This window comes from Paraburkholderia sp. IMGN_8, from assembly GCF_038050405.1.
Classification (GTDB): domain Bacteria; phylum Pseudomonadota; class Gammaproteobacteria; order Burkholderiales; family Burkholderiaceae; genus Paraburkholderia.
On sequence record NZ_CP150901.1, the window covers coordinates 2,014,559 to 2,245,244 of the forward strand.

179 protein-coding genes, 2 tRNA genes, 3 rRNA genes, 5 pseudogenes and 2 riboswitches (2 of these 191 cut by a window edge) are annotated in these 230,686 nt (G+C 61.3%); of the genes and pseudogenes, 82 read left to right on the plus strand and 107 right to left on the minus strand.

Annotation, left to right across the window (positions count from 1 at the left end; all coding sequences use genetic code 11):
- The 6 genes from pqqE to WN982_RS30240 all read right to left on the minus strand — a co-directional run.
- Nucleotides 1-836: the 5' portion of a pyrroloquinoline quinone biosynthesis protein PqqE gene (gene pqqE, locus WN982_RS30215; protein WP_341319224.1), read on the minus strand. 301 nt of this gene lie to the left of the window's left edge; 836 of the gene's 1,137 nt are visible here — the first part of the coding sequence; it begins with the start codon at nt 834-836; the stop codon falls past the left edge of the window.
- 1 nt (nt 837) lies between these two features.
- On the minus strand, nt 838-1,119 hold the full coding sequence (pqqD, locus tag WN982_RS30220) for a pyrroloquinoline quinone biosynthesis peptide chaperone PqqD (protein WP_341319225.1): 282 nt from the start codon (nt 1,117-1,119) through the stop codon (nt 838-840).
- Complete coding sequence (pqqC, locus tag WN982_RS30225) at nt 1,116-1,835, minus strand: pyrroloquinoline-quinone synthase PqqC (RefSeq protein ID WP_341319226.1); 720 nt, start codon at nt 1,833-1,835, stop codon at nt 1,116-1,118. The genes pqqD and pqqC overlap by 4 nt, the downstream gene beginning before the upstream one ends.
- A 2-nt stretch (nt 1,836-1,837) precedes the next feature.
- Nucleotides 1,838-2,761 (minus strand): pyrroloquinoline quinone biosynthesis protein PqqB, encoded by a 924-nt coding sequence (gene pqqB / locus WN982_RS30230; protein WP_341319227.1) that lies wholly within the window; start codon nt 2,759-2,761, stop codon nt 1,838-1,840.
- 65 nt (nt 2,762-2,826) lie between these two features.
- Complete coding sequence (pqqA, locus tag WN982_RS30235) at nt 2,827-2,901, minus strand: pyrroloquinoline quinone precursor peptide PqqA (protein WP_006410019.1); 75 nt, start codon at nt 2,899-2,901, stop codon at nt 2,827-2,829.
- Nucleotides 2,902-3,257: 356 nt separating this feature from the next.
- A complete protein-coding gene (locus tag WN982_RS30240; RefSeq protein ID WP_341319228.1) occupies nt 3,258-5,240 on the minus strand; it encodes a sigma-54-dependent Fis family transcriptional regulator in 1,983 nt (660 codons plus the stop codon).
- Between the two features lie 359 nt (nt 5,241-5,599).
- Between WN982_RS30240 and WN982_RS30245 the strand changes: the two genes are divergently transcribed.
- The 11 genes and pseudogenes from WN982_RS30245 (at nt 5,600) to WN982_RS30295 (ending at nt 14,649) form a co-directional block, all read left to right on the plus strand.
- Nucleotides 5,600-5,896, plus strand: a complete 297-nt coding sequence (locus WN982_RS30245; RefSeq protein WP_341319229.1) for a hypothetical protein — start codon at nt 5,600-5,602, stop codon at nt 5,894-5,896.
- Nucleotides 5,897-5,951: 55 nt separating this feature from the next.
- Nucleotides 5,952-6,287 carry a hypothetical protein gene (locus WN982_RS30250; RefSeq protein ID WP_341319230.1) on the plus strand — a complete coding sequence of 112 codons (336 nt, stop codon included), beginning with the start codon at nt 5,952-5,954 and terminating at the stop codon, nt 6,285-6,287.
- Between the two features lie 250 nt (nt 6,288-6,537).
- A pseudogene (locus tag WN982_RS30255) lies at nt 6,538-6,687 on the plus strand (beta-ketoacyl-ACP reductase); the annotation flags it as partial.
- A 263-nt stretch (nt 6,688-6,950) separates the two neighbouring features.
- A pseudogene (locus WN982_RS30260) lies at nt 6,951-7,175 on the plus strand (alcohol dehydrogenase); the annotation flags it as partial.
- 131 nt (nt 7,176-7,306) lie between these two features.
- Nucleotides 7,307-7,735 (plus strand): Hsp20/alpha crystallin family protein, encoded by a 429-nt coding sequence (locus WN982_RS30265; RefSeq protein WP_341319231.1) that lies wholly within the window; start codon nt 7,307-7,309, stop codon nt 7,733-7,735.
- 182 nt (nt 7,736-7,917) lie between these two features.
- A complete protein-coding gene (locus WN982_RS30270; protein ID WP_341319232.1) occupies nt 7,918-8,154 on the plus strand; it encodes a UDP-glucose 4-epimerase in 237 nt (78 codons plus the stop codon).
- Between the two features lie 225 nt (nt 8,155-8,379).
- Nucleotides 8,380-9,069 carry a CBS domain-containing protein gene (locus WN982_RS30275; RefSeq protein ID WP_341319233.1) on the plus strand — a complete coding sequence of 230 codons (690 nt, stop codon included), beginning with the start codon at nt 8,380-8,382 and terminating at the stop codon, nt 9,067-9,069.
- Nucleotides 9,070-9,269: 200 nt separating this feature from the next.
- Complete coding sequence (locus tag WN982_RS30280) at nt 9,270-10,655, plus strand: HD domain-containing phosphohydrolase (protein WP_341319467.1); 1,386 nt, start codon at nt 9,270-9,272, stop codon at nt 10,653-10,655.
- 87 nt (nt 10,656-10,742) lie between these two features.
- The gene (locus WN982_RS30285; RefSeq protein ID WP_341319234.1) at nt 10,743-12,308 is read left to right on the plus strand and encodes a histidine kinase; all 1,566 of its coding nucleotides are present in this window, start codon (nt 10,743-10,745) and stop codon (nt 12,306-12,308) included.
- Nucleotides 12,309-12,332: 24 nt separating this feature from the next.
- Nucleotides 12,333-13,484: a nitric oxide-sensing protein NosP gene (gene nosP / locus WN982_RS30290; protein ID WP_341319235.1), complete on the plus strand. Its 1,152-nt coding sequence runs from the start codon at nt 12,333-12,335 to the stop codon at nt 13,482-13,484.
- Nucleotide 13,485: 1 nt separating this feature from the next.
- Nucleotides 13,486-14,649: a histidine kinase gene (locus WN982_RS30295; protein ID WP_341319236.1), complete on the plus strand. Its 1,164-nt coding sequence runs from the start codon at nt 13,486-13,488 to the stop codon at nt 14,647-14,649.
- 37 nt (nt 14,650-14,686) lie between these two features.
- Here WN982_RS30295 and phbB read toward each other — a convergent pair whose 3' ends face one another.
- The 3 genes from phbB to WN982_RS30310 form a co-directional block, all read right to left on the minus strand.
- Nucleotides 14,687-15,430, minus strand: coding sequence for an acetoacetyl-CoA reductase (gene phbB / locus WN982_RS30300; protein ID WP_341319237.1), 744 nt, complete (start codon nt 15,428-15,430; stop codon nt 14,687-14,689).
- A 132-nt stretch (nt 15,431-15,562) separates the two neighbouring features.
- Nucleotides 15,563-16,129 carry a TIGR01841 family phasin gene (gene phaP, locus WN982_RS30305; RefSeq protein WP_341319238.1) on the minus strand — a complete coding sequence of 189 codons (567 nt, stop codon included), beginning with the start codon at nt 16,127-16,129 and terminating at the stop codon, nt 15,563-15,565.
- 86 nt (nt 16,130-16,215) lie between these two features.
- Nucleotides 16,216-16,506, minus strand: coding sequence for a hypothetical protein (locus WN982_RS30310; protein WP_341319239.1), 291 nt, complete (start codon nt 16,504-16,506; stop codon nt 16,216-16,218).
- 798 nt (nt 16,507-17,304) lie between these two features.
- Here WN982_RS30310 and WN982_RS30315 point away from each other — a divergent pair.
- The gene (locus WN982_RS30315) at nt 17,305-17,517 is read left to right on the plus strand and encodes an ogr/Delta-like zinc finger family protein (protein WP_341319240.1); all 213 of its coding nucleotides are present in this window, start codon (nt 17,305-17,307) and stop codon (nt 17,515-17,517) included.
- Nucleotides 17,518-17,654: 137 nt separating this feature from the next.
- On the opposite strand, the gene WN982_RS30320 is transcribed toward WN982_RS30315, so the two are convergent.
- On the minus strand, nt 17,655-19,556 hold the full coding sequence (locus tag WN982_RS30320) for a hypothetical protein (RefSeq protein WP_341319241.1): 1,902 nt from the start codon (nt 19,554-19,556) through the stop codon (nt 17,655-17,657).
- A 179-nt stretch (nt 19,557-19,735) separates the two neighbouring features.
- On the opposite strand from WN982_RS30320, the gene WN982_RS30325 reads away from it, so the two are divergent.
- Nucleotides 19,736-19,882, plus strand: a complete 147-nt coding sequence (locus WN982_RS30325; protein ID WP_341319242.1) for a hypothetical protein — start codon at nt 19,736-19,738, stop codon at nt 19,880-19,882.
- A gap of 449 nt (nt 19,883-20,331) precedes the next feature.
- On the plus strand, nt 20,332-22,338 hold the full coding sequence (locus WN982_RS30330; RefSeq protein WP_341319243.1) for an AAA family ATPase: 2,007 nt from the start codon (nt 20,332-20,334) through the stop codon (nt 22,336-22,338).
- A gap of 14 nt (nt 22,339-22,352) precedes the next feature.
- On the opposite strand, the gene WN982_RS30335 is transcribed toward WN982_RS30330, so the two are convergent.
- Nucleotides 22,353-22,526, minus strand: coding sequence for a hypothetical protein (locus tag WN982_RS30335; protein ID WP_341319244.1), 174 nt, complete (start codon nt 22,524-22,526; stop codon nt 22,353-22,355).
- Between the two features lie 200 nt (nt 22,527-22,726).
- A pseudogene (locus tag WN982_RS30340) lies at nt 22,727-23,018 on the minus strand (integrase); the annotation flags it as partial.
- 469 nt (nt 23,019-23,487) lie between these two features.
- On the opposite strand from WN982_RS30340, the gene WN982_RS30345 reads away from it, so the two are divergent.
- On the plus strand, nt 23,488-24,366 hold the full coding sequence (locus tag WN982_RS30345; RefSeq protein ID WP_341319245.1) for a cyanophycinase: 879 nt from the start codon (nt 23,488-23,490) through the stop codon (nt 24,364-24,366).
- Nucleotides 24,367-24,609: 243 nt separating this feature from the next.
- Entirely contained in the window at nt 24,610-25,422 is an 813-nt protein-coding gene (locus tag WN982_RS30350) for a cyanophycinase (protein ID WP_341319246.1), read from the plus strand.
- A 104-nt stretch (nt 25,423-25,526) separates the two neighbouring features.
- Here the strand turns inward: WN982_RS30350 and WN982_RS30355 are convergent, their stop codons facing one another.
- From WN982_RS30355 to WN982_RS30370, 4 genes are all read right to left on the minus strand, one after another.
- Nucleotides 25,527-27,260, minus strand: coding sequence for a transglutaminase family protein (locus WN982_RS30355; RefSeq protein ID WP_341319247.1), 1,734 nt, complete (start codon nt 27,258-27,260; stop codon nt 25,527-25,529).
- Nucleotides 27,261-27,406: 146 nt separating this feature from the next.
- Nucleotides 27,407-27,715, minus strand: a complete 309-nt coding sequence (locus tag WN982_RS30360) for a hypothetical protein (protein ID WP_341319248.1) — start codon at nt 27,713-27,715, stop codon at nt 27,407-27,409.
- 126 nt (nt 27,716-27,841) lie between these two features.
- Complete coding sequence (gene cphA, locus WN982_RS30365; protein WP_341319249.1) at nt 27,842-30,631, minus strand: cyanophycin synthetase; 2,790 nt, start codon at nt 30,629-30,631, stop codon at nt 27,842-27,844.
- Nucleotides 30,632-31,483: 852 nt separating this feature from the next.
- A complete protein-coding gene (locus WN982_RS30370; RefSeq protein WP_341319250.1) occupies nt 31,484-32,602 on the minus strand; it encodes a patatin-like phospholipase family protein in 1,119 nt (372 codons plus the stop codon).
- Nucleotides 32,603-33,860: 1,258 nt separating this feature from the next.
- Here WN982_RS30370 and WN982_RS30375 point away from each other — a divergent pair.
- Nucleotides 33,861-36,122 (plus strand): EAL domain-containing protein, encoded by a 2,262-nt coding sequence (locus WN982_RS30375; protein ID WP_341319251.1) that lies wholly within the window; start codon nt 33,861-33,863, stop codon nt 36,120-36,122.
- A gap of 699 nt (nt 36,123-36,821) precedes the next feature.
- Here WN982_RS30375 and WN982_RS30380 read toward each other — a convergent pair.
- From WN982_RS30380 to betC, 3 genes are all read right to left on the minus strand, one after another.
- A complete protein-coding gene (locus WN982_RS30380; RefSeq protein ID WP_341319252.1) occupies nt 36,822-37,970 on the minus strand; it encodes a porin in 1,149 nt (382 codons plus the stop codon).
- A gap of 262 nt (nt 37,971-38,232) precedes the next feature.
- On the minus strand, nt 38,233-39,183 hold the full coding sequence (locus tag WN982_RS30385) for a choline ABC transporter substrate-binding protein (protein WP_341319253.1): 951 nt from the start codon (nt 39,181-39,183) through the stop codon (nt 38,233-38,235).
- Between the two features lie 62 nt (nt 39,184-39,245).
- Nucleotides 39,246-40,802: a choline-sulfatase gene (gene betC, locus WN982_RS30390; protein WP_341319254.1), complete on the minus strand. Its 1,557-nt coding sequence runs from the start codon at nt 40,800-40,802 to the stop codon at nt 39,246-39,248.
- A 152-nt stretch (nt 40,803-40,954) separates the two neighbouring features.
- On the opposite strand from betC, the gene WN982_RS30395 reads away from it, so the two are divergent.
- Together WN982_RS30395 and purU are read left to right on the plus strand one after the other, a co-directional pair.
- A complete protein-coding gene (locus WN982_RS30395) occupies nt 40,955-41,869 on the plus strand; it encodes a LysR family transcriptional regulator (protein WP_341319255.1) in 915 nt (304 codons plus the stop codon).
- Between the two features lie 125 nt (nt 41,870-41,994).
- Nucleotides 41,995-42,870, plus strand: a complete 876-nt coding sequence (gene purU, locus WN982_RS30400) for a formyltetrahydrofolate deformylase (RefSeq protein ID WP_341319256.1) — start codon at nt 41,995-41,997, stop codon at nt 42,868-42,870.
- An 85-nt stretch (nt 42,871-42,955) separates the two neighbouring features.
- Here purU and WN982_RS30405 read toward each other — a convergent pair whose 3' ends face one another.
- From WN982_RS30405 to WN982_RS30450, 10 genes are all read right to left on the minus strand, one after another.
- On the minus strand, nt 42,956-43,813 hold the full coding sequence (locus tag WN982_RS30405; RefSeq protein WP_341319257.1) for a glycine betaine ABC transporter substrate-binding protein: 858 nt from the start codon (nt 43,811-43,813) through the stop codon (nt 42,956-42,958).
- Nucleotides 43,814-43,946: 133 nt separating this feature from the next.
- A complete protein-coding gene (locus WN982_RS30410) occupies nt 43,947-45,164 on the minus strand; it encodes a hybrid-cluster NAD(P)-dependent oxidoreductase (RefSeq protein WP_341319258.1) in 1,218 nt (405 codons plus the stop codon).
- Between the two features lie 33 nt (nt 45,165-45,197).
- Nucleotides 45,198-46,511, minus strand: coding sequence for an aromatic ring-hydroxylating dioxygenase subunit alpha (locus tag WN982_RS30415; protein ID WP_341319259.1), 1,314 nt, complete (start codon nt 46,509-46,511; stop codon nt 45,198-45,200).
- A 73-nt stretch (nt 46,512-46,584) separates the two neighbouring features.
- Nucleotides 46,585-47,370: an electron transfer flavoprotein subunit beta/FixA family protein gene (locus WN982_RS30420; protein WP_341319260.1), complete on the minus strand. Its 786-nt coding sequence runs from the start codon at nt 47,368-47,370 to the stop codon at nt 46,585-46,587.
- Entirely contained in the window at nt 47,367-48,536 is a 1,170-nt protein-coding gene (locus WN982_RS30425; protein ID WP_341319261.1) for an electron transfer flavoprotein subunit alpha/FixB family protein, read from the minus strand. Before WN982_RS30425 ends, WN982_RS30420 begins: the two co-directional genes overlap by 4 nt.
- Nucleotides 48,537-48,540: 4 nt before the next feature.
- Nucleotides 48,541-50,454, minus strand: a complete 1,914-nt coding sequence (locus WN982_RS30430) for a (Fe-S)-binding protein (protein ID WP_341319262.1) — start codon at nt 50,452-50,454, stop codon at nt 48,541-48,543.
- Between the two features lie 2 nt (nt 50,455-50,456).
- Nucleotides 50,457-52,520, minus strand: a complete 2,064-nt coding sequence (locus WN982_RS30435) for an NADH:flavin oxidoreductase (protein WP_341319263.1) — start codon at nt 52,518-52,520, stop codon at nt 50,457-50,459.
- A gap of 37 nt (nt 52,521-52,557) precedes the next feature.
- On the minus strand, nt 52,558-53,094 hold the full coding sequence (locus WN982_RS30440; RefSeq protein WP_341319264.1) for a DUF5943 domain-containing protein: 537 nt from the start codon (nt 53,092-53,094) through the stop codon (nt 52,558-52,560).
- A gap of 46 nt (nt 53,095-53,140) precedes the next feature.
- The gene (locus tag WN982_RS30445) at nt 53,141-54,112 is read right to left on the minus strand and encodes a dipeptidase (RefSeq protein ID WP_341319265.1); all 972 of its coding nucleotides are present in this window, start codon (nt 54,110-54,112) and stop codon (nt 53,141-53,143) included.
- Between the two features lie 18 nt (nt 54,113-54,130).
- A complete protein-coding gene (locus WN982_RS30450; protein ID WP_341319266.1) occupies nt 54,131-55,405 on the minus strand; it encodes a serine hydroxymethyltransferase in 1,275 nt (424 codons plus the stop codon).
- A 430-nt stretch (nt 55,406-55,835) separates the two neighbouring features.
- Between WN982_RS30450 and WN982_RS30455 the strand changes: the two genes are divergently transcribed.
- The gene (locus tag WN982_RS30455) at nt 55,836-56,831 is read left to right on the plus strand and encodes a GlxA family transcriptional regulator (protein ID WP_341319267.1); all 996 of its coding nucleotides are present in this window, start codon (nt 55,836-55,838) and stop codon (nt 56,829-56,831) included.
- A 97-nt stretch (nt 56,832-56,928) separates the two neighbouring features.
- Here the strand turns inward: WN982_RS30455 and fdhA are convergent, their stop codons facing one another.
- On the minus strand, nt 56,929-58,128 hold the full coding sequence (gene fdhA, locus WN982_RS30460) for a formaldehyde dehydrogenase, glutathione-independent (protein ID WP_341319268.1): 1,200 nt from the start codon (nt 58,126-58,128) through the stop codon (nt 56,929-56,931).
- Between the two features lie 251 nt (nt 58,129-58,379).
- On the opposite strand from fdhA, the gene betI reads away from it, so the two are divergent.
- From betI to betA, 3 genes are read left to right on the plus strand one after another with little or no spacing between them, the layout of a single operon-like run.
- On the plus strand, nt 58,380-58,967 hold the full coding sequence (gene betI, locus WN982_RS30465; RefSeq protein ID WP_341319269.1) for a transcriptional regulator BetI: 588 nt from the start codon (nt 58,380-58,382) through the stop codon (nt 58,965-58,967).
- Nucleotides 58,968-58,993: 26 nt separating this feature from the next.
- On the plus strand, nt 58,994-60,463 hold the full coding sequence (gene betB, locus WN982_RS30470; protein WP_341319270.1) for a betaine-aldehyde dehydrogenase: 1,470 nt from the start codon (nt 58,994-58,996) through the stop codon (nt 60,461-60,463).
- A gap of 12 nt (nt 60,464-60,475) precedes the next feature.
- The gene (gene betA / locus WN982_RS30475) at nt 60,476-62,161 is read left to right on the plus strand and encodes a choline dehydrogenase (protein ID WP_341319271.1); all 1,686 of its coding nucleotides are present in this window, start codon (nt 60,476-60,478) and stop codon (nt 62,159-62,161) included.
- An 80-nt stretch (nt 62,162-62,241) separates the two neighbouring features.
- Here betA and WN982_RS30480 read toward each other — a convergent pair whose 3' ends face one another.
- From WN982_RS30480 to WN982_RS30510, 7 genes are all read right to left on the minus strand, one after another.
- Nucleotides 62,242-63,660 carry an MFS transporter gene (locus WN982_RS30480; protein ID WP_341319272.1) on the minus strand — a complete coding sequence of 473 codons (1,419 nt, stop codon included), beginning with the start codon at nt 63,658-63,660 and terminating at the stop codon, nt 62,242-62,244.
- Nucleotides 63,661-63,824: 164 nt separating this feature from the next.
- Nucleotides 63,825-64,088, minus strand: coding sequence for a hypothetical protein (locus tag WN982_RS30485; RefSeq protein WP_341319273.1), 264 nt, complete (start codon nt 64,086-64,088; stop codon nt 63,825-63,827).
- 57 nt (nt 64,089-64,145) lie between these two features.
- Entirely contained in the window at nt 64,146-64,802 is a 657-nt protein-coding gene (locus tag WN982_RS30490) for a sarcosine oxidase subunit gamma (protein ID WP_341319274.1), read from the minus strand.
- On the minus strand, nt 64,792-67,794 hold the full coding sequence (locus WN982_RS30495) for a sarcosine oxidase subunit alpha family protein (protein ID WP_341319275.1): 3,003 nt from the start codon (nt 67,792-67,794) through the stop codon (nt 64,792-64,794). The genes WN982_RS30490 and WN982_RS30495 overlap by 11 nt, the downstream gene beginning before the upstream one ends.
- Nucleotides 67,791-68,105 carry a sarcosine oxidase subunit delta gene (locus WN982_RS30500; protein ID WP_341319276.1) on the minus strand — a complete coding sequence of 105 codons (315 nt, stop codon included), beginning with the start codon at nt 68,103-68,105 and terminating at the stop codon, nt 67,791-67,793. Before WN982_RS30500 ends, WN982_RS30495 begins: the two co-directional genes overlap by 4 nt.
- 12 nt (nt 68,106-68,117) lie before the next feature.
- The gene (locus WN982_RS30505) at nt 68,118-69,362 is read right to left on the minus strand and encodes a sarcosine oxidase subunit beta family protein (protein WP_341319277.1); all 1,245 of its coding nucleotides are present in this window, start codon (nt 69,360-69,362) and stop codon (nt 68,118-68,120) included.
- Nucleotides 69,363-69,399: 37 nt separating this feature from the next.
- Complete coding sequence (locus WN982_RS30510) at nt 69,400-70,794, minus strand: L-serine ammonia-lyase (RefSeq protein WP_341319278.1); 1,395 nt, start codon at nt 70,792-70,794, stop codon at nt 69,400-69,402.
- A gap of 289 nt (nt 70,795-71,083) precedes the next feature.
- Between WN982_RS30510 and WN982_RS30515 the strand changes: the two genes are divergently transcribed.
- Nucleotides 71,084-72,166, plus strand: a complete 1,083-nt coding sequence (locus WN982_RS30515) for a GlxA family transcriptional regulator (protein ID WP_341319279.1) — start codon at nt 71,084-71,086, stop codon at nt 72,164-72,166.
- A 71-nt stretch (nt 72,167-72,237) separates the two neighbouring features.
- Here WN982_RS30515 and merR read toward each other — a convergent pair whose 3' ends face one another.
- On the minus strand, nt 72,238-72,672 hold the full coding sequence (gene merR / locus WN982_RS30520) for an Hg(II)-responsive transcriptional regulator (protein ID WP_341319280.1): 435 nt from the start codon (nt 72,670-72,672) through the stop codon (nt 72,238-72,240).
- 72 nt (nt 72,673-72,744) lie between these two features.
- Here merR and merT point away from each other — a divergent pair, with 72 nt between their 5' ends.
- From merT to merB, 4 genes and pseudogenes are all read left to right on the plus strand, one after another.
- Entirely contained in the window at nt 72,745-73,095 is a 351-nt protein-coding gene (gene merT, locus WN982_RS30525; protein WP_341319281.1) for a mercuric ion transporter MerT, read from the plus strand.
- Between the two features lie 13 nt (nt 73,096-73,108).
- Complete coding sequence (merP, locus tag WN982_RS30530; RefSeq protein WP_341319282.1) at nt 73,109-73,384, plus strand: mercury resistance system periplasmic binding protein MerP; 276 nt, start codon at nt 73,109-73,111, stop codon at nt 73,382-73,384.
- Nucleotides 73,385-73,532: 148 nt separating this feature from the next.
- Nucleotides 73,533-74,924, plus strand: a pseudogene (merA, locus tag WN982_RS30535) (mercury(II) reductase); the annotation flags it as partial.
- A 12-nt stretch (nt 74,925-74,936) separates the two neighbouring features.
- The gene (gene merB / locus WN982_RS30540) at nt 74,937-75,647 is read left to right on the plus strand and encodes an organomercurial lyase MerB (RefSeq protein ID WP_341319283.1); all 711 of its coding nucleotides are present in this window, start codon (nt 74,937-74,939) and stop codon (nt 75,645-75,647) included.
- Here the strand turns inward: merB and WN982_RS30545 are convergent.
- From WN982_RS30545 to WN982_RS30570, 6 genes are all read right to left on the minus strand, one after another.
- Nucleotides 75,587-76,522: an RNA polymerase subunit sigma-70 gene (locus WN982_RS30545; protein ID WP_341319284.1), complete on the minus strand. Its 936-nt coding sequence runs from the start codon at nt 76,520-76,522 to the stop codon at nt 75,587-75,589. The genes merB and WN982_RS30545 overlap by 61 nt on opposite strands.
- 5 nt (nt 76,523-76,527) lie before the next feature.
- Entirely contained in the window at nt 76,528-77,271 is a 744-nt protein-coding gene (locus WN982_RS30550) for an SDR family oxidoreductase (protein ID WP_341319285.1), read from the minus strand.
- 153 nt (nt 77,272-77,424) lie between these two features.
- Nucleotides 77,425-78,360 (minus strand): choline ABC transporter substrate-binding protein, encoded by a 936-nt coding sequence (locus tag WN982_RS30555; protein WP_341319286.1) that lies wholly within the window; start codon nt 78,358-78,360, stop codon nt 77,425-77,427.
- Nucleotides 78,361-78,467: 107 nt separating this feature from the next.
- Nucleotides 78,468-79,466, minus strand: a complete 999-nt coding sequence (locus WN982_RS30560) for a GlxA family transcriptional regulator (RefSeq protein WP_341319287.1) — start codon at nt 79,464-79,466, stop codon at nt 78,468-78,470.
- A gap of 7 nt (nt 79,467-79,473) precedes the next feature.
- Nucleotides 79,474-80,376 carry a choline ABC transporter permease subunit gene (choW, locus tag WN982_RS30565; RefSeq protein ID WP_341319288.1) on the minus strand — a complete coding sequence of 301 codons (903 nt, stop codon included), beginning with the start codon at nt 80,374-80,376 and terminating at the stop codon, nt 79,474-79,476.
- Nucleotides 80,369-81,544 (minus strand): glycine betaine/L-proline ABC transporter ATP-binding protein, encoded by a 1,176-nt coding sequence (locus WN982_RS30570; protein WP_341319289.1) that lies wholly within the window; start codon nt 81,542-81,544, stop codon nt 80,369-80,371. The genes choW and WN982_RS30570 overlap by 8 nt, the downstream gene beginning before the upstream one ends.
- 794 nt (nt 81,545-82,338) lie before the next feature.
- Between WN982_RS30570 and WN982_RS30575 the strand changes: the two genes are divergently transcribed.
- Nucleotides 82,339-82,647: a hypothetical protein gene (locus WN982_RS30575; protein WP_341319290.1), complete on the plus strand. Its 309-nt coding sequence runs from the start codon at nt 82,339-82,341 to the stop codon at nt 82,645-82,647.
- Between the two features lie 94 nt (nt 82,648-82,741).
- Here the strand turns inward: WN982_RS30575 and WN982_RS30580 are convergent, their stop codons facing one another.
- Both WN982_RS30580 and WN982_RS30585 read right to left on the minus strand, forming a co-directional pair.
- Entirely contained in the window at nt 82,742-83,842 is a 1,101-nt protein-coding gene (locus tag WN982_RS30580) for a hypothetical protein (RefSeq protein WP_341319291.1), read from the minus strand.
- Nucleotides 83,843-84,358: 516 nt separating this feature from the next.
- Nucleotides 84,359-85,489: a VIT1/CCC1 transporter family protein gene (locus WN982_RS30585; RefSeq protein WP_341319292.1), complete on the minus strand. Its 1,131-nt coding sequence runs from the start codon at nt 85,487-85,489 to the stop codon at nt 84,359-84,361.
- A 332-nt stretch (nt 85,490-85,821) separates the two neighbouring features.
- Here WN982_RS30585 and WN982_RS30590 point away from each other — a divergent pair, with 332 nt between their 5' ends.
- Nucleotides 85,822-86,109, plus strand: coding sequence for a hypothetical protein (locus tag WN982_RS30590; RefSeq protein ID WP_341319293.1), 288 nt, complete (start codon nt 85,822-85,824; stop codon nt 86,107-86,109).
- A gap of 110 nt (nt 86,110-86,219) precedes the next feature.
- Here WN982_RS30590 and WN982_RS30595 read toward each other — a convergent pair whose 3' ends face one another.
- Together WN982_RS30595 and WN982_RS30600 are read right to left on the minus strand one after the other, a co-directional pair.
- Nucleotides 86,220-87,515 (minus strand): MFS transporter, encoded by a 1,296-nt coding sequence (locus tag WN982_RS30595; RefSeq protein ID WP_341319294.1) that lies wholly within the window; start codon nt 87,513-87,515, stop codon nt 86,220-86,222.
- 97 nt (nt 87,516-87,612) lie between these two features.
- Nucleotides 87,613-88,707 (minus strand): tartrate dehydrogenase, encoded by a 1,095-nt coding sequence (locus WN982_RS30600; protein WP_341319295.1) that lies wholly within the window; start codon nt 88,705-88,707, stop codon nt 87,613-87,615.
- Nucleotides 88,708-88,820: 113 nt separating this feature from the next.
- Between WN982_RS30600 and WN982_RS30605 the strand changes: the two genes are divergently transcribed.
- On the plus strand, nt 88,821-89,732 hold the full coding sequence (locus tag WN982_RS30605) for a LysR family transcriptional regulator (protein WP_341319296.1): 912 nt from the start codon (nt 88,821-88,823) through the stop codon (nt 89,730-89,732).
- A gap of 100 nt (nt 89,733-89,832) precedes the next feature.
- On the opposite strand, the gene WN982_RS30610 is transcribed toward WN982_RS30605, so the two are convergent.
- A complete protein-coding gene (locus WN982_RS30610; protein ID WP_341319297.1) occupies nt 89,833-90,156 on the minus strand; it encodes a DUF4148 domain-containing protein in 324 nt (107 codons plus the stop codon).
- 690 nt (nt 90,157-90,846) lie between these two features.
- Between WN982_RS30610 and WN982_RS30615 the strand changes: the two genes are divergently transcribed.
- A complete protein-coding gene (locus tag WN982_RS30615) occupies nt 90,847-91,938 on the plus strand; it encodes a porin (RefSeq protein ID WP_341319298.1) in 1,092 nt (363 codons plus the stop codon).
- A 61-nt stretch (nt 91,939-91,999) separates the two neighbouring features.
- On the opposite strand, the gene WN982_RS30620 is transcribed toward WN982_RS30615, so the two are convergent.
- Nucleotides 92,000-92,767 (minus strand): class II aldolase/adducin family protein, encoded by a 768-nt coding sequence (locus WN982_RS30620; RefSeq protein WP_341319299.1) that lies wholly within the window; start codon nt 92,765-92,767, stop codon nt 92,000-92,002.
- A 453-nt stretch (nt 92,768-93,220) separates the two neighbouring features.
- Here WN982_RS30620 and WN982_RS30625 point away from each other — a divergent pair, with 453 nt between their 5' ends.
- The 5 genes from WN982_RS30625 (at nt 93,221) to WN982_RS30645 (ending at nt 97,827) form a co-directional block, all read left to right on the plus strand.
- A complete protein-coding gene (locus WN982_RS30625) occupies nt 93,221-94,090 on the plus strand; it encodes a branched-chain amino acid ABC transporter permease (RefSeq protein WP_341319300.1) in 870 nt (289 codons plus the stop codon).
- Nucleotides 94,087-95,097 carry a branched-chain amino acid ABC transporter permease gene (locus tag WN982_RS30630; RefSeq protein WP_341319301.1) on the plus strand — a complete coding sequence of 337 codons (1,011 nt, stop codon included), beginning with the start codon at nt 94,087-94,089 and terminating at the stop codon, nt 95,095-95,097. Before WN982_RS30625 ends, WN982_RS30630 begins: the two co-directional genes overlap by 4 nt.
- Nucleotides 95,090-95,854 carry an ABC transporter ATP-binding protein gene (locus tag WN982_RS30635; protein WP_341319302.1) on the plus strand — a complete coding sequence of 255 codons (765 nt, stop codon included), beginning with the start codon at nt 95,090-95,092 and terminating at the stop codon, nt 95,852-95,854. The genes WN982_RS30630 and WN982_RS30635 overlap by 8 nt, the downstream gene beginning before the upstream one ends.
- Nucleotides 95,841-96,548, plus strand: coding sequence for an ABC transporter ATP-binding protein (locus WN982_RS30640; protein WP_341319303.1), 708 nt, complete (start codon nt 95,841-95,843; stop codon nt 96,546-96,548). The genes WN982_RS30635 and WN982_RS30640 overlap by 14 nt, the downstream gene beginning before the upstream one ends.
- Before the next feature lie 91 nt (nt 96,549-96,639).
- Nucleotides 96,640-97,827 carry an ABC transporter substrate-binding protein gene (locus WN982_RS30645; protein ID WP_341319304.1) on the plus strand — a complete coding sequence of 396 codons (1,188 nt, stop codon included), beginning with the start codon at nt 96,640-96,642 and terminating at the stop codon, nt 97,825-97,827.
- 19 nt (nt 97,828-97,846) lie between these two features.
- Here the strand turns inward: WN982_RS30645 and WN982_RS30650 are convergent, their stop codons facing one another.
- The 3 genes from WN982_RS30650 to WN982_RS30660 form a co-directional block, all read right to left on the minus strand.
- Nucleotides 97,847-99,403 (minus strand): class I adenylate-forming enzyme family protein, encoded by a 1,557-nt coding sequence (locus WN982_RS30650; protein WP_341319305.1) that lies wholly within the window; start codon nt 99,401-99,403, stop codon nt 97,847-97,849.
- On the minus strand, nt 99,400-101,115 hold the full coding sequence (locus WN982_RS30655) for a long-chain fatty acid--CoA ligase (protein WP_341319306.1): 1,716 nt from the start codon (nt 101,113-101,115) through the stop codon (nt 99,400-99,402). Before WN982_RS30655 ends, WN982_RS30650 begins: the two co-directional genes overlap by 4 nt.
- A gap of 322 nt (nt 101,116-101,437) precedes the next feature.
- On the minus strand, nt 101,438-102,211 hold the full coding sequence (locus tag WN982_RS30660; RefSeq protein WP_341319307.1) for an SDR family oxidoreductase: 774 nt from the start codon (nt 102,209-102,211) through the stop codon (nt 101,438-101,440).
- Between the two features lie 265 nt (nt 102,212-102,476).
- Between WN982_RS30660 and WN982_RS30665 the strand changes: the two genes are divergently transcribed.
- Nucleotides 102,477-104,282, plus strand: coding sequence for an acyl-CoA dehydrogenase (locus WN982_RS30665; RefSeq protein WP_341319308.1), 1,806 nt, complete (start codon nt 102,477-102,479; stop codon nt 104,280-104,282).
- Nucleotides 104,283-104,315: 33 nt separating this feature from the next.
- On the opposite strand, the gene WN982_RS30670 is transcribed toward WN982_RS30665, so the two are convergent.
- The gene (locus WN982_RS30670; protein ID WP_341319309.1) at nt 104,316-105,233 is read right to left on the minus strand and encodes an IclR family transcriptional regulator; all 918 of its coding nucleotides are present in this window, start codon (nt 105,231-105,233) and stop codon (nt 104,316-104,318) included.
- Nucleotides 105,234-105,438: 205 nt separating this feature from the next.
- Nucleotides 105,439-105,687 carry a hypothetical protein gene (locus tag WN982_RS30675; protein ID WP_341319310.1) on the minus strand — a complete coding sequence of 83 codons (249 nt, stop codon included), beginning with the start codon at nt 105,685-105,687 and terminating at the stop codon, nt 105,439-105,441.
- A gap of 453 nt (nt 105,688-106,140) precedes the next feature.
- Between WN982_RS30675 and WN982_RS30680 the strand changes: the two genes are divergently transcribed.
- Nucleotides 106,141-106,512, plus strand: a complete 372-nt coding sequence (locus WN982_RS30680) for a BON domain-containing protein (protein ID WP_341319311.1) — start codon at nt 106,141-106,143, stop codon at nt 106,510-106,512.
- 364 nt (nt 106,513-106,876) lie between these two features.
- Here WN982_RS30680 and WN982_RS30685 read toward each other — a convergent pair whose 3' ends face one another.
- From WN982_RS30685 to WN982_RS30720, 8 genes are all read right to left on the minus strand, one after another.
- Nucleotides 106,877-108,307, minus strand: coding sequence for a mannose-1-phosphate guanylyltransferase/mannose-6-phosphate isomerase (locus WN982_RS30685; protein ID WP_341319312.1), 1,431 nt, complete (start codon nt 108,305-108,307; stop codon nt 106,877-106,879).
- 157 nt (nt 108,308-108,464) lie between these two features.
- Nucleotides 108,465-109,148 carry a GNAT family N-acetyltransferase gene (locus WN982_RS30690; protein WP_341319313.1) on the minus strand — a complete coding sequence of 228 codons (684 nt, stop codon included), beginning with the start codon at nt 109,146-109,148 and terminating at the stop codon, nt 108,465-108,467.
- 16 nt (nt 109,149-109,164) lie between these two features.
- Entirely contained in the window at nt 109,165-110,502 is a 1,338-nt protein-coding gene (locus tag WN982_RS30695; RefSeq protein ID WP_341319314.1) for an aminotransferase class I/II-fold pyridoxal phosphate-dependent enzyme, read from the minus strand.
- 31 nt (nt 110,503-110,533) lie between these two features.
- The gene (locus WN982_RS30700; RefSeq protein WP_341319315.1) at nt 110,534-111,460 is read right to left on the minus strand and encodes a UDP-3-O-acyl N-acetylglycosamine deacetylase; all 927 of its coding nucleotides are present in this window, start codon (nt 111,458-111,460) and stop codon (nt 110,534-110,536) included.
- Complete coding sequence (locus WN982_RS30705; RefSeq protein WP_341319316.1) at nt 111,460-119,121, minus strand: SDR family NAD(P)-dependent oxidoreductase; 7,662 nt, start codon at nt 119,119-119,121, stop codon at nt 111,460-111,462. Before WN982_RS30705 ends, WN982_RS30700 begins: the two co-directional genes overlap by 1 nt.
- Nucleotides 119,118-120,653 carry an LTA synthase family protein gene (locus tag WN982_RS30710; protein WP_341319317.1) on the minus strand — a complete coding sequence of 512 codons (1,536 nt, stop codon included), beginning with the start codon at nt 120,651-120,653 and terminating at the stop codon, nt 119,118-119,120. The genes WN982_RS30705 and WN982_RS30710 overlap by 4 nt, the downstream gene beginning before the upstream one ends.
- Nucleotides 120,654-121,439 carry an SDR family NAD(P)-dependent oxidoreductase gene (locus tag WN982_RS30715; protein WP_341319318.1) on the minus strand — a complete coding sequence of 262 codons (786 nt, stop codon included), beginning with the start codon at nt 121,437-121,439 and terminating at the stop codon, nt 120,654-120,656.
- Nucleotides 121,432-122,640 (minus strand): capsular biosynthesis protein, encoded by a 1,209-nt coding sequence (locus WN982_RS30720; protein ID WP_341319319.1) that lies wholly within the window; start codon nt 122,638-122,640, stop codon nt 121,432-121,434. The genes WN982_RS30715 and WN982_RS30720 overlap by 8 nt, the downstream gene beginning before the upstream one ends.
- Before the next feature lie 460 nt (nt 122,641-123,100).
- Here WN982_RS30720 and WN982_RS30725 point away from each other — a divergent pair, with 460 nt between their 5' ends.
- Genes WN982_RS30725 through WN982_RS30735 form a run of 3 tightly spaced genes read left to right on the plus strand, consistent with a single transcriptional unit; the run spans nt 123,101 to nt 125,709 of the window.
- Nucleotides 123,101-124,255, plus strand: coding sequence for a hypothetical protein (locus WN982_RS30725; RefSeq protein WP_341319320.1), 1,155 nt, complete (start codon nt 123,101-123,103; stop codon nt 124,253-124,255).
- 54 nt (nt 124,256-124,309) lie between these two features.
- Nucleotides 124,310-125,059: an ABC transporter permease gene (locus tag WN982_RS30730; protein ID WP_341319468.1), complete on the plus strand. Its 750-nt coding sequence runs from the start codon at nt 124,310-124,312 to the stop codon at nt 125,057-125,059.
- Entirely contained in the window at nt 125,056-125,709 is a 654-nt protein-coding gene (locus WN982_RS30735; RefSeq protein WP_341319321.1) for an ABC transporter ATP-binding protein, read from the plus strand. The genes WN982_RS30730 and WN982_RS30735 overlap by 4 nt, the downstream gene beginning before the upstream one ends.
- Nucleotides 125,710-125,909: 200 nt before the next feature.
- Here the strand turns inward: WN982_RS30735 and WN982_RS30740 are convergent, their stop codons facing one another.
- The 4 genes from WN982_RS30740 to WN982_RS30755 form a co-directional block, all read right to left on the minus strand.
- Nucleotides 125,910-126,137, minus strand: coding sequence for a hypothetical protein (locus tag WN982_RS30740; protein WP_341319322.1), 228 nt, complete (start codon nt 126,135-126,137; stop codon nt 125,910-125,912).
- 36 nt (nt 126,138-126,173) lie between these two features.
- Complete coding sequence (locus tag WN982_RS30745; protein WP_341319323.1) at nt 126,174-126,800, minus strand: class I SAM-dependent methyltransferase; 627 nt, start codon at nt 126,798-126,800, stop codon at nt 126,174-126,176.
- Between the two features lie 346 nt (nt 126,801-127,146).
- Nucleotides 127,147-127,449 carry a hypothetical protein gene (locus WN982_RS30750; RefSeq protein WP_341319324.1) on the minus strand — a complete coding sequence of 101 codons (303 nt, stop codon included), beginning with the start codon at nt 127,447-127,449 and terminating at the stop codon, nt 127,147-127,149.
- A gap of 352 nt (nt 127,450-127,801) precedes the next feature.
- Nucleotides 127,802-129,052: a hypothetical protein gene (locus WN982_RS30755; protein ID WP_341319325.1), complete on the minus strand. Its 1,251-nt coding sequence runs from the start codon at nt 129,050-129,052 to the stop codon at nt 127,802-127,804.
- A 925-nt stretch (nt 129,053-129,977) separates the two neighbouring features.
- Between WN982_RS30755 and WN982_RS30760 the strand changes: the two genes are divergently transcribed.
- The 3 genes from WN982_RS30760 (at nt 129,978) to WN982_RS30770 (ending at nt 137,541) form a co-directional block, all read left to right on the plus strand.
- Nucleotides 129,978-132,785 (plus strand): FkbM family methyltransferase, encoded by a 2,808-nt coding sequence (locus WN982_RS30760; RefSeq protein WP_341319326.1) that lies wholly within the window; start codon nt 129,978-129,980, stop codon nt 132,783-132,785.
- Nucleotides 132,786-132,812: 27 nt separating this feature from the next.
- Entirely contained in the window at nt 132,813-136,088 is a 3,276-nt protein-coding gene (locus tag WN982_RS30765) for a glycosyltransferase (RefSeq protein ID WP_341319327.1), read from the plus strand.
- Nucleotides 136,089-136,386: 298 nt separating this feature from the next.
- Complete coding sequence (locus WN982_RS30770; RefSeq protein ID WP_341319328.1) at nt 136,387-137,541, plus strand: glycosyltransferase family 1 protein; 1,155 nt, start codon at nt 136,387-136,389, stop codon at nt 137,539-137,541.
- Here WN982_RS30770 and WN982_RS30775 read toward each other — a convergent pair.
- From WN982_RS30775 to WN982_RS30785, 3 genes are all read right to left on the minus strand, one after another.
- The gene (locus tag WN982_RS30775) at nt 137,534-138,652 is read right to left on the minus strand and encodes a glycosyltransferase family 1 protein (RefSeq protein ID WP_341319329.1); all 1,119 of its coding nucleotides are present in this window, start codon (nt 138,650-138,652) and stop codon (nt 137,534-137,536) included. The genes WN982_RS30770 and WN982_RS30775 overlap by 8 nt on opposite strands.
- A 183-nt stretch (nt 138,653-138,835) precedes the next feature.
- On the minus strand, nt 138,836-139,873 hold the full coding sequence (gmd, locus tag WN982_RS30780; RefSeq protein WP_341319469.1) for a GDP-mannose 4,6-dehydratase: 1,038 nt from the start codon (nt 139,871-139,873) through the stop codon (nt 138,836-138,838).
- A 171-nt stretch (nt 139,874-140,044) separates the two neighbouring features.
- Nucleotides 140,045-141,211: a polysaccharide biosynthesis/export family protein gene (locus tag WN982_RS30785; RefSeq protein ID WP_341319330.1), complete on the minus strand. Its 1,167-nt coding sequence runs from the start codon at nt 141,209-141,211 to the stop codon at nt 140,045-140,047.
- 149 nt (nt 141,212-141,360) lie between these two features.
- Between WN982_RS30785 and WN982_RS30790 the strand changes: the two genes are divergently transcribed.
- From WN982_RS30790 to WN982_RS30800, 3 genes are all read left to right on the plus strand, one after another.
- Complete coding sequence (locus tag WN982_RS30790; RefSeq protein WP_341319331.1) at nt 141,361-142,509, plus strand: glycosyltransferase family 1 protein; 1,149 nt, start codon at nt 141,361-141,363, stop codon at nt 142,507-142,509.
- Nucleotides 142,510-144,558: a capsular biosynthesis protein gene (locus tag WN982_RS30795; RefSeq protein WP_341319332.1), complete on the plus strand. Its 2,049-nt coding sequence runs from the start codon at nt 142,510-142,512 to the stop codon at nt 144,556-144,558.
- 74 nt (nt 144,559-144,632) lie between these two features.
- Complete coding sequence (locus WN982_RS30800) at nt 144,633-145,307, plus strand: HAD family phosphatase (RefSeq protein ID WP_341319333.1); 675 nt, start codon at nt 144,633-144,635, stop codon at nt 145,305-145,307.
- Between the two features lie 106 nt (nt 145,308-145,413).
- Here the strand turns inward: WN982_RS30800 and cysS are convergent, their stop codons facing one another.
- From cysS to WN982_RS30830, 6 genes are all read right to left on the minus strand, one after another.
- The gene (gene cysS, locus WN982_RS30805; protein WP_341319334.1) at nt 145,414-146,802 is read right to left on the minus strand and encodes a cysteine--tRNA ligase; all 1,389 of its coding nucleotides are present in this window, start codon (nt 146,800-146,802) and stop codon (nt 145,414-145,416) included.
- A 325-nt stretch (nt 146,803-147,127) separates the two neighbouring features.
- A complete protein-coding gene (gene cyoD / locus WN982_RS30810; protein ID WP_341319335.1) occupies nt 147,128-147,478 on the minus strand; it encodes a cytochrome o ubiquinol oxidase subunit IV in 351 nt (116 codons plus the stop codon).
- On the minus strand, nt 147,479-148,084 hold the full coding sequence (gene cyoC / locus WN982_RS30815; RefSeq protein ID WP_341319336.1) for a cytochrome o ubiquinol oxidase subunit III: 606 nt from the start codon (nt 148,082-148,084) through the stop codon (nt 147,479-147,481).
- Nucleotides 148,084-150,084 (minus strand): cytochrome o ubiquinol oxidase subunit I, encoded by a 2,001-nt coding sequence (gene cyoB / locus WN982_RS30820; RefSeq protein WP_341319337.1) that lies wholly within the window; start codon nt 150,082-150,084, stop codon nt 148,084-148,086. The genes cyoC and cyoB overlap by 1 nt, the downstream gene beginning before the upstream one ends.
- Before the next feature lie 3 nt (nt 150,085-150,087).
- A complete protein-coding gene (gene cyoA / locus WN982_RS30825; RefSeq protein ID WP_341319338.1) occupies nt 150,088-150,990 on the minus strand; it encodes a ubiquinol oxidase subunit II in 903 nt (300 codons plus the stop codon).
- Nucleotides 150,991-151,331: 341 nt separating this feature from the next.
- Entirely contained in the window at nt 151,332-152,891 is a 1,560-nt protein-coding gene (locus tag WN982_RS30830; RefSeq protein WP_341319339.1) for an NADH-quinone oxidoreductase subunit M, read from the minus strand.
- Nucleotides 152,892-153,457: 566 nt separating this feature from the next.
- Between WN982_RS30830 and WN982_RS30835 the strand changes: the two genes are divergently transcribed.
- From WN982_RS30835 to WN982_RS30845, 3 genes are read left to right on the plus strand one after another with little or no spacing between them, the layout of a single operon-like run.
- Nucleotides 153,458-154,192: an ABC transporter ATP-binding protein gene (locus tag WN982_RS30835; protein WP_341319340.1), complete on the plus strand. Its 735-nt coding sequence runs from the start codon at nt 153,458-153,460 to the stop codon at nt 154,190-154,192.
- A complete protein-coding gene (locus tag WN982_RS30840) occupies nt 154,182-156,752 on the plus strand; it encodes an FtsX-like permease family protein (RefSeq protein WP_341319470.1) in 2,571 nt (856 codons plus the stop codon). The genes WN982_RS30835 and WN982_RS30840 overlap by 11 nt, the downstream gene beginning before the upstream one ends.
- The gene (locus tag WN982_RS30845; RefSeq protein WP_341319341.1) at nt 156,752-157,867 is read left to right on the plus strand and encodes a carotenoid 1,2-hydratase; all 1,116 of its coding nucleotides are present in this window, start codon (nt 156,752-156,754) and stop codon (nt 157,865-157,867) included. The genes WN982_RS30840 and WN982_RS30845 overlap by 1 nt, the downstream gene beginning before the upstream one ends.
- A gap of 100 nt (nt 157,868-157,967) precedes the next feature.
- Here WN982_RS30845 and rrf read toward each other — a convergent pair.
- From rrf to WN982_RS30870, 5 genes are all read right to left on the minus strand, one after another.
- Nucleotides 157,968-158,080 (minus strand): 5S ribosomal RNA (gene rrf, locus WN982_RS30850).
- Between the two features lie 206 nt (nt 158,081-158,286).
- A 23S ribosomal RNA gene (locus WN982_RS30855) occupies nt 158,287-161,165 on the minus strand.
- 305 nt (nt 161,166-161,470) lie between these two features.
- Nucleotides 161,471-161,546 (minus strand) — tRNA-Ala (locus WN982_RS30860).
- A 76-nt stretch (nt 161,547-161,622) separates the two neighbouring features.
- Nucleotides 161,623-161,699: transfer RNA gene (locus WN982_RS30865), tRNA-Ile, on the minus strand.
- Between the two features lie 63 nt (nt 161,700-161,762).
- A 16S ribosomal RNA gene (locus WN982_RS30870) occupies nt 161,763-163,293 on the minus strand.
- The 16S, 23S and 5S rRNA genes sit together here with 2 tRNA genes alongside, the layout of an rRNA operon.
- Nucleotides 163,294-164,130: 837 nt before the next feature.
- On the opposite strand from WN982_RS30870, the gene WN982_RS30875 reads away from it, so the two are divergent.
- Complete coding sequence (locus tag WN982_RS30875) at nt 164,131-165,078, plus strand: flagellar brake protein (protein WP_341319342.1); 948 nt, start codon at nt 164,131-164,133, stop codon at nt 165,076-165,078.
- A gap of 36 nt (nt 165,079-165,114) precedes the next feature.
- Here WN982_RS30875 and WN982_RS30880 read toward each other — a convergent pair whose 3' ends face one another.
- The 4 genes from WN982_RS30880 to cobW all read right to left on the minus strand — a co-directional run bounded on the left by WN982_RS30880 (nt 165,115) and on the right by cobW (nt 171,763).
- Complete coding sequence (locus WN982_RS30880) at nt 165,115-165,705, minus strand: VWA domain-containing protein (RefSeq protein WP_341319343.1); 591 nt, start codon at nt 165,703-165,705, stop codon at nt 165,115-165,117.
- An 80-nt stretch (nt 165,706-165,785) separates the two neighbouring features.
- Nucleotides 165,786-166,841, minus strand: a complete 1,056-nt coding sequence (locus WN982_RS30885; protein ID WP_341319344.1) for an ATP-binding protein — start codon at nt 166,839-166,841, stop codon at nt 165,786-165,788.
- Nucleotides 166,838-170,638 (minus strand): cobaltochelatase subunit CobN, encoded by a 3,801-nt coding sequence (cobN, locus tag WN982_RS30890; protein WP_341319345.1) that lies wholly within the window; start codon nt 170,636-170,638, stop codon nt 166,838-166,840. The genes WN982_RS30885 and cobN overlap by 4 nt, the downstream gene beginning before the upstream one ends.
- A gap of 6 nt (nt 170,639-170,644) precedes the next feature.
- Nucleotides 170,645-171,763, minus strand: coding sequence for a cobalamin biosynthesis protein CobW (cobW, locus tag WN982_RS30895; RefSeq protein WP_341319346.1), 1,119 nt, complete (start codon nt 171,761-171,763; stop codon nt 170,645-170,647).
- A gap of 215 nt (nt 171,764-171,978) precedes the next feature.
- Nucleotides 171,979-172,260: riboswitch (cobalamin riboswitch) on the minus strand.
- A gap of 80 nt (nt 172,261-172,340) precedes the next feature.
- Nucleotides 172,341-172,568, plus strand: a riboswitch (cobalamin riboswitch).
- 208 nt (nt 172,569-172,776) lie between these two features.
- Here cobW and cobA point away from each other — a divergent pair.
- The 5 genes from cobA to bluB are packed head-to-tail and all read left to right on the plus strand — an operon-like array spanning nt 172,777 to nt 176,552.
- Nucleotides 172,777-173,541, plus strand: coding sequence for a uroporphyrinogen-III C-methyltransferase (gene cobA / locus WN982_RS30900; protein ID WP_341319347.1), 765 nt, complete (start codon nt 172,777-172,779; stop codon nt 173,539-173,541).
- Nucleotides 173,538-173,984 carry a cobalamin biosynthesis protein gene (locus WN982_RS30905; protein WP_341319348.1) on the plus strand — a complete coding sequence of 149 codons (447 nt, stop codon included), beginning with the start codon at nt 173,538-173,540 and terminating at the stop codon, nt 173,982-173,984. Before cobA ends, WN982_RS30905 begins: the two co-directional genes overlap by 4 nt.
- Entirely contained in the window at nt 173,981-174,583 is a 603-nt protein-coding gene (gene cobO / locus WN982_RS30910) for a cob(I)yrinic acid a,c-diamide adenosyltransferase (RefSeq protein WP_341319349.1), read from the plus strand. The genes WN982_RS30905 and cobO overlap by 4 nt, the downstream gene beginning before the upstream one ends.
- 3 nt (nt 174,584-174,586) lie before the next feature.
- On the plus strand, nt 174,587-175,912 hold the full coding sequence (locus WN982_RS30915) for a cobyrinate a,c-diamide synthase (RefSeq protein ID WP_341319350.1): 1,326 nt from the start codon (nt 174,587-174,589) through the stop codon (nt 175,910-175,912).
- Nucleotides 175,896-176,552, plus strand: a complete 657-nt coding sequence (bluB, locus tag WN982_RS30920) for a 5,6-dimethylbenzimidazole synthase (protein ID WP_341319351.1) — start codon at nt 175,896-175,898, stop codon at nt 176,550-176,552. The genes WN982_RS30915 and bluB overlap by 17 nt, the downstream gene beginning before the upstream one ends.
- Before the next feature lie 20 nt (nt 176,553-176,572).
- On the opposite strand, the gene WN982_RS30925 is transcribed toward bluB, so the two are convergent.
- From WN982_RS30925 to WN982_RS30950, 6 genes are all read right to left on the minus strand, one after another.
- Complete coding sequence (locus WN982_RS30925) at nt 176,573-177,208, minus strand: DUF4136 domain-containing protein (protein WP_341319352.1); 636 nt, start codon at nt 177,206-177,208, stop codon at nt 176,573-176,575.
- 20 nt (nt 177,209-177,228) lie between these two features.
- Entirely contained in the window at nt 177,229-179,718 is a 2,490-nt protein-coding gene (locus tag WN982_RS30930) for a CHASE2 domain-containing protein (protein ID WP_341319353.1), read from the minus strand.
- Between the two features lie 67 nt (nt 179,719-179,785).
- Entirely contained in the window at nt 179,786-181,237 is a 1,452-nt protein-coding gene (locus tag WN982_RS30935; RefSeq protein WP_341319354.1) for a FecR domain-containing protein, read from the minus strand.
- The gene (locus tag WN982_RS30940) at nt 181,234-181,968 is read right to left on the minus strand and encodes a response regulator transcription factor (protein ID WP_341319355.1); all 735 of its coding nucleotides are present in this window, start codon (nt 181,966-181,968) and stop codon (nt 181,234-181,236) included. Before WN982_RS30940 ends, WN982_RS30935 begins: the two co-directional genes overlap by 4 nt.
- 592 nt (nt 181,969-182,560) lie before the next feature.
- Nucleotides 182,561-186,010 carry a DEAD/DEAH box helicase gene (locus WN982_RS30945; RefSeq protein ID WP_341319356.1) on the minus strand — a complete coding sequence of 1,150 codons (3,450 nt, stop codon included), beginning with the start codon at nt 186,008-186,010 and terminating at the stop codon, nt 182,561-182,563.
- 184 nt (nt 186,011-186,194) lie between these two features.
- Entirely contained in the window at nt 186,195-187,019 is an 825-nt protein-coding gene (locus WN982_RS30950) for a DeoR/GlpR family DNA-binding transcription regulator (RefSeq protein WP_341319357.1), read from the minus strand.
- Nucleotides 187,020-187,290: 271 nt separating this feature from the next.
- Between WN982_RS30950 and WN982_RS30955 the strand changes: the two genes are divergently transcribed.
- Nucleotides 187,291-189,786, plus strand: a complete 2,496-nt coding sequence (locus tag WN982_RS30955; RefSeq protein WP_341319358.1) for an FAD-dependent oxidoreductase — start codon at nt 187,291-187,293, stop codon at nt 189,784-189,786.
- A gap of 20 nt (nt 189,787-189,806) precedes the next feature.
- Here the strand turns inward: WN982_RS30955 and WN982_RS30960 are convergent, their stop codons facing one another.
- Complete coding sequence (locus WN982_RS30960; protein ID WP_341319359.1) at nt 189,807-190,076, minus strand: DUF4148 domain-containing protein; 270 nt, start codon at nt 190,074-190,076, stop codon at nt 189,807-189,809.
- Nucleotides 190,077-190,322: 246 nt separating this feature from the next.
- On the opposite strand from WN982_RS30960, the gene WN982_RS30965 reads away from it, so the two are divergent.
- The 3 genes from WN982_RS30965 to WN982_RS30975 all read left to right on the plus strand — a co-directional run bounded on the left by WN982_RS30965 (nt 190,323) and on the right by WN982_RS30975 (nt 192,534).
- Nucleotides 190,323-191,048, plus strand: coding sequence for a transcriptional regulator (locus tag WN982_RS30965; protein ID WP_341319360.1), 726 nt, complete (start codon nt 190,323-190,325; stop codon nt 191,046-191,048).
- Nucleotides 191,049-191,191: 143 nt separating this feature from the next.
- Nucleotides 191,192-191,710: a sigma-70 family RNA polymerase sigma factor gene (locus tag WN982_RS30970; RefSeq protein WP_341319361.1), complete on the plus strand. Its 519-nt coding sequence runs from the start codon at nt 191,192-191,194 to the stop codon at nt 191,708-191,710.
- Nucleotides 191,707-192,534 (plus strand): anti-sigma factor, encoded by an 828-nt coding sequence (locus WN982_RS30975; RefSeq protein WP_341319362.1) that lies wholly within the window; start codon nt 191,707-191,709, stop codon nt 192,532-192,534. The genes WN982_RS30970 and WN982_RS30975 overlap by 4 nt, the downstream gene beginning before the upstream one ends.
- A 13-nt stretch (nt 192,535-192,547) precedes the next feature.
- On the opposite strand, the gene WN982_RS30980 is transcribed toward WN982_RS30975, so the two are convergent.
- The 3 genes from WN982_RS30980 to WN982_RS30990 all read right to left on the minus strand — a co-directional run bounded on the left by WN982_RS30980 (nt 192,548) and on the right by WN982_RS30990 (nt 195,738).
- Nucleotides 192,548-193,609 (minus strand): lipase secretion chaperone, encoded by a 1,062-nt coding sequence (locus tag WN982_RS30980; protein WP_341319363.1) that lies wholly within the window; start codon nt 193,607-193,609, stop codon nt 192,548-192,550.
- A 4-nt stretch (nt 193,610-193,613) separates the two neighbouring features.
- Complete coding sequence (locus WN982_RS30985; RefSeq protein ID WP_341319364.1) at nt 193,614-194,708, minus strand: triacylglycerol lipase; 1,095 nt, start codon at nt 194,706-194,708, stop codon at nt 193,614-193,616.
- A 106-nt stretch (nt 194,709-194,814) separates the two neighbouring features.
- Nucleotides 194,815-195,738 carry an AraC family transcriptional regulator gene (locus WN982_RS30990; protein ID WP_341319365.1) on the minus strand — a complete coding sequence of 308 codons (924 nt, stop codon included), beginning with the start codon at nt 195,736-195,738 and terminating at the stop codon, nt 194,815-194,817.
- A 219-nt stretch (nt 195,739-195,957) separates the two neighbouring features.
- Between WN982_RS30990 and WN982_RS30995 the strand changes: the two genes are divergently transcribed.
- Nucleotides 195,958-196,860, plus strand: a complete 903-nt coding sequence (locus WN982_RS30995) for an NAD(P)H-binding protein (protein WP_341319471.1) — start codon at nt 195,958-195,960, stop codon at nt 196,858-196,860.
- Between the two features lie 25 nt (nt 196,861-196,885).
- Nucleotides 196,886-197,089: a hypothetical protein gene (locus WN982_RS31000; RefSeq protein WP_341319366.1), complete on the plus strand. Its 204-nt coding sequence runs from the start codon at nt 196,886-196,888 to the stop codon at nt 197,087-197,089.
- 114 nt (nt 197,090-197,203) lie between these two features.
- Here WN982_RS31000 and ribA read toward each other — a convergent pair whose 3' ends face one another.
- Nucleotides 197,204-197,854, minus strand: coding sequence for a GTP cyclohydrolase II (gene ribA, locus WN982_RS31005; RefSeq protein WP_341319472.1), 651 nt, complete (start codon nt 197,852-197,854; stop codon nt 197,204-197,206).
- 270 nt (nt 197,855-198,124) lie between these two features.
- On the opposite strand from ribA, the gene WN982_RS31010 reads away from it, so the two are divergent.
- Nucleotides 198,125-198,568, plus strand: coding sequence for a CBS domain-containing protein (locus WN982_RS31010; protein ID WP_341319367.1), 444 nt, complete (start codon nt 198,125-198,127; stop codon nt 198,566-198,568).
- 153 nt (nt 198,569-198,721) lie between these two features.
- On the opposite strand, the gene WN982_RS31015 is transcribed toward WN982_RS31010, so the two are convergent.
- Both WN982_RS31015 and WN982_RS31020 read right to left on the minus strand, forming a co-directional pair.
- Nucleotides 198,722-199,066, minus strand: a complete 345-nt coding sequence (locus tag WN982_RS31015) for a DUF4148 domain-containing protein (protein WP_341319368.1) — start codon at nt 199,064-199,066, stop codon at nt 198,722-198,724.
- A 275-nt stretch (nt 199,067-199,341) separates the two neighbouring features.
- On the minus strand, nt 199,342-199,989 hold the full coding sequence (locus WN982_RS31020) for a DNA-3-methyladenine glycosylase (protein ID WP_341319369.1): 648 nt from the start codon (nt 199,987-199,989) through the stop codon (nt 199,342-199,344).
- Between the two features lie 334 nt (nt 199,990-200,323).
- Between WN982_RS31020 and WN982_RS31025 the strand changes: the two genes are divergently transcribed.
- Together WN982_RS31025 and WN982_RS31030 are read left to right on the plus strand one after the other, a co-directional pair.
- Complete coding sequence (locus WN982_RS31025) at nt 200,324-200,680, plus strand: BON domain-containing protein (protein ID WP_341319370.1); 357 nt, start codon at nt 200,324-200,326, stop codon at nt 200,678-200,680.
- Nucleotides 200,681-201,089: 409 nt separating this feature from the next.
- Complete coding sequence (locus WN982_RS31030; RefSeq protein WP_341319371.1) at nt 201,090-202,172, plus strand: ionic transporter y4hA; 1,083 nt, start codon at nt 201,090-201,092, stop codon at nt 202,170-202,172.
- Nucleotides 202,173-202,212: 40 nt separating this feature from the next.
- Here WN982_RS31030 and WN982_RS31035 read toward each other — a convergent pair whose 3' ends face one another.
- Nucleotides 202,213-203,106, minus strand: coding sequence for a LysR substrate-binding domain-containing protein (locus tag WN982_RS31035; protein WP_341319372.1), 894 nt, complete (start codon nt 203,104-203,106; stop codon nt 202,213-202,215).
- A 538-nt stretch (nt 203,107-203,644) separates the two neighbouring features.
- On the opposite strand from WN982_RS31035, the gene WN982_RS31040 reads away from it, so the two are divergent.
- The 7 genes from WN982_RS31040 (at nt 203,645) to WN982_RS31070 (ending at nt 210,055) form a co-directional block, all read left to right on the plus strand.
- A complete protein-coding gene (locus WN982_RS31040) occupies nt 203,645-204,739 on the plus strand; it encodes an extracellular solute-binding protein (RefSeq protein WP_341319373.1) in 1,095 nt (364 codons plus the stop codon).
- Nucleotides 204,736-205,698 carry an ABC transporter permease gene (locus tag WN982_RS31045; RefSeq protein ID WP_341319374.1) on the plus strand — a complete coding sequence of 321 codons (963 nt, stop codon included), beginning with the start codon at nt 204,736-204,738 and terminating at the stop codon, nt 205,696-205,698. The genes WN982_RS31040 and WN982_RS31045 overlap by 4 nt, the downstream gene beginning before the upstream one ends.
- A complete protein-coding gene (locus WN982_RS31050) occupies nt 205,695-206,567 on the plus strand; it encodes an ABC transporter permease (RefSeq protein WP_341319375.1) in 873 nt (290 codons plus the stop codon). Before WN982_RS31045 ends, WN982_RS31050 begins: the two co-directional genes overlap by 4 nt.
- 25 nt (nt 206,568-206,592) lie before the next feature.
- Nucleotides 206,593-207,666 (plus strand): ABC transporter ATP-binding protein, encoded by a 1,074-nt coding sequence (locus WN982_RS31055; protein WP_341319376.1) that lies wholly within the window; start codon nt 206,593-206,595, stop codon nt 207,664-207,666.
- A gap of 45 nt (nt 207,667-207,711) precedes the next feature.
- The gene (locus WN982_RS31060; RefSeq protein ID WP_341319377.1) at nt 207,712-208,530 is read left to right on the plus strand and encodes a transporter substrate-binding domain-containing protein; all 819 of its coding nucleotides are present in this window, start codon (nt 207,712-207,714) and stop codon (nt 208,528-208,530) included.
- A gap of 119 nt (nt 208,531-208,649) precedes the next feature.
- On the plus strand, nt 208,650-209,396 hold the full coding sequence (locus WN982_RS31065; protein WP_341319378.1) for an amino acid ABC transporter permease: 747 nt from the start codon (nt 208,650-208,652) through the stop codon (nt 209,394-209,396).
- A 2-nt stretch (nt 209,397-209,398) separates the two neighbouring features.
- Nucleotides 209,399-210,055 carry an amino acid ABC transporter permease gene (locus WN982_RS31070; RefSeq protein WP_341319379.1) on the plus strand — a complete coding sequence of 219 codons (657 nt, stop codon included), beginning with the start codon at nt 209,399-209,401 and terminating at the stop codon, nt 210,053-210,055.
- A gap of 73 nt (nt 210,056-210,128) precedes the next feature.
- Here the strand turns inward: WN982_RS31070 and WN982_RS31075 are convergent, their stop codons facing one another.
- The 3 genes from WN982_RS31075 to WN982_RS31085 are packed head-to-tail and all read right to left on the minus strand — an operon-like array spanning nt 210,129 to nt 214,131.
- The gene (locus WN982_RS31075) at nt 210,129-211,409 is read right to left on the minus strand and encodes a cytochrome c (protein WP_341319380.1); all 1,281 of its coding nucleotides are present in this window, start codon (nt 211,407-211,409) and stop codon (nt 210,129-210,131) included.
- A 12-nt stretch (nt 211,410-211,421) separates the two neighbouring features.
- Entirely contained in the window at nt 211,422-213,674 is a 2,253-nt protein-coding gene (locus tag WN982_RS31080; RefSeq protein ID WP_341315875.1) for a xanthine dehydrogenase family protein molybdopterin-binding subunit, read from the minus strand.
- A gap of 1 nt (nt 213,675) precedes the next feature.
- On the minus strand, nt 213,676-214,131 hold the full coding sequence (locus WN982_RS31085; RefSeq protein WP_341315876.1) for a (2Fe-2S)-binding protein: 456 nt from the start codon (nt 214,129-214,131) through the stop codon (nt 213,676-213,678).
- Between the two features lie 51 nt (nt 214,132-214,182).
- Between WN982_RS31085 and WN982_RS31090 the strand changes: the two genes are divergently transcribed.
- From WN982_RS31090 to WN982_RS31100, 3 genes are all read left to right on the plus strand, one after another.
- Nucleotides 214,183-214,485 carry a hypothetical protein gene (locus WN982_RS31090; protein WP_341315877.1) on the plus strand — a complete coding sequence of 101 codons (303 nt, stop codon included), beginning with the start codon at nt 214,183-214,185 and terminating at the stop codon, nt 214,483-214,485.
- Between the two features lie 89 nt (nt 214,486-214,574).
- A complete protein-coding gene (locus tag WN982_RS31095; protein ID WP_341315878.1) occupies nt 214,575-214,973 on the plus strand; it encodes a hypothetical protein in 399 nt (132 codons plus the stop codon).
- A 399-nt stretch (nt 214,974-215,372) separates the two neighbouring features.
- Nucleotides 215,373-216,191 (plus strand): alpha/beta hydrolase, encoded by an 819-nt coding sequence (locus WN982_RS31100; RefSeq protein WP_341319473.1) that lies wholly within the window; start codon nt 215,373-215,375, stop codon nt 216,189-216,191.
- 161 nt (nt 216,192-216,352) lie between these two features.
- Here the strand turns inward: WN982_RS31100 and WN982_RS31105 are convergent, their stop codons facing one another.
- Nucleotides 216,353-217,276: a peptidoglycan DD-metalloendopeptidase family protein gene (locus WN982_RS31105; protein WP_341315879.1), complete on the minus strand. Its 924-nt coding sequence runs from the start codon at nt 217,274-217,276 to the stop codon at nt 216,353-216,355.
- 621 nt (nt 217,277-217,897) lie between these two features.
- Complete coding sequence (locus WN982_RS31110; protein ID WP_341315880.1) at nt 217,898-218,653, minus strand: DeoR/GlpR family DNA-binding transcription regulator; 756 nt, start codon at nt 218,651-218,653, stop codon at nt 217,898-217,900.
- Nucleotides 218,654-218,779: 126 nt separating this feature from the next.
- Between WN982_RS31110 and WN982_RS31115 the strand changes: the two genes are divergently transcribed.
- Nucleotides 218,780-219,367, plus strand: coding sequence for an NUDIX domain-containing protein (locus tag WN982_RS31115; RefSeq protein WP_341315881.1), 588 nt, complete (start codon nt 218,780-218,782; stop codon nt 219,365-219,367).
- A gap of 51 nt (nt 219,368-219,418) precedes the next feature.
- On the opposite strand, the gene WN982_RS31120 is transcribed toward WN982_RS31115, so the two are convergent.
- Nucleotides 219,419-220,579: a porin gene (locus tag WN982_RS31120; protein WP_341315882.1), complete on the minus strand. Its 1,161-nt coding sequence runs from the start codon at nt 220,577-220,579 to the stop codon at nt 219,419-219,421.
- 545 nt (nt 220,580-221,124) lie between these two features.
- Here WN982_RS31120 and WN982_RS31125 point away from each other — a divergent pair.
- Both WN982_RS31125 and WN982_RS31130 read left to right on the plus strand, forming a co-directional pair.
- Nucleotides 221,125-222,234: an OpgC domain-containing protein gene (locus WN982_RS31125; RefSeq protein WP_341315883.1), complete on the plus strand. Its 1,110-nt coding sequence runs from the start codon at nt 221,125-221,127 to the stop codon at nt 222,232-222,234.
- 187 nt (nt 222,235-222,421) lie between these two features.
- Nucleotides 222,422-222,619 (plus strand): annotated as a pseudogene (locus tag WN982_RS31130) (esterase family protein); the annotation flags it as partial.
- Nucleotides 222,620-222,671: 52 nt separating this feature from the next.
- On the opposite strand, the gene WN982_RS31135 reads toward WN982_RS31130, so the two are convergent.
- Nucleotides 222,672-223,751, minus strand: a complete 1,080-nt coding sequence (locus WN982_RS31135; RefSeq protein WP_341315884.1) for an AI-2E family transporter — start codon at nt 223,749-223,751, stop codon at nt 222,672-222,674.
- Between the two features lie 338 nt (nt 223,752-224,089).
- On the opposite strand from WN982_RS31135, the gene WN982_RS31140 reads away from it, so the two are divergent.
- Nucleotides 224,090-224,377 (plus strand): DUF3331 domain-containing protein, encoded by a 288-nt coding sequence (locus tag WN982_RS31140; RefSeq protein ID WP_341319474.1) that lies wholly within the window; start codon nt 224,090-224,092, stop codon nt 224,375-224,377.
- A 1,203-nt stretch (nt 224,378-225,580) separates the two neighbouring features.
- Nucleotides 225,581-228,145 (plus strand): adenosylcobalamin-dependent ribonucleoside-diphosphate reductase, encoded by a 2,565-nt coding sequence (locus WN982_RS31145; RefSeq protein WP_341315885.1) that lies wholly within the window; start codon nt 225,581-225,583, stop codon nt 228,143-228,145.
- A gap of 34 nt (nt 228,146-228,179) precedes the next feature.
- Here the strand turns inward: WN982_RS31145 and WN982_RS31150 are convergent, their stop codons facing one another.
- Nucleotides 228,180-229,112 (minus strand): 2-hydroxyacid dehydrogenase, encoded by a 933-nt coding sequence (locus WN982_RS31150; protein WP_341315886.1) that lies wholly within the window; start codon nt 229,110-229,112, stop codon nt 228,180-228,182.
- Nucleotides 229,113-229,385: 273 nt separating this feature from the next.
- Between WN982_RS31150 and WN982_RS31155 the strand changes: the two genes are divergently transcribed.
- A protein-coding gene (locus tag WN982_RS31155; protein WP_341315887.1) for a sensor domain-containing diguanylate cyclase crosses the window boundary here: on the plus strand, nt 229,386-230,686 show its 5' portion. It continues 205 nt past the right edge of the window; 1,301 of the gene's 1,506 nt are visible here — the first part of the coding sequence; the start codon lies at nt 229,386-229,388; its stop codon lies off the right edge, out of view.

The following is a 230,686-nucleotide window of genomic DNA, read 5'->3' on the forward strand; positions in this document are numbered from 1 at the left end:
ACGTTGGGCAGATCGAGACCCGGCAGCGAACGCGCCGCATGGCACGGCAAAGCGGTGCCGTCGGGCGCGATACCGAGAAACACCGAACCCCAGCCGTTCATGCAGGCCTTCGGTCGTGTCTCGAAGTAATCGGGGACCACGAACAGGATGCGGCAGCGATCGCCGAACCGTTCCCGGTACCGATTGACGGTCGCCTCGGCTTCCTGCAACTGTTCGCTGGTTGGCATCAACTGCTCGCGATTGAGCATGGCCCACCCGTAGTACTGCGTGTTCGCCAGTTCGAGGTAGTCGGCGCCCATCTCGAGCGCCATCTCGATGATCTGTCCGACGTGCGGCAGGTTATAGCGATGCAGCACGCAATTGAGCACCATCGGGTAGCCGTGTGCCTTGATCAGGCGCGCCACGCGTTGTTTCAGCTCGAAGGTCTTCGTGCTGGACACGAAATCGTTGATTTCGCGCGTCGAGTCCTGAAACGAGAGCTGGATGTGATCGAGACCGGCGTCTTTCAGACGTGCGATGCGCGTCTCGTTGAGCCCGACACCCGACGTGATCAGATTCGTATAGAAGCCCAGCCCACGGGCATGCGCGACCAGCGTTTCGAGGTCGTCGCGCACCAGCGGTTCACCGCCGGAGAAACCAATTTGGGCGGCGCCCATGCTTCGGGCTTGCGTGATCACATCGCGCCACGTCCCGGTATCGAGTTCCGCGCCATGCCTGGCGAAGTCGACCGGGTTGTAGCAGAACGCACAGTGCAGCGGGCAGCGATACGTGAGTTCCGCCAGCAGCCACAACGGCGGGGATGGGCGAGCGCCAGGGGCGCCGGTCGCTGTGTTCATGTCAGTCCAGCCAGCCGCGTTGCCGCGCATGGTCGATGAAGCGATACACGTCGGCGGCAAGGTTCGACGCGCTGAACAGATCTTCCAGTTCGCCGATGATGTCGTCCAGTTCGCGGGTTCCGTCGCAGCGCGCGAGAATTTCGCCCGCGCTCGGATTGAGCTTCACCATGCCTTCGGGATACAGCAACACGTAGGCATCTTGCGCGTCTTCCCACTGCAGACGGAACATCGTGCGCAGACGTGGCCGCAAGCAGGCGTGGTGATCGGGGTGTGGGGCGTTCATAAGGGGTACGCCTTTTCGATGGCGTCGAGCATCGACCACAGAATGTCGAGCTTGAAGCGCAGGATGTCGAGGGCACGCTGTTGCGCGTCGGGTGTCTTGAAGTGCTTGAGCGTCACGTCGAGCCCGTGCTCGACATCGCGCTGCGCGAGCGGAATGCGGCTGCGAAAGTACTGCAACCCCTGCGAGTCGATCCATGGATAGAGGTCCGGCCAGCCGGCCAGCCGGTCGCGATGGATCTGCGGCGCGAACATCTCCGTGAGCGAAGAGCAGACCGCCTCCTGCCACGGTGCCCGCCGCGCGAAATTGACATAGGCGTCGACCGCGAAGCGCACGCCGGGCAGCACATGTTCGAGTGACCACAATGCGTGACGGTCGATGCCAACCGCGTCGGCGAGGTGCGCCCACGCTTCGATGCCGCCGGGGTTGTCGCCGTAGCCATCGTGATCGTGCAGCCGCTCGATCCACAGGCGGCGCGTCTGCCGGTCGTCGCAGTTGGACAGGATCGCGGCGTCCTTGAGCGGGATGTTGATCTGATAGTAAAAGCGGTTTGCAACCCAGCCGCGAATCTGCTCCGGCGAACACTGGCCACTGTTCATTCGCTGATTGAACGGATGATGAATGTGATAGTGCGCGCCGAGCGCGCGCAGGCGCGCTTCGAATTCGCCCGGCGGCCAGGCGGCGGTGTGGGCAGCAGCGGTGGGCAACGGGGCGTTCATGGCTATACCTGAAATTGCATTCCGTCGCGCGCCACTTCAATACCGCGGGCACGTATCACGGCATGTTCGGCGGAATGCGGGTCGAGAATCGGATTGGTGTTGTTGATGTGAATCAGCACCTTGCGCGTTGCATGGGGCAGCGCGTCGAGCAGTTGAACCATGCCCGGCAGACCCTGATAGCCGCACTGCGCAAGATGGCCCATGTCCGCCGCGTGATGCTTGGACAGACCGAGGTCGATCATCTCCGTAGCGGACCAGAAGGTGCCGTCGACCAGCACGAGTTGCGCAGAGCGCATCGCTTCGAGCACGGGTTCCGGCGCGGCCGCGAGACCCGGCGCATAGAAAACGCGCGCACCTGTGGCGACGTTCTCGATCAGCAGCGCGATGTTATCGCCTGGCGCGGCTTCGGCGCGGCGAGGCGAATAGGGCGGCGCCTTGCTCTCGATCGGCAACGCGGTGAAGCGGATGCCCTCCGCCGGCGCGACCGTGAAGGGTTGATCGAGCGCGATTTCGTGACGCTCGACACCGCAGTAATGGTCGAGCAGCGCAACGAGCGGCAAGCCGGTAGAGAGATCGTCGAACACGGGTGCGCAGGCATACAGCGGCAGTGGCGTCGTGCGTTCGCGCAACATCAGCAAACCGGTGACGTGATCGATCTGCGCGTCGATCAGTATGACCGCGGCGATGCCGCTGTCGCGGATCGAGCGGGCGGGTTGCAATTCCGGATTCGCGCGCAATTGGGCGAGCAGGTCCGGCGATGCATTGATCAGAATCCAGTCGACGCCGTTCCCGCTCACTGCAATCGATGATTGGGTGCGCGGTAACACATCGCCGGTGCAGTTGCGGGCCTGGGTGCAGTTCGCACAGTTGCAGTTCCATTGCGGCAGTCCGCCGCCCGCACCCGAACCAAGAATCTTGATCTTCATGAGCGATGCTCCGGGCGCCGCCGCGCACACCGAATGCAAGAGGCGGGCGGCGCTTCATCGTTGCTTCAGCGATTGGCGATGTACATCGTGATTTCAAAACCAAAGCGCAGATCGGTATAGGCGGGGGTAGTCCACTGCATGGCTGTCTCCTTGAGTACGGCATGTGATTGGAAAAACCGCATATGTAAAGCGGTCATGTGATTCAACGCAAGCTCTGTGCCGGGCAGCTCGAGTGGCGCTAGCGGAGCCAATCGGCACCAGACGATTGCATCGCGATCCGAACGAATGCGCCGTCATCGGCAAGTGCGCGCTTCGTTCAGCGGTTTTTGACCCGCGGATAGAGCAACGGCGACGGCGTCCTGTTCAATTGGGGAACACTGGGAGAACACCCCTGTTGCAAAACGGAACACCTCTGCAACGTGCCGTTGAACGAGATCCACAGCTTGTCGCGAGGCGCTGCGCTCCCAACTCGCGCACGATGTCGGACCGGCTGCCGTCAGACCTCGTCCATGCCACCGTCCGTGCCGGCCAACGCCGGCAATTTCCGGTAGATGGTGTTGCGCGAGACGCCCAGCGCACGGGCCGCTGCCGACACGTTGCCGCGATGCTGGGCAACCGCCGCCGCGATCGCACAGGCGGTAACGTCCTGCAAGCGACCGCCCGGCAATGGGCCCGCTTCAATCGTGCGCGCAGCGGGCCTGGCGGCGCTGCGCAAATCGTCGAAGAAATCGTCGGGCAGGTGTTCTCGCCTGATTTCGCCGTCCTCATCCACCATGGCGGCCGCCGTGCGCAGAAGATTGCCTAGCTGGCGGAAATTGCCCGGCCACGCGCATTGTTCGAACAACGTCATCACGTCGCTTGCGACGCTCAGGCGCCGACCATCGGGTTCATCCAGCGACGCACTTTGCAGCATCTTCTGGATCACGGCGGCCAGATCCGTGCGCTCGCGCAGGGGCGGCAATTTCACGACCAGACCGTTCAGGCGGTAATACAGGTCCTCGCGGAAACCGTTCTGCGCAATCATTTCGCGCAGATCGCGGTGGGTCGCGCAGATGATCGCGATATTGACGGGAATCGACTTCGTGGAGCCAAGCGGATTGACGAGACGCTCCTGCAGCACGCGTAGCAGCCGCACCTGGAGCGGGTAGGGCATGTCGCCGATCTCGTCGAGAAAGAGCGTGCCGCCGTTCGCTTGCAGCAGTTTTCCGGTTGCGCCTTTGCGGCGCGCGCCGGTGAACGCGCCTTCTTCGTAGCCGAACAACTCGGATTCGATCAGGCTCTCCGGTATCGACGCGCAGTTGACCGCGACGAACGCCCCCGACCTGCGTGGCGAATCGTTGTGGATGGCCTGGGCGAGCAGTTCTTTGCCCGTACCCGTCTCGCCGGTGATCAGGATGGGGATGTCCTTGCCGAGCACCTTGCGGACCTTTGCGATGACCGCCGCGATCTGCGCATCGCCCGTGTCCAGATAGCTGAGTTTCGACAGCGTGCCTGCAGTGACAGCCGCAGGCGGCGGGTCGGAACTCTGCACGGGCTTTGCCGCACCGTACGCCTGCGGCAGCAGGCCGTCGTCGGCGAGTGTGACGCGCCGGAACTCGACGTGCGCACAAATGACCGCGCCGCTATTGAGGTTCAGCGATAGATGGCGATCGCGGTTTGCGCGCAGACGGTCGATCAGTTGCGCGCTCGTCAGGCCGAACAGCGACGACAGCGTATGCGCGCGCAATGCCGCAAGCGGCATGCCCAACTGGAACTGCGCACTGCGGTTGGCCGACAGGAAGCGGCCATCGCAGGTGAACGCGACGATGCCTTCCATCAATGTGCCGAGAAACTCGGGCCGGCCGTGAAAGGCGATTTGCAGTGTCTCGCGAAAGGTATTGGTAAACAGATGGTTTTCGATCATCTGCACGGACATCTTGGCCAGCGCCATCGTGTGCTGGTGGTAGCTGTGGTGATCGCCCGTGACGTCGAGCACGCCGATCAGATCGCCATACGGATCGAGGATCGGCACGCTGGAGCACGTGAGAAAGCGGTTGGCGGCCAGGTAGTGCTGCTCGCCATGAACGACCGTGGGAGAGCATTCGGCGATGGCCGTGCCAATAGCGTTTGTTCCTTGCCGCTCCTCGGCCCAGTTCGCGCCCGGACGTAGCGCGACCTTCTCCGCCCGTCTCAGAAAATCGTCGTCGCCAATGGAATGCAGAATGAGCCCTTGCGCGTCGGTCAGCACAATCATGCTTTGCGTGTTGACGATCTGTTCGTGAAGCGTTTCCATCACCGGGGTGGCGTGCGCGCACAGGATACGGTTTTGCTCCAGCTTCAACGCCAGTTCCGCAGCCGGCAGGACGTCATAGTCCGGCCGCATCGCGGCACTCAAGCCGAATGTTTGCGATCGTTCGTGAGATTTCTGAATGGATGGCGTGAGCCAAGCAGCTTCACGCGGTGCGATTGGCATCGTGGCGTGACAGACATCATCGCGCATTGTCTCCTCCTGCGAGTCAGGTCTGGTCGTTCGCCAGAACCGTGTGGGTACAACCTGAAGCAAATCGCGCGCCAGATTCGGCATCCCATTCAGGAGAACAGGTGTTATCGGCGGCTTGGGGTGGCTTCATGACTCCGATGCACGCGGGAGGCGAAGCATTCGAACGGTGGAGCGAGAAGACGCGCTTCTGGACACCAGGCGATGCATTGCATGTTCGCCCCGAACGGGGCACCGCGGTTGATCTGAATCAATGCATGACGGTTTGGCCGCGCCCGCCGCTTGGTCTTGCGCCGCGGAGTCTCTCGGCGCCCGTCACGGTCACCTCGATCTCCCTCACCGGGATTCTCGAAAGTCTACGCGTGTCCAGCGAAATCGCATGGCCTTTCGTCTATGGCCCGTTTCATCGACGACCGCCGCTGGTCGGCTTTCTCCTGTTGAATGGCCCGTCGATTATGCGAGACCCGCTGGCATGTGAAGCGAAGCATCCATACCTTAATGCAAATCAGTGGCGATATAGCTCGGCTGGGGCGATGATCAATTTGTCATCGACCGCCCACGCACACCCGGCGAATGAATCTGAAGGCCCGCAAAAAGCGGTGGAATCGGCAGCGTCGTCGAACCCTGCCGGCAACGATGGACCGCCGATCTTCCTGTAGTCGCGAAAGAAGCCGGCCTCACCAGAGAAATCGCGGCACGTCTGGGAGAACAGAAATGGGTGTCGGCATGCAAATCGTCTACCTCGGCTTTGCCGGGACCTCGCAGATCGAAAGCGAGGCGGCTACGCAACTGGTGCGCCTCGAACGGTTCAGCAGGTCTATCGCAGGTTGTCACCTGGCGATCGAGTCTATTCGTGAACGGCCCCAAGTTGGCGGAACCGGCGTGCCTGCCGCCGACATCCGCAGTCCGGTTTTCGACGCGCGGCTCGATCTGATCATGCGTAACGGGGACCTGGTCCCGATCGAGCATTGCCTGAACGCCGATCCAAACACAGCGGTGCGAGCTGCCTTCGATGTCGCTGAGCGGAGACTCGAACGACGCCCGGATTGAACGCGGTGCCGGGCAAGCTTGATACACGTCAACTGGCTTCTGACGGCATCGCCTACATTGAACGCATTGCTGCCGCGAACGCGACTGCGAGTTAACTGCACGGCGCCTATGCAATTCATCTGGACACGACGGAGGAGCACCATGGCGACTGGATTCATCACACGGTTTGATGTGCGTCGAGTGAACCTGGCACTCGCACTCCGGATGCCGAGCTTCGGCCACGAAGCCCGGCAACAACAAGGAGAACGACATGTCGGCTAAGCGAGTTGCTTTCATCACTGGCGGCATGGGCGGCTTCGGCGCCGCCATCAGCCGGCGTTTGCACGATGCCGACATGGTTGTCGCCATGTCGCATTCCGAGCGCAACGATCACGTCGCCACATGGCTCATGCACGAACGCGGTGACGGCTGCAACGGGCTGAGGTCACGGTTTTCGCCGCGCTCCGGACGACGCGTATCGCTTGATACATGTCAATCGTCGCGGCGTCCTCTATCCTGAAATCAGTCATACAGCAGCTTCGTTTCGATCAACGGAGGCAGTAGATGAAAGCACTGGTGTATCACGGTCCCGGCAAGAAATCGCTCGACGAAAGGCCCGTTCCGCAGCTTGCCGCGCCGACCGATGCGATCGTCAAGATGACGCGCACGACAATTTGCGGCACCGATCTGCACCTCGAAAAGCTTTGGGATCGCGACATAGCGATTACGACGCGCCTCGTCGATACCGTCAGCGCGCCGATGCTGCTCAAGACCGTTCGCGCCGGCCGCATAGATCCCACAAAACTTATTACACACCGCTTCCAGCTCGAGGATGTTGCCGGCGCTTATGACACGTTTGGACGCGCAGCCGAGACGCATGCGCTGAAGGTAATCATCGAGGTCGCCTAGACAGCGCCGCTTGCGCGAGCAAATCCGGCGACCTGTTCAGGAGAGTAGCGAGGCCAGGCGAGCAATGCGGCCGAACCACTCAACGTAGCCCGATGTCCATGACGTTCATGGATGAATCAAGGAGATAGACGATGAGCAACTTGACCCGTTTTGATCCGTTTCCGCTTGAACCCATGTCGGAACTCTTTCAAGGCCTGTTCCGTCCGCTGCGCGGCGCGGGCGGCGATGCGCCATTGGCCGACATCAAGGTCGACGTAACGGAAAGCGACACCGCATACGCAGTGAAGGCCGAACTGCCGGGTGTCGACAAGAACGATATCGACGTGAAAATCGACGGCAACATCGTATCGATCAGCGCCAAGGTCGAACGCAATCAGGAACTGAAGGAAGGCGAGCGCGTGATACGGCGCGAGCGGTATTCGGGCGCGGTCAGCCGGTCGTTTTCGCTCGCGAGCGAGATCGACGAAGCCACGGCCGCAGCGGAGTACAAGGACGGCGTCCTCTCGTTGACGCTGCCCAAGAAGGCGGCTTCCGAGCGCAAGCGTCTGCCGATAGCGTGATTGACGCCGCGCCGGGCTGGTGGCTGCACGTCCCGGCGCGGCTGCATCTTTACATGCCATCAAGGAGCAGGCAATGAAGTCGGACATGGAACTGAAGGCAGGTTAACTTGCGGCGCGGCGCCGGGTGCGTTTCTTTTTGGGGCGCTATCCGCTTCGCGCGGTCGAAAGATCAGGAGTCACTCATGGCACTTTCGGGTAGCGTCTGCGACAACGATTGGTCGGTGTCGGTGACAACGCATCAGACGGCTGGCGGCTTCTATTGCTCGATCCAGCTCAGCCATAACGCGCCGGAAGGCGTCTTCAAACACGGATTCACGCACAGCGGCGTTTTTCCGACCGAACGCGAAGCGGTGCTCGCCGGTTTGCGCGAAGGCATGGTTTGGGTGCAGCTCAAGGTGGCGAGGACATTGTCGCTTTAGCCGCCTTCGCCGCGCGAATAGCATGCAGGCGTACGGCCACTGCGGCGGCGGGCGAGGGCAGTGGCATCGAGGAGGTAGGCGGCCCGCCAGATGGGCTCATGTCACACCGGTATTGCAGGAAGGCGATCTATATCGGCCTTAACGCCGATCCGTGTCAAAAGTTGATGGCATTTGCGAACGTAGTGTGAATGAAGAAGTGAAACGAAACAGCCAAGGAGCGTTGCCATGCGTGCATCAGATGTAATGACCAGTAACGTCATATCCGCCAAACCTGACATGACCGTGAGAGAGGTTGCCAGGATGTTGGTCGACAGGGGAATTAGCGGCGTGCCAGTGATCGACGCGGCAGGACATGTCGTCGGCATGATCAGCGAAGGCGACTTGCTGCACCGGGAAGAACTCGGCACTGATCAGCGCCGGCGCTCCTGGTGGCTCGATCTTTTTTCGTCAAGCAATGACGCCAAAGACTACATCAAGACACATGCACTAACAGTTCAAGACGTGATGACCGCCCCCGTCATCTCGGTTGATGAAGACACACCTCTGAGCGAAGTAGCCAACATTCTGGAAACGCGGCGTATCAAACGCGTTCCTGTGACAAAGGCGGGTCAGCTTGTGGGCATCGTCAGCCGCGCGAATCTTGTGCAGGCATTGGCCAGCATTCCCGAAGAGCCGGCGCCGGACGTGGCCCTCTCGGATCGGGAGATTCGTGCGGCGCTGATGGGTGAAATGACGGGCCATAGTTGGGCATTTGCCGGACGCAACATCGTCGTGAGCGATGGGGTTGTCCACCTGTGGGGCATCTTTCACTCGATGGAGGCGGTCCAGGCCGTTCGCGTCGCGGCAGAAAGCATTCCCGGTGTGAAGCGGGTGGAAGACCATACCGAACCTTACCCGGTGATGCCGGGCATATAAGGTCAGGCACAAATACTGATTCGATCGCGGAGTCTCGTGATTGAAGCGTGCGATCCTCCGGGCAGAATGGCGTTTTCCCTACTAAAGGACCATCGCTATAGGCCGATAACGCAGAAGAAGCGGAAAAATAAAAATGGGGGCAAATTATGGCGGAACCTGCAGAAGTGGAGAGAGCTCTTCTTGCGGATGAGACGGCCGAAATCGGGCCGCCGGTCACGCAGGCAGATGTCGTTGCGGACCGGGATGTCTCGACTGTCCCCGTTGTGCTGCTCGTCGACGATGAACCGGGCATCCTGTCGGCCCTCAGGCGCCTGCTGAGAACACCGCGCTACGAGGTGCTCACTGCGGAAAGCGGCGCCGCGGCGCTGGAGGTACTCGCGTCGACGAAGGTCGATTTGATCATCTCGGACATGCGCATGCCCCATATGAGTGGGGCGGAATTCCTTGCACGCGCGCAGGCGCTCTACCCGGATACGATGCGTATCCTGCTGACCGGTTACTCGGAGATCGACTCGGTGGTCCGGGCAATCAATGAGGGCGGCGTCTACCGTTACCTCAACAAGCCATGGGATGACCAGGATCTGCTGCTGACGATCGCGCAGGCACTCGAGCAGGCGCGGCTTCGCAACGAAACCGCGCGGCTAACTGCGCTCACGCAGAAGCAGAACGACGAACTACGGGATTTCAATGCAAGACTCGAAACCCAGGTGCTGTCACGCACGGAAGAGATCCGTCAGACCGTGATGTTTCTCGAAGACGCACAGCAGGATCTAAAGAAGAATTTCACGACGATGGTCCAGGTCTGCGCGAGCATGATCGAATTGCGCTGCGGCGTGCTGGGCGGTCAGTCCATGCGGATCGGCGAGGTCGCCCGGCATCTGGCTCTGGCATTCGACATGAGCGGTTTGCAGGCACAGGACGTGTTCTTTGCCGGCCTGCTGCATGGCATCGGCAAGCTATCGCTGCCCGACGAACTGTTGCACAAGTCACTCGATCGCATGTCGGCAGAGGAGAGTCAGCTTTTCTATCAACATCCGCTGCGCGCACAGATGGTGCTGACGCCGGTTGCGCAACTGGATCAGGTTGCATACATCATCCGCCACCAGTACGAGCGGTTCAACGGGCGCGGCACACCGGACGGCCTCGCTGGGGGCGACATCCCGTTGGGCTCGCGGATCCTGTCGGTGGCCCGGGATTTCGAGGACCTACGCGGCGGCGGCCTCGTGAAGCAGCCTGTCACCATGGAGCAGGCGGTCGCATTGCTCAAGTCGCAGGCGGGCATCCGCTACGACCCGCGGATCATCGATCGCTTTTTGACGTTGATGAAGGATCCGTCCGCGTTGGGCCTGGGAGGGCCTGTCTCGCAGATTAGCGGATCGCAGCTCGCTGAGGGGATGCGTCTCGCCGACGATCTGCGTACCAGCCGAGGTGTGCTGCTAATGACGAAGGACAGCGTCATGTCCGCGCATCAGGTTGAGCAGGTGCGGCGCTTCGAGGCGCAGGAAAACGCGCCCTTTGCCATTCTGGTCCATTCGGCCACGACCGCTGGGACGAAATCTGCGCAATGCGGCGCCGCTCGACAGTGATCGCATCGAAATAAGCCGAGCGCGGCCAGGTTGCGCAACGTGATTGCGTAATGGCCTGACCTACCCATCCCGTTTTAGCTATCGCATATGCATGGCACATACAATTTCTGGCTAGTTTCGCTGTCGCTGATTATCGCGACGCTGTCAGCGTATACGGTACTTGACCTGGCCGGGTTCATCTCCGTACTGGAAAAGCCGAAGCTCAAACACGCCTGGCTCGGTGGTGGGGCGGCGGCGATGGGGACCGGCATCTGGACCATGCATTTCGTCGGCATGCTCGCTTTTTCGCTGCCGATTCCGTTGGGATACGACTCGCGCCTGACCGGCACATCACTCGCGATTGCGGTCCTGATCTCTTACTTCGCGCTCAACGTGGTCACGCGCGCGAAGTTGACGCGTATCCATCTGACGATGGGCGGCGTCCTGATGGGTCTGGGCATCGCCGGCATGCACTACACGGGCATGGCGGCAGCACATTTTTTGCCTGGGGCCATATGTGGTGCGGCCAACGGGATCAATGCGCAATGGCTTGCCACGACGATTACCCTGTTCACTCTGGCGATCCTGACTGTGACATTGATGGTGTCGCGTTTCGACGCGCGCACGACATTTCTGCGCGGCATGGCCGATACGCTGGAGGATCTCGTCAGGAAGCGGACCGGCGAACTGGAGGGCGCACTCCGCCAGTACGAGCGGACAACACATATGTTGCAGCTCACCCGGCAGAAAATGGAGCGGGAAATCGAGGAACGCAAGGAGGCGCAAGCACGGCTCGAACAGGAAAAGGACGAGCAGCGCAGATTGATCCACGAACTCGAAGACACGCACGTCCAGCTCCTGCAATCGGAGAAGCTCGCATCGATCGGTCAGCTTGCAGCGGGTGTCGCGCACGAGATCAACAATCCGATGGGCTTCGTGAATGCCAACCTCAACACGCTCAGGAGCTGGGTTCAGCGCCTGATTCAGGTCGTGTCGGCGCATGAATCTCTTGTCGGAAGGCTTGATCCCGATGCCCGCGCGCCTTTCGTTGCGGCGTGGAAGGAGGCGGACATCGACTACGTGCGCGACGATAACCTGACACTGGTTGACGAATCGATCGACGGTGCGGTGCGCGTGCGCCGCATTGTGCAGGGCCTGCGCGATTTCTCGCGCCCCGGCAGCGATGAATGGAGCATCGTGGACGTGCATGCGGGACTTGAGAGTACGCTTAACGTCGTCCACAACGAGATCAAGTACAAGGCGCAGGTGGTGCGGGAGTATGGCCCCCTGCCGGACGTGGAGTGCCTGCCGCCTCAATTGAATCAGGTTTTCATGAACCTGCTTCTGAACGCGGCGCAGGCCATTCCGGAGCGCGGCGTCATCACGATCCGCACGAAGAGCGATGACGAGACGGTGTCGATCGCTATCTCCGATACCGGCGTCGGCATGTCGGCTGACGTGGCCAGCAGGATTTTCGATCCGTTCTTCACGACCAAGCCTGTGGGGCAGGGCACCGGTCTGGGGCTCTCGGTTTCCCATCGCATCGTCGAACGCCATCGGGGATGTATCGACGTCGCCAGCCAGCCTGGACGTGGAACGACTTTCACGGTCCGGTTTCCGATTCGTCGCAATCTGAGAGGCGCGGACACCTATGCTTCAAGACGTTCGGCGTAATCGCGCAGTAACAGGAGTTATGTCATGACCTCTCCAGCATCCCCCGCCATCGTCGCGCAGTCGACCAATCCCGATGCGCGTGAAGCCGTCCGGGAAGTACATGCCGCTCTCGAGGCATCCGACGGAGCCCTGGTTCTCTTCTTCTGCTCGAGCCATTTCGACCTCGAATCGCTCGCGGATGAAATTGGCCATTGCTTCGACGGCACCGAGGTCGTCGGTTGCACCACGGCCGGCGAAATCGGCCCGGCCGGATATCTCGACCACAGCCTCGTCGCCGTGGCGTTGCCGCGTGCGTCGTTCACGGCCGTCACTGGGCGACTGGACGATTTGCACAACTTCACGATTGCAGGTGGTCAGGCGTGCGCGCTGGATGCGCTACACGACCTGGAAAGGAAAGCGCCCGGCGCTCGCAGTACAGACACCTTTGCGCTGCTGTTGATCGATGGCCTGTCGGTGAGGGAAGAGCCGGTCACCCGCACGCTGCAAAACGCGCTGGGCGACATTCCGCTGGTCGGCGGATCGGCGGGCGACGACCTGAATTTTGAGCGGACTCACGTGTTTCATGATGGGTGCTTTCACCGCGATTGCGCGGTACTGGTTGTCGCATCGACGACCCTGCCATTCCGGACCTTCAAGACGCAGCATTTCCGTTCCGGCGATGAACGGCTCGTGGTAACGGGCGCCGATGCGGAGCGGCGCACCGTCAGCGAAATCAATGGGCTGCCGGCTGCGGCGGAATATGCGCGCCTGATCGGCGCACGCGTGGAAGATCTTTGCCCGGGCCATTTTGCGGCGGCGCCGGTCGTCGTGCTGATCGATGGCACCGACTATGTGCGATCGATCCAGAAGCTGAACGCCGACGGCAGTCTCACGTTTTACTGCGCGATTGAAGAGGGCCTCGTGCTACGCGTCGCGCGCGGCCTCGATCTCACGGAGAATCTGCGCACGATGTTCGCCGAGCTTCGCAGTGAATTGGGTGAGCCTCAGCTCGTACTCGCATGGGACTGCATCTTGCGCCACCTGGAATTGTTGCAAAAGGGCACGCGCGATATCGCAGGGCGGTTGTTTCAGGACAATCGGTCAGCGGGTTTCAGTACGTACGGCGAGCAATACGGTGGAGTGCACGTCAACCAGACCTTGACTGGAATCGCGTTCGGCGGTGGAGGGGAGGGTTAGCATGCCTGCAGCATCGTCTGTCGCCGTTGCATCGGACGAATGCGTTGTCCTGCAAGCGGAGGTCGTGCGTCTGAACAAAGTGGTCCGGTCGCTGATGGACCGCGCGGAGCGCAGCACGATCGTTTGCGGGTCCGACTTCAGCCTGTTCCAGATGGCCGTCACGCTCGAGGACCAGGTTCGACACCGGACTCGCGAACTTGAAGATGCCCTGCGCGACAACAAGAAGATGACGCATGCGCTCGAACGTACCCAGCGCTTGATGAAACAGGAAATCGAAGAGCGCAGGCGCGCCCAGATCGAACTGGAGCGGGAGAAGGAGGCGCAGCGACGCCTGATCGACGAGCTGGCTGAAGCGCATGTCAAATTGCTGCAATCGGAGAAACTTGCGTCGATCGGGCAGCTCGCCGCCGGTGTCGCGCACGAGATCAACAACCCGATCGGCTTCGTCGATTCCAACCTTGGGACGTTGAAGACGTGGGTGCGCAGGCTGCTCGATGTCATGGCGCTGCAGGACTCGATGCTCACCGGGCTGGATCCTGCTATACAGGCCCGCATGGATCAGGCGCGTAAAGATGCCGATCTCGACTATCTTCGCGAGGACATCGGCCCGCTGATCGACGAATCCATCGAGGGCACCTCGCGTGTCCGGCGCATCGTGCAGGACCTGCGCGATTTCTCACGCGCGGGCAGCGAAGACTGGTGTGTGGTCGACCTGCATGCAGGCCTTGAGGCGACACTGAATGTCGTGCGCAACGAAATCAAGTACAAGGCAGAAGTCGTCAAGCATTACGGCGACCTGCCGCCGGTCGAGTGTATGCCGTCGCAGGTGAACCAGGTGCTGATGAACCTGCTTGTCAACGCCGCTCAGGCGATTCCCGAACGGGGCATCATCACGATCAGCACGCGTCGCGACGGCGATGGCGTGTCAATTGCCATTGCGGATACCGGCGTAGGCATGGCGGCCGACGTGCAGGCGAAGATATTCGACCCGTTCTACACGACGAAACCCGTTGGTCAAGGCACCGGATTGGGGTTATCGGTTTCGTATGGCATTGTCGAAAAACACGGCGGCAGGATCGTCGTGGAAAGCAGACGGGGAGAAGGGTCGTGCTTCACGGTGTGGCTTCCAGCAAAGCGACGCGCGGACTCGTGCGGGGAACCTTGAGGCGCGACGCGGCGTTTCCTTGTGCGGGACGTTCGACTCACTGAAGATGCTGACCGCCGTTGATGGCGATATTCGCTCCAGTCAGAAAGCCCGCCTCGCGCGAACACAGGTATAGGACGAGCGCAGCGACTTCCGCAGGTTGTCCCAGGCGTCCGACGGGTATCTGGGGAATGATTTTTGTGTCGAGGACATCCTGCGGGACCGCCATCACCATCCGGGTGGCGATGAAGCCGGGCGAAATCGTGTTGACGGTCACCCCTTTCCTGGCCACCTCGAGCGCCAGCGATTTCGTGAAGCCGTGCATGCCCGCCTTGGCCGCTGCGTAATTGGTTTGCCCAAAGCCGCCCTTGGAGCCGATGATCGACGAGATATTGATAATGCGGCCCCAGCCGCGCTCGACCATCCCGTCACACACGGGCTTCGTCATGTTGAACACCGAATCGAGGTTGGTACGGATCACGGCATCCCAGTTGACCTTGTCCAACTTCTTGAAGCTTGCGTCCCGGGTAATGCCGGCGTTGTTGAGCAGAATGTCGATGGGACCGACTTCGGCCTGGATTCTGGCGACGCACGTTGCACACGATTCATAATCGGCCACATCGACGCCATAGGCGTGGAATCTGCGTCCGTCGGCCTCCATGCGGGCAAGCCAGGTGTCGATGCCGGTGTTGTGCGGCGAGTAGGTGACGATGACCGTGTAGCCGGCGTCGTGCAGCTTGACGCTGATAGCTTCACCGATTCCACCGGTGCCTCCCGTGACAAGTGCGATCTGCTTCGTCATGTCTTTACCCGATCAAGGAACTGAATGGCGCCGCGGCGTAGGGACCGCCAGGTGCCTTTCCGGTGTGCCCGCATCGTGAAACCGGAGCGTTGCGAACGCAGCGCAATGGCAACGTATCGCTGCAGCGACCGACTACTTCGATGTGGCGCGCGTGGCTTGCTCGATCGCCCGCTTTGTCGTTTTCGACACTGCGGTGCTCACCGCCTCGGCATTGCTTTCGGCGACGTGGATCGCCTGCTGCGCCGCTTTGCGCGTGGTCTCATACCAGGTGCCCGCGGCGGTAATCGCGGCCTTCAGGGCGGTGATGGCGCTCTCTGCGGCAGCCGGTGCATGTTGTGCCGCGTCGTCGATGAGACTTTGAAATTTGCGCTGCTGCTGCGCGAACTGCTCGCTGGCAACGTTGTCAAGTTCCAGTTGTGAATTCGATACGATGGTGCGCAACTGGCCGTAGTACGACTGAAGCCGGGGAGCAACCCGCTCCGTCACGCTACCCTGCAGCGTGCTCCATTCATGCGGACTTTTCCCCACGAATGCGTTAAGCACCACCTCTTCGGTTTCTGCGATACCCGACCTGATGGTTTGCAGGTTTAGCTCGACTAGTTTCTGAAAACTCTCGAACGCCATGTTCGCCAAAGCGAACGATGCGTCCATGTTGGCTCGTTGCGCCGTGGCGACTTGTTCCGGACTCCACAGATTCATTGATCGCTCCAAAAATGTGCCCTGAGCCGGGCAGTACGGAAGGGAATTTTTCGTGCGCTGATGCTGAAAGCAACGAAACAGTTTCGTTAGCGGAGGCCGGGGCGGACGGTCTTCCGAGTCATGACCCGATATTCATCGCCGTCGCCACGGGCTATCCTGCTACGCGTGTTGCCCGGCGTCGAACTGATCCAGTTTTTCAACAACAGTTCGTCGATTGAGCACAACTGGCTTTTCGTCAGGTGACCTGAATCGAGCAGATGACAGAGCCGCAAACGCCAGTATCCCGCGGGCAGGATTGGACCACCGAGATCCCCCTGCAACGCGGGCTGCATCACACGCCGGATGTGCGTGATTTCCCGGTCGAGAAATGTAAGCATGTACGCCCCGATAACGTCGTTATCTGTTGTCCAGCAACTTCTTGTTGTATTCGTATAAGTCTGACGATTACTTTAGGTCAGTTTTTCCCGTTTACCAACTACTCGAACGGATAGTCTGATTCGGCACTGTTGCTATGCATTTAACAACAGAGGGAAGACCGTAGGTCGCGGGCCGAGACCGAAAGCGGCCAAACACAACGCTTAACGACGAGCGCTCCTGCTGAGGGGGGAGTGCGCAGCTTCAGCCGGGCCGACTTGCCGGCTCTGGCATAGCGGCACCTCCAGTGTTGCTCTTTCTGATTGCAATTAACTCAATGCGCATGAATGCGAGATCGATTACCCGCGCGTGAAAAGAGAATGGCTCTGATGCAAATAGTTGGCGTGGCTGGAATGTTTCGTATGGGCACGACTCGAGAATGTCGGCAAGCCGCGCCTCACCAATGGTTTGGAAGCGGGGGCGGTGTCTGACCCGCCGCGGCCAAACTCGGTTCTTCATCGAACTTCCGGGTTCGGTGCAACGGCCACTCATCCCTTCGAGTCGGTGGGCAGGTCGGCATTTTCACCTCTTTGTCCTGTCCGCAGGTCCTCCGACGGTCGCGGTCTACGTCACACAATAATTGCCGCAAAATCGTGCTCTGGAGTGCGCTCCGGCTGCCAGCCGTTGCGGTGTAGCGAGAGTTCGTCGTCTCCACTTTGAAGTTTTGCGCTCCCGTTGTGGGTCGCAGTTAACCCCTACAGTGCGACCCTGGCCGCTGCAGGCTAGCGGGTCAGGCAAATTCGACCACGGGCGAACGCGGAATGAGATTCACCATCGCATGCCCGCATTGCAGCGCGCGCGGCATTGCGCGCGCGATGGAAAAAAAGTCGGACACCGCCTGGATGATCGACTTCCAGTGCGACGACGTGACGTGTGGTCACACGTACCGCACCCGCCTCGAAATGTTTCCGCCTGAGACACCCATACCGAAGCGCGAGAGGCGCGGCGCGCAGCAATTTCAGTTCAACGTTTGATCGGCTGCTGGTCGCATGATCTGCGGCTTTCGATATCCGCAGTGGTCGCCCGTGGGGGCAGGCCGGTCCACCTGTTCCGGCCGGCTGTATCACCTGCCGACCGGAACTGGCCGCTTCACTGGGCGATAGGTGCTGCGCTACTGGATGCCCCCACCCCCGGGGTTGATGATTGAATTCCTTCCGAAGAGAATGTAAAACGGATCGAACCGGTAGCCTGCCGCTGTGGTCGCGTCTGTCAGAATTGAGTAACCGAACCCTGCAAATAGGCTGTTTTGCGGGCTGGCTTGGCGGACCGTGACGTAGTCGCCCCAGCGAGTCGTGGAGATGTCGCTGAGCGCTGGGTACCAAACGACGAAGTCGCCCAAGATTCCCACGGCGCTGTTGGCATAAAATGTTTTGCCGCCCCAGCCGAGTGCTATGCCCACTTCGCCACGGTCATTGGTCGCCAGGGACGGATACGCAAATGCATAGTCATTGTTCCAGATGGCAAACTGGTCAAGCAGCTTGTAGCCGGCAGAAGGGTCGATCTTCACCACCTGAATGTTGGCGTTGGGGAAATTGAACCCCCCACTGGCGCCGGCTCCATTGCTCGCGGTCCACGCAAACCATACTTCGTTTCCGCGCCGCGTCGCGCCGATCACACCGAAATTCGGGAAGCTCGCCGCCTTCGTAAGCCAGTCGTTGTTGTCTTTCGCAATGGATGTGAGCGTTGCATTCGGCCAGTTGTTCACGCCTACATCGCGCCACGAGTACGATGTCGAGTTCTCGTTCCAGTTGAAAACCTGGAGCGTGCTGTTGTTCTTGTTTCCGGCCCAATACGCTTCGTCGCCTGTGTTCTGCGTGACATGGCTTGCGTAGGCAATCCCCGAGTTGGCCCAGTCGGTGTAGCGGAAATTGATAGTGCCGGCCGCCGCGATTTCCGGGAGTGGGATCCGAACGATGATCCGCCCTCCTGTCGGGGGCGATGCCCCGCCGTTGCCGACGTTGTCGACGCTCATATACAAAAAGTTATTGCCCACCGACATGTTGGGATAGTCCAACCAGTGGTTTCCGGCCGCCGCATCGGCTGCCGTCGTGGTAATGCCGAGCGCATCTGAAGTTAGATCCCAATATGTCCACGAGGTGCACTTACTGCTGGAGACGGTCTCAGGACTCGCAGCCGCAATACGAAGACGGTTCTTGCCGTTGGCGCCGACATTGAACTGCATCAGCCAGATGAAGCGATCGATGCTGGGGACATATTGGACGATCTGATCGCAGCAGAAACCTCCGTCGGCCGTGTTGTCGAAGATGGTGGTCGGATCTAAGGGAGTAAAGGTGCTTCCCGCGTCGGTGGAATAGGCGACGTACTTGTTAGCAGTGGCCAGCACGACGCTGCCGCTTTCCGCTCCGCTGATGTCCGCTGCAACCGTGGACTTGGGCGTGCCACCTTTGCCGTAGATCGTATACTTCCCAAAGACGACTGGGTCTGGATCGCCGCCCGCCGCACCACCAGACCTGATGTCGAGGGGCTTGATGGGCTTGCCGGGCGTCAGAAAGCCACGAAATGGACCGCGAGGCACGTCGGGTGCAGGGACTTCATTGGCTTCCTCGTCCGGACTGCCACAACTGGCCGCGGGAGGAAAAGGGGCTCCGAAGGCTCGCTGCGGCGCAGCGCTTCCAACCAAGGATATCGCCGTGCCGCCTCCTTCTTCCCGGGGCTCACACGGCTCATACTTGCAGTAGGGCGTGGGCTCCTCCACCTCGCAATATGTGAGGGCTGTCGGGTGCGGCGGCGTGCAACACTCTTTGCACGACTCTTTCGACTCTCTCGACTCTTTGGACTCGATGAACTCCCGGCGCGAATCAGACCGTGAGTGGATCTCGTTGAGCGTCTCGCAAGTATTTTTGGAGACATGCTCGAGGATACAAATCGCAGTATCCAGCTTGCGGGAGAGGCCCGAGAGCAGGGCGTTCTGAGAAAGTCCAACCTCAATAAGTGCCTTCAGCAGGCTGCCAACCTCTTCGATCGGCTGCTCGGTTTCATGATCGTAACTCATGACTTATTTCCTTCATGGTGAGCATATTGCTGCATCGCAGCAATTGTGAAGCCAGTTGAGGGAAAGCTCGCACTGCGCCGCACACTCTCCGGCCGCGGGAGCCCACGTCGACTCTTGCCAGGACAGATCACGCTTGGGACATCGGATCCGATTAATTGCTTTGCCATCGCCAACGATGAATGGGAATCTTTCTGGCGATGCTGCAACTGCGCCACGGTCTGGCGCGGAGATCACCGTTCAAACTGACGGTTGATATCGCAAAAGACGAGCTGATGCTTCTTGAATTTCACACGCGCGCCCCACTTAGCGACCCGAACGCATCTTGAGCACGAGAGATGGGCAGGGGGACGAATCACACATTGTCGACGCGTGGGCGTTTCCGTTCACCCCGCCCGATCAAACGCTGTCCCCCTTCCCCGCCTGCGTTGCGCTTGTCTGCCCATGGTTGATGCATTCGCGCAGTGACGCTGCGGCTGTCATTTTGTTGGCTCTTACACAATTCCAGATTTTCCGAAATTGACGCATTCTGACGCAGCACACAGGGATATTTACCCGCGATGCGGAGAACAGATGAGTTCGTTCCGTGCCACCCGGCTCGAACCATTAATTTGGCATCGTATCGCGCGTCCCTGCTGGTAACATGGCAGCGAAGTTGCCGACTCGCCCGCAGCCGTACCAACTACTGCCTTATAGTCGCAGACTAAAAACAACGGGGAATACTATGCGCCTTCACGTCTTGAGAATCGTTAATTTTCGCGCTATCGAAGATATTGACGTGGAATTTGACAATGATGTAAATGTTATCGTTGGGCCGAATGCGATAGGAAAAACCACAATATTAGAGGCGGTTCGATTGGTTAAGGCCGTTTTAGCGCCTCGAACGCAAAACGAAGCCAATCAAGTAATGTTCGGTCTAGGTGCGTCGTCGCCTCATATGCCAAGCCGGATGAATTTAAATGCGGTTGCGCGCGACGTCGAAAAACCGATTGCCATTTCTTGCATTTTTCAATTTAACGAATCTGAAATACAGATTTTGAGAAAATTTGTGCCGCAGATGGCGCACAGCGTCGTCCAAGCGAGAATGGGGCAAGCGTTTGCAAACCCCGGAGTCATGGTTGCGTTTGTTTCATCTCCTGAAGGTCAAGCACAAATCAAGGCAGTATCCGAGGAAATCAACATTGAGTTAAAACGAATCCGAGAATCAGCCAATCGTGTAAATGTCGAGCTGACCATAACTGCGAACTCGGGTCCGACATCAACGGGTAGCCAGCTGGGTCCAGCGTTCATATCGGTTTTGGAGGCACAAAATCCTCCTAATCTCACCAAATTTAGCTACTTTCCCGCCGACCGTTCTTTGCCGAACGGTGAGCAGCCGGTTCAGCTTGGGGCCGCCGATACAGCCAACCAACTCGAAGCGCACAATTCTCAGCCTCAATTGAAATATGCGCGCCTAAAGAATACGATATTTTCCGCACTTGTAACCAGCGACGCAGATCGAACGGATATTTATCTTGAATTTGAGAAAATATTTAATGGTGTTTTAAAAGGAAGAAAGATTATAGGGGTTGGGATAAATGAAATCGGCCTCCTTTCCATAAAAATACAAGATATTGAGTCGGGTCGTGAATTCGATTTGGATGGGATGAGTAGTGGCGAAAAGGGGCTTATTTTAACCTTCCTCTTGATTGGCCGTTCGATAGTCGAGGGTGGACTCATCTTGCTCGATGAGCCGGAGCTTCATTTAAATCCTGCAGTGTGCAAGGACGTATTGCCGTTTATTGTCGACCATTATGTTAAGCCAAAAAACCTCCAGATTTTGATATGTTCGCACTCTCCGGAAATCCTTGCTGGCGCGTTCGACAGGGAAGAGTGCTCACTTTTTCATTTGATATCGGAAAAAATGCTTACAAAGGTCCGGCGCCAAGATCAAGACACTATTTCGTCTGCGCTTCGAGCACTTGGGACATCCGAAAGCGAGGGACTGCTCTTCAAGGGAATTGTCTTCGTCGAAGGGCCAGACGATGTGACAATATTGGAGACCGGATTCGGTGACGTACTCAGGAGATTTAAATTAAAGGATCTCGGTGGGCGAATTGAGATTGAGCGGCAGATTGCCCTCCTTCAGACCGCGGAAGATCCCAAAGACGTAGTTTCCCCTCGATTTTTCATCTTTGATCGCGACGATGCACCGACAAATTTGAAGAATACAGATTCGATAAAAATTCTCCAATGGGATTGGCGGTGTCTAGAGAACTATCTTCTTGACAAGGATGCGATCGCTGATCTTTTGATGGATAGCGAAGTCGTCAAAAAACCGTTTTCGAACGCCGGCGAGGTTTTTCAATTCATAAAAGCGCTGGCTTTTAATCAGCTCGACGAGAGTGCGGCGAGGGAGGTCTACAGAGCGTTTAAATACGGAGACGTCGGGTTGCGAGCCGCCAACGTAAAGGGCAAAGAAATTCCTGAAATCGCTAAGGCCCTGGTCGCGCGACTTCAGGACATGAAGGAACAAGTGGGCGGGTTGGATGCCGATCAATGGCGCCACAATTTCGAGGCGGAGTGCTCGGTGGCTAAACAACGTCTGCAGGGCGTCTGGGAAGCAACTTGGCGGGAGGACTGTGACGGAAAGCGCCTCTTTCAAGATATTGCTGCCTCAGGCTTACTGAAAATGAGCCTTAAGAGCTTCAAAAAACGGGTCATGATCCATATGCGTAACACGCAGTCTGAGAATTGGAGGTCGATTAAGAGCCTTTTGGCCTCGCTCACTGGCTCCACGATGTAGAACGCGCTCCGTATTCACAGTGGATTGTCTGCGATTAGAGTGTAGGCGTCGAAATCAACCTGGCGCCGGCTCAACTGGAGCCGTTCCGCGGCCTGCCGCGTCATCAGCATGCCATCGACCACCGACTGGATCGTCCTGAGCCGGTCCACCTCGCGCATCGTCATGGTGATCGTCCCGGATGTCGTCATGCGAGCCTCCGGTCAAAGGTCAGCCAGCACGCGACGTTTCAGCTTTGCCCAGGTACGACATTACAGCTTTGCCGTAACATTGTTGATGTTGATAATTTACCTTATGTCAAATCATAAACACAGGAAACGACACGGCTCGGGCGTAAAACTATGCTGTAAGGAGAAGCAATCGTTCGCACAAGAATGAAAACGCTTCGATATCGTTGCAGTACGTTCCAGAGCCGCACGCTGGTGAAGCGCGCCGCACTGTCCTCGGCGAGACTTGCGATCAACGGCATGTCCGGGCGCCAGCGGCTGGACGTCACTGGCAGCCGGCGCTTGACGAGGTGACGATTGAGCGCCGTGCGGGCGAGCGGCGGCAATGCGACTTTGGCCACCTTGTGCTGCTTCCCGACGACCGTGGGCCAATGGTCGCCGCGCGCGTCAATCTCGATATCACCGAGCGCCGCGCCAACCAGCTCGCGCGCGGCCCGTCGCATACCCGAAGTCTAGGGTTGCTGCCTCGGGCCGGTGATCGTGTTGCGATGGCAGATGTCGAAGACGTGGTGGCTTACATGTTCGTGCGCGCCAATCAGTTCGGTGCGCAGCGCGACGTGATTGGCCAGCCAGATCCGACAGTCCTGCATACCCCAGCCTGTGACGGAGGCAATGCGTAGGTCTGTAGCTTCTCCGCTGTCGTCGGGTGCAGTGGCACAATCCTCAACGTCCGGGAGTTGGTCTCGAGGATCACGATCCTCGGCGGATCGGCGTTGAGTTGCACGTCAATGTCGCACCATATCGGTTCAAATGCGCACACAATGTGTGCACATACCCTCCCCGCACCTCGTCGGTCTGATGTCCCGGCGAGCTTCTTCTCAACGCGGCCGGCACAGCGCGCGCGAGCCCTTGTCAAGGAAACATTGGCGCGCTTTTTGCTGTTACGATGGTCATAGAGGGGAAGGTACAAATCTGGAAGGAGTGAATGATGCACCCCGGAAAATCGCTGAACGGTGCCGCGCGAGGCTTTATTATCCCCATTGGCGGCAAGGAAAATCGGGTCCAGAACCCGGTTATCCTGCGTCGTTTCGTCAAGCTTTGTGGTGGCTCACGCGCGCACATCGCAGTCATCCCGACGGCCTCTTCACTGGACGATACGGGGGATCTCTACGAGACTGTGTTCCGCGATCTCGGGGCTGACCGGGTCAGTATCCTGCCATTCAAGTCCCGCGCCGACTGCGAGTCCGACAAATATCTGAAGGTGCTCGATCACGCTGACGGTGTCTTCATGACCGGAGGCGACCAGGTACGCCTCGCCGAGATGCTGATCGACACGTCGGCCGCGGACAAGCTGCGCCGCCGCAACGCACACGGTATGCACGTAGCGGGCACCTCCGCTGGAGCCTCCGCCATGTCCGCCGCGATGATCGCCGGCGGCAAGAGCGGTGCAACGCCTCGCGCCGGGATGGTCGATCTGGCGCCGGGCCTGGGTTTCATCAGCCGCTTTGTGATCGACCAGCACTTCAGCCAGCGCGATCGACTCGGCCGCCTGCTCGCGGCGGTGGCCTCTATCCCATTCGGGGCGGGCATCGGGCTGGATGAGGATACGGCCGCGTTCATCGGTCCAGACGACACGCTGGAGGTGGTCGGCACCGGTAGCGTCACCATCATCGACGGGTCGAATCTGCGCAATTCGGCTGCAGCCCCGGTTCGCCGCGACGACCCGGTAGGACTGACAGGAGTACGTCTGCATATCCTCGTCGAAGGCAATACGTACGATCTCGCAACACACACTCTCTCAGGCGGTATCTTGTCCGCGAAAAGCAACGCTGCCTGCGAATTGACCGCCGCTGCCTTGACCTGACCGGTTAGAAAGCAGAACCCGCTTCATTCACGAACCGGGCAGCGCGCGTCTGCCGCGATCCGCTTGCCGATATAATCGTGCGAGGCACCAGCGACTGGGACGGCAGAAACCATAGACGCCAGCTGATGCGAGCCCGCCAGCAGCAGTGCTGCCGGTGGAACAGGCGGATCACGTGGTGGCTGCACGAGACCTAGGCTACTTCGCGATTTTGCACTCTACCCGGAGTGAAAGTTGAGTCGTGCAATGGCGTCCACGGGCGGCACACGCGGTTTTATCGTCCCCATCGGCGGCGATGGAGGACGCATACGGAAGGCCTCCATCCTGCGCCGCTTCGTGCAGCTTTGCGGCGGCTCCCGTGCGCATATCGCCATCGTCGCCACGGTCTCCGAGATGCCCGAGGCTGGCTATCGTTACGAACGAGCGTTCCGCGATCTGCGCGTTGATCGGGTCAGCCTCCTGAGATTTGGGACCCGAGCAGACTGCGAGTCGAAGCGGGACCTCGAAGTGCTCGATAGCGTCGACGGGATTTTCCTTATGGGGAGCGAGACAGTCCATCTTTCCGAGACCATGGGCAGCACTTCGGTGGCCCAGAAGATCCGCAACCGGAATGCACAGGGTATCCACGTGGCCGGCACCTCGACAGGAGCCGCGTTTCTGCCGGAGCAGATGATTGCGGCCGGACAGAGCGGCACGACGCCCCGCGCGGACATTGTCGAATTGGCGCCGGGCCTGGGCCTGATCGGGCAGTTGATCATCGATCAGCACTATCGTCACCAGGACCGGCTCGGGCGTCTACTGATGGCCCTGACTTACAACCCGCTAGCTATTGGTATCGGCCTGGATGAAGACACGGCTGCGTTTATTGGTCCGGACCACGGGCTGCAGGTGGTGGGCAGCGGCGGCATCACCATTGTGAACCCGTCCCAACTCCAGCACTCCGCGATCCATCCAGATCGTCGCCACGCGCCGGTCAGCGTGATCGGCCTGCACCTGGACATCCTTGTTGAGGGCGACCTGTATGATTTGGCGGCGCATAGGGCAACCATCAAGCGCTAATTCGGATTCGCGCCGGTAAGCCTGGGTATTCTCAAGTCATCACGTGAGCCGCCTTGGCGACCTCTCGCGATCAAGCGTCGGGCTTCCCTCAAACCGCCGAGTGCTCAGGCGGCGCGGACTGCCGGACGTCGGTCAGGAAACACCTCATCCAGCGAGGCCTCCCGAAGGACCTCGATCTGGATGTCAGGCACAAACAAGTCCGAATACATCAGATCGTTATCGACCTTTTCCCAGCAACCGGGCTTGCATATTTCGCACATCTTTTCTGTTCTGCTGTTTTCTATATAGATCCACGACAACGCGCCAAAAAACCTTTCATGTCGTTCTGGCGCATTGTCCGATGAGCTTTCCATCGGTACCCACCCTAGCCCGGGCACATAGAACTCCACCCACGCATGGTCGTAATCCGGCGTACAGACCGAGTTGACTCGCGCATATCTCAGCTTATACTCGGGTACCTTGAAATCTCCGACTGGCCTGCATGCGACCCCGCAAAGCCGCATTAATCCTATTAACAGCTCCATGTACTTTCCGCAGGTCCCTTCACCGCCTCTCAAGGTCTCGACGGGACTTGTGTACTGGTTGTTGTATCGGTACGCCAACCTGCTATAAACATATTCGCGCACGGCTTTCGCAATTTTGACCACATTACCGCGCTCATTTTCGGGCAGAGCCGAAATCAGCTCGGCTGCAATGTCTCTTAATTCCAGCCGGTCCATATAATACCTGGACTCTTCTTTAAGAAAGCGTGTCTTGATATCGTCGGGATAGGGCGCATCCGCGACATTCAGCTTGTATCGTATGCCGTACGCTTCGATTACAGCACTATAGCCAAAGGGGCGGCGCTCCTTATCAAGCTCGACGCCGGTCAGATCGAATTCCACGATCTCGTTGCCATTTTGGTCTTCTTTTAAAACGCCCGGAACGTCGCCAATAATCCTGATTGACTTGATCTTCTGTCTTCGCGTCTCGACTGGAATCGACAGCCTGACGCACATCCCGACACCACTGATTCTGTTCAAAACTTCGCGGGTGGGCTTGAGCATTTCGGCATAAGTCAATTTCACTTCATACCCTCCCGAAAGGCCGAAACTCCCGATCTCGCCAAGTTCTATTATTTTGTAGTCAAGTCTCTCTATAAAACCATCGGAGACGTGCTTATTGAGTTTTATATTCGGACTGCCGCGCTTCCCCGATTCGGAACTCGCATCGTCGAAAACGTCCCAGCTATCCTGGTTGTAATATATATAGATGACGGGTTCTTCTTTATCTGACGTTTTAATGGAAGCGATTCCCGATGCCCCTTCATACGGTATGGTCAGCGACGCCAGATGAATCCCATCAAGACTGTAGACATAAATGGCCTGGCTGGCGCCGTTCAGTATAAACAGGAGATCCCCATGCACGGTAATATCGTTGACACCATGACCTACCTCAGTCGCCTGTATTAAACCATCCTCATCCAGAATGAACAGGGCGCCACGTCTGTCGACCGCATAATGCCGATCGTTTTTCCAGCACAGCCCAACCAGTTCCTCTGCTTGATCGATCGTAATGATGTCCATCGCGTCACGGACCGTTCCATCCTCTATCCCGACCGCGTAGATCCGATTGGAACGCGAATAATTGACGATACCATCCGGCCGCATACAGAGTGCAGCCGATCCTTTGAACGCGTTGAAGCTCCTGAAATTGACAATCGCGCAAAAGAATCCCGTGCGAACGTCAATTTTGCCGAGCACCCCAAGGTCCGGATCGACGACGAACAGCGCATCTTCCTCGTTGCTATCGACAGAGACGATATGCCTCGCAAAGAGAGGTTTTATCGGCGTGACCACAAATCCCCCTATCGTTCTGATTGACGAGGCACGGGCGGGACCGGTGCCTCGTCAAGTCAGGCGGGATGCGGCGCCCGAGACCGCAACAGGGCTCCATTGAGCGTGCGCGCTGCGTCTGCTACGCGCAAGCAGGCGCAGCAAGTCCGCTAATGCTCCCTGCCCCTCGAGGCTTCCCGGTCCCGATCCCTCGATACGTCCCGGTCCCTGCCCCTCAAGGCCTCCTGCTCATTGCCTCCCAAGGCCTCCCGCTCACTGCCTCTCAAGGCTTCCTGAATAAAATCGGCATAGTCCGAGAGGTGCCTCAGATTGGAATCCAGAGAATTGCGCGACGACCCGCTCATCGCTTCGTGACGTATCAGGTCCAGCGCGACTTCGACGGCTATCCTCCGTTTCGAGGACGCATCGAGCGCGGCTTCGTTGTCGTTGTAGAGAAGAAATCTTTGTGCCTCGTCCATTTTGGCTCTCCTAAGTCTTGACGCTCATGAAGGGTGTGCATCGGATGCTTCACCCGCCTTGGGGTCCTGCTACCAGGTCGGCTTGCGACCGCCTGGGACGTCGCCGTTACCACGGCGAAAACTCATTCAGTCCTCGATCTCTCGCGCTAGCCGCACGCCGCGCTCGTCACGGATGATCTCCATGCTACTGTCCCATTCGAACCCGCCCAGATCGTCCAGACGGATCTTGACGGGCCCTGGTCTTCTCTCGGCCGCATGCCCTGCTTGCCCATTGGGCCTGAAGTGCACAATCTGCTGCCAGGCACGCGTGTAGTCTTCGCTCAACAGGAGGAGCAGATCGCCAGGGCCAGCCATCTCGAGCGCCGATTGATTCGCTGCCTGCTCATCGGCGATGACCTCGATCTGCTCTGCCCCGACCCCGTTCTCGCGCAGCGCGTAGCACAGCATTTCCGGCACTTCGAGGTGAGCCCGCCCACGCGAGTCGCAGTCCCGGTGGCAGATGTAATGCTCGAAGTGTCCGGCCGCAATACGCGCGATCTCCAGGACGTCCTCGTCACGGCGGTCGCCCGGGACCGTCAGCGAAATGATCTTCGCGCGCGCGGCGCCCAGCCGGTCTACAAAAGCGCACATGGTCTTCACGGCCGCCGGATTGTGCGCATAGTCCAGAATCACCCTGAACGGATGCTGATCATAGATGTTCATGCGGCCGGGGGTCTGCTGGAAGGTGTTTTCGAACGTGCGCAGGCCCAGGCGGATGCCCTCGAGATCGATCCCGAGACCGCGAGCGAGCGCCGCGGCGAACATCGCGTTCTGCACATTGTGCAGAGCGAGCCCTTGCACCGTGGCCGGAATCAGGTGCGTCCACAGCAACGGAAAACGGTGACCACCGTCCCACAGGGTGATCATGTGGCCGTTTATCTCTTCCTCCAGAATAACCGCCACCCCACCCGCCCGTATATGCTCATTGACCAGCGGGTGGGCAGGGTTCATGGTCACGTAGCCCAGGCGGTTTGCGTGGCTATGATCCGCCATCTTCAGACATAAGGGATCGTCAGCGTTGACGACAGCCATGTCCTTCGCCACTTCGATGACGATGCGCTTGACCTCGGCCATCTGCTCCACGGTCTCGACCCCACGCAGGCCCAGGTGATCGGCGGTCACGTTGAGGCAGCCCGCCACGTTGCACTCCGGATAGCCCAAACCACACCGCAGCAGGCCGCCCCGGGCCGTCTCCAGTACGGCGGCGTCGACAGCGGAATCCGCGAGAATTATGCGCGCGGATGTCGCCCCGGTCATGTCGCCTTCCACAGTCAGCCGTCCGTCGATGTAGACGCCATCGGTTGTACCCAGACCAACCGTGTAGCCCGCCAGCTTCATGATATGGGCCAGCATGCGCGACGTGGTGGTCTTGCCGTTGGTGCCGGTAATGCTTGCAATGGGGACGGTCGTTGGAGCACCGGGTGGAAACAGCATGTCGATGATGGGCCCGGCCACGTCCCTGGGCGTGCCGTCGCTCGGCGCCAGATGCATCCGTAGACCCGGGCAGGCATTCACCTCGCAAATGGCGCCGCCAGTCTCACGATACGACGCGGAGATATCGGTGGTGATGAAATCAACACCACCGACGTCCAGGCCAATGGCCCTGATCGCCCGGACGGCCATTTCCCGGTTGTCCGGGTGCACGCTATCGGTGACGTCGATGGCGGTACCACCGGTGGAGAGGTTGGCGGTGGCACACAAATAGACGGTCTCGCCCGGCTTGGGTACGGTCTCAGGACTAAAACCCTCGTCATCCAGGAGGTGTTTTGCTGCGCCGTCGAGCTCCACGCGGGTGAGCACGTTCTCATGCCCCACACCCCGGCGTGGATCCTTATTCACCTCTTCCACCAACTCCTCTACGGTGTGAACCCCATCGCCCACCACATGGGCGGGGATACGCCTGGCAACCGCCAGCAATTCGCCATTGACCACCAGCATGCGGTGATCGGACCCCGGGATATAGCTTTCGACGAGCACCCCCCTGCTGTACTCTTGCGCCCTCTCAAAGGCGAGTTCCACCTGCTCTGGCCTTGTAAGCTTGATTGATATGCCTTGCCCGTGATTGCTGTCCAAGGGCTTGACCACGACCGGATAGCCGATGCGTTCGGCGCTATCAACTGCATCGCCGGCTTTATAGACCTTTCGTTGCCGCGGCACCGGAAGGCCCGCGTCATGCAGGGTCCGATTGGTCTCTTCCTTGTCCGATGCCTGGTCTACTGCGATCTGACGCGTCTCGCTGGTGAGCGTCGACTTGATGCGTTTCTGGAAGCGCCCGTAGCCGAGCAGCATCAGGCTCTCGCCGTTCAGGCGCGTACAGGGGATTGCACGCTTCCCAGCGGCGCTCACCAACGCGGCAGTGCTTGGCCCCACGTCGCGGCTCCGCGCATAACGGATGAAATCATCCAGTTCATGCTCAAAGTCGAAATCTTGTTCAGGATTCTGCTCCGGCTTCAGTTCGTCAGGAAGAAGATGCCCGATCAAGGCAAGAGACAGGTTTCCGGCGTGCCGACCGACATCTTCATCATGGTACTCATAGACTACGTCGTAGTGTCCCCGCGACCCGGCTGCACGCGTCTTGCCAAAGCTCACGTCCGAACCCGCGACCTTCTGCAGTTCGATGGCTACGTGTTCCATCACGTGACCCAGCCAGGTGCCCTCGCCTTCCCACATGCGTCGCACGAACCCGCCCGCGGTATTGTAGGAACAGCCATGCTGTTGAAGGCCGGGGAGATAGCCAAGCAGACGATCAATGAAGTCGTGGCCGAGCCGCATGGTTGGCCATTCCTCAAGCTTCCCCAAATCGACGGTGTATCGGATGACCGGGAAATGTGCATGAATATTAGGTCCTTGATAAGCGACGATTGACTTGATTTCCATCGAATGACCTCCTGAAGTTCTGATCTCAGGTAAGCCGCACCCCCTTCGAGCCATCGTAGAGAGGCACTAAACGGCATTCAAAATACGACGAATTGTCATAACAATCGCTGGCTGTCCCCTCATCTTTTGTTCTCTCGTGCAAAGGACTTTTAGCGAGCGGAGGCGGCGCTCGGAGATGGCTGCAGACACGGCACGAAAGGCGCGTCCGCTTCGCAAAAATTCTTTGGGCTTGACTGTTCCGCCGGTGGTAACGGCTATGGGCATTGAGTCAGTGGGATAGCAACGGTTTTGCCGACGACGGCCGTTGGCGGCATCAGGTCAGTCGTACCGTCTTGCGCTTGAGGGCTGCGTACACCATCGTGTAGTGCAAACAGGTCGCGCCACGTGTGCATTGAGCCGCCATGGTCGGACAGCGGCCAAAGTTGTGCCACAAATCTGCCACAAAGCGTCGAGTCAGGCGTGCAGAACTCCTCTACAAAAATAGAGGTAATTCCAGATAAAGCAACATCTCTTCTGTAATTGTCCGGTTGCCTTTTCTGTTGCCCGTTTTTTAGCAAGTAGCGATTGCGCCTGAAGGAGAAGTCTTCGCGCTGAAGCGTCACGGCCAACGTCTCTGCACGGCACGGCAGTGGCTCGCCATGAGCCGCTGCGCTGCGCCATTTGGGCGAGCCTCGGGAGCCCCCATTCGCGTGATGCTCACAGCGGTGGCAAGCATCGCGTGACGACCCTATGTGATCCGGTGACGCGGGCGCAACGATATCATCCCGCTGAGCGATTGCTTTGGTGCTGAGTCCGCTAACGAAGGGGCCACGAGGTGCATACGCGCTGAACAAACACCCCGGCCAGGCGTTGTCACGACTTTCCGTTTGCAGGCTGCAGCGACCGAATCGTGCCCGCTGATCCAGTGAGCCTGCGCTTCACTTCCGTGTCCACGTCGAAAGTTGACTTCACGCCGACATCGCCGAGGTGGTCCTGCACCCATGCGTTTGCCGCCTTCCATCCGGCCTCTCTCAAGGCGAGAAAGAACCCGGGTGACGGCGTGCTCTTCGATGCGGCGCCAATCTCTTCCATGAAGTCGTCTGCCCGTATCACATGGAAACGCTTCTCGGCGTATGTCTTTCCATTTGGAGCCTCGAGAGGAATAACCCTGTCTCTGATGAGTTGGTTGATCAACTCGATCTGTCGAACTTCTTTCACCCAGGACGAGCCAAAGCTCACCTCGTTGATCCGGTTGACAATCTGTCGCGGCAGCTTCGGCGGTCCGTGTTCCACCCGGAGTGGATCAATGAGGACAGTCAGAAGATCGTTCACGGAATCAACGAGCGGGTCGAGTGCAGGATTGGCCATGTAGCCTCCATCCCAATAGAATTCGCCGTCGATTTCAACCGCCTGGAAGAGCGTCGGGTAACACGTGGAGGCCATCAGTGCCCTTGACGTGATTTCCCCTGGACCAAAGATGCGCAGCGCAGTCCGGTTCACATTCGTCGCTGCGACATACAGGTCGGGCGCGTCGTCGTTATGCCTGTTGAGTCGGCCGAAATCAGGAATGACCTGCTCCATGATCGAGCCGATTGGGTCCTGTAGCCAAGGTGTCAGGTATGGCGAGTTGATCTGTTGAAGCATGCCTTGCCCGATCACGAACAGGTTGGAGTCAACATTCCATCGCCGCGGCGAGTCCAGTTCTGCGGTCGGCGAGTTGAAAAGGAACGGGTACCAGGACGACCTGGCGCCGACGGCGTTCCAGAGTTGCTCGAGTAATCGCTTTGCCTCCGCAGCATTGTCATGCAGACCATAGGCGCATGCCGCGCCGTTCAACGCGCCCCCGCTGGTGCCGCTGATTGCCTTGATAAACAACCCGCCTTTCGCCACTTCATCCAGCAGGCGATCCAGTACGCCCCACGTGAAGGCTGCGTGGGCCCCGCCACCCTGAAGGGCTAGGCCTATCGTTCGTTTCGATCCGATATCCGACATTTTCGGTTCCCCCGATTGGCTGTCCTGGCTCGCCGACGTTGTTCCGGACGTCAGCAAATTCCGTGGAGAACAGACGTCCAGCCGCACCAATACTTCCTGGGCCTCGTTTGGGCGTAGGGCGACCGGGGGGCCTTACGCGTTTACCGGCCCCGTCGATACAGCGAATGCCGTTACAGACAGGCAATCGGCACCTTTTTGTACCAGCCGCCGTCAATCGTCATCCGCCGCTTAATACTGCGCGGGCGCCTCAAGCATGCGCTGCTGCTCGGCGCGCACATAGATCGATGTCACCCACTCAGACGGTCGTCCGCCGCCGTGCCCATTCCCTTCGTACCCTATTTGCTGCCATGTCCGCCGAGGTCCGGCAACTTTTCGCTCGCTTCCACGGTTCCTGCTGCCCGTTAGCCAGCGCCCCGAATTTTCGGGGATTCAATCCCAGTTCGCGAGCCATCTGGATATGCGTATGGCTCAACCTGAAACGCTGCCTCGCATCAAACCACGGCTGAAGCTTCGATGGTATCGGCATCAGTGCCAGGCGCGTTTGATCGTTGCGGTCAATTCAGCGAGGACGAACCGGAGCGATGTCGATTTCTTCAGCACGCCCTCTTACGCGACCTACCCCGCAACCTGACCATGCCGCGTCCGGCCCTCAATTCGCCGCCAAGCGCGAGTGAGGTTCCCACTCACTGAAATTTGTCAGATGGATGCGCGCGACTATACTTCAATCGTCTGACGAGATTGGGCCAATCTATGGGGCCAACTTGACCACAACACATGCGCGGCCCAACACACGGGGTGACTCGGTGAGTCGACATTGACGCATTGAACCAAAATCGCTGCAAGCGCGGAGCGACCAGAAACGTTAAGCAATCCTGTATCTGCGGCCTGACCCGTCGCCTCGGAGTCTTCGACCGACCTCACACCGCCGGTTGGTTCGATACGAGTGCGATCGCGATGGGTGGGATCGATGCGACCCTATACGTGTTCGGCGCACTTTTTGTCGGCGACGCACTTGAGAGTCAGTTCGTCGCAGCGGCGACCGATAGCGGGATTGGGATTGCGGGGAGAACCTGGCATGCGTTTTCACTCAAGGCTTCACCACGAACAGGGTTGGTCACGGTCTTGGCCTCACGCTGGGTCTTACATAGAACCGCACTGGCTGCCCAGGGGCGTGCGACCCGGCAGACACCGTGTGACGACGTCTGCAAGGGCGAGATCGTTGCCCTGGAACCGCCACTGGCTCCGTGAAAGGCCTTGCGTGAGCGTGCAGAGCGATCCAGTCAATCGTCGCGTCCTGGTGATCAACGACAATGTTGCGACTCACCAGAACTTCCGCAAGATTCTCGCTCGCCCCCTGGACAGCGAAACTGCGCTGGCCGCAACCCAGGCGTCCTTTTTCGGCGAGGTTCCAGCCGGTCGCGCGGCGTTTCAGATCGATTCCGCATATCAGGGCCAGGAAGCGCTGGAGCGGGTCGTGCGCGCGCTGGCGGAGAACAAACCCTATGCGATGGCCTTTGTCGACATGCACATGCTGCCCGGTTGGGACAGCCTTCAGACCATCGAGCGGCTCTGGCAAGTGGACCCGAAGTTGCAGTTTGCCCTATGCAGCCCGCATTCCGATTACCCCTGGGGGACCTTGGCCAGGCGCCTGGGCGCAGACGACCGGCTGCTCATTCTCAAGAAGCCATTGAACAACATTGAGATCCGCCAGACGGCCAGCGTGCTGACCACGAAGTGGCAGATGACGAAAGAGGCGGCCTTCAAGACGAGCGACCTGGAAGAGGTCGTCGAGGAAAGAATCAAAGCGCTTACTGAAGCCAACATCATCGTCCAGAACAGTCCAGTCATCCTTTACCGTCTGCGTGGCGAGCCGTCGTTTCCGCTCATCTACATATCGCATGACATCACCAGGTTCGGCCACGACCGCGCTACCTTGCTCGCCTCGCCAGCCTGGGCCAACGAGCTTGTCGACCCGGACGACCAGGCCAAAGTCGATGCGGCACTGGCACGAGTCCTGGAAAAGGACGCCGAAGGCGTCTCAATCGAGTTCCGCTTGCGCACTGGCGACGGCGCTTACCGTTGTGTCGCGAATCGCTACGTCCCGGTCCGCGATAAGGATGGACGGCTAATCGAAGTTGAAGGGATCATCATCGACATTACCGAGCGCAAGGCAGCGGAGGAAAAGATCGCGCGGCTCGCTCACACTGATGCGCTCACGGGTTTGGCGAATCGGGCCAGCTTCCTCGCGCAGGTGCGCCAGGCTTTCGCTGCAGCCCAACATGGCACCGTGCCGTTTGCGATTTTCTTTGTTGATCTCGACCACTTCAAGCTGGTCAATGACAGACTGGGTTACCCGATCGGCGACCTGTTGCTTCGGGAGGTGGCAGAGCGCCTCAGAAATTGCACTCACGAAAGCAACCTGGTTGCCCGGTTGAGCGGCGATGCGTTTGCGGTGCTGCAGGGCGACATGGGCGAGCCCGCGAGCGCCGGTGTACTGGCTGCGAAGCTCCAAACGGCACTGGCGTCTCCCTATCTGCTCAATGGCAACGATGTGCGTATCTCAGTGAGCATTGGCATCCGTGCGTACGTCCAGGGCGACAGTGGAGCAGACGCCATGCTGACGCACGCCGATTTAGCGCTCCACCGTGCGAAGCATAAGGGCGGCAACCGATATCGCTTTCATTCTGACGAACTCGACCAGGAGGTGCTCGAACGTGTCGCACTCGCCGACGACTTGAGAGGAGCGATTGATCGCGGCGAGTTGGAACTCCAGTACCAGCCCGAGGTCGAGTTGTCCTCCGGAAACATTCTGGGGATGGAAGGGCTGGTTCGCTGGCATCACCCGACGCGCGGCCTCATTGCCCCCGGTGTGTTTATTCCGATCGCCGAGAGGGACGGCACCATGGCAGCGCTTGGGCACTGGGTGCTAGACCAGGCGTGCCGGCAAATGAGAGTATGGCGCGACGAGGGGGTGGCCCCGCTAATGATCGCGATCAATCTGTCTCTGTTCGAGCTCAGGAGCGCTCAAGCATTCGTGCGCGATGTCGCTGAAACCGCCGCGAAGTGGCGTCTCGCCCCCTCCGATCTGGAATTCGACGTGACTGAGGCGACTCTGGCCAGGCTGTCGTGGGCACAAAGCGACATACTCCCACAGCTACATGAGCTCGGCGCGAAGATCGCCATCGATGATTTCGGTAGCAAGTACGCGTCATTTGAGTATGTCAAGGCTTATCGCGTGAACCATCTCAAGATCGCGCAATCCCTCATCCACAGGTCTACCAGCGATCCCGAGAGTGCAGCGACGATCCGTGCCATCGTCACCTTTGCGCACAGTATCGGGATCGGGGTCATTGCCCAAGGCGTGGAGACCGAGCAACAGCGTGCGCTGCTGGCTGCGACGAATCGGGCGACGAGCGCGCAAGGCTTCCGTTTCAGCGAAGCGGTGGGGGCCGCTCGAGCCAGCGAGCTCCTGCACCAAGGCCACATCGCGCCATGCGCGGGGCCTTGTTCGGAAGGGTAGGAGTTCGCTTGTTGCGGACGGAAGTTCCGCCCGGCCCACGGCGCTGTTGGTTCATTCGGGTGCGCAATGAACGTCGGACCTGACGAGCCTGGTTGGGCCGAAGGGTGTTACTGATGGCAACGTCAACGACATTCCGCGTGCGCCATCAACACCCGGCCGCTTCGCGGCGTGTTGTTGCCTGCTTCGACGGTTTTTTGCCTTTCAAAAACTTTCGCCGCCCCCCCCCCCGCTTTACAAGCGTGCACTATCAGCATTCAATTCGGGGGAATCAATGACACTCGTCAAGTGCCAAGAATGCAAAAATAGATTGGCAGTTCGGCAAAAATTTGCCTGCATGGCGGTGTTACAAACCCGGCAGCGAAAACAAGTCATGTCCTACTCGGCTTTGGCGGTGTCGCGATCTTCTGTCAAATCAAGCCCGAGTGGCGACTTCATTCCCAATCGAAAATACAGACTGTTTTTGCTGAGCAGGATATCAACAGCATTCCGACTGAGAGAATCGCCAGCGAAGTAACTGACTATTGTCGCGAACTGCTGCAGGCAGCGAGGCCGGAAGGAACGGCACGCGAAGACTGACTATAACTACCGTCACCTTCTCGCTAAAGAGCCCGCTGTTTGCAGGCTTTTTTACTTCACCTTGCTCGCAAAGAAAAAGGGACGACAAGCGTCCCTTTCAAGCTGGATCGTTTTTCTTATCTACTAGAACGAATGCTTCATCCCAATCCGCACATCGCTCTGCGTATTCGACGTCGACGGCGTGAAGCTATAGCCGATCACCGCATTCACGCCATCCGATGCACGCAGGTAGTCGCCGGAGATATAGACGTCGGTGCGTTTCGATAACAGGTAATGCAGCCCGAGCGAGCCCTGATTCCAGTGGTTTCCTTCGAAACGCGTGTGCTGATAGCCGCCGTACAGAACCAGCGCCGGCGTGAAGTTGTACGACGCGCCCGCTTCATAGACCTGCATGTGTGAGGTCTGCCCAAAACCCTTGATCGTCGTGTACGTGAAATCGCCTGAGAGCATCAGGTCGCCCATCGTATAAGCCGCACCGATCGCGAACGCGCCTTGTTTATCGACCGGGAACGACGACGAGCTATATAGATCGGTAACCGCGCCGGTCGTCGGATTGACGGAAACGGTCGGCTGGCCGAGGAAGGTCCGCGTGCCGATCATCGCGTACGGGTCGAACGCATAGATGCCGTACGGATTGTTCAACTGCGTATACGCCGCGCCGATGTTGAACGCGCTGTGCTCGTAATACGCGCCCACGCTCCATGCGCTCTTCTGATGGAAGTCGCCCGCGGTGTTGCCGAACGAGTACATGCCGCCGAACTTGAAGCCCGAAAAATCGCTCGATACGAATTTGACGGAATTCGGCAGGCGATCGCCGTTCATGCGGTCGAAGTCGCCCTGGTGGATCGCGTAGCCGCTCGCCCACGAGGAGATGTTGTACAGATAGACGAACTCATCGGTCATGTCGAGCTGATTGCCGAATGAGAACGTGCCCCAACTGTTCTTCAAGCCCACGTATGCCTGCCGTCCAAACTCCGAACCGCCAAATCCTAATTGTCCGTTGCTCAGATGGAAACCCGATTCGAGCACGAATACAGCCTGCAAGCCGCCGCCGAGGTCCTCGACACCCTTGAAGCCGATCCGGTTGCCGTATGAAACGCCGTCGTCGAATTTGAACTGATGGGCGCCGCCGGCATTGTTCACGTAGGTGATACCCGCATCCAGGATGCCGTATAGCGTGACGCTGCTCTGCGCGTGGACAGCTGCGGGCGCGCATGCGGCGCTTGCCGCGAGAGCGAGGCCCGAAAGGCTGACGGCATTTCTCTTCTTCATCTAATTCTCCCCTGCTCTTTGCCTGCGTATTTCGTTGGATAAAGCGATCCCTGCTGCGTGTAATGACTTCTTATGCGCAGCGCTTCTCGCATGACGGGCAGATCTATACTGATTGAGACCGAGTGAAGCTGGATGCGATGCATGCAATGTGTCCGGCATGCCTGCATCGACGGGTCAAGAATACGAGTCCAGATTTATGGGGATTCGACCGGATGCGACATGAATCTGTCGAGTAGCGACCTGGTGATTAGGAATGCCGCTGTTATTTCACGCCGAGTGCGGTCTGCACGGCTTGCAGACCATTGGCCCCGCTAGCGGTGTTCACGCCTTCGAGCCATGACTTCAGTAATTCCGGGTGACGCTTGAGCGCATCGGCGGCGGCCACGTCCACGCCGGTTTTCTTTTCCAGCACCTCGGTGATCACGCCGTTTTCCAGATCGACGTTGAACGTCAGTTGCCTGAACAGGCGGCCGACATTCGGGCATTGTTCGGCGTAACCCGTGCGCGCAACGGTATTGACCGTGGCGCCGCCATAGTTCGGGCCGAAGTACTTGTCGCCGCCGTCGAGATAGGTCAGCTTGAATTTGGTGTTCATCAGATGTGGCTCCCACGCGAGGAACACGATCCATTTCTTCTCGCGAACCCAGCGTTCGACCTGGGTGAGCATGCCAGTCTCGCTCGACTCGACCAGCTTCCAGCTGCCGAGCCCGTACGCTTTTTCATCGACCATCTTCTTGATGTTCTGATTGGCCGGCGCGCCCGGCTCGATGCCGTAGATCTTGCTATCGAACTTGTCGGCGTTCTTCGCGAGATCGGCGAACGAGTGCACGCCGGCCGCCGCCACGTAGTCGGGAACCGCGAGCGTGAACTTCGCGTTGCTCAGATTCGGATGCACGACCTCAATCGACTTCTCGTCCTCGAACGGCTTGACGACCGGCGCCTGCGCGGGCATCCAGTTGCCGAGAAACACGTCGATCTGCCCTTTCTTCAAGCCCTGGTAAGTAATCGGCACCGACAGGTTCGCGACGCTCTGCCGGTATCCGAGCGCCTTCAACAGAACGCCGGTCATCGCATTGGTCGCATCGATGTCTGTCCAGCCTGGCCCGGCCATGTTGACTTGGGTGCACGACTGCGGCTCGGCCGCCGCCGTGAACGTGGTCGCCACGCATAGCAACGCAACGCTGGATACCACCTGTTTGAAGAGCTTTTTCATGTCGGCTTCCTGAGGGTGAGATGAGAGTGAGAGGAATCGCTTACGGACGCACTAAGGACGCACTAACGAACCACGGCCGGGAAACGCGCCATCGCTTCGAGCGTATCGAGGTCAATGTGATTGCGCATATAACGCTGGCTTGCATCGACACGCGGTTGCCAGTCCCACGACGCGACCGTGCCTTGCGTCGTGGCCTCGAAATGAAAACGGCGACGGCGCTGGCTGCTCAGCACGTCGTTGTGCAGCGCGACGAGATTCCAGCGCTGGGCGATCTCGTCGCGAAACGCCGCGACTCGCGATGCGTACTCCGCGCGCGCTGCCAGGTTCTCGCGCTCCAGCGGATCGGCGGCGACGTCGTACAGCTGGTCCGGATCGGCTGGCGTGTGAATGAACTTGAAGCGGCCGCGACGCAGCATCACAATCGGCGCGATGGCGCCTTCGGCCAAGTATTCGCCGATCGCTTCGTCATGGCCGCGATGCGCACCCTGCGCACCATGTGCGCCGAGCAGATGCGGCACGAGGCTTTGGCCGTCGAGCGAATCGGGCCATGCAGCGGGCCGCTCGCCGCGCGCCAGCTCAACGAGCGTCGGCAGCAGATCGAGATGCGACACCGACTCGCTCACGCGATGCGCGTCGAACTTCCGGGGCGCATGCACGATCAGCGGCACGCGGCAGCCGCCTTCGAAGAACGTCATCTTGTACCAGAGACCGCGCTCGCCGAGCATCTCGCCATGATCGGACGTCACCACAATGACGGTGTCCTGAGCGAGCCCCGACTGCTCGAGCGCTTCGAGGATCGCGCCGAACTGGTCGTCGACGTATGAGATCGCGCCGTAGTAAGCGCGGCGCGCATTGCGGATCTGCTGGACGGTTGGCGGCGTGCGGTCGGCTTCGCATACATGGCGCAAGCGCTTTGAATGGGGGTCGGCTTCATCGAACGAATCGCGATGCGTGGGCATATCGATGTCTTCGTCGCGGTACATGTCCCAGTATTTTTTCGGAATCGCGTACGGGTCGTGCGGATGCGTCAGCGAGGCAACCATGCAGAACGGTCGCGCATCTTTTCCGGCATGACGTTCGCGTGCGATATCGAAGAGCTTCTGACGCGTGGTGAACGTGACTTCGTCGTCAAAATCAAGCTGGTTCGTGCGTACGCAGGGACCGGCGTCGATCACCGAACTCATGTTGTGATACCACGTCGGACGCGCTTCGAAATTGTCCCAGTCGGGCGTCCAGCCGAAATCGGCGGGATAGATGTCGGTGGTCAGGCGTTCCTCGAAACCGTGCAACTGATCGGCGCCGCAAAAATGCATCTTGCCCGAGAGAATCGTGCGATAGCCCTCCGCGCGGAGATAATGCGCGAACGTCAGCGTTTGCGACGGAAATTCTGCTGCATTGTCATAGGCGCCGATCGCGGACGGCAGCTTGCCGGACAAAAAAGAAAAGCGCGACGGCGCGCACAACGGACTCGCGCAGTACGCCGATTCGAACACGACGCCCTGCTTCGCCAGCCGATCCAGATTGGGGGTTTTCGTCAGACGATGCCCGTATGCGGCAAGCGCGAACGGCGTCAGCTGATCGGCCATCAGAATAAGAATATTCGGTTTCGTGTCAAGCATTGGAGCGCGCCTCGAATAGAATCGCAAGTGTCGGTGCAAGTGTTGAAGCAAGCGGCGGGACGTGAGTGCGGGTCCCGGCATGCACACCACTATTGCCGTCCAATTCGCCGCTGTGAAGACTGCAAATCGTTATGTGCCTATAAGGGGGTGTTATGCCGAGGCAGGATCGCTTGCCGCCGATGCAGGCGTTGACGATGTTCGAATCGGCAGCGCGTCTGGCCAGCTTCACGGCGGCCGCGCGCGAACTGGGCTCGACACAGCCGGCGGTCAGTCAGCGCGTCGTGCAGCTCGAAGAAGCGCTCGGCGCGCCGTTATTCGAACGCGGTCACCGCGGCGTCACGCTCACGGAAGACGGCGTGCGCCTGTTCGAAGCGGTCCGTGACGCGCTCGACACCATTCGCCTCGCCACCGCTGAGATCCGCGCACGGCGCACGCCGCAAACGCTGACGCTCTGCACCGATTTCGGCTTCGCAACCTACTGGCTGATGCCGCGCCTGTCGCAATTCAAGGCGCTGATGCCGGACGTCGACGTCAAGATCATCACGTCGCAGAACGTGTTCGATCCGTCGCACAATCAGGTGGACATTGCGATCGCTTTCGGCGATGAAGATGCGGACTGGACCGCCCGCGGCGCAGTCAAACTGTTTCCGGAGCGCGTCACACCGGTGTGCAGTCCGGCTTTTCTCGCCGCGCATCCGCCGTTGCGCGCGCCGTCCGATCTGACGGCGCTGCCGCTGCTGCATCTTGAACCGACCCATCCGGCACGCTGGCTGTCGTGGGCCGACTGGTTCGCCGCGCAGGGTCTCGACGCGCCGGCCGCGCATCGCGGCATCACATTCAACAGTTTTACGCTGGTCGCGCATGCGGCAATCATGGGCCAGGGTGTCGCGCTCGGGTGGGCGCCTTTAGTCGACGAGCTCCTCGCGACTGGGCAGCTCGTCGAACTGTTCGATACGCCGGTCGTCACCGAACGCGGCTATCTGCTCGTCACGCAGCGCGCGGCCACACCCGTGATCAACGCATTCCGCCAGTGGCTGCTGGGCGAGTGCGGGCTCGATGCCGAATAGCCGCTGACGCTCCCATTCCAGCGCGACGGCGGTTAGCTTCTATCCGTGTGTGTCGCTGATTTGCTCTACTTCGATGATGCATGCCGCGCCCCGCGGCGTTGCCCTATCGCCTAAGTGGAGAGCGCATGTCCGCCGATTCCCGTCCCGATCAACTGGTTCTCACTGTCGCGTGTCCGAGCGCGGCGGGCCAGGTCGCCGCCGTCGTCGGCTTTCTCGACCGGCACCATTGCTATATCGACGAACTGACCGTTTTCGACGACGACCTCAGCGAGCGCTTCTTTGTACGTTGCGTGTTTCATGGCGTCGGGCGTGATGAGCTGCTGCACGTCGGCGCGCTACGGCGCGAGTTCGAACCGATCGCCGAACGCTTTCAGATGACATGGGCGATGCACGATGTCGGCACGCGTCCCAAGGTGCTGATCATGGTGTCGAAACTGGAGCACTGCCTCGCCGATCTGCTATTCCGCTGGCGCATGGGCGAGCTGAAAATGGATATCGTGGGCATCGGCTCGAATCATCGGGACCTCGAACCGCTCGCTCAGCAGCACGGTTTGCCGTTTCACCATCTGCCGATCAGCGCCGACACGAAACCGCAGCAAGAGGCGCGTCTGCTCGATCTGTTCGAGACGTCGGGCGCGGAATTGATGATCCTCGCGCGCTACATGCAGATTCTTTCCGGCGAAACGAGCCGCGCGCTCGCGGCGCGCGCGATCAATATCCACCATTCTTTTCTGCCCGGCTTCAAGGGCGCGAAGCCTTATCATCAGGCGCACGCACGCGGCGTGAAACTGATCGGCGCAACCGCGCATTTCGTCACCGACGATCTCGACGAAGGTCCGATCATCGAACAGGTCGTGGAGCGCGTCGATCACTCGTACAGTCCGGAGCGGTTACTCGCGACGGGACGCGACGTGGAGTGCATCACGCTCGCGCGGGCAGTGAAGGCGTTCATCGAGCGGCGGGTGTTCATTAATGGCGATCGGACTGTCGTGCTGCAATAAAAAACGCCGCTGTATAGCGGCGTTTTTTAGAAGTTGCCGCTCCAAAGCGGCAACTCATTCGGCAATCAATCGCATCACCTCAGCGTCACTTCACCCAACTATCCACGCGATCCGCATGCGCACCAATCCACGCATCGGCAGCAGCAGTCGGCTTCTCACCGTTCTGCGTGGCCAGCATCACGCTGTCGATCTCACCCGGTTTCCACTGGAACTTCTTGAGGAACGCAACCACCGGCGGCGCCTTCTTCTCAAGATCCGGATTCACGACGCTATCCACGTGCTCCGATTCGCCGAACACTTTCTTCGGATCGTCGAGGAATTTGAGCTTGTACTTCGCGAACATCCAATGCGGCTTCCAGCCGGTCACGATGATCGGCTTGCTCGCGGCTTCCGAGCGCGCCAGTTCCGCGGTCATCGCGCTGCCCGAGCTCGGCATCAGCTGATAATTGAGGTTGTAGGCCTTGATCGCTTCGCTGGTCTTCTGCATCACGCCCGCGCCGGCATCGATACCGACGATGCGCGAGCCGAACTCCGCCTTCTTCGCTTCCAGATCGCCGACCGTCGTCACGTCGGCATTCTCAGGCACGATCAAACCGATCTTCGCGTCGTTGAAGTTCGGGCCGAGGTCGACGACCTTTTCCTTGAAGTTATTCCAGTACGCGCCGTGCGTGACCGGCAGCCACGCGGACAACGTCGCGTCGAGATCGCCGCGCGCCACGCCCTGCCACATCACACCGGCTGCGACCGGCACAAGTTGCACCTGGTAGCCGAGCCGCTTCTCGATCACGCGTGCGGCCACGTTCGAGGTCGCGACGCTGTCATCCCATCCTTCCACATAGCCGATCTTGATGGTCGGCTTCGCATCGGCCGACACACCCGCGCTCGTTGCAGCCAGCGCTGCACCCAACGCGCTCAATACCAATACCTTCCTGATCAGTCTCATCGTCGCTCTCCCGTTCACCGTCCAAACTACCCATTGAGCATTAAGAATCACCAGCCAGAATTGCCGGGTAACGTTCATTTCCGACATCCAGTTGTCAGGACGCGACTTCCTTCCCCGCGCTCGTTTTATTGTCTTACTTATCCACCACGAGATCGCTCAGCGGCTTGCTGCAACACAGCAGCACCATCCCCTGGTCGATCTCGCGCTGACGAATCCCGCCCGCGTGTTTCATATCGACTTCGCCTGATACGAGTTTGACCTTGCAGGTGCCGCACATGCCTTGCGTGCAAGACGCCGGCAGCCGCACGCCGGCTTTTTTGGCGGCGTCGAGCACGTGCTGGCCGCCGCCGCACTCGATCTCGCGATGACTCTTCGCGAAGCTCACTTTGAATTTCGTTTCCGTCTCGACGGGAGCCGGCGCGAAACCCGGCGCCTGTTCACGCGCATCCGCAAAGCGCTCCACATCCGCAGTCTGCAGCACGTCCGCGACGAGCGCGGTCGTCAACTGCGCGGCCACTTCGCTGACCGTCTCGAACGAAAAACTTTCTTCGTGATAGCGGCGGCGATCGAAGCCGCCCTCATCCAGCAGATTGCGCACCGCCTGCATGTACGGCGTGGGTCCGCAAGTGAAAATCTCGCGCTCCAGAAAATCCGGCGCGATGAGCTTCAGCAGCGGCAACGTCAGAAAGCCCGTTACGCCCGGCCAGTTGGTGCGCGCACCGAGCCGTTCACAAACGAACGCCGTGCGGAAATTGGCCTGATTCGACGCGATCAGATCCAGCTCGCGCGCGAAGATGATGTCGTCCGGCGTACGCGCGCTGTGCACGAACACGATGTCGCTATCCTCGCCGAGTTCGTGATGCGCGCGGCTCATCGACATTAGCGGCGTGATGCCCGAACCGGCCGAGAGGAACAGGAACTTGCGCGCCGGGTGCCGTGCACAGGTGAATTCACCGGATGGCCCAAGCACGCGAACCTGCGCCCCGGCGTGCAGATTGTCGTGCAACCAGTTCGACACCTTGCCGCCCGGTACACGCTTGACGGTGATCGAAATGGTGTGCGGGCGTGTCGGCGGCGACGAGATCGTGTAGCAGCGATTCACCGCCTCGCCGTCGATGTCGAGTTCCAGCGTAATGAACTGCCCGGGCTCGAACACGAACGCCCGCTCGGACGGTGCGCGAAAGAAAAAGCTCTTGACGTCGTGCGTTTCCTGGCGGACCTGGCAGCACACCAGCGTGTCGTCGGTATCGCTGTTCCAGCGCGCGGGCAGCGTCTCCCAGAACCGCGGTTGTGTGACACGGTTTGGAGCCGGCTCGGGGCTGAGCTGAAGCGTCGCCTGATCGCGCATCATTGTTTTCTCCCGCTCCTGGTTGCGGAGTCGCGCTCAGCGCATGAAGGACACGACTTTTTCGCCGTGCGCAACCGGCGCAGCATCGCCGGCATCTGTTGTTTGGGGCGCATTGCTGTAATCCGCCATGCGACCGATGTACCACTCGCAGAACTTCTCGACGAGCCCTTCGGTGAACGGCGAATACGGACCCGGCTCATAGGCGCTGCTCGTCGCGCCGCGTTGCGAATACTCGACAAGCGCGCGGTCCTGGTCGTTCGTCGCGCGCCACACGGCCGTGAGGTTGTTCACGTCGTAATCGATGCCTTCGCGCGCGTCCTTGTGCACGAGCCACTTGGTGCGCACCAGCGTTTTACCCGCGGAGAGCGGAATCACCGAGAAACTCACGATGTGGTCGCTCATGAAGTGATGCCACGAATTCGGCTGCGTCCAGAACGACAAGCCGCCGAGATCAGCCTGTTCGAAGCCGCCGAGCAGTTTCTTCGACGCGACGCGCGCGTCCAGCGTCTGCGATTCGCCGTCCCGATCGAGCGGCAAGCGTTGCGTGCGGAAACCGGTGACGAGATCGGCAAGCCGTTCGATCTCCGCGGACGGCAGCTTCATCGCCTCCCATTGCGCGGTACGGCGCGCAACGGTCGCTTCGAACGCAGCCATGCCTTCTTCGTTGTCCGGCGTGCGTTGATAGCCGAAGCCGTATTCATAGAGGGAAATCGTCAGCTCAGGATGGTTCGCGACGCAGTGATAGCACTCGCGATTGTTCTCCATCGTGAGCTTCCAGTTGCCTTCCTCGATGATGTCGATCGAAGCCGCGACCTTGCAGCCCGCCAGATCGTGCGGCAGCAGATACGGCTCCATTGCGGCGCGCATCACAGCGAAGTCGGCGGGCGGATTGTCCGCGAGACAGATGAAGATCAAGCCTGCGAGATTCTCGACGTGGACGGTCTTCAGGCTATGTTTGCAGCGGTCGAACTGGTCGCCCATGTGTTCGGCGAACATCAGTTCGCCGTTCAGGTTGTAGGTCCAACTGTGATACGGGCAGACAATATTGCCGAGCGAGCCCTTTTCCGTATTGCACAGCCGCGAACCGCGATGGCGGCAGACGTTATGGAACGCCCTCACCTGCATGTCGTCGTCGCGCACGATCAAAATCGAATCGTGACCGATTTCCACCGTGATGTAGTCGCCGGCCTCCGGCACGTCAGGTTCGACGGCAACCTGAATCCAGTGTTGCCGGAAGATCGCGTCCATGTCGAGCGCGAAAATGTCCTCGCTCGTGTAGAACGGCGCTTCCAGCGTGTAGCTCTTTTTGCGGCGTTCGATCATTGCGCGAACGTCTGCGGAAACTTTCATTGTGTGCTCCGTTGCGTGTCACGTCTGGCGCCGCGCCAGGCCCTCCTGGTCGCATGCTCGCCCGAACCGGAAATCAGTAATCCACGAGTTGATGCTCGCGCAAATACGCGAGAATCACTTGTGCTTTTTCGACGGAACTCCCTTCAATTACGACGCTGCCGCCGCGGCTTTCGGTCGTTGTCGCCGACAGCATGCGGGCGTGCCCGGAACGCTTTTCGGCGGCGGCGAGGCGCACTGGTTTGGCGGTCGCGGGGCGAGTCGTCCAGGCGAGGTCGTCGGGGTTGCCGCTGGCTTGCGTCGCGACCGGGCGGATCGTGCCTTCGCGCAGCCGTGCGTACGCGTAGCTGGGCGCGGCGTTAGCCATCGGATGCACGGCGACCAGCGCGGGTAGCTTGACCTCGATGCGCCGGCGCAAGCCCTTCGGCATGAATTGCCGGACTTCCGCGCTGCCGTCGCGGATCGTCAGATCGACCGCGGCGCCGACAAGCGCAATGTCGAGCGCGCTAGCGATCCGATAAGGCAGCATGCCGCTATCGAACGCGCCCTCCGCACGGGTGCCGGTCAGCACGAGGTCGTAGCCTTGCAAACGCGCGACGAGCGGTGCTACCGCATCGCCCTGCAACTCAGGCGCTGAAGGCACATCGCGCACGGCGAGCACTTCGACACACCGCGCGCCGAGCGCGAGATACTCCTGCAGCGCCGGATTCGCCGGATCGCCCGCATGCAACACATCGAGCGTCGCGCCGTGCACTTTTGCGAGCGAGAGCGCCATTGTCAGCGCGGCGGCATCATTGCGGCTATAGCGCGCGGTGCCGCTGACCGGATGACGACCCACGGAAACCAGTACGGCGATCTTCATGCGATGGCTCCTTCCGCGACAGCCGTGGAATTCAATAACGCGGCGCCGGTTCCGCGTGCACTGCGCGCGGCCGCCGCGGCGTCGTTCAGCGCCACGATGGTTTCCTGCGCATCCGCGATGACGGTCAGATTGGCGCGTTTGGCGATCGGCGCACTGGCGTCGAGGTTCACGGCGATCACGTGCCGGCAATCCTTGATGCCTTGCAAATGCTGGACCGCGCCTGAAATGCCGAATGCGATATAGACGCTGGCTTCGACGGTCTTGCCGGTCGCGCCGATCTGCTTGTCGCGGGTGAATTTGCCATCGTCCACGGCGACGCGGCTCGCGCCGATCGCGGCACTCAAGGTGGCCGCCAGACGCTCGAACGCGGCGACGTCGCTCACGCCGTTACCCGCCGATACGATGAAATCCGCCTCTTCCAGCGCAAGCTGGGCGGCATTGATTTCCTCGATGCCGAGGTCGCGCACGGCGCCTTTGGACGCGACAGGCTCACCATCGAAGCGCCACACGACCCGCTCACCCGCACCGACAAACGGCAATTTCGGATCGACAGCATTCGGCGCGAGCAGAACGACCTCCGGCAGCGCGCGCACGGCGAACGCCGTATTGGTCTGGATATACGTCGCGACGTGCGCCGCATCGATCTCGACGACATGCGTCGCGATGCTCGCGTTCGCCGCAGCGGCGTAACGGCGGCCAAGATCGCCGTCGCCGGTTGCGTTGTCGGGCATGAAGATGTGCGCAGGCGCATACGCGGCCACGCAAGCGGCCAACGCATTGAGTTCGTCTAGAGGCGCGAACATACGACGGTCGAACATCGGCAGCTCGATCAGCTTGTCGGCGCCGAGCGCGGCGGCATCGTCGCTGAATTCGCCGAATACGAGCAGCACGACCTCGGTTTGCGCATCCGCGATCAGCGCGGCGGCGGCTAAAGTCTGGCGCGCGTGGTCATCCAGCGCGCCGCGGTCCGCGTGCGCGGCAACCAATAGCACACGTTGTGGCGCGGCCGTCGTGCGGCGCGGCTTGGCCTGGGCACGATGCGCAGCGCCAGCCATCGAAAATTCCATCGAGCCAGCTTCGCCCACCACGCCAAGCGTAATGCGCTTGAGCCCATCCGCCGTGATCGTGAACGGCCGGCGCGGATCGATTCGTTTGAGGTTATTCATCGCGTTACTCCAGCGCCGCTGCGACCAGTTCGGCGACGTCGAGCACTTCCGGACGCGGGCCGACCACACCTTCGAGCATCGCCGTGCAGTTGGGGCAGCCCACCGCGACGATCTCGGCGCCGACTGCGCGCGCGTCGTCGATGCGGATATCGGGAATGCGTTTCTTGCCGGGAATGTCGGTCAACGGCGCACCGCCGCCGCCACCGCAGCAACGTCCACGCATGCCGTTGCGTTCCATCTCGACCACCTTGATGCCGATGGTTTTCAGCAAACGCCGCGGCGCTTCTGTCTCACCGTTATAGCGGCCCAGATAGCACGGGTCGTGATAGGTGATCTTGCGGTCCGCGAATGCGGCGACCGCGCGCGGCGACAGTTTTCCGCTCGCGAGCAGTTCTTCGATCAACGCCGTGTGATGCTGCACCTCGTAGAAACCGCCGAGTGCGCGGTATTCGTTGCGCAGGCTGTGCAGCACGTGCGGATCGGCGGTGACGATCTTGCGGAACGAGTACTGCGACAGCGTGCCGATCAGCCTGGTTGCGAGTTGCTGGAAGGTCGCTTCATCGCCGAGACGCCGCGCCGTGTCGCCGGTATCGGTTTCGACGCCGCCGAGCACCGCGTAGTCGATGCCCGCGCGATTCAGCACCTTGACGAGCGCTCGCAGCGTGCGCTGATAGCGCATGTCGAACGCGCCTTCGCCGGCGATCAGCAGCACATCGACCGGCCGCCCCGGCTGTGCCACCTGCACCTGCAAATCGACGGCCCAGTCGTAACGCGCGCCGATGTCATAGCCGTTCGCGCTGCCGGTTTCGCGCAGATTCGCGAGTGTGATCGGGCCTTTTCCTGGCACGCTACCTTCGACCAAAGTCTGATTGCGCCGCATATCGACGATCGCATCCACATGCTCGATCAGCATCGGGCACTCCTGCACGCAGGCGCGGCAGGTCGTGCAGGACCACAGCGTATCCGCTTCGATCAGGCTCGAGATCAGCGGCTTGCCCGGCGCACCGCTGTGCTGGCCGACCGGAATGCCGGGCGTCGGACTGCCCGCATACGCGGCGTCCGTGCCGCCCACCATGCCGGTGACGAGATCCTGAATCAGTTTCTTCGGGTTGAGCGGCTGGCCGGCGGCGAACGCGGGACATGCCGCTTCGCACTTGCCGCACTGCACGCAGGCGTCGAAGCTCAGCAACTGGTTCCAGCGAAACTCGACCGGCTTGCCGACGCCGTACTCCTTCGCGTCGAGCAGCGGCGCCTTCAAGGCGGTCGGCGGCACGACGTCGTTGTCGTTGCGCTCGGCAAAGCGCTCCTGACGCGGATGAAACGCGAGGTGCAACAGGCCGGCGAGCGCGTGCTTCATCGGGCCGCCGCGTGCGGCGCCGAACGTCATCGTGAAAGCACCCACGGCAATCAGCAACGCGACGATGATGGCAAGCGCCCCCGACATCGCCGCGGCGGGCAACGCGATAAACAGCACCAACCCGAGCGCGAACGAACCCAGCAACAGCGGCAGATGATCCCAAGGTCCGCGCGAGAGCCGCGCCGGCACCGCCTTCGCGCCATGCCGCCGGCGCCAGACGAACACCGCGCCGACCAGCATCACGAGCGCAGCCAGAAAGATCAGCTTGTCGAGCCACGGCGAGTAGATCGCGAGGCCATAGTTGACGAACACCAGCGCCATCGCGAGGATCGCGCCGCCCGCGGTCGCGACGTGCGTCTTCGCGATGTACGGATCACGCGCGACCACATGATGCAGGTCGACGAAATAGCGTTTGGGGATCGCGAGCAGGTTGGCCCAGCCATAGGTGCCCGCCGCCGTGGCGCGACCTTCTCGCCAGTAAGCCGCGCGTTTTGCGAGTGCGAACACCAGACCGGCCACCGACACCCACAGCAGGACGGTGATGACAAACACGGGGCTCATCGTCAGAAATCCTTGCAAAGGCGCAGCGCGTCGTAGATCGCGCCGTGAATGTTGTGCATCGAAATGCAGTCGCCGACGCGGAACAGCAGGAAGCGGCCGTTACCGAGTTCTTCGCTCAACGAGGGCTGCGGCTCCGACGCGAAGAGCTTATGCACATCGACCTGGCCGCGATTCACGGATTCGGGCTTAAGCTTCCAGTACAACGCGTCGTTCGGCGTGCTGCCATTCTCGATCACCACCTGATCGACCGCGCGCTCCTCCTGCTCCTCGGTGTACTCGTTGCGGATCACGGCGATCTTCTTGCCGTCTTCCTCATACACCTTGTCGAGCCAGTAGTTCGGCGTGTGGATCACGCCTTGCGCATAGAGGCGGCGATAGAAGATCGGGAACGTGGTGCCGCCGACGTCGTCGGCCACTTTCACGTCCGGCGTCACGATCTCGACGTTCGAGCCGCGGCTCGACATGAAATCCGCGACGCCCGCGCCGGCGTGCGTGCTGACGCCGTCATAGACGAGCACGTTCTTGCCCGGCTCGACCTTGCCCGACAGCACGTCCCACGAACTCACCGCGAGTCCCTGCTCGACGCCCCACGCGGCCACTTGCGACGTGAACGACGAACCACCTGTAGCCAGCACGACGATGTCCGGCTTCTCCGCCATGATGGTTTTTTCGTCCGCGGCGACCCCGAGGCGGCGATCGACACCGAGCCGCTTCGTCTCCATGTCGAACCAGCGCACGATACCCGCCATCTGTTCGCGCTGCGGCGCTTTCGCGGCGAGCATGATCTGCCCGCCGACGTAGTCGTTCTTCTCGAACAGCACCACGTCATGACCGCGCGACTTCGCGACGCGCGCCGCCTCGAGTCCGGCCGGACCCGCGCCGACCACGACCACCTTGCGCTTCGGGCCGCGCGTCTTCGCGATCACGTGCGGCATGGTTTCTTCACGCGAGGTCGCCGCGTTCTGCACGCACAGCACGTCGAGCCCGTTGTACTGCCTGTCGATGCAATAGTTCGCGCCGACGCACTGCTTGATCTCGTCTTCCCTGCCGTCGCGAATCTTGATCACCATGTGCGGATCGGCAATCTGCGCGCGCGTCATGCCCACCAGGTCGACCATGCCGCTCGCCAGCAGCCGTTCCGCCTGGCCTGCATCGCGGATGCTTTGCGCGTGCATCACCGGCAGCTTCACCACCGACTTGATGCCGGCTGCAAGATGCACGAACGGCTCGGGCGGCAGCGCCATCGGCGGCATGCAGTTCGCCAGGGTATTGTGCGTATCCGCGCCCGACCCGATCACGCCGACGTAATCGATCAGCCCCGTCTCCGCCATGGCCTGGGCGATCTCTTTCAGTTGTTCGTGGTCGAGGCCGTCTTCATGGAATTCGTCGCCGCACATGCGCAGTCCGACGCAGAAGTCGGCGCCCACCGCCTCGCGCACCGCCTTCAATACTTCAGTGCCGAAACGCAGGCGGTTTTCGAGCGAGCCGCCCCATTCGTCGGTACGGAAATTCGTGCGCGGACTCCAGAACTGGTCGATCAGATGCTGGTGCGCCGCCGAGATTTCGACGCCGTCCATGCCCGCATCCTTCACGCGTTTCGCGGCCGCCGCGAAGTCGCTAATAATCCGGCGAATCTCTTCCACTTCGATAATCTTCGCGTTACCGCGGTGCACCGGTTCACGCACGCCGGACGGCGACATCAGATGCGGCCAGTGCTCGCCATGAAATGCCGAGCGGCGGCCCATGTGGGTAGCCTGGATCATGATCTTCGCACCGTGCCGATGCATCGCTTCGGCGAGGCGCGCGAGCGGATCGATGACCTTGTCGGTCGAGAGATTCACCGATTTCCACCAGCCTTGCGGACTGTCGATCGAAACCGGGCTCGACCCGCCGCACACGGCGAGGCCGACGCCGCCCTTCGCCTTCTCCTCGTAGTAACGGATATAACGGTCGCCTGGCAGACCGCCCGGCTCCGCATAGACCTCGGCGTGCGCGGTGCTGACGATGCGGTTACGCAGGGTCAACTGGTTCAGCGTGAGAGGCTTGAAAAGGTTCGGGTAACGCATCGCGATCGACCTCGGAATGGATAGGCTGTGTGCGTTGTTACGACGCGAGCGGCGACACTTCGAATACGCAGTGATCGTGGCCTTCAGCCGCGCATTGCGCTTCCTTCGACCAGGACGCCGGCCCCTTCTTCACCGAATCCGGCGCGGTATCGTTGACCCAGTCCATCGCGCCCGCGAACCAGCCGGCGAACATGTAGCAAAGCTTGCCTTCCTTGCCCGGCTGCGCCAGCACGAACGACGAGTGATGCAGTTCGATGCGCGCACGCGCGCTGGACGGATCGGCCTCCGTGATCCTGAAGAGGCCCCAGCCGCGTTGCGACAGGCGGTTCAGGTAATGCTCGAACACCGCCATGCCGGCAATGCCGTGCTGCTTCGCTTCCTTGTCGCACCAGAAGTACGCGGACTTGTAGCCGGCCTTGTAGAGAATCTCGGCATACGTGTCGCGGCCGAGCGCTTCTTCGACGGCGGTGTGATTGTTCGTGAAGAAATGGCGCGGCACGTAGAGCATCGGCAGCGCGTCGGTGGTCCAGACGCCGGTGTTCGGATCGACGTCGATAGGCAGTTGGGGTTGCATGTGGAGACTCCGTTTTTATGTGGGCGGTTTTATCGGCGAATGGAGATCAGACCGTCCACACTTCGCCGAACACGCGAACCCAGTTTTCGCCCATGATCTTCCTGATGCGTGTCTCGCTCCAACCGGCGCGCTCCATCGCGGCCGTCAGGTTCGGAAACTCGCCGATCGTGCGGATGCCTTCCGGATTCACGACCTTGCCGAAGTTCGTCAGCTGGCGATAACGGCCCTTGTCGTGCGTGATCCAATCGAAGAACTCGGTGCTATAGCCTTGCGTGAAGTCCGTGCCGATGCCGACCTGGTCTTCGCCGATCAGATCGACCACGTATTCGATCGCTTCGAGGTAGTCTTCGACGGTCGCGTCCGGGCCGCGCTTGAGGAACGGCGCGAACATCGTCACGCCGACGAAACCGCCCGCATCCGCAATCTCTTTCAATTGCTCGTCGGTCTTGTTGCGCGGATGCTCCTTCAGTCCCGACGGGCAGCAATGCGAGTAGCACACCGGCTTGTTCGACGCGGCAATCGCTTCCGACGACGTCTTGCCGCCCACATGCGACAGGTCGACCATGATGCCGACGCGGTTCATCTCCTGAATCACTTCGCGTCCGTAACCCGACAGCCCGCCGTCGCGCTCATAACAGCCGGTGCCGACCAGATTCTGCGTGTTGTAGCAAAGCTGGACCACGTTCACGCCGAGGTCCTTGAAAGCTTCGATATAGCCAAGGTTGTCCTCGAACGCGTGCGCGTTCTGGAAGCCGAAGATGATGCCGGTCTTGTTCTCTTTCTTCGCGCGCAAGATGTCGTCGGTGGTGCGCACCAGCGTCAGGATTTCGCCGTACTCGCGGATCTGCTGCTTCATTTCGGCGATGTTGTCGACCGTCTTCTGGAAGCTTTCCCAGACCGACACTGTGCAGTTCACCGCCGTCACGCCACCCTTCCTCATGTCCTCGAACACCGAGCGCTCGAACTTCGAAATGTTCAGGCCGTCGATGATGATGCTGTTGTCGTGCAGGTTGCTCATCGTTTGCTCCAGGCGTTCTCAGTAGATGGGAAAGCGTTCGCACAGCGCGAAAATCTCGCGGCGCACCCGTTGTTCTGTTGCCGCATGGCCTTCCGGATGGTTGCGCAGCGCATCGAGCACGTCGACGATCAGCCGCCCGGTCTCACGGAACTCGGCGACGCCGAAGCCGCGCGTCGTGCCAGCGGGCGTGCCGAGGCGAACGCCGGACGTGACGGTCGGCTTCTCGGTGTCGAAAGGAATACCGTTCTTGTTGCAGGTGATGCCCGCGCGTTCCAGCGCCTGCTCGACCTGATTGCCCTTGAGCCCCTTCGGGCGCAGATCGACCAGCAGCAGATGGTTGTCGGTGCCGCCCGTGACCAGATCGACGCCACCAGCCTTCAACACTTCGCCCAGCGCCTGAGCGTTGGCGAGCACATTGTCGATGTAGGTCTTGAAGCCCGGTTGCAGCGCTTCGCCGAACGCGACTGCCTTGCCCGCAATCACATGCATCAGCGGGCCGCCCTGCAAGCCGGGGAAGACTGCGGAGTTGATCTTCTTCGCGATGTCTTCGTCATTCGTCAGCACAAAGCCACCGCGCGGACCGCGCAAGGTCTTGTGCGTGGTCGAGGTGACGACGTGCGCGTGCTCGACCGGATTCTGATGACGCCCCGCCGCGATCACGCCGGCAATGTGCGCCATATCCACCATCAGCTTCGCGCCGACGCCGTCCGCGATCGCGCGCAGCCGTGCGAAGTCCAGCGCGCGCGGGTAAGCCGAGAAGCCGGCGATCAGGAGCGCCGGTTTGTGCTGCTGCGCGAGTTCCTCGATCTGCTCGTAATCGATCAGCATCGTCTCGCGATTGACGCCGTACTGCACCGCGTTGAACCATTTACCCGACAGCGCCGGCTTAGCGCCGTGGGTCAGGTGGCCGCCCGCGTCGAGCGACATGCCGAGCACCGTATCGCCGGGCTTGACCAGCGCGAGCATCACCGCGCCGTTCGCCTGCGCGCCCGAATGCGGCTGCACGTTGGCGAACTTCGCATTGAACAGTTGCTTGATCCGGTCGAGCGCCAGCGTTTCGATCACGTCGACGTATTCGCAGCCGCCGTAGTAACGCTTGCCCGGATACCCTTCCGCATATTTGTTGGTCAGCACCGAGCCCTGCGCTTCGAGCACCGCGCGCGACACGATGTTTTCCGACGCGATCAATTCGACTTGCGACTGCTGGCGCTCCAGCTCTTTCAAAATAGCGCCGCGCACCGACGCATCGCGCGTGGCCAGCGATTCTTCAAAGAAAGGATTCGGGTTCGACATGGGAAGGTCCGTGGGTTCGGGAAACGGGCGTTGACGGAGGGCCGGAAGCGGCCCTGAAGGCCCGCTAGTACCGGTCTGCATTGCGTCTATTCTTGACGCTCGCCTCGCGCGTCAATTTACGAATTCAGACGCGTTCTTTGCCTTTTCCGCCATGCGCGTCCTTTTTCGACAAGTCGGCGGTTCGTGTTCCGGCGCGAATGAAATTGCTGCACTGCAGCTGAACTTCGTGCGCTGTTCGGGTGCGTTTGCGGGCGGCTGCGGCTCCGTTCTGGTGCCAGTTGTTTAGCTATCCACGCCGTTTAATGCGCAACGCCCACGCGAGCGAGGGTTTAGCCTGATGGCGCGGTAGTTGCTCTAGTCCTCAAAATCACAGGGTTCGCCGCGCCCCACGGCGACGCGACATTACAGATTCGAAGGATTCATTTCCCCCATGCCCACCGATCGCACTGCGTCGCTGTCGCACTTCGCGTTCATGCCGGTTCCTAACTTCACGATGATCGCGTTCACCAACGCGATCGAAGTGCTGCGCATGGCGAACTACCTGTCGGGGCAGACGCTCTACCGCTGGTCGATCGTGAGCCCCGAAGGCGGGCCGGTGACGGCGAGCAACGGCCTGGCGGTCGACACCGGCCCGGTCGAATGCGTCGGCCTGCCCGATATCGTGTTCGTGGTGGGGGGTATCGACGTGCAGCGCGCGACCACGCCCGCCCATCTTTCCGCGTTGCGCCGCTTTGCCCGCATGGGCAGCGTGCTCGGCAGCCTGTGCACCGGCACCTATGCGCTGGCGCGCGCCGGTTTGCTGGCCGGCTACGCGTGTGCGATTCACTGGGAGAACATGTCGGCGCTAAAGGAGGAGTTTCCCGACACGCGTTTTCTGAAAGAACTGTTCGTGATCGATCGCGATCGCGTCACCTGCACGGGCGGCGTCGCGCCCCTCGACATGATGCTGAACCTGATCACCCCGCGCGTGGGCACGGCGCGTGTCACGCAGATCGCGGAGCAGTTCATCGTCGAACACGTGCGCGATACCAGTGCGCAGCAGAAAATGCCGCTGGTGGCGCGGCTTGGCTCGGCCAACAAGTCGCTCTTCGAAGTGATCTCGCTGATGGAGAACAATATCGAGGAGCCGCTTTCACGCGAAGAACTCGCACGGCTGGCGGGCATGTCGCAACGGCAATTGCAGCGGCTGTTCCGCGAGCATCTCGGCATGACGCCGACGCATTACTATCTGACGTTGCGGCTGCGGCGCGCCCGCGAACTCCTGCTGCAGACCGACATGTCGATCATGCACATCACGATGGCTTGCGGCTTCCAGTCGGCCTGCCACTTCTCGAAGAGCTACCGCGACGCGTTCGGCACTGCGCCCACGCGCGAGCGCCGCAAGCAGGCGCCTTCCCTCGCCTCGCCGCCTGTCATGGCGGCGTGAGTCCAAGCCGCTTGGGGCGGCTTGGGTCGTGTTGCCGTCGTTGTGCATGCGTTGAACGCGGGAAACACCCAACGCATGTGTGATGCAACGGCCGGCGTCAGGCCGCCTTCAACAGCCCATGCGGATCGAGCACAAACTTCCTCGGTGCGCCGCCATCGAACTGCCGGTAACCTTCGGGCGCTTCGTCGAGCGACACGACAGTCACGTTCACGATATCCGCGATCGGCAGCCGGTCCCACAAAATGGCCTGCATCAGATTGTGGTTGTACTTCATCACCGGCGTCTGCCCGGTATGGAACGAGTGTGACTTGGCCCAGCCGAGTCCGAAGCGGATGCTCAGGCTGCCTTTACGCGCGGCGGCATCGGCGGAACCCGGGTCGTCGGTCACGTAGAGGCCCGGAATGCCGATTGCGCCGGCGGCCCGCGTGATTTCCATCAGCGAATTGAGCACCGTGGCCGGCGCTTCTTCGTGCTGGCCGCTGCTGCCGTGGCCGTGTGCTTCGAAGCCGACGCAGTCCACCGCGCAATCCACCTCGGGCTTGCCGAGGATTTGCTCGATCTGCTCGCCCAGCGTCGCATCCTTCGACAGGTCGATGGTCTGGAAACCCATCTTGCGGGCATGCGCGAGACGTGCCTCGTTCATGTCGCCGACGATCGTGCACGCCGCACCGAGCAGGCGCGCCGACGCGGCCGCCGCCATCCCAACCGGCCCTGCGCCGGCAATATAGACAGTCGCGCCGGGCTTGACGCCAGCCATCACGGCGCCGTGATAGCCAGTCGGCAGAATGTCGGACAGACACGTGAGATCGCGGATCTTTGCCATCGCCTGCGCACGGTCGGGAAACTTCAGCAGATTGAAGTCGGCGTACGGCACCATCACGTACTCAGCCTGGCCGCCGATCCAGCCGCCCATGTCTACGTAACCATAAGCACCGCCCGCCCGCGACGGATTCACGTTCAGACACACGCCGGTATGCTGCGCCTTGCAGGTCGGGCAGCGCCCGCAGGCAACGTTGAACGGCACCGACACCAGGTCGCCGATCGCCAGCGTTTCAACGTCGCGGCCGATCTCGATTACCTCGCCGGTAATCTCGTGGCCAAGCACGAGGCCGACTTCGGCGGTCGTGCGGCCACGCACCATGTGCTGGTCGGAGCCGCAAATATTCGTGCTCACCACCTTCAGAATCACCCCGTGGCCGATCGCCCGGCCCGCTGGATCGACCATCTTCGGATAGTCGATCGACTGCACTTCCACCTTGCCCTGCCCTACATACACGACGCCACGATTGCTGCTCATTGTTCGTCTCCATGTCTTGTGAGCGGCGCTCGCTTGATTCGGCCTCGCCGACCTCGTGCGCCGCTCAACGAGCGTAGTGCCAGCTGCGACAAAGGACATGTATCGAACGCGACACCGGCTTGGCCGTAACCGACACGCACGGCGCAACCCCCGCGTACGCTGATGCGCCTCGTTTTTTATTGATTGACTGTTCAATATAAAAAACCTAACATGCACCATCGAACCCAGCTCGGCCTACCGCCTGTCACGTCATGCCCAAACTCGGAATGCGCGAAATCCGCCGCGCGCAATTGATCGACGCGACGCTCCTGACCATCGATCGGGCGGGTCTGGCCGGCGCGACGCTCGCATCGGTCGCGCAGCGTGCGAGCATTTCCACCGGCATCGTCAGCCACTATTTCGGCGACAAGGACGGTTTGCTCGAAGCCACCATGCGTCACGTGCTGCGCGATCTGTGGCAAGCCACCGCGCGCCGGCGCCGTGCGGCGAAGGCGGACCCGCGCTCGAAACTGCGCGCCGTCGTCGCGGCGAATTTCGACGCGGAGCAGACCAGCAGCCCGGTGATGAAGACGTGGCTCGCGTTCTGGTCCGAGAGCATGCACAAGCCGCAACTGCGGCGGCTGCAATACGTGAACACACGCCGTCTGAACTCGAATCTGTGCGCGGATTTTTCGAAAGCGCTGCCGCGGCCTGCGGCGCGGCGCGCGGCCAGCGGCCTGGCCGCGTTGATCGACGGGCTATGGCTGCGCGGCGCGCTATCCGGCGAGCCGTTCGACACCAAAGCAGCGCTGCGCGTGGCCAACGACTACATCGACCTGGTTCTCTCAGCACGCAACTGAATTTTTCTTATCGGAAGGAGCACGCCATGCCGGCATTTGCAACGCAACGTCTCTATATAGGCGGCGCCTACGTCGACGCGACAGGCGGCGAAACCTTCGACACCTTCGACCCCGCCACCGGTGAAACGCTGGCGACGGTGCAACAGGCCTCGGCGGCCGACATCGATCGCGCAGTGCAATCGGCGCGCGACGGTCAGCGCGCATGGGCGGCGTTGACTGCAATGCAGCGCTCGCGCATCCTGCGCCGTGCGGTCGATATCCTGCGCGAACGCAACGACGAACTCGCCGCGCTCGAAACACGCGACACCGGCAAGCCGATCGCTGAAACCAAAGCGGTCGATATTGTGACCGGCGCGGACGTCATCGAGTATTACGCGGGGCTCGCCACCGCCATCGAGGGCCAGCAGATTCCATTGCGGCCGTCGTCGTTCGTTTATACGCGACGCGAACCGCTCGGCGTATGCGCGGGGATCGGCGCATGGAACTATCCGATCCAGATTGCGTGCTGGAAGTCGGCGCCGGCTCTCGCGGCCGGCAACGCGATGATCTTCAAACCGAGTGAAGTCACGCCGCTGTCCGCACTGAAACTCGCGGAGATTTACACCGACGCAGGTGTGCCGGCCGGCGTGTTCAACGTCGTCCAGGGCGATGGACGCGTCGGCGCGATGCTCGCGGCACATCCGGACATCGCGAAGATTTCGTTCACGGGCGGCGTAGAAACGGGCAAGAAGGTGATGTCGCTCGCGGGGGCATCGTCGCTCAAGGAAGTGACGATGGAACTGGGCGGCAAGTCGCCCCTGCTCGTCTTCGACGACGCCAACCTCGAGCGTGCCGCCGACATCGCGATGAGCGCCAACTTCTTCAGTTCCGGTCAGGTCTGCACCAACGGCACGCGCGTGTTCGTGCAACGCGGCGTGCTCGAGCGCTTCGAAGCGCTGGTGCTCGAGCGTGTGAAGCGCATTCGCGTAGGCGCGCCCACCGCCGCGGACACCAACTTCGGCCCGCTGGTGAGCGCCGCGCAGTTGCAGAAGGTGCTCGGCTACATCGAAAGCGGCGTGCAGGAAGGCGCGCGGCTGGTTGCGGGCGGCAAGCGCATCACTGAAGGCCACTTCGGCAACGGCCAATACGTCGAGCCGACGGTTTTCTCAGGCTGTCGTGACGACATGCGCATCGTGCGCGAAGAAATCTTCGGCCCCGTCATGAGCATCCTCGCTTTCGACAACGAAGGCGAGGCGATCGAGCGCGCCAATCACACCGCCTACGGTCTCGCCGCCGGCATCGTGACCGAGAACCTGGCGCGTGCGCATCGCGTGATTCATCAGCTCGAAGCCGGCATTTGCTGGATCAACACATGGGGCGAGTCGCCCGCGGAAATGCCGGTGGGCGGCTACAAACAATCGGGCGTCGGCCGCGAAAACGGCATCACGACGCTCGAACACTACACGCGCATCAAGTCCGTGCAGGTCGAACTCGGCCCGTATCAACCGGTATTCTAGGGAGCAACGGCGATGGCCTCGAATGAATACGACTACATCATCGTCGGCGCGGGCTCCGCGGGTAACGTACTCGCCTCGCGTCTGACCGAAGACGCCGGTGTGACCGTGCTGCTGCTCGAAGCAGGCGGTCCCGATTACCGCTTCGACTTTCGCACGCAGATGCCCGCGGCGCTTGCGTATCCGCTGCAAGGACGCCGCTATAACTGGGCGTACGAGACAGACCCCGAACCGCACATGAACAACCGGCGCATGGAATGCGGCCGCGGCAAGGGGCTCGGCGGTTCGTCGCTGATCAACGGCATGTGCTACATCCGCGGCAATGCGCTCGACTACGACAACTGGGCCACGCGCCAGGGTCTGGAAAACTGGACCTATCTGGATTGCCTGCCGTACTTCCGCAAGGCCGAAACGCGCGATGTCGGTGCGAACGCGTATCACGGCGGCGACGGCCCGGTGCATGTGACGACAAGCAAGCCCGGCAACAATCCGCTCTTTGCCGCGATGGTCGAAGCCGGTGTGCAGGCAGGCTTTCCGCGCACCCAGGATCTGAACGGCTACCAGCAGGAAGGCTTCGGGCCGATGGATCGCACCGTCACCGCGAACGGCCGGCGCGCTAGCACCGCGCGCGGCTATCTGGATCGCGCGAAGACGCGGGCGAATCTCACCATCGTTACGCACGCCATGACCGATCGCGTGCTGTTCTCCGGCAAGCGGGCGATTGGGGTCGCCTATCTGCATCATGGCAGTCCGATTACCGCACAGGCGCGCCGCGAAGTGCTGGTGTGCAGCGGCGCGATCGCGTCGCCGCAACTGCTGCAACGCTCGGGCGTAGGCCGCTCGACGTGGCTTCGCGAGCTCGACATTCCGCTGGTGCACGATCTGCCCGGCGTCGGCGAAAACCTCCAGGACCATCTGGAGATGTACATCCAGTACGAATGCAAGGAGCCGGTTTCGCTATACCCGGCGTTGCAGTGGTGGAACCAGCCGGCGATCGGGCTCGAATGGATGCTGCGTGGAACGGGGATCGGCGCGAGCAACCAGTTCGAAGCCGGCGGCTTCATCCGCACCCGCGACGACGACCTGTGGCCGAACATCCAGTATCACTTCCTGCCGGTCGCGATCAACTACAACGGCTCGAACGCGATCAAGATGCATGGCTTCCAGGCGCACGTCGGTTCCATGCGCTCGCCGAGCCGCGGCCGGGTGAAGCTCACGTCGCGCGATCCGGGCGCGCATCCGAGCATCCTGTTCAACTACATGTCCGATCCGCTCGACTGGCGCGAATTCCGCGACGGTATCCGTGTCACGCGCGAGATCATGCGTCAGCCGGCGCTCGACCGCTATCGCGGCCGCGAGCTGAATCCAGGCGCCGAGTTGACGACCGACGAACATCTCGACGCCTTCGTGCGCATGCGGGCGGAGACGGCGTTTCATCCGTCGTGCTCGTGCAAGATGGGCTATGACGAGATGGCCGTCGTCGACAACGAGGGCCGCGTGCATGGGCTCGACGCGCTGCGCGTGGTGGATGCGTCGATCATGCCGCAGATCACGACCGGCAATCTGAACGCGCCGACCATCATGCTGGCTGAGAAGATCGCCGACCGGATTCGTGGCCGGGAAGCGCTGGCTCGGGTAGATACGCCCTACTTTGTCGCTAATGGGGCGGCTGCGAGGACGCGGGCGGTCGCGGCGGTTTAATCTATACGAGGTCCGCGGCGGGATGAGCCGCATAAAAAAGCCGCGAAACATTCGCGGCTTTTTCCTTATGAAGTCACCGTTCAATCCCGCACCGGACTCAGCACGCCATGCGCGTCCGATTCGACCGCTTCAGACACCAGCGTCTCGAGCGCCAGCCCACGCGTTTCGATACCCAGCATCCACACCGCCGCAGCGGCGATCACGAAGCACATCGCGCCCAGCGAGAACACGCCGCCTTGTCCGAACATCGGCAGCACAACACCCACGACATAAGGGCCGATCAGCGAGCCCACGCGGCCGATCGCCGACGCGAACCCCGAACCCGTCGCCCGCGCGCCGGTGCCGTAAAGCTCCGGCGTGTAGGTGTACAGCACGGCCCACATCGCGAACAAAAAGAACTGCATGGCAAGCCCGGCGCAAATCAGCAGCGTAGGCGTTTGCGCGTGCAGCGCCGTCTGTCCGTAGACATAGGCCATCACCGCGCTACCGGCGAGCGACGCGATGCAAGTCGGCTTGCGGCCCCAACGTTCGACCAGCCATGCGGCGCACAGAAAACCCGGAATGCCGCCGAGCGAAATCAGCACCGTGTACAGCACCGACTTCGTCACCGCAAAACCCGCCTGCTGCATCAACGCGCCGAGCCACGACGTGAGTCCGTAGAAACCGAGCAACGCGAAGAACCACAGCGTCCACACCATGATCGTGCGGCGCCTATAGGCCATGCTCCAGATTTCGCGGAACGCGCCCTTACCTTTCACCGCCGGTGGTTCTTGCAGCATCACGGGTGCGCGCAACTGACTCAGCCCCGCCGCTTTCATCACCTTCGTTTCAACTTCTGCGAGCACTTTGTCCGCTTCGGCAATGCGTCCGCGATGTTCGAGCCAGCGCGGCGATTCGGGCACGACGCGGCGCACGATCAGCACGAATACGGCGGGAATCGCGAGCAACGCGAACTCGGTGCGCCAGCCGAACTGCGGCAGCACGAAATACGACACCACACCCGCCGTGATGAAGCCAAGCGGCCAGAAGCCGTCCATCAGCGCGATCAGTCTTCCGCGTGAAGCCGCCGGCACGAATTCGGACAACAAGGTCTGTGCGATCGGAAATTCCATGCCCATGCCCAACCCGAGCAGCACGCGGTAAAGGATCAGCGCGTCGACGCTCTGCGCGGTCGAGCACAGATACGACGCGAGCCCCCACAACACCATGCTCCACTGAAACACCGGGCGCCGCCCGAAGCGATCGGCCAGCAATCCGGCCATGGCCGCGCCGATCACCATGCCGAAGAAGCTCGAACTCGCGACCAGACCTGCCGTCGCGCTCGACAAACCGAATTCGGTTTTGATCGAACCGAGCACAAAGGTCATCGTGCCGAGATCGACTGAATCGAAAAAGAACGCGACGGCGATGATGATGAAGATGGTCCGGTGATAACCGGAGAACGGCAGTCGCTCGAGTCTGGCGGCAGCGCTCGCGCGAGGCTGAAAAGCGGTAGACATGTCATCCCCTCGTTGATGCGGCGGCTGCCGCGTGGGTGTTCCGATCGGTACATTTCAGTAGACGCCGACATAAATCGGCCACATAGAAGAAATACGTCAACCGGATAGAACGGGGGCGTCGCTATCACGCACATCAGGCATATCACGCACGCGAGAACCGGGCCTCAGGGTCGAAGCCGTGCACGCGCGGCGCCGGCAATGCGCGCAAGCGTGTCCGCGCTCAGCCGCGCGGCGATTTTCTGGACGTATTCGTGGTGCCGCGCCTGCAACGGCGCGCCGAGCTGTTGCGCGAGCAGATAGCGGATCAGCGCGATGCGCCGGTGCCGCAACACGATGCTCTGATCGAGCAGCGCGAGCGCGGCATGCGCATCGCCCTGATTGCACGCGCGCTCGGTGAGGCGCGCGGTGGCCAGACGTGTCGACGTCATGTCAGTCAGGAACCGGGAGAGCCGCGAGCGATGCGGACGAACACCGCTCGCACGGCTTCACGACATCAGCGGCTCGGCCGCGTCGAGCATGATCTTGACGAAGTAGTCCGCAAAGCTGCGGCGCACGACGATATCGAAGCTGTCGGCGCCGGTGGGCAGCAGCGTGATCGATGCCTTGAAATAGTGGCTCTGCGCGCACTGTCCTGCGCCGAACAGCTTCGGATGCAGGTCCAGCGGGCAGCCGCGCGCCAGCACCTCACGCGTACGCGTGCCGCTGATTTCAAGCACCGTATAACCGCTGCCGATATCCACCGCGGAAGCAAACACGCCCGCAAACACCGTCCCGAGCTTTGCCTGCAACGGCGCGGTACGGGTCGCGTCGTGCGCGGCGGCTGAGCGCACCAGCCATTCGTCGGGTCCGAGCCACAGCATGTCGTAGCCATTGCCTCGCGCGATGGTGTTCGGCTTCTCGGGCGGTAAGCAACCGATCACGCTTTCCACCGCACGCATGAACGCAGCGTCGCGCGTATCCCCGCGCACGTTCACGAGTTCGAGAAACGGCCGCTCGCTCAACCTGAACGCCGCCGATGCCACCGCCTGATGCTTCTTCAGCAGCGCATCCGCACCCACCAGCGGCGACTCCTGCCACACCCCTGTTTGCTCGCCGACAGCGCGGTTCACGGCCGATTGCGTGCCTCTTGTTTCATTCCACATGTTGACGTGCTCCTTCGCTGTCGTAGAACACCGAACTGGTGACCTTGGCCGCAATCTGCTTGCCGCTCGCGAGCGGAATGGTGACCGTTTCGCCGATCTTGTCGAGACCGCCCTTCATCACCGCCATCGCAATCGAGCGCTTCAGGATCGGGCTGTAATAGCTCGACGTGACGTGACCGAGCATCGGCGCGGTATCGCCCTGGAACGGACCGGCGACGATCTGCGAGCCTTCGGGAATCACGAACGACGGATCGTCCGGGAGCAGCCCCACCAGTTGCTTGCGCCCCGCCTTCGCGGTGTCGGAGCGGGTTAAGGAGCGCTTGCCGAGAAAGTCCTTCGACTTCGCGACCAGCCCGCCCATGCCGAGGTCGTAAGGTGTCATCGAGCCGTCCGTATCCTGGCCGACGATGATGTAACCCTTCTCCGCGCGCAACACGTGCATCGTTTCCGTACCGTACGGCGTGATATCGAATTCCGCGCCCGCCGCCATCAGCGCTTCCCACACCGCGCGTCCGACGTTTGCGGGCACGTTCACTTCATACGCGAGTTCGCCCGAGAAGCTGATGCGCATCACACGCGATGCCGCGCCCGCCACGGTGCCTTCGCGATAGCTCATGAACGGGAAGGCCGCGTTCGCGAAGTCGATGTCGTGGCAGACCTTCTGCAAGACCTTGCGGCTGTTCGGACCGACCACCGCGAATGTCGCCCAATGGTCCGTCACCGATGCGAGCCGTACGCGCATGTCCGGCCACTCGGTTTGCAGCCAGCGTTCCAGCCACGTGAGCACGCGTGCCGCGCCGCCGGTGGTTGTCGTCATCATGTAGTGCTGGTCGGCGAGGCGCACGGTCACGCCGTCGTCGAAGATCATGCCGTTTTCGTCCAGCATCAGGCCGTAGCGGCACTTGCCGACTTCCAGCTTGCTCCACGGATTCGTATAAACCCAGTTCAGCAGCTTGGCGGAATCGGGGCCCTGAATGTCGATCTTGCCGAGCGTCGACGCGTCGAGAATGCCGACGCTCGTGCGCACCGCGAGCGATTCGCGCGCGACCGCCGCGTGCATGTCCTCGCCTGATTTCGGGTAATACCACGGACGCTTCCAGTTGCCGACATCCTCGAACGCCGCGCCGTTTTCCACGTGCCATTCGTGCACAGCCGTTTTGCGCACCGGATCGAGAAACTCGCCGAGCTCGCGGCCGGCGAACGTACCGAACGTGACGGGTGTGTAGTTCGGACGGAAGGTGGTCGTGCCGGTTTCGGGAATCGTCTTGCCGAGCGCCTGCGCGAGAATCGCCATGCCGTTGATGTTGCCGAGCTTGCCCTGGTCGGTGCCGAAGCCCATCGCGGTATAGCGTTTTACGTGCTCGACCGATTCGAAGCCTTCGCGCGCGGCAAGGAAAATATCGGCCGCCGACACGTCGTTCTGGAAGTCGACGAACTGCTTCGGCCCACGCGTTGCGAGCTCGCGGCCACCGACCAGCCACAGCGGTTGCATCCGTGCCTCGGTGATTTCAGCGACCTGGACCGGATTCGGCCGCGCGACGATATAGCCGGCCGCGCGCGCCGCCTCTACACCGGCATCGACCGCGAAACGAATGCCCTGTCCCAGCGTGAAGTCGCCCGCGCAAGCGCCGACGCTCGTCTCCGCCTGCATCGCCTTGCCGGGCACGAAGCAGGCTTTGTCGTCATGCCAGTGGGCCTTGCCGCCCGACTGTGCGAACAGGTGCAGCACCGGGCTCCAGCCGCCGGACATCGCGAGCAGATCGCAGGGCAGCTCGCTCGGCTTTCCACCGACCTGTCCGTTCGAATACGACGCCACGTCAACCGACGAAACCCGCAGCTTGCCGTGCGCCGCCGTGACGGCCACGCCATTCATCACCTTGACGCCGTAGCGCCGCGCGAGCGCGGGCAGCGTGCCCTTCGACTCGCCCGTGCGCGGATCGACCACGGTCACCTGCGCGCCGGCCGCTTTCAGGTCGAGCGCGCATTGATAACCGTCGTCGTTGTTCGTGAACACCACCGCATTGCGTCCCGGCAACACCGCGTAGCGATGCAGATACGTCGACACGGCCGAGGCCAGCATCACGCCCGGCAGATCGTTGTTGCCGAACACGATCGGCCGTTCATGCGCGCCGGTCGCGAGAATCACGCGCTTCGCGCGGATCTTCCACATCAGTTCGCGTGTGCCTTTTCGCTGCGACACCGGCAGATGTTCGGTAAGACGCTGCGTGACCGTGACCAGGTTGTGGTCCTGGTAACCGAACGCGGTGCTGCGGCACAGGATCTTCACATCGGGCATCTGCCGGAGTTCGTCTTCGATCTTCTGCACCCATTGCAGCGCCGGCTTGCCGTCGATATCCGTACGGCAGGACAGCAGCGAGCCGCCGAGTTCAGGCTGATCGTCGACCAGCGTGACGCGCGCGCCCGACAAGGCCGCCGCATGCGCCGCCGCCAGGCCCGTCGGGCCGCCGCCGACCACCAGCACGTCGCAGTGCGCAAAGCATTTGTCATAGCGGTCCGCGTCGGTTTGCTCGGGCGCCTTGCCCAGACCGGCCGCATCGCGAATCACTTCTTCGTACTTCGGCCAGAACTTGCGCGGCCACATGAAGGTCTTGTAGTAGAAGCCCGCCGGAATGAAACGCGCGAACTTCTGGTTGATCGCCATCCGGTCTTTCTCGATGCTCGGCTTCGCATTCACGCTGGTCGCGACAAGCCCCTGATACAGCTCCACCTCAGTGGCGCGCGCGTTCGGCACCGTGTAAGCGCCGGTTTCGAGCTGCACGATCGCATTCGGTTCTTCCACACCCGCCGTTACGATGCCGCGCGGCCGGTGATACTTCCAGCTGCGCGCGACAAAATGCACGCCGTTCGCTAGCAGCGCGGACGCGAGCGTGTCGCCCTGGTAGCCCTGATACTTTCGCCCGTTGAACGTGAAATTCAGCACGATGGCGCGGTTGATGCGCCCGCCGCTGGGGAGTCGGTCTTTCTGGCTCATTTTGACTTGCCCTCGTGTGTCTTACCCTCGTTGCCATCCATGGCGAGCTGCGGACGCTCGAACGTCTCGTAGCCCTGAATTTCGTAGCTCACCGTGTCGCGCTGCGCCTTGAACCAGCGGCGGCAACCCTGCGTGTGCAACCATTGCTCGCGATGTACGCCGCGCGGATTCTTGCGCATGAACAGGTAGTCGCCCCACTCCTTGTCGGTCAGCTTCTCGGTGTCGAGCGGACGCGCGATGTCCGCTTCGCCGCCGCAGGAAAATTCGGTTTCGGCGCGTGGCCCGCACCACGGGCATTCGATCAGCAGCATTTGTTTTCCTCTTTAGTGCGCAACGGCGGCAGCGCCGTGCTCGTCGATCAGGTGGCCGGTGTAGAAACGCTCGAGCGAGAACGGCGCGTTCAGCGGATGCGGCTCGTCTTTCGCGATCGTGTGTGCATAAGCCCAGCCCGAACCGGGCGTCGCCTTGAAGCCGCCGGTGCCCCAGCCGCAATTGAAATACAGGCCCTTCACGTCGGTTTTGCTGATGATCGGGCAGGCATCCGGCGAGACGTCGACGATGCCGCCCCACTGGCGGTTCATCCGCACGCGGGAAAACACTGGGAACATTTCGACGATCGCTTCGAGCGTGCCTTCGATGATCTGGAAACTGCCGCGCTGCCCAAAGCCGGTGTACTGATCGACGCCCGCGCCGATCACCAGATCGCCTTTGTCGGACTGGCTGATGTACGCGTGCACCGCGTTCGACATCACCACCGTGTTGACGACCGGCTTGATCGGCTCCGACACCAAAGCCTGCAGCGGATGGCTTTCGAGCGGCAAGCGCACGCCGGCCATGTCGGCGAGCGTCGACGTATTGCCCGCAGCGACGATCGCAACCTTCTTCGCCTTGATGAAACCCTTGGTGGTATCGACACCGGTCACCTGGCTGCCGTCGCGGCGAATCCCGGTGACCTGGCAGTTCTGAACGATGTCGACACCATGTTGATCCGCGCCGCGTGCAAAACCCCACGCGACCGCATCGTGACGCGCCACGCCGCCACGGCGCTGAATCGACGCGCCGAGCACCGGATAGCGGCTGTTGAGATTGATGGTCGGCTCGATTTCCTTGATCTGCTCAGGCGTCAGGAATTCGGCATCGACACCGTTCAGCCGGTTCGCGTTCACGCGCCGTTCGGTGTCGCGCACGTCCTGCAACGTGTGCGCGAGGTTCATCACGCCGCGCTGGCTGAACATCACGTTGTAGTTGAGATCCTGCGACAGCCCTTCCCACAGCTTCATCGCCTTCTCGTAGAGCGCGGCCGATTCGTCCCACAGGTAATTCGAGCGCACGATAGTCGTATTGCGCGCCGTATTGCCGCCGCCGATCCAACCTTTCTCCAGCACCGCGATGTTGCGCACGCCGTGCTCTTTCGCAAGGTAATAGGCCGTGGCGAGACCGTGCCCGCCGCCGCCGACGATCACGACGTCGTATTCGCGCCTGGGTTCAGGGCTCTTCCACTGACGCTCCCAGTTCTCGTGATACGACATCCCGTTGCGCAACAGGCTGAATATCGAATAGCGGCTCATCTTGGGTCCTTGTTGTTACTGTTGCTTCGTAGCTTTCTCAGCACTCGATGACGTTCACGGCGAGACCACCGCGCGACGTCTCCTTGTATTTCGTCTTCATGTCCGCGCCGGTTTCGCGCATCGTCTTGATTACGTTATCGAGCGACACGTAGTGCTGCCCGTCGCCCTTCATCGCCATGCGCGCCGCGTTCAGCGCCTTGATCGCGCCCATCGCGTTGCGCTCGATGCAGGGAATCTGCACGAGTCCGCCGACCGGGTCGCACGTCATGCCGAGGTTGTGTTCCATGCCGATTTCAGCGGCGTTCTCGACCTGCGTCGGCGTGCCGCCCATCACCGCCGCGAGTGCTGCCGCGGCCATCGAGCACGCGACGCCCACTTCGCCCTGGCAGCCCACTTCAGCGCCCGAGATCGATGCGGTTTCCTTGTAGATGATGCCGATCGCCGCGGCGGTCAGCATGAACGTGACGATGCCGTCGTCGTTCGACGCATGCATGAACTTCACGTAGTAATGCAGCACCGCTGGGATCACGCCGGCCGCACCGTTGGTCGGCGCCGTGACGACTCGCCCGCCGGCCGCGTTTTCTTCGTTGACGGCCATCGCGTAGAGGTTGACCCAGTCGAGCATCGACAGCGGATCGCGCAGCGATTCCTCCGAGCGCGAACGCAATTGCGCGCACAGGTCGGCGGCGCGGCGCTTCACGTGCATCGGACCGGGCAGTTCGCCACGCACCTTGCAGCCGCGTTCGACACAGGCCGACATCACGCGCCAGATTGCAAGCAAGCCGTCGCGCACTTCCTGTTCGGGTCGCGACGCGCATTCATTGCGCAGCGTGACTTCGGCAATCGACAATCCGGTTTCGCGGCACACGCGCATCAGGTCGTCGCCGGTGCGAAACGGATACGGCACGTCCGCGCCGGCGCGCAGGCCGTTCACACGGTCGCCTTCGCGATTGACGACGAAGCCGCCGCCGATCGAGTAATACTCTTTCTCCACCAGCAACTGGCCGTTTTCGTCGAATGCCTGGAAGCGCATGCCGTTCGGATGCACGATGCCCGAGCCCGGCGCGCCCGGCATCAGCTTGCGAAAGAAGCCGAGGTGTTCGCGCTCGTCGAATCTGACCGGGTGCTTGCCGAGCAGCACGAGTTGCTTCGTCTCGCGGATCGCCTGAAGACGCGGTTCGATCAGGTCCGGATCGATCAGATCGGGCAGATTGCCCTCGAGGCCGAGCAGCACCGCTTTATCGGTGCCGTGCCCTTTGCCGGTGGCGCCGAGCGAGCCGAACAGCTCGGCCTTGACGCTGCGCACGAAACCCAGCAAGTTGGCGTCTTCGATATGTGAGGCGAAGCGGCATGCAGCGATCATCGGACCGACCGTGTGCGAACTCGACGGACCGATACCGATCTTGAACAGATCGAAGACGCTGACGTTCATGGCGTGCCTTTTGCGTTGCGATGCCAGGGTTGGCTGGGTTGGCCGGGGTTGGCCTTTACTAGCCCCCATTGCACCGCACGCCAATTTGGACCGATAGAATAAAAACGGCATCACCGTGGGATAGTGTCGTCAAGCGGGCCGCCGGCCGGGCGCGGCGGCGCATTTGCGATGACTTCTGACGCATTTGCGACAGGCGTTATAGCCGCTGCTGACGATCCTGATGCCACCGCCGCTGCGGCCCCAATCCCGAGTGCTATGCTTGATTCAACCCTTTCCACTGGCCGCATGCATGAACCCTGCTGAACCGCTTCCCCTTCAATCGATCGACGGCACCGCGAAGCAGCGCATCCGCTTCGGCATCATCCTGCTGCCGAATTTCACGCTGACGGCGTTCTCGGGTTTCGTCGACCTGTTGCGCCTGTCCGCCGACGAAGGCGACTTCAGCAAGCCCGTGCGCTGTTCGTGGAGCGTCATCGGGGAAACCCTTGCTCCGGTGCGCGCGAGTTGCGGCATCCAGATCACGCCGTGGGAAACCTTCGACAACGCCGAACCGTTCGACTACGTCGTCGTGGTAGGCGGCCTGCTGCATTCGGGGCCAGCCGCCAGCGAGGCGACGCTGGCCTTCATCCGCCGCGCCGCCGCGACCGACGCGACGCTCGTCGGTATGTGTACCGGCGTGTTCTCGCTGATGCGTGCGGGCGTGCTGGACGGCCACCGCATTTGCGTGAGCTGGTTTCACTACTGGGATTTCATCGAGCGTTTTCCATCGGTCGATGAAGAGATGCTAATTGCCGACCGCCTGTTCGTGATTGACCGCAGGCGCATCACCTGCTCGGGCGGGCGCGCGTCGATCGACGTGGCCGCGGCCATTTTGCTTCGCCACTTCGAAACCGCCACGGTACAAAAGGCGCTGCGCATTCTGCTGGTGGACGACATGCAGAAGGGCAACGCGCCGCAGCCGCATCCGCCGGGACTTGCGCCTGCCGCACATCCGAAGGTGAAGCGCGCGATCCTGCTGATGGAGCAACACGTGGGACGTTCGCTATCGCTCGACGAGCTCGCGCGCAAGCTCGATTTGTCGCCACGCCAGCTCGAACGCCTCTTCAAGGCGCAAACCGGCAAAGCGCCGCAAGCGTACGCGAAGCAGGTGCGCCTGCGCACCGCCGCATGGCTGCTGACGAGCTCGGATAAAACCGTGGCGGATATCGCGTCGAGTTGCGGCTTTTCCGACGCGTCGCATCTGGGCCGCGAATTCCGCAAGCAATTCGGCTTGCCGCCGATGATGTACCGCGAGCAGCGCGGCACAGCCGCGGAAGCGGAAGATGGCGCCGGGTATGACGAAACGTTTCCGGGCCGGGCTCAGGCGATCTGAGCCCGGTTTTCGCGCTGTTCAACCGGGGGTGCCCTTAAGAAACAGACTCTTTCGCTAAGGCGGAATAGCCTTTACGCGGCGCTGTTGTCGCCCAGTTCTTCGCCTCGTTGCAACGAAGCAATCAGCGGGCACGACACGTTGCCCTTGCGCGAATGACACGCACACACGAGTTGGGCCAGCACGGCCTCCATGCGCCGAAGGTCTGCAAGCTTGCGCTTTACATCCTGGAGTTTATGCTCGGCGAGGCTGCTCGCCTCATCGCAATGCGTCCCGTCTTCCAACCTGAGCAGCTCGGCGATTTCGTCGAGGCTGAAGCCCAGCCGCTGGGCGGACTTCACGAACCTTACCCTTGTGACATCGGCCTCGCCGTAGCGACGAATACTGCCGTACGGCTTGTCCGGCTCGAGCAGCAAGCCTTTGCGCTGATAGAACCGGATGGTTTCCACATTGACGCCCGCAGCTCTGGCGAAGGCGCCAATGGTCAGGCTCTCGCGATCGTTCTCCATACCGCTTGACTCCGTACTTAGGTACGGAACTAAGGTTACGCTATCCATTCACGTTTCAAAAGGGACAGGCGTATGACCGAACCGCAGAACGGGCGCGGCGCGTTGGCTGCCGGCGGGCTGGCCGCGATCCTCGCGTCGACGTGTTGCCTCGGGCCGCTGGTGCTGGTCGCACTTGGCGTGAGTGGCGCGTGGATCGGCAACCTGACAGTGCTCGAACCGTATCGCCCGCTTTTCATCGGCGCGGCACTGGTAGCGTTGTTCTTTGCGAGGCGGCGCATTTTTCGGCCAGCACAGGCGTGCAAGCCTGGCGAAGTCTGCGCCATTGCGCAAGTGCGCGCCGCCTACAAGTTCATCTTCTGGATCGTGGTCGCGCTGGTTGTGGTCGCGCTCGCCTTTCCCTATGTGCTGCCGTTGTTCTATTGATCAGGAGTTTGTCATGAAAAAGCTGTTTGCAGCCCTTGCGCTCGCCGCCGTCGCGGCCCCGGTCTGGGCGGCGACGCAGACCGTCACGCTAGCGGTGCCCGGCATGACCTGCGCAGCCTGTCCAATCACCGTGAAGAAGGCGCTCAGCAAGGTTCCGGGTGTCACCCATACGAACGTCATCTTCGACAAGCGGGAAGCAGTGGTGACCTTCGACGACGCAAAAACCAGCGTTGCCGCGCTGACGCGGGCGACCGGGGACGCGGGCTATCCGTCCTCGGTCAAGCAATAGGCCCGCAGCCGGAGTCGCCACGAATCAAAGGCGCGGATGCGCGCCGGGCGCCGCTAACCAGAAATGAAAGGTGTTTTGCATGACCGGGTTGCGAGTTGACGGGATGACCTGTGCTTCGTGCGAACCGACAGGCGGCGTAGCCGGCAGGCTCCGTATCGCCGTGATCGGCAGTGGCGGTGCCGCTATGGCCGCCACACTGAAGGCCGCCGACAGCGGCGCCCAGGTGACGCTGATCGAGCGCGGCACGATCGGCGGGACATGCGTGAACGTCGGATGCATACCCTCGAAGATCATGATCCGAGCGGCCCACATCGCACACCTGCGGCAGGCGAGTTCCTTCGATCCAGGAATCAGCGCAGTGGCGCCGGTGATCGACCGGCCGCGCCTGCTCGCCCAGCAGCAGGCGCGCGTGGACGGACTGCGCCACGCGAAATACGAAGACATTCTGGCATCGACCCCGAACATCAACGTGCTGCACGGCGAGGCGAGCTTTGCCGACGGACATACCTTGACCGTTACATTGACCGCTGGAGGCGAACGCACGGTGGCGTTCGACCGCTGCCTGATCGCCACGGGCGCGAGTACCGCGGTGCCGCCGATTCCCGGTCTGAAGAACACACCGTACTGGACGTCCACCGAGGCGTTGGTCAGCGACACGATTCCGCCGCGGCTGGCGGTGATCGGCTCGTCGGTGGTGGCCGTCGAACTGGCGCAGGCGTTTGTCCGTCTCGGTAGCCGGGTCACGATACTTGCACGCCACGCGCTGCTTTCTGGCGAAGACCCGGCGATCGGCGAAGCGGTGACGGCCGCCTTTCGCGACGAAGGCATCGAGGTGCTGGAGCAGACCCAGGCGAACCAGGTGGTGCATGTCGATGGTCAATTCGTGCTCGCGACGAACCACGGCGAGGCGCACGCCGATGCGCTGCTGGTGGCCACTGGCCGGTCCGCCAACACCCGTGGTCTGAATCTGGCGCGCGCCGGCGTGCGGCTCGACGAGCGCGGCGCCATCATGATCGATAGCGGCATGCGGACCAGCGCGCCGGACATCTATGCGGCCGGCGACTGCACCAGCCAGCCGCAGTTTGTCTACGTCGCGGCGGCGGCCGGCACACGCGCGGCGATCAATATGATGGGGGGCGACGCGCGGCTGGATCTCAGCACCATGCCGTCCGTGACGTTTACCGATCCGCAGGTGGCAACCGTCGGTTATAGCGAAGCGCAGGCATATCACGCAGGTATTGAGACGGATACCCGCACGCTGACGCTCGACAACGTCCCGCGCGCGCTGGTGAATTTCGACACGCGCGGCTTTATCAAGCTGGTGGCCGAGGCAGGCAGCGGCCGGCTCATCGGTATGCAGGCGGTTGCACCCGAGGCGGGTGAAATCATCCAGACGGCCGCGCTCGCCATCCGCGCGCGGATGACCGTCCATGACCTTGCCGACCAGTTGTTCCCGTACCTGACAATGGTCGAGGGACTCAAGCTCGCCGCGCAGACCTTCACGAAGGACGTGACGCAGCTCTCATGCTGCGCCGGATAACCAGAGACAGCGATGGATCTTGCACGTTACACCACCGAACTCGTCAGGCACCTGACGATCGCCGACCGGTCGGAAGACTTTGCAGACCTCTTTGTTGTATTGCTCCGGGAACTCGCCAAAGGGGCGCCGGTTTCGCCGGCAACACTGTCAGCGACGCTCGGCTGGCCTCTCGGGCGGGTGGCCACGGCGCTAGAACACGCCGTCGGCACCGAGTGGGACGACCACGGCAACGTCGTCGGCTACGGCCTCACGCTGCACGAGACCGCACATGTTTTCGAGGTCGCCGGCCGGCGGCTGTACACCTGGTGCGCGTTCGACACCCTGTTCTTCCCGATGGTGATCGATCAGACCGCACGCGTGGTCTCGCACTGTGCCGCCACCGGGGCGCCCGTTTCGCTTACGGTCACGCCCGAAGAGATACGGGATCTGAAGCCGGCCGGTGCGGCAGTGTCGCTGCTACTCCCTCAGGCCTCGACCGATATCCGGCATGCCTTCTGCTGCCACGTGCATTTCTTCGCGTCCAGCGCCGTGGGCCACGACTGGGCCTCGACGCATGCGGGTGTCGATATCGTGAACGTGCAGGATGCCTTCGCAGTCGGCCGCGAGCGAGCGCAACAGCTTTTGCGGCGCGTCCGGCAGCGAAACGCCAGCAGTGTCGACCGTCAGCCCGTCGGCGGCAGGCCGAAGGCCGCAAACAGGCTCGCGCCCAGCGGTGGGGCATAGAGGACGACTTCGCCGACCTGTCCGCTACCAGCCAGGACATGCAGGGAATGCGGCAGATAAGGCGCGTCGCCGCGGCGGGCGTAGACGGCCGCCGCCGGCTGCCCGTTGGCAACGACGGCCACGGCGCGGAAGCCGTCATAGCGCGGCCAGACGGCGGTCATGAAGCGCGCCACCTCGTCGCGGCAGGTGAATGTGCGGTGCCACGGCGGCATGGTTAGCACGATATCCCTGTGCAACAGGCCGATCAGCGCACCGACGTTGCCCGCGTTCCAGGCGTCGACATAGGCCTCTACCGGTGCGTCGTCCGTCGCCACGACATCCTGCAGCGGCAGGGCGGTCCGCGCCCGTTGCAGGGCGCTGCGCGCCGCCGCCACGCTGATGCCGAGCGCGGCCGCCGCCTCCGCCGCCGTCATCCCCACGCCGTCGTGCAGCAGCAGCACGGCGCGGGCGCGCGGTGGCAGCCCGTGCAGCAGCGAGACGAAGGCTAGCCGGATGTTCTGCCCGCGCTCAGGGCCGGACGGCGGAACCCCGCCCGGCCACGGTTCGACCCACGGCTGCGTCCCCGGCTCGACCTCATCGAGGCTGGGACCGAACAGGGTTTGCCGCCGCCGGCGCGTGCGCAGGGCGTCGAGGCAGACGCGGGTGGCGATGCTGTAAAGCCACGGCCGCCCCGCCGCCCCATCGCGCAAGCTGGCGAATTCGCGCCAGCCGCGCAGCAGGGTCTCCTGGACGCAGTCCTCGGCGTCCTGCACGCCGCCCATCATGCGATAGCAATGGCGCTTCAGCTCGCTGCGCATGGCGCCGGCCAGGGCGGAAAAGGCGCCTGACGCATCGTGCGCGCCTGAAGCATCGGGAACGGTGGTCGAAGTCTCCATTCGCATCAGCTTAGCGCCGCGACCCCATCGGCGGAAACGATAAAATTGCCGCCCGGCGGCGCCTCCCCGATCAGGTCGAGCAGCGCGTCGGCGACTTGCTGCGGCGTCTGCCCCGGCCCCATTGCCTCGAGGAACGCAGCTTCGCTGGTGCCGTTATAGGCGGCATAGCCCTTGACCCCCGCCGCGCCGATGTCCGTCTGCGGCATGAGGCGCGCCGGGGCCAGCGACAGGAACCGCAGGTCGAGGCCAGTGCGGTCGGCCGCCTTCTGGGCATAGCCGGTCATGAAAATCTGCATCTGTTTGGCGCCGGCATAGCCGCCGGAAATCGGCGAGCCCTGGCGCACGGCGCCGCTGGTGATCGTGACGACGGTAGCGCCCGGCGGCAGGGGCCGCTTCAGCGCCGCTTGCAGGAAATGGAAGCTCATGCGCACATCGTTGTTCCAGTTGCCGCTGAACGCCTCCCAGTCGACCTCGGGGAAGGGGCGGCATGGCGGTATGGCGCCGCCGCACAGGATCAGGATGCGCGGCGCCTGGATGGCGAACACGCGGTCCGGCGCATCGGCCGCCGACGCGTCGCACGCCAGCACCGCCACGCCCGGCAGGTCGCGCGCCACGGCGTCGAGGCCAGCCTGCCCCCGCGCCACAACCAGCACCTGCGCGCCGAGACGATGGAAGGTTTCGACCAGGACGCGGCCGAGACCGCGGCTGGCGCCGATGAGGGTAACGGGGGTACGGGACAAATTGGCCATTGCGGGCTCCTCCATGTTGGTGACGTGGAGTAAGACGTCCCGGCGCCCGGTGATGCATCGCACCGGCCGAAATTATTTTCAGCACTTGCGCTTGACGGACGAAAGAATCCGTTTCCTCGGCCCCCCCGTTTGAACGGCGCGAAAGCTAAACCGTCACTTCCCCGCGACGTACGCCTTGACCGCCGGCAAGCCGTCCTTGCCGTCGAACGTCTTCACGCCCGCGAGCCATTTGTCGAGCACCGCCGGATTCGCCTTCAGCCAGTCGCGCGCCGCCTTGTTCGCATCGATCTTGTTCATGATCGGCGCCATCACGTGGTTCTCGATATCGGTCGTGAACTGCAGATTCGACACGAGCTTCGCGACGTTCGGACAACGTGCCGCGTAGTCGGTCGGCGTGACCGTCAGCACTTTGGCTTCGCCGTAGTTCGGGCCGAACACGTCGTCGCCGCCGGACAGATAGTCGATCTTCATCTGCACGTTCATTGGATGCGGTTCCCAGCCGAGGAAGACGATCGGCTTCTTGTCGCGGATCGCGCGATTCACTTCGATCAGCATGCCCGCCTCGCTCGACTCCACCAGCTTGAACTTGCCGAGGCCGAACTGATTGCTGTCGATCATCTTCTTGATGAGCGCATTGCCGTCGTTGCCCGGTTCGATGCCATAGATCTTGCCGTCGAGCTTGTCGTAGTTCTTCGCGATGTCGCTGAACGACTTGATGCCCGCCTGATACGCGTAATCCGGCACGGCCAGCGTGTATTTCGCGCCGGTCAGGTTCGGCGTGGGCAGCACGTTGACCTGGCCTGCCTTTCTGAACGGATCGATCATCGGGTCCATGGTCGGCGACCAGTACCCGAGGAACACGTCGATCTGCTTGCTCTTGACGCCCGCGAACGTGATCGGCACCGAGGCGATCGTTTTGGTCGGCTTGTAGCCGAGCCCTTCGAGCACCGTCGACGCGAGACCGGTGGTCGCCGCGATGTCGGTCCAGCCGACGTCGGCGAACCGGACGTTTTGGCAGGTGGCGGGTTCGGCTGCGTGGAGAGCCGACATTGACAACGCGCACAGCGACGCGACCCACAGACGTTTCATGGTTTTCCCCCAAGGGTGATTGATACCGGATTGGATGTTCTATGCAGACTACTAAGCCGCCGGGTTTGCACCGGCGAAATTACGCTGATACATCTACGCTGACGAATCTACGCCGACAGCCGCCTCTCGACGCTCGGCGCATGGCCGAACTGCGCGCGGTAGGCCTTACTGAAATGACACGGCGAATGAAAGCCGCAGACGGTCGTCACGCGGGCAATCGACGCATCGGTATTGCGCAGCAGCTCGCGCGCGCGCCGCAAGCGCAGCGTCAGATAATAGTGCGTCGGCGACACGCTCAGGAACATCTTGAACATGCGCTGCAAATGACGTTGCGACAGGTGCACGAGCCGCGCAAGTTCATCGAGCGACAACGGTTCCTCGATATTCGCTTCCATCAGCCGCACCACCTCGATGAGTTCCGCGCGCGAAAACCCGACGCGCGCATCGACCGGAATGTGCTGATAATCGGTCGAACCGCGAATCCGCTCGACGATGAATTGCTCCGACACTTGTGCCGCAAGCGCCTGCCCCAGCCTCATGCCGACCAGGTTGAGCATCAGATCGAGCGGCGCGGTGCCGCCCGTGCAAGTCAGCCGGTCACGGTCGATCACGAACAGTTCGTCGGCGAAACGCACGTGCGGGTAACGCTTGTGCAGCGGCGACATGTCTTCCCAGTGCACCGTGCAGCGATAACCGTCGAGCAGGTTCGCCGCCAGCAGCGCATACGGGCCCGTGCAGAGACCGCCGAGCGGAATGCCTTTCGATGCAACGTCCTGCAGCAACGCAATGACCGTGTCGTCCACATAGTCGCTCACGTGCCAACCCGCGCAAACAATCAGCACATCGGGCATGCCCGCTTCGGCCAGCGTCGTGGTCGGCTTCACGACGATACCGTTGCTTGCCCGTGCCGGTTCGCCGTCGGGCGTGATCACCGACCACTTGTAGTGCTGCTCGCGGCCCACGTAATTCGCCATGCGCAGCACTTCGACCGCGCTCGTGAACGCGATCATCGAAAAGTTCGGCAGCGTCAGAAAGCCGAAGTGCGCGAGCCCGGACAGCGGCGAATCGGAGTGGGCCTCGACAGGGGTGATCGCGTCGCGCTTCATGGGCCGCTCAGCTGTGTTGCGCCGCCGGCGCACGCCGCACGCGCATCACGCTGCGCAGGCCCGACAGAAGCGGTGCGCGCGCCGTGCCCGGCGAACGGCCGAAACTTTCCGTGATGCGGTCGAGAATGATCGCGAGCATCACCACCGAGAGGCCGCTTTCGAAGCCGAGCCCGATGTCGAGACGCTGAATACTCGCCAGCACGTCGTTGCCGAGACCGCCCGCGCCGACCATCGACGCGATGATCACCATCGAGAGCGCCATCATGATGGTCTGGTTCACGCCGGTCATGATCGACGGCAGCGCATTCGGGAACTGCACCTTGTAGAGCAACTGCAAAGGCGTGCAGCCGAACGCCTGCCCCGCTTCGACGATTTCGCGGTTGACGTGCTTGATGCCGAGCGACGTGAGGCGCACCGCGGGCGGCATCGCGAAGATCACGGTCGACAGAATCCCCGGCACGCGGCCGAGGCCGAACAGCATCGCGGCCGGAATCAGATAAACGAAGGCGGGCATGGTCTGCATCAGGTCGAGCACCGGGCGCACGATCGTTTCGACGTAGCGGCTTTTCGCGGTCCAGATGCCGAGCGGCACGCCGAGCAGCAGGCTGATCAAGGTCGACGACAGCGTGAGACCGAGGGTAATCACCATCTGATCCCAGAAGCCGGTGCCGTAGATCAGTAGCATCGCGAGCAGCGTGAACAGCGCGAAGCGCCAGCCGACCCGCCACAAGCCGATGCCGACGAAGAACGCCATCAGCGCCCACATCGGCACGGATTGCAGGCCATGCTCGATCAGCGCGGCAAAGCTTTCGATCACCTTGCCGATGGAATCGAAGGTTTTCGCGTCATGGTCGAGCAGGTAGTGGACGCCGTGATCGACCCAGGCGCCAAGCGGAATGATTTCAGACATGGGAACCTCGATGGCGCGTAAGGACGTTCAGCACGTTCGTCTTGTTGACCGAACCACAGTAGGAGCCGTCCGCTTCCACGACCGGCAACGGCGCGCGGCTCGCGACCACGCGTTCGACCACATCGTCCAGCGGCGTGGTACGGCGAATACATTCGATGTGGTTGAGCTGCGGCGACGCGCTGCCTGTCGCATCTCGGCACACGAAACCGCGGATCTTGCGCTCGCCGTCGAGCACGAACGCGTACTCGGCGCTGCCGTTCAGCGTCGCGGCAACGCTCGACGCGTCGATGTGCGGCGAATGCATCAACGGCACGGCATCGGTCTGCATCAGGTCGCCGGCCGTCAGATAGCGGCTCGTGTCGATGCCCTCGAAGAACGCCCGCACGTAATCGTCTGCGGGATTCGTGATGATTTCCTGCGGCGTGCCGATCTGCACCACCTTGCCGCCTTCCATGATCGCGATCCGCGTGCCGATGCGCATCGCCTCTTCCAGATCGTGCGACACGAACAGAATGGTGCGCTGCTGCTCGCGTTGCAGGTCGAGCAGCACGTTTTGCATTTCCTTGCGCTTGAGCGGGTCGAGTGCGGAGAACGCCTCGTCCATGATCATCAGCGACGGGTTGACCGCCAGCGCCCGTGCGAGACCCACGCGCTGCTGCATACCGCCCGAGAGTTGCGCCGGCAGCTTCTCCGCGAACGGCGCGAGACCGACCTGCTCGAGCACGGTCATCGCCCGCTGCTCACGTTCCTTACGGCCGACGCCCGCCACTTCGAGCCCGAACGCCGCGTTCGACAGCACGGTGCGTTGCGGCATCAGCGCGAACGACTGGAACACCATGCTCATGTCCTTGCGGCGCAGCGCCGTCAGTTCCGAGCGCGGCACGCTGGCCACATCGCGGCCGTCGATCAGCACCTTGCCTGCCGTCGGCTCCACAAGGCGATTGATCAGGCGAATCAGCGTCGACTTGCCGGAGCCGGACAGGCCCATCAGCACGAAGATTTCGCCTTCCTTGACTTCGAACGAAACGTTGTGGACGCCGACAATCTGACCGGTGCGCGCGAACACTTCTTCTTTCGTCGCGCCGCCTGCCAGCATGCCGATCGCCTGTTTCGGGTTGGTGCCGAACACCTTGCACAGCCCTTCGACCACGACCTTGGGGGAATTCATTGAATGCTCTCCTATGTCGACCCGAGTTAGCGCTTTAGCTGTCGGCCGGAGTTAGCGCTTCAGCGCTTACTCCGGGCCCATGCAGAGCACTTACTCAGGTCCCATGCAAGATACTTGCTGCGGGGCGGACGTACGTCCGCGCTGTGCATACATAGTTGCCAGAAAAAAGTACGGCTAGCCGACTATTTGCGACAACCACATGTGAAAATGCGACAGCGCAACGGCGCGGACACCGGCGCGTGGCACTCGGAGCCTTGTGGGACAAGGGTTTGCGGGGGATTGGGGCGGTCAGCAGGCGTGTCGCGCCGGTGCAAGTGGCGGCGTTGCGGTGCAATAAAAACGCTTTTTATGGCCTGGGCGGCAAAGAGCGTCCGAAGAACGTCAATACCGCGCCCGGAAGACCTGAACCAGACGGTCGGCGCGCGAAAAGTACCAGATGGCAATGCCCGTCAATACCGGGTACATACACCAGAGACGCGCAAGCGCCCAAATCTCGCCAGAAAAACTCATTGCACCTCCCCATGCTGAGCGCGGACGGCTGTTAGAAACATGAAATCTACGCGAGCCGGCGATTCACCGCCGGTTTGGGCCAAAAAAAGTGTCGCGGGTGTGCGCTGCAGACGGAGTACCGGAAGCTTCGCACGCCCATCTTCGCCAGGAATCATTATGGCAACCTTAAGGTAACTCGGTGTTACCAATCTCGCATATCGCTTGCACCTGCCGGCGGCCGCCCTGCCTAAACTGCGCTCCATATTCGCTGCCACCGCGCTGGAAGCACCACGCGATAGAAAAAAATGAACAAGCACCTGTTAGCAGTCGTTCTCGGCGCCACCGCGCTCGTGGCTTCCTCTGCAGCATCCGCACACATCGATGTCGGCATAGGCATTGGTCTGCCCGGCCCGGTGTATGTGCCGGACGAACCGGTCTATGTCCCGCCGCCACCGGTCGTCTATGCGCCCCCTCCTGTGGTCCGGTATGGCTACGATGACGACTGGCGTGCTCGCGAGTGGCAGGAGCGCCAGGAGTGGCGCGAGCGGCAATGGCGCCGCCATGAGGAGCACGAACACGAATGGCGCGAGCACCACGGCTGGGATGAGGATTGAGGTGAGCCAGGTGGCCGCGACCTGCGGCCCGGATGAAACACGTTGCGCGACCGGACGCCTCAGAAAAAAACTCTGAGGCGTCGCAAGCGGCTACTTATTGCGCAATGAAGAGCATGCCGTGCGGATCTTGCAGCGCCGCGGCGTTACCAATACCGGCAACCACCGGCGTCAGGTGGCCGGACTTCAGATCCAGCTGCATCACCTGCCCCTGCCCTGCACTGTAGGCGTCGCCTTGTTTGAAAGGCGCATCGACCCGGTAGGTCGTGTTGCTCGAGTCCGTGAAGAGCATGAACGTCTTGCCCGTCGGGCCCGGCGCCGGAACGAAACGCGTATCGTCGACCGGGTAAGCCGGGCCGTCCTTGTCGTTGTATAGCGTGAGCGACAAGACACTGACGCTCTGGCTCGGACCCGGGTTCGCGATGAACACCAGCTTGGCGTCTGCCTGACTGTCCAGCACGAGCCTGCCGGACGGATCGATTGCCTCCGAATCCGGATCGGTCAATGCCAGCGTTACCGGCTGATTGAAGGTCGGGTTTGCCGCGCCGCCTACCGACGGCGTGATGTCGATAGCCTGGGCGTTGCCGGCCAGCACAGGCGCGACGTCGAAGGTCGTACCATTCGCGTTCAGCGTAAGCGAGACAACGGTTGGGGCCGCGCCGGTCGTCGTCGGAGCCGAGGCACTGACGTACACGACACCGTTTAACAGTTGCATATCGTCATAGCCGCCGCCGTGGGCGGTGGGGTTGACGGTCGCCTGATAAGTCTTTTGCGTGCCGGCGGCCAGGTCGATGATCGTCAACTCGGGATTGCCGTCTTCGTTAGCCATCGCCCATAGCGTGTTGGTGTCGCTACGCGCCATCAGGCCGTCCACGTGCCCCGGCACCGTGAACGTCTTCTGGGCATTGCCATTCAGGTCGTATTGCACGATCTGATTCGTGATGCCCGCCACGGAGCCGTCTTTCACCTCGCCGGCGTTCTGATAGCCGATGAATACGCTCGAACCCATGAGCACGATCGAATCGGGCTTCTGGGTTGCCGACGGCGCTTTTGCGAATACCGAAAGCGAGTAACCGGACGCTGTCGCGGTGTTGGGAATGGGCGCCGGCGTTGCGGAGCTGATGTTGTTACTGCTTCCGCCACAAGCCGAAAGCGCCATGACAACTGAAACCAACAAAGCAATGGAAGTCTTATTCATTTAAAAGGTGTCCTGATTAAATACATTTCTTTTTTCGCCAAGGAAACGACAACCCTTAACCACGCTTAAAAACCGTAAAATCCAGCGGTTTCACTTTAGCGGTCGGAAATGTCAGTCGAATGACACAAAGAAATTCAGGCACACCATGAAAAGCGTTTTTAAGGCTTGCAGATAGCTGGCTGTGACCTCTCGCCAGCTCGACAGAAGCTACGCGCCTTTCGCTTAAGGGATGCTTAAGAGAGCATCTGCAAATACAGAAAAAAGCTCATCCTTTCACGCATTTTTTGATAAATATAGGATTGCCAATCAATTACAAACGTAATTAATGTAAGGTCAAAGTAATTGCATTGCGATTGCAACTATTGACATGCATCAGCTGAATGCAAAACGTAACGTTTTGCCTCGACTAATGCAAAGAAGAAGGCGTTATTGAAAGAAAGCCCGCGCCGATAGAGATCGGCGCATTCACGCGAGACGACAGCCGCGCCATCCGCGCGGGCCAGCCTCATATTGTTCTCAGGAGATGGATACGCCCAGCAGCTTACCGACCCCGAATGTGAACGCAGCGGCAACCAGACCGATAGCCACCTGCCGCAGCGCGGAGAACGCTGCGCTTCTGCCGTTAAAGAGTGACGTGAAGACGCCGATGGATGCGAGCGCAAGCATGCTGAGAACGACACACTGCACAATTGCGTTAAAACCATGTGTCCACAGAAACGGCATGACCGGAAAAATCGCACCGACCGAGAATAGGCAAAAGGAGACGCCCGCAGCCGACCAGGGATTTCCACCCAGCTCTGCCGGGTCGAGTCCGAGTTCCTCGCGCGTCAATGTATCGAGCGCCTTGTCTTTGTCGCGCATCATCTGCGATGCCATGCGTTTGGCCTCACCCGCGTCGAGGCCCTTGGCGCGATAAATCAGCGCGAGTTCATGCTCTTCGGCCTCCGGGGAAATTTCCAGTTCCTCGGCTTCTTTCGCGATCTGGGTACTCGCCAGCTCGCGAGCATTGGTCACCGACAGCCATTCACCTAACGCCATCGAGCACGCTCCGGCTATCAGCCCGGCCAGCCCGGTCAACAAAATTGCCTTGTTGCCTGTGCCCGCCCCTGCCACGCCCATGATCAGACAGAAATTCGAGACCAGCCCGTCGTTCGCGCCCAGCACGGCCGCGCGCAGATCGTTCCCTGACGACACGCCTTTATGCCATGTCTCCGCTGCCGCAATCCGCGCGCCCTGCGACATGCCCGGATCGCCGCCGCCGTGAGCGAGCGTCTGGACCACCGCTGCATGGTGATGCTCGTCGGCCGACATGCGGCGCGCGTCCGGTTGCCCCTGGTATTTGTTACGGTCAGCGTACTCAGCCGCGGCGAGCGTGGGCAAGACGAAACGCGCGCCGAAAATGCGCACCAGTGTCTTCATCAGGCGGGTTTTGACCGCCTGCCCAGTCCCCTTCGGCGGAACCCCGCTGGTCTTCAGTTTGTCGGCCCACACCTGCGCGTGTTCGCGCTCGGACTTTGCCAGGTCGCTATAGACTTGCTTGCGCGTGTCATCCTTCTCGACTTTCGCAAGCGTTTCATACAGCGCGGCGCTATGAAGCTCATCGGAGAGATTGGCCCTGTACCGTTTTATTTCATGTTTGGATGCCATGGTGAAGTGTCCGCATATCGAGTCTTTAATAACTAAGCGTACTCGATTCAGGCACGGAAATCACAAAGCCCCTAAAACGAGTCTTGAGCGAAAACGTCAACGGTTCTCATCACGATTCGGGTCCGCATGACTTGTCACTTAAGACATGCTTAAGCGGGTTCTCTTAAAGCGCAGGACGTGCCCGCTATCGCGCAGCAATTTCCGTGCTCCGAAGCATCGTGAGAACGTTAAATCTCGCCTAAGGATAAGTTAAGGAAGACTGCTTATTCTGTGTGAACGCATCGACCGGATTGGCCGGCGTTGTTGCACCATCACACTCCTGGAGAAGCATCATGAAAGCACTCAAACACGTCATTCTTATCGCGTCGATTCTTACGATCCCGACGTTGTCGTTCGCACAACAGACGAACACACCGATGAACGATGCGACGTCAGCCTCATCAAACGCGACTTCGATGCACGATGCGCAGCGCATCCCGTCGAGCCCGCAATATCAGCAGCCCGCGCGCAAGGCTTCGGCTTCTGCCGACAGCTCGGGATACGGTGCGCCTGCCGGAGGATCCTCGCAGGGGGCGGCGGCTCGCTTTGCCGGCAAGCATTCGCCAGTGTTCGACCATTGAAAGCCAGCGCATTGACGCCCGGCACTCCCGCGCCGTCCGCAAGATGCAAAGCCGGCGGACAACTGATGGTGCGGGAGTTGGGCGCATCTTCATTCAGAAACCCGGTGTGCTCATTGCGGCGCCGGCGCAGTCCGATATCCTCGCCGGCCGATAGCCAAAGCGAGCATGGCTGATACGGCAAGGCTCGCAGCAACCACATAAAGTCCGGCGGCGTATCCGCCAGTGACAGTCTTCAACCAACCAATCGCAAACGGGCCGACGAAACCGCCGAGGTTGCCGATCGAGTTAATCATGGCGATACCCGCGGCCGCGCCGGCGCCCGAGAGAAATGTACTCGGCATGGCCCAAAGCGGCGCCTTTGCCGCGCTGATGCCGACGTTCACGACCACCAGCGCCAGCACCACCGCAACCGCGGTGTCCGCAAATCCCGCCCATGCGAGCCCGATGCCCGCCGCCACGCACGGAATGACAACGTGCCACGTGCGCTCACCACTGCGGTCCGAATGGCGGGCCCACAGCACCATGCCAACGACAGCCAGCACACTCGGAATCGCGTTCAACGCGCCTGTGCCGAACGCGCTAAAGCCGAACTGGCGAATGATCAGCGGCGCCCACAGACCTAGCGTGTACAGACCCGCCGAAGTACCGAAGTAAATCATCGACATGACCCACACGCGAGCGTCGCGCAGTGCGGCGAGCGCACCCGCGGCGTGACCCGCATGCGACTCGCGCCCCAGGCGTTCTTCGCGCAAGGTTGCGATGAGCCACGCCTTTTCATCCGCGGCAAGCCACTTTGCCTTGTCGGGCGAGTCCGTGAGCGCCTTCAAAACAACGAAGCCGAGGACCACTGCCGGAATCGCCTCGATGATGAATAGCCACTGCCAGTCCTTCAGTCCGAACAAAGCAGGCATCTGCATGATTGCGCCTGAAATCGGCGAACCGATGGCGGTCGACAAAGGCGCCGCCGCCATGAACGCGGCAGCGGCAACGGCCCGCTGCCGGGCCGGAAACCACTGGCTAAGATAAAGGATGATGCCGGGGAAGAAACCGGCTTCGGCGACACCGAGCAAAAAGCGCAGCGTGTAGAACGAGTGAGGCCCGACGACAAACGCCGATGCGGCGGAAACCAGCCCCCACGTCACCATTACGCGCGCAATCCAGATGCGCGCACCGACCTTGTTCAGAATGAGATTCGAGGGCACCTCGAACAGGAAGTAGCCGAGAAAAAAGATGCCGCCTCCCAGTCCGAACATGGTCGGCGAGAGGCCGAGGTCCTTGTTCATCGTCATGGCTGCAAAACCGACGTTGACGCGATCGAGAAAGCTGACAAAGTAAAGCAGCATCACGAAAGGCAAAATGCGCCAGGTCAGCTTGCGAACCACACGGGCTTGCAATTCATGGGTCATGCCAGTCTCCGCTCAGTCTCTGTTAATCCGCCCGTGACGTGTACACGCATACGTGTTCGCCCGGGCGTTATGCTTATGTGTGACGTGCGCCCGATGTTCAGGCGGCTTTGGACTCGACTGCGGAATCCGCGGCGAGGATCGCGCAGACGGCGTCGGTCACCTGTGCCGTGGTGGCTTTGCCGCCGAGGTCGCCCGTGTGCAGCGCGGGGTTAGCCGTGATGCGTTCGATTGCATCCATCAACTTGCGCGCGGCGGCGCTCTCGCCGAGATGCTCGAGCATCATCACGACCGACCAGAACGTGCCGACCGGATTAGCCAGGCCTTTGCCCATGATGTCGAAGGCGGAGCCGTGAATCGGCTCGAACATCGACGGATAGCGGCGCTCGGGGTCCAGATTCGCCGTCGGTGCGATACCGAGGCTGCCCGCGAGCGCCGCGGCGAGGTCGCTCAGAATGTCCGCGTGAAGATTGGTGGCCACGATGGTGTCGAGCGTCGTGGGCCGGTTGACCATGCGCGCGGTGGCGGCGTCGACGAGTTCTTTGTCCCATTGAACGTCGGGAAATTCTTTTGACACTTCCAATGCGATCTCATCCCACATGACCATCGCGTGGCGTTGAGCATTGCTCTTGGTAATCACGGTCAGCAGCTTGCGCGGCCGCGACTGCGCAAGACGGAACGCGAAACGAAGAATCCGCTCGACACCGGCGCGGGTCATCATCGAGACGTCGGTTGCGACTTCAATGGGATGGCCCTGGTGCGCGCGCCCGCCTACGCCGGAATATTCGCCCTCCGAGTTCTCGCGGACGATGACCCAGTCGAGATCCTTCGGGCCACAGCGTTTTAGCGGCGCATCGATTCCCGGCAGGATGCGGGTCGGACGCACGTTCGCATACTGGTCGAAGCCCTGACAGATCTTCAGGCGCAAACCCCAGAGCGTCACATGGTCGGGAATGTGCGGGTCCCCCGCCGAGCCGAACAGAATCGCGTCCTTGTCGCGGATTGCCTCCAGACCGTCGGCCGGCATCATCACACCGTGTTGCCGGTAGTAGTCGCCGCCCCAGCCGAAATTCTCGAATTCGAATTTCAAGTCGTCGCTTCGCGCGGCGATGGCTTCGAGCACTCGTTGACCCGCCGGCACGACTTCCTTGCCGATGCCGTCTCCGGGGATGGTTGCGATGCGATAGGTCTTCACTGGCGTCTCCATGGTGTTGAACGTATGGCTTCATCGTAGAACGAGGAGCCGGCATGAAAACGCTGCTAGACTCAAAGCATCCTTAACCTGAAGTTGACAATCAACCCGTTCCGATGACTTCGTCGATACAGCCGGACGACCTCGCATTCTTCTCCACGCTGGCTGCTAGCGGCAGCCTGACAGCCGCAGCGCGTGAACTCGGTTTGAGCACGGCGGCCGTGAGCAAGCATCTGGCGCAGATGGAATCACGCGCCGGCGTGTCGCTCGTGAACCGGACCACACGGCGCATGAGCCTCACGCCGGAGGGCGAACTCTATCTCACGCGCGCGAGGCGCATCCTGAGCGAGATGGACGACCTGGCGCAATTGCTGGGCGGTTCGCAGGCGGCCCCGAAAGGCCTGCTGCGAGTGAACGCGACGCTCGGTTTCGGCCGCAGTCATGTCGCTCCGCTGATATCGAAGTTTGTGCGGCGCTATCCGGAGGTGGACGTGCAGTTGCAGCTATCCGTCGACCCTCCGCCGATCAGCGACGATGCCTTCGATGTCTGCGTGCGCTTCGGCGAGCCGCCGGATGCGCGCGTGATTGCGCGCAGAGTGGCGCCGAACCGACGGCTGCTTTGCGCCGCGCCCGCCTACTTTGCAAAGCGGCGTCCGCCGCGCAGCCCCGCGGAACTGGCGCAGCACAACTGCATCGGCATTCGACAAGGCGGCGACGGCTACGGGCTATGGCGGCTGACAAGCGGACGAGGTGCGGCCGAAAAAACCGAGACGGTGCGCGTGCGCGGCAATCTGACCACCAACGACGGCGAGATCGCGGTGAAGTGGGCGCTGGACGGACACGGCATTCTGATGCGGGCCGAATGGGACATTGCCGAGTATCTGGCCGATGGACGCCTGATCCATGTCCTGCCGGAATATCGGACGCCGGGTGCGGACATCTACGCCGTGTACCCGCAACAGTTACAGATGACGGCGCGGGTCAAGGCGTTCGTCAATATGCTGATAGAAACGCTCGGCGCGCGTTGAGCGCGAGGGCGGATATTTTTTCAAGCGGGCGGCAACGTCCGGCCTGATTCCGAACCGGTCGCCGCGCGCCCTATTCCGCCTCGCGCGGCGACCGCGCACGTTACTGACTCGCGCCTGTCCCGATCCCGGCCTTCTTCTGCGCATTCTGCAGATCGGTCGGATAGTTCGGGTCGTTCCTACCCGGCTGATAGCCTGCGTCCTCCAGCTTCTTCAGCTCAGCATTTTTCTTCGCGCGGGCCTGTTTGCGGGCCGCTTTGCGTTCGGCTTTGGTGGGTTTCGCGCTGCTCGCCATATCGGGTTTGGCGACGTCGGCTGTCGTGCCCGCAGCGCTTGCGCTTTGAGCTTCAGCCAGCGGAATGCTGCCCGCGACCATGGCCGTGACCGCAAGCCCAAGCATGACTCTCTTCATGGCAAAGAATTTCATCTGATATTCCCTCTGGATAGTTGGCAACGGCGTTGAAGTCTTTCTGCGAATCTTCGTTCGTGACAGCGAAAGCGCACGATGCTTCGCGCGCGCTCGCCGGATAGAGCTTACAGCCAAATGAACGCTGAGGGTCCAATGGCACCGGCTGCTGCGGTGCGACGCTGAGCCGCTGACGGAGCGCGCTGACGCCCAGCTAATCGCCGCTGATCCTGCATTAGTTCTGCAATGCAGAATCTCGGAAAGTAATGCCAGAAGGGGCAACTGACCTTTAACCATTCGACGAATCCTTTAATTACATGGGCTTACAAGCCACATGCCGCCAGCATGAAAGCGCTAGGTGTTTTCCCGTCTTTGGCCTGCATTGCAGGCCAATTGCGCGATTTCCCCCGTTGACATAGAACGAACGGTCGTGCCAAATTGCGCCTGCATCCTGTGCGCAAGCACGCCGATCGACGAACTCATCGCGGCGCCAAGTGGGTCGCTCGATCAGTAGACAAACCGCAGGCCAACCGCATTCAGGCACAGACCAGCAGACACAATATTTCGCATACCTAATCAGTTTGCGAGGGCCCGGCCTCGTCTGTTGAAACTGCGCAGCTCAGCAGATCGGCAGCAGATCTGCAAGGACCGTGCAGCACAAGCTTCACTTCACCAATTCAATCGATTCCCATAAACAAGGAGACACGAAGCATGCCGGCATGTCATCGCAATCGGGTTGGAGTCATTCTCGGATTAGTGGGCGCATGCGCATTGGGATCGGCCCAGAGCGCCAATGCGCAAAGCAGTGTCACGCTGTACGGCATCGTCGACGGCTCCCTCCTCTACACGAGCAAAACACTCAACGCGAAGACCGGCCAGAATGCCGGCCATCAGTACTCGTTCACCGACAGCGGCGTCTCCGGTTCACGCTTCGGCTTGCGCGGCGCCGAGGATCTCGGCGGCAGCATGCGAGCGATCTTCGAACTCGAAAGCGGCATCAGCATCGCCAACGGGTCGTTCAGCAACTCGAACGGCAATGAATTCGGCCGCCAGGCGTGGGTCGGCGTGGACAGCCGCTTCGGTACGGTCAAGGCCGGCTTGCAGTTCTCGCCCTTCTTCCTCGCGGTGTACGACTTCGATCCGCGCGAGATGTCGTACTTCGGCAGCGGTCTCATTACCTACCTCAACAACGTCTACGTAACGGGCCTCTTCAACCCGAACGGCGTTTCGTACACGTCGCCGGAAATCGCCGGCCTGCAGGCCAGCGCGCTGATGGCGCTCGGCGGCGCGGCCGGCAATTTTCAGGCGGGCCGTCAGTACTCGGCTAGCCTGCGCTATCACCTCGGTTCGCTGACCGTCGACGCGGCGCTTTACAGCGGCAACGCCGGCGGCAGTGCCGCATCGATCGCGATCCCGAGCGTGGTCGCCTTCGACGGCCGTGCGCTCGGCGCCAGCTACGTATTCAACGGCCTGACCGTGAAGGCCTCGTATGTGCAGTACAAGGTAGCAGGTTCGTTCAACGATCGCGTCTACTCGGGCGGCGCGAGCTACCGCATCACGCCGGCGCTGAACGTCGATGCCGGCGTGTGGTACACCCGCGACGGGAACAACTCGACCAACCATTCGGTGATGGCGTCGACGGGGGCGGAGTATTCGTTGTCGAAGGCCACGATGGTCTACGGGCAAGTCGGCTTCGTGAACAATCACGGCGCAATGCACACTGGACTGTCGGTCAACAACGCCCTGAACGAGGTCACAGGCACGACGGCCGGTGTGAACGTCGGCATCCGGCACATGTTCTAGCCGGTGGCGCCTGGGCGATAGGGCCGCTTGCGAAGGCGGCCCCAACAGGTTGCTACGGCTGCTACAGGTCGTAGCCGGGATTGCGGCGTGTCAGGCGCCGCAGCAGCCCAGGCCACACCAGATCGGCGCCCTTGCCTTTGCTGACTTCACGCGCCTGCTCGCCCATAGTTTCGATGATCGACTGCGGCACATCGATCAGCTTGCCGCCCGCCTGCGCGAGGATCTGAATACGGCATGAGGTTTCGAACAGATACATCGCCTGAAACGCTTCGGCGACGGTGCGTCCGCAGGTCAGCAAGCCGTGATTGCGCAACATCATGTAGTTGGCGTTGCCGAGATCGGCCACCAGCCTCGCCTTCTCCGCGTCGCGCAGCGCAACGCCTTCATAGTTGTGATACGCGAGGTTCGTCAACACGAAGCCCGATTGTTGCGACAACGGCAAGAGGCCATCCTGTTGCGCCGCCACTGCGACGCCGTACGGCGTATGCGTATGCAGCACGCAATTCACGCCGGGCCGCGCCTCGTGCACGGCGCTGTGAATCACGAAGCCGGCAGGGTTCACGTCGAACGGCGTCGGCATCACCGGATGACCCTCATGGTCCACCTTGACCAGACTCGACGCGGTGATTTCCTCGAAGAACAAACCATACGGGTTGATCAGAAACTGATGCTCATGGCCGGGCACGCGCGCCGAAATATGCGTGAACACCAGATCGTCCCAGCCGAACAACGCCACCAGCCGGTACGCGGCCGCGAGGTCGACGCGCACCTGCCATTCTTCCGGAGACACCATCTGACGAACGCTAGGGATATCGAGTGTGGAGTTCATGGCTTACCTTGAGAAAGCGCGAGAGATCGCGATGACAGCCGCTTTGCGAAGCGCTTGCGTCGAGGTTCAGCAAGCGCGCCCGCGGCAGAAAGAATTTCTGCATTGCAGAATACTGGCGTGCGCAAAGCCATGTCAAGCCGACACTTCTTCCCCATCCCACCTCTCTTATCGTCGCCCTCGGCAAACAGGCGCGATGTGCGAAATACAAGCAATGGCGCGGCTTTCAGCCATTACGCATTGGCTGTACCACGCATGCCAGCCATGCGGACGATTCGTATAAGTGACTTCCCTAATAATCTGCAATGCAGAACGTGCGAATGGAAAACCCTATTGACGCTAAGCGAACGCTCGTGCCAAATTTCTCTCGCGCCACCGCACATCGCGTTTTGCAGCCTGCATCGATGAGCGTTTGAAACAGTCGATAACGTGTGCCTAGCTGGAGGGTGTAAAAACGTGGATATGTTTTTGCAGCAAGTCCTCAACGGGCTGACCCTGGGCGGTATCTACAGCCTCGTCGCGCTCGGTCTCACTCTGGTCTACGGCATTCTCGCGGTGCCGAATTTCGCCCACGGCGCTTTCTACATGGTGGGCGCCTTCGTGTCGTTCTACCTGATGAGCCGGCTCGGCTGGAACTACTGGCTCGCGATGATCGGCTCAGGACTCGCCGTCGCGGTGCTGGCGATCCTCGCTGAACGGCTCGTGTTCCATCCGCTGCGCAAGTCTTCCGAGTTGCATCCGATGATCGCCGCGATCGGCCTGCTGCTGTTTCTCGAAGCCGGTGCCCAGGCGATCTGGGGCGCCGACTTTCACCGCATGGCCACGCCCTACGCCGGCATCGTCGATCTTGGCGGCGTGACCGCGCCGTTGCAGCGCCTGTTGATCATCGTCAGCGCGTTCGCCCTGGTGGTGTTGCTGCAACTCTTCCTCAAATACACGGTGATCGGTTCGAGCATCATCGCGATGGCGCAGGATCGTGACGGCGCCTCGCTGATGGGCATCGACGCCAACAAGGTGACGATGCTGACCTTCGGCATCTCCGGCCTGCTCGCGGCGGTGGCGGCCACGCTGTATGCGCCGATCAACCTCGTTTATCCGGCGATGGGCCAGCTGGTGATCCTGAAGGCTTTCGTGATCATCATTCTCGGCGGCATGGGCAGCGTGCCGGGCGCGATCGTGGGCGGGCTGATCATCGGCATGGCCGAGAGCTTCGGCGCCTTCTACATCTCGACTGACTACAAGGACATGATCGCGTTCGTGCTGCTGGTGGTGATTCTGTCGGTTCGTCCTCAAGGCCTGTTCACCAGGGAACTGCGCACATCATGAAATTATTCGAGGGCAAGCTGGGTTGGGCGCTGCTGTTCGTGCTCGGTGTCGTGTTTCCGTTTCTGGCCGCCAATGACTACATGCTCACCGTGATGTCCACCGCGTACATCTTCGCGCTGGCCACCGTCGGGCTGAATCTGATTACCGGCTATACGGGGCAATACAATCTCGCGCACGGCAGCTTCATGGCGGTCGGCGCGTACACCGTCGGCATTCTGACGGTCGATCATCAGGTGCCGTTCTGGATTGCGTTCGTCGCGTCGGGCGTGGTGGTCGCGGTACTGGGCGCGCTGGTCGGTCTCGTGTCGTTGCGGCTGCGCGGCCATTACTTCTCGATCTTCACGCTGTGCGTCGGCTACATCATGTTTCTCGTGATCGAGAAATGGGACAGCCTCACGCATGGGGTTGCGGACATCATCGGCATCCCTGCTCCATCCGGTTTCGGCCTCGTCTCGTTCGAGAATCCGCGCGCGCTCTATTACCTGGTGTTCGGGTTTCTCGTGCTCGGCGTGTGGGTGATGCATCGCATCGTCAATTCGCTGCTCGGCCGGACCTTCATGGCGATCCGCAATAGCGACGGGCTCGCCCAGTCGCTCGGCATCGACCTGATGCGCAACAAGGTGCTGGCTTTCGTGCTGTCGGTCGTCTATGCGGGGCTCGCAGGCGGTTTGTATGCGGGCGCGGTGCGCTTCCTCGGACCGGATCTGGCGGGCGTCGACCATACCTTCGATATGACGATGTACATGCTGGTGGGGGGCATCGGCACCCTCGCCGGTCCGCTGCTCGGCGCGCTGGCGGTGCCGTGGCTCACGCAGTACCTGCAGTTTCTGCAGGAATACCGTTTCGTCGTGTTCGGTCCGATCCTGATCCTGCTGGTGATCTTTCTGCCTAACGGTATCGTCGGCCTGTATCAAACGCGCAAGGGACGGCGCGCGAAACTTGCGACGCCGACCAACGGCATCGTCGCGCGTCAGTCTCAACCCGCGCGTGGAGACCGTCATGCTTGAAATCGACTCGCTCAGCAAACGCTTCGGCGGCCTCGTTGCGGTGGACAACATCAGCACGCACATCGAAGCGGGCAAGATCAACGCGATCATCGGCCCGAACGGCGCGGGCAAGACTACCTTCTTCAATCTGATCAGCGGCACGCATCTGCCGACTTCGGGCCGCATTCTGTTCAAGGGGCAAGACGTCACGCGCCTGGCTGCCGATCAGATGGCGCGCCTCGGTGTCGCGCGCACATTTCAGTCCACCGCGCTGTTCGATCGGGCTAGCGTGCTGGACAACCTGATTGTCGGCCACCGGCTGCGCACGCGCTCGGGACTGTGGGACGTGCTGACCCACTCGTCGCGGCTGAAACAGGAGGAACGCATCTGCCGCGAGAAAGCTCGCGAGGCGCTGGACTTTGTCGGCTTGTCGGCGATGGCCGGGCGGATGGCGGGCGACATCTCGCAGGAAGAGCGCAAACGCGCGGCGGTGGCGCTCGCGCTCGCCACCGAACCGAGCCTGATGCTGCTCGACGAACCGGCGGGCGGCGTGAATCCGGAAGAGACCGAAGGCCTCGCCGAACTGATCCGCAAGCTGGTGAAACACGGCGTGACCGTATGCCTCGTCGAACACAAGATGAACATGATCATGAAGCTCGCCGATCGCATCATGGTGCTGAACTACGGCGAGAAAATCGCCGAGGGCACGCCTGCGGAGATTCGCGCGAATCCGGCGGTGATCGACGCGTACCTTGGGAGCGAGCATGCTGAAGTTTGACAACGTCGCGCTCGATTACGGCAGTTTTCGCGCACTGGACGGCATCAATCTGCACGCGAACGACGGCGAACTGGTGGTGTTGCTCGGCGCGAACGGCGCGGGCAAGAGTTCGATTTTCCTCGCGACAAGCGGCCTGCGCCGCGCCGCGAGCGGCAGCCTGCGCTTCGGCGAGCGTGAACTGCTCGGCATGACGCCCGCGCAGATCGTGCGCAGCGGCGTGATTCAGTGCCCCGAGGGCCGCAAGCTGTTTCCCGGCATGTCGGTGCTGAAAAATCTCACGCTCGGCGCGTATGTGCATCGCGGCGACAAGGCCGGCAATCAGCGCAACCTCGATCAGGTGTTCGCGCTGTTTCCGCTGCTGGCCGAACGCAAAGACCATCCGGCCGGCTCGCTCTCCGGCGGCCAGCAGCAGATGGTGGCGATCGGCCGCGCGATGATGGCGCGGCCCAAGGTGCTGCTGCTCGACGAACCGTCGCTTGGCCTCGCACCGCTCGTGGTCAAGCAGGTCTTCGAGGTGATTCAGCAAATCAATCGCGTGGGCACCACTGTGCTGCTGGCCGAACAGAACGCGTTCGCAGCGCTGAAGATCGCGCATCGCGCCTACGTGATCGAGAACGGCCGCATCGTGCTCGAAGGCGAACCGGCGAACCTGATGAACAACGAAGCGATCCGGCGCGCTTACGTCGGCGGATAGGCCAAGACGTTCGCGGCCTTTCCGCGCGCTTGCAGAGAACAAGCCGGCCCACCTCGCGCCGGCAGATTCGATCAATCCAAAGGAGACATGTATGACGATCAAACGCTTGTGCGGCCGGGCCGGACTGTACGCGGCGCTCGCCTCGACCGCGCTGCTAGGCGCGGGCGCCGCGATGGCGCAGCAAGTGGTGCATATCGGCTTCTCCGGCCCCTTGAGCGGCGGCGCGGCGAAGTATGGTCAGGAGGTGCTCGACGGCATGCAATTGGCCGCGGCCGACGTCAACCAGGCAGGCCTCGAAGTGGCCGGCAAGAAGATCAAGTTCGAGATCGTGCCGCTCGACGACAAGTACAACCCGAGCGAAACAGCGATCAACGCTCGGCGTCTCGCGCAGGAACAGCAGGCGGCCGTGGTCCTCGTGCCGCATTCGGGCGGCGGCTTCGCGGTGCAGACCAGCAACGAGCAGCAGAAACTGCTGTTGCTGTCGTACACCAGCGTGCCGCAGATCAGCGCGCGCGGCAATAAGCTCACTGTGCGGATTCCGCCTGAGTTCACCTCGTATCTGAACTCGTTCATCAAGTATGAAATGGCGACGTACGGCAAGAAGGTCGCCCTCGCTGCCACCGATACCGACTACGGCAAGGTCTGGGTCGCCGCGTTCAAGCCGGCGTGGGAAGCGGCCGGTGGCACGATCGTCGCGGACAACTCGATGTCGTATAACCGTGCAACCGACTTCTACAGCGGTGTGAGCCGTGTGCTGGCGGCGAAACCGGACGTGATGTTTATCGGCGGACCATCGGAACCGACCGGACTGATCGTGCAGCAGGCGCGCGAACTGGGCTTCAAGGGTGGCTTCATCGTGATGGATCAGGCAAAACTCGATGAAGTGGCCAAAGTGACCGGCGGCTATGCGCCGCTGAACGGCGCGATCGGCGTATTGCCGCTGGCGAACGATGAGACACCGAACGCGAAGGCGTTCGTCGAGCGCTTCCGCAAGAGCCACGGCGGGCGCGATCCGAGCCAGGAAGTGTCGCTCAACTACACCGCGGTCTACGCGACGGCGCTTGCGATGAAACTCGCCGGCAGCGTCAGCGATGCCACCGCGATCCGCAACCAGTTCGACAAGGCGGTGAAGGCGCTGCCGCCGCAGAACAATCCGCAGAGCGTGACGGGCGTCGATGAACGCGGCGGCTTTGTGATCGGCAATCCGCTCGCGGCGGTGGTCCAGGCTGGACAGTTGAAGTCGGCGGGGTTGAATTCGCTCGCGACGGCGGCGAAGTGAAAGCTTAGCGGGTCATGAATCAGCGGCCGTTTGGATAGAACTGCTCGCGCAATTCCCGTTTCAGCACCTTGCCGATCGGACTGCGCGGCAATACATCGATGAAGGTCAGCGCGGACAGCCGCTGCATCTTGCCGAGCCGCGCGTTGACCCACGCGAGCAGCGCGTCGGCGTCGAGCGTCGCTTGACGATGGCGCACCACGAACGCAACCGGCGTCTCACCCCACTGCGCCGATTGCGCGCCGACCACGGCCGCATCCGCGACATCCGGATGATTGCGCAGCTCCGCCTCCAGATCGCTCGGATAGACGTTGAAGCCACCGGAAATGATCATGTCCTTCTTGCGATCGAGCAGCGTCAGGAAACCGTCCTCGTCGAAACGGCCCATATCGCCGGTGCGGATGAAGCGCTTGCCGCTCGGGTCGTACCACTCCGCCTCGGCGGTTTTGTCCGGTTGCCGGTAGTAGCCGGTCATCATCGCCGGCGAATGCCCGACGACTTCGCCCACCTCGCCAGCCGGCACTTCGTTGCCCTGTTCGTCGATCAGGCGGATATCATGGCCTTCCATCGGTTTGCCGACCGTGTGCAGTTTGGCCGGCCATTCGTGCGCTTCCAGCTGGCACGAGCCGCCGCCTTCGGTCATCCCGTAGTACTCGGTGAGCTTGCCCGGCCAGCGTCGCACCACGTCGGCCTTCACGCTGGCCGCGAACGGCGCGCTGGTGCAGAACTTGGCCACGAAGCTGGAGAGGTCGTAACGATCGAAGTCCGGATGCGCCATCAGCCGCTGATACTGGAGCGGCACGAGCATCGTGTGCGTAACGCGGTGCTGTTGCGCGAGCGCCAGATAACGCGTGGCATCGAATCTCGGTATCAGCACGACAGTGCCGCCGAACGTCAGCGTCGGCATGAAACTCACGAGCGTGGTGTTCGAATACAACGGTGTCGAGATCAGCGTCGACGCGTCCGGCCCATAGCCGCGCGGAATGCTCCGCACCGCGTAGGCCCAGCGCATACCGTGCGACTGCACGATGCCTTTCGGCGTGCCGGTGGTGCCGGACGAGTAGATGATATTGAACGGCCACGCGGGGTCGATCGTCACGGGTTCGGGCATGGCGCCCTTCGGCGCGAGCCACGCCTGCAACGGCGTGCTGCCTTCGTGCCCATCGAGTGCGATCGGCGCTGCGCTGATTTCGCCGGCTACCGGTTCGAGCAGACGCTTGACCTCGGCATCGAGAAACAGCAGCCGCGCGCCCGAATTGCCGATCATGCTGACGAGGCTCGCCGCGCTCGACGAAGGCGCGAGCGGCGCCACCGCCGCACCCGCACGCAAGCCCCCGAGAAACGCCACGGCGTATTCGGTCGATGACGTCGCGCACAACGCTATCGCATCGCAAGGCTTGATCCCGTCGCGTTGCAATGCGGCGGCGAAACGATCGACCCTCGCGTCCAGTTCGGCGTAAGTCACGACCTCGCCGTCGCAGATCAAGGCGGCATGCTCCGCGCGTTCGGTCGCAAAGCGGCGGATCATGTCGGTAATGCAGACGAACGGTTCATCCAGTAACGCTTCAAGCCATATCATTGCGGAGCACCTCCGCGGGTTCCGTTGCTCGCATTGGCGTCGGTGCGCGCCGCATCCTCTTCCTGCAGCTTGCGCCACAAGATCTTGCCGCTGCCCGACTTGGGCAACGACGTCACGAACTCGACGATACGCGGCGCTTTGTACGGCGCCATCTGCTCACGCGCCCACGCAATAATCTCGCTTTCGTCGATCGTGCCCGCATGCGCCGCGTCCGGCACCACCAGCGCCTTCACGGTCTCGCCGCGCTTCTCGTCTTTCACGCCGATCACGCAGACCTCGTGGATCGCCGGATGCCGGTACATCAGCGCTTCTACTTCGGCGGGCCAAACCTTATAGCCCGACGCATTGATCATCCGTTTGAGGCGGTCGGTCATGAAGAAATAGCCGTCTTCGTCGATATGGCCGAGGTCGCCGGTACGCAGAAAACGCTTGCCGTCGAGTTCGATGAACGCCTCTTGCGTGGCCTTCGGATCGCGCCAGTAACCGAGCATCACCTGCGGCGCATTCACGACGATCTCGCCGGTTTCGCCTGCGGGAAGCTCCTGCAACGTGGCCGGATCGATCACGCGCGAGTCGACGTCGAACACCGGGATGCCGAGGCACTGCGGCTTCGGACGATGCGGCGGATTGATGTGCGTGCCCGCGATCGTCTCCGACATTCCGTAGCCTTCGACGTAATCGAGCCCGGTCAACGTCTTGAGCTTTTTAGCGATCGCATCGGGCATCGCCGCGCCGCCGCCGCGCGCGCCACTCAGACTCGACAGATCGTATTCGCCGAGCTTCGGATTCGACAGGAAATCGACCATCATCGTCGAAATCGACTGCCACGCGGTCACGCGATATTTCTGCATGCATAGCGCCGCCGCATCGCGATCCCAGCGCGGCAGCACGATGATCGTCGTGCCGGAAAAGACCGCGCTGTTCATGCCGCCCTGCATGCCGGTCACGTGAAAAAACGGCAGCACCGATAGATACGTGCCGTCCGGCGGCGCCGAGAACCACACGCAACCGCCGAGCAGCGTGCTCATCACGCTGCGATGCGTGTGCATGCAACCCTTCGGTTTACCGGTCGTGCCCGACGTGTACGGCATCACGCAGAGGTCGTCGGGGCCGGTGGTGAGCGCACCTGGCGCGATGCGCCGTTCGAGCACCTTGCGCCACGGTGTAACACCCGGTATGTCGAACGTTTTACGCGCAGCAGATACGAACTCGGGGACCGTAATCGGCGAGGGCCGCTTCAGATAATCGCTATACGTGGCGACGATTGCATACTTGAGTCCCTGGTCGGGTGCATCGCCGATCAGCGGTTCGACCTGTGGAAACAGGCATTGCGGCGCGATGATCGTGGTCGCACCGCTGTCCTCCACGTAGTGACGCAACTCGGTGGTCAGGTTCATCGGATTGACCGGCACGACCACCGCATTTGCGCGCAGGATGCCGTAGTAGGCCATGATCCATTGCGGGCTGTTCTGCATGTAGAGCAGCACGCGGTCGCCGGCTTTGACGTCGCATTCCTGCTGGAGAAATCCCGCGATCCGCTCGGCTTCGTCCTTGAACTCGGCGAAGGTGACCGGCGTGTCGTAGAAGATGATGAAGGGCTTGTCGGGAAAGCGCGCCGCCGATACCTCGGCGTTGTAGAAAATGTTGGTCTGCGGCAGCGTTAGATGCAGTGGCACTTGCGGCGGCCAATGCGGATGATGGCGTTCGTTCATAGGTGTCTCCTGCTTTTACGATCTGTGCGCGCCGGGGTTGCGCGTGGTTCACGCTTTATTCGCGTGCAGCGCTTGCGGCGCGTTGTTCATAGGTCATGCGTCATGCGTCACGCGTTACTCGTGCTTCACGATGAACGCCCGAGGTGGCGCCCAAGCTCCATCTTCGCGATCGCATTGCGGTGCACTTCGTCGGGATCGTCCGCGAAGCGCAGCGTGCGTGAACTCGCCTCGTTGTTTAATCGAACAAAGCGCGAGCAAAGCATGAGCAAAGCTCGAGCGCAGCGCGGCTGCGATCCGCGCGCTGCGTCCTTGAACCCGTCCATCAGACGATGATGGCGCCGCCGTCCACCGCGACATACTGGCCGGTAATATGGCGCGATGCCTCGCTCGCCAGGAAAACGACCGGGCCCTTCAGGTCCTCTTCCCCGCCGAGCCGCTGCAACGGCGTGCGTTTGACGATCGTATCTTCGAGCTTGCCGAGCAGCCCCGCGGACATCTTCGACGGAAAGAAGCCCGGACAGATCGCGTTGACGTTGATGTTGTACTTGCCCCATTCCGCCGCCAGCGCACGCGTGAAGTTGATCGCCGCGGCCTTCGACGTGTTGTACGCAATCGTGTTCATGCCGGGCGGCGAACCCCTCAGGCCCGCGACCGATGCGATGTTGATGATCTTGCCGGCGCGGCGCGGGATCATGCTGCGCTTGCCGACTTCGCGGGCGAGAAAAAACGGTGCGCTGACGTTCAGGTTCATCACCTTGTGCCACGCTTCGTCGGGATAGTCCTCGGCGGGTGCACCCCATGTCGCGCCCGCGTTGTTCACGAGGATATCGATGCGGCCGTACAGGCCGAGCACTTCTTCCACGAGCCCCGGAATTCCCTCGAAGTGCTGCAGATCGTTGACGACGGTCAGCACCTCGATGCCTTGGCTCTGCAGATGCGCTTTCGCCTCGGCGAGCTCGTCGGCCTTGCGCGCCGTGATCGCAACGCGGCAGCCCATTTCTCCGAGCGCCTCGGCCATTTGCAGGCCAAGTCCGCGCGAGCCTCCGGTGATCAGTGCAACCTTGCCGTTCAGTTGAAACAGGTCTTTCACAGACATGACGACGCTCCTCCAGATTATCCAGGTTGTTCTGCTATGCAGACTTCTATTCCAGATTTTCTGACCATCATACGTGCCGAAATTCGGCGTGTAAATAAAAGCACGCTCATTCACTTTTGATATAAACTGACACGCATCGCTTGGCTAGCGGATCATTGGGGCTTACCCGGATACCGTATTTTTCAATCGAGCCGCGCTCATGCGCTGTGCGTTTTTTCGCGCACCTGTTCCGCACAGCGGCTTCCCTTTTGACAGGTCTTCTCCCATGCCTGATGCGCTGATCATCAACTCACGCGACCTGGAATTTCAGCTGTTCGAAGTGCTCGAGGCCGAGACGCTCACACAGCGCGCGCGCCACGGCGACCACAGCCGCGAGACCTTCAACGCCGCGCTAGAAACCGCCCATGCGGTCGCCGCGGAAAAATTCGCGCCCCACAACCGTCTATCGGACGAACACGAACCGCAATTCGACGGCCAAAGCGTCACGATCGTCGCGGAGGTCAAGGACGCGCTCGACGCGTTCCGCTCAGCGGGGTTCCTCGCCGCGGGCAAAGACTACGAATGGGGCGGCATGCAATTGCCGGCGGTGATTTCCTTTGCTTGCCTGTCGCTCTTCAAGAGCGCCAACATCGCCACCTCGTCGTACGCGATGCTGACCACGGCGAATGCCAACGTGATCGAACGCTTCGGCAGTGCCGTGCAGAAGCGCAAATATCTGCAAGCACTGCTCGACGGACGGGCGTTCGGGACGATGGCGCTGACCGAGCCGCAAGCGGGCTCGAGCCTGTCCGATCTCGTCACGAGCGCGACGCCCAATGAGGACGGCACCTACTCGATCCGCGGCAACAAGATTTTTATTTCGGGCGGCGATCACGAGTTGAGCGAGAACATCGTGCACCTGGTGCTGGCGCGCATTCCGGGTGGGCCGCCGGGTGTCAAAGGCATCTCGCTCTTCACGGTGCCGAAATTCCACGTCAACGAAGATGGCAGCCTCGGCGCGCGCAATGACGTTGCACTGACGGGCCTGATTCACAAGATGGGCTGGCGCGGCACCACCTCGACCATGCTGTCGTTCGGTGAGCGCGGCGAGTGCATCGGCGAACTGGTCGGAGAACCGCATCACGGCCTCGCCTACATGTTCCACATGATGAACGAGGCGCGCATCGGCGTAGGTCTGGGCGCGGTCATGCTCGGCTACCGCGGCTATCTGGCGTCGCTCGATTACGCTCGCGAACGGCCGCAAGGACGCCGCCCGGACAACAAGAATCCGCTCGATCCGCAATTGCCGCTGATCGAACACGCCGACGTGCGCCGCATGCTGCTCGCCCAAAAGGCCTACGTGGAAGGCGCTTATGCGCTATGCCTGTATGCGGCGCGCCTCGTCGACGAGCAGAACACCGGCGAGAGCGACACGGCGCGCGCCGAAGCGGGCCTGTTGCTCGATCTGCTGACGCCTGTTGTGAAATCGTGGCCGTCGCAGTGGTGTCTTGAAGCGAACAGCCTCGCGATCCAGATTCACGGCGGCTACGGCTATACGCGCGAGTATCCGGTCGAGCAGTACTACCGCGACAATCGCCTGAACATGATTCACGAAGGCACGCACGGCATTCAGGCGCTCGATCTGCTGGGCCGCAAGGTGGTGATGAAAGACAGCGCCGCATTGAAGCAACTGGGGTTCGAAATACAGCGGGGTATCGATGCCGCGCGCGCTCATCCGGCGCTGCACGCGTATGCCGATGCGTTACGCACGGCATGGAGCGAGTTGACCGGCACCGTCGAAGCATTGCGGCCCACGCTCGGCCGCGAAAGCGAACGCGCGCTCGCCAACGCGAATGCGTTTCTGGAAGCGTTTGGCCATATCGTGATTGCGTGGACGTGGTTGCGGCAAGCGATTGTTGCGAGCGCAGCACTCCCTGGGGTGACAAGCGAAGCTGACCGCGACTTCTATCGCGGCAAGCTGCACGCGTGCCAGTGGTTCTTCCGCTGGGAATTGCCGCGCGTCTCACTCATGCTCGCGACACTGCGCAGCCTCGACGACACCACCCTCACCATGTCGCCTCGCTGGTTCTGATCGGAGACGGCCACGGCTCAATGCATCAATGCCTCAATGTGATAGCGCGCTTTCGAGCTGCGTCACCACGTCGATCAGACGTGGCCGCACTTCTTCGAGCAGAAACGCCTTCGACAGCTTGAACGAAGGGCCACCGACATTGATCGCCATGATCGGCAGTTCGCCGCCGGGTTGGAACGCGCGCGCAATGCCGTTCACGTCTTTCTGCCAGTCGCCGAACGAAGTCGTGACACCGAGCGTGCCGTAATCGTCGAGCGCCTGCTCGATGCCGCGCCGGGTTTTCGGCCAGGCCACGTGATCGAGCTCGCGCACCTGCTCCATGAAACTGAGCCGCTCATGCTCGGGAACCGCCGCGAGCCAGGCGCGGCCGATTGCGGAGGTCGCAACGGGAATACGCGAGCCGACTTCCAGGGTTAGCGTAAGCGCCACCGAGCCCCGGCAGTTTTCCACATAGATCATCGAGAGCCGATCGCGCGTGCCCAATGAAACCGTTGCTCCGGAGATATCGGCCAGTTCCTGCATGACCGGGCGAGCGATCTTGCGCACGTCGAGACGGGCCAGCATCGCGCTCCCCAACGCAAGCGAAGCTGTACCGAGACGATATTTGCCGCTCTCTTTCAGATGGATCAGATAGCCGAGCAGCGTGAGCGTATGAGTCAGCCGCGACACCGTCGATTTCGGCAGCTTGCAGCGCTGCGCGAGTTCCTGGTTGCTCAGCGATTTGTCGCCCGAGCGAAAACAGGCGAGCACTTCGAGCCCGCGTGCGAGTGCCGTGACGAAGTGCCGGTCGTCCTTGTGCGCCTCATGCGCGGTCCGGGATACGAGAGCCGCGTGCGTTCCGCTCGATGAAGACGGTTTTTGCGCCGCTTCGTTGGCAGCCTGGCCGCTAACCGGTTTTTCGATCGGGCTGTTAATCGGGCTGTTAATCGGGCTCTTATTAGACTTGTTCAAAATGGAACGCGCTCCCGCAAAACGGCTGCATCTGAAGGACAAACCGTGACCCGGTTGTGGTAGGTCCGGGCAGCGGAATTATAGGCGGAAACGTGGAGCGCCTTTAATGGAGGCCTTCTACAACTGGCTGCTATCCGGGCAGCGCACGACCCGGCAGCGTGGCTGCTCACGCGACATACTAAGGCGAACCCGCCGGCACCTGGAGTCAAGCCTCAAAGTCCTCTTTGGGCGTCGCCACGACCGGGCTGAAAAAATAAACCGCCGCGCCGAGCGCGAGCGGCACCGCGGTCACCGCAAACAGCCATGAATAGATGCCTACGCTGGACAAATGCGCCTGTTTTGCGGCGCCCGCGATCCAGCCGAAGCAACTGCTGGTCAGCGCCACGCCCAGAAAAACCAGGCTGTTGAGCAGGCCAAGGCCGAGCCCGATCCGGCGAGAACTGGAAATCGCCAATCAACTGAGTGGCGATCACCGCGATATAGCTGCGGAAAAACTGGCTCAGCACGTAGCTGAAGGTCAATGCCCATAAGCCGTAATCGATCGGCGATGCTGCGGCATCCGTGCGTGGTTCGTTTAGTTCTTGTGTTACGCCGTCAGACATCTCAATGGTGTTTTTGATGATCGAAGCTCACATCATAGGCGAATCGCGCGATGGGCGTCCTTCGTATGCGTGGTCGTTTTTTCGTAAGTTGCTGAGATCGGTGTGGACTGCGGAGCATCGGTGTTTCACTCAGTTTTTTCAACGCCGGGGCGTTTGCTGGAGTATTGTTTAATCGCGTTTGGGGGGCTTCACGACGTCACTCTTCTATAAGACAAAGTGCTCCTGGCGGGCGGCGCAGTGCTCGCAAGCGCGTGGTTTTTTTCATGCAACGATGCGAAGTCAACTTTTCGAGGAATGGAGAAAACGTGAAAACAGTCAATCTTTTGAAGGCGCTCGGTATCGCGTTGTGTGTGGCGACGGCGTCCAGCGCCTATGCCCAGTCGAGCGACGCGATGGCGACGACCGATACGGCCGCGGCGGCTCCCAGTGCGAAAACGACCAAGAAGATGGACCGGAAGCTGGGTCTGGACGTGCGTAAGGCGTTGGCGAAAGCGCAGGGTTTTGATGTGTCGAACGTGTTTGTTCGCGCGCGAGGGGGCGCGGTGACTTTGACTGGAACGGTGCCAGATGGGGCGCAGATTCCGAAGGCGGAAGAAGTGACCAAGAATGTTGCTGGTGTGAAGTCGGTGAATAATAAGTTGACTATTGGGGCGCCTAATGGAGGCGGTGGGGGTTGAGAAGTAGGTTTTTTTTTGCCTTTTGCGGCGCTTTTTGGCTGTGTGCCTACGGCGGTGGGGTTTTCTTTTGTTTTTGGTTTATTAGCGTTCCCCCTGTGCGGGGGGGCACCTACTTTTCTTTGCCGCCGCAAAGAAAAGTAGGCAAAAGAAAGCGGCTCAAACCGCTAGCTCTTAAGCGGGTCCCTTGGCTTGGAGGTGGTAGTGGAGCATCTGGAATCTGTGTCCTCGCACATTCAGCCCTGGTGACAAGGCAGTCATTCTTCCGGCGGCGCTGCGCGCGCCGAAGGGTACTTCCCTACCTTTGGGTTGGGTGAGGCGGCTGGTTGTTTTTTGCCGCCTCGTGTGCTTTTTTTTCGTTGAGCTTTTACGCCTTCGCTGCGCGACCGTAGGTGTCTTCGAAACGCACAATGTCGTCCTCGCCTAAATAGGCGCCAGATTGTACTTCGATTAGTTCGAGCGGAATCTTGCCTGGGTTCATCAGTCGATGCGTCACGCCGAGTGGAATGTACGTTGATTGATTCTCGGTCAGGATGATTTCCTTGTCGCCGTTTGTCACCACCGCGGTGCCCTTTACGACAATCCAGTGCTCCGCGCGGTGATGGTGCATCTGCAGACTCAACTGGGCGCCCGGGCTCACGATAATGCGCTTCACCTGGAAGCGGTCGCCGCTGTCGATGCCTTCGTACGACCCCCATGGCCGCACCACGCGGCGGTGCGTCACCGACTCGTGTCGGCCCATCGCGTTCAGTTGCGCAACGATCTTCTTGACGTCCTGTGCCTGGTCGCGATGCGCAACCAGCACAGCATCAGCAGTCTCCACGATGACGACGTTGTCCAGACCAATTGCGGCCACCAGGCGGTGCTCGGCGCGAATGTACGAATTGCTCATGGCGTCAGTGAGCACGTCGCCGAGCAGCGCATTGCCCTGCGTATCGCGTTCGGCAATGTCGGCAAGCGCCGTCCAGGAGCCGATGTCGTTCCAGCCCAGATCCGATACGGCAATCACCGCGGCGCGCTTCGTTTTCTCCATCACAGCATGGTCGACGGAGATGTTCGGGCTCGCGGAGAAAGCTTGCGCGTCCAGGCGCACGAAGTCGTTGTCGTGTTGCGCGCCTTTGAGCGCAAGCTCCGCCTGCAGCGCAATTTCCGGCTCGTAGCGGCGCAGTTCTTCCATGTAGGTCGAAGCCTTCAGCATGAACATGCCGCTGTTCCAGTAGTAACCGCCCTCCGCAAGGAAACGCTCCGCCGTGGCCGCGTCCGGCTTCTCGACGAACTTGTCGACAGCGAAGGACTGCGTGTCGTCCACCAACTGTGCGCCTGCACGGATATAGCCGTAGCCGGTGTGAGGCTCGGTCGGCGTAATGCCGAAGGTGACCAGGTAGCCGTCCTTGGCAATGTGCGCGGCGGCTTCGGCTGCTTTAATAAAAGCCGCTTCGCCGGTGATCACGTGGTCAGACGGCAGAACGAGAAGCAACGCCTCAGGGGATTCGCGCATCGCCAGCAGCGCGGCTGCCGCAATAGCCGGGGCCGTATTGCGGCTGGCAGGCTCGAGCACGATCGACGACGACACCGTATCGACCTGGCGCAACTGTTCAGCCACCAGAAAACGCTGCTCATTATTCGTGACGACGATCGGCGAAGCGATGTCGGCAATGCCGCGCAAACGCAGCGCCGTTTGTTGAATCAGCGTGTTATCACCGGTCAACTTCAGATATTGCTTGGGATAGCCCCCGCGCGACATCGGCCACAGTCGGGTGCCGCTTCCGCCGCAAAGGATCACTGGATGAATCTGCATGGCTCAATTCCTCTCTACGTTTTCTTGTGATTGAATATCTTCTATATAGCGTGTGGGTATTAACCGCCCCACTCCGGAACTCAACCGCCCGGCAATAGCGACAAGGCAGTCATTCTTCCGGCGGCGCTACTCGCGCCAAGCGGTATGTCTTGATCCACTAAACGTGACGCATCAGTTGCATCCGCACCGATTCCAGTTCGTACGGCAAACGCCGCGAAATTGGGCCCCTGCGCGGCAACTCCACGAAGCCCAAGCGTCTATACAACTCATACGCACGTGTATTGCTGACCAGCACGTCCAGCACGATCTGACGGTCGCGGTCCTCATGCGCCAAACCGGCGCGCATCGCGTCCATGAACAGTGCGGTAAACACACCCGTGCCGCGCATACGCTCATGCGTCGCGCAATGCGCAATCAACGTCTGCGAAGACTTCGGCGCGGGTAATTCGCTTTCGAGCACCAGTCCGCGCAACAACATGCCAACGGTGCGGCGCACGCCGAAGAACAACAGCAACATCAACACTACATGCGGATCGTCGAACCAGGTCGTGCGGCCGTCGTGCACGGCGAGCACCGCGACCACCGTGCCGTCGGCGGTCACGGCAACGCGGTGGCGTCGGTACGAGAAACGGCCGTGTTTCGATGTGAACGCGAATTGCAGGAACTCGATACACGTAGCGGCGGAGTCGCCGAGAAAGAACCCGAACTCACGTACGCCCGACGCAAACATCAGCGGCGCGCAAGCCTGTGCGTCACGCGCTTGCGCCGCACGAAAACGCAGTGATGCCGGATCTTCTGCCTGATGCAGCGCGTGAGCGCGATCTGGTTGAACGGCGTACATGGTCGAGTCTTCCTCTTTAGCGAGGCAGGCGCTTCAGCGCCGCAATGGTTCGGCTGATCTGCTCCGGCTCGTGCGTCGAGCAAATGAAAAACCGCAAACGTGCTGCTTTTTCTTCGACAGCCGGATAGAAGATCGGCTGCACGTTGATGCCATCGGCAAACAGCGTATTGGCCCATTGCGCGGCTTTCAGCGTGCTGCCCGTGATGATCGGCACGACTGCATAGCCCGCGCTTTTTCCGGTCTCGAGGCCTGCTGCACGCGCTTCGTCGAGAAACTGCTTGCCGCGCGCGCGTAGCAATGCGACCCGTTCGGGCTCGGCGATCAGGCGTTCGAGCGCGGCCAGCGACGCCGCCGCCAGCGCGGGCGCAAGACCGACGCTGTACAGAAAGCCTGGAGCCAGGTGCCGCAGGATGTCGATCAACGCCTGCGATCCGGCGATAAAGCCGCCGCAGCCCGCCAGCGTCTTGCTGAGCGTGCCCATCCAGATATCGACGTCGCCGCTCGCCATGCCGCACTGCTCGCGAATGCCCTTCCCGTTCGCGCCGAGCACGCCCAGCGAGTGCGCCTCGTCGACCATCAGGAACGCCGCATGCCGGCGCTTGATGTCGACGAATTGCGCCAGGTCGGGAAGATCGCCGTCCATGCTGTACAAACCTTCGATCGCGATCAGCACGCGCCGGTAGTCGTGCCGCACACGTGCGAGTAATGCGTCGAGCGCTTGCCAGTCGTTATGCGGAAAGCTCAGGCGTTTGGCGCCGCTCAGTTGCGCGCCCTGCACGATGCTGTTGTGCGCGAGCGAATCGTGCACGACCAGATCGCCTGGACCGAACAGCGAGCCGATCACCGTCACATTGGTCGCGTGGCCGCTCACGAATACAACGCAATCGTCCACTTCGTAAAACGACGCGAGCGCGGTCTCCAACTCGCGCTGCACCGGGCGTTCGCCTGCCACCATCCGGCTCGCCGATGCCGATGTGCCGTAGCGGTCGATCGCCTCCTTCGCGCGAGCGGAGACCTGCTCGTCGCCGGCGAGGCCGAGGTAGTTGTAGTTCGCGTAGTTCAGATATTCGACACCGCCGATCTGCGTAGTCGCGCCGGCAATGCCTTCGTGCACCCGGAAGAACGGCGACTGCACCTGGAGCTTCTCGCCCATCTGCCGCAGAATTTCGACCTGCTGATAACCCGGCATCGCCTCGAAACTGCACAGCGCGGCGCGCGACGCGTCCTGCGCCGCGCGCGTGCCGCCCGCGGGCAGCGGCGCGCCAGGCGTCTGCGCCTCTTCAGAGACGCGCTCCAGTTGCCGCATCAGCGCTTTCGCAGCGAGTTGCTGGCGGATGTGATCACCCAATCCCATGTTGTTCTTACTACCCCGTGACGTACCGCTCTTAAACTAACGATTCAGCCGGAAATTCGGCCCACTCCCACGCTTCGCGCGTGGCGAGCAATTTGGCAATAAGCCGGTAGTTCATTTCATGACTTGGCCGCAACGCAGTGACGCGGCCGAGCAACGGCGCGCCCGCCATCGCCATGTCGCCGACCAGGTCGAGTACGCGGTGCCGCACGAATTCGTCTGGCACGCGCATGCCGCCAAGCACGCGGTTGCCGACGATCGCCGCGGTGCAAGACAGGCGCGCGCCACGCAGAATCGGCATGCCGCGCACGTAGCCGGCGACGATCGCTGGGATCGCCCATTTGACGCGTCCGTAGGATCGCGACGGCGCGATCTCCGCCGCAAAACTCGCGGGCGTCACGGCGCCATCCCAGCGCAATTCGCCAAAGCCCTTCAGGTCGTTGCGTACCGCCATTTCGTATGCGGGCGACGGTTCGATCGAGATGCGGCGCTCGTCGCGCGCGCCCTCGGCGTCCATGATCGTCACCGGTTGCAGCACGCGAATGAAACGCTTCGCGCGCGGCAACTCGATCCGGCCGCATGCGCGGATCGCATCGATCCACGGCTGCGCGCTGCCGTCGAGGATCGGCACCTCCTCGGCGTCGAGCTCGACCGTCGCGCGATCGATCTCGCAGGTCAGCAGCGATGCCAGCAAATGCTCGACGGTGCGGACCCGGACGCCATCACCGGCTTCGAGCATCGTGCAAAGCGGCTGGCCGCGCCGCAACGCCGGACTCACCGCCAGCTCGGCCAGCACGCGGCCGCCTTGCATTCGACGGAACACGATGCCGCGCGGGCCGTCGGCATCGCCCGGGATGATTCGTACGTTGACGGGCCGGCCCGTGTGCAGGCCGTGCCCGCTCAGTTCCAGCGGACGCGCCAGCGTGCCTTCGCGCATGCTCCAGCCTGCGGGCGCGCTCATCAAACAAGCTCCGTTGCAGTGGATTGCATTGGCGTCTGCGCTTCCGTTTGCGCTGACAGCGCATCGGCGACATCGGCCAGCGCGTTCGCGCCGACATCGAGCGCGTGTTGCGCGGCGACCGCCGCGACGTGCGCCGCGACACCGTTCGACTTCGCCGCGTCATCCTTCGTCTGAATCGACTCGACGATCCGTTGCGCGAGCGAATGCACCGTCGCGCCTTCGGCCATCGTCATGATCGACAGCTTGACCTGGAAGCTCTCTTCGACCGCCATCCCGAGTTCCATGCCCATCAGCGAATCCATCCCCATGTCGAGGATCGAACGGCCGGTTTCGATTTTTTCCGGCGACATATGCAGGATGCGCGCGATCTGCGCCTGCAAGGTCTCTTCGACGAGGCGCAACGCGTCCTCGAACGGCAGGCCGAGAATCTGGTCGCGCATCTGCGCGCCGCCCTGACGCGCCGGTTCGTGGCTGCCGCGCGCATGCATTTCTGCGTAGCGGCGCGCACGCGCCGCCGGCATGCCGAGCGACAACGCCTGCCAGTCGAGCCGCACCACGGCCTCGCCCGCATTCATCTCGACGATCGCGCGCTCCAGCGCCGCGAGCGCTTCGGCCGACGTGATCGACAGCCCGCCAATGCGCGCTTGCAGCGCTTCACGCGTTTCGGCATTGCGCGCGAGGAAGCCGACGTCGTCCAACGGACCCCATGCCATGTAAGTGCCCGGCAAACCGGCGGCACGACGCTGCCCGACCAGCGCCTCGAGGAAGCTGTTCGCCGCCACGTAGCTGGACTGCCCCGGATTGCCGAGGAAGGTCGTCGCCGACGAATAGACCACGAAGAAGTCGAGTTTCGCGCTGCGCGTAGCGCGGTCCAGATTCCATGCGCCGGCCAGTTTCGGCGCGAGCACGGCGGCGAAACGCGCGTCGTCGAGATTGCGCACGAGGCCGTCGTCGATCACCATCGCCGAATGCAGGACGCCCTTGAGCGGCGTGCCGCGTGCGGCGATCGTTGCCAGCAGCATGTCGAGCGCGGCTGCATCGGTGACGTCGCATGCCGCGGTGTGCACCTGCACGCCGTGCTCTTCGCGCCAACGCGCGGCTTCTTCGGCGAGTTCCGGCGCGAGCGTGCCCGAACGGCTCGCGAGCGTCAGATGACGTGCGCCGCGCGACATCATCCAGCGCGCGGTCGCGAAGCCGAGCCCACCCGTGCCGCCGACGATCAGATACGCCGCCGCCGGATCGAGTTGCAGCGTTGCGGCAGCAGCCGTCGCGCGTGCCGGACTCGGCGTGCCGGCCGGATACGTCACGAGGATCTTGCCGATCTGGCGCGCCTGCTGCATGTGACGGAACGCTTCCTCGACCCGCTCGGCCGGGAACGCGCGATACGGCAACGGATGAAGCACGCCGCCCGCGAACAGTTGCATGACCTCTTCGAAAAGACGCGCCGTCAAGTCCGGCAGCGCGCTCATCAATTGATCGGCATCGATGCCGAAATAGCTGATGTTGTTCCGGAACGGGCGCAGCCCGATGCGGCTGTTTTCGTAGAAGTCGCGTTTGCCGAGTTCGAGGAACCGGCCGAACGGACGCAGCGTGTCGATGCTGCGCACCATCGCTTCGCCAGCCAGCGAGTTGAGCACGATGTCGACACCCGCGCCCTGGGTGCGCTCCAGAATCTCATCGGCGAACGCCAGGCTGCGCGAATCGAACACGTGGTCGGCGCCGAGCAGGCGCACGAATTCGCGTTTCTCGCGGCTACCGGCCGTCGCGAAGACTTCCGCGCCCAGGTGGCGCGCGAGCTGGATCGCCGCGATCCCGACGCCGCCGGCCGCGCCGTGCACCAGCACCCGCTCGCCGCGACGCAGACGCGCCAGCTCGCACAGCGCGTAGTACGCGGTAAAGAATGTGGTCGGCACGGTGGCCGCTTCTTCGAACGTGAGACGTTCGGGCTTATGAGCGATCGCCTCCGCGTGGCTCCGCACATGGCTCGCGAACGATGCCGGCGCGAAACCGAGCACCGCATCGCCCGGCGCAAAACGCTGCACGTCGCGACCCACGCGCGTCACGCGCCCGGACAGTTCCATGCCGATCGTCGCGCCGGCAAAGCCGTTTTCGACGGCTTCATCCGACAGCAAGCCCATCGCGTACATCACGTCGCGGAAATTCAGGCCGGTCGCGACCGGCTCGATTTCCACTTCGTCAGAAGCGAGCTCCCGCTGCGGCAGCGCGAACCATTCGAGGTTGCGCAACGAACCCGGCGACGCAAAACCAAGCACCGCTGCCTCGTTCTGCGCACGTACCGGAGAAGCCGGTGCGCTGCGCAGTGCCGCGCTCGCCGCGGGCAACATGCGCGGCACGTAGCGGCCGTGCGGCGTGAGCAATACTTCTTCTTCGCTGTCGACGGCGAGCAGTTCTCGCGCCAGCACTGCGCTCGCGTCGCGGCAAGCCGGCGATACATCGATCAGACGGCACGACAATTCGGGATGTTCGTTAGCCAGCACGCGGCCAAGCCCCCACATCGCGGCTTGTTCCGGGCGCAATGCGGCGGCATCGGCAAACGGCGTGACGAACGGCGCGCCACCGCGCGTGACGATCCACAACTGCGGCTGCATCACGCCGGCCACCGCCGCGAGATCGCGCACGAGTTGCGCGAGCGCGAGCGTGGTCTGCTGCTGGGCGCTCATCACATCTGCGCCGTTTGCATTGGCGGGCAAGGCCTGATCCGGCGCGATGAAAACCACGTGATGCAGGCGCCCCGCCGGTGCGGCCAACTTGCTCATGTCGTGACGCAACGCTTGGAGCGTGCTGCTCGACGTGGTGTGACCGGCAGCTTGCAGTGCGGCGACCAAGGTGTCGTCCGCAGTCGCATCGGACTGTGCCGCGTACAGCAGGGACCAATGCATTAACGGGGTCTGCGCTTCAGCCTCATTCATGGTCGTCGCAAGCACATACGGCTCACGCGCGACGATCAGCGTCGGTGCGCCTTCGAGATCGAGACCCTGCTCGGTATGCCGCGTGACGTTTTCGAATCCGGCTTCTTCGAGATGTTTCGTCAGCGCCGTCGGCGACAGCCACGCAGCGCAGCGCGCATTTGCATGAACGGCATCGGCGTCGAGATCGAACACGATGTCCGCAAAGCGGCTATTGCGCGGCTCGGCAATCACGACCAGCGCGCCCGGCGCAAGCCAATCGCGCAGCGCGGCGAGCAGCGCGCGCGGATCGCTCTGTGCGGCCAGCACGTGACTTGCCACCACGACGTCATACCGCTCGCCCGCCTCGATGCCGGACAGGCGCGGCGTATCGCCGAACTCGATGTTCGCGGTGCGGATGGCGGGATGTTCGCTCGCATCGAAACCGCTCAACTGCTCATGCGTGCCGGCAATCGTGTAGTCGCAACGCGACACCGGCACATGGATCGCGAGCGGTTGCAGCACGTCGCTCAACGGCGAATCGAGTTCGAGCACGCGCAAGCGGCGCGGCTCGCTCCATCCTTCGATCACGCGATGCAGACATGCGCCGGTCAACGCATTGACGTGCGCCCACGTCGGCGAAGCTTCAAAGAAGTGCTCGACCAGACTGCTGCGCGACGGCGGCAGGATCCGCGCACCGCTCACTTCGCCGCGCAACACGGCAGGCAGCGCTGCGCCGCAATGCGCGAGCAGCGTCAGTTCAGCTACGTGCGCGGGCGACTGCGAGAGCAGATCACGCCACAAGTCGTCGATGCCCGGCAGATTTTCGCAGGCCGCGGCGTCGCGCACGAGACGTGTGTCGTCGCGCCGTGCGAGGCCGTCTTCGACCGCGATCTGTGCGAGGCGCGCGAGCAACGCGGGATGTGCGCAGTCCGGCAGCGACGGTTGCGCGAAGACGTTCAATGCGTCGAGTGCATTCAGCGCGTAGGCGCTGGCGAGGACGTCGAGGAGCGGCAGCATTTCCGTCAGATGCGACTGTCTGCGCGGCAGGTCTTCTTGCGTCATCAGCGTCGAGACGGCGTCTTCCAGCAACACGGCCGGTTCCGGCAACGTGCGAGCGTCGAGTTCGCCGGCAAGCGGCTTCGCTTCGACGATATACGCGTAACGTGCGGGCGCATGCTGACGCCGGCCCATCAGGTCGACGCGGCGGAAGCGGCACGCGCCGAGACGCGCGACGATCGCGCCGTGCGCGTCGGCGAATTCGAACGATGCGACGACCGAATGCGGGCTGCGCCGTTCGATCCGCGCGACCACATAGCGAATCGCGTCACCGCGCAGATAGTCGATACGGCCGAGCTGCACGGGCACGTAGGCGGCGTGTTCGATTTCAGCCGGATCTTCAGCCTGGCCGGGCGCGGCGAGCAACGCGAAGAGCGGATGAAAGCCGCTGTCCATCAACGCCGGATGAAGCGCATACGCGTTCAGCGCGGCGTCGGATTGCGCGAGCACGCTCGGGACTTCTACTTCGGCTAGCGCGATGTCAGCGGCGGCGGCGACATGCACCGAGCGCACCCACTGGAACGCCGGACCGTAGCTCAAGCCAATCGCGGTGGTGTTCGCATACAGCGTGTCGCCCGGCATGGCCGGTTGCGCGAGCAGGCCTGCGAGCGTCGCCGCAGGCACCGTGCTTGAACCGGCCTGCGCCGCCAGCGCACAACCGCTTGCCAGCAGACGGCCGGTGACGTTGAGCGACCACGCTTCGTCGGACATGCGGTCGCGCGTTTCGATCGTAAAGCTTGATGTGCGCACATCGACTGTGAAGCGGAACAGCTTCGAATGCTGCGGCTGGAACACGACCGGCAGACGAATTTCGAGGTTCTCCACCGCACAGCTATCGGTGCCGAAATGCTCGCGCGCCGCGGCAAGCGCCATCTCGACATAGCCCGCGCCCGGGAACGCCACGCCGTCATCGACGACGTGATCGGCCAGCATCGGCAACCCGGCCGGGTCAAGCTGATTTTCCCAGGCCAGCGCGTGTTCGCGCAGACGGTAACCGAGCAGCGGATGTTCGCGGCGGCGATTGACGAGGTTGTACGCCTCGGGGGTCGGGCCGAGCCAATAGTGTTCGTGCTGCCACGGATAGGACGGCAGCGCCACGCGTGCGCCGGCCGGTGCAAAGCGTTCGGCATCCACGCGCGCGCCGTTCGCGAGCGCCGCGTAGATCGCGTGATGCAGCATCTGCGCGCTATCGTGATTGCGCTTGAGCGTCGCCAGCGAACGGCCGCTCACGTGGGCCTCGTCGAGCGTTTGCGTGACGTAGCTGCGCAGGATCGAATGCGGGCCGACTTCGAGGAACAGACGCACGCCGGACTGGGCGACCTGCGCGATGGCGTCGCCGAAACGGACCGGCTCGCGAATATTGCGCCACCAGTAGTGAGCATCGAGCGCGGTGCCCGCGAGTTCCGCGCCGGTGACCGTCGAAACGAAGCTGCACGCTCCGGCGTTCGGTACGAGATCGGCGAGGCCGTGAAGCACGGTCGGCTCGATCGGATCCATCTGACGGCTGTGGAACGCGTAGTCGAGTTCCAGCATCTGGAAAAAACGGCCGCTTTCCTTCACCGCAGCTTCGAGAACCTGCAACGCGGCAAGCGGGCCGGCCAGCGTGACCGCCTGCGGACTGTTCACGCCCGCGATTTCCACCGCGCCGTCCACGCCGACTTGCGCCATCAGCGCACGCATCGCGGCTTCGCCGAGACCGGCCGCGGCCATCCGGCCCATGCCGCGCGTGCTTGCCTGAGCGCGACTGCGGATCTTGATCACGTGTACGGCCTGCTTCAGCGTCAACGCGCCCGCAGCCCATGCCGCGGCGACCTCGCCGACGCTGTGGCCGAGGCACACGTCATAGCCGACGCCGCGCGCTTCGATGACGCGCACCACGCCGACCTGAAGCGCGAACAGCAATGGCTGCGCATGCTCGGTAGCTTCCAGCCATTCAGCGCTCACTCCGTCGCGCAACACCTCGACCAGCGACGGACTGCCGTCCGCGCGCCACAGCGCGTCGAGTTCGTCGAGCGCGGCACGGAACACCGGTTCTTGCGCGAACAATTGCTTGCCCATCCCGGCCCACTGCGAACCGTTGCCGGAGAACACCAGCGCGAGACGCGTATCGTCGCCCGGGGTGTCGCCTTGTACGAGTGCCGGTTCCGTTTGATCCGGCGTCGGCGCGGCAAGCGCGGCGAGTGTCGCACGCGCTTCGGTTTCCGTCGACGGCGCGACGATCGCACGATACTTCAGCCACTGACGGCGATGCGCCGCGTTCGACGCGAGCGTGCTCCACGGCGTGCCGTTGTCCAGCATCGACAGATAGCGTGCCGCCAGCGCCGGCAACGCGGCTGCGGTGCGAGTCGACAGCACCAGCGGCGGCAGTGCGACGCCGTTTTCGACTTGTGTGGTAACGACGGGCGCAGGCGCTTCACGCAACACGACGTGCGCGTTCGTCCCGCCAAAGCCGAACGAATTCACGCCGATCACCAAGGGCTCCGCGCCGCTGTCGAGCGGCGTCAGGCGATCCACAACCCGCAGTCGTCCACCAACAAAATCGATCGCCGGATTGGGCGTTTCGAAGTGCAGTGTCTTCGGCACGGCGCGATGCTTCAGGCACAGAATCGCCTTCATCAGCCCAGCCATACCGGAAGCGGTTTCGAGGTGGCCCACGTTGGTTTTCACCGAGCCGATCAACAGCGGCCGATCGACCGGCCGGCCCGCCGACGCGGCTTCCATCAACGCGCGCGCTTCGATCGGATCGCCGACGGCCGTGCCCGTGCCGTGCGCCTCGACATATGCGAGCGAGCGCGGATCGACACCCGCGCGCTTGTAGACCGTGCGCAGCAACGCCGCTTGCGTGGCCGCGCCCGGCACGCTGATGCCGCCTTGCGAGTAACCGTCCGAATTGACGCCGGAACCGGCGATCACCGCGTGGATCGTGTCGCCTTCGGCCAACGCACGCTCGAGCGTTTTAAGCATCACCAACGCGCCGCCTTCCGAACGGACATAGCCGTCGCCGGTGGCGTCGAACGCGCGGCAGCGTCCGCGTGGCGACAGCATCGACGCTTTCGAAAACGTCACGAAGCCGAACGGATGCAGCAGCAGATTGACGCCGCCCGCGAGCGCCATTTCGGCGTCGCCAGATTGCAGTGCCTGACACGCCTGATGCAAAGCCACCAGCGACGACGAACACGCGGTATCCACCGAAACGCTCGGTCCGCGCAAGTCGAACAGATACGACAGGCGGTTCGACGCGATGCTGAGCGTGTTGCCTGTGGCCGAATATGGATCGACCGCGTTCAGGTCGTCGACGAAACGATTGCCGTAGTCCGGACTCGCGACGCCCACATAAACCGCGCAATTGCTGCCTTCCATGTCGCGTGGACGCACGCCCGCGTCTTCGAAGGTCTCCCATGCGAGTTCGAGCAACAGGCGTTGCTGCGGATCCATCTGCTGCGCTTCGCGCGGCGAAATGCCGAAGAAAGCCGCGTCGAAACCGGCTACGTCGTCGAGCACGCCGGCTGAGAACGTGTAGCTCTTGCCCGCTTCGCGCTTCAACGGGTGCTGATAAAACTCCGTGCCGAAGCGTTCAGCCGGTACTTGCGTCACCGCATCTTTTTCGTCGCGCAGCAGCGCCCAGAAATCGTCGGGGCTCTCAACATGGCCGGGGAAGCGGCATGCCATCCCCACAATTGCAATCTGTTTGGTCATCGTTCTGTGATTGGGTGCAGCGTGTGTGCGGCCTTATCACGCGGCGTGGCTGGTTCAAGAGTTCGAACGAGGGCCACGCCGAGCTGTTCGGCACACAGATCTTTTCGGGTAGCAGGCGCGTCGCCGTAATTGCGCCAGATAAAGTAGTCACTGCGAGCCGGTTCGTAACCGAGATCGACGAACACGTGCGGTAGCGCCGGCACGTGATCGCCATAAAAGCAGAGCACCGTATCGCGGCGCCGCGCGCGCAATGCTGCGAGCAGGCGGCCGAGCATTGCATCGGCGTTGGCGAGGTGGCGCAGATAGACAGTCAGATCGCGCCAGCGTGCATCGTCGCCGAGCGCGTGGAAGGCGGCACCCTCGCCTGCCTCGACCGGCTCCAGATGCAAGGGACCGTGGTTTTCCATCGTCATCGAGAAGATAAAGGCCGGCTTGTCGCGCGGTTCGTCGAGCGCCTTGATGATCGAATCGGCCACCGCCAGATCGGACACGTATGGACCCGCGCGCGGCGCGTCGGCGAACGCGGCGATGTCGATAAAGCGGTCGATCTGCAAATGTTTGAAGGCGCGCTTTCGGCCGAAGAAATCCGCATAGTACGGATGGATCGCCAGCGTTTGATAATCGCCGCGCTTGAACCACGACGCCAGTGAGTTGCACGCTCGCCGCACGAACGCGTACGGATAGAAACGCGCATAGCCGAGTTGCGTCTGATCGATGCCGGTCAGCACCGCAAACTCGGTGCGCATCGTATTGGCGCCCCATGCGGGCACCGTCAGTTCGCCGTGCTGGACCGACTCGCGGCGCGCGGTGTCGAAGTTGCGCAGGATCGCGCGATCGATCGACGCATCAAGACGCCGCGCGTCGAAGAACGACTCGCTCTGGATCAGGATCACATCGGGCGCGGTTTGCGGCGCGCCGCTCGCGAACGGACCGGCCGCCAAGGCGTCGCACAATTGACGCGCGGTGGCAGGCTTCATGCCGTTCAGCAGGTAGGCGACGAACACTGAGAAGAAGCCGTGACGCTTCTGATCGTCGACGGGGTTCAGCGTGAGCGGCAAGCGCGCGGCAAACACGTAGGCCGCGGCAAGGCAGGCACCGGCAGCGATCACGAGCTCTCCAACAGGCCTTTGAGCAAGGGACTTGTCCGTGACAAAAACGACGATCACCACCGCGATGCCAATGACGATCGCCACCACCGTGCCTATGCTGAGAAACGGCAAGTAGAGCCGCGGATGCGCGAAAAGCTGGCTGAAAAGACTCAGATCGGTGAAGACGAACGGTTCTTGCAGCGATGCGTGCTTGGCGTTGCTCACGCCTGCCAGCAGCGCGACCAGCGCGATCGCGACAAAGGCGGAAAACCTGACGCGCCCCGTGAGCAGCAGCACGCACACACAGATGAACACGATAGCGGCGACGTGCAACGCCAAGGCGAGCGGCGAGCGGCGCAACCACGCGCGCGGCAGCGCAAGCGCTTCAGGCAGAAGCGCGAGGCCGGCTGCGGCCACGAAGCTGAGTGCGAACGTCGCCTCCACTCAGCGCTCCTCACGCGGCAAATAGGACAGACCGCCGAGAATCGCATCCGCCAATGTTGCGGGCAGCAACGGCAACAGGCGCATGCCGAAAGCGAGCAAGTTCGGGAATGCGATTTCCGCGCGGCCCGCCTTCAGTTTGCGCCGGATGTGTTGCGCGGCTTTATCCGCCGACCATAGAAAGGGCTTGTCGCCCGGGAAGACGTCGCTCATGGCCGTCTTGACGAAACCCGGCAACACGATCGACATCCGCACGCCGTCGCGCGATAGAACCGGACGCACCGAGTCGCCGTAGGCTTTGATCGCCGCCTTGCTTGCGCAGTAGGCCGGCGAAATCGCCATGCCGCGTAATGCGGCGAGCGAACTGACCAAAGCGATTTGTCCGCTCCGGCGCGGACGCATGCGCGCGACTACCGGCAGGACCGCGTGCATTGCGCCGTAGAAATTGGTATCGACGATGGCCGCCGTGCGTTCCAGTTCTTCCCAGTCGTGCGCGGATGCGAGGGTGCTGGCTGCGCCGGCGTTGGCGATCAGCAGGTCGATTGGGTGGGCGTCATCGAATTGGTGCAGCCAGGATTGCATGGCTGCGGCGTCGCGCACGTCGAGTTGTGCGGTGTCTACCTTTGCGCCTTTCGCGCGACAGGCTTGCGCTGAAGATTCGAGGCGTTCGACATCCCGGCCGATGAGGCCGAGTACTACGCCGGGTGCCGCATACGCCAGCGCAAGCGCGCGGCCGAGGCCCGCGCTGGCGCCGGTGATGACGATGTGGCGCGGCGCGGCGCTAGACATGCGCGGCCGCCTCGAGACGCTGCACCGCGCCGGCTGTCGCCATCGCGATGCCGGTGCGGGTGTAGAAGTCGCCGTTGATCTGAGTGTGGTGGACGACGTAGTCGAGAAAGGCCTTGTAGAGATGCATGTCCGGCTGTTCGCCGTGCCGCCAGAAATCGTCGAGCGAGCCTTGCCACGTCAATCCCGGCATGCTGTAGATCGCCGTGCCGAGCGCGATCAGCGGACGACGGTGATGCAGCGCCGACAAGCCGACCGTGCTGTTGACCACCACGGCGCCGCGCGCGTGATCGAGAAGCGTCGGCAGGTGGCCCGCGTCAATGAAACGCAGACGCTCAGCAATGCCGAGTTCGCGCGCCAGTTGCTCCGCGTGACGACGATAGTCGATCAGGCCGGTGTCGAGGGGATGGTTTTTGATGACGAGCCAGGTCCCGGCAGGCGCGTGGCGTGCAAATGAGGTCAGCACCTTTGCGATCGCGTCACGCACGCTGTCGAACGGCGAATGGACGACGATCTGCGCATCCGAATTCAGCTGCAGCGGAAAGATGTAATACGCATGACCCGCATCGAGCAGATCGCGAGTGACCTTGTCGGCATCGCGATGGTGCTGACGCTGACGCAATGCGCGGGCAGCCAGGCCTGAGTATTCGAAGAAACCGTTTCTCGGACGATGGCTGCGGTAATGCGGAAAGCGAGAGGCGAAAAGCGTGTTGGCGCTGCGATAGCGGATGTCGTGAAACGCGCGTTCGTAGAGGTTATAGCCAGTGGGCTGCCCTGCAGGGCTTGCTGGCGTAAAACGGCGCTGATCGATATACCAGGCGGGGTCCCGTGGTAATTGCGAGCGGCCATTTACGCCGTGCTTTTCCAGCGTCAGCCAATGCGGGCGGACGTAACCTTCTTCGAAAACATGGACGCGCAAGCCATTAGTTTGCGCAACCGGATGCATATGACGGTGAATTTCGCGGCAGTCGCCGAACATTATTACGTCGGTAAATCCGCCAGTTTTCACTCGATTGACATACCAATCTGTTAGTTCGCTTGACTGATCGCGGAAATTCCACGAATCGCCATTACCCGCGTAGGCCAGATCGCCACCGCAGTAATTAACTCGACGTACAGCATGGCCGCGCTCGCGCAGTGCGATGGCAAGGCGGCTAAAGAACGGTGAAGCCGTGCCTTGCAGGGCGAGAAAGGAGCGGTGCATGTAAGAACGTCGTATAGCGGCCAGAGGTTCACCGACGGGACACGTACAGATGCGCCCCTTCCCCGCTGACCTCGGTATCGTTTGAATAGCTGTTGCTGGTCCTTCGCAAGGATCGAAGAATACAACATTACGAGAGTAAACAATATGAAACTGTCAGAAAAATTATGAAATGTTGCGAAAGCTCTCAATGCTGGATGGCGCTATACATATCGGGTGGCTATAATCGGCCGCCGCCATACTCTGCTTGACCGCCCTCTTGGGTAAGTTCCGCAAGAGGAGAATGCAACGCCAAGTTGTTGCATTCCTTACAGGCAAAGCGATTGCGTAAGGACTCGTATCGGCACACGTAAAACGTTTGCGCCGACCTTGGCTACCAGATTCTGCGGGCATTTCCGCACTTCCCTTTGATGCGCGTGCGACATCAAGGGAATCGAAAGAATTATTCAGTTTGGATAAGACGTTGGAAACTGTATCTAGCAACAACGCGGCACTGCCGCCGTCGGGGAACAAGAAAGGTCTGGTCGAGCGCATCAAGGGAGTCAATCGGCTCTTTGCGTTGACTGTCGTGGTGCCGACCGCGATCGCCGTGGCGTATTTCGGGCTGATTGCGTCGGATGTGTATGTTTCTGAGTCACGCTTCGTGGTGCGCAGTGCGCAACGGCAGAGCCAGACCAGCGTGGTGGGCGCACTACTACAGGGCACCGGGTTCTCGCGCGCGCAAGACGATACATATCCCGTGATCGACTACATTCAGTCGCGCGACGCGCTCAAGGAATTGAACCAGGGCGACTATATTGCCGACGCATACGGCAATCATGGCGACTTCTTGAGCCACTTTTCACGGAGTTTCGACAACAGTTTCGAAGCGCTGTGGAAGTACTATGGCAAGCACATTGTCACGGTCGATTTCGATTCGACTTCGGCGATTACCACGCTCCAGGTTCGCGGCTATACCGCCAACGACGCAGAAAAAATCAACGAGACGCTGCTGGAGATGAGCGAGCGGTTGGTCAACCGGATGAACGCGAGGGCAGCGGCAGACACGGTTCAGTTCGCGCAGAGCCAGGTGGATGTGGCGGCCGGCAAAGCCAAGGACGCCGCGGCGGCATTGGCCACCTACCGTAATTCGTACACGGTATTCGATCCCGATCGACAGTCTGCCATGCAGTTGCAGCAAGTCACCGCACTGCAAACACAGTTGTTCGCGGCCCAAACCCAATTGATCCAGTTGCAGTCGATTTCGCCCCAAAACCCGCAAATCCCGGTCTTGAAGACGAGTATCGCCTCTCTGGAAAAGCAGATCGAAGGGACCACCGGCGGCGTGACGGGCGGAAAAAATTCGCTGTCGAATAAGGCGGCTGCGTACGCGCGTCTGCAACTTGATTCGCAGTTTGCCGACAAGCAGTTGGCATCGGCGATGGCTGCGCTCGAGAGCGCACGCGCTGAAGCGCAGCGCAAGCAGCTTTATCTAGAGAGGCTGGTGCAGCCGAATACGCCGGATGTGGCGATTGAGCCAAAGCGGATCAAATCCATTTTCGAAGTTTTCGCGCTGGGGATGATTGTCTGGGGCGTGTTGAGTCTGCTGCTTGCGGGCGTGCGTGAACACCACGACTAAGGATCGGAAACTGTGCATCACGACACACCCTTCCTGAGATCACTGCAAATTCAAATGCGCGTCGTCGGCGCGCTTTTGATGCGGGAAATCTTGACGCGATATGGGCGGCACAACGTCGGCTTCTTGTGGATTTTCTTCGAGCCGATGATGTTCACGCTTGGGGTGCTCGCTCTGTGGACAGCCACGAAGGCGACACATGGCTCAACGCTTCCGATCACCTCTTTCGCAGTCACTGGGTATTCCTCGGTGCTCCTATGGCGTAACTGCGCGAACCGGTGCGCACTTGCTATTCTGCCGAACCAGGCTTTGCTCTATCACCGCAATGTGCGCGTGATTGATTTGTTCATGGCACGGGTGCTGCTGGAAATCGCGGGAGCTACGATGTCCTTCGTTTTCTTGACAGTTCTCTTCGTGACTATTGGACTGATGCAACCTCCCCAGGACATCACGCTGGTCATCGGCGCGTGGATTTATCTGGCTGTTTTCGGCAGTTCGCTTGGATTTGCTATCGGCGCCCTGAGCGAGCGAAGCGAAACTGTGGAGCGCGTTTGGCATACAGTGGCGTACTTGCTGTTCCCACTATCCGGCGCCCTCTTCATGGTCGATTGGTTACCGACCAATTTCCAGAAAATCGTTCTGCTTCTGCCAATGGTTCACGGCACCGAAATGCTTCGCGGCGGCTATTTCGGATCGTTGGTTAAGCCGCACTATGATGTCGGCTACATGATTGCGTGCGACTTGGCCCTGATGTTCGTGGGTCTATTTCTCGTCAAGGATGCTAGTAAGCGAGTCGAACCCGAATGATCGAGCTCAAGGAACTCTGCAAGGACTATCACACGCGGCAAGGCAGCCGGCGCGTTCTCGACGGGATCAATCTGCGTGTCAACGCGGGTGAGAAGATCGGTATCCTCGGACGCAATGGCGCGGGCAAGTCGACAATGATCCGGATGATTAGCGGAGCCGAATTACCGACCTCCGGCAAAATCCGCCGCAATATGAGCGTGTCCTGGCCTCTCGCATTCGGCGGCGCATTTCAGGGCAGCCTGACTGGGATGGACAACCTCCGGTTCATCTGCCGCGTATACGGTGCAGACGCAAAGGCGGCAGAACCGTTTGTTCAGGAATTCTCCGAGCTCGGCTACTATCTGCGCGAGCCGGTTAAGAGTTACTCAGCCGGTATGCGCGCACGGCTCGCCTTTGCCATCTCGATGGCAGTCGAATTCGATTGCTTCCTGATCGATGAAATCGTCGCTGTCGGTGACAGCCGCTTTCATGCGAAGTGTCACCACGAGCTTTTCGAGCGTCGCCAAGACCGTTCACTGATCATCGTGAGTCACGATGCAGGTTATATCCGAGAGCACTGCGATCGCGCTGCCGTACTGGTCCAAGGAAAATTGCACTCGTTTGATCAAATTGAGGAAGCCTACAGCTTCTACCAGGAGAGCGTAAGCTAGCGCATTCAACAAGCGAGCCCCCCGCCCGAACTGCAGACTGCAACCGCATCACCAACCTGACGTAACCCGCTCCACCCTGACGAGGGAGCGGGTCAAAGTCAGGATTGCCTGTCAGCAAGATCGTTAAAAGGAAACCTTTTCGATCAGCTCTTCATCACAAATCACACGATCCATATCGTCCCGTCTGTTGCGCGTCAACGTCAACCCGACGCGCAGCAGACAGATTTATGCAACAACGCCATTCCTGATCGACAACCATCCAGCATTGCTAAATCTGCCGTCTGGCGGTTCGCGCGCGGGAATAGCGTCAGCATTGCGGGCGCACACTGCCAGAAAAGATGATTGAAAACTGCAATTCTGGCAGGAACGAGATTCACCGCTCGACGCAAACTTTCTCCGGTCTGCGTGGCGGTGATCACGTGAATCATTATCTGGCCCCTTTCGCTTGATCCGATTCTCCTGGATCAGACATTCGCTCTTTTAACTGCGATGTCGCAGAACATATTCTTTTCGAGCGCAAATCCTGCAACGCGCCAAGGTCCGGCTGTTACCAATTCATTGACTGCTTGAACAACACCATACGGGCCCTCTCCGAACGGATCGTAGAGCACGTAGTCATTGAACACGATGGTGCCGCTTTTCTTAACCTTTCGGGCCGACACTTCTGCATCGCGCTTCACGCTCTCGTAGTCATGTCCAGCGTCGACATAAATAAGGTCGAAAAATCCATCCGGGTATTTATCCAGCATGTCGTAACTCGGACCTTCTTCTGTCGCGATGCGATCCATCTTGCTTGCAAAGCGCATCCGGAAATACTCAAGCTGCGTTTTGTTTTCGAACAGTTCCGTCGATGGCTTGCCCCAGATAACCGGGTACTTGTGCATATCGAACAGGTCGATCGCGACAAATTTTTTAGGCTGCAATTTGTCCATCATAAATTGAGAGAAGTCGCCAGCAGCGACGCCCAATTCAGCGATTACGCCGCCGACCGTGCCAAGCCGCGCAACCATGTCGGCTCGGTTTGCAAACAACTCTGCACCTAGGATGTGCTTTCTATCGAGCGCCGGAAAGTTCGTGTGCGTGTATGCCATTACCACTCCATGTCTAAAGTGTGAAGCTGTTCTTGTCGCTGCCTCCTAAAAATGTAAGCACGAGGCACGGCAGGATTCTACAGGTTTAGAAAGTTGCCGGATTCCCTGTTTACTTGGATAAAGGTCGTCTGTATAAGAGGGAAGGTCGGAAGCCCCGCCAATTGCATGGCTTCCGTGGTGCTGTTATTCCAGTAGAGAACTGGGTGTCGTAACAGCTGGAAAAGTCTTTCATTGGTGACTGTGATGTTTGGTCTAAGAGCTTTCGACAACGCTCGGAATCGGTCAGGCAGCAATACGCGGATGCTCGTCTCCCCCGGTGCACGCGCAGGGCATTCTAGTCGATCCTTTACATTTTTGCGGTGACGATTGACGACGGACCGTCGCAAAGGTATTCTCGCCGCGCTTCTTCGCGGTTGCGGCGTCTATTGCCGAAGCCGTGCAATGAGGGCACCGCCGGCGCGTCCGCACGCGCCGGCACCTCCAGCGACAAGCACATCTCATCAAGGCCCACCCAGCCGTCAAAACCGATAATCGCGGGTGGCTGTGGCGAAGCAATACGGCTGGAAACTGACCGGCGCGAATCAACCGCGCATCGGGTTACCGCTTCCCGGTCGGCCCATCGCTCTTGAGCAATCTCTGCCGGCTGCACTCGATCTGACTTTCCTGCCGAGGCGTCGGCGGGTCGGTTAGGCAGGGCTCAGCTTTCAACTCGTTCTCGAACGCCGCCCACACCGCGGACGGAACGCCAGCGCCTCCTGATCCGATCATTCGCCGGATCTGGTTCGCGCGGCGAACTGTTGCCCGCAGTCGGTGGATTTCCTGAAGCAATCGCTGGACCGTCTCGGTCGGCTCGCGGTCGTAAATCTCGGCCAGTTCGGCGGCGGTGAGGGTCCTTTAACTGCAGATTCTGGCAATGACGGTGCAATCAGAAAGCAATTGATCTTGCGTAGAAAATTATCAGACAACCGGCAGCAAAGGGACAGTCGTTTACGACAATACGCTCATCGGAGGCATACCGGTTGTTGCGCCTCAAAGAGCAAACTTGCACGCTCCACAGACCATTCCGACATATCCATGAACCACTCAGCCGGGTCGGAGAGCGAGGCGACCGCCCGCATTAACTCGTAAAGCTTATCGGGGTCCGCAACATGCGCGTCGTGCAAATGGCTATACCGGCTGCTTAAGAAGGCGAGAGTTGACATGGCCTCCCTTGCGTTTAGCACAGGCGCATCGGCAATCCCAGCCGGATCATCTATGCACCACGCGTTAAAGGGCGACCGACCGGTCACGACGACACGCTTTCCAAGCAACAAAGCGGTCATTGCGGACGAGGACGAGAGCGTTACCAGACCCTCTGCATGCGCAAGTAACGGCTCCGTCAAGCCCTGCGTGAACGCTTGCGGCAAGAATCGAAGGCGCGGGCATGACCGGGCAAGCACGGTCTCCATTTCTACACTGAGCCGATGAACAGGATGATAAGTCGGCACACCAACCCACCCTTCAGGCAAGCGTTGGGCCCACTCATAAAGCATGTTTTCCACTTCGGCTCCTGTACCGGCGCCTTCATACGTCACCCAGTCAGGCGGCTGAGTCGCCAGAATTGCGACCTTTGCACCTTGACGCGCCTTATCCAGCTCCGCTTCAGCGTCGGCAAGATGCGGATGAATCTCCAGAGAGCGACGATAGGTCGAAGCGAGCAGTTCCTGCAGGCGCAGGCTATCGCCCGCCGGCAGCGGAAGGCTTTTGATTCGCTGTGCATGAGTTTCGAGCATCGAACCAGTTTGATGTCCACCGGGATCGTACGCGGTTCGAAATGGCTGACCAAGGCGCGGCAAGGGGGCCTGCTCGACGCTCAGAATCGGTACATCCGAAAAGACGTGGCGCAAAAAGCTACTTTGTGACGTCGCCATGACAAGGTCCGGTCGAAATTCACGCCTGATTTGTACCAACTCCCTAGTCAGGTAATTCGCTGAATCGCCTGCGCCGTAAAGCGCTTTAGAGTAATCTGCCCGCTTATGATCGAACGTCGACAGCACTTTAAAGGAATCGAGCGGAAAACAGTCCCGATCCGACTCCCCGCCACCACGCAACGCCCGCCATCGCTCGCAAACCTCGGTGTTTGCAGCAAGGGCGAAAACATCACCCCTCCCGGTTGTCGCACGCCTCGCAAGGTCCGTCCAGATGAAGTGACATGATAGGAAGTCCGGCGTCAGATGAAAAATGACCGGCTCAAGAAAAAAGAGAACGCGCATTGCTTTCGATACGTTATATGCAGGTCAAACATGAGCGCGGCCAGCTATCGCGCTCTCAAGTGGTCGGCAGTGTAATCCAATACCGAACTCTATGCGCACCGGGTGCACCACACCAAGGCGGCCGCACTGGTGTGCGCAGCATCCATACATCAAATTTTCAAGCCTAAGACTCATATGGCACTAAATGCGCTCCACGCAGCTTCGGAGTAAAACTCAAAAAATTTGCTACAGAGGCCCATACGCAAACGTTTTCAACCATATTTTTTCATTGACTGCCGAACCCCATTTCCGACCGGAATGAACCGCAAGCAACCCTGACCTCACACGCAGTCAATCTCTCACGACATTAATACAACAAGCGGGCTAAACGCACGATTTCACATTTCGATTTTTTTTCGATTGCTGTAAACTTCACTACCGTACATCGTTTGCTGTCGTCTCCGCGTTAGCTTTCGCTAGACCAACAAACACAGCAATGCAGGTCTGCGCCAAGAAATGCGATATGTAGACTTTCCCAACGGTCAAATGCCTCCCGTACCCGTACCCGCACCGATAGCGACGCAGGTTTGCCGAGCTTTGAGCATCGCCTCATCGCAGGCAATCAGCGGGTGTTGGCGCTCAACCCAGCAACTATCGAGCCCTTGTCCCGCCATACCTACGCGGTTGACGTCAATTCGTTGCCAGCGCAGCGCTCTTAAACATCATAGCGCCCCCAAGAGCCACAAATCGTGCCGAAGGAAATGCATCGCACTGCAGTCTTCACCTCCGTCAGTTTCAAGCACGCTATAACAGATGAGGACCGTTCCACCGCAACGATAGTCGCTCATTGCTGCGATATCGCGCTGCTGTCACTGCCAACCCTCGCACCCCTCACTTTCCTTTGATGTCGGTGAGCAACCAAGCTGGCCCATTCATCTAGTCGAACATGACACGCTTCATTTCGTACGCGCAAAACTTCGAGGACGTAATGTTGTTGCGCGCCTTGAAAGACGTCCCTAGCGGCTTCTATATCGATGTCGGAGCACATCACCCCGTCATCGATTCGGTCAGCAAGGCATTCTATGACCGCGGCTGGCGTGGCATACATGTCGAGCCTACAGCTGAACATGCAGACATTCTGCGCCGCGAAAGACCCGATGAGATAGTCATTCAAGCTGCCGTCTCCGATAATCGCAATGTCATCACTTTTTTCGAAATGTACGGCCTGTCGACCGGCAACGCCGACATTGCCGAGAGGCATCGCGCACAGGGTATCGAGTCCGTCCGCGTCGTAGTTCCATGCCTGACACTAGACGACGTGATCGCTCAAGCAGGAGAGCGTGAAATCCACTGGCTGAAGATTGACGTGGAGGGAATGGAACACCAAGTTCTAAGCGGCTGGCAGTGTTCGCGCCTACCGTGGATCGTAGTCGTCGAAAGCACTGTACCGAACTCCTCCGAAGAGAACTGGGAACAATGGGAGCCGCTGCTAGCGGAGAAAGGCTATCAATTTGCCTATTTCGACGGACTCAACCGCTTCTACGTCTCCCCGGAACATCTGTCGATAAAGGCGGTATTCCGTGCCTCTCCCAACGTTTTTGACAATTTCGCTCTGCATGGCGATTCGAGCGCACCGTTTTGTACATATTTGATCGATAAGCATAGAGATCGAGAGCAAGAGCTGCTACGCAACGCCGACTCTCTTACCGCCGACATCGCGTCATTGCAAACCGAGATTTCTCTCCAAATACAGACGCAGGAGGACCTGACGCGTCAAAACGAAGACCGGGCTCGCGCACTCGATGTGCAAGTCGCCGAGCTAGCGAATGAATCTCGACTCGAAAAGCAGGCTTTGTCCGAAACTCTTGCCCGCACTGAACGCGAGCTAAGGGCCGAATTGGTGGCGGTGCGCAGCGAGGAAAGCCGACTTGTACAAGAATCGGCCGAACGGGAGCGGTCTCTCTCAGCGCAACTCACTGCCGCGAAGGAAGAAGGCCACCAAGGCAAGCAGGTACTGCTTCGGGAACTGCTGACGATGGAGCAAACCCATCATCAAGCACTCGAAAAATTGCAGGGTGAACGAGACGAGCGCGAACGGATTTTGGTAGCACGACTCGTCGAGACCAAGGAAGAAATAAACCGCGAAAAAGACGCGCTGTTTCACCAGCTTCTGGCCCAAAAACAGGCTCACCTCGATTCGCGCGAACAGGCGCATCGCGAGCTGGCAGACAAGACTGCGCTCATGGCCGCAGCGCATAGCGCGCGCGAGCGTGATCTGCACGACCAGATGCGCCTGACCGCGGCAGAGCACGAACGCCTCTCTCTACATTGGGCAGAACGAGAACGGACAATGCGCGCCGAACTCGCCGCCCGCGAACAGGCTCACCTCGATTCGCGCGAACAGGCGCATCGCGAACTGGCAGACAAGACTGCGCTCATGACCGCAGCGCATAGCGCGCGCGAGCGTGATCTGCACGACCAGATGCGCCTGACCGCGGCAGAGCACGAACGCCTCTCTCTACATTGGGCAGAACGAGAACGGGCAATGCGCGCCGAACTCGCCGCCCGCGAACATGCTCACGCCGTCACCCTGCGGGCACTTCACAGCGAAATCGACGAACGCATCGAACGGCTTACTCAAGCCCATCATCTGTGCGAATTTGAGCTGCTAAATCGCGTCCAAGCCTTGAGCGAAAGATCAGTCCGTGCGGCGGAGCATCAAGACGAATGGCAGCGCCATGTTCTCAGAAGTTGCGACTCACTAAACGAAGCGAATCAATCGCTTGCTGACAAAGTTGCAGATTTGGAAAGAGGCATTCAGGCAATAGCTCAAGATAAGGCGGCTCTAAGCAAAGATCTCGAGCAACTCGACGCGGTAACGGCCGAAATCAACCGGATGAAAGCGACTGCGTCCTGGCGCTTTACGGCCCCGCTTAGAGCGCTAGCGGAGCTCCTTGGTCAATCAAACACCACACCCATGACGACGAAGGATGTCCCCTCATCCACTGATGGCAAATCTGTCGCGATCGCCGTGAAATCGGACGCCGAGGCACTATCAGCAAGAGCCGAACACGCCCTCAGCGAGGCAAATCAATCCGTCGTTACGCCTCAGCAAGAGCCGCAAGAAAACTATTCTGATCAGACGCGCGAGTTTGGACATCCCATGAAAACTATTAAACATATTGATCAACTCCTCGAGATGGACGGAGCAGAATTTTTAAAAGCCACTTACAAAGCATTGTTGAACCGTCCAACGGATTCCGGCGGAATGGCTTACTACATGGGACGCCTGCGGGCGGGACATGGAAAGGCGAAAGTGATCGCTCAAATTGCTCAATCCAAAGAAGCGAATTTCATACAACCGAAGATTCCTGGCCTGGAGGAACTTGTCGCAACGCAAGCGCGCGCGAAGCACTGGTTCCGGGGCTGGTTCTCCAAGCAGTCGTCGGTTCTAGCCCAAGTGTATCGCCTAGAATACATGTTAGGTCAGATGGAGCACCGCACGGAAGCGAGACTGATTTCGATTGAACGCAATGTCGAGGTAATTGTTGATCGCTTGAGAGACCTTCAACTAGGCGCCCATGTTGAGCCTGAAACGATGCATCAACTCCACGAAGAGTCGGTCAGAACACAGGCGCGCTCGAACATTGTCGACGGCCTAACTTTGCCGATCGAGGGCACCCCGACCGAGATCATCGCAGCGCTCGAAGCGCAGATAGCAGAGTCTTTGGAAGCGACTTCCTTCAATCGCTAAAATAAAAAACGCAAGGCACATAAGAAAATGCAATTCAATACATCATTCACTGGCCGGATTATTCAAGTTACGGAAGCTCTCGACTACGGCGACGCGGTGTCGAACCAAGTCATTGCTCTCGGCGAATTGCTGAAAGAAATGGGCCTTCAGACTGCAGTTTATTCCAAGTGGTATAACGAAAATGTCGCGCACCACCGTCATGACATTGACGAACTCTCGCTTCGAGAGAACGACATCGTCATCTACCATTACTACGGCTTCGCGGAACACACCCTCAAAGCTGTTGCCGAACAGTACTGCACAAAGATACTTCTCTATCACAACATCACGCCACACGAGTTCTTCGAGCAAAGTTCGAAGGTTCGCCAGTTCTGCCTCAAGGGCAGGGAACAACTAAAGGAAACGATCGCGAAGTTTCATTTCTTTTGGGGAGACAGCGACTACAATCTGCACGAACTAAAGGATCTCGGTGCAAGTCCCGATGCATGCTTCGTCGTTCCGATTATCGTGCCGCCCTTCCAGCGAGATGATCCTGTGCCAGCACGGGAAGCAGGTTCATGGCTCTTCGTTGGACGCATTGCACCGAACAAAAAACAGGTTGAACTGGTTAGACTTTTCGCACAAACACATGCGAAAGCGCCAGAGACTGCACAAACGTTGCATATCGTCGGCGGTTATGAATCGGACGATCCCTATTTTGTTTCTCTGCTACGTGAGATCGATGCACACGGTATCAGGGCCAGGATCAAGCTTACCGGCAAGATGTCTGACGAAGATCGCGAAGATATCTTTTCTCGCGCCATGGTCTATGTATCGCTAAGCGAACACGAGGGGTTCGGCGTCCCACTAGTCGAGGCGCCGCTTCGCGGCATGCCGGTCGTCGCCGTAAATAGCTCCGCCGTTGGCGAAACGATGGGCAATTGCACGGGTCTGGTGAATACGAGCGACGAACTCACCGAGTTGATTGCTCGTCTTATGGTCGACAACGATCTACGTGCAAGCGTTCTCGACAAACAACAGATCAACGCGATGCGCTTCTTTCCCAAGGCTGTCCAGAGAATGGCATCCTTGGCTCTTCGCCCAGCCCTGCCCCAACGCCGGCAGTTCAAGAAAGTATCTGTAGTCATCTGCACCTACAACCGACGCGGATATCTGGAACGTTGCCTCGACTATCTTCGTTACCAGACCTGTACGGATTTCGAAGTTGTGGTTGTCAATGGGCCTTCAAATGACGGGACCGCAGAACTGCTTGAACGCTACGCCGACAAAATTAAAATTGTCCAGAATCCGGAAAGAAACCTTTCGAAGTCGCGCAACCTCGGTATCGAATTGGCAGACGGCGACATCATTGCCTTTATCGACGACGACGCGATTCCATTTGACGACTGGATTCACAATATTTTGCTGGAATACAACTCCCGGCCGCTGACAACAGCCGGCTTGGGTGGGCCAGCCTACTACGCCGGGTCATTCTGGTTCCAGGCGCAAGACAACGGCATCAACAAGTTTTCCGAAACGAAAGTTAATATCGACAGTGACGAAATCGGTCAAGACGGCTGGTTCCGGTACAACACCGGGACCAATGCAACGTTCACTAAGCAACACCTCAGGGACGTCAATGGTTTCGACGAACAGTTCGACTATTATCTCGACGAGTCTGAGCTGTGTTTCAGACTGCAGCAAAAGAACACACTGATCGGTTATTCCGAGGATGTGATCGTTAGACATGAGTTCGCGCAAAGTCACAATCGAGGCGGCAAGTACAACTATAACTGGCTAACCATTTGCAAGAACACCGCGTACTTTGTGGCGGCTTATTCTGGATGGTCGGGCCAACTGTTGCGCAAAAAACTTGAAGAACGTATGAAGAGGGAGCGGATTGTTCCTCTTGATGCAGCGGTGCAGGCGGGAGAATTGTTGAGCTCGGAGCGGGATCGCCACGTAGCGGCGATATGGGAAGGTATTTCTCAAGGATTGGCAGATGCACAGCATCATCCTAAGTCTCGCAAACTCGCATCGCCGCCCGATGCTTTCAAACTCTACGCGCCGTCCTCGTCCTATCTGCGTGTCGGCAAAGACATTAAGTCGTTGCACATTTGCATCGTGACCAAGGAATTCCCCCCTTTCACCGGAAACGGTGGCGTAGGGACGTTGTACTACCATCTCGCCAGCGAACTGCTCCTTATGGGTCATCGGGTGAGCGTCATTACCCCTTCAGGAGAAGATCGAGTTCATAGCCAAGGACGGTTTAACATTTATTTCTCGAAGATGCAGCCGGACGCTTGGGTCAACGGGCTTGACGGCGGCTTCACTACGAATCTAATGTGGTCGCTCAGCGCATTCCACGCGCTATCGAAACTTCACAAGGAGCGTCCGATTGACGTTGTAGACTCCGCCCTCTGGGATACGGAAACTTTGGCAATATCCCTGTTGCCTTCGTCTTCGCGCCCGCCGGTCGTACTACGCCTGGTAACACCCTATCCGGTTTCGTCGCGCATCAATGGCTGGTCGGTTCCTGACAACGTCACCGCTCTCTTTGTGGAAGCAGAGCGCACGCTCTTGAGCCGCGCAAACGCCGTCATACCCATCAGCGAATCGATTGCCAAGACCGTCGAGAAAGAGCACAGCGTCCAACGCGATGTGCGTTGGCAAATGGCACATTGCGGGATTGCCTATTGGCCGTACTTTGATGTTGAGAAAGGCTATTCCGAGTTCCAAGAGTTTGAGAAAGTGCCGCGCGAAGCACTTGAATCAAGCAAGCTAGTCGTATTCGTAGGACGCCTGGAACGACGAAAGGGAATTGATTTACTGATGGAATCTGCTCAAAGAATTCTTGAAGCAGACCCGGACGCACGCCTGCTTATTGCTGGCCGCGATCCCGAAGGTTGGGCACAGCGCGCCGCCAATTTCTTAACGGAAGAAACGATTGGCCGAATCCATTTCCTCGGAGAGGTCAGTGATGCAACCCGCGATAAACTCCTGGCCCGCGCACATTGCCTCGTGTTCCCGTCTCGATACGAATCGTTTGGTTTGGTGCCTCTCGAAGCGTTCGTCCACGGAACACCTGTCATTGCATCGCGAAGCGGTGCAATTCCTGAGGTTGTTGCCCATGACTTCTGCGGTTTGCTTTTTGAGCCAGAATCCGCGGACTCGCTGGCCGACAGTGTGATTCGCACACTGGCCGAACCTGGCCTCAGGACGCGACTGTCAGACGGAGCGAAGACGCAGATTCGACGTTTCAGCAGTCGCACCAGTGCAATTCGAGCTGTCGAAGTCTATGCCGATTTGATCCTTCCTACCTGAATTTTAGACGATGCCAGGTTCTGCGATCCCGCGGAACTCGCACCGTTAAAAACTGCAGCCGCATGACTCGCTGGCCATTAGCAGGGTCTGCAATTTAAGTCTGTTCATCTTCTCCTCGATATGCGCGAGCCGGTCGGGCTCGCGCCGGCACGAATTGCTAAATTCTCTTAAGACGATCAAAGCGGCAGCCCTCCAGTTCGCGGCGATTTGGCTCCACCCCTCGTTTGTTAGACCGGCCAGACACGCCGTCAATGCGGTTCGAACGGCAGCGGCCATAGCTCCGGTCAGGCGGAGACAGTTGCTTGTCGACGTGTCCATCATTGCGACGCATGATGCCGGTACGGGCATCCAGCGAGTTGTCCGATCAATTCTGATCTCTCTATTCGAAGCCCCGCCGCCGGACGTAGAAATACGGCTAGTAAAGGCAACACGAAAGCGCGCTTATATTTACGCCAATGAGTATTCCGCCTCACTTACCGGCACTGAACGGCATTTTGATTCACATGTGACAGTTGCCAGTGGTGACATCTTTCTAGGTTTGGATCTTTCGAGCCGAATTGCTCCCCGAAGGCAGCGCGACTTCCTGTTATGGCGAAAACAAGGCGTCGTATGTGCGTTTGTCGTTTATGATCTTCTCCCTGTTTTGCATCCCCAATGGTTCACAGCGCGCGCATCCCGGTCTTTTCGGCATTGGCTTTCGACAATAGCCGTTCACGCGGATGCGCTGTTTTGCATCTCTGCTGCCGTTGCCGTTGAAGCAGCAACGCACATGGCACAGAAGTTTCGAATTGACAATAGAGAACTGAAAGTTGAATGGTTTCACCTCGGGGCAAACCCATCGACTCAAGCTGCGGCTCCCGGGCAACGGAGCGCCCCGGCCTCTCCCTTCTTTCTTGGAACACACACGGAACTGACCATACTGATGGTTGGCACTATTGAGCCGCGCAAGGGACACGCTCAAGTGCTGGACGCGTTCGAATTGCTCTGGCTTAAGGAACTCAACGTCAAATTGATCGTTGTCGGCCGCCAAGGGTGGCATGTAGACGAACTCGCCAACAGACTGCTGCTACACACTGAATTCGGTAAGCGATTGCTATGGCTTTCCAACGTAGACGATGCCGAACTTGAGGATCTGTACAAAACCGCCGACGGTCTTGTAATGGCGTCCGAGGCTGAGGGTTTCGGCTTGCCGTTAGTGGAGGCAGCTCAACATGGAGTGCCTCTTTTGGTCCGCGATCTTGCCGTGTTCCGCGAAGTCGTAGAAGACTGTGCGACGTACTTCCGCGCGAAGAGCGGTGCTGAACTTGCTCCGCAACTTCATCACTGGTTAGATGCACTTGCCGCTGGATCAGCCATCGCCAGCAACTCGGTGAAGCCACTGACCTGGCAAGCCAGCTCCGAAGAACTGAAGATGCTAATTGCACAACTTTGCGACGCAAACCAATCTAATTGAGAGCCTTGTACACTGCAGCGGTTCGTCGCGCGCATCGCTCCCACGTCATTTCACTGGCGACGTCGAGCCCCCTTTTTATCGCTGCTGCGCGCCATACATCGTCACTGATTACCTTCTCGATGCCCTCGCGCAATGCGACGTGATCGTCCGGTTCGACAAGCCAAGCGGCACCTCCGGCAACTTCCGGCAGCGATGAACTATTCGACGTAAGCGTCGGTACACCGCTTGCCAACGCTTCGAGAACGGGTAAGCCGAAACCTTCATAAAGCGAGGGCAGAAAAAATGCGCGGGCGCCGGCGTAGAGTGAAGGCAACGATGCTTCAGGCACGAATCCCAGATACCGCAACCATCCATCGACCTCGCCTCGGCCAATTTTCTCCTGCAAGCTATCGTTTAACCAACCTTTGCTGCCGGCTAAGACTAACGGGTATGCCTTACGAATTTCGACCGCCAGCTGGGAGTAGGCGTCGAGAAGACGATCGATTTGCTTGCGCGGTTCAAGTGTCGAAACGCACAATGTGTAGCCCCCGGGCGAAAGGCCGATTCGACCTAGCGGCTCGACTAACGTGGTCGCTTCATACGGGCGAAATTCTGGCAAGACACCAAGATGTACCGCTGTGATCTTTTCTTTTGCCCAGCCAAAAAAGCTTGAGACCTCGTCACGAATGGCCTCGGAGTCGGTGATCAAATGGCTTGATCTACTCAGGGTCGATGCGAAACTGCGTTCAAAATGATGTAGCCGCTCAGCCGGGTGAGTCTCAGGATATTTGAAAACAGAAAGATCGTGTATGGTAACAACACCTTCGGTCGCAGATTCCGGCAGGAAGTAGTTGGGCGAGTGAAACAGTGAGTCGCGCATCGCACGTTGAAGACGCCATTTGCGTACACCAGCAGGCGGACGCAAGAACTTTGTTATGCGGCTCCCCGCTCGCCGATTCAAGTCTTTTTTAAGCAGGGACAATGGATCTGCTATCCATTTTCCTGACGAAAAGTATCGTACGTTCTCGAAGCCGTAGTCACCGATCGAGTAGTGCTTCGCCAACTCCCATGTGTAGCGCCCAATGCCGGTCAAGGGCGGATTGATAGCATCGACTCCGAGAACCAACTTCAAAGCACGCACTCCACCATACATATGTTGTACTGCATCGCCTGCAACGCGAAGCTTACCTGCAGCGTTCCGCAGTCGAGTGGCACGGATGCTCACATCAGCGGATTGACGACTCTATAGATGATTTCGACTATAAAGAACGGCCGCAATGCGAACTGCGGCCGTAACGAGATTTCACCGATCAAGCTAGAACGAAAAGCCCACTTCATTGCGGCGTATGTCAGCTTCCACCATCATCTGACACAACTCTTCAAGTGTCGTTCGCGGCTCCCAGTCGAGCTCTCTCTTCGCCTTCTCCGCATTGCCGATGAGCAAATCCACTTCCGCCGGCCTATGGAATTTGGGATTCAACCTGACAATCGTCTTGTTAGTGGCCATATCGATGCCCACTTCGCTCTGACCGCTCCCCTCCCAAGCAATCTGAAAGCCTGCAGCTCGCGCGGCCATCGAAACGAAATCGCGCACTGTCTCCGTCCGATTCGTCGCGAGCACAAACGTGTCAGGCTTGGACGCCTGCAACATCTTCCACATGCCTTCTACATACTCCTTGGCGAACCCCCAGTCACGTTTCGCATCTAGGTTTCCAAGTTCGAGTACATCAAGTTTGCCCAAGCGGATCTTGGCCATCCCATCTGTAATCTTGCGCGTGACAAATTCGCGACCACGCAAAGGCGACTCGTGATTGAACAGAATGCCGCTGCTGCCAAAGATATTGTAGCTCTCGCGATAGTTGACGGTTATCCAATGACCGTACAATTTTGCAACCCCATAGGGACTACGGGGGTAGAACGGTGTGCCTTCGACCTGCGGTATCTCCTGCACTTTCCCGAACATCTCAGACGTGCTGGCCTGATAGAACCGGATCTCCGGATTCACGATCCGAATAGCCTCGAGGAGGTTAAGGGGACCAATTCCAGTGATTTCTGCAGTCGTTATAGGCTGATCGAACGAAACCCCGACAAAACTCTGAGCGGCCAAGTTGTAGACTTCCGTAGCTTTCGTCGTCTGCAAAAGGCGGATGCTCGAACTCAAATCAGTGAGGTCGTACTCAACAAGATGCAGATTCGGATGCTTCTCCACGCCGACGTCCGCAAGACGCCAGAAGTTCACTGAACTCGTGCGGCGATACGTTCCATAAACAATGTAGCCCTTTTCGAGCAGCAATTGCGCGAGATACGCACCGTCTTGCCCAGTAATGCCAGTTACAACTGCAATTTCTCTCATGGTCGTAGTTTTACAAGTCATTTTCTGTTCCTGATTTACCAGCAACCTGATCGCCTCATAAATGGATACCCATTTTCAGGTGCGGCGATACAGTGCAAGCAATCGCTCCCGGTGCCCCGATATCCACGTGAGTTTGGTAACCTGTCTAAACAACCTCACCATCGAAAGGGATCACCTAAACGTCTGAACCCCCGTAATCACCGGATACGCCACCGAGAACACCACATTCAAGAACTTCTGCACCTCGGCGATCGGCGCATTCGACACATACAGCAGATCCTTGTTATCCATCATGAAGCTCTGAGCGACGAAAAATGAGTTCGGGTCACGCAGATTCACGCGATACACCACCGGCACCTTGCCGTCCGCGGTAGTACGCACTGGCGTATTCGGCCACGGCAACGCTTTCGCATCTTCAAGACGGAAAATAAACACGCCCTGCGCATCCGAACGGGAATCTTGCAAACCGCCCGCACGAGCCAAAGCCTGCGCAAGCGTGATTCCTTGCGCCTCGAAATTGATTTCCTGATTCTTGCCGGTCGCACCGAGCGACGTGAAGCTAAACGGCTGGAACAGCGCTGTCACAACGTCGCCGGCGTGCAGTGGCACGTTCTGATGAGGGTCGCGAATCACCGTTTCGAGTGGCAGCGACGCAACGGTGTCGCCGCGCGTCACCTGAATCGTGATCTTGTCGACCGGCTGCTTGACGCCACCGGCCGAAGCCAGTGCGTCAAGCAAACGCTCGCCACGCGCACTCAGCGGCATCCGGTTGCTACTCGCTACGTCACCCACCACAGTGACGTACGAGGTTGCGTTGCGCGAGAGCTTGACCAGAACCTGCGGATCGTGTGCGATATTCTTCAGGCGCACTGTGATATCGCGCTGCAGTTCGGTCGGCGTACGGCCCACCGCTTTCAATTCGCCTGCGAACGGCACGTTGATTTTGCCTTCGCCATCGATCGTCTGATCCGGCAGCACGGTCACGCGCGCGTTACTTGTGCCTCCCTTCGAGTCCATTTGCGCGGCGCCAAACAGCGTAGCGGGTGGCGCCTCCCAAATCGATACCTCGATTGTGTCGCCCACACCAAGCTGCTGCTGAAATGATGTGCTACTGCCCAGTGTGGCTGAGAAATTGCCGACACTGCGCTCAGCAAAAAGCTTGCGCGCAACCTCATCGGTCACGTCGACAATCTGGATACCCGTTGGATTGGCTTGGACCGCAGCCTTGCTAATCTGCGAGCTGCTAGGTCCGGAGGTCGGAATACTCGAGCAACCGCTAAGCGAAACCGCGCCAAAGGCGATCGCTGTAAAAACAACACGACGAGACAGACGCGACATTTATTGCAAGAGTTAGCAAGAGTTAGTAAGTAAAACTTCGGTGCGAATTGTCTCACGCACTCGGGTAAAATGGCGCGCCGTGAAAAAAAATCCATGCTCGAAAGACCAAAAAAAGTCTGCACGCCCGCTAACAAACCGTACCGCACTCTGTGTCAACGATCTTTCTGGACGTCACCCGTCTCCTCACGCGCCTTTACGATGGGCTTTTGCCTACTGGTGTAGATCGCGTCGGTCTCGCATATATTCAAAAGTACGGCTCCAAAGCACGTGCAATTCTCAGCGAACGGGGTTTTTCGACGGTTTTGACCGAGTGCGATTCACAGCAAACGTTTGCTTTGCTCCTGTCATCCATCCGTAATCGAAACGCAATCCGCGCTTTAGTCGCGCGCGCGTGCCTTAATCGCCTGCGAGAAACAAGACTTAATGGCGTGTTGTTGCACACAAGTCACAACGGCATGGAATTCGGGCGTTATTACAGCGCAATGACAAAGCGTGAAATTCACCCCGTATTCATGGTGCATGACTTAATCCCGTTGACGCATGCCGAATACTGCCGTCCGGGCGTCGATTCGATTCATCGGCACCGCATGCATACCGCGCTCAAACACGCGAGCGGCCTGATAGCCAATTCGCAAGCCACGCTCGACTCGCTCGCCGCCGAAGCGCGCCACGCGAATCTGCCGCTGCCGCCTAGCGTAGTCGCTCGCCTGGCGTCAGGCGTCACACAGCGCCCCCTCGCCACCCGCCCGCTGCCCTCGCCCTACTTCGTCATGCTCGGCACCATCGAGCCGCGCAAGAACCACTGGTTCATCCTGCATGTCTGGCGGCGTCTCGTCGAACAGCTTGGCGCGGCTGCGCCCAAGCTCGTCGTCATCGGCCGGCGCGGCTGGGAATGCGAAAACGTCGTGGATATGCTGGAGCGCTGCGAAAGCCTTAAAGGCGTCGTGATCGAAGAAGCGCACTGCTCCGACGAGCAGCTTCACGCTTATCTGCAACACGCTCAGGCGCTGCTGTTCCCGTCGTTCGTCGAAGGCTACGGCATGCCGCTCGCCGAAGCCTTCGCGCTCAAAGTACCGGTGCTCGCCAGCGACCTCGACGTGTTTCACGAAATCGCCGAAGACATCCCGGACTATCTGGATCCGCTTGACGGCCCCGGCTGGCTCGCCCGCATCCAGGCCTACGCGCGCACGGACAGCCCTGAGCGCAGCGCTCAATTAACGCGCATTGAACGGTTTCGCGAGCCGACGTGGGCTGAGCATTTCGAACACGTCGACCGCTTTCTCGAGACGCTGCGCTAAATGGAGCAGCCAGTCATCGAGCAACCGGCTCCGGCGAGCGCGGCAGCCGATCTGCGCAGCATCACGCGTGGCTGGCGCTCGCTGAACTGGCTCGCCGGGCGCTCGGCGCATCCGTGGATCGACCGCTGGCTCGGACGTATGGCGCTGCGCGTCGCACGCATCTGCGGCAAGCATGTTAGTGCTGCATGGGCGGGGCCGGTCTGGTCACAGGGTCCTTCCGGTGCACCCTTGTTGTCATGGTTCGTCGTGCCGGTGGTTAATGCCGGCGCCGATGCATTTGCGGTCGCGCTCAACGCAGCACTGAATTCGACGCTCGAGCATGATCCAAACGCCGGCGCCTCGCTCGAGCTCGCGCGGCTGATGCAACGCGTACTGCGCGGGCATGCCACCACGATGCGTAGATCGCAGCACGTCTGTCCCGCCGCTTTACTCGAAACCAACCGCGCGGCCCGCGTCATGCTGATCGACGAGCGCGCGCGTTCGAATGGGCTCGGTGCGGTGGCAGTCAGCAACTCGCGACAAGCCTTCACGCGAATGGTGATGGCAGCGCGCGCCGCGCATCCACATGCCGAATTCTGGATCGCGCGTTCGGATGACAAAGGCTCAGGGCGCTGGCTCTCATCGTCGGTCGAAGCCATGCCACCGGGCATTCGGCATCTCACCGGCCGTGAATCGCTGTGCGCTGCATTGCCTCATGTCGATCACGTCTATACGCTCGGCGCCTCGGAGGGCATGCACGCGCTGCTGGCCGGTGTGCCAGTGCACGTATTCGGTGCACCCTATTACGCGGGCTGGGGATTGACCGACGACGACCTGCGCTTGCCAAACCGCACAGCGCGGCCCTCGCTCGCCGCGTTGTTCGAGGTCGTCTTCCTGCGCTTTACGCGCTATCTGAATCCGGCCACGCACACGCCGGGCACGCTCGACGATCTGCTCGACAGCATCGAGTTGCAGCAATCGGTTCAGCAACGTTTCGCGGATCTGCAGCAAGTAGCGGGGATCCGTTTCCAGTGGTGGAAGCGGCCGTTCGCTACGCCATTCGTGACTGCCGGCGGCGCGGCGTTGCGCTGGACGCGCGAGCCGCAGTCGCTGCACGCGGATGAATGCGCGGTGCTGTGGGGCGCGCGTAGCGCGGACGGTCTTCCTCCTGAGGTTCGCCGCGTCAGAATCGAAGATGGCTTCTTTCATTCGACGGGTCTCGGCTCCGACATGATCGCGCCGCGCAGTCAGGTAATCGACCGCCGCGGCCTCTACTTCGACGCCAGTCAACCGAGCGACCTCAGCGTGCTGCTGAACGAAGCCGAATTCAGCGAAGCCGAACTGGCGCGCGCGGCCGCGCTGCGCGCTCGGGTCGTCAAGCTTGGCGTCACCAAATACAATCTCGGCCGGCGTCGCCCGGCATGGACTGCGCCTGCGGGCAAACAGGTCGTACTGGTGCCGGGCCAGGTTGCCGACGATGCATCGATTCGCCTCGGCACGCGCGCCATCGCCACCGCCGACGCGTTACTGCGCGAAGTGCGCCAACAGCGCCCCGATGCATTCGTGGTCTACAAGCCGCATCCGGACGTGCTATCGGGAAATCGCAATGGGTTGATCGACGCGCGGCAACTCGCGGACGTCGTGGATACGGAAGCGGACTTGCTGTCGCTCGTCGATGTGGCGGACGAGGTTCATACGCTGTCGTCGCTCGCGGGTTTCGACGCGTTGTTGCGCGGCAAAGCCGTCTTCACTTACGGCCTGCCTTTCTACGCCGGTTGGGGATTGACGCACGATGCGCTCGCGCCAGTGCCGTGGCGGCATCGCACGCTGACATTGGACATGTTGAGCGCGGGCGTCCTGCTGCGTTATCCGCTCTACTGCGACTGGCGCACGCGTCTTTTCACGACCCCGGAAGCTGTGGTCGAACAACTCGCGCCACAGGCCGCGCGCCCGCTCGAACAGGTACGCGGCAACCGGATGCGCCCGCTTCTCAAAGCAATCCGTTGGACCCGCAACGCAATCCGCCATGCGTCATGGCGCTATCGGCAAAATCTCATGCGCCGTCCTTAGCCGCTGCGCAGCGCCTTGCGACCCCGTGCGGTATCCTTCCCGGTTCCGCGAACCTTTATCCATATCCCTGCCAGATGGCCGATTTCCCTTTCGACGCCGTACTCTTCGACTGCGACGGCGTGCTCGTCGACTCCGAACCCATCACCAATCGCGTGCTGACCGAGATGCTCGGCGAACTGGGCTGGCACCTGAGCGTCGCAGAGACGATGCGCATTTTCGTCGGCAAGGCCGTCAAGGATGAAGCACTGTTGATCGAAGCGCGCACCGGCTTCGCGATCACCACGGAGTGGCTCATGCAATTTCGCGCGCGCCGTAACGCAGCGCTCGATCGGGAACTGGTGGCGATTCCGGGCGCGGCCTCCGCAGTCCGCGCGCTGCACGCGGCATTCGATGGACGCATCGCGGTCGCCTCCGGTGCCGACCGGATCAAAGTGGAATTGCAACTGACGAAGGCCGGCATCCTCGATTGCTTCGAGGGGCGCATCTTCAGCGGCCACGAAACGCCTCGCAGCAAGCCGTTTCCCGACGTCTATCTGGCCGCGGCCAAAGCATTAGGCGTGGATCCGAAACGCTGCGCTGTCGTGGAAGACACCGTGACGGGCGCAACCGCAGGCGTGGCGGCCGGCGCGACGGTGTTCGGATATTGTCCGAGAGAACTGGGCCACAGCAGCGCGACGGCGCTGCACGGCGCCGGCGCGGTTCACGTGTTTCGGGACATGGCGGAGTTGCCCGTCTTATTGACGGAATGACGCGGCGTGCAGCGTTGACGCTGCCGACTACCGCTATTCGAACGCGGGATCGATCGAGACGCGGCGTGACGGCACCGGAAAACAGCAGGCGACGTTACGCTCGTGTTCACAACCCGGCTTTATCGAGGGGACGCAACAACTGCCCGCTCGCGCTGTCTTCGACATGCCACCCAGCCGCTTTCAACGCTTCGCGCAGACGGTCGGCTTCGCCCCAGTCCTTGCCGGCCCGAGCCTTCTCACGCTGTTCGGCCAGAAGCGCGATATCCGCGGGAATGGCAAACGCATCCGCCTTCCAGTCCGCGAGCCCTAATCCCAGCACAGTATCGAAGCAATCGACAGTCGCCCGTTGTGTCGCCGCCGGCAGATCGCTCTTGACGAGTTCCCACAGCACCGCAAGCGCGCGCGGCAAGTTCAGATCCTGATCGACCTCGGCCTTGAAACGGGCCACGAAACGCGCATCGGCCGAACCGCCTTCCGGCCATTGCACGTAGGTTCTACGCAAGCGGTCCAACGCGGATTGCGCGGCATCGAGCGCGTCCTCATTAAAACGCAAAGTACTCCGGTAGTGTGCCGTCAGGCATAAATAGCGATACGCCAGCGGATCGATGCCGCGGTCGATCAACGTCTGCAAGCGCACAAAATCGCCACCGGACTTCGACATCTTGCCGGCGTCGAGCATAAGGAAATGGCCATGCATCCAGAAGTTCGCCAGACGTGTGCCGTGACGCGCCTGTGTCTGCGCAATTTCATTACTGTGATGCACGGCGATATGATCTTCACCGCCGCAATGAATATCGAACCATGGGCCAAGGTATTTCGCCGACATCGCCGAGCACTCGATATGCCAACCCGGAAAACCGCGGCCCCAAGGACTGTCCCACTCCATTTGGCGCGTCGCATCGGATGGACTGAACTTCCAAAGCGCGAAGTCCGTAGCGCGCTGCTTTTCTCCTACCGCAACACGCTTGCCGGCCTGCAAACCCGCAACATCGAGACGCGCAAGAAAACCGTAGTCGTCCTGTTTGCCGGTGTCGAAATAGACGCCATCGGAAGTCTGATACGTGTAGCCGTTGCGTTCGAGCTCGGCGATAAAAGCGAACTGCTCGGCAATGTGATCCGTCGCGCGGCACCAGACGGCAGGCTCCAGCAGATTCAACGCTTGCCAGTCGCCCATAAAGGCCGCGGTATATCGCTCGGCGATCGCCCATGCCGATTCGCCGGTGCGCCGGCTGCCCTTCTCCATTTTGTCTTCGCCTTCGTCTGCATCGGAGACGAGATGACCGACGTCGGTGATATTGACGACGTGCCGCACGGTGTGGCCGTTCAGCGCCAACACGCGCCGAAGCACGTCTTCGAACACATAGGTCCGAAGATTGCCGATATGCGCGTGGTCGTATACCGTCGGGCCGCAGCAATACATGCCCACGTAATCCGGATTGATCGGCGTGAATGCGCGTAGGGTGCGCGACCAGGTATCGTATAGGGCAAGCGGCATTTGAATTCCCGCGGCGTTGAGCGCATTAAAACAAAAAGGCCACCGGTCAGTGACGGGTGGCCTCAGGGACATGAATGTGTACAGATCGACTCGCTAGACGCAAGCTCCCCTTGGCAAGCCGCAACAGCATGCGCGCATGGAATACGGAAGGGAATGGATAAATGCGATCATGAAAACGATGCTAACGCGTACGTTTGGCCAGGTCAATTGCGAACTGCATCGCACGTCGATGGCGTGGCTGCCGCACGGATGAAAAAGACCCCGCAAGACTTTCGCCTCGCGGGGCTGCGCGGGAACTGCTTTCCCGAGCCGTTGCGTCTTCCGGCTAGCGGGACATCATCATCATGCTGACGTTGTGCATGACCCACAATGACCCGCCGATCAGGATCAGCGCGGTCAGCGCGGTGAACGCAAACGCCGTCACGTTCCAGCGTTGTGCCGACGACGTGTTCATATGCAGGAAAAATACCAAGTGCACGATGATCTGCACCAGTGCAAGACCGGCGATGGCAAGCAATGCCTGGTGTCCTTGCAAAGCGCCGGTCATGACAATTCCGAACGACGCGGCCGTCAACAACACGGCGAGGACGAAACCGATCATGTAGCCGCGGGCGGTACCGTGCGCTTCGCCGTCGTGTCCCGCGTGGACAGTGTGAACGCTTTCGCTGTGGCCCATTTAAATCACGCTCCCAAGATAGACAAAGGTGAAGACACCGATCCACACGATGTCAAGGAAGTGCCAGAACAAACTCAGGCAGGTCAGGCGCCTCAGTTCGCGTTCGCCGATCTCGCGACAGCCGATCACCTGAACGGCCAGCACGATCATCCACAACATGCCGGATGCGACGTGCAAGCCGTGCGTGCCGACCAGCGTAAAAAACGACGAGAGGAACGCACTGCGGCCAGGGCCTGCGCCTTCGGCGATGAGACCTGCAAACTCGCGCAACTCCATGGTCAGGAACGTCCCACCCAGCACGAACGTGACTGCCAGCCAGAACAGCAACACGCCCTTCTTGCCCTTGTAGGCGCCCAGCATCGCGAAGCCGTATGTGATGCTGCTGACTAGCAGCACCGCGGTTTCCACGGCTACGCCGTGGATGTCGAACAGATCCTTGCCGCTCGGACCGCCTGCGAACTGGCCGCTCATCACCGCGAACACCGCAAATAGCGCAGCGAAGACGATGCAGTCGGTCATTAGGTACAACCAGAATCCGAACACCGAATGCGACGGCACATGGTCCGGCGCAAGCTGCGGCTGCGCCGTTATGGTTTTCTGCAACATCAGTGTGCCTCCATGGCGGTCATCGCACCGGCGGCGCCGCGCTCTTCGGTCAATTCAACGGTATCCGCCGGGATGTAGTAATCAACATCACGGGCGAAACTGCGAGCGATCACCGTACCGATCGCCCCGACCAGTCCGACGATGGCAAGCCACCAGATATGCCACACCGCGGCAAAACCGAACGCGAGCAGGAAGAGCGACACGATCAGGCCAGCGCTCGTATTGGACGGCATATGGATGTCGCGGTAGGTTGGCTTAGCCTCCTTCGAGATTGGCGTGTTTGCCGCACGCGCCTTCATATCAGCCCATGCGTCAAGCTCGCGTACCTGCGGCAACTCCGCGAAGTTGTAGACCGGCGGCGGCGAACTAGTCGCCCACTCGAGTGTGCGGCCGCCCCATGGATCGCCCGTGACATCGCGATAATCCGGGTGATGGCGGTTGCGGATACTGACCACCAGTTGCACGACCTGAAACACTACGCCCAGCGCAATGATGGCCGCGCCAACTGCGGCAAGCACCAGCCACGGGTGCCACGCAGGGTTGTCGTAGTGATTCAGGCGGCGAGTCATGCCCATGAAGCCCAGCACGTATAGCGGCATGAACGCAACATAGAAGCCGATGATCCAGCACCAGAACGCGCATTTTCCAAGCTTGTCGTTCAGCTTGAAGCCGAACGCCTTCGGGAACCAGTACTGCAGTCCCGCGAGATAACCGAACACCACCCCGCCGATAATCGCGTTGTGGAAGTGAGCGATCAGGAACAGACTGTTGTGCAGCACAAAGTCCGCGCCCGGTATCGCCACCATCACTCCGGTCATGCCGCCAATCGTGAAAGTCACCATGAAACCGATCGTCCACAGCACCGGCGCAGTGAATTCAATGCGCCCCTTGTACATGGTGAACAACCAGTTGAAGATTTTCACGCCGGTTGGAATCGCGATGATCATCGTCACGATGCCGAAGAACGCGTTGACGTTCGCGCCGGAGCCCATCGTGAAGAAGTGATGCAGCCATACGAGGAACGACAGCACCATGATCGCGCAGGTCGCGTAAACCATCGTCTTGTAGCCGAACAACGGTTTCTTCGCGAAGGTTGCGATCACTTCCGAGTAGATACCGAACGCAGGCAACACGAGGATATACACCTCGGGGTGGCCCCATGCCCAGATCAGGTTCAGATACAGCATCGCATTGCCGCCGGCGTCATTCGTGAAGAAATGCATACCGAGGTAACGGTCCAGACACAGCAGTGTCAGCGTGACGGTCAGGATCGGAAACGATGCCATGATAAGCACGTTGCTGCACAGCGAGGTCCACGTGAACACCGGCATCTTCATGAAGGTCATGCCAGGCGCGCGCATCTTGACGATCGTGACGAAGAAATTGATCGCGGTCAGCAACGTGCCAATACCGGATAACTCCAGACTCCACAGATAGTAATCGACCCCCACACCCGGACTGAACTGCAACTCCGACAGCGGCGGATACGCAAGCCAGCCGGTCTGCGCGAATTCACCCACCACCAGCGAAATGTTGACGAGGATTGCACTGATCGCCGTCAGCCAGAAGCTCAGCGAATTGATGAACGGATAAGCCACGTCCCGTGCGCCGATCTGCAGCGGCACGATAATGTTCATCAAACCGATCATGAACGCCATGGCCATGAAGAAAATCATGATGACGCCGTGTGCGGTGAACACCTGGTCGTAGTGATGTGGTGGCAGATAGCCAGGATTGATATAGGCGAGCGCAAGCTGCAGACGCATCATGACCGCGTCGGAAAAACCCCGCAGCAGCATGATGATCGCGACGATGATGTACATCACGCCGATCTTCTTATGGTCGACCGACGTCAGCCATTCCGTCCACAGGTAACGCCATTTGCCGAAATAGGTGACCCCACCGAGAATCGCGACCACGCAAAGCGCCATAAATACAGCGGCGCCCATGATGATCGGTTCATGATACGGCACCGCATCGAGAGTAAGTTTGCCGAACATGCTTTACCCCTTTGTCCCGTTAGGACCACAGTTGCTGTTCTTCAGATCGTCGAGCACGTGGCCGTTGTTGTAGCGGGCGATGATGTTATGGAAAAGCTTCGGATCGACTGACGAGAAGTACGCAACCGGCGCTTTTTCTCCCGGTTGCGACACCGCGTGGTAACGATCCATATCGAGGCGGTCCGAAGACGAGCGGACCTTTTCGACCCACGCGCTGAACTGTTCAGGCGACGTGGCGAGCGCGCGGAACTTCATGTCCGAAAATCCCTTGCCGCTGTAATTAGCCGACATGCCCGCGTAATCGCCAGCTTCGTCAGCGACCAGATGCAGTTTCGTCTGCATGCCGGCCATCGCGTAGATCTGCCCGCCGAGTTGCGGAATGAAGAAAGAATTCATTACCGAGTCGGACGTGATACGGAAGTTGACAGGCGTGCCGACCGGGAAGGCAACCTGATTGACCGACGCAATGCCGAGGTCCGGATAAATGAAGAGCCACTTCCAGTCGAGCGCCACGACCTCGACGTCAATCGGCTTCACCTGTGACTCGAGCGGACGGTAAGGATCGAGCTCATGCGTGGTTTTCCACGTCAGCACCGCGAGAAACAAAATGATCAGAGCGGGGATCGTCCAGATGACGATTTCGATGCCGGTGGAGTGCACCCATGTGGGCCGATATTCGGCCGCTTTGTTCGAAGCGCGATAACGCCACGCGAACAGCAGCGTGAGCACAATGACCGGAACGACCACGATCAGCATGGCCCAGACAGACGTGGCGATCAGATCACGCTCCGCCAGCCCCACGCTCCCCTTCGGATTCAGAATATCGAGGTTGCTGCAACCCGAAAGCAGCAACACGAGGCCCGTGGAGACGAAACTCATCGACCCTCGCAGAGTCTGTGCTTTCATATCCAGTGCCTTTTTTGTACGACTTCAACGAACGTCATTCGAGCGCCCCCTTTAGTAAGCGCACGGATAATAGGGGGGCGGCGAGGCACAATAAAGCTTTGAATGAGCAACGATCTATTGCGGCGCAACCGCGTGCGGCATGTTGCCGCATAAGCACGATGCTTCGCACCTTGTCACAGGACAAATGGAAGGCGAAAAAGGCGGGAGGGAAAACGCAGTAAGACGATGCAGCGCAAAGATCTGCATCGTCTCAGGGCAGGTGCCGGGGGTCGATGAAAAAAACAAAGGCGTCTCACCCGCGCAACATCAACTTGACCGCGAGACGCCTGTAGCGCGCGCTATCAGCCCGGCGAACGGGCCGCGGCGGCGACAGTGGGTGCGGCCGCCTGCAAATGATCGCCACCGTCTGCCGGTGTGGACTCCGAAGGATGCGCGGTGCTGCGCTCCGATTGCGCGAGCAGCGTGCCGACCGACGGATCGATCGCATCGGTGAACGGCTTAGGATCGAGACCGATCGCCAGCACCAGCAATGCCATTGCGCCGAGCAAAACGAACTCACGTTTGCCGAGATCCTTCAGCTTCGCGACGCGTGCATTGGCAATCGCGCCGAAGATCACGCGCTTGTACATCCAGAGCGTGTACGCCGCGCTCAGAATCAGTGTCGAGGCCGCGATTGCGCCGATCCAGAAATTGAAGCGGATCGTGCCCATCAGCACCATGAACTCGCCGACGAAACCCGACGTACCTGGCAAGCCGATATTCGCCATCGAGAACAGCATCACGAAGGCAGCGAACTTCGGCATGGTGTTGGCAACACCGCCGTACTCGGAGATCGAGGCGGTTTGCGTGCGATCGTAGAGCATGCCCGTGCACAGCAGCATCGCGCCCGACACTACGCCGTACGACAGCATCTGCACGATCGCGCCAGCCTGGCCGATACGATTGAAGACGAACAGGCCGAGCGTGACGAGACCCATGTGCGCGACCGTCGAATACGCGAGCAAGCGGCGCATATCGCTCTGCACGAGTGCCAGCAGACTCGAGTAGATCACCGCGACCAGCGACAGCGTGATCATCATCGGCGCAAAGAAGTGACTCGCCTGCGGCGCGATCGGCAGCGCAAAGCGCAGCAGACCATAGCCGCCGAGCTTGAGCATACCGATCATCACGGCGGCGCCGGTCGGTCCGTCAAGGTGGACATCCGGCAGCCACGTATGCAACGGCCACATCGGCACCTTCACACCAAAGGCCGCGAGGAAGCCGAGGAAAATCAATACCTGCGGCATGGTGCCGAGATGCGTTTCACGCCATTGCGCGAGATCGAAGCTGTGCGTCTGGCTGTACAGATACAGCATCGACATCAGCATCATCAGCGAGCCGAGGAACGAGACGAAGAAGAACTTGACCGCCGCATACGAGCGGTTCGAGTGACCCCACGTGCCGATCAGCAGGTAAAGCGGAATCAGCGTCGCTTCGAACGAAATGAAGAACAGCATGCCGTCGAGCGAAGTGAAGACGCCTTGCATGAAACCCGACAACATCAGAAACGCGCCGAAGTACTGCGCGGTGCGCTCGGTAATCGACTCCCACGAGGCGACCACGATGATGATCGTAGTGAGCGCGGTCAACGCGACCAGCCACAGCGAAATGCCATCCACCCCCACATGCCACGCGATGTCGAACGTCGGCGACCATTTGACGTTCTCGACGAACTGCATGGTCGTCACGTCATTGCGAAAGTTGGCGACGAGCGGAATGACCGGCAGGAAGCCCGCTACCGCGCCTGCAAGCGCGAGCAATCGAGTACGGCCGAGCGCCCGGTCTGATCCGGCACGCAACACCATCAGGCCGGCAAAAATAGGGATCCAGATTAGAAGGCTAAGAAGCGGAGGCAATGGCATGTGTTCTTTTCGATACTTGAAGTACAAAACACCACCTCAACGCCTTCAAAATAGAAGGCATCGAAATGTATTTGAAAGCTTTGGGTCGCTGAGGAGGTCGGAGAGGTACTAGTCGACGTTTCTTTGAGGCAAATCAGCAAGGAGTAAGAGATTACCCTTATCTAAAAGATTTTGCATCGCACCACGGCAAAAAGATGTTTTCTGTAACGCGCTCTTGCGGAGCTTGGGTCTTGCGGGAAAAGTTGGAATGTGCAAGCGCACAAACGGATTGCGCAGAAATCGCGAAATACGAGGTCCGTGGAGGTCCGTTATGCCCCAGAACGGAGCATGACTTGATCATCGTCCGACGAAGGGGCCGGTCAAAACACGTCAATCGATAGCTTATTGAAAGGTTTAAACGGTGCGCTGTGATTGTGTGCTCGCCGCTCCGCTTTTCAGCTCTGGTTCACGCGCTATTCTCAACCCGAATATACTGCGGCGGTTCAGGGCTGCTGCTCGTACACGGTGCGCGTGTTTCTTCGCATCGCTCGACGCCGCCCTCGCCGGCCAGACTTATCGGATACCGCATGGTGCTTCGTGATGAAGGTGTCGTTCCCGCGCTCGAGTGCCGCGGGCTGAGTAAAACGTATGGCGCCGGCCGCATCGTGCTTGCGCACCTCGATTTCACGCTGGAGCCGGGTGAATTCGTCGCGATCATGGGCGACTCGGGTGTCGGCAAATCGACGCTGCTGAATCTGATCGCGGGCCTCGACAGCGCGGATAGCGGCGATGTGGTTATCGACGGCAGCGTGGTCTCCCGTCTCGATGACAACGCGGCGACGCGGCTGCGCCGGCAAAAACTCGGCTTTGTGTTCCAGGCATTTCACGTGCTGCCGCATCTGACGCTCGCGCAGAATGTGGCCTTGCCTCTGCTATTGAACGAACTGCCCACGGCCGGCGCGCTCGACATGCTCGCAGCCGTCGGCCTGGGCGGCCGGGGCGACGACTTTCCGCGGCAGTTGTCGGGCGGTGAACTGCAGCGCGTCGCCATCGCTCGGGCGCTGGTGCATCGTCCCACCCTAATCCTCGCCGACGAACCCACCGGCAACCTCGACCCCGATACCGCACACGAGGTGCTCGGTCTGTTCCGTGCGGAAAGCAAGGCAAGCGGCGCGGCCACCATCATGGTCACGCACTCGGAAGCGGCGGCTGCCATTGCCGATCGAATCCTGATTCTGAGCGACGGCGGCTTGCATCCATCCGGACACGCCGCGCGTTCCGATTCGCCATCCACGGCGCGTTCCGCCGATGATGCACGCTGAGCCACGGCCACTGCTGCGCATGAAAGGCCATCGCATCCTCGCGCGCTGGCTGCTTGGCGCTGAATGGCGCAGCCATCGCGGGCGCGCCTTGGTCGCCATCGCGACGATCGCGCTCGGCGTCGCCCTCGGTTATGCAGTTCAACTGATCAACAGCGCGGCCTTCAACGAATTCTCCGCGGCGGCTCGCAGTCTGTCAGGCCAAGCCGATCTGCAAGTGCGCGGCGCGCAACCTGCCTTCGACGAATCGATCTATCCGCGTTTGGCAGACGAGCCGGGGGTGGCGCTGGCCAGTCCCGTCCTCGCGCTCGACATCACCGTGCCGAATCAGAGTGCCCCGCTGCCCGCACTCGGCATCGACATCTTCAAGGCAAGCCGCATTGCACCCGACCTGATCGGCGTGCCATCGCCGGATCATCCGTACGATACGCTCGCTGCCGACACGATGTTTCTCTCGTCGGCGGCACAACAATGGTTGAAGGTGAAAATCGGCGACTACGTGTCGCTGCGCAGCGGCACGGCGATCGTGCGCTTACGCGTGGCCGGCGGCCTTGTGCGAACGCGACCGGGCCAGCGGCTCGCGGTAATGGATATCGCCACCGCTCAATGGAAGTTCGGCAACGTGGGTAAGCTCTCGCGCATCGACTTGCAACTCGAGCGCGGCGTCGATCGAGAGCGCTTCAAGCGTGACCTGCAGGCGCGGCTTGGCAGCCAGTGGGTGATCTCCGAAACGCGCGACGCCGAAAGCCGCACGGACCGTCTGTCGCGCGCTTATCGAATCAATATGAACGTGCTCGCGTTGGTCGCGCTCTTCACCGGTGCGTTCCTGGTGTTTTCGACGCAGGCGCTGGGGGTCGTGCGGCGCCGCGCGCAGTTCGCGATGCTGCGAGTACTCGGACTGACACGCGGCCAATTGTTGCGCCAGATTCTGATGGAAGGCGCGCTGCTCGGCCTGCTAGGTTCGCTGCTTGGACTCGCGCTCGGCTATGCGATGGCAAGCGTCGCGTTGCGTTTTTTCGGCAGCGACCTGGGCGGCGGCTACTTTCCCGGCGTGCAACCGCAAGTCGGCTTCGAACCGCTTGCCAGCGCGCTGTTTCTGACGCTCGGCATTGCCGTGTCGCTACTCGGCAGTCTTGCGCCCGCATTGGAAGCCGCCCGCGCACGGCCGGCGGCGGCGCTCAAGGCGGGCGCCGAAGAAGGCGCATTGGCGCGGCTCGCTACGCCGTGGCCCGCTTTGGCATGCCTTTTTGTTGCCGCCGTCCTCACGCAGTTGCCGCCCTGGTTCGACGCGCCTGTCGGCGGTTATCTCGCCGTGGCGTTCCTGCTGATAGGCGGTATCGCGTTGATGCCGCGCGTCACCGCGTCGATCTTCGGTGCTGCGAGCCGCGCGCTCGGCGCCCGAGTTCGCGCCGGCGCCGCCGCCACGCTGGCGTTGACGCGCCTCGCGAACGCACCGGGTCACGCATCGATTGCAATGGGCGGCGTGTTGTCGAGCTTCGCGCTGATCGTCGCGATGGCGATCATGGTGGCCAGCTTCCGCGTTTCCGTCGAAGACTGGCTGAGCCACCTGCTCTTCGCCGACCTGTACGTTCGCGTGGCGCCAAACGGCGATACCGGCGGCCTGCGCCCCGACGAACAGACGCTGCTGGCAGCTGTGCCTGGCATCAAATCGGCCGCATTTGCCCGTACCTCGCATCTCACCCTCGACCCTGCGCGGCCGGACATTGCCGTGCTCGCACGTGAAATCGATGCCGCCGATCCGGGCGCGAATCTGCAAATGACGGGAGCGGTGCTGCCGCCTTCCGCATTGCATGAGGGCGAGACACCTGTTTGGGTATCCGAAGCAATGGTCGATCTGTACGGTTATAAGTTCGGCCAACGTGTGCAGTTGCCGCTCGGCGAGCGCGGTCATGAGTTTGTGGTGGCCGGCATATGGCGCGATTATGTGCGTCAGACCGGCGCGATCCAGATACGACTTGCCGATTATCGACGCCTGACCGCCGATAACCGTGCGACCGATGTGGCCGTCACCGTTCAGCCGGGAACGCGCGTCGAACGCGTTATCGCGGGGCTGCGTGCGCTACCCTTCGGCGCATCGATGGACCTGTCGCAACCGGGCGAGATTCGCGCGCGCACGCTGGTCATCTTCGATCGGAGTTTCGCGGTGACTTACCTTCTCGAAGCCGTCGCTATCGTGATCGGATTGTTCGGCGTGGCGGCGACGTTTTCTGCGCAGACACTTGCGCGGGCTCGTGAGTTCGGCATGTTGCGGCACGTGGGCGTGACCCGCTCGCAGATCCTTGCGATTCTTGCGCTGGAAGGCGGGATGCTCACCGCTTGCGGCATCGCGATGGGTTTCGTTCTGGGATTCGCAATCAGTCTGATCCTTGTGTTTGTCGTTAATCCACAGTCGTTTCATTGGAGTATGTCGCTGCACGTTCCATGGACGGTGTTGGGCACCGTTGCGCTTGTGATGCTGGCGTCGTCGTGCTCGACGGCGGTGATCGCGGGACGTGGCGCGGTGTCGGTGGATGCGGTGCGCGCCGTGAAGGAGGATTGGTGATGTGGGGGTTGCGCGCGAAGGTTAATGCAATTCTGTGCGTCGGTTTTCTGTCTGGTGTTCCTGTGTTCGCCGCAACGCCAGAATTCGCGGCGGTCACACCGAACCATCCGATCACGCTTCCCCAGGACAGCGGCGCACACGCGCCTTTTCGCACCGAGTGGTGGTACGCGACCGGCTGGCTCACTACACCGGATAACCAGCCGCTCGGTTTTCAGATCACCTTTTTCCGCTCGGCGACTGGTCACGATGCCGCCGATCCGAGTGCATTTGCACCCTCGCAATTAATCATCGCTCACGCCGCGCTGAGCGATCCTGCGATCGGCCACCTCACGCACGATCAACGCATTGCCCGCCAAGGCTTCGGGCTCGCCTACGCCAAACCAGGCAATACCGACGTCAAACTTGACGCATGGAAAATCATCCGTGCCGTCGACGGCCATTACGACGTAACGGTCGATGCCAACGGTTTTTCACTGCATCTCTCGCTGACGCCGACGCAGGCTCCGTTAGTGCAAGGCGAGCACGGGTACTCGCGCAAAGGTCCGCGGCCCGAGCAGGCGAGTTATTACTACAGCGAGCCTCAATTGCGCGTGACCGGCAGCGTCGTCCGCCCGGCCGCGGCGGGCACCACGTCGAAGAACGAGACAACCGTCACTGGCGCGGCGTGGCTCGATCATGAATGGTCGAGCACCCTACTTGACGCCGATGCGGTCGGGTGGGATTGGCTCGGCGCCAACTTGACGGATGGCTCAGCCTTGATGGCGTTCAAGGTGCGCGGCCGCGACGGACACGCGGTGTGGGCACATGCGGCGTTGAGAAACCGCGACGGACACGTCACGACGTTCGACCCCGGCCAGGTCGACTTCACGCCGATCCGTACGTGGCGCTCGCCGCGCACGAACACGTCATACCCCGTTTCGATGACGGTCAAAACCGGAGCACTGACGTGGCAGTTAGAGCCGCTGATGGACGACCAGGAACTCGACTCGCGGCAATCCACCGGTGCGGTGTATTGGGAGGGTGCGGTACGTGTGAGCCGCGACGGCGTTGCTCTCGGACGCGCTTATCTGGAGCTGACGGGTTATGCGCACGCGCTTCGACTGGGCAAGAACTGAATCGCTGTTTTCACGTGCCTTTTAAAAGCACGCTAGTTTTTACCGGCGTAAACGCAGAAACCCCACCGTTTCGGGGTGGGGTTTCTGGTGCTGCAGGGGAGCCTGACGATTACCTACTTTCACACGGGAATCCGCACTATCATCGGCGTGGAGTCGTTTCACGGTCCTGTTCGGGATGGGAAGGGGTGGGACCGACTCGCTATGGTCATCAGGCATGACTTGTTGCCGTACTGCCCTGGGGCAATACAGCCAATCTGGAAGAAGTAGCTGAGAGGATGCCTCTCGGTAATGCGTTGGGCTGTGTTGTTTCTGGCACAACACTGATCTCAACCTGGGTGTTCTGGAGACCCTGCGCGTGGCGCAGGGTGGGGCATCCATAAGTGCCAAAGCACTAACGGCTGCCGACACACACCTGTTATAGGATCAAGCCTTACGGGCAATTAGTATCAGTTAGCTTAACGCATTACTGCGCTTCCACACCTGACCTATCAACGTCCTGGTCTTGAACGACCCTTCAAGGGGCTCGAAGCCCCGGGGATATCTCATCTTAAGGCGAGTTTCCCGCTTAGATGCTTTCAGCGGTTATCTCTTCCGAACATAGCTACCCGGCGATGCCACTGGCGTGACAACCGGTACACCAGAGGTTCGTCCACTCCGGTCCTCTCGTACTAGGAGCAGCCCCCTTCAAATATCCAGCGCCCACGGCAGATAGGGACCAAACTGTCTCACGACGTTTTAAACCCAGCTCACGTACCTCTTTAAATGGCGAACAGCCATACCCTTGGGACCGGCTACAGCCCCAGGATGAGATGAGCCGACATCGAGGTGCCAAACACCGCCGTCGATATGAACTCTTGGGCGGTATCAGCCTGTTATCCCCAGAGTACCTTTTATCCGTTGAGCGATGGCCCTTCCATACAGAACCACCGGATCACTATGACCTGCTTTCGCACCTGCTCGACTTGTCGGTCTCGCAGTTAAGCACGCTTATGCCATTGCACTATCAGCACGATTTCCGACCGTACCTAGCGTACCTTCGTACTCCTCCGTTACACTTTGGGAGGAGACCGCCCCAGTCAAACTGCCTACCATGCACTGTCCCCGACCCGGATCACGGGCCAAGGTTAGAACCTCAAACAAACCAGGGTGGTATTTCAAGGACGGCTCCACGCAGACTGGCGTCCACGCTTCACAGCCTCCCACCTATCCTACACAGACCGGTTCAAAGTCCAATGCAAAGCTACAGTAAAGGTTCATGGGGTCTTTCCGTCTAGCCGCGGGGAGATTGCATCATCACAAACACTTCAACTTCGCTGAGTCTCGGGAGGAGACAGTGTGGCCATCGTTACGCCATTCGTGCAGGTCGGAACTTACCCGACAAGGAATTTCGCTACCTTAGGACCGTTATAGTTACGGCCGCCGTTTACCGGGACTTCAATCAAGAGCTTGCACCCCATCATTTAATCTTCCGGCACCGGGCAGGCGTCACACCCTATACGTCCACTTTCGTGTTTGCAGAGTGCTGTGTTTTTATTAAACAGTCGCAGCCACCAGTTTATTGCAACCCCTTCGCCCTTCTGGCGCAGGCCAGTCAAGCTACAGGGGCGTACCTTATCCCGAAGTTACGGTACCAATTTGCCGAGTTCCTTCTCCCGAGTTCTCTCAAGCGCCTTAGAATACTCATCTCGCCCACCTGTGTCGGTTTGCGGTACGGTCTTGTTAAACTGAAGCTTAGAGGCTTTTCTTGGAACCACTTCCAGTTGCTTCGTGACCTGGATCACTCGTCCCATGCCCTTGAATTGCGCGCCCGGATTTGCCAAAGCGCCTTCTCCAACACAGGAACCGGGACTTCCAACACCCGGACAACCTTCCGCGATCCGTCCCCCCATCGCATTTAACAATGGTGCAGGAATATTAACCTGCTTCCCATCAGCTACGCATTTCTGCCTCGCCTTAGGGGCCGACTCACCCTACGCCGATGAACGTTGCGTAGGAAACCTTGGGCTTACGGCGAGGGGGCCTTTCACCCCCTTTATCGCTACTCATGTCAGCATTCGCACTTCCGATACCTCCAGCGCACTTTTCAATGCACCTTCGCAGGCTTACGGAACGCTCTCCTACCATGCACATTACTGTGCATCCGCAGCTTCGGTATATTGCTTAGCCCCGTTACATCTTCCGCGCAGGACGACTCGATCAGTGAGCTATTACGCTTTCTTTAAAGGATGGCTGCTTCTAAGCCAACCTCCTGACTGTTTTAGCCTTCCCACTTCGTTTCCCACTTAGCAATATTTGGGGACCTTAGCTGGCGGTCTGGGTTGTTTCCCTCTTGACACCGGACGTTAGCACCCGATGTCTGTCTCCCGTGATTGCACTCTTCGGTATTCGGAGTTTGCTATGGCGTAGTAATCCGCAATGGACCCCACAACCATGACAGTGCTCTACCCCCGAAGGTGATACACGAGGCACTACCTAAATAGTTTTCGGAGAGAACCAGCTATTTCCAGGTTTGTTTAGCCTTTCACCCCTATCCACAGCTCATCCCCTAACTTTTCAACGTTAGTGGGTTCGGACCTCCAGTACGTGTTACCGCACCTTCATCCTGGCCATGGATAGATCACCTGGTTTCGGGTCTACACCCAGCGACTGAACGCCCTGTTCGGACTCGCTTTCGCTACGCCTGCCCTAATCGGTTAAGCTTGCCACTGAATGTAAGTCGCTGACCCATTATACAAAAGGTACGCCGTCACCCCTTGCGAGGCTCCGACTGTTTGTATGCATGCGGTTTCAGGATCTGTTTCACTCCCCTCCCGGGGTTCTTTTCGCCTTTCCCTCACGGTACTGGTTCACTATCGGTCGATCACGAGTATTTAGCCTTGGAGGATGGTCCCCCCATCTTCAGACAGGATTTCACGTGTCCCGCCCTACTTGTCGTACACCCAGTTCTTCCTCGCTGTTTTCGTCTACAGGGCTATCACCTGCTATGGCGGCACTTTCCAGAGCCTTCGACTAACAATGAAGATAAAGAGTACAGGCTGGTCCCATTTCGCTCGCCACTACTCTGGGAATCTCGGTTGATTTCTTTTCCTGCGGTTACTTAGATGTTTCAGTTCACCGCGTTCGCTTCGCGTAGCCTATGTATTCAGCTACGGATACTCCATACGGAGTGGGTTTCCCCATTCGGATATCGGTGGATCAAAGCTCGTTTGCCAGCTCCCCACCGCTTTTCGCAGGCTACCGCGTCCTTCATCGCCTGTGATCGCCAAGGCATCCACCACATGCACTTGTTCGCTTGACCCTATAACGGGTGTGTCTCTGCCACGCTTGCGCATGACTTCATCACATCGTTACAGGTTGAGTATTCGTGTTGCGCCGTATTCCAAAGCAATCTTTCGATTACCTTTTCATACATTGATACAATCACAACCCTGATTCACCTACTCACACACCCATCTCTAAGTATGCTTTCGTGAATCTCTTTACTACTTCTTCCTGATTGTTAAAGAACGACAGCCGATATAAAGCTCTGCTTCATATCACTCTGACTGGCTCAATCGCCAATGCATAAAGCTCGGTTAGCACCGAACGCTAGGCATTGAGGATTGGTGGAGGATGACGGGATCGAACCGACGACCCCCTGCTTGCAAAGCAGGTGCTCTCCCAGCTGAGCTAATCCCCCAGTCATACACAGACATCGCTATCTGTACCTGATACCCCAGGGGTTTTAGCGATTAGCGCAGCCACCGCAGAAACAGTGGTGGGTCTGGATGGATTCGAACCATCGACCCCCGCCTTATCAAGACGGTGCTCTAACCGACTGAGCTACAGACCCCTGAGTCTGTCTTTTTCACAGCCGATAAGCGTGAGCGCTCAACGTTTGACACGTTAGCTCGAGAAAGGAGGTGATCCAGCCGCACCTTCCGATACGGCTACCTTGTTACGACTTCACCCCAGTCATGAATCCTACCGTGGTGACCGTCCTCCTTGCGGTTAGACTAGCCACTTCTGGTAAAACCCACTCCCATGGTGTGACGGGCGGTGTGTACAAGACCCGGGAACGTATTCACCGCGGCATGCTGATCCGCGATTACTAGCGATTCCAGCTTCACGCACTCGAGTTGCAGAGTGCGATCCGGACTACGATCGGTTTTCTGGGATTGGCTCCCCCTCGCGGGTTGGCGACCCTCTGTTCCGACCATTGTATGACGTGTGAAGCCCTACCCATAAGGGCCATGAGGACTTGACGTCATCCCCACCTTCCTCCGGTTTGTCACCGGCAGTCTCCCTGGAGTGCTCTTGCGTAGCAACTAGGGACAAGGGTTGCGCTCGTTGCGGGACTTAACCCAACATCTCACGACACGAGCTGACGACAGCCATGCAGCACCTGTGTTATGGCTCCCTTTCGGGCACTCCCACCTCTCGGCAGGATTCCATACATGTCAAGGGTAGGTAAGGTTTTTCGCGTTGCATCGAATTAATCCACATCATCCACCGCTTGTGCGGGTCCCCGTCAATTCCTTTGAGTTTTAATCTTGCGACCGTACTCCCCAGGCGGTCAACTTCACGCGTTAGCTACGTTACCAAGTCAATGAAGACCCGACAACTAGTTGACATCGTTTAGGGCGTGGACTACCAGGGTATCTAATCCTGTTTGCTCCCCACGCTTTCGTGCATGAGCGTCAGTATTGGCCCAGGGGGCTGCCTTCGCCATCGGTATTCCTCCACATCTCTACGCATTTCACTGCTACACGTGGAATTCTACCCCCCTCTGCCATACTCTAGCCCGCCAGTCACAAATGCAGTTCCCAGGTTAAGCCCGGGGATTTCACATCTGTCTTAGCGGACCGCCTGCGCACGCTTTACGCCCAGTAATTCCGATTAACGCTTGCACCCTACGTATTACCGCGGCTGCTGGCACGTAGTTAGCCGGTGCTTATTCTTCCGGTACCGTCATCCCCCCGGGGTATTAACCCAGAGGTTTTCTTTCCGGACAAAAGTGCTTTACAACCCGAAGGCCTTCTTCACACACGCGGCATTGCTGGATCAGGCTTGCGCCCATTGTCCAAAATTCCCCACTGCTGCCTCCCGTAGGAGTCTGGGCCGTGTCTCAGTCCCAGTGTGGCTGGTCGTCCTCTCAGACCAGCTACAGATCGTCGCCTTGGTAGGCCTTTACCCCACCAACTAGCTAATCTGCCATCGGCCGCCCCTGTAGCGGGAGGTCCGAAGATCCCCCCCTTTCCTCCGTAGAGCGTATGCGGTATTAATCCGGCTTTCGCCGGGCTATCCCCCACTACAGGACACGTTCCGATGTATTACTCACCCGTTCGCCACTCGCCACCAGGATTGCTCCCGTGCTGCCGTTCGACTTGCATGTGTAAGGCATGCCGCCAGCGTTCAATCTGAGCCAGGATCAAACTCTTCAGTTCAAACCTGTTACTGTTTTTCGGTTGTTTTACCAACCGGTCGCTCACTCAACGTACTGACGAATGATCCTCCTGCCGGCGTGAATCCACTCCAGCAGGAAAACCTTTCCTTGATACTAGTGTGAGACTTGATACTTTCGCTTGTCGACAGACCCCGAAGAATCCATCGTCGCGTCGCGCATCAAGCGCCCACACTTATCGGCTGTTAATTTTTAAAGATCACTCGCTAAGAAGCTCTGCTTTCTTCGCGTCCGTCATCAAACGGGAGGCGAATTATGCGATGCGGTCCGCACCCCGTCAACCCCCTTTGTGAATTTATTTTGAAAAAGATGAGAAGCGCACGAACCTGCTACCGCCGAGGAGGTGGCAAATTATTTAGTTAAGCATAATAAATAACAGCCGCACTCGAGAACTCCGCGCGGATCACCGACAACGCCTTCGAGCATCGCGATGCTCGGAGGTCGACGCAGTGCCCCATAAGAGGAGCGCATCGAAGATCCGGAAAGCGAAAATCTGACTAGCGGTGTTAAGAAGTACCGCCACGGCGCGCGCAGCGCCGCCGGAAGAATGACTGCCTTGTCACCAGGGCGGAATGTGCGAAAACACAGATTCCAGATGCTCCACTACCGTGACTGCGCGAGGGACCCGCTTAGCATTGGCGGTGTAAAGCCGCTTTCTTTTGCCTACTTTTCTTTGCGGCAGGCAAAGAAAAGTAGGTGCCGCCCCGCACAGGGGCAACACTAATAAACCACAAAGAAAACAAGGAAAGGCCAAAAAACTAAAGCATCCCTACGGTGCGGCCGTAAACAAGTAATCCCGCTACTTATTTAGCCATACACCATGGAAACCCCAGCAGAACCCCAAGCGGTGGAACCCGCATCAGCACCCGAACCCGCATCACCAGAACTAACCCTGAGCGCGGTACCGGTAGGCACGCCCCTAGCTTGGCCAATCGCAGACTCCGACGGCACACTCCTCTTCGCCGGCGGCACGATCCTGGCGACCACGGACGAGCGCAAATTCCTGTTCGAAAACTTCCATCCGCAGCGCGGCGACTTACTGGACACAATCACACCCCAGCAGCAAACAGAAGCAGAAGCAGAATCAACCGAAAAGCTAACAATAAAAGACATGCACCTGACAATAGGTGCACTAATAGGCCTGCGCGCCCAGCTCGGCAGCGGCGCCCCAATGCATCCATCCCGCATCATCGGCTTCGCGCCAAACCACGCGCTATTCATAACACCGCCACTACAAGAAGGCCGCATGCTCCCACTAGGCCTCGGCGAGAACGTAGAAATCGTCGCCATAGCGAGCCAGGCCGTATTCCGCTTCGTCTGCACGGTAGAGGCAATCTGCCGCGCACCATTCGACTATGTCGTGCTATCAAAACCCGGCGTGATCCGCCGCTTGCGCGAGCGCAAGTCGATCCGTGTCCGCACGCACCTCGCGGTACGCTTCGGCATCGGCGAAACCGGAGACACCTATGAAGGGGTAGGCCTAGCAAAAGGCATCAGTGCACTGGGCATGTCGCTGACCGCGTCATGGACCTTGGGAGCAGTCGGCGAACGCCTACGCGTATCGTTCCGGCTCAAATCAGCTGATATCGACACGCAAATCGAAACCAGCGCTGTGATCCGCAACGTGCAGAAAGGCAACTCGCCAGGCGAGCCGTCGACCCACGGCCTCGAATTCGATCAACTCGACGCAGCCCAGCAGACGGCGATGAAAGCCTTCGTGTTCGACCGTCAAGACGATGTGCTGTATTGGTCGAACGGTTTGAAATAAGCGCAAGGGAACGCGCGGCACAATCGCGCGCGCTGTTTAGCCGATCAATTCTTCTGGCGTGACACGCGCCGCGCCCCACGCATCGGCGAGCGCTTCACAACGGCTAAGCCGGATCGCCTCGCGCTCGAAGTCGACGAACACGACTTCGTCCGCGTCAAGCGGGCGCATCGGTTGATCGCTGCTGCGGCCGTCGGTCAAAATCCACAGCCAGCGCTGCTGCGCGGGCTTGCGGCGCGCAGTGCGCTCCAGCAACTGCGCGGCCTTCTGAACGCCGGACGCGAGCGGCGTACCGCCTCCACCACCTACCGGCCGCAACCACCGCTCGTTCCACCAGCGGGGCACTGCGGGACCGAACCGCAGATCCGCTCGAGTTCCGCCAAAACACACCAGCGCCGCCTCGGCGCGCGCGGCGCTTGCCCGGTCGAACAACGCGATCAACAGGCCTTTGGCGAGCGCGAGCCGCTGTCCGACCAGCATCGACCCGGAACAATCGAGGACGAAGCAATGCAGCACGCCGCCCTGCGGCGCCTCCGGCACGAAGCGCAGGTGCTCGGTGCGCAGCTTCTCCCGCCGCATCGCGGCGAAGGTCCGCGGCCAAGCGATGCGCTTGCCCGGCGCGCCTTGCAAGCGACTGCGCGAACCCGCGCCCGCACCTTGTCGCCATCGAAAACCGCTGCGCGAGTCAGCGGTGGCGCCCTTCCGATGGCTCAGTGTTTTTTTGCGCTGAGCGGGATGACGCCTTTGACCTGCGTGATGCCGGCCGGCTCGGGCGGCAGGTAGCCCCAATCGCTATCGCCGGCAGCGGTGGAAAGTGCGGAATCTTGTGAAGACGTCTCAACCGCATCGGAAGCGAGGTGGCGCGGCTCTGCGTTATCACGCGCCTCATCGCCTGCCCGCGGCTCGCGCTCATGCCGTCGATGCATCAGCACCGCTTCAGCGACACGCTCGACGTGCTCCGTTGTCACAGCCGCCGCCTGTTCGAACGCCGCCAATGCCCGGGCCGCGCGCAGCATCACGAGATCGGCGCGCAGCCCATCCACCGCCGCCGCAATGCACAGCGCGCTGACATGCGCGTGCACCGCATCGTCGAACGCGAGTTGAGGCAGTGCTTCGCGCGCCGCGCGAATCCGCTGAACGTACGCCTCCTGCTGCCGCGCGTACCCCGCACGAAACCCCAGCGGATCGAAATCGAACGCCAGCCGCGCTTTCACAATCTGCTGACGCACCAGCGGCTCAAAACAGTTCTGCAACTCGACCATCAACCCAAAGCGGTCGATCAGCTGCGGCCGCAACTCGCCTTCTTCCGGATTCATCGTGCCGACCAGCACAAAGCTCGCGTCATGGCTATGCGACACCCCATCGCGTTCGACGGTATTCACACCACTCGCCGCCGCATCCAGCAGCGCGTCGACAAGCGCATCGGGCAGCAGATTCACTTCATCGACATACAGCACGCCGCGATGCGCTTTCGCGAGCAGACCCGGAGAAAAGCGCACTGAACCATCGCGCAACACGGTTTCGATATCGAGCGTGCCGATCAGACGATCTTCGCTGGCGCCGAGCGGTAAATTCACCAGTTGCCCTTCAGGCAACAGTTCGGCGAGCGCGCGCGCCGCAGTCGATTTCGCCGTGCCGCGCGGCCCGCTGACCAGCACACCGCCCAGGCCCGGATCGATCGCGGCAAGCAGGAGCGCCTGCTGCAATGGCGCCTGGCCGATCAGCGCAGCAAATGGAAAAGCGGGCCGTTGCGTGGCTGCGTTCATGTTTGCATTCCTTCTATCTGCTGCTCACTCGCAAGCAGATGCTGTTCGACTTGCGCGCGATAGTCGCCGGGCGCTTGCCACAAACCACGCTGCATTGCTTCGAGCAGACGCTCGCAGACCGAATGCAGCGCATGCGGATTGTGCCGTTGCATGAACTCGCGTGTATTAGCGTCGTTCAGATAGGCATCGGTGACGAGCGCATATTGATGATCGGCAATCACGCGCGCGGTCGCATCGTAGCCGTACAAATAGTCGACGGTCGCGGCGATTTCGGCGGCGCCTTTGTAGCCGTGGCGTTTCACGCCGTCCAGCCATTTCGGATTGACCACGCGCGAGCGGATCACGCGCGCAATCTCCTCATGCAGGGTCCGCACGCGCGGCGCGGCCGGATTGCTGTGGTCGGCATGATAGACATGCGGCTGATTGCCCGCGAGATGCCGCACCGCAGCCACCATGCCGCCCTGGAACTGGTAGTAGTCGTTCGAATCGAGCACGTCGTGCTCGCGGTTGTCCTGATTCTGCAGCACCACGTCCATCGCCGCGAGGCGCGCGCCGAACGCCTGGCGCGCTTCTTCGCCGGCGCTGTTCTGCGTGTACGCGTAGCCGCCCCACGCCCGATACGCGTTCGCGAGGTCGGCGTCGGTTTGCCACTGCTGCGAATCGATCATGTCCTGCAAGCCCGCGCCATACGCGCCGGGACGCGCGCTGAACACGCGCCAGCCGGCGCGCTTGCGCGCCTCGGCTGCGTCCATGCCACGCGCGATGAGCGCATCGCGTTCGCGCAGCACGCGTGCGCGGATCGGGTTCAGATCCTCGGGTTCGTCGAGCTCGGCCACCGCTTGCACTGCCGCATCGAACAGGTGCATCACGTTCGCGAATGCATCGCGGAAAAAGCCTGATACGCGCAACGTCACGTCGATGCGCGGCCGGTCGAACACCTCGATCGGCATGATCTCGAAGTCGGTCACGCGATGACTGCCCGGCGCCCACTTCGGCCGCACACCGAGTAAAGCAAGCGCCTGGGCGATGTCGTCACCGCCGGTGCGCATCGTCGCCGTGCCCCATACCGAGAGTCCGATGGCGCGTGGGTAGTCGCCGTTGTCCTGCAAATGCCGCTCGATCAGTTGCTGCGCGGATTTCAAACCGAGTGACCACGCCGCTTGCGTTGGAATCGCGCGCGTATCGACCGAATAGAAGTTGCGGCCGGTGGGCAAGACGTCGGGGCGTCCACGCGATGGCGAACCGCTCGGCCCCGGCGGCACGAAGCGCCCTTCGAGACCGCGCTTCAGATGCCGCATTTCTTGCGGCCCGCACGCGTCGAGCCGCGGCAGAACGTCGTTGCGCAGGCGCTCGATCACGCATTCGGCTTGCGGCAAGGTTCCAGCCGAAGGCGCTAAAGCGCGAGTTTCATCGCCACACACGCCTCGCAACATCTCAGCCGCCAGCAACTCCAGGCGCTCGCGCGTATCGCCGCGGTGCCGCCACGGCGCATCGCTCACGCGCTGCAACACATCGGGGCGCGGCCCATCCCACATCGCCGACCAATCCACCGACAACGGATCGAACAGATGATCCATCCGAAGATCGCGCGCCAACGCATCGATCAAGCCGGCTTTTTCAGCCTGCCCGTCGCCGACCGGGAAACGTCCCAACGCCAGCAGCGTATCGCGCCGCTGCACACCCTCCGGCGAACGCCCGAACGTGTGCAAACCATCGCGAATCTGCGCTTCCTTCAACTCGCACAGCCATGCATCGACGCGCGTCAGCAGCGCGTCCTCATCATCCTGCCCATCCGGCTCCGCGAGGCTCAGCTCTTCATGCAGCCGATGCTCCACGATGGTCGCGAGAATCGTGCGCCTCAATAGCCTGGCGCGGCGCGGATCGACCATCAGCGCTTCATAGTATTCATCGACCTGGCGCTCGAGATCCTGCAACGGCCCATAGCTTTCGGCGCGCGTGAGCGGCGGCATCAGATGATCGATGATGACGGCCTGCGCGCGGCGCTTCGCCTGGCTGCCCTCACCGGGATCGTTGACGATGAACGGATAGAGATGCGGCAGCGGTCCAAGAATCAGATCGGGCCAGCACGTATCGCTCAACGCGACGCTCTTGCCCGGCAGCCATTCGAGGTTGCCATGCTTGCCGACATGCACGACCGCGTCGATGCCGAACTGATGGCGCAACCAGAAATAGAACGCGAGATAGGCATGCGGCGGCACGAGTTCGGCGTCGTGATAGCTCGCATAGTCGCCCTGTTCGCGCGAACGCGACGGCTGAATGCCGACGAACACATGGCCGTAACGCCAGCCCGCGATCATGAAACGGCCGCGCCGTAATGTCGGGTCCTGCTCGGGCGAGCCCCAACGCGCGTTCAATGCATTACGCGTTTCAGCAGGCAGCCGGTTGAAATACAACAGATAGTCGTCGAGTGCGAGGCTTTGCAACGCGGGCCGCAAGTCGCGCACGACCGGATCGTTGGTCACGCCTTCAGTCAGCTTCTTCAACAGCGCGTCGCCGTCCACGGGCAAATCGCTCAAGCGATAACCTTCATCGCGCAGCATCGACAGAATGCCGACCACCGACGCCGGCGTATCGAGTCCCACGCCATTGCCGATGCGCCCTTCGCTCATTGGATAGTTGGCGAGAATCAGCGCGAGTTTCTTGTCCCCGTTATCGAGCGTACGCAGACGGCACCAGCGCCGGCTCAGTTCGGCGAGAAAGCCGACACGTTCGAGATCCGGTTGATAGCGGACCACATCGACTTCCGTATGCGGGCAACGATACGCGAGTCCCTTGAAACTGATCGCCCGCGTGATGATGCGGCCGTCTACTTCCGGCAGCGCGATATGCATAGCGATATCGCGCGAGTTGAGGCCTTGATTGTCCTTGAGCCAGTCTTCGCGATTGCCGCCGCTCAGGATCACTTGCATCACTGGCGCGTCGCCGGCCAAGGCGAGCGGTTCGGGATCGTCGATCGCTGACGCGGCGAACGCGGTCGTGTTCAGAACCAGCGCGACATCATGTTGCGCGCACAACTGCTGCACGACTTCGCGGCTCATCGCATCTTTCAGCGAGGTAATCGCAATCGGCAACGGATTCACTCCCTGTGCTTCGAGCGCATCGATCAGCGCGTCGAACACCGCAGTATTGGCCGCCTGCAGGTGCGCCTTATAGAACAGAATCGCCGCAACCGGCGCATCCTGGCGCCAGCGCGCCTGCCAGTCCGCCATTGTCGGCGCATCGCGGTCGGGATGGTAGAGCGTCGCGGCCGGCAACGCGCGCGGCGGTGCGGGTTCGTGCCCCCAACCGAATGAGCGATACGCAATGCAGCGCAGGAACGCCTCGGCATTCTGCGCGCCGCCTTCGCGCAGATAGCGCCATAGCTGGTGGCATAGCTCGGCATCGGCTGTGCTGCGCGCAAGCAGATTCGGATCTTCCTGCAAATCGCCCGAGAACATCGCGAGCGTCTGCTTCTTGCGCTCGGCGAGCGCGACCACCTGCTCGATCCCGTAAGGCCAATACGCTTCGCCGCCCAGGTGATCGACTACGACGACACGCGCATGCTGCAACACGTCTTCGACATAGAAATCGACCGACGCCGGTTGCCGCAAATAAGTGACATTCGCGAGCCGCACGCTCGGGAAGCCCTCGCCTAAGCGAGGAAACACGCTGGCGAGCAGCGACAGCGTCGTATCGGCGGAGCTGAGCACCACGATATCGGCGGGCTGCTGATCGATACGGATCACGCCTTGCGTATCGTCGACAAAACCGCCCGGCGTAGTGCGCAGCAGATGCATGATCGATTACGCCTGTTGCGGTTCAGCGCTCGACACAGCGCCCAACGCAGCGTCGAACGCACGTTGCAGCGCGGCCTGATCGAGGTCCTCGCCGATCAGCACGAAGCGGCTTTGCCGACCCTCGCCCGCTTCGTCAATTTCACCGATTTCGCCGGCTTGCCAGCGGCGATCGAAGTAACTATCGAAACGGCGGCCCACGCCTTGAATCACAAGCCGCATCGCCGCGCCCGGAAGCGCCGCAAAACCCTTGACGCGGTAAATCGTGTGCGTTTCGACCAACCCTTGCAGCGCGGCGATCATCGCATCACGCGATGGCGCACTCGCGTGCACCACCACGGAATCGAATTCGTCGTGATGATGGTCGGCGTCGTCAGCTGAACCGTGGTGGTCGTGGCGCAAGTGGATCGTTTCTTCAGAGGCAGCTTCGAGGCCGAGCAAAGTGTGCAAATCGAGTTGGCCCATCTGCGCGCGCACGATCTTCACTTGCGGCGGAATCTCGTCACGGATGACGGTCTCGACAGCGGCTTGCTGTACGTCGTCGAGCAAATCCGTTTTGTTCAGAATCACCAGATCGGCTGCGGACAGCTGATCTTCGAACAATTCGTGCAGCGGCGATTCGTGATCGAGATTCGGATCGGCCTTGCGCTGTGCATCGACGGCGACCGGATTGTCGGCGAACTGGCCGCTCGCCGCGGCGGGGCCGTCCACCACCGTCACCACTGCATCCACAGTGAAGCTGCTCTTGATCTGCGGCCAGTTGAACGCCTGCACCAGTGGCTTCGGCAGTGCGAGACCGGAGGTTTCGATCAGCACATGATCGATCTGCTCGCGGCGCTCGACGAGCTTTTCCATCACCGGGAAAAACTCTTCCTGCACCGTGCAGCACAGGCAGCCGTTCGCGAGTTCATACAGTTGCCCTTCGGTTTCGACGCCGTTTTCATCGCAGCCGATGCCGCAACCCTTGAGGATTTCACCGTCGATGCCGAGTTCGCCGAACTCGTTGACGATCACCGCGATGCGCTTGCCGCCCGCATGCTGAAGAATGTGCCGCAGCAGCGTGGTCTTGCCGCTGCCGAGAAAACCCGTGACGATGGTGACGGGGATCTTGCGCATTTGAGTTTGCATCGTTGGGTCCATCCGAAGAGGTTGCACGTTCACACGCCGGCGGCCCGCGTCCGAATGCGCTTCACGCTTGAGCCGAGGACAAACCTGTGCAAGGCAAGCAAACACGAAAACAAAACACACGGGAACGACAGCGGGGACGAAAAACGGCGTTGCCGCGGCAACAGAAAACAGCAAATGAGAACGAAGTCATGAACGAGCCACCGCATCCCCGCGGCGTTCATCCGTCATATTCTGGCCGGTATCCGGGCTGGCAAAAGCGCCGCTTCACCTTCCCGCGCGAGTGATTTCTCGCCCAGTGGTTATATGCCGACGCGGCCTTGCGCGTAGACATCGAAGCCGGCTCCGCGGCGCCGGAGAACGCATCCAGGCGCCGCTTTTCGCTTACCGTTGCGGGGGCAGCACAGGTTGACCCGATCCATAGCAGGCGGGCGCCCTGTTTCCCGTTTAACTGCATGCGCACGAGCGCGCACACGAGCACCAAAGTGCGTGCGAGTGTAGGCCCGCAGCCCCCCGCCGTCAAGGAAGCGCGGACCGCGCCGGCGCCTTGTCGAGCGTGCTGGAAGGCACCGCCGTGTGCTATCGTATGCGCGCGTTTGGTGCCCGCACATGCGTTCGCATGTGCAGTTAAACGGGAAACAGGCAGCGCCCCATGCGCTCAACCTGTGCTGTCCCCGCAACGGTAAGCGACCTGCGGCGCCTTGGCGCCGCGCATGCGTTTTCGATGCCACTGTCTGACGAATCAGACGGGAAGGCAAAACGCATGAGGCCGCCAGCCCGGATACCGGCCAGACGCGGAGGCGGCGAACGTCACGCTGCCGGCTGCCTGAATCCGCGAGGGACGGATGGGAAGGCGCTGAAGCACGACGTATACGAACGCCCGTTGGCGATTTCCATGAAAACGCCGCGAGCGGTGTTGTCGTCGTGCGTAATCTGTCGCACCGCATGAGCGCTAATTCCGCCTGGGCCGTCTTCACGGCCCGCCTGTTCCCACTTGTCACGACATGGCTCGCGCCATGCACGCTGCGGTGAGCCGCGCCTGGCTGATCGGCGCCGGCCCCGGCGACGTCGAACTGATGACGCTCAAGGCGACTCGCGCATTGGCGCAGGCCGATGTGGTGCTGGTCGACGATCTGGTGAATCCCGACGTGCTGCAGTTCGCCCGCGCCGATGCGCTGGTCGTCTATGTCGGCAAACGCGGCGGGCATCCGTCGACGCCGCAAGCCGGCATCGTCGCGCAAATGCTCGAACATGTGCAGGCCGGGCGCAGGGTCGCGCGTTTGAAAGGCGGAGATCCGTTCGTGTTCGGCCGTGGCGGCGAAGAGCAGCAGGCACTGCATGCTGCGGGCATCGAGGTGGAAATCGTCAACGGCATCACGGCGGGAATCGCGGCGCCCGCGGCAATCGGCATTCCCGTCACACATCGCGATTACGCGCAGGGTGTGGTGTTCGTCACCGGACATGGCGCCGGAAGCGGTGAGCCGGACTGGGCGGCGCTCGTTGCCACGCGGATGACGCTGGTGATCTATATGGGTATGCGGCGGCTGAACGATATCGTCGGCGCATTGCTCGCGGCCGGCATGAGCGCCGACACGCCTTGCGCCGCGATCGAATCCGCTACGCGTCCTGAACAAAGGCATGCACTCGCGCAGCTCGGCGGCTTTGCCGACGCAGTCACTAACGCCGGGCTTGGCTCGCCGGCGATCGTGGTGATCGGCGGCGTGGCGTCGCTGGCGTTGGAGCGGGCCGCCGCTCATGCTAATGCGGTGGACGCCCAATGAAAACGCTGACCGTCGGCATCGGTTGCCGCTTGCACAGCTCGGCCGAGCAGATCGATACTGCTGTACGCACGGCGCTCGGCCACCATACGCTCGATGAAATCAGCGCGATTGCCACCATCGACGTCAAAGCCCACGAAGCAGGTTTGCTCGAATTCTGCGCACGTCACGCATTGCCGTTGAAACTATTCAGCCGTGAGCAAATTGCGGCATTACCCATTGCCGATGCCGAGCCTTCGGCGGCAGCACGCGAGCATCTCGGCGTAGACGGCGTCTGCGAGCCCTGTGCCTTGCTCGCTGCGGCCGCCGCTCAACCCGATACAGCCGATGTACGCCTGATCGTGCGCAAAACCGCACTCGACGGCGTCACGATAGCGATCGCTTCGACCGCTCACGCAGGCATCGACCAATCACACAACGACTCCAACGAACAGGACCTTCCATGAAAACCGATCCCGAATCGCATCAACGCATGACCGAGCGCCGGCGCGAAGGCCACGAAAAGAAACAGGCCGCCGCCACCGTCGAAAAGGGTCTGCTGATCGTCAACACCGGCACCGGCAAAGGCAAGACCACGGCCGCATTCGGCATGGCCGTGCGGGTGCTCGGACACGGCATGCGTCTGGGCGTCGTGCAATTCATCAAGGGCGCGCTGCATACCTCGGAGCGCGACTTCCTCGGCGCGATCGCCAATTGCGATTTCGTCACGATGGGCGACGGCTATACGTGGAACACGCAAAACCGCGACGCCGACATCGCCACCGCGCGCAAAGGCTGGGACGAAGCGCGCCGGATGATCGAAAGCGGCGACTATCAGATGGTGATCCTCGACGAACTGAACACGGTGCTGAAGTACGAATACCTGCCGCTCGACGAAGTGCTGTCCGTATTAAACGCGCGACCGGAAATGCTGCACGTGGTCGTAACCGGCCGTCATGCGCCGGATGCGCTGATCGAAGCCGCCGACCTCGTCACCGAAATGCGCATCGTCAAGCATCCGTATCGCGAGCAAGGCGTGAAAGCGCAGCGCGGCGTGGAGTTCTGAGCGATGTCCGCGCCCTCCAGGGGGACTTCCTTCGGGGCGTGCCCCGCCCTGTTCATTAGCGCGCCGGCTTCGGGTCAAGGCAAGACCACGATTACAGCGGGTTTGGCGCGCTACCACCGGCGGCTGGGGCGGCGTGTGCGCGTATTCAAGACCGGTCCGGACTTTCTCGACCCGATGATTCTCGCGCGTGCCAGCGGCGCGCCGGTATTGTCGCTCGATCTCTGGATGGTGGGCGAATCCGCATGCCGCAATCTGCTCGCGCAAGCGGCTGCTGAAACCGATCTGATCCTGATCGAAGGCGTGATGGGTCTATTCGACGGCACGCCGAGCAGCGCCGATCTGGCAACGGTATTCGGCGTGCCGGTGCTCGCGGTAATTTCAGCGAAAGCGATGGCGCAGACCTTCGGCGCAGTCGCCTTCGGTCTCGCGCGATTCAGGCCGCAGGTGCCGTTCTACGGCGTGCTGGCCAATCACGTCAGCTCTGCAAGGCACGCGCAAATGCTCGAAGAGGCGTTGCCGCCAGATCTGCGCTGGTGCGGCCACATCGCCGGCAATGATGAAATCGAGTTGCCCGACCGTCATCTCGGCCTGCATCAAGCCGCGGAGATCGACGATCTGGACACGCGTCTGGATCGCGCCGCCGATGCGCTCGCGCAAACCGCGCTGGCCGAATTGCCGCCGCCGGTCGAATTCGGCGCGCCTGTGAACGAAACGCTGCCGCGTCTTCTGGAAGGCAAGCGCATCGCGATCGCATGCGATGCGGCGTTCTCGTTCATCTATCCGGCCAACGTCACGCTTTTACAAACACTCGGCGCGCACATCGACTATTTCTCGCCGCTCGCCGACGAAGCATTACCTGAACAGACCGACGCCCTGTACCTTCCGGGCGGCTATCCGGAACTGCACGCCGCAGCGCTGGCAAGCAACACGCGCAGCGCGACGACGATCCGCGCACACGCGGCAGCGGGCAAGCCGATCGTCGCCGAATGCGGCGGCATGCTCTACCTGCTCGATCGACTCACCGACACGAGCGGCGCCACCACGCCGATGCTCGGTCTGCTGCCGGGCCACGCGACAATGCAAACGCGCTTCACCGCGCTCGGCATGCAACAGATCGACAGCCTGCACGGCCCGCTGACCGGCCACACCTTTCACTACTCGAAGCTGACCACGCCGCTCACGCCGCTGCGTTCAGCCACCCGGCCGCAAAGCGACGCGCCCGGCGAGGCCGTGTTCCGCGCCGGTTCGATCGTCGCGACTTATATGCACGCTTATTGGCCCTCCAACCCGGCCTTCACGGCCGCCCTGTTCCATGGCGAAGCCTTTTAACGATTCCGAACGCGAAGCGGTCTACCGCGCGATTTACGAACGGCGCGACATGCGCCACTTCGTGCGCGACCCGGTCGATCCCGCCGTGTTGCAACGTCTGCTCGACGCGGCGCATCACGCGCCTAGTGTCGGCTTCATGCAGCCCTGGCGCATCGCGCGCATCACCGATCCGGCCTTGCGCACCGCTTTGCACGAGACCGTCGAAAGCGAACGGCTCGCCACCGCGGATGCGCTCGGCAAGCGGCGCGAAGATTTCATGAAGCTGAAAGTCGAAGGCATGCTGGAATGCGGCGAACTGCTGGTGATGGCGCTGATGGACGGTCGCGAGCGGCACATCTTCGGACGCCGCACCTTGCCGGAGATGGATCTCGCGTCGGTGGCGTGCGCGATCCAGAACATGTGGCTAGCGGCACGCGCGGAAGGCCTGGGAATGGGCTGGGTGTCGCTATTCGACGTCGAGACGGTGCGCTCGCTGCTGCATATGCCCGCGGGCGCACGGCCGGTGGCGATCCTGTGTCTCGGCCACGTCGATCAGTTTTACAGCGAGCCGATGCTGGAAACCGAACGCTGGGCGAGCCGCATGCCGCTCGCCGACTGCGTGTTCGAAAACCGCTGGCCGGACGATAAAGCGCCGGAATAACGCCTGGGTTTCCCTGCGTTTTACTGCACGACCGGCTTGACCGCTATCACTTCCGGCACGCCGCTCGCCTGATCGGCGCGCAGCTTCACACGCCAGTCCGGCGGCGCGTCGAACGGAAATTTGGCCAATGCGCTTTTCACGAGGGTTGGCATTGCGTGCTGCGGGTCGGCGTCGCGATCGCTGCTCATCGCGCTGACCTTGTAGACCTCCTTCCCACTCGCCCGCTCGAAGAACCGCAGCGTCAACGCGTGCTGGTACGCTCGCCCGCCGAACAGCGAAAACGACGGCTCGGCCGGACGGCCGCACGCGCTTGCCGCACAATCCCCTGCATTGACGCCAACCGTGGCCGGCCGCGTGTCATACGCGATCGACAGTAGATAGTGCGCCTGCTGCGCCGCCGCCTCGACGAAGCCATTCTTCGCCAGTTCATCGCGCAGTAAGGCTTCGAATTGCGGATGATCCGCACTGGCATCCTGCGACGGCATGCGCGCAATCGCATACGTGCGCTCGCCTTGCAACGCAGCCGCCGGATTCGGAGTGTGCACGTCGGCGTTCAGGCCCGCGCAACCGGTGAGACTCGCCGCGGCCAGCGCGGCACAGATCAGTATCGCTTTCACCATCTTCTCGCTTCGATAAGGTGCGTGTTCATGCTGCATGAGCGTGGCCGAGCGTAACACTACGGCGCATCAGGCTGCATTTCAGGCTGCGTGTCCTCTAACGCCGGCAGACAAATCGTAAAAGCCGTTCCCTTGCCCGGCGCGCTGACCACCTCCACATCGCCGCCATGACGCGTCACGACGGTTTTGACAAACGCCATCCCCAATCCCGCGCCGCCGACTTCGGGCCGCTCCGCCTCGTGAAAGCGCCGGAACCGCTCGAACAGACCCGCCTGCTGTTCCTCGGGAATGCCGTAGCCTTCGTCGCGGATCGTACACGACACGCGGTTTGCCGCGCCCGGTGCGGCCTTCGGCGCAAGGCTGCCGGGACTACTTAAGTTGCTCAAGCTGCACGTGATCCGCGTATCCGGCGGACTGTATTTGACCGCATTGTTCAGAATGTTGACGAGGGCGCGCGTCATCAGCGAACGGTCGGCGCAGATCCAGTGGCCGTCGTCGCCATCGTTGTCCGTTTCCAGCGTGATGCGCTTGGCATGGGCCTGCGGCCAGACTTCGTCGCTGGCGTCGATCATCAGTTCCGTCAGGCTCACCGGTTCGAGCACATAGGTTTGCGATTCGGCGCGCGCCAGTTGCACGAAATCGTCGGCGAGCGTCAGCGCGCGTTGCGCGTAGCGTTCGATGCGCTCCAGCAAACCGCGCGCAAGCGCCGACTCGCTGCGGGCACGCTCGATCTCCACCAGTGCCAGAATCGACGCCTGCGGCGAGCGCATATCGTGCGACAACAGCCGCAGCGCGTCTTCGCGCTGACGCTCGGCCGCATGCAAGGCCGACACGTCGACCAGGCCCGCGATCCAGCCGGTCGTCTCGCCTTGCTCGTTGGTGCAGTTCGCGTAACGCAGCAAATGGTCGCGCTCGTCGGCGTCGCGCACCTCGACGCCCTGCGCCATCAGCGCGGCAAATTCCCCGCGCGCCGGGTCGAGCAGCGCGGGCCAATGGGCGTGCGCGAACAGATTGTTTTCGGCATCGGATGAAGCGCCGTTGTCGATGGTCTTCACCAGCGTCAGGCCGCCCAGCACCGTCTGCATCGGCTGGCCTTCCGGCGTTGCCAGGCCCAGACGCGCGAAATGCGCCTTAGCCGCGTGGTTCGCGATCAGCACAATGCCTTGCACGTCGCTGACCAGGATCGGCTCGGGCACGCTATCGAGGCTGTCCCACACGAAACGCTTCATGTCCTGCACGCGCTGCGCGGCCCGCGCCATCAGCGCCATATGCTGCTCCAGCACGTCACCGCCGAATTCACGGCGGCGCTGCGGCGTTTCGGGCAACAGATGCGGTTCGTCGGCGAGGCGTTGCAGCTCTTCGCGCAGATAGGCCATCGTCATTTCGAGGCGCCGCCAGTTCCAGATCGGATACACGACGATCACGCCGACAATCGCCGGCACCGGCGACATCCACAGTCGCACGCCGTACAGCAGGGCCGCGCTGCCGGCTGCGGCAAGCAGACACAGCGCGCCGGTCAATAGCAACGAACGGCGCGGCGACAACACGAGGAAACCCGCCAGCAGCGCGGCAAGCGGCACCAGCGACACGGCGAACAGCAGCCACGGCTCAGCGGGCTCGATCGTGCGGCCGGTCAGCAGCGTGTCGAGCACGTTCGCATGGATATAGACGCCGGGCAGCGGGCCCAATTCGCCGGACACCGGCGTGGCAAAACGGTCGTACAAACCGGATGCGGTCACGCCGATCAGCACGATGCGTCCGCGCAGCTTTTCCGGCGGCACATCGCCCGCGAGGACGCTCGCGAAGCTCAGTTTCGAATAGTTCTGCGCGTTCGGGCCGAACGGAATCAGAAAGCGGGCTTCGCCCTGAGACTCCGTAGCCGCCGCGTGGCTCGCGGAAAGCTTTTGCGGGCGCTCGCTCAACTGCAGCACGCCGCGCTCGACTGCCTGCGCAACCGGCACCATCAATTGCGGCCAGCGCGACTGCGCATCGCCTTCGAATTGCGCGACGCTGCGCACGATACCGTCGCTGTCGACTTCAAGATTGATATGGCCAAGGCCGGCGGCGGCATGCGCGAGCGGCGGCACCGGGTCGACTGCGACGCGCCGGCCGGCGTCGTCGAGCGGACTGAGCAGCATCGGCAGATAGGTGGGGCTCAGCGCGATGGCCCGTGCCAGTTGGGCGTCGTCCGGATTGGCTTCGGTGAACAGCACGTCGTAGATCACCGCGGCGGGTTTCGCCCTGGCGAGCTGTTCGAGCAGCCGCGCGTGCACGCTGCGCGGCCATGGCCAACGGCCGAGCTGCGCGATGCTGGCGTTGTCGATTTCGACCACCACGATGTCCGGCGACACGGGCTGCGCGCGCAGGCTCAGGAAGCGGTCGTAGACCAGATGATCGACGCTCGCGGTCAGCCGGCCAAATGAGCCGAGCAGAATCACGATGAGGCCGAGGCAACCGATGCCCACCCATTCGAACAGGAAGCGGCGACCAGCGCGCCTTCCGAGGCGCGCGCGCGGGTCGAGGCTCAGGCGCGGGGATGGGGTCGGCAAGACTGTGGTTCGTTCCCGAGTCGGGCAACAGGTTTTTTTGGGGACTCAGTCTGCGATTCTATCGGCATCAGCGCGCAAGTGTGAACGTACGGATCGAACTGCTCTTCTCATAGAAGCGGCCGTTTTCGAACTGTTCGACGACGACCGTCCAATAGTAAACGCCGCGCGGCAGATCGCTCGCAACCAGTTGTCCGCTCGTCAGATCAGTGCGATCGATAATCGGATGGCGCAGATCGTCGGACGTCGCCAGCACGAAACGGAAACGCGTCTCGACATTGGAGCGGCTGACGAACCAGCGGAATTCGTAGTCGCGACTGCCGGCGCGCGGCCCCGCCGAAGCATCCAGCCCAAGCTGACGCCGGTCGAAGCCATACACCTGCGGCAAACCTTCGAGCCCATGGTCGTCGATCGCGGCGATGCGCACGAAATAAGTGCCATCGGCCAGATCGCCGAAGTCCGCATGCGGCGCGCTCACGCGCAGATCGCGGATCAGGTCGAGCTGATCGGCATCGCGCGCGATCTGCACGCGGTAGGCCACCGCGCGCGCTGCCGGCACGAGGTCGAAGGCGACCGTCTTGCCGTCCTGCACCTTGGCTGGATCGGCAAGCGCCGGCGCGGGCAGCAACTCGACCGGCGCGCCGATCTCGCCGCCCGTGCGCGTGATGCTGCCAAAGCGCGCCTTGACGAGTTGCGCGGATGCCTGCAACGGCACGCCCGGCGGCGGCGCCTTCGGGTAGCCGTCGGGGCCGGCGAGATCGACACCGACCGCGCCGTCCTGCACTTCCACCGCGGTGGTGTGCGCGTCGCCGTCGTAGGCAACCTTGAAATGCGTGCCGCGCACGCCCGCGACGACCGAGGGCGAACGAATCTGGAAACGGTCATCCTTCTTGGTCGCATGCGTGACCTCACTGTCGACTTCGCCACGACGCAGATCGAGGACCCGGTCGGCCGCGCCGGTCAGCGCGGCGCTCCGGAGCTTGTCGATGTCGAGCATCGCATTCTGCGACACCGACACGTGCGAGCCGTCCGGCAACTCCAGCGTGACGAAGCCGTTATGGCCGGTGCGGATGCGGTCGCCTTCGCCGAGCGTCGCGCCGATTATCAGCGGGGTATACGGACTCTTGCCGAACGCGCGCTCGGCCGGACCGCTCGTCGCGATCACACGCGCCGCTTCCGGCTCCTGCCTGAGCTGGTTCGCCGGCAACCGCAACGCGATTCCGGCCGGCATGCGGCGTGGCGCGGGTACATGATTCAGATGGCTCAGGAGCGCCCAATCATGCGGATCGCGCATATAGCGGCCGGCAATGTCGTATAGCGTGTCGCCATCGTGGGTGACGTACGAAATATAGACTGGCGCGGCGGCCGTCGCGCGTGGTTTCGGCGGGCGGGACGATTGAGCGTCGACCAACGCCGGTGCGAAGCACGTTATGGCGATCAGACCTGAGCCCAGCATTGCACAGACCCGGCGGCCCGGCGAACGCGCGAGGCCGCGCGCTGCCGCGTCGAAGGAAACCGTCACGCGCCCCCCGCTTCGGAGCGTTCATCATCCGCGACGGACGCGCCGGACTCGATCCGTTCGAGCCGGTAGCCATAGCCGTAGATCGGCGTCAAACGGTAGCCGTGCTCCGGACGCAAACCCAGCTTGCTGCGCAGCATCGACACGTGAGTGTCCATCGTACGCGAAGGGATGTCGGTCGCCTGCTTCCAGATCACGTCGAGAATGTGCGCGCGCGACAGCGGCCGGCTCAGATGCTGGAACAGCAGCAGCGCGAGTTCGAATTCCTTCTGCGTCACGGCCACCGTCGTGCCGCGCACCACCACGTGCTTCGCGCCCAGATCGAACTCGAATTCGCCGAAGACTTCCTTCGCCGCGGCCGGCTTCAGGTGATACGCGCGACGCAGCAGCGAACCGACCCGCGCCAGCAGCACCGCCGCCGAGACCGGCTTGACGACGTAATCGTCCGCGCCGGTGTTGAGGATCGACGTAATGTCGGTTTCACGGCCACGGCTCGTCATGAACAGCACCGGCAAACGCTCGGACAGGCTTTCGCGCACCCAACGCAGCACCTCCTCGCCGGACATGTCGGGCACGTTCCAGTCGAGCACCAGCAGATCGAAGGTCTGGCGCCGCAACTGCCGCACCAGTTCACGGCCCGCGCCGTAGGCGTGACAGATATGGCCAGCCGCCGACAGCGTTTGGCATACAAGATCGGCCTGAGCCGGATCGTCATCAAGGACTGCAATTCTCATAGAACCCCGCAACGCGACATCGTCCTTTGTATCTGGTGACCGGTAGGCCGGCCGATGGCCGGGATGACGGCTGCAACACCCTCGAACCGGCCTCTCGTTTCATCTCCGACTTCGCTCTTTTCCGATTATCGGACGCCTGGGCCCCGCACAGGGTTTAGATCCGTCGCCGCCTTGTCTCGAAATTGGCGCGTATTTTTGCTTTGTCGCGCCAATAGCCGAGGAGGCGAATCATCATAATCGAAAATGGCCGTGCTTTTTCCCGGGTGCGATAAAGCAGCTATCCGGCCCGGCTCGGTGCATCGCGAGCCGCTCCCTGATTTTTACCCAAGCTCTCTCAGGCTCTCTTTCGGGTACGCCTAGGTATTCAAATATCGACCTCTAGGGGTCGTGTTTCGGGTTAGCTGGTCTCGCCCGCACTGTGAATGGCCCCGTCTGCCTTGTCGTATCGCGCTGTGTCCCGCATTCCGGAAACAACAATTTGACAATTTGCGAGACAGTATAGGAACAGTCTCAAATTAAATGGTTTAAAGATTGTTAGATGGGTTTGGTAATGCATCGGGGCGGGTTTGACATTTAAACCGCTCGAGCAACCTTACCTCCCCCCTTCAATCTCCGGCATCGGCGCGAACAGCGCGTCGAGATCGTCGTCCGAGAACTTGGTGGCGCCGGCGGCGTCTTCGGACAGAATGCTGTCGGCCAGCCCCGCCTTCTGCTCCTGCAACTCGACGATCTTCTCTTCGATGCTGCCCGCCGCAATCAGCTTGTAGACGAACACCGGCTTGTCCTGCCCCAGCCGATGCGCGCGATCGGTCGCCTGATTCTCGGCGGCGGGGTTCCACCACGGGTCGTAGTGAATCACCGTGTCGGCGGCGGTCAGGTTCAGGCCCACGCCGCCCGCCTTCAGGCTGATCAGGAACAACGGCACCTCGCCCTGCTGGAACCGCTCGACCGGCGTGATGCGGTCGGCGGTGTCGCCGGTCAGAATCACATAGGGAATCGCGGCTTCCTCGAGCGCCTCGGCGATCAGCGACAACATGCCGGTGAACTGCGAGAACAGCAGCACGCGCCGCCCTTCCTCGATCAGCTCCGGGAGCATCGACAACAGCAGATCGAGCTTGGCCGAACGCGTGACGCGCGCGCCCTTCTCGACCTGTTTTACCTTCTCACTCTTCTCGCCCGCTTCCTTGTCAACCCTGATCGACTTCACGAGGCGCGGATCGCAGCATACCTGGCGCAGTTTCAGCAAAGCATCGAGCACGATGATGTGACTGCGCGCGAGGCCTTGCGCGCTGACCGCCGCGCGCACTCTTTCCTGCATCGCCGTGCGCACGGTTTCATAGAGATCGCGCTGCGCGCCTTCCAGATCGACCGAGCACACGATGGTGGTCTTGGCAGGCAATTCCTTCGCGACCTCGTCCTTGCGACGGCGCAGCATGAATGGCCGGATGCGGCGCGCCAGCAACGCGCGGCGCACGCCGTCGCCGTTTTTCTCGATCGGGTTGCGCCAGCGTTTGGTGAAGTCTTTCTGGCTGCCGAGAAAACCCGGCAGCAGGAAGTCGAACTGCGACCACAATTCGCCGAGATGATTTTCCAGCGGCGTGCCGGTCAGACACAGCCGATGCCGCGCGCGCAATCCGCGGATCGCCTGCGCGGCTTTGGTGGTCGCGTTCTTGACGTACTGCGCCTCGTCGAGAATCAGCAAGTGATAGTCGTGCTGGGCAAGCACCTTCTGGTCGCGCCATAGCAGCGCGTACGTCGTCAGAATCAGTTCGTGTTCGCCGATCTGCTCGAAGCGCTCTTTGCGCTGCGGGCCGTTCAGCACCAGCACTTTCAGCTCGGGCGCGAAGCGGCGCGCTTCCTCGCGCCAGTTGTGCACGAGCGTGGTCGGCACCACGATCAGCGCGGGACGGTCGAGCCGCCCGGCTTCCTTCTCAGCGAGAATGTGCGCCAGCGTCTGCACGGTCTTGCCGAGCCCCATGTCGTCGGCCAGCACGCCGGCCAGATCGTGTGCGCGCAGAAACTGCATCCAGTTCAGACCTTGCTGCTGATACGCGCGCAGTTCCGCTTGCAGGCCACGCGGCACCGGTACTTCGTGCAAGCCCGGCCCGGCCTGCAGGCGTTGCGCCAGTTGGCGGATCGAATCTTCGCCCTGAAATTGCCAACGGCCCGTGCTGTTCAACGCTTCCAGCCGGCCTGCATCGAGGGCGGGCACGCGCAGCGCGGCGCCGTCGGCAAGCGAGCCGCCCAGCGCGTCGAACAGGTCGACCAGCACGCGCACCACCGGTTTCAGCCGGTCGGCGCGCAGCCGCAGACGCTTGTTCTCTTCCGTCTTCAGCTCGATCGGCTCTTCGTCGGCGATCGCTTCCAGCGCGCCACCCAGCCAGCGCCGGTCGCGCCGGAACAGATCGGCCAGAAGCGGCTCGAGCCGCACGTTGCGCTCGCCGACCTGAATGCCCATCTCCAGATCGAACCAGCCGTCGCCCGCCTGATGCGCGGTGCCGTCGATCGCGTCGATCTCGATGACGTTGTAGCGGAACTCCGGCGCCATGGCGACGCGCCAGCCTTTGCTCGTGAGGTCCGGCACGGCGTCGTTGACGAAGGCGGACCAGGCGTCGGCGTCCGGCAGCCCGAGCATCGTGTCGGGCAATAACCGGGAAGCGTAGACGCGGCTGGTCGGGACTCTTTGCAGACCGCTCTTGCGTAATTCAAGCAGGCGTTTCTTTTCGACCTCGTAGCGACGCCGGATATGAATCACGTCGCCGCCCGGCACCGGCACCAGCGTGACGCTGCTGTCCACGTTGATACTGATGCCCTCATAGTCGAAGCTGACGCCGGCGAGCTCCACCGTCTCGGACTTGCGCTGACCGGTTTTGCCGCCGGACGGCAGCGAGTGGCTATTGAGCGTCAGCACCGGCACCGGATCGACGTCGATCACGCGGATCGCCGACGCGTCGTGCGCGGGGGGCAGCGGCAAATCGGGCGCGATTTCACGCAGTACCGCGGCGACCAGCGGCGCTTCGGCGAGCGAGATCGGCGGCATCGCGAGGTAGTCGGGCAACTGCTGGAACGGCAACGACAACTCGACGATGCCGGCCTCATTCGAGACGCCGTCCACGTACCAGACCGGTTCGGTGGGCAGCACCATGCTGGCGCGCGGCTCGGTGCACAGCGCGGGCCGCAGCCGCTCATCCGCAAGCGGCTCCCATTCGATCCGCCCGGGCCGGTCGGCGCCGCGCGACAACGGTGTCGGCCCTTGACGACCGGGTTCGGGTTTGAATTCGAAGAACAGACGCCCCGTCGCGATCAGTTTTTGCAGCATTTCGGCGCCGCTCGTGCCGCGCAGAATGAACTGGCCGAAATCTTCACGCGAGCGGCCCAGCCACAGGCCGCGCAGGATCGACAGATCCTCGTCGGAGACAAACTTCGGTTGTTTCAGCAGCGCCGCTTCCACGTTGCCCCACGGCTCGTCGACTTCGAAGATCGCGCCGTCCGGTTTGCAGCGCGCCTTGTACAGCACGACCTCATGGCGCATGTGGAAGTTGGACCAGTTGAGCAGATACGCCAGCGTCTGGGTACGCGTGGAACTCGCCTTCTGGGCGACGGCAGCGTCGGCCTCGGCGCGCGCGCGAAAACGCTCGAGCCAGCTAACCAGTTCGGGACGCACGCCGGAGGGCGGCTCCGGTTTTTTCTCGGCTCGCGCAGCCCGGGGATGCTCCGGCGGCCAGTGCTCGTCCATGTCGACGTGGGTCACATGGTCCATCGCTTCGTGATACTCGAGTTCGGCGAGCAGCAAGGCGGCAGCATGCTTGCAGTTGGTTCCGACCGGACAGGTGCAGTCCCCATCGGCCCAAATCGAACGCTTCCCATGATAGAAGTGCACCCGCGTGTGATACGGGCGGCTTTGCGTGCCCTGCACGTCGCCGCAGAGCGTGTCGCCATCCCATTGGAGGTTCGTCACGGCGCCGACCGAACGGGCTTTGGCCAACGTGTGCGCACCCATCCAATCCGCAATCTGGTCTCGATCAAAGAAAAACGACGACATCAGCGTGTTCCATCCGTATTCAAGCAGGCAATGGCGCGCGTACGGGCAAAAAATCAAGACGGCAGGCGGCGTATTGCGCCTGCCGAGGTGTCTCTGCCCGGCATCGATTGCCCGTGGTAACCGGCCATTTTACGCGTTGGACGGAATTGGCTGTGGCGACGGCGCGAGCCCCGGAACAAATCGCTTAGAGAGGAGACCCGGCTGCCGGGCTGGTGTCGATGCCGGCGGGTTCGGAGCCGCTGCGCTCCGGTGCGCCGACACTGACCTCCAGCCCTGCCGCGGCGAACACCTGAACTAACGCGGGCACCGGCGCTTTGTCGGTGACCAGCAGATCGACAGCGTCAGGGCCAAAGGCGTGAACCAGTGCGCTATGGCCGAATTTCGCGTGATCCGCGGCGACCACGCGCCGCTCCGCCTGCGCGAAGGCGGCGAGCGAAAACGCGGCATCGGCGGGCAGAGCGTCCATGAAACGCCCTTGCATATCGATTGCGGTGACCGAGACGATCGCGTAGCGCACGTGGAACTGGCGGAGAAAGGCGAGCACGCTGTCGCCGAAGGCTGCGCCATCATCCGCGCGCAACTCGCCGCCCGCGATGAACACGCGATTGCCGTTGCGCGACGCAAGCGTGCGGGCAACCTCAATGGAATGGGTCACGACGGTGAGCCGCGAGCGCGCGCACAACGCCTGCGCGATATGCAGGCAGGTGGTGCCGCCTTCGAGGATCAGCGAGTCGCCGTCACGCACCAGTTCGCTGATGCGCGCGCCGATCACCTGCTTGGCCTCGCGGCTCGCCAGCATGCGCCGCTGGAACGGCGGCTCGTCGAGGCGCTCGGGCAGCATGATGCCGCCGTGAACCTTGACGAGCAGGCCGTCGGCGATCAACGGCTTGATATTGCGGCGGATGGTCTCGTCGGAAACCTCGAAGCGGCCGGCCAGATCGGTGATCGTGCAGGTGCGCTGCTCGCGGACGAGGCGCAGGATTTCGGCTTGGCGTTGGGTGGAGAACATGACGTCTGAGCGGTGGCTATTCGGGGAGTCTAACAAAAGCCGGGGGTACGGCGGGCTAAGAACCCACAAACTACCAAGCAAAACCACATGCCGTTTTTGAATGGCGATTTTTTCACATCATGAGTGCCGTGTTTGTGGAAATTCAAGGCTGGCAGCGCTGAGTCGCCGCCTATGCGTAACGCCGGGATGACGTCCGTGTCACTACAATGATCGTTGCATTTTGTGTTTTTTTGCGGCAATCTATGCAAACATTTTCAACTCATTCCCACATATGTCCACGTTCATCCCCTCTCACGCTCGAGTCGTCATCGTCGGCGGTGGCATCATTGGCTGCTCGGTCGCCTATCACCTCGCGAAATTGGGCTGGACTGACGTGGTTCTGCTCGAACAGGGCCAGCTGTCGTGCGGCACGACCTGGCACGCGGCCGGCCTCGTCGGCCAGTTGCGCGCGCAGGAAAGCATGACGAAGCTGATCCGCTATTCGACGGCGCTCTATGCCGAACTCGAAGCGGATACCGGCCTCGCGACCGGCTGGAAGCAATGCGGCTCGCTGTCGGTCGCGCGCACCGCCGAGCGGATGACGCAGCTCAAGCGAACCGCCGCCGCCGCACGCGCTTACGGTGTGGCGTGCGACGTGATCGGCCCACAGGAGGCCGGCGAGCTATGGCCGGTCATGCGCACCGACGACCTGCTCGGCGCCGTCTGGCTACCCGGCGACGGCAAGGCGAATCCCACCGATCTGACCCAGGCGCTCGCCCGCGGCGCGCGCCTGCGCGGCGCTCGCATCGCCGAACACACCCGGGTGACGGCGATCCACACGCGCACGGCGCAAAGCGGCGCAGCGAATGGCGCCCGCGAAGTCAGCGGTCTCGCGTGGCGCAACAAGGACGGTGAAGAAGGCACGATCGGCGCGGACATCGTCGTCAATTGCGCCGGTCAATGGGCCAAAGCGGTCGGCCGCTTGTGCGGCGTCACGGTGCCGCTGCATTCGGCCGAGCACTACTACATCGTCACCGAACGGATCGCCGGCGTGCATCCGGACCTGCCGGTGATGCGCGACCCGGACGGCTTCATCTATTTCAAGGAGGAAGTCGGCGGTCTGGTGATGGGCGGCTTCGAGCCGAACGCGAAACCGTGGGGCGTGAACGGCATTCCGGAGAATTTCGAATTCCAGTTGCTGCCCGACGACTGGGATCAATTCGAGATCCTGATGGAGAACGCGTTGCAGCGCGTGCCCGCGCTCGAAACAGCGCAGGTCCGGCAGTTCTACAACGGCCCGGAATCGTTCACGCCGGACAACAACTTCATGCTCGGCGAAGCGCCCGAATTGCGCCGCTTCTTTGTCGGCGCGGGCTTCAATTCGATGGGCATCGCATCGGCGGGCGGCGCGGGCATGGCGCTCGCCGGATGGATCGTCGCGGGCGAGCCGACCATGGACCTGTGGCCGGTCGATATCCGCCGCTTCGCGCGCTTTAACGGCAACGACACGTGGCTGCACGATCGCGTCAAGGAAACACTCGGCCTGCATTACGCGATGCCCTGGCCGAATCGCGAACTCGACAGCGCGCGCCCGTTTCGCCGCTCGCCGCTCTATTCGCTGCTACGCGATGACGGCGCCTGCTTCGGCAACAAGATGGGCTGGGAGCGCGCCAACTTTTTTGCGCCGACGCGTGAAGAGGCGCGGATCGACTACGCGTTCGGCCAACAGAACTGGTTGCCGTGGAGCGGCGCCGAACATCGCGCGTGCCGCGAAGGCGTTGCACTGTTCGACATGACGTCGTTCTCCAAATTTCTGGTCAAGGGACGCGACGCGCAAAGCGTGCTGCAAGGCATTGTCGCGAACGATGTCGCCGTTGCGCCGGGCACCACCGTCTACACCGGCATGCTCAACGAGCGCGGCACCTATGAATCGGATTTCACACTGACGCGCCTCGCTGACGATCAATATCTGCTCGTCACCGGCAGCGCGCAAACCACGCGCGACTTCGACATCATCGAAAAGGCCATTCCGCACGACAAGCACTGCACACTGGTCGACGTCACCGGCCAATACGCCGTGCTCGCCGTCATGGGACCGCGCTCGCGCGAGCTGCTGCAAAGCGTCTCGAAGGCGGACTGGAGCGACGCGGCGTTCGCCTTCGGCCAAAGCCGCGAAGTCGATCTCGGTTACGCGACGGTGCGCGCCACCCGCCTCACCTACGTCGGCGAACTCGGCTGGGAACTGTACGTGCCGGTCGAATTCGCAGTCGGCGTGTACGAGACGCTGCACGAAGCCGGCAAGCCGTTCGGTCTCGTCAATGCAGGCTACTACGCAATCGATTCGCTACGTATCGAGAAAGGCTATCGCGCGTGGGGCCGCGAACTCACGCCGGACACGAATCCGTTCGAAGCGGGTCTGTCGTTCACATGTAAGCTCGACAAGGACATCCCGTTCCGCGGCCGCGATGTGTTGTTGAAGTTGCGCGCCGAACCGCTTCGCCGTCGCATGGCGGTGCTCACGGCCGACGGCGCCGCCGATCGCATGCTGTGGGGCGGCGAAGCGATTCTGCGCGACGGCAAACCGGTCGGCTTCGTCAGTTCGGCGGCGTTCGGACACACGCTCGGCTGTCCGGTGGCAATGGGCTACATCAACAATCCGGACGGCGTTGCCGATGCGGCGTATCTGAACAGCGGGCAATACACGATCGATGTCGCCGGCGATTTGCTGCCGGCGACCGTGCATCTGAAGGCGCCTTATGATCCGCGTTCGGATCGGGTGAAAAGCTAACGCGCCGGCTATCGATACCTTCAATTGACGCTGCCGGCCGGCGAGCTGCCGCTCGCGATGCGGCCGGCAGCGGCCGCTTGAGCAGCGAGCGCTTCCTTGTGATGCTCGACCTGTTGCGCGAAGACCGGACTGACGTCCGGATACGATGCATCGGTGACGTAGTTAAGACCGTTCTGTTGCGCTTCGATCAATTCCTGGTACACCTGAGCACGTGTCTTGCCTTCGGCAAATGCGCTTGACGAAGCCGCAAGAACGACAATGGACAACGCGGCAAATGTGATCTTCTTCATGATGAACTCCAGTGAGTTTTGTGCGGGTTTGCATGAGGGAGAACCCCTCGTTTCCGCTTTTTATTCCTGCGTTGCCGCGCGGAAAAAATATACTTCAAGCGCGGAATAAAGCGTCGCGCAAACGGGTTTGCCTGCTGATTGGCGGTATCGCAGCGGTGTCGAAAATAGTGTGTCGAGCGCATGGAATAAACCCATGCGTATGCGTGTTTGCCATTCGATAGCTGAAATTCGACGCATGCAGGCACCATGAATCCAATCGACTCCCACCCCTATTCGCCGCTTTCCGAAGCGGACATTCAGGCGTACGCCGACGGCACGCTGACACCGGAACGCGTCGCATACCTGAGGGACTATCTGGGGAAGGATCCGGAGGAAGCGCGCCGCGTGGCGTTCTACGGCAGACTGAATGCGCAGATTCAGCGGGCCTTTCAAACAACCGACGAACCGGTGACGGACCGCGCGGCAGGCTGGCGCGGCTCACTCCACCGGCTGACCGCTGCGATGCGCGACAGCAAGGCCGTGAAAACGATAGCGGTGCTCGTTCTGGTACTGGCATCCGCGAGCGGTTGGCTCGCCGCGACCCAGGTATCCGCTCAGGCGCTCGACAACGCCGCCGTGATGGCGCTCGCGGAAACCGCTGCCAGGCAGTTCTCCGCTGCGTCGGCGACGCGAACCAGCGTGTCGGCGCCCGACCTCGCAGCGGTCGGTTTGCGGCTCGTCGACGAAAGAACCTTGGCGCTTGGGGCGTTCCAGCGGGCCGGCGAATTCGTCTATCTGAATGCGGACAGCCGGCCCGTGGTGCTGATTTCCACCCTGGCGCTGCTGGCGCCGGCGCAGCCGCAATGGGCCGCGCGCCGGATCGGCGATATCCGCCTGCTGACCTGGACCGCACAGCGGCAGCGTTTCGTGGTCGTCGGCGACGCCCGCACCCACGGCCTGATGCGCGCCGCCGACGTGATGACGATGCGATGACCCCAGCAGACGCCCCACAACCGCTTAACCAGCAAGGGAATAAAATGCGCCCACGCGTGTTTGCACCTGAAATACGCGTGGTGACTCAACCGATGGCCGCCCACCCGGCGCCCGACGAGAAGCCCCCACGATTGGGATGAAAAATGGATGTCCGTGACGAGTTGATGGAGCATGTGCCGCGCTTGCGGCGCTATGCGCGAGCGTTGATCAACAACCGGGATCTGGCCGACGATCTGGTGCAGGACACGCTCGAACGCGCGCTTGGCCGCACCGGCCTGTTCCAGCAAGGCACCGATTTGCGCGCGTGGTTATTCACGATCATGCATAACGTGTTCGCCAATCAGGCGCGCAAGGCCTCAGTGCGCGCCGTGCATGTCCCGGTCGACGATGAAAGCGTCCATGAAAGCGAATTCGCCGTGCCATCCGATCAGACCCGCTCGCTGGAAATGCGCGACCTCGACTATGCGTTGCAGCGCCTGCCCATGGAGCAGCGCGAAGTCGTGCTGCTGGTCGGCCTCGAAGAAATGAGCTACGCCGACGTGGCGCTCGCGCTGAACATTCCGATCGGCACGGTGATGTCGCGGCTTTCGCGCGGGCGCGAGCGGCTTCGGGCGTTGATGGCGGGCACGCAGCCCGGTGCGAAATTACAGGTGGTGCGATGAGCGACCAACACATGCCGATCGGCGAAGAAGACCTTCACGCGTACGTGGACGGCACGTTGTCCGACGGACGCCGCGTCGAGGTGGAACGCGCGCTCGAACAGAGCCCCGAGTTGGCCGCGCGCGTCAGCGATTATTTCTCGCTGAATAACATGTTCCATGAACGCTATGACCGCGTGCTGAGCGAGCCTGTGCCCAAGCGCCTGCAAGCGCCTTCGGCACGTGGGCGCCGCTGGCGCATCGCCGCCAACTGGCCGCAGTTCGCCGGCATGGCCGCGGCTTTGGTGCTGGGAATCGGCATTGGCGTGGGCACGCATATGGGACAGGACGTCATCACGCCGCTCGCAAGTCGCTCGGACACGCGCACCGTCAGTGCGGACGGCGCCGAAGGATTCGCGCGGCAAGCCGCGCTGGCGCATGTGGTCTACATGCCCGCCATCGACCGGCCAGCCGATCTCGGCGCCGATCACGAACAGGATTTCGTGCAGTGGCTGTCCGACCGGCTGGGCACAAACGTGCATCCGCCGATGCTGTCGAAGAGCGGTTTCAACCTGTCGGGTGGCCGCCTGTTGCCCGGCGCTGACGGACCGACCGCGCAGTTCATGTATCGCGGCCCGAACGGCGAGCGCGTGACGCTATGCATCTCGCGCCGTCAGGCGAATGCGAACACCACCGCGTTCAAGCTGTATCAGGACGGGCCAGTGAACGTGTTCTACTGGGTGGACGGCGATTTCGGTTACGCGGTGTCAGGCGGCATCGACCGCAAGGTGTTGCTGCAACTGTCGCATGACGTGTATTCGCAGTTGACCGGCGCGGCGCCGGGCTGATCACTGCCGCGCGTCAGCTTCCGGAACCGCGGCCGCGATCGAGCGACGCCGCGCGCATCGCGTCGCTCGGGTTCGTGAAGAACTGCTGGCGCAATTGCGCGATCTGCGCGTCACGCTGTTGCGGCGGCAAATCCTGTTTGTCGATTTGCGCGCGCTGGCTTGCATAGTCTGCATAGCGGGCCTGCCAGGCGTCGTCGGCTCGCTGCATCTGCACGACGCGCTCCGCCGCTTCAGGGCCGAGCGTCTGCGTGATCTGCGCGCGCAGCGTATCAAGCGACGCGCCCTGCTTTTGCGTCTGCGTTTGTGCCTGACTGATTGCGTCGATCGATGCCTGTTCTTGACGTACACGCTCACGCGCCGCGCGCGTTTCCGGCGGCAATGCTGCATCTAGCGCGGCAAGACGTGCAGCTTTCTGCGTGTCGCTCAATGATGTATTGGACACGATGCGCAGGCGCGCCAGATCGGCGTGTTGCTGCTGCGATTGCCCGCCGAAGAACGGCTCGTTCCAGTCGCCCATCAACCGGGTGCCCAATGCATCGCGCTGATCGAGCGCGAGTTGCAGCGCGTCCAGATCCATCTTTGCGCCGTTTTGCGTCGGCGCTTGCGGCAACTGCGCGAGCGCGGTGTTGTAGGCGTTGTAGCGCTGCCAGACGGCCAGCGCTTCGTCGGCGGCCGGCGTGCCGTCGAGTTGCGCTGCAATCTGGCGGCGCACTAACGCGTCGAGCCTGGTTGCCGGGACTTCGTTTTGCGTCGTCAGAAAGTAGTCGAAGAAATCGCGAACCGCACGGGCGTGGAGCAGATGACCTCGGCCATCGGTCGGCAGATGCGGCGGCGTTGAGCCGTCGAGTGAAGCAGGTAACGCGCCGATTGTTGACGCGCTGGCGGCCGGGTCGGCGCTCGATGCGCGCGCCGATTGCGCGGAACTCGCCGCGTTGACCACATGCGACGCAGGCGCATCGTGCCCGGACCGCGCGCCGCTCAACCACAATGCGGCGCCAGCCGACAGCGCACTCGCCGCCACAAAGGCCAACCACTGACTGCGTGCACTGCCCCGCCGCTCGTCGAGCCGGCGCATCCGCTCAAACGCCCTGCGTCTTCAACCGGTTCGCCTGCGTGCGGATCACCGCGACCGGGTCCGCCGCATTCGCGCCGCGCACGCCGAGCAACTGGTTGATCTCGTCCAGATGGTTCCACTTGTAGCTGGTGCCGAGCACCTTGCCGTAGAGCGCGCTGCATACGGAGACCAAACCGTCGTTCTGCCCGGACTGGCGACTCACCATGACGGCGCCGATGCCGTACAGCACGAGCGTCGAGGCATCGAGGAGATTAGCGGCATCGATCGGCGCGACGCTTGTATCGGTCGCGCCTTGAATGCCGAGCACTGAGGTTGGCTGAATGGCGCTGCCCGCCCATGAGTACAACAGGTGCGTGTTGCCGTTGACGGTCTCGGTTGCCGCGCCCGTTTGACACGAACCGGGTGCGCCGAGCCCCGCGCTCGGATAGCGCGTGTTGTATGCCGCGGCGTTCGCCGTAGTCAGCGTCTGGAGCGCAGCCACCGCGTCCTGATTCGTGTTGTGCGTGCTATTCGTCAGGACACCGAATATATTTGCAAACGCCCCGATGATCGGCGTCGACAGACCGGTCGGGTCTTTCTGCAGTGCGTCCTGCGCGAAGTCGGCGAACTCCGAACCGCGATGCGGTGTGCCGATGGTCGTCACGGAGGCGACCAGTTCAGGCGCTACCGCCGCAACGTAGCGCGACGTCAAACCACCCTGGCTATGCCCTATCAGGTTGACCTTCTGCGCGCCGGTTGCGGCGAGCACCTGCTTCACGTAAGCGAGCAGTTGTTCGCCACGGCCGTTGGGACCGTCGTCGCTCTGAAAGCCTGACAGGTTCGCCACATACACCGTCGCTCCATGCTGCTCGAGATCCGACTGAATGCCGTACCAGTAGTCGAGCACGCCGAGGTATTTGTCGGTGCCGGCGAGGCCGTGCACGAGGATGATCGGATAACGGGTTGCCGCGTAATCGTCGGTGCTGGTGCTTGAAGTCGCGGCGACCGCGCGATCGATGCCGGCCGGCGTCGCGAGTGTCAGAAGAACGGCGAGCGGTGCTTGAGTGAGTGCAGCAGCGATTGCCCAGGCGACGATGCGAGAACCCTTCGATTTCGACATAGGACGGCCTCCGGTTGCGAAGTCCGCATTTAGCTATGGAAATCGATTGAGGGCAATAGAGCGGGAACTCCAAATTGGTTACGCCGCCCCGCGGGTTGAATGTTTATCAGGGTGTGGCGATGCGGCGGGCATTCCGCGAATTCAGTTCGATGATGCCGCCTGCATCCGGACTTGACTTGACGATGTCACGCGGCGTAACTCCAAGCAACCGATTCATCCAATGCGCCATATGGCTCTGGTGCGCAAAGCCCGTTTCGAGCGCGATCTGACTCGCGCTCAGCTTGCCTTCCAGCAAGAGCGTTTTCGCACGTTCGACACGTCGTTGCACCACGTACTGATGCACCGGCATGCCAAGCGTTTCGCGAAACAGCACCTTGAAATGCGGCACGCTCAACTCCGCATGCCCGGCCAGTTCGGTGAGCGTAAGACGCTGATCCAGATGCGTTTCAATGAAATCGATTACGCGCGCGGCCATTTTCGGCGCGAGCACGCGGCGCTTGTTGTCGAGCATCGGCGCGCCGCCGACCAGCCGCACGATCATCGCGGTGCACAGGCTCTCCGCGTAGAGCGGATCGGACGCGTCGTCGGCTTCGAGTTCGGCGCGTAAAGCCCACGCGAGATGCTGAAAGCGCGGGTCGCGCATCTGAAACTGCGGACGAAGCCGCGTTTCGCTCGACTTCAGCTCCAGTTGTTCGACGGTCCTGCGCGCGAAGTCTTCGGCGAACCACACGCTGAAAATCGTGCAAGCGGATTCATCGCTCCACTGCCCGTCGAGCCCCGCGGGAACCACATCGGCGTCGCCATGCGCCTGAATCCGCGAGTAGCGACGTTCGTTGCACATGCAAAGCGCACGGACCGGCGCGCCGACATGCACGCCCACACGATGATGCTTGAGCGCCGGAATCCGGTGCAGACCGGCGGCCACGCTGACCAGCTCCGCGCCAAAGCCCCGCCAGCCGAGCGCCTTGCTGGAACGCAAGGTGATGCGAGAACCACTGTGCGGCTGTGGCATGGGTATCACGGCATTCATTGGATTCCCTCGTAGATGGCGGCCAATGTAGCTGCATTGTGCGGTGTTTTACGCCGTTTCGCCTAGCTTGCCCTCAATCTTGCCACTGTGCTCAATCGCGTGCTGCGACACCACATAAAAACCAGTCATCCGAATCTGCGCACCACGATCCTTGCCCGCGCGTTTCCTGATTCGCGCGTCCCTATGATGACAGCACACCAGGTCCACAAGGAGTTCACCGTGTTTGTGATTTTTGGAGCAGCAGGCAATGTAGGTCGAGTGAGCGCAGCGGCATTGCGCCGTGCAGGCCGCGAGGTACGCGCGGTGGTGCGCAACGAGCGGCAAGGCGAACTGCTGGCGGAAGTCGGTTGCGAGATTGCTCTCGCCGATCTGCTCGATCTGCCATCGGTTGCTCGGGCTATCGAGGGCGCGTACGCGGTGCAGATGCTGTGTCCCGTGCCGCATGCGGACGCCGATCCCGCCACCACGATGCGCCGCATGATCGACGTGGGCGCCGCCGCATTGCGCGCCAACCCGCCGCAACGCGTACTCGCACTATCCGACTATGGCGCGGAGCACGCAAACGGCACCGGCATCACGACGTTGTTTCACTACCTCGAAACGCGACTCAAGCCCGTCGACAGTCAGTTGATCTTCTTACGCGCCGCCGAACATATGCAGAACTGGGCGCGCGTGTTGCCGATCGCGCTCGCGAAGGGTGTGCTGCCGAGCCTGCATCATCCGTTGAGCAAGCTGTTTCCGACGGTCGCGTCACAGGACGTTGGACTGCTCGCCGCCGAACTGCTGCTCGACGACCGGCTGGCCAACGTATCGCCACGCGTGGTCAGCATTGAAGGCGAGGCGCGCGTCAGCGCGTTCGACGTTGCACGCACATTCGGCGCATTGGCTCACCGTGAGATCGTCGCGCACGACATGCCGCGCGGCGAATGGGCCGCCATGCTCCACGGCGCCGGACTCGGCGCGAACTACGCGCGCCTGATCACCGATCTGTACGACGCCCACAACGCCGGCCGCATCGACGTCGAAACGGAAGTCAGCGAGCGGCGCTTCGGCGCGACGGCCCTCGCGGACGTGTTCGCTTCGATCCTGCCGCGGATCGAAGCGGTTGCGGCGGCACGCTGAACGCGCATGTCATAGGAGAAACAGCATGCACACCTGCCCTCTGCTACGCCTGTCGACGGAATCGCGCAGCGCGGCGGCGAAGCCACGCGTCGACGCGCGCATAAGCGATAGCACCCGCCGCTGGCTGGCGATGCTGCTGGTCAGTGTCGCGGGACTGCTCGGCTGGCGCGCGCTTCGGGACGTGCTCAATGCGATTCCCGATAGCAACGACGACTTCGGTCTGTATTAAGTTCTCGTGACGCGAAGCAAATTGACGCGCGCTCGAATACTGTCTGAATGTCGAAATCGGCGCTGCAACGCCGGCCGCCATTTGCAAAAATGGCGGCCGGCGCGTTTGCGTCACTTACTCGTTCTCGTCGAAGTAATGCCCGAACTTCAACTGCTTGGTGCGGATATAGCGCTCGTTTTCCTCGCGCACCGGAATCGCCAGCGCGACCCGCTCGCATACCGGAATGCCATGCTTCGACAGCGTGTCGAACTTCTCCGGATTGTTGCTCATCAAGCGCACTGACGTGACCTTCAGCGTGCGCAAAATGCCTGCCGCCGAATCGTATTCGCGCGAGTCGTCGGGCAAGCCGAGATCGAGATTGGCCTCGACGGTGTCGCGGCCCTGCTCCTGTAGCGCGTACGCGCGAATCTTGTTCGACAGGCCGATGCCGCGCCCTTCGTGGCCGCGCAGATACAGCAGCACGCCGCAGCCTTCGGCCGCGATATAGCGCAGCGCCAGATCGAGCTGTTCACCGCAATCGCAGCGATACGAGCCGAGCACGTCGCCCGTCAGGCATTCGGAATGCAGGCGCGTCAACACGGACGACTGGTTCGCGACATCGCCCATCACGAGCGCGAGATGTTCGGCGCCGCTTTCGACCACGCGGAACACGTAGGAGGTGAACGTGCCGTAGCGCGTGGGGAGCGTGGCGGTGGCGTCGAGGACGACGCACTCGCCGATGATTTCGCCGTCTGCTGCTTGCGACGGATCGTGAGACGTGAGCATGGCGTTGGACAATGGTGCTGACATGAACCCGATAAAGCCGGGGATAAGGTATGGACTGGGAGTTTACCGCTAATCGGCTCGCCGCACCTGCAAGTCCACACGCCGCGCACGGAACCGGTGCGCGCGCTGCACTAATACCTCACATAGACGCACCGCGCGCCCCAGGTATTCCCGATGTACCGAGTGACGCGTCGAGCCTATACTGGAATCGCCTGTCCCTCACGACAGCACGCCGCGCCGGTGTGCTGCACTGCGAAACGGAGCCGCTCCATGACAAGCGTTGCACAACTTCTTAAAACGAAACCGAACAACACCATCGTCTATACGATCGGGGCCGCGGATTCTGTCTACGAGGCGATCAAGCTGATGGCCGAAAAAGGCATCGGCGCGCTGGTCGTGACGGACGGCGACAGCATCGCCGGCATCGTCACTGAGCGCGACTACGCGCGCAAAGTCGTGCTGATGGACCGTTCGTCCAAAGAGACGCCGGTGCGCGACATCATGAGCAAAGCGGTACGCTTTGTACGCCCCGACCAGACCACCGAAGACTGCATGGCGCTGATGACCGAACGCCGTATGCGCCACTTGCCGGTGATCGACAACGATCGACTGGTCGGCATGGTGTCGATCGGCGACCTGGTGAAGAACATCATCGCTGAACAGCAGTTCACCATTCAGCAACTCGAGTTCTATATCCACGGCGAACGGGCCTGACGTCCACCGCAAGCCGCTGGAAAGGACGCAAAGAAGGCACAAAAAAAGCCCAATCCTTGAAAAAGGTTGGGCGAAGCTACCTTGCGGCAGCGGAGGTTCCTTGAATTGTGGAGCGCGCCGTATGCGGCGCGCATGTTTCTCACCACTTCAATTTTAGTTACCGAAATAGACCGACTTCGGACCAGCCGACAGTTGGGCTGCCGCGCCCGACTGCGACGAACCGCTCATCGGCGCACCGTAACCGCTGGTATCGGCGACCGGCTCCTGCGTTTGCGCGACTGCCGGGTTTTGCGCCTGAACGCGACGCTCGGCGGCCTGAATGTCGGCCGGATAGTTCGTGTCGTTAGTGAGAGCGGGGTTGTAGCCGGCGTGTTCCAGTTGGATCAATTCACCGCGCACTTGTGCGCGGGTCACGGGTTCCTGGCTCGATTGAGCGAACGAAGCGACCGGTGCTGCGAGAACCACCGCGATGGCGACTGCCTTGATGAGCGACTTCATGATCACTGACCTCCAGACTGGTTTTATTTGCTTCGCTCGGCACACCATGTGAGAAGCGAATAACTGCAGTCTAGTCACCAGATTTCTGCGGGAAAACCCTTAATTCCGACATACATAATTGTTCAAATCGCAAAAATGCGTCAAAACTTCCCGTTGGTCAGTATTGGAGCGCTAGCTGTACCGTAATAATTGTCGGGATCGTAACCGTTTGCGTCTGACGTTTCGAAAACACGCTGTCGCTGAGTGTGTTTCGCCGCAACGCGCGCCACCGGAAGTCAAATTTGCGCGGTCGTGGAATCGGTGGAACTCGGCGTCTGCAGCAGCTTTCTCGGCCCACTGACGAACACGCTGCCCGGCTCAAAGAACCGCAACGGCCGATGCATCTCACGCGACAAGCCGATGCGCGTGGTCACCCCAACCGCCATCTCGTCAGTCTCGATCACGCCGATCCACAGGCCGCGCCCCGTGCAAAGATCGCGGCCGTCGAATGTCTGGCCGATGCCGAGCGCCGTGGTCAGCCGGCCCGGACCACGCGCCAGATCTCGCAGCGGCACACCGGGCCGCCGCGTCTCCATCAGGGGCAGTCCTTCGAGCGGCTCGATCGCGCGAAGCAGAATCCCTGCGCCGACCTCCTCCGCTTCGGCAGACATGTTGAGCATGTACGAAAGTCCGTAGGTCAGTCGCACGTAGGCATGCCCGCGTGCGAGAAACAACGAGCCGTTATACGAACGGCGGCCGGGAAACGCGTGGCTGGTCGAATCGCCGACCGGATAAGCCTCGGTCTCGACAATCCGTCCACTGATGCGGGCTTCCGGCAGATCGTGCACGAGGTACTTGCCGACCATGAAGCGCGCCAGCTCGACCGTATCGAGCGGCAAATCGTCACGAAGCAATGGGATGATCGGGAGCGGCTGTTTGGGCATGCGGTTCGACCTTGTCTGGAGCGCGCCATGGAAGCGCGCCAAGCGATGTAGCGCCATCGGCCTGTTTTCATCGGCCGATTCGTTGTACCAAAACCTCATTTCGGTACAGCGGCGCATTCACCATGGCACTAATTGGAGTATCGTGTGTTTCCGGCCCGCAGCACAGCCTCTGCCGGCATGCGTGAGCTCTGGCCCGCCTGATCAGCTGACAGATTGCAAGAAGTCGCATGACCCGCAGCACTGTTCCATTCAGTTTCGATCCCGCAGTACCCGCTGGTGTAGTACACCGGCCCCATCCAGGGCCGTCGTATTTATGACAACAGGAGAAAGTCGAATGAAAGCATTCACCGGAATCAAGATGGTTGGCGGCGCTCTGATCGTTCTGGCGTCTCTCAATGCGTATGCGCAAAGCAGCGATGCAGCGGCCCCGATGGCTGCGCCGTCTGCAACCTCCACGAAGGCGGACAAGGCAGCCAACCGCGCGCTGGGACGTAAGGTGCGCAGCACGCTGGCGAAGACGAAGGGCCTGAGCGTGGCGAACATCGTGGTGCGCGCACGCGGCGGCGCGGTGACGTTGGAAGGCTCCGTGCCCGAACAGGCGCAAGTCGATGTGGCGACTCAGGCGGCACAAGGCGTGGCCGGCGTGACGTCGGTGAAGAACGCACTGACGATCCGTCCGATCGGACAGTAAGCCCGAATCAGTCTGCTGTAGTGCTATACCCGGGCGCAATGCTTCTTTACGCGGCGTTGCGTCCGATTAGATTCCTGCGGTTCCTCCAGTGCGGCAAGCACCCCGACCGTTCAGCGCCGCCGGCATTCCGGCCTGCGAAACTGCACGGCAGTTTTCCGCGCAATCCCGCGGATCCCATCCTTGAATACAGAACAGGCGCCGTTCGCCGTACAGCGTTCGAATCCGCGCCATCGCGATACAGCGCACAACTGGCAAACGCGTTCATGTAAAAAATTATCCTTTATAATTCAATGTTTTATGGCGTGTTGTTGAGACGATGGATTAGCATCGTCGCCCGCCTGAAGCCTGGCTGCTACTCGTTGGCGCCTGCCGCGCCACTCAAGTACAAGCATTAGAAAGGAAGCCCCGAATGACCACGCCCGCGACTGTTTTGCCCCGCTGGACCATTGCCGCGCCATTCGTCGCGTGGATCGTGCTGGGCGTGGCGTACGCCATGCCGGGCCACGCGGTGTTGCTCGCGCTGGTCGGAGCAGCGCTGTGCGCTGCGGTCTTCACGGCGGTGCATCACGCGGAAGTCGTCGCGCATCGGGTCGGCGAGCCTTTCGGCACGCTGGTGCTGGCGGTGGCCGTCACGGTGATCGAGGTCGCGCTGATTGTCTCGGTGATGCTGTCGGCCGGCCCGGAAAAAGCCGATCTCGCACGCGACACGGTATTCGCGGCGGTAATGATCGTCTGCAACGGGATCGTGGGCATCTGTTTGCTGGCGGGCGGCATCCGGCATCGCGAACAGGACTTCCAGATTCGTGGCGCAAGCGCGGCGCTGGCGGTGCTCGCGTCGTTGTCGGTGCTGACCATGGTGATGCCGAATTACACGACCACGAGCGTCGGTCCGATGCTGTCGTCGTCGCAATTGGCGTTCGCGGGCGTTTCGTCGCTGGTGCTGTATGGCGTGTTCGTGTTCGTGCAGACCGTGCGGCATCGCGACTATTTCCTCGCTGACGTGCCCGATGAAAACGTCCATGCCGCGCCGCCGAGTATCGGCGTCGCCATGGCGAGCGGCGGCTTGTTAATGGTGTGCCTGGTTGCCGTCGTGTTGCTGGCGAAGGTGTTGTCGCCGGTAGTCGAAACCGCGGTAAAGGACGCTGGTGCGCCGCCCGCGGTGGTCGGGATCGTGATTGCGGCGCTCGTGCTGCTGCCCGAAGGTCTCGCCGCAGTGCGCGCAGCGCGCGCCGACCGCTTGCAGAACAGCCTGAATCTCGCGCTCGGTTCGGCACTCGCCAGTATCGGGCTGACCATTCCGACCGTTGCCGTGGTGTTTTTGTGGACCGGTCAGCCGCTCGTGCTGGGTATCGACGGCAAGGAAACCGTGCTGCTGATACTCACGCTGCTGGTCGGCACGCTCACGCTCGGCACCGGCCGCACCACGATTCTGCAAGGCGCGGTGCATCTCTCGCTGTTCGCGGCTTATCTGTTTCTGTCGTTCGCGCCGTGACGCCGCGTCATGCACGACGTGAAGGTCCTGGCTTGGGACCTTACTCTTCCCAATGCGCGGCGATCCAGTCGCGAAACAGATTCAGCTTCTGCTGATGCGCAACCGAGTCGGGATAGACGAAGTAATAGCGCCAACCGGTCTTGAGCACCGTATCGAACGGCCTCACCAGACGCTTGGCCGCGACATCGTCGTCGATCAGCGCAAGATCGCTGATGGCGACGCCGAACCCCTGTAGCGCGGCGTTGGTCGCCATATCGAGCGTGTCGAAGCTCGGGCCGTGCTCGGCGTCGACCGCGTGCGCGTTCGCGGCATCCAGCTCAGTCACCTTGGCGAGCCACATCTTCCAGTCGCGGTGATCGCGCGTCGGATGCAGCAGCGTGTGGCGCGCCAGATCCGCGACCTGATCCAGCGGCTTGTCTTTCAGCAGATCGGGCGCGCACACCGGCGTCAAACGCTCCTCGAACAACGGCACCGTCTGCACGTCCACCCCCGGCGACGATCCATAGATGATCGCCGCATCGAACGGCTCGAGCTGGAAATCGACGTCGTGCTGCCAGGTGGTAGTGATCTGCACATGCAGATCGGGATACTCGGCCTGGAAGCGCATGATCTTCGGCAGCATCCAGCGCATCACGCAGGTCGGCACTTTCAGCGCGAGATCGGTGCGCTGGCGCGTGAGGCGCAGCGAAATCTCCTCAATGCGCGCGAAGCTCTCCTTCACCGCCGGCAGCAGCAATTCGCCTTCGGCGGTCAGCGTCAATCCCTTTGCATGGCGCTTGAAGAGCGGAAACTTGTAGTAGTCCTCGAGCGCGATGATTTGCCGGCTGACCGCGCCTTGCGTCAGACACAGATGGTCGGCGGCGCGCGTAAAGCTGCGGTGCCGCGCGACGGTTTCGAAAATCTGCAGCGCATTGAGCGGCGGAAGACGTCGCATCGAAGGAGTCCAGGATCAGAAAAAGTCATTACGCGGACGAGCAGCGTTGAATGCCGCCCCGCCCGTCGAGCCCACAGCATACGCGATTCGAAATTCCCACACGAGATGCGCGCAAGTCGAAGCGCATGCATTCCACTCATGGCGCGACCATGAATTGCGATCCGCTCATCGCGGCTTGCACCGACTCTGGGCAAAGGTCTCCGCCTGCCGCACCAGAACCGAGCTTTCCTCATACCTCGGCAGGCGTCCGGTCGCGGAAAAATCATGGACGTTAACCCGCATACGCCAGTGCATCGGCGTTCCCGCTGCGTCGAGCGAACCCGCCGCGAGCATCGCGCAACGGCTTGCGCATGAGATTACCTCATGGCCGCCATGCGCATATTTCGTTTGTTGGAGGATTTTGGCAAACCTAGAGTGCATCCACACGCAACGCTTGCGCAATGCGTGAAGGGCATCGCAAACGGACAACTGGGCAGTACAGCGGCAGCGGTCGCAGCGAGTATCGACAGGCAACAGGCGTTCAACACGGGAGACCGCCATGCAAGAGATCAAACGGGGTAGAAGGCAGGCCATCAAGACGATTGGTGCAGCGCTCGCGGCGTCCGCGTTGCCGATACCGTTCGTCAATCTGAAAGCACAGGAACACAACTTCTCCGGCAAGACCCTGCGTCTTCTGACCTGGTCGGACGACACCGGCGCCGCCGCACTGCGCAACATCGCCGCGACCTTCACGGCGAAGACCGGCGCCAAGGTGATCGCCGATCGCGCCGACGGCACCTCCGGCATGGTCGCCAAGGTCAAGGCCGCGGGCGAGCGCCCCACTTATGACGTCATCACGCTGGCCGGTGTCGGCGCGGCGGGTCTCGGCGACGCGGGTCTCCTGATGAAGCCCGATCTCGACAAGCTGCCGAACCTGAAGGACGTCGCGCCGCAATATCGCACTGGTGCGAACGGTTTCGGCATCGGCTATCTGCTGTGGTCGGACGGTCTGATCTACAACACGTCGACCGTCAAGACAGCGCCGTCTTCGTATGAAGCGCTGTGGGATCCGAAATACGCGGGACGCGTGTTCCTGCCGCCGCCGGAATGGGCTGAAGCCGTGGACCTCGCGATCATCGCCGCGAAGATGAACGGCGGCTCGCAGCAGAACATCGAGCCCGGTTTCAAGAAACTGATGCAACTGAAAGACCGCGTGATGACGCTCGGCGAGAACCCGAACCAGGTGGCCGATCTGTTCCGCACCGGTTCGCTGGATATCGGCGGCATCTATTCACCGGCCTTCTTCCCCGATCAGATCCGCAAGCCCGAGTACAAGATGGGCGTGACCTACGGCATGAAGGAAGGCTTCGCCACGCAACTGATGTTCACCGTGATCCCGAAATCGCATCCGGGCGACATCGAGCTGATCCACGCATTTATCAACCATTCGCTCGACGCCGGCGTGCAAGGCCGCATGGCTGCCGACGTGCTGAACGGCCCGGTCAACTCGAAAGCGGTAATTCCCGCCGAGAGCCGCGCGTTCGTGCCGAGCCCGCAGCAGATCGCCGAGAAAGCCGTGTTGCATGACGACAAGGCGCTCGCCGTCGTGCAACCGGCGTGGATCAAGCGCTACACCGAAATTTTCTCGGCATGAGCACGATGCTTGCGCGCTTTTCGCGGCGTGCTTCTGCGGTGTCGGACGTACCTTCGGCAACCGCGTCGGGCTCGCCTCGCGAGCCCGCGTTCGACGCGCGGGAAACCGCGCTGGCTAAGGCGCGGCCGTGGCTGCTGCTCGCGCCGATTCTGCTGTTTCTCGCCGTGCTCGGCGCGGCGGCGCTGGTCGTGCTGCGCATGAGCTTCGGCACGCAAGGCGGCGAATGGCGCGGCTTCACGCTGCAAAACTACGCCGACCTGCTCGACGGCTACTTCCTGAAGTCGTTGTGGCTCACGTTGAAGCTCGCGTTTCAGAGCATGATCTGCGCGGTCTTGCTGGCGATTCCCGTCGCGCTGGCGATGGCGCGCACCGAGTCGCAGCTCGCGCGGCGTCTTCTGCTGGCCGGCGTGCTGCTGCCGCTGCTCGTCAATCTGCTGCTGCAAGGCTACGGCTGGCTGATCATTCTCGGGCCGGCCGGTTTGCTCAATCACGCGCTGCTCGCAAGCGGTCTCGTCGAGCGGCCGGTGATGTGGCTGTATCGCGAGCATGGCGTGTTGCTCGGCCTGATTCAGACGGCGTTTCCGCTCGCCGTGCTGCCGCTCTCGAGTGCGATGCGCGCGGTGTCGCGCTCATATGAAGAAGCCGCGGCCACGCTCGGTGCGACGCGCTGGCAAACGCTGCGTCACGTATTGCTGCCGCTCGCGATGCCCGGGTTGGTATCCGGCGCGCTGCTGGTGTTCGCGTACAACGCCAGCGCGTTCGCGGTGCCGCTGTTGCTAGGCGGACGCCGTGTGCCGATGCTTGCCGTGCTGGTGCACGACCAGGTGGCACCGTTGCTCAATTGGCCCGCGGCATCCGCGTCGGGCGTCGTGTTGATGGTCGCGACGCTTACAGTGATGGCGCTTTCGCAGCGCCTCGTGCGCCGTACGCAACGTCTCACCGAGGAGCCTCACGCATGAGCACGCCCATTCAAACCGCGCGCCTGCCACGCTTGCCTCGCCTGCCGACCACCATGCCCGGCCAGCTCGGCAAAGCCGCGGCGCTGCTTGCCGCGATCGTGCTGTTTCTCGCCGCGCTGCCGATCCTGACGATGATCACGATGTCGTTCAGCGCCGCCGACACGCTCGAATTCCCGCCCCACGCGTACGGCCTGCATTGGTATCGCGCGGCCTGGCACAGCTTCGTGTCGCCGGACGCGAGCGACTCGCTCTCGATGGGCGCCGCGCTGAGCACGAGCCTGATCGTCGCCGTCTCGACGATGCTGATCGCCACGCTCGTCTCGGTGCCCGCCGCCTACGCATTGAGCCGCTACCGCTTTCGCGGCAAACCGGCGGTCGAACAACTGGTGGCATTGCCGCTCGTCTATCCGCTGGTGATGCTCGGCTTGTCGTTGCTGCTCGTGTTCAATGTGTTGCCGATCGAACTCGGCGTGTTCCGCCTGATCATCGCGCATGTGATTCTGGCGCTGCCTTTCACGGTGAAGAATTGCGCGGCGTCGGTTGCGTCGATCGGTCCGGAATTCGAGGAAGCGGCCTGCGTGATGGGCGCAAGCCCGCGCCGCGCGCTCGTCGACGTGATCCTGCCACTGATGCGCCCCGGCATCCTCGCCGGCATGCTGTTCGCGTTCATCGTCTCGTTCAACGAGTTCACTGTCACCTTCTTCCTATACGGCATCGATACGATGACGCTGCCGGTGTGGCTCTACAGCCGCACGGTGTCGTCGCTCGACCCGACCGTGTTCTGTTTCGCTGTGTTCATCGTCGCCATCGACTTCGCGCTGATCTGGCTGCTCGAAAAACTGATCGGCGATGAAGGCGTTGCGCTTTGACGGTCCCTACATGCTGGAGCATTCGATGACCCATCTGACCTTGCAGGTCGTGACCAAACGCTTCAACGCGGCCCATGCCGTCGACAGCGTCGATCTGAGCGTGCCCGACGGCAAGCTGGTGTGCTTTCTCGGACCGTCAGGCTGCGGCAAGACGACCTTGCTGCGGATGATCGCCGGCCTGGAAACGCCGAGCTCGGGCTGCATCAATTTCGCCGGCCGCGACATCACGCACTTACCTGCCAATCAGCGCGACTTCGGCATGGTGTTCCAGTCGCTCGCGCTGTTCCCGCATATGACGGTGGCGCAAAACGTCGCGTATCCGCTCAAGCTGCGCAAGACGGCGAAGGACACGCAGGCGCGGCGCGTGGCCGAACTGCTGGAGTTGATCCAGTTGCCCCATATGGCGAACCGGCCGGTCACGCAACTCTCCGGCGGCCAGCGGCAGCGCGTGGCGATCGCACGCGCGATCGCGTCGCAACCGAAACTGCTTTTGCTCGACGAACCGCTGTCCGCGCTCGACGCCAAACTGCGCGAAGCAATGCAGGTCGAAATCCGCCTGCTGCAACAGCGGCTCGGCATCACGACGATCATGGTCACGCACGACCAGCGCGAAGCGATGACGATGGCCGACGAGATCGTGGTGATGGAAAAAGGCCGCATTGCGCAGGTCGGCAAACCGCTCGATATCTACCGCGACCCGGTGAGCGAATTCGTCGCCGACTTCATCGGCCTCGGCAATATCCTGCCGGTCACTTACGACGGTGCGGGCGGAGTGAACCTGCCGGGTGGCCGGCGCATTGCGGTTGCGCAACCGGCACGCGTGCCTGAATCGAACAGCGATATCCGTCTACTGATCCGGCCGGAAGACGTGTGCGTCAAGACAGCATCCGCCGATGCGAGCCCGAACCGCCTTGCGGGAACGGTTACGTTTATCCGCGACGTCGGCGCCTCGCTCGAAGCGACGATCGACTGCGCCGGCTTCACGCTGACCGCCGCGACCACGCCACGCGAGACGCCGGGGCTCACGCTCGGCATGCCGGTGTTCGCAGAATTGCCACCGCATGCGTGCAAACTGATCGCCGCCCGCGCGGCTCATTAAAACGCACTCATCAAAACCACCGACGCTTTCGACAGAGGAACGACCATGAACCAAGTTGCCAAATCAACCACCCGCCGCGTGTTCGCCACGCTCGCCGCGACGCTGGCCTTCACCGGCTTCGGCGCACTGTGCGCATTCTCTTCCGCCGCCCATGCCGACGCGCTCGACACGATCACCAAATCCGGCACGGTACGCATCGGCGTCTTCGAGGACTACCCGCCGTTCGGCTCGATCGGCCCTGACATGAAGCCGATGGGCTACGACATCGACGTCGCCAACCTGATCGGGCGTGCGCTCAACGCGAAGGTCGAACTCGTCCAGGTGACGGGCGACAACCGCATGGCCTACCTCGCCGACCACAAGGCGGACATGCTGCTGTCGGTCGGCCAGACGCCGGAACGTGAAAAGGTGATCGACTTCTCGCAGCCGTACGCGCCCTACTACCTCGCCGTGTTCGGCCCGAAAACCCTGACCGTGAAAAACGCCGCCGACCTCGCCGGCAAGTCGATTTCGGTCGCGCGCGGCACGCTGGAAGACCTGAGCGTCAGCAAGATCGCGCCGCCCAGCGCGAACATCAAACGTTTCGACGATCCGAACGGCGCAATTTCGGCATTTATTTCTGGTCAGGTACAGTTGATGGTGGTCGGCAACGACGTCGGTGCGACGATCCTCGCGCGTCATCCGGCGAACGATCCGGAGCAGAAGTTTTCGCTGTTCAGCTCGCCGGATCACGTCGGTTTGAACAAGAACGAGCCGCGTCTGAAGCAGAAAGTCGACGACACGATTGCCAAGGCCCGCAAGGACGGCACGATGAACGCGATTTCGCAGAAGTGGCTGCGCGCGCCGCTGCCGGCCGACCTCTAAACCTTTTTTCGCGGACCGGCACGCCGGTCCCCCAAGGGGACTTCCTGCGGGGCGCCCCCCAAGGGGACTTCCTGCGGGGCGTCCGCGCAGGAGTTTGACCTTACGATGAGCGCCACCCCATGACCTATGCGTTCGATTTCAGCGGCTTCGGCCTCTATGCGGGGATGCTCGCGCGCGGCGTCGCCGTGACCTTGGGGCTCACGGCCGTGTCCACCCTGCTCGGCGGGCTGGTCGGCATTGCCGGCGCGAGCGTCGCGGTGGCCGGGCCAAAGTGGGCGCGCTGGGTGGTCGCGAGCTATGTCGAGCTGATCCGCAACACGCCGTTCATCGTGCAGCTGTTTTTTATTTTTTTCGGTTTGCCGAGCCTCGGCATTCATATCGACGAAGTACAGGCCGCGATTCTGGCGATGACCGTCAATCTCGGCGCCTACGCGATCGAGATCGTGCGCGCCGGCATCGAATCGATTCCGCGCGGCCAGGTGCAAGCAGCGCAGGCGCTCGGTCTGCATGGCCGCCAGGTATTTCGCTATATCGTGTTGCCGCAGGCGGTCGCCAACGTGTTTCCCGCGCTGCTGAGCCAGGTGCTGATCGTGATGCTCGGCTCGGCGGTGGTGTCGCAGATCTCAGTGCCCGATCTGACTTACGCGGCCAACTTCATCCAGTCACGCAACTTCCGCTCGTTCGAAAGCTATCTGATCATCACCGCAACGTACTTGCTGCTGTCGATCCTGTTGCGGCAATTGTTGAACCGGTTTGGACGCGGACTGTTCGCCGGCCGCGCAGCGAGAGGCGCCGGCAGCGCCCCGCGTAACTGGCGCACGCGCTTTGTATGGCGCGGCGCACGCACTCTGCCGACGGAGCGTTGATCATGGTCGAATTCACACTGTGGGACATCGCCCGCAATCTGCTGCTCGCCGCCCGCTGGACGGTGCTGTTGTCGTTGATCGCGTTTGTCGGCGGCGGCATCGTCGGGCTGCTGCTGTTGGCGATGCGCGTTTCGCCGTTGCCGTGGCTGCGCCGCATCGTCGTGGTGTACGTCGAAGTGTTTCAGGGCACGCCGCTCCTGATGCAGCTGTTTCTTGCGTTCTTCGGCCTGCCGTTGCTGGGCGTCGATGTCTCGCCCTGGGTCGCGGCAGCCGTCACGCTGACGCTTTATACGAGCGCGTATCTGGTCGACATCTGGCGCGGCTGTGTCGAAGCGGTGCCGCGCGGCCAGTGGGCGGCCGGCGCGAGTCTCGGCATGACGTTCAGTCAGCAACTGCGCTATATCGTGTGGCCGCAGGCGCTGAAAATCGCGGTGGCGCCAACGGTCGGTTTTCTCGTGCAGGTGGTGAAAAGCACCGCGCTCGCGTCGATCATCGGCTTCACCGAGTTGACCAAGACCGGCACGATGATCACCAACGCCGCGTTCCGGCCGTTCCCGATCTACGGCATGGTCGCGATGATTTACTTCGCGATGTGTTTTCCGTTGACCTGGTATGCAAGAGTGCTGGAGAAACGGCAGAAGGTCGGGCAGCATCGGTAAGACTTATGCACTAGAAAAAGCGGCAACCGTCGTCCTGCACGGTTGCCGCTTTTTTTTTGCCTTTCCGGCGTGATTACCGCGCTGCCTGAGTCGACTTCCGCAGCTTCGCCACCTCCTCGGCGCTCACCGCCGGCGCACCGTTGTTCCACCCGGCGCGCACGAAAGTCAGCACGTCGGCGATCTGCTGGTCGTTGAGCACCGGTGCGTACTTCGGCATCGGATACGGCGCCGGAATACCGCCGATCACCAGATCGCCCGTACCGTTCAACGTCACGTTGATCAGCGACGACGAATCCTTCTCCAGCACGTTCGGATTGCCGGCCAAAGGCGCCAGCATCGGCGCAAAGCCTCGTCCATCGACGCCGTGACAGTGCATGCAATACGCCGTGTAGACACGCGCACCGGTATTGTTCGCAGGACGGTTCAACGACACCCTGGTCGCCTGCGGATCGTACGTATAAGGCGACGCGCCGTTGCCACCGGCCGGCGGCAACGACTTCAGATACGTCGCCATCGCGGCGATGTCGGTGTCGTTCATGGCCTGCGTACTGTTGTTGATCACGCTGGTCATCGAACCGAACGCCGATGCGTGGCGATTCGCGCCGGTCTTCAGGAACGCCGCCAGATCCTGCTCGTTCCAGCGGCCGAGACCGACATTGTGTTCGCCGCTCAGGTTCGCGGCGAACCAGCCGTCGAGCAGGCCGCCGGTCAGGAACGCGCTGCCTGATTCATCGAGCGCCTTCTCCTGGAACGCGATGCCGCGCGGCGTATGACACGAGCCGCAGTGTCCCAGGCCCTGAATGAGGTACGCACCGCGATTCCACGCCACATCCTTGCCCGGCTTGTCCTGATAGACGCCTTTCTCCAGGAATACGAGGTTCCAGATCTTCAACGGCCAGCGCATGTTCAACGGCCATTTGATATCCGGCTCGCGGTTCGCCTGCTGCACTGGCGCGACGCCGCTCATGAAGAACGCGTATAGCGCTTTCATGTCGTCGTCGTTGACCTTCGCATAGGACGGATACGGCATGGCCGGATACAGGTTGTGGCCGTCTTTCGCGACGCCTTCACGCATCGCTCTCGCAAAGTCCTCCTCGGTGTAGCTGCCAATGCCGGTAGTCGGGTCGGGCGTGATGTTGGTCGTGTAGATCTGGCCCATCGGCGTGGTCATCGGCAGACCGCCCGCGAACGGCTTGCCCTTCGGCGCCGAGTGGCAGGCAACGCAATCGCCGACTTTCGCCAGATACGCGCCGCGTTGTACCAGCGCCTGGTCGGCCGCCTGCGCCGGAGCTTGCGTCAGGAACGGCAGCGCCACGCAAAGCGCCGCACCGAAACCCTTGAGTGTGTTTTTCATGTCGGGCTCCGGTTAGGCAGTTTGCAGTTGGCTGCCGACGGGCAATTGCCGCAACCGCTTGCCGGTGGCCGCATAAATCGCGTTCGCCAGAGCGGGTGCGAGCGCCGCCGTGCCCGGTTCGCCGATGCCGCCGGGCGCTTCGCTGCTCTTCACGATATGCACCTCGATAGCCGGCGTCTGATCGATGCGCAACATCCGGTAGTCGGTGAAATTATTCTGCTCGACGCGGCCGTCCTTAATCGTGATCTCGCTGTAGAGCGCCGCCGTGATGCCGAAGATGATGCCGCCCTGCACCTGCGCTTCGACGGTATTCGGATTGACCACCATCCCGCAATCGACCGCGCACACCACCCGGTTCACCGTCACCTCGCCCTTATCGACCGTGACGTCGGCGACCATCGAGAAGAAGCTGCCGAATGCATGCATCACCGAGACGCCGCGCCCCTGGCCCTTCGGCACAGCCTTGCCCCAGTCCGCCGCCTGCGTCGCGGTGTTGAGCACATTCAGCGCGCGCGGCGTTTTGCCAAGAAGGTCCTGACGATATTTGACCGGATCGACTTTCGCCTGCGCGGCGAGTTCATCGATAAAACTCTCGACCACGAAGGTGCCGCGCGTCGGGCCGACACCGCGCCAGAACGCAGTCGGCACCGCATGCGGCTCCTGACGCACGTAGTCGACCAGCTGGTTCGGCAAGTCGTACGGCAGGTCCGCGGCGACTTCGACGGCATCCGGATCGAGGCCGTCCTTGAACGCGGGCGGCGCGAAACGCGCCATGATCGACGAGCCGACAATCCGGTGCTGCCACGCAACCGGTTTGCCGTTCGCGTCGAGCCCGGCGGAGATCTTGTCGTAGTAGTACGGCCGGTACATGTCGTGCTGGATGTCTTCTTCGCGCGTCCAGACGACCTTGACCGGCGTCGAAACCTGTTTGGCGACCTTGACCGCTTGCGTGACCATGTCGAATTCGAGCCGCCGGCCAAAGCCGCCGCCGATCAGGTGGTTGTGTACCACGATCTTCCCGGCAGGCAAGCCGGTCACCGCCACGGCGGCATCCACCACACGCGTCGGCACTTGCGAGCCGAGCCAGATATCGCAGCCGTCGGGCCGCACGTGGACCGTGCAATTGATCGGCTCCATCGTGGCGTGCGCGAGGAACGGCTGCTGATAAACCGCATCCACGCGGGTCTTAGCGTTTGAAAACGCGTTGCCGACGTCGCCCTCTTTACGCGCCACCGCGCCATTGCGCTGCGACGCATTGGCAAGATCGCCGACAATCTGCTTCATCGAGATATTGGCGCCCGCGCCTTCGTTCCACTTGATATCGAGCGCCTGCACGCCGCGTTTGGCCGCCCACGTGTGGTCGCCGATCACCGCCACTGCGTTGTCGAGCTTGACGACCTGGCGCACGCCGGGGATCTTCTTCGCGTTGGTATCGTCGACGCTTATCAGCGTGCCGCCGAACACCGGGCAGTTCGCGATCGCCGCGTAGACCATGTCCGGCACGCGCACGTCGAGGCCGAATACCGCGGTGCCGTCGACCTTCTCCGGCGAATCGAGACGCTTGGCCGGCGTGCCGATCAGTTTGAAATCCTTTGGGTCTTTCAGCTTGACGTTTTGCGGCGCGGGCAGTTTCGCGGCGGCCTCGGCCAATTGCCCGTAGCCGATACTGCGATTGCTGGCCGCGTGAATCACCTGGCCCGCCTGCGCATGGCAACTGGCCGGATCCACTTGCCATTGCTGCGCGGCGGCGTTGATCAATACGGTACGCGCGGCCGCGCCGGCGCGGCGCATCGGCTCCCACGCATAACGGATCGACGTCGAGCCGCCCGTAAGCTGGCCGCCGAGCAGCGGATCCATGAAGAGCTTTTCGTTCGGCGGCGCATGGTCGAGCGTGACCGAGTCGAGCGGCACTTCGAGTTCTTCGGCGATCAGCATCGGGATCGACGTATAGACGCCCTGGCCCATCTCGACCTTCGGAATCACCAGCGTGACCTTGCCCGCCGTGTCGATCTGGATGAACGCGTTCGGCGCGAAGACGCCGTTTTGCGGCGCTTCGTTGGCGTCGCCGCCGATCACCGATTTGCCCGCTTTCTGGTCCTGGCTGACGGCCGGCATGCTGAAGCCGAGCAGCAAGCCGCCGCCCGTCGCCGCGCCCACCGTCACGCCGAATTTCAGGAACGTGCGGCGCGACATTCCACCCGCACCACGCTTGCCGTCCTTCGACGGCTGTGCGCCGTTTTGTGCATCGAGCAATCCCTGGGACATGTCAGGCTCCCTTCGCGGCTTGCCTGATCGCCGCGCGGATGCGGTTGTACGTCCCACAGCGGCAGATGTTGCCGGCCATGGCGGCGTCGATGTCCGCATCGGTGGGATTCGGGTTGCTCGCCAGCAGCGACGCCGCCGACATCACCTGCCCCGACTGACAGTATCCGCATTGCACGACATCCAGTTGACGCCATGCCTGCTGGACCTTCTGCCCGGCAGGCGTGTTGCCGACCGCTTCGATGGTGGTGATTTTCTTATCGCCGACCGCGGCCGCCGGCAGCACGCACGAGCGCACTGCGACGCCGTCGAGGTGCACGGTGCATGCGCCGCATTGAGCGATGCCGCAACCGAACTTGGTGCCGGTCAAGCCGACGATATCGCGCAAGACCCACAGCAGGGGCATGTCGGGCGGCGCGTCGACGGTATGGACCTGGCCGTTGATGTTAAGCGTTGTCATAGGCGGCTCCGAGTGGGGTTTATTGTTTATCAGGCTGTTTAGACGGGGACGTTGAACCAAAACGCAAAGACGTGCCGTGTTTATTCGACAAGCCGTACTAATACGCAGTCGGACTGGTTTGAAATTGAAGTGGAAGATCATGCGCAGCGCGAGAGCGCCGGAAGGGACTGGGAAATTGTAGCCGCCGCGAAAGAAGTTCGCCGCCATGTCATACAATTTCGCGCGCGGGCAAACGGTCTGCCCCACCGTGCGCTGAAGCTGAAACGAGATTCAAATCAATGCATTAGCATCGGCTCATTGCCCCGCACCAACGCAGTTCGCGTGATTACTGAATTCTTCTTGATTCATTGCTGAGCGATTTTGTTAGCATGGATCTGGCTCGACCCGATCACCCGGCTTGATCCGGTCTGACCATCCGACAGGAACGCGACAGGAGCGACATCATGAACGACCAGCAAAGCATTCAATTCCTCTCGGAGATTCGCAGGCCGCTATTGGCGCTGCATAAGGCGATTCTCGATCACGAACGCGCGTCGTACGAAAAGGAGTTCGGCCCGGTGACGCCGGCAGCATTCCTGCAGGTGCTCATTAACGGTTCGGCGTTTCGCTGGCTCACGCCGCTGTCCACCGTCATCGCGAACGTCGATGAGATTCTCGACGACAAGGAAGCCGATTCAGCCGACCGGCTCGCCGCCGTTGAGGCAGTCACGAGTCTCTTTTCGGCTGAACAACCCAACAATGCTTTTCTGCCGCGCTATCTGCCGCTGTTGCAGGCTGATCCGGCGATCCTGCATCACCACGGCCAGGTCTCGCAGCTGCTACGCGGCGTCGACGCCAGCTAGCCGGTTGCGCGACCCGGCTCGCTTCATCGAGGTGAGCCGAAGAAGCCTTCGGCTCCCGAATTCCCTCACCATTGCAGAGGGCGTGTTCTGATCGATAAGGCGTCGTCCACTTGACCGGAGAATCGACTCGCCCTGGATGATTACCAGGCTTTCCGGCTCTCTCCGGCACAACGACACCTTATTTAAAGGCAATTTGTGCTCGATTCGTAATAGTTCGCTGTACCGACACTGCTCACAAGTCAATCGAGCGGTTTGACGTATGCAATTCCCTGGCTTTGCTGAATAAAACAAAGGTGAGGTTTTACGGGAGGTACTCAACGGATGCACTACGTAAGGCCGATCAACCCACTTCGCGCGAGCCTGCTAAGGTAAGCCGACTTTCTCGTGACTCTCACCGCTATGCAAAACTGGCCGCTTGCCGAAAGCTATACGTTCCGCGATCAAACCGTGCGCTTTCACGTGACCGGCAACGGCCCGCCGCTGGTGCTGATTCATGGCACACCGTTTTCTTCGTATGTGTGGCATCGCATCGCCCCGCATCTCGCGCAGATTCGCACCGCCTATTACTACGACCTGCCTGGCTATGGCCAATCGCAACAATGCGATGGCCAGGACGTGTCGCTCGGCGTGCAGAACGTGCTGCTGGCAGCGTTGCTCAAGCATTGGCAACTGAAGAGTCCGGACGTCATTGCGCATGATTTCGGCGGCGCGACTTCGTTGCGCGCACATCTGATCGACGGTTGCGACTATCGCAGCCTCACGCTGATCGATCCGGTCGCCGTCGCGCCGTGGGGTTCGCCATTCGTGCGGCACGTGCGCGAGCACGGCGACGCGTTCGCCGGACTGCCGCCGACTATCCACGAAGCGGTGGTGAAAGCGTATGTGCGCGGTGCGATCGCACGCGATATGCCGGACGAGGAACTCGCGCCTTACGTGAGGCCGTGGCTCGGCGAAACCGGACAACCCGCGTTCTACCGGCAGATCGCACAAATGGATCAGCGCTACACCGATGAAGTCGAAGCGCGCTATCCGCAGGTGCGCTGTCCGACGCAAATCCTGTGGGGCGAAGAGGACCAATGGATTCCGCTCGAACGCGGCCGTCAACTAGCCGGTGCGATACCGGAGGCGCGTTTCCAGGCGGTGGCGAAGGCCGGTCATCTGATGCATGAAGATGCGCCCGAAGCGATCGTCGCGGCGGCGCTGCGCTGGTTCGATTGAATACGCGTGGCCGATACTCGAGACCGTTCGGTATCTGATCCAGACGCTCAGATGTGACAAAGCATCGGTCCCGGCGAATCACTGGCCGGGGCCGATGCTTTTAGATGCGCTGCGAAAATCGCAGGTTAAACGCTTCTGTGCTTAGCCGCGTTTAGTTGCGCTCAGCCGCGCCCTTGCGGCAAATACGGCATCGGATCGATCGGCTTGCCATCGCGGCGCAACTCGAAACCGACCGAGACGCGCGAGTTCTTTTCGTCGCCCATCTCGGCGATCTGCTGCCCTTGCACCACAATATCGCCGGTCCTGACCAGCAGCTTGCGGTTATGCGAGTAGGCGGTCAGAAAGTCCTTGTTGTGCTGGACGATAATCAGACTGCCGTAGCCGTTCAGACCCGTGCCCGCATACATTACTTTGCCGTTGGCCGCAGCCCGCACCGGGTCGCCGGCCTTGCCACCGATCTCGATGCCGCGCGTTTCGCCGGCCTGGAAGCTCTCGACTACCTTGCCGCCCGCCGGCCATGCCAGTGAAACGCCTTTCGCGTGCCGCATGGTTTGCTGCGCGACTTCGCGCGCATCGGTGGCGCTGGGCACGGCCGACTGCGTGGCTAGCGCCGCCGGCGCCGATGACGGCTGAGCCGCGAGCGGCACAGCCGCAGCCTTCGCAGCGGCCGCCGCCGCGTTGGCCGCCCGTACCGTTTCCGGCGAGGCGACGTGCAGCACCTGCCCCCGCTTCAGTCGCGAGGACGGCTTCAGGCCATTCCATGCCTGCAACTGTCTGACGCTGCAATTGTGATGCTGCGCGATACGCGCCAACGTGTCGCCACGTTTAACGCGATACACCAGTTGCGGCGCCTTCTTGAGCGGCGCGCCGTCATTGGCTGTTGCCTGAGCCGCGCCACCCGCAGCCGCGTCAGACGCGGGCGTCGCCGAAGCCACCGGGACTCCCGAAGCCGCCGCGCCGGATGCAGCCGATGCACTGGACGCATCACCCGTCTGTCCCACATTCGCACAACCGCTGACCGCCAGCGCGACCCACACGCCGGCCAAACTGGCCATCATTGTTCTGTCGAAACGCTTTCCCAACATGTTCGACTCCTGCTTTATTCATTGGCGAGCCGGGGTGCCGACGTGTCGCGCGCGATGCGCGCGTTCGTACGACGCGCTGCGATCCATGCGACACGGCGAGGCCGCCTCGTGCGGCGCCCACCCATGCCCTGCCGTTTATTCAAGTCCTGCCACCCTCAGCGGGTTGCCTAAAACCGGCGATCTTCCGCGAAAAGGGCCAGAATGCCGATCAAAATCCAAGCGGAATTGTAAAGTGCATTTTGCAAAAAACGCGCCGCGTCAAACACTCTGATACAAACCTTACGCACGGTATCGCAGCCGGTCGCTGCCTGGGGCGTCGCACAATGCGCCTGGACACCATCGGCAAAGCCGGCAACAGTTCCGCCTCGACGACCGGACGATAACCTTGGCTCTAACGGCAAAACGCCGCCAAAACTTGAATCGGCGGTCGGAGCGAGGGCAAGCGCGGATGAAACCCGTGAGGGAAATACGGCTTGCGCCCACTGGGCGCAATCCACAAAGTTCAACGCAACGCTTTCACCGCATCCGCCGTCACGCCGGCTGGCTGACCGCCCCACGTGGCACGCAGATAATATTTGACGCAGGGTGCGGCGATTTTTGTGCTGTCGCTTTGACGCCCCACTACGCGCGCAGGATGGTGATGCCCAATGCCTCGAACGGCGCGGTGAGCGCCTGCGGCGTATCCTGTTCGACGACGAGCGTGCTGGCCGCCGTCACGTCCGCGATCCTGTAGGCCGACGCGGCATTCAGTTTTTCCGCCGACGCCAGCACCACGGTCTCCGCCGCGTGTTCCGCGAGCGCGCGCTTCACGTAGGCTTCCTCGAGATCGCCGGTGCTCAGGCCGGCTTGCGGATGCACGCCGGTCACGCCCATGAAATAGAGATCGGCGCGGATATGGCTGAGCGCCTCGATCGCGGCAGCGCCGACGTTCACCATCGAATGCCGGAGCAGGCGCCCGCCGATCATGATGACCTCCAGATCGGCGTGCTCCGCCAGTTCGACGGCGATACTCGGGCTATGGGTGACGATCGTTGCGCGCAAGTCGCGCGGCAGATGACGCGCCAATTGCACGGCGGTCGTGCCGCCGTCGACGAACACAATCTGGCCGGGCGCGATCATGCCCGCCGCCGCGCGGCCGAGCGCCGCCTTCGACGCCGATTCGATACGCTCGCGCCCGGCAAAATCCATCGCAGCCGGCGACGACGGCAACGCGCCGCCGTGCACGCGCTGAAGCTGCCCAACGGCAGCGAGTTCGCGCAGATCGCGCCGGATGGTGTCCTCCGACACGTCGAACTCGACGCTCAAGGTCTTGGCGACGACCTGGCCATCACGTTCAAGCGCCTCGAGGATCAACTGTTTTCTTTGCGAAGTGAGCACGGTGGCCTTCCTCTGTGCACCCTGGCTGGACTGCACGAAATTACTTGTTTTTGCACGATACTGCACGATACTGCACGATACCATGAAGCGCTTGCGGTGCAGACCGCCTTTTTCAGGATGCGGATCATGAACGAAATCGCCGAGCGGGTGCGAATTGTCGACGTGCAGGTGCTGTCGGACGACTGGTACGTATTGAAGAAAACCACCTTCGACTACCGGCGCGCCGACGGCAGTTGGCAGCGTCAGAGCCGCGAGACTTACGACCGCGGCAACGGCGCCACGCTGCTGCTGTACGATCCGCGCCGGCGCACGGTCGTGCTGACGCGGCAATTCCGTCTGCCGGCCTTCGTCAACGGCCACCACGGTATGCTGATCGAAGCGCCGGCGGGACTGCTGGAAATGGCGTCACCGGAAGCCAGGATTCGCGCCGAAGTCGAAGAGGAGACCGGCTATCGCGTGCACGACGTGCGCAAAGTCTTCGAAGCGTTCATGAGCCCGGGATCGGTGACGGAAAAGCTGCATTTTTTCGTCGCCGAATACGATGCCGTGGCGAAGGTCGGCGCAGGCGGCGGGATCGCCGACGAAGGCGAAGATATCGAAGTGCTGGAACTGCCGGTGGACGAAGCGCTGGCGATGGTCGAGCGCGGCGAGATCGTCGACGGCAAGACGATCATGCTGCTGCAGTATGCGGCGCTGAATCTGTTCGGCGAGTAAGGCTGGGCGACTTCCAAGGGCGCGCGCTCGAAGTATGACGCGCGCGCGCCGCTAGAACTTGTGCCGTATCGCCGCCCGCACCACCACCTGCTTCGACGTCGATGAAGGTGCCTGGGTGCCGGGGATAAAGGCGTCGTCGAGAATCGAATACGTCGAGTCGCCGGTAACCCGCTGATACGCGCCCTGAATGTACACGTCGGTGCGTTTGGACAAGTTGTAGTCCGCCATCAAGCCGAACGAGTGGATCTTCGGCTTCACGCCGCCGCTCGATGCGTCAAAGGTTTCCATCGTGTACACATACTGTGCGCCGACGAACAGCACCGGCGTGATCTGATACTTGCCGTTCACTTCGAAGTTCTGATACTTGAGCGAGTTCAGCAACACGCCGGGCGGCACCAGCGGCGTGACGCCGAGATAGCCGTTGCCGGTCGGATCCCGGTAATTCGAGTTGCTGTACGTGAAGCCGGCAGTGGCCGGCCCGAAGGTATAGGTAATGCCGCCGCCGAACACGCGCATGCGGGCGGCGATGAAGCTGGCGTCGTTCGCGGTGATCGCGCCGTTTGATCCGTTACCGGCGTTGTCGGCCTGCAGATACGCGGCCGCCACCAGCAGGCCGCCATAGGCGTACTGGCCACCGAAACTGTACGCGCGATTGTTCGCGAAGTTCGTGTCGTTGCTGAAGCTGTAGGTGCCGCCGAACTGGAAGCCGGAAATCTGCGGGCTGGTGTACTTGACCGTGTTGTTGAGGCGGAACGTGTTGTCGGTGTTGTCGTTATCGTAGGGATGCGAGAAAAGCGCGCCGGCCCAGTTGCCATTGGCCGTGGTCTGCGCCAGATAGTCGACCACCGAGTCGTACTGGCGGCCGAACGTCAATACGCCGTATCGCTCCGCGCTCAGGCCGACAAAGGCCTGGCGGCCAAACATCCGGCCGCCCTGGCCGAGCCGCCCGGAATTGACGTCGAAACCGTTTTCCAGTTGAAAGATCGCCTTCAGCCCGCCGCCCAGTTCCTCCGAGCCCTTCAGACCCCAGCGGCTGCCTTGTGCATCACCGCTTGCCAGTTCATAGACATGGCCGCGGCCGGCATTGTTGGTGTAGTTGATGCCTTCATCGATGACGCCATACAAGGTCACACTGGTCTGGGCGAACCCGGGCACGGCAAATGTAACGGACATAGCGGCGGAGACAGCCAGCGCGAGCACTTGCTTGTTCATGAAGATCTCCCTGCACTCGAGTAATGGGACAACTCGATCCGACCGCTTTCTTAGGACGCTCTGACAACGCCTTTATCAACCCCGACCCAATTTAAGGAAATCCTCACACGCCGATAGCCTGCCGTCCATCGGGTGTCGCTCCCGTATCTCAAAACGTTGCGAAATCTCCACGAGCGCTCATGGACGGCTGTTGCAGCGGCACATATTCAGGTAAACGGCTCCGCGCCGCCCGCACCTGAGTCCCGCCGCCAGATAGGGCATGGCCTGGCGCCGCATGGCTGCAAGCGTTCTTGTCGCGCAAAGAAATATAATTGAAAGTTTTTGCGGCGCCGCAGCGGAACTCCCCGCTTTCGAATGAGTCATTTCACTGCCCCTGCAACCGTGCGTTGTGCGCCGGCTTGAAAGCGGCGACGCGGGTCGCGCATCTGCGTGGCGGCCATCCGCCGCAGCACCCAATCCAATTCAAAAGCCTTGTGAGACGCCCGCCGCGCTGGACTAGCGCGCCGTCGCATGGGGCTGCCTGATGCATGACCTGGCACCACACAATGCAAAAATCGCAATCCCGTCTCATTGAGCTCGATTTTTTTCGCGGGCTGGTTTTACTGATCATCGTCGTCGACCATATCGGCGGCAGCATCCTGTCGCGCGTCACGCTGCATGCGTACGCTTTATGCGATGCAGCCGAAGTGTTCGTGTTCCTCGGCGGCTTCGCTACCGCGACCGCATACGCGGCGCTGACCGAACGGCGTACCGAGGCGATCGCGCGCAGCCGCTTCTTGCGACGGTCGCTGGAAATCTATCGCGCGTTCCTTGTCACGGCCGGCTTGATGCTGCTCGTCAGCGCGGTGCTTACCGCGTTCAGCATCGACGGGCCCAATCTCGCCACCACCGATCTCGACGATCTGATCGACACGCCCATGGCAGCCTTGCGCGACATCCTGCTGTTTCGCCGCCAGCCGTATCTCGCTTCGGTGCTGCCGATGTACGCGTTCTTCGCCCTGCTGGTGCCGATGATTCTGCCGCTCGCGCGCAACAAGCCGTGGCTGTTGCTGGCGGGCAGCGTCGCGTTGTGGGCCGGCGCCCCGGCGATCGACGCCTATTTGCCCGCCGCGCCGGATACGCATTGGGACTTCAACCCGTTCGCCTGGCAACTGCTGTTCGTGCTCGGCGTGCTGGCGCGTTGCCAGCCGGTTTATCAGCGGGTCAGCGCACACCGTTTGGGTTGGCTGGTCAGCGTGCTGGCGCTCGCCGTGGTCGCGGCCGCCGCGTACTACAAGCTCTTTATCGAACGCGAGCCGCTCGACGGGAACTTCAAGCAGAATCTCTCGTACCTGCGCGCGGTGAATTTCCTCGCGATTGCCTGGCTGGTCGCGAACCTGATCGAGCTTGGCTGGGCGAAGAAGCTCGCGCAATGGTTGCCGTGGGTCGGCATGATTGGCCGTAAGGGGCTGTTGTGCTTTATCGCCGGCGCGGTGATTTCGCTGGTCGTCGATTCGGTGCTGGATGCTGCCACCGACGGCTATCTGAACTATCCGCTCGGCCTCCTCGCGGACCTGTTCGCGGTGGGCGCGCTGTTCGCTGTCGCGAAAGCGTCGGAGCCGTTCACGCGCTTCTTTGCCCGGCTCGCTGCCCGGCGCCTGGGCACTTCGCCCTGAGAGCCACGCCCCGCGCCTGCGATCGCTCGCCGCATTGCCGGCGCCCACTGCCGGCGCCCACTGCCGACGCCCACTGCCGACGCCACTACCGATACTGATAGCATCATGGCCGCGCACGACCTGCGCGGTCGCTTCCCACCCTGATATGCGCTTATTTCTAGATACTAGGCTGCTTGCGCTGTGCGCCGCCGCCGGCGACGACGACCTCGCCATCCAGGCCGACGCATCGTCTCGCTACACGCATCTTCGGCTGGCGGGCAATCCAGCGTCGCTGCGCATCATCGACGGCGGTCACACTTGGGATGTGTGGAGCGCATTGCAGCCGGCCGCGCTGAAATACACGCTCGGCTGCGTGAAGCCGGCTTCGCACGACCAGGAAAAGTGAGCTGGCGAATCAGGTGTCGTTCCTGATCGCAGGACAACTGGCCGGCGTGCAACTATTGCACGAGATCGGTCCACAGCACCATGAGTACGGTCATGAGCGCGGGCCCGATGAACAGGCCCAGCAGCCCGAACGTCTCCGCGCCACCGAGAATGCCGAACAGCACCAGCAGGAAGGGCAAACGCGTCGAGTTGCCGATCAGCACCGGCCGCACGAAATGTTCGGCGATGAACACCACGACAGAGCCGAACACCGCCAGCCCGATGGCCGCGGCAACCGAGCCTTGCGAGAACAGCCACAAGGCCGCGAGGAAAAACGTGATCGGCGCGCAGAACGGCAGCATCGCGGCGATCGCCGTGACGAGCCCGAGCAGCGCAGCATGCGGCAAGCCCGTGACGAAATAAGCGATGCCGATCAACGCGCCCTCGCCGAATCCGACCACGACCAGTCCTGAGACCGTGCCGCGCACCGCCGCGGCCATGCGCTCGACGAGGTGCGCACCGTCGTCGCCGAAGCCGCGCCGCACGCCTTTGAGAATCGCGCCGGACAGATGCGGCCCCGCCTGAAAAATCACGAACAGCGTGACCAGCATGAACGCGAACACCATCACGCCGTGCACCGCGCGCGCGCCGAAGTGCCGCCCGAGCGTCATCACCGTGGTGCTGTGCAGGCCTTTCATCGCCGCCGAGTCGCGTAACGGCTGAGCGAGGTTGGCCTGCCACCACGCCGAAATCTGTTGCACGCCGAACGGCAAACGCTCGATGAAGCTCGGCATCGCGATGCCGTTTTCCTGAGCGGCGCTGAACCAGTCCGACAGGTCGCGGGCTTCGCGTAACGCTTGTGCGATGCCGATGCCGACCGGCAACACCACCAGCAGTGCAATCGCGAGCGTCAACAGCGCGGCGATCAGCGTGGTGCGGCCGGTGAACCAGTGGCTTCCCTCCACCTTGCTCAACAGCGGCCACAGAGCGATCGCGATGACGCCCGCCCAGGCCACCACCGCAATGAAGTCCCGTACGACCCACAACGCCAGCAGCACCAGTGCGATGTACAACACGAGCGACGCGGCCTTCTGCTTTTTCAGGCAACTGGGTGTCGGCGATTCGGGCGGAGCAACCGGGGGGAGTGAAATCATGTGACCTCTTGTCGATATGTGCGCGAGCCGACCGGAAAAATGCAAACCCGCTACACTTGCATTGCACGACCGCTCAACAATATTCACATCTTAAAGGAAGCACCGGCGCCCTTTACAGACGGCCGCTCTCGTCGCACTGCATACAACACTACGTTGCAAAAATCCGCGCTATCACAAAATCTGACTCGGTAATGCCCGCGAAACCCCGTCGTTTCGTGTGAATGCGAATGTCAAGTTTCATTGTTGCTAATTCGGGAACAGTGTTTCAACTGCGGCACAATGGCTATCCAGGGCGCGTGGGACTACATTCGGCGGACCACACTACGGAGCCGACCATGATGACCATAGAGTCCATCCCCCTTGACGGTGCCAATGGCGTACGCATCGAGATTCTCGAGCGCTCCGACACCACGCTGGTGATCCGCTGGGTCGAGCCTGGGCGCTGCCATTATGGCGAGCAGCGGTGGCGCCGGCGGTCGGCGCATACTTCCGGTACATGCGCCGTGTCGCGGCGGAAGATTCGCCGCGGAGATGCTGTTTTTAAACCGGCTGAGCGGCCGGCGCCATCTAATGCTTCGGCGATGATTTCAGCTGAGGTGTTGTGCGCTCTCGCTGATGAGGTTTGATTTTTTCGTTTTTCTTCGTTCTTCTTTCTGATTTTGTTTTGTTTTTTTAGTCGTGCAAATGTTGCATGTGGTGGCTTTTTCTGTTTGCCTGCGCGGCGCTTTTTGGTTGTTTGCCTACGGCGTTGCCTTTCCTTGCTTTCTTATTGGTTTATTAGCGTTGCCCCTGTGCGGGGCGGCACCTACTTTTCTTTGCCGGCCTGTAAAGAAAGTAGGCAAAAGAAAGCGGCTCAAACCGCTAATTCTTAAGCGGGTCCCCTGGCTTGGAGGAGGCAGCGGAGCATCTGGAATCGGTGCCCTCGCACATTCAACCTTGGTGACAAGGCAGTCATACTTCCGGCGGCGCTGCGCGCGCCGAAGCGGTACTTCATCAAGCCGCCCGCCGGTTTCAGCGCTCGACGGTACTTCATCAAACCACCTACCAGTTTCGGTGCTCGGTGGTACTTCATCAAACCGCTTGGCGGTTTTGGCGCTCAACGGTACTTCACTAAACCGCTCACTGGTTTCAGCGCCGGCGTCTTGCAACGGGTAGTGGATCGCACTTGTACAATTCGGCGCCTCACCGAGGCAAAGCCGATGGCCCTCACCGCGCACAATCGAGGCCCCTGGTTTCCCGTTCGGACCGTTTCGGCGAGCACGTAGTGCGAGGCGGGAAGAATGATGCCGGAAGCGCACACGCCCCATCGGTTTTGAGAAGCACCGCTGCGGCGCGCGCAGCGCCGCCGGAAGAATGACTGCCTTGTCACCAGCGCGGAGTGTGCGAGAGCACCGATTCCAGATGCACCACTGCCTCCTCCAAGCCAGGAGACCCGCTTAAGAGCTAGCGGTTTGAGCCGCTTTCTTTTGCCTACTTTTCTTTGCGGCCGGCAAAGAAAAGGTGCCCCCCGCACAGGGGGAACGCTAATAAACCAATATCAATTCAAGGAAAGGCCAACGCCGTAGGCAAACAGCCAACAACCAACGGCAACGGCAAACAAGACCAAGACCAAGAAAAAACCACACCGTAGGTACAAAGACAACCCCGCCGGGAGGGCAAACAAAACCAGTCATATTCCCCAAATTGCGACCTTGCGCCACGCCCGCCGCCTGCGTTAATGTGGGCCTCATTGCGGCAAGTCACCCCGACCACGCCACTGGTCGCGCTATAGTGACCCGCAATCCCACCCATCGCGCTGCGAACCCTTCAGCGCTGTTAGAGGCCATACCATGGCAGAAGACACCCCCGAAACCCGCGTAGCAGAGGCAGCGGCGCCCGCTGCTCAACTAGTTGCGCCGCAACAATTCTCCCTCGACGTTCTGCTCGAAAAATACGCGAAAGGCGACGAGCAATCGGCCGACGACGTATTCAAACGCGTCGCCCACGGCGTCGCCCAAGCAGAACCGGAAGCGCTGCGCGAATCGGTGGAAGCAAGCTTCGTCGACAATCTGCGTCACGGCGCGCTCGGCGCCGGCCGCATTATGAGCGCGGCCGGAACAGGCATCGCTGCCACCCTCATCAATTGCTTCGTGCAACCGGTCGGCGATTCGATTCAGGGTGTCGACGAGCAAGGTCTGCCCGGCATCTACGTGGCGTTGTTGCAAGCCGCTGAGACAATGCGCCGCGGCGGCGGCGTCGGTTATAACTTCTCCGCTATCCGGCCCAAAGGCGCGCGCGTTCACACCACCAGTTCGTCGGCGTCAGGACCGTGCAGCTATATCGATGTGTTCGATGCGTCATGCCGCACCGTCGAAAGCGCCGGCTCACGGCGCGGCGCCCAAATGGCGGTGCTGGATTGCAATCATCCCGACCTGCTCGAGTTCATCGAGGCAAAACATTCGAAAGGCCGCTGGAACAATTTCAATGTGTCGGTCGCGGTCACCGACGAATTCATGCGCGCCGTCGAAGAAGATCAACCCTGGCAGCTCGTCCATCGCGCAGATCCGTCGCCCGCGCTGCGTGCCGCCGGCGATGTGCGGCAACGCGACGACGGCTTGTGGGTCTACAGCGAGAAGCCTGCCCGCGAAATCTGGGATCGCATCATGCGCTCCACCTACGATGTCGCGGAGCCCGGCATCGTGTTCATGTCGCGCATGAACGAGGACAACAATCTGCGCGCGCTCGAAACCATCCGCGCCACCAATCCGTGCGGCGAACAGCCGCTTCCGGCGTACGGTTGCTGCAATCTCGGCCCGTTGAATCTCACGCGCTTTGTGATCGATCCGTTCACGCAAATGAAAGGCGGCAAGCCTTCCTTCGACTGGGACGGGCTCGCCCAACGCACGCGCACACAAGTGCGCTTTCTCGACAACGTGCTCGACGTCACGCTGTGGCCGCTGCCGCAGCAATACGACGAATCGCGCGCCAAGCGGCGTATCGGCGTGGGCTTCACCGGGCTCGGGGATACGCTGGTGATGCTCGGCCTGCGCTACAACTCGCAGGAAGGACGCGATTTCGCGGTGCGCATCGCGCGCCTGATGCGCGACGAGGCATATCGAGCGTCGGTGGAACTGGCGCGCGAACGCGGCGCGTTTGCGCTGTTCGACGCCGAGCCCTATCTGGCGGCCGGCACATTCGCGTCGCGTCTGCCCGACGACATCAAGGACGCCATCCGCCGCGACGGCATTCGCAACAGCCATTTGCTGTCGATCGCGCCGACCGGCACCGTCAGTCTCGCATTCGCGGACAACGCGTCGAACGGCATCGAACCCGCCTTTTCGTGGACCTACACGCGCATGAAAGTGATGGCCGACGGCAGCCGCGAATCGTTCGACGTCGAAGACTATGCGTATCGGCTCTATCGCGAACTCGGCGGCGATGTCAAAACGTTGCCGGACTATTTTGTCAGTGCGCTCGACATGTCGGCGCGCGACCATCTCGACATGATGGCCGCCGTGCAGCCTTACGTGGATACGTCGATCTCGAAGACGGTGAACGTGCCGGCGGACTATCCATTCGAAGCGTTCGAAAGCCTCTATTTCGACGCGTGGAAAGGCGGACTCAAGGGCCTCGCCACTTACCGGCCCAACGAAACACTCGGCGCGGTGCTCAGCGTGAGCCCGCAGCAAGCGGACGACACCCTGGCCGAAACGGACCTCGATCCACTGCGCATCGCGATCGACCATCGGCCTAAAGGTGAATTGCCGGCGATCATCGAAAAAGTCGAGTATCTGACGCAAGCCGGCAAAAAATCGCTGTACGTGGCGGTGTCGTTCATTGAAGTGACGGGGCGGCTCGGCGGCGAGGATGTCACGATCGAGCGCCCTATCGAGTTCTTCATTCCGACCGGTCAGCGCGACGAGTCGCAGCAATGGATCACCGCCACGATGCGCTCACTGTCGCTCGCCGCGCGCGGCGGCTTTGTCGCGCGTAATCTGCAGGATATGCGCAAGGTTTCGTGGGATCGCGGGCAGGTTCGGCTCGGTGAGGTGCAGCGGCTCGACGGTCATCGCACGCCGCGTTGGCACGATTCGGAAGTCGCGGCGCTCGCTTTTGCGATCCAGCAGATTCTGCATCGGCGTGGCTTTCTCGACGCCGAAGGCAATCAGGTGCCGTCGCGAATGCTCGCGCGCCTGCCGCGCGGGCAGATGAAGGCCGAAACCGCGCTGGCGGCGGATTTCGGCATACGCCCTCATCCGGGCGACGCTGAAGAGGCCTCCGCGCAACCCGGTGGCGGGCCTGGACTGCACACCATGCTCGGACGCAAATGCGGCTCGTGCGGTGCGAATGCGGTGATCCGCAAGGACGGCTGCGATTTTTGCACCGCTTGCGGCGAAGTCGGCGCGTGCGGGTGAGCGTGCAACGCGCGCCGGAGCACGGCGCGCGGCTTCAGATCGGCGTCAATACCGCATTGCCCGCAAAGTGCCGTGTCGCGTTAGCCAGAAAGTTGTCCACTGAGGCCGTGATCGCTTCCGGCGAGCGGCCGCCCACATGAGGCGTCAACACGACGTTGCGCAGCGCCAGCAGCGCCTCGGGCGGATGCGGCTCGCCCTCGTAGACATCGAGTCCCGCGCCGGCAATCGTCCTCGCGGTCAGCGCCTCTGCTAACGCAGCCGTATCCACCACGCTGCCGCGCGATACGTTGACCACGAAGCCGTTTTCCCCCAGCGCCTCCAGCACGGTCTTGCCGATCAGATGATGCGTGCCGGCGCCGCCGGGCGTCGCCACCACCAGAAAATCGCACCACTGCGCGAGGTCCACGACGCTGTCGAAATAGCGCAGCGACGAGCCTTCGCGCGGCTTGCGGTTGTGATACCCGATTTCCATGTCGAAACCGGCGCCGCGGCGCGCGATCTTCTCGCCGATGTTGCCGAGCCCGACAATACCGAGCCGCTTGCAGGAGACGTTCGGCTGCATCGGCAGCACGTCGCGCCAGATGCCGTCGCGGGTGGCCCGATCGAGTTGCGGTACGTCCCGCACCACCGCCAGCAGCAATGCGAAAGCGTGGTCGGCCACGCAATGATCGTTGGTGCCGGCGCCATTGGCGAGCACGATATCGCGCGAGCGGGCGTGGTCGATAGCCAGATTTTCGAAGCCGGCGCCGAGCGCGCTGACAAATTCGAGCTGCGGCATCCGATCGATTTCAGCCGCCGTCAGACCGGTCGTACCGTTGGTGAGTACGGCACGGATGGTGTCGCCGCACTGCGCGATCGCGGTGGCGCGCTGGGTGGAATCGGGAGCGTAGATGACGTCGAAGGCGGCCTCGACACTGGCGCGGCTTGCTTCGTTCAAGTGAATCAGAACCAGCAGGGATGGCTTCATGACCTGGACGCGTTTTTTTGACGGGAGGTTTAGACAGCACGTGCAGCAGGCGTGAGTTTAACAAGGCATACGCCGGCGCGCTGACAAGCATCGCGAGCGAACATATCCCGCTTGGGGTCTCGCGCATCAACCGTTTTCAGCCGTCTAAAGTCCGCCGCCATCGCGCCGTTATTCCCATAGGTAGAGCAACGCATATGCGCTTCGTGGCACGCCTTTCTGCAACCCGAGCCCGAGCCGTCCTAAAATAGCTCGAACTCCGACCACGGAACCCTCATGCTTGATACCCTCCCGCGCGGCCCAGTGCCCGCCAACGACGCCCCGCAGGAAGTCCCCTTGCGGGACGACTCCGAGATGTTCGAACTCGCGCCCGTCTCGCTCTGGCTCGAAGACTTCAGCGGCGTACGCGCATTGTTCGACACGTGGCGGGCGCAAGGCGTCACGGATCTGCGCGCGCATTTCGCCGAAGACCCGAGCCGCGTCGCCGAATGCGCACATAGCATTCGCGTGATCAAGGTCAATCAGAAGACACTCACGCAATTCGAAGCCACCGACTTCGCCGCGCTCAACGGCAATCTTGCCGCGGTGTTTCGCGACGACATGCTGAAGACTCACCTCGAGGAACTGTGCCAGTTGTGGGCCGGGCAATCGCACTTCACGAGTCAGACGGTCAACTACACGCTCGGCGGACGACGGCTCGACGTGCTGCTCAAGGGCGCCGTGCTGCCCGGCCACGAAGCACGTTGGGACCGCGTGCTCGTTTCGGTCGAAGACATCACCGAACTGGAAGGCGCGCGGCATCGCGTGACGCTTGCCGAACAGTATGTGCGCGGCCTGTTCGAACATTCGCCGGTATCGCTGTGGGTGGAGGATTTCAGCGCCGTCAAGCGCCTGCTCGACGAAGCACGCTCGGCCGGCATCAGCGATTTTCGCGTGTTCACCGACGTGCATCCCGAGTTTGTCGAACGCTGCATGCAGGAAATTCACGTGCTCGACGTGAACCAGCACACACTGGAGATGTTCGCGGCGAAAGACAAAAAAACGCTGCTGGCGCGCCTGCCGGACGTATTCCGCGACGACATGCGCCCGCATTTCCGCGAACAATTGATCGACTTGTGGGACGGCAAGCTATTCCAGCAGCGCGAGGTACTCAACTATTCGCTCGACGGCAACGAGGTGCACGTGCACCTGCAATTTTCGGTGCTGCCCGGTCACGAACGCGCATGGGACCTGGTGCTGGTGGCCCTTACCGACATCACGGCGCGCAAAAAGGCCGAGGCCTATCTGGAATTTCTCGGCAAACACGACGTCCTGACCAAACTGCGCAACCGCTCCTTCTACGTGGACGAACTGAACCGGCTGGAGCGCAAGGGGCCGTGGCCGGTGACGATCGTCATGGCCGATCTGAACGGGCTCAAACGCGTGAACGATCAACTCGGGCACGCCGCCGGCGATGCCCTGCTACGGCGCGCCGGCGAGGTGCTCGCCAAGGCGATGGATACACCGTTCCATGCAGCGCGCATCGGCGGCGACGAGTTTGCGATCCTGATGCCGGATACCGACGAGCGCGGTGGCGC

What these genes read in the sequence shown, in the direction of transcription:
- WN982_RS30455 (WP_341319267.1), top strand. Translation starts at nt 55,836, where the DNA reads ATGCCCACCGATCGCACTGCGTCGCTGTCGCACTTCGCGTTCATGCCG.
- cyoC (WP_341319336.1), bottom strand. Translation starts at nt 148,084, where the DNA reads ATGTTGCAGAAAACCATAACGGCGCAGCCGCAGCTTGCGCCGGACCAT.
- WN982_RS30730 (WP_341319468.1), top strand. Translation starts at nt 124,310, where the DNA reads ATGCGCGTCGTCGGCGCGCTTTTGATGCGGGAAATCTTGACGCGATAT.
- WN982_RS31010 (WP_341319367.1), top strand. Translation starts at nt 198,125, where the DNA reads ATGACAAGCGTTGCACAACTTCTTAAAACGAAACCGAACAACACCATC.
- cyoD (WP_341319335.1), bottom strand. Translation starts at nt 147,478, where the DNA reads ATGGGCCACAGCGAAAGCGTTCACACTGTCCACGCGGGACACGACGGC.
- WN982_RS31050 (WP_341319375.1), top strand. Translation starts at nt 205,695, where the DNA reads ATGAGCACGCCCATTCAAACCGCGCGCCTGCCACGCTTGCCTCGCCTG.
- WN982_RS30735 (WP_341319321.1), top strand. Translation starts at nt 125,056, where the DNA reads ATGATCGAGCTCAAGGAACTCTGCAAGGACTATCACACGCGGCAAGGC.
- merR (WP_341319280.1), bottom strand. Translation starts at nt 72,672, where the DNA reads ATGGAGAACGATCGCGAGAGCCTGACCATTGGCGCCTTCGCCAGAGCT.
- purU (WP_341319256.1), top strand. Translation starts at nt 41,995, where the DNA reads ATGTCCGCCGATTCCCGTCCCGATCAACTGGTTCTCACTGTCGCGTGT.
- WN982_RS30785 (WP_341319330.1), bottom strand. Translation starts at nt 141,211, where the DNA reads ATGTCGCGTCTGTCTCGTCGTGTTGTTTTTACAGCGATCGCCTTTGGC.
- WN982_RS30310 (WP_341319239.1), bottom strand. Translation starts at nt 16,506, where the DNA reads ATGCTTACATTTCTCGACCGGGAAATCACGCACATCCGGCGTGTGATG.
- WN982_RS30980 (WP_341319363.1), bottom strand. Translation starts at nt 193,609, where the DNA reads ATGCGCCGGCTCGACGAGCGGCGGGGCAGTGCACGCAGTCAGTGGTTG.
- cobN (WP_341319345.1), bottom strand. Translation starts at nt 170,638, where the DNA reads ATGCATCTGCTGCGCACTACGCCGGGCGGTTTTGTCGACGATACGCAA.
- WN982_RS30940 (WP_341319355.1), bottom strand. Translation starts at nt 181,968, where the DNA reads ATGAGAATTGCAGTCCTTGATGACGATCCGGCTCAGGCCGATCTTGTA.
- cobA (WP_341319347.1), top strand. Translation starts at nt 172,777, where the DNA reads ATGCACGCTGCGGTGAGCCGCGCCTGGCTGATCGGCGCCGGCCCCGGC.
- WN982_RS30590 (WP_341319293.1), top strand. Translation starts at nt 85,822, where the DNA reads ATGAAAGCACTCAAACACGTCATTCTTATCGCGTCGATTCTTACGATC.
- WN982_RS31000 (WP_341319366.1), top strand. Translation starts at nt 196,886, where the DNA reads ATGCACACCTGCCCTCTGCTACGCCTGTCGACGGAATCGCGCAGCGCG.
- WN982_RS30905 (WP_341319348.1), top strand. Translation starts at nt 173,538, where the DNA reads ATGAAAACGCTGACCGTCGGCATCGGTTGCCGCTTGCACAGCTCGGCC.
- WN982_RS31035 (WP_341319372.1), bottom strand. Translation starts at nt 203,106, where the DNA reads ATGCGACGTCTTCCGCCGCTCAATGCGCTGCAGATTTTCGAAACCGTC.
- WN982_RS31020 (WP_341319369.1), bottom strand. Translation starts at nt 199,989, where the DNA reads ATGCCCAAACAGCCGCTCCCGATCATCCCATTGCTTCGTGACGATTTG.
- WN982_RS30720 (WP_341319319.1), bottom strand. Translation starts at nt 122,640, where the DNA reads ATGCACCGCTCCTTTCTCGCCCTGCAAGGCACGGCTTCACCGTTCTTT.
- merP (WP_341319282.1), top strand. Translation starts at nt 73,109, where the DNA reads ATGAAAAAGCTGTTTGCAGCCCTTGCGCTCGCCGCCGTCGCGGCCCCG.
- WN982_RS30485 (WP_341319273.1), bottom strand. Translation starts at nt 64,088, where the DNA reads ATGACGTCGACACGTCTGGCCACCGCGCGCCTCACCGAGCGCGCGTGC.
- WN982_RS30990 (WP_341319365.1), bottom strand. Translation starts at nt 195,738, where the DNA reads ATGAATGCCGTGATACCCATGCCACAGCCGCACAGTGGTTCTCGCATC.
- WN982_RS30655 (WP_341319306.1), bottom strand. Translation starts at nt 101,115, where the DNA reads ATGAACGAACGCCATCATCCGCATTGGCCGCCGCAAGTGCCACTGCAT.
- WN982_RS30705 (WP_341319316.1), bottom strand. Translation starts at nt 119,121, where the DNA reads ATGACCAAACAGATTGCAATTGTGGGGATGGCATGCCGCTTCCCCGGC.
- merB (WP_341319283.1), top strand. Translation starts at nt 74,937, where the DNA reads ATGGATCTTGCACGTTACACCACCGAACTCGTCAGGCACCTGACGATC.
- WN982_RS31105 (WP_341315879.1), bottom strand. Translation starts at nt 217,276, where the DNA reads ATGTTGGGAAAGCGTTTCGACAGAACAATGATGGCCAGTTTGGCCGGC.
- WN982_RS30385 (WP_341319253.1), bottom strand. Translation starts at nt 39,183, where the DNA reads ATGAAAAAGCTCTTCAAACAGGTGGTATCCAGCGTTGCGTTGCTATGC.
- WN982_RS30500 (WP_341319276.1), bottom strand. Translation starts at nt 68,105, where the DNA reads ATGCTGCTGATCGAATGCCCGTGGTGCGGGCCACGCGCCGAAACCGAA.
- nosP (WP_341319235.1), top strand. Translation starts at nt 12,333, where the DNA reads ATGACCTCTCCAGCATCCCCCGCCATCGTCGCGCAGTCGACCAATCCC.
- WN982_RS30265 (WP_341319231.1), top strand. Translation starts at nt 7,307, where the DNA reads ATGAGCAACTTGACCCGTTTTGATCCGTTTCCGCTTGAACCCATGTCG.
- WN982_RS31040 (WP_341319373.1), top strand. Translation starts at nt 203,645, where the DNA reads ATGCAAGAGATCAAACGGGGTAGAAGGCAGGCCATCAAGACGATTGGT.
- WN982_RS31100 (WP_341319473.1), top strand. Translation starts at nt 215,373, where the DNA reads ATGCAAAACTGGCCGCTTGCCGAAAGCTATACGTTCCGCGATCAAACC.
- WN982_RS30325 (WP_341319242.1), top strand. Translation starts at nt 19,736, where the DNA reads ATGGGAATCTTTCTGGCGATGCTGCAACTGCGCCACGGTCTGGCGCGG.
- WN982_RS30495 (WP_341319275.1), bottom strand. Translation starts at nt 67,794, where the DNA reads ATGAGCCAGAAAGACCGACTCCCCAGCGGCGGGCGCATCAACCGCGCC.
- WN982_RS30350 (WP_341319246.1), top strand. Translation starts at nt 24,610, where the DNA reads ATGGCGTCCACGGGCGGCACACGCGGTTTTATCGTCCCCATCGGCGGC.
- WN982_RS30420 (WP_341319260.1), bottom strand. Translation starts at nt 47,370, where the DNA reads ATGAAGATCGCCGTACTGGTTTCCGTGGGTCGTCATCCGGTCAGCGGC.
- merT (WP_341319281.1), top strand. Translation starts at nt 72,745, where the DNA reads ATGACCGAACCGCAGAACGGGCGCGGCGCGTTGGCTGCCGGCGGGCTG.
- WN982_RS30765 (WP_341319327.1), top strand. Translation starts at nt 132,813, where the DNA reads ATGCAATTCAATACATCATTCACTGGCCGGATTATTCAAGTTACGGAA.
- WN982_RS30285 (WP_341319234.1), top strand. Translation starts at nt 10,743, where the DNA reads ATGCATGGCACATACAATTTCTGGCTAGTTTCGCTGTCGCTGATTATC.
- WN982_RS30595 (WP_341319294.1), bottom strand. Translation starts at nt 87,515, where the DNA reads ATGACCCATGAATTGCAAGCCCGTGTGGTTCGCAAGCTGACCTGGCGC.
- WN982_RS31075 (WP_341319380.1), bottom strand. Translation starts at nt 211,409, where the DNA reads ATGAAAAACACACTCAAGGGTTTCGGTGCGGCGCTTTGCGTGGCGCTG.
- WN982_RS30885 (WP_341319344.1), bottom strand. Translation starts at nt 166,841, where the DNA reads ATGAACGCAGCCACGCAACGGCCCGCTTTTCCATTTGCTGCGCTGATC.
- WN982_RS30700 (WP_341319315.1), bottom strand. Translation starts at nt 111,460, where the DNA reads ATGAGCGCGCCCGCAGGCTGGAGCATGCGCGAAGGCACGCTGGCGCGT.
- WN982_RS31135 (WP_341315884.1), bottom strand. Translation starts at nt 223,751, where the DNA reads ATGATTTCACTCCCCCCGGTTGCTCCGCCCGAATCGCCGACACCCAGT.
- phbB (WP_341319237.1), bottom strand. Translation starts at nt 15,430, where the DNA reads ATGACGAAGCAGATCGCACTTGTCACGGGAGGCACCGGTGGAATCGGT.
- WN982_RS30250 (WP_341319230.1), top strand. Translation starts at nt 5,952, where the DNA reads ATGGGTGTCGGCATGCAAATCGTCTACCTCGGCTTTGCCGGGACCTCG.
- WN982_RS31115 (WP_341315881.1), top strand. Translation starts at nt 218,780, where the DNA reads ATGAACGAAATCGCCGAGCGGGTGCGAATTGTCGACGTGCAGGTGCTG.
- WN982_RS30430 (WP_341319262.1), bottom strand. Translation starts at nt 50,454, where the DNA reads ATGAGCCCCGTGTTTGTCATCACCGTCCTGCTGTGGGTGTCGGTGGCC.
- WN982_RS30760 (WP_341319326.1), top strand. Translation starts at nt 129,978, where the DNA reads ATGACACGCTTCATTTCGTACGCGCAAAACTTCGAGGACGTAATGTTG.
- WN982_RS30545 (WP_341319284.1), bottom strand. Translation starts at nt 76,522, where the DNA reads ATGGAGACTTCGACCACCGTTCCCGATGCTTCAGGCGCGCACGATGCG.
- WN982_RS31015 (WP_341319368.1), bottom strand. Translation starts at nt 199,066, where the DNA reads ATGAAGTCGCTCATCAAGGCAGTCGCCATCGCGGTGGTTCTCGCAGCA.
- pqqD (WP_341319225.1), bottom strand. Translation starts at nt 1,119, where the DNA reads ATGAACGCCCCACACCCCGATCACCACGCCTGCTTGCGGCCACGTCTG.
- WN982_RS30755 (WP_341319325.1), bottom strand. Translation starts at nt 129,052, where the DNA reads ATGCGCGTTCTCTTTTTTCTTGAGCCGGTCATTTTTCATCTGACGCCG.
- WN982_RS30660 (WP_341319307.1), bottom strand. Translation starts at nt 102,211, where the DNA reads ATGTCTGTGAAAGACCTGTTTCAACTGAACGGCAAGGTTGCACTGATC.
- WN982_RS30315 (WP_341319240.1), top strand. Translation starts at nt 17,305, where the DNA reads ATGAGATTCACCATCGCATGCCCGCATTGCAGCGCGCGCGGCATTGCG.
- WN982_RS30335 (WP_341319244.1), bottom strand. Translation starts at nt 22,526, where the DNA reads ATGACGACATCCGGGACGATCACCATGACGATGCGCGAGGTGGACCGG.
- WN982_RS30515 (WP_341319279.1), top strand. Translation starts at nt 71,084, where the DNA reads ATGAACCCTGCTGAACCGCTTCCCCTTCAATCGATCGACGGCACCGCG.
- WN982_RS30550 (WP_341319285.1), bottom strand. Translation starts at nt 77,271, where the DNA reads ATGGCCAATTTGTCCCGTACCCCCGTTACCCTCATCGGCGCCAGCCGC.
- WN982_RS30320 (WP_341319241.1), bottom strand. Translation starts at nt 19,556, where the DNA reads ATGAGTTACGATCATGAAACCGAGCAGCCGATCGAAGAGGTTGGCAGC.
- WN982_RS31140 (WP_341319474.1), top strand. Translation starts at nt 224,090, where the DNA reads ATGACCATAGAGTCCATCCCCCTTGACGGTGCCAATGGCGTACGCATC.
- WN982_RS30645 (WP_341319304.1), top strand. Translation starts at nt 96,640, where the DNA reads ATGACGATCAAACGCTTGTGCGGCCGGGCCGGACTGTACGCGGCGCTC.
- WN982_RS31055 (WP_341319376.1), top strand. Translation starts at nt 206,593, where the DNA reads ATGACCCATCTGACCTTGCAGGTCGTGACCAAACGCTTCAACGCGGCC.
- choW (WP_341319288.1), bottom strand. Translation starts at nt 80,376, where the DNA reads ATGTCTGAAATCATTCCGCTTGGCGCCTGGGTCGATCACGGCGTCCAC.
- WN982_RS30960 (WP_341319359.1), bottom strand. Translation starts at nt 190,076, where the DNA reads ATGAAGAAGATCACATTTGCCGCGTTGTCCATTGTCGTTCTTGCGGCT.
- WN982_RS30425 (WP_341319261.1), bottom strand. Translation starts at nt 48,536, where the DNA reads ATGAATAACCTCAAACGAATCGATCCGCGCCGGCCGTTCACGATCACG.
- cysS (WP_341319334.1), bottom strand. Translation starts at nt 146,802, where the DNA reads ATGCCGCTTGCCCTATACGATACCTGGTCGCGCACCCTACGCGCATTC.
- cobW (WP_341319346.1), bottom strand. Translation starts at nt 171,763, where the DNA reads ATGCAAACTCAAATGCGCAAGATCCCCGTCACCATCGTCACGGGTTTT.
- WN982_RS31045 (WP_341319374.1), top strand. Translation starts at nt 204,736, where the DNA reads ATGAGCACGATGCTTGCGCGCTTTTCGCGGCGTGCTTCTGCGGTGTCG.
- WN982_RS30650 (WP_341319305.1), bottom strand. Translation starts at nt 99,403, where the DNA reads ATGATATGGCTTGAAGCGTTACTGGATGAACCGTTCGTCTGCATTACC.
- WN982_RS30955 (WP_341319358.1), top strand. Translation starts at nt 187,291, where the DNA reads ATGTCCACGTTCATCCCCTCTCACGCTCGAGTCGTCATCGTCGGCGGT.
- cyoA (WP_341319338.1), bottom strand. Translation starts at nt 150,990, where the DNA reads ATGAAAGCACAGACTCTGCGAGGGTCGATGAGTTTCGTCTCCACGGGC.
- WN982_RS30950 (WP_341319357.1), bottom strand. Translation starts at nt 187,019, where the DNA reads ATGTTCTCCACCCAACGCCAAGCCGAAATCCTGCGCCTCGTCCGCGAG.
- cobO (WP_341319349.1), top strand. Translation starts at nt 173,981, where the DNA reads ATGAAAACCGATCCCGAATCGCATCAACGCATGACCGAGCGCCGGCGC.
- WN982_RS30575 (WP_341319290.1), top strand. Translation starts at nt 82,339, where the DNA reads ATGAACAAGCACCTGTTAGCAGTCGTTCTCGGCGCCACCGCGCTCGTG.
- WN982_RS31150 (WP_341315886.1), bottom strand. Translation starts at nt 229,112, where the DNA reads ATGAAGCCATCCCTGCTGGTTCTGATTCACTTGAACGAAGCAAGCCGC.
- WN982_RS30875 (WP_341319342.1), top strand. Translation starts at nt 164,131, where the DNA reads ATGGAAACCCCAGCAGAACCCCAAGCGGTGGAACCCGCATCAGCACCC.
- WN982_RS30610 (WP_341319297.1), bottom strand. Translation starts at nt 90,156, where the DNA reads ATGAAATTCTTTGCCATGAAGAGAGTCATGCTTGGGCTTGCGGTCACG.
- WN982_RS31025 (WP_341319370.1), top strand. Translation starts at nt 200,324, where the DNA reads ATGAAAGCATTCACCGGAATCAAGATGGTTGGCGGCGCTCTGATCGTT.
- WN982_RS30925 (WP_341319352.1), bottom strand. Translation starts at nt 177,208, where the DNA reads ATGCAGCATGAACACGCACCTTATCGAAGCGAGAAGATGGTGAAAGCG.
- fdhA (WP_341319268.1), bottom strand. Translation starts at nt 58,128, where the DNA reads ATGAGCAGCAATCGTGGCGTCGTGTATGTAGGGCAGGGCAAGGTGGAA.
- WN982_RS30445 (WP_341319265.1), bottom strand. Translation starts at nt 54,112, where the DNA reads ATGAGCAACCTGCACGACAACAGCATCATCATCGACGGCCTGAACATT.
- WN982_RS30800 (WP_341319333.1), top strand. Translation starts at nt 144,633, where the DNA reads ATGGCCGATTTCCCTTTCGACGCCGTACTCTTCGACTGCGACGGCGTG.
- WN982_RS30635 (WP_341319302.1), top strand. Translation starts at nt 95,090, where the DNA reads ATGCTTGAAATCGACTCGCTCAGCAAACGCTTCGGCGGCCTCGTTGCG.
- WN982_RS30510 (WP_341319278.1), bottom strand. Translation starts at nt 70,794, where the DNA reads ATGAACGTCAGCGTCTTCGATCTGTTCAAGATCGGTATCGGTCCGTCG.
- WN982_RS30615 (WP_341319298.1), top strand. Translation starts at nt 90,847, where the DNA reads ATGCCGGCATGTCATCGCAATCGGGTTGGAGTCATTCTCGGATTAGTG.
- WN982_RS31095 (WP_341315878.1), top strand. Translation starts at nt 214,575, where the DNA reads ATGAACGACCAGCAAAGCATTCAATTCCTCTCGGAGATTCGCAGGCCG.
- ribA (WP_341319472.1), bottom strand. Translation starts at nt 197,854, where the DNA reads ATGCTCACGTCTCACGATCCGTCGCAAGCAGCAGACGGCGAAATCATC.
- betB (WP_341319270.1), top strand. Translation starts at nt 58,994, where the DNA reads ATGCCGGCATTTGCAACGCAACGTCTCTATATAGGCGGCGCCTACGTC.
- WN982_RS31120 (WP_341315882.1), bottom strand. Translation starts at nt 220,579, where the DNA reads ATGAACAAGCAAGTGCTCGCGCTGGCTGTCTCCGCCGCTATGTCCGTT.
- WN982_RS30440 (WP_341319264.1), bottom strand. Translation starts at nt 53,094, where the DNA reads ATGCAACCCCAACTGCCTATCGACGTCGATCCGAACACCGGCGTCTGG.
- WN982_RS30915 (WP_341319350.1), top strand. Translation starts at nt 174,587, where the DNA reads ATGTCCGCGCCCTCCAGGGGGACTTCCTTCGGGGCGTGCCCCGCCCTG.
- WN982_RS30405 (WP_341319257.1), bottom strand. Translation starts at nt 43,813, where the DNA reads ATGAGACTGATCAGGAAGGTATTGGTATTGAGCGCGTTGGGTGCAGCG.
- WN982_RS30965 (WP_341319360.1), top strand. Translation starts at nt 190,323, where the DNA reads ATGAATCCAATCGACTCCCACCCCTATTCGCCGCTTTCCGAAGCGGAC.
- WN982_RS30715 (WP_341319318.1), bottom strand. Translation starts at nt 121,439, where the DNA reads ATGTCTAGCGCCGCGCCGCGCCACATCGTCATCACCGGCGCCAGCGCG.
- WN982_RS30845 (WP_341319341.1), top strand. Translation starts at nt 156,752, where the DNA reads ATGTGGGGGTTGCGCGCGAAGGTTAATGCAATTCTGTGCGTCGGTTTT.
- WN982_RS30585 (WP_341319292.1), bottom strand. Translation starts at nt 85,489, where the DNA reads ATGGCATCCAAACATGAAATAAAACGGTACAGGGCCAATCTCTCCGAT.
- WN982_RS30840 (WP_341319470.1), top strand. Translation starts at nt 154,182, where the DNA reads ATGCACGCTGAGCCACGGCCACTGCTGCGCATGAAAGGCCATCGCATC.
- WN982_RS30295 (WP_341319236.1), top strand. Translation starts at nt 13,486, where the DNA reads ATGCCTGCAGCATCGTCTGTCGCCGTTGCATCGGACGAATGCGTTGTC.
- WN982_RS31070 (WP_341319379.1), top strand. Translation starts at nt 209,399, where the DNA reads ATGGTCGAATTCACACTGTGGGACATCGCCCGCAATCTGCTGCTCGCC.
- WN982_RS30975 (WP_341319362.1), top strand. Translation starts at nt 191,707, where the DNA reads ATGAGCGACCAACACATGCCGATCGGCGAAGAAGACCTTCACGCGTAC.
- bluB (WP_341319351.1), top strand. Translation starts at nt 175,896, where the DNA reads ATGGCGAAGCCTTTTAACGATTCCGAACGCGAAGCGGTCTACCGCGCG.
- WN982_RS30745 (WP_341319323.1), bottom strand. Translation starts at nt 126,800, where the DNA reads ATGGCATACACGCACACGAACTTTCCGGCGCTCGATAGAAAGCACATC.
- WN982_RS31085 (WP_341315876.1), bottom strand. Translation starts at nt 214,131, where the DNA reads ATGACAACGCTTAACATCAACGGCCAGGTCCATACCGTCGACGCGCCG.
- WN982_RS30630 (WP_341319301.1), top strand. Translation starts at nt 94,087, where the DNA reads ATGAAATTATTCGAGGGCAAGCTGGGTTGGGCGCTGCTGTTCGTGCTC.
- WN982_RS30345 (WP_341319245.1), top strand. Translation starts at nt 23,488, where the DNA reads ATGATGCACCCCGGAAAATCGCTGAACGGTGCCGCGCGAGGCTTTATT.
- WN982_RS30640 (WP_341319303.1), top strand. Translation starts at nt 95,841, where the DNA reads ATGCTGAAGTTTGACAACGTCGCGCTCGATTACGGCAGTTTTCGCGCA.
- cphA (WP_341319249.1), bottom strand. Translation starts at nt 30,631, where the DNA reads ATGGAAATCAAGTCAATCGTCGCTTATCAAGGACCTAATATTCATGCA.
- WN982_RS30690 (WP_341319313.1), bottom strand. Translation starts at nt 109,148, where the DNA reads ATGTACGCCGTTCAACCAGATCGCGCTCACGCGCTGCATCAGGCAGAA.
- WN982_RS30620 (WP_341319299.1), bottom strand. Translation starts at nt 92,767, where the DNA reads ATGAACTCCACACTCGATATCCCTAGCGTTCGTCAGATGGTGTCTCCG.
- betA (WP_341319271.1), top strand. Translation starts at nt 60,476, where the DNA reads ATGGCCTCGAATGAATACGACTACATCATCGTCGGCGCGGGCTCCGCG.
- WN982_RS30740 (WP_341319322.1), bottom strand. Translation starts at nt 126,137, where the DNA reads ATGATTCACGTGATCACCGCCACGCAGACCGGAGAAAGTTTGCGTCGA.
- WN982_RS30560 (WP_341319287.1), bottom strand. Translation starts at nt 79,466, where the DNA reads ATGAAGCGCGACGCGATCACCCCTGTCGAGGCCCACTCCGATTCGCCG.
- WN982_RS31060 (WP_341319377.1), top strand. Translation starts at nt 207,712, where the DNA reads ATGAACCAAGTTGCCAAATCAACCACCCGCCGCGTGTTCGCCACGCTC.
- WN982_RS30240 (WP_341319228.1), bottom strand. Translation starts at nt 5,240, where the DNA reads ATGCGCGATGATGTCTGTCACGCCACGATGCCAATCGCACCGCGTGAA.
- WN982_RS30450 (WP_341319266.1), bottom strand. Translation starts at nt 55,405, where the DNA reads ATGTCGAACCCGAATCCTTTCTTTGAAGAATCGCTGGCCACGCGCGAT.
- WN982_RS30830 (WP_341319339.1), bottom strand. Translation starts at nt 152,891, where the DNA reads ATGCCATTGCCTCCGCTTCTTAGCCTTCTAATCTGGATCCCTATTTTT.
- WN982_RS30410 (WP_341319258.1), bottom strand. Translation starts at nt 45,164, where the DNA reads ATGATGCGCGATCAGGCGACGCTTCAGCTCAGCCCCGAGCCGGCTCCA.
- WN982_RS30605 (WP_341319296.1), top strand. Translation starts at nt 88,821, where the DNA reads ATGACTTCGTCGATACAGCCGGACGACCTCGCATTCTTCTCCACGCTG.
- WN982_RS31080 (WP_341315875.1), bottom strand. Translation starts at nt 213,674, where the DNA reads ATGTCCCAGGGATTGCTCGATGCACAAAACGGCGCACAGCCGTCGAAG.
- betC (WP_341319254.1), bottom strand. Translation starts at nt 40,802, where the DNA reads ATGCTTGACACGAAACCGAATATTCTTATTCTGATGGCCGATCAGCTG.
- WN982_RS31065 (WP_341319378.1), top strand. Translation starts at nt 208,650, where the DNA reads ATGACCTATGCGTTCGATTTCAGCGGCTTCGGCCTCTATGCGGGGATG.
- WN982_RS30580 (WP_341319291.1), bottom strand. Translation starts at nt 83,842, where the DNA reads ATGAATAAGACTTCCATTGCTTTGTTGGTTTCAGTTGTCATGGCGCTT.
- pqqC (WP_341319226.1), bottom strand. Translation starts at nt 1,835, where the DNA reads ATGAACGCCCCGTTGCCCACCGCTGCTGCCCACACCGCCGCCTGGCCG.
- WN982_RS31125 (WP_341315883.1), top strand. Translation starts at nt 221,125, where the DNA reads ATGCAAAAATCGCAATCCCGTCTCATTGAGCTCGATTTTTTTCGCGGG.
- phaP (WP_341319238.1), bottom strand. Translation starts at nt 16,129, where the DNA reads ATGAATCTGTGGAGTCCGGAACAAGTCGCCACGGCGCAACGAGCCAAC.
- WN982_RS30945 (WP_341319356.1), bottom strand. Translation starts at nt 186,010, where the DNA reads ATGTCGTCGTTTTTCTTTGATCGAGACCAGATTGCGGATTGGATGGGT.
- WN982_RS30415 (WP_341319259.1), bottom strand. Translation starts at nt 46,511, where the DNA reads ATGAAAGTTTCCGCAGACGTTCGCGCAATGATCGAACGCCGCAAAAAG.
- WN982_RS30555 (WP_341319286.1), bottom strand. Translation starts at nt 78,360, where the DNA reads ATGAAACGTCTGTGGGTCGCGTCGCTGTGCGCGTTGTCAATGTCGGCT.
- WN982_RS30490 (WP_341319274.1), bottom strand. Translation starts at nt 64,802, where the DNA reads ATGTGGAATGAAACAAGAGGCACGCAATCGGCCGTGAACCGCGCTGTC.
- WN982_RS30570 (WP_341319289.1), bottom strand. Translation starts at nt 81,544, where the DNA reads ATGAATTCCCCCAAGGTCGTGGTCGAAGGGCTGTGCAAGGTGTTCGGC.
- WN982_RS30480 (WP_341319272.1), bottom strand. Translation starts at nt 63,660, where the DNA reads ATGTCTACCGCTTTTCAGCCTCGCGCGAGCGCTGCCGCCAGACTCGAG.
- WN982_RS31145 (WP_341315885.1), top strand. Translation starts at nt 225,581, where the DNA reads ATGGCAGAAGACACCCCCGAAACCCGCGTAGCAGAGGCAGCGGCGCCC.
- WN982_RS30435 (WP_341319263.1), bottom strand. Translation starts at nt 52,520, where the DNA reads ATGCGTTACCCGAACCTTTTCAAGCCTCTCACGCTGAACCAGTTGACC.
- WN982_RS31030 (WP_341319371.1), top strand. Translation starts at nt 201,090, where the DNA reads ATGACCACGCCCGCGACTGTTTTGCCCCGCTGGACCATTGCCGCGCCA.
- WN982_RS30665 (WP_341319308.1), top strand. Translation starts at nt 102,477, where the DNA reads ATGCCTGATGCGCTGATCATCAACTCACGCGACCTGGAATTTCAGCTG.
- betI (WP_341319269.1), top strand. Translation starts at nt 58,380, where the DNA reads ATGCCCAAACTCGGAATGCGCGAAATCCGCCGCGCGCAATTGATCGAC.
- cyoB (WP_341319337.1), bottom strand. Translation starts at nt 150,084, where the DNA reads ATGTTCGGCAAACTTACTCTCGATGCGGTGCCGTATCATGAACCGATC.
- WN982_RS30270 (WP_341319232.1), top strand. Translation starts at nt 7,918, where the DNA reads ATGGCACTTTCGGGTAGCGTCTGCGACAACGATTGGTCGGTGTCGGTG.
- pqqB (WP_341319227.1), bottom strand. Translation starts at nt 2,761, where the DNA reads ATGAAGATCAAGATTCTTGGTTCGGGTGCGGGCGGCGGACTGCCGCAA.
- WN982_RS30835 (WP_341319340.1), top strand. Translation starts at nt 153,458, where the DNA reads ATGGTGCTTCGTGATGAAGGTGTCGTTCCCGCGCTCGAGTGCCGCGGG.
- WN982_RS30985 (WP_341319364.1), bottom strand. Translation starts at nt 194,708, where the DNA reads ATGTCGAAATCGAAGGGTTCTCGCATCGTCGCCTGGGCAATCGCTGCT.
- WN982_RS30970 (WP_341319361.1), top strand. Translation starts at nt 191,192, where the DNA reads ATGGATGTCCGTGACGAGTTGATGGAGCATGTGCCGCGCTTGCGGCGC.
- WN982_RS30395 (WP_341319255.1), top strand. Translation starts at nt 40,955, where the DNA reads ATGCCGAGGCAGGATCGCTTGCCGCCGATGCAGGCGTTGACGATGTTC.
- gmd (WP_341319469.1), bottom strand. Translation starts at nt 139,873, where the DNA reads ATGAGAGAAATTGCAGTTGTAACTGGCATTACTGGGCAAGACGGTGCG.
- WN982_RS30505 (WP_341319277.1), bottom strand. Translation starts at nt 69,362, where the DNA reads ATGAGCCGCTATTCGATATTCAGCCTGTTGCGCAACGGGATGTCGTAT.
- WN982_RS30275 (WP_341319233.1), top strand. Translation starts at nt 8,380, where the DNA reads ATGCGTGCATCAGATGTAATGACCAGTAACGTCATATCCGCCAAACCT.
- WN982_RS30695 (WP_341319314.1), bottom strand. Translation starts at nt 110,502, where the DNA reads ATGGGATTGGGTGATCACATCCGCCAGCAACTCGCTGCGAAAGCGCTG.
- WN982_RS30370 (WP_341319250.1), bottom strand. Translation starts at nt 32,602, where the DNA reads ATGTCGGATATCGGATCGAAACGAACGATAGGCCTAGCCCTTCAGGGT.
- WN982_RS30685 (WP_341319312.1), bottom strand. Translation starts at nt 108,307, where the DNA reads ATGCAGATTCATCCAGTGATCCTTTGCGGCGGAAGCGGCACCCGACTG.
- WN982_RS30360 (WP_341319248.1), bottom strand. Translation starts at nt 27,715, where the DNA reads ATGGACGAGGCACAAAGATTTCTTCTCTACAACGACAACGAAGCCGCG.
- WN982_RS30795 (WP_341319332.1), top strand. Translation starts at nt 142,510, where the DNA reads ATGGAGCAGCCAGTCATCGAGCAACCGGCTCCGGCGAGCGCGGCAGCC.
- WN982_RS30380 (WP_341319252.1), bottom strand. Translation starts at nt 37,970, where the DNA reads ATGAAGAAGAGAAATGCCGTCAGCCTTTCGGGCCTCGCTCTCGCGGCA.